The 230,686-nt window shown below is 35.8% G+C and carries 200 protein-coding genes, 4 tRNA genes and 6 pseudogenes; 121 read left to right on the forward strand and 89 right to left on the reverse strand.

Annotated features, from left to right (window positions below; genetic code table 11):
- Both ACU1LP_RS00005 and ACU1LP_RS00010 read right to left on the reverse strand, forming a co-directional pair.
- Positions 1-299 (reverse strand): annotated as a pseudogene (locus tag ACU1LP_RS00005) (hypothetical protein); the annotation flags it as partial.
- 93 nt (positions 300-392) lie between these two features.
- On the reverse strand, positions 393-899 hold the full coding sequence (locus ACU1LP_RS00010; protein ID WP_445735221.1) for a hypothetical protein: 507 nt from the start codon (positions 897-899) through the stop codon (positions 393-395).
- 271 nt (positions 900-1,170) lie between these two features.
- On the opposite strand from ACU1LP_RS00010, the gene ACU1LP_RS00015 reads away from it, so the two are divergent.
- Positions 1,171-2,712, forward strand: coding sequence for a glycine--tRNA ligase (locus ACU1LP_RS00015; protein WP_445735222.1), 1,542 nt, complete (start codon positions 1,171-1,173; stop codon positions 2,710-2,712).
- A 285-nt stretch (positions 2,713-2,997) separates the two neighbouring features.
- Here ACU1LP_RS00015 and ACU1LP_RS00020 read toward each other — a convergent pair whose 3' ends face one another.
- The 3 genes and pseudogenes from ACU1LP_RS00020 to ACU1LP_RS00030 all read right to left on the reverse strand — a co-directional run bounded on the left by ACU1LP_RS00020 (position 2,998) and on the right by ACU1LP_RS00030 (position 5,605).
- Entirely contained in the window at positions 2,998-3,528 is a 531-nt protein-coding gene (locus ACU1LP_RS00020; protein WP_445731786.1) for a DUF3575 domain-containing protein, read from the reverse strand.
- A gap of 92 nt (positions 3,529-3,620) precedes the next feature.
- Positions 3,621-4,070: pseudogene (locus ACU1LP_RS00025) on the reverse strand (Lrp/AsnC ligand binding domain-containing protein).
- Positions 4,071-4,240: 170 nt separating this feature from the next.
- Entirely contained in the window at positions 4,241-5,605 is a 1,365-nt protein-coding gene (locus ACU1LP_RS00030) for a saccharopine dehydrogenase family protein (RefSeq protein WP_445735223.1), read from the reverse strand.
- A gap of 79 nt (positions 5,606-5,684) precedes the next feature.
- On the opposite strand from ACU1LP_RS00030, the gene ACU1LP_RS00035 reads away from it, so the two are divergent.
- Positions 5,685-6,071 carry a DUF423 domain-containing protein gene (locus ACU1LP_RS00035; RefSeq protein WP_445735224.1) on the forward strand — a complete coding sequence of 129 codons (387 nt, stop codon included), beginning with the start codon at positions 5,685-5,687 and terminating at the stop codon, positions 6,069-6,071.
- A 61-nt stretch (positions 6,072-6,132) separates the two neighbouring features.
- Complete coding sequence (pckA, locus tag ACU1LP_RS00040; protein WP_445735225.1) at positions 6,133-7,749, forward strand: phosphoenolpyruvate carboxykinase (ATP); 1,617 nt, start codon at positions 6,133-6,135, stop codon at positions 7,747-7,749.
- 106 nt (positions 7,750-7,855) lie between these two features.
- Here the strand turns inward: pckA and ACU1LP_RS00045 are convergent, their stop codons facing one another.
- Both ACU1LP_RS00045 and ACU1LP_RS00050 read right to left on the reverse strand, forming a co-directional pair.
- A complete protein-coding gene (locus tag ACU1LP_RS00045) occupies positions 7,856-8,605 on the reverse strand; it encodes a uroporphyrinogen-III synthase (protein WP_445735226.1) in 750 nt (249 codons plus the stop codon).
- Between the two features lie 20 nt (positions 8,606-8,625).
- Positions 8,626-9,234 (reverse strand): DUF4271 domain-containing protein, encoded by a 609-nt coding sequence (locus ACU1LP_RS00050; RefSeq protein ID WP_445731781.1) that lies wholly within the window; start codon positions 9,232-9,234, stop codon positions 8,626-8,628.
- Positions 9,235-9,394: 160 nt separating this feature from the next.
- Here ACU1LP_RS00050 and ACU1LP_RS00055 point away from each other — a divergent pair, with 160 nt between their 5' ends.
- The 3 genes from ACU1LP_RS00055 (at position 9,395) to ACU1LP_RS00065 (ending at position 12,180) form a co-directional block, all read left to right on the forward strand.
- Positions 9,395-10,117 carry a polyprenol monophosphomannose synthase gene (locus tag ACU1LP_RS00055; protein ID WP_445735227.1) on the forward strand — a complete coding sequence of 241 codons (723 nt, stop codon included), beginning with the start codon at positions 9,395-9,397 and terminating at the stop codon, positions 10,115-10,117.
- Between the two features lie 186 nt (positions 10,118-10,303).
- Positions 10,304-11,650: a dihydroorotase gene (locus tag ACU1LP_RS00060; RefSeq protein ID WP_445731779.1), complete on the forward strand. Its 1,347-nt coding sequence runs from the start codon at positions 10,304-10,306 to the stop codon at positions 11,648-11,650.
- A complete protein-coding gene (locus ACU1LP_RS00065) occupies positions 11,647-12,180 on the forward strand; it encodes a DUF4296 domain-containing protein (RefSeq protein ID WP_445731778.1) in 534 nt (177 codons plus the stop codon). The genes ACU1LP_RS00060 and ACU1LP_RS00065 overlap by 4 nt, the downstream gene beginning before the upstream one ends.
- On the opposite strand, the gene ACU1LP_RS00070 is transcribed toward ACU1LP_RS00065, so the two are convergent.
- Positions 12,140-13,147, reverse strand: coding sequence for an NAD-dependent epimerase/dehydratase family protein (locus tag ACU1LP_RS00070; protein ID WP_445734351.1), 1,008 nt, complete (start codon positions 13,145-13,147; stop codon positions 12,140-12,142). The genes ACU1LP_RS00065 and ACU1LP_RS00070 overlap by 41 nt on opposite strands.
- A gap of 163 nt (positions 13,148-13,310) precedes the next feature.
- Here ACU1LP_RS00070 and tyrS point away from each other — a divergent pair, with 163 nt between their 5' ends.
- Positions 13,311-14,606: a tyrosine--tRNA ligase gene (tyrS, locus tag ACU1LP_RS00075; RefSeq protein ID WP_445734350.1), complete on the forward strand. Its 1,296-nt coding sequence runs from the start codon at positions 13,311-13,313 to the stop codon at positions 14,604-14,606.
- 364 nt (positions 14,607-14,970) lie between these two features.
- On the opposite strand, the gene ACU1LP_RS00080 is transcribed toward tyrS, so the two are convergent.
- The 3 genes from ACU1LP_RS00080 to ACU1LP_RS00090 form a co-directional block, all read right to left on the reverse strand.
- Positions 14,971-15,342: a YHS domain-containing (seleno)protein gene (locus tag ACU1LP_RS00080; RefSeq protein ID WP_445734349.1), complete on the reverse strand. Its 372-nt coding sequence runs from the start codon at positions 15,340-15,342 to the stop codon at positions 14,971-14,973.
- Positions 15,343-15,381: 39 nt separating this feature from the next.
- Positions 15,382-16,362 (reverse strand): LuxE/PaaK family acyltransferase, encoded by a 981-nt coding sequence (locus ACU1LP_RS00085; RefSeq protein ID WP_445734348.1) that lies wholly within the window; start codon positions 16,360-16,362, stop codon positions 15,382-15,384.
- Between the two features lie 255 nt (positions 16,363-16,617).
- Positions 16,618-16,959, reverse strand: coding sequence for a T9SS type A sorting domain-containing protein (locus ACU1LP_RS00090; RefSeq protein ID WP_445731773.1), 342 nt, complete (start codon positions 16,957-16,959; stop codon positions 16,618-16,620).
- Between the two features lie 202 nt (positions 16,960-17,161).
- On the opposite strand from ACU1LP_RS00090, the gene ACU1LP_RS00095 reads away from it, so the two are divergent.
- Both ACU1LP_RS00095 and ACU1LP_RS00100 read left to right on the forward strand, forming a co-directional pair.
- Positions 17,162-17,842, forward strand: coding sequence for a response regulator transcription factor (locus ACU1LP_RS00095; RefSeq protein WP_445735228.1), 681 nt, complete (start codon positions 17,162-17,164; stop codon positions 17,840-17,842).
- Positions 17,842-18,885: a sensor histidine kinase gene (locus tag ACU1LP_RS00100; protein ID WP_445735229.1), complete on the forward strand. Its 1,044-nt coding sequence runs from the start codon at positions 17,842-17,844 to the stop codon at positions 18,883-18,885. The genes ACU1LP_RS00095 and ACU1LP_RS00100 overlap by 1 nt, the downstream gene beginning before the upstream one ends.
- On the opposite strand, the gene ACU1LP_RS00105 is transcribed toward ACU1LP_RS00100, so the two are convergent.
- Positions 18,868-19,917: a glycosyltransferase gene (locus tag ACU1LP_RS00105; RefSeq protein WP_445735230.1), complete on the reverse strand. Its 1,050-nt coding sequence runs from the start codon at positions 19,915-19,917 to the stop codon at positions 18,868-18,870. The genes ACU1LP_RS00100 and ACU1LP_RS00105 overlap by 18 nt on opposite strands.
- 199 nt (positions 19,918-20,116) lie before the next feature.
- Between ACU1LP_RS00105 and trmB the strand changes: the two genes are divergently transcribed.
- The 6 genes from trmB to ACU1LP_RS00135 all read left to right on the forward strand — a co-directional run bounded on the left by trmB (position 20,117) and on the right by ACU1LP_RS00135 (position 24,584).
- A complete protein-coding gene (gene trmB, locus ACU1LP_RS00110; RefSeq protein ID WP_445734056.1) occupies positions 20,117-20,791 on the forward strand; it encodes a tRNA (guanosine(46)-N7)-methyltransferase TrmB in 675 nt (224 codons plus the stop codon).
- 2 nt (positions 20,792-20,793) lie between these two features.
- Positions 20,794-21,423, forward strand: a complete 630-nt coding sequence (locus ACU1LP_RS00115) for a LysE family transporter (RefSeq protein ID WP_445734057.1) — start codon at positions 20,794-20,796, stop codon at positions 21,421-21,423.
- A 3-nt stretch (positions 21,424-21,426) separates the two neighbouring features.
- Positions 21,427-21,756, forward strand: a complete 330-nt coding sequence (locus ACU1LP_RS00120) for an MGMT family protein (RefSeq protein WP_445734058.1) — start codon at positions 21,427-21,429, stop codon at positions 21,754-21,756.
- A gap of 548 nt (positions 21,757-22,304) precedes the next feature.
- Positions 22,305-23,444 (forward strand): P-loop NTPase, encoded by a 1,140-nt coding sequence (locus ACU1LP_RS00125; RefSeq protein WP_445734059.1) that lies wholly within the window; start codon positions 22,305-22,307, stop codon positions 23,442-23,444.
- 171 nt (positions 23,445-23,615) lie between these two features.
- Positions 23,616-23,864: a NifU family protein gene (locus ACU1LP_RS00130; RefSeq protein ID WP_445734060.1), complete on the forward strand. Its 249-nt coding sequence runs from the start codon at positions 23,616-23,618 to the stop codon at positions 23,862-23,864.
- Positions 23,865-24,257: 393 nt separating this feature from the next.
- The gene (locus ACU1LP_RS00135; RefSeq protein ID WP_445734061.1) at positions 24,258-24,584 is read left to right on the forward strand and encodes a cupin domain-containing protein; all 327 of its coding nucleotides are present in this window, start codon (positions 24,258-24,260) and stop codon (positions 24,582-24,584) included.
- Positions 24,585-24,738: 154 nt separating this feature from the next.
- Here ACU1LP_RS00135 and ACU1LP_RS00140 read toward each other — a convergent pair.
- Positions 24,739-24,864: pseudogene (locus tag ACU1LP_RS00140) on the reverse strand (IS200/IS605 family transposase); the annotation flags it as partial.
- A 432-nt stretch (positions 24,865-25,296) separates the two neighbouring features.
- Between ACU1LP_RS00140 and tnpA the strand changes: the two are divergent.
- The 4 genes and pseudogenes from tnpA to ACU1LP_RS00160 all read left to right on the forward strand — a co-directional run.
- Positions 25,297-25,586 (forward strand): annotated as a pseudogene (tnpA, locus tag ACU1LP_RS00145) (IS200/IS605 family transposase); the annotation flags it as partial.
- A 225-nt stretch (positions 25,587-25,811) separates the two neighbouring features.
- Positions 25,812-27,464, forward strand: coding sequence for a 4Fe-4S dicluster domain-containing protein (locus ACU1LP_RS00150; RefSeq protein ID WP_445734062.1), 1,653 nt, complete (start codon positions 25,812-25,814; stop codon positions 27,462-27,464).
- A 20-nt stretch (positions 27,465-27,484) separates the two neighbouring features.
- Positions 27,485-29,464 carry an FAD-binding protein gene (locus tag ACU1LP_RS00155; RefSeq protein WP_445735231.1) on the forward strand — a complete coding sequence of 660 codons (1,980 nt, stop codon included), beginning with the start codon at positions 27,485-27,487 and terminating at the stop codon, positions 29,462-29,464.
- Positions 29,465-29,538: 74 nt separating this feature from the next.
- Positions 29,539-29,757 carry a NifU family protein gene (locus ACU1LP_RS00160; protein ID WP_445735322.1) on the forward strand — a complete coding sequence of 73 codons (219 nt, stop codon included), beginning with the start codon at positions 29,539-29,541 and terminating at the stop codon, positions 29,755-29,757.
- 21 nt (positions 29,758-29,778) lie between these two features.
- Here ACU1LP_RS00160 and ACU1LP_RS00165 read toward each other — a convergent pair whose 3' ends face one another.
- The 3 genes from ACU1LP_RS00165 to ACU1LP_RS00175 form a co-directional block, all read right to left on the reverse strand.
- Positions 29,779-30,156 (reverse strand): HEPN domain-containing protein, encoded by a 378-nt coding sequence (locus tag ACU1LP_RS00165; RefSeq protein ID WP_445735232.1) that lies wholly within the window; start codon positions 30,154-30,156, stop codon positions 29,779-29,781.
- Positions 30,157-30,268: 112 nt separating this feature from the next.
- The gene (gene nifJ, locus ACU1LP_RS00170; protein WP_445735233.1) at positions 30,269-33,799 is read right to left on the reverse strand and encodes a pyruvate:ferredoxin (flavodoxin) oxidoreductase; all 3,531 of its coding nucleotides are present in this window, start codon (positions 33,797-33,799) and stop codon (positions 30,269-30,271) included.
- Between the two features lie 524 nt (positions 33,800-34,323).
- Positions 34,324-34,674, reverse strand: a complete 351-nt coding sequence (locus ACU1LP_RS00175) for a 4Fe-4S dicluster domain-containing protein (RefSeq protein WP_445734100.1) — start codon at positions 34,672-34,674, stop codon at positions 34,324-34,326.
- Positions 34,675-34,847: 173 nt separating this feature from the next.
- On the opposite strand from ACU1LP_RS00175, the gene ACU1LP_RS00180 reads away from it, so the two are divergent.
- The 15 genes from ACU1LP_RS00180 (at position 34,848) to ACU1LP_RS00250 (ending at position 48,706) form a co-directional block, all read left to right on the forward strand.
- Positions 34,848-36,704 (forward strand): 2-oxoacid:acceptor oxidoreductase subunit alpha, encoded by a 1,857-nt coding sequence (locus tag ACU1LP_RS00180; RefSeq protein ID WP_445734101.1) that lies wholly within the window; start codon positions 34,848-34,850, stop codon positions 36,702-36,704.
- A 1-nt stretch (position 36,705) separates the two neighbouring features.
- Entirely contained in the window at positions 36,706-37,719 is a 1,014-nt protein-coding gene (locus ACU1LP_RS00185) for a 2-oxoacid:ferredoxin oxidoreductase subunit beta (protein WP_445734102.1), read from the forward strand.
- A 13-nt stretch (positions 37,720-37,732) separates the two neighbouring features.
- On the forward strand, positions 37,733-38,083 hold the full coding sequence (locus tag ACU1LP_RS00190) for an NADH-quinone oxidoreductase subunit A (RefSeq protein ID WP_445734103.1): 351 nt from the start codon (positions 37,733-37,735) through the stop codon (positions 38,081-38,083).
- A complete protein-coding gene (locus ACU1LP_RS00195; protein ID WP_445733105.1) occupies positions 38,074-38,667 on the forward strand; it encodes an NADH-quinone oxidoreductase subunit B in 594 nt (197 codons plus the stop codon). Before ACU1LP_RS00190 ends, ACU1LP_RS00195 begins: the two co-directional genes overlap by 10 nt.
- A gap of 10 nt (positions 38,668-38,677) precedes the next feature.
- Positions 38,678-39,139, forward strand: coding sequence for an NADH-quinone oxidoreductase subunit C (locus ACU1LP_RS00200; RefSeq protein ID WP_445733104.1), 462 nt, complete (start codon positions 38,678-38,680; stop codon positions 39,137-39,139).
- 6 nt (positions 39,140-39,145) lie between these two features.
- On the forward strand, positions 39,146-40,267 hold the full coding sequence (locus ACU1LP_RS00205; protein WP_445734104.1) for an NADH-quinone oxidoreductase subunit D: 1,122 nt from the start codon (positions 39,146-39,148) through the stop codon (positions 40,265-40,267).
- 10 nt (positions 40,268-40,277) lie between these two features.
- Complete coding sequence (gene nuoH / locus ACU1LP_RS00210; protein WP_445734105.1) at positions 40,278-41,342, forward strand: NADH-quinone oxidoreductase subunit NuoH; 1,065 nt, start codon at positions 40,278-40,280, stop codon at positions 41,340-41,342.
- Between the two features lie 4 nt (positions 41,343-41,346).
- Positions 41,347-41,823 (forward strand): 4Fe-4S binding protein, encoded by a 477-nt coding sequence (locus ACU1LP_RS00215; RefSeq protein WP_445734106.1) that lies wholly within the window; start codon positions 41,347-41,349, stop codon positions 41,821-41,823.
- Between the two features lie 4 nt (positions 41,824-41,827).
- Entirely contained in the window at positions 41,828-42,352 is a 525-nt protein-coding gene (locus tag ACU1LP_RS00220; protein ID WP_445734107.1) for an NADH-quinone oxidoreductase subunit J family protein, read from the forward strand.
- Entirely contained in the window at positions 42,349-42,666 is a 318-nt protein-coding gene (nuoK, locus tag ACU1LP_RS00225) for an NADH-quinone oxidoreductase subunit NuoK (RefSeq protein WP_445735234.1), read from the forward strand. The genes ACU1LP_RS00220 and nuoK overlap by 4 nt, the downstream gene beginning before the upstream one ends.
- Before the next feature lie 184 nt (positions 42,667-42,850).
- A complete protein-coding gene (nuoL, locus tag ACU1LP_RS00230; RefSeq protein WP_445735235.1) occupies positions 42,851-44,770 on the forward strand; it encodes an NADH-quinone oxidoreductase subunit L in 1,920 nt (639 codons plus the stop codon).
- A 90-nt stretch (positions 44,771-44,860) separates the two neighbouring features.
- The gene (locus ACU1LP_RS00235; RefSeq protein WP_445735236.1) at positions 44,861-46,348 is read left to right on the forward strand and encodes a complex I subunit 4 family protein; all 1,488 of its coding nucleotides are present in this window, start codon (positions 44,861-44,863) and stop codon (positions 46,346-46,348) included.
- 19 nt (positions 46,349-46,367) lie between these two features.
- Positions 46,368-47,795: an NADH-quinone oxidoreductase subunit N gene (locus tag ACU1LP_RS00240; protein ID WP_445734722.1), complete on the forward strand. Its 1,428-nt coding sequence runs from the start codon at positions 46,368-46,370 to the stop codon at positions 47,793-47,795.
- Between the two features lie 6 nt (positions 47,796-47,801).
- Entirely contained in the window at positions 47,802-48,140 is a 339-nt protein-coding gene (locus tag ACU1LP_RS00245; protein ID WP_445734723.1) for a hypothetical protein, read from the forward strand.
- A gap of 236 nt (positions 48,141-48,376) precedes the next feature.
- Positions 48,377-48,706, forward strand: a complete 330-nt coding sequence (locus ACU1LP_RS00250; protein WP_445734724.1) for a ferredoxin — start codon at positions 48,377-48,379, stop codon at positions 48,704-48,706.
- 1,323 nt (positions 48,707-50,029) lie between these two features.
- Here ACU1LP_RS00250 and ACU1LP_RS00255 read toward each other — a convergent pair.
- Together ACU1LP_RS00255 and ACU1LP_RS00260 are read right to left on the reverse strand one after the other, a co-directional pair.
- Positions 50,030-50,779, reverse strand: a complete 750-nt coding sequence (locus tag ACU1LP_RS00255; RefSeq protein WP_445732893.1) for a C40 family peptidase — start codon at positions 50,777-50,779, stop codon at positions 50,030-50,032.
- A 122-nt stretch (positions 50,780-50,901) separates the two neighbouring features.
- Positions 50,902-52,080, reverse strand: a complete 1,179-nt coding sequence (locus tag ACU1LP_RS00260; protein WP_445732892.1) for an acetyl-CoA C-acyltransferase — start codon at positions 52,078-52,080, stop codon at positions 50,902-50,904.
- A 124-nt stretch (positions 52,081-52,204) separates the two neighbouring features.
- Between ACU1LP_RS00260 and ACU1LP_RS00265 the strand changes: the two genes are divergently transcribed.
- The 5 genes from ACU1LP_RS00265 (at position 52,205) to ACU1LP_RS00285 (ending at position 56,735) form a co-directional block, all read left to right on the forward strand.
- A complete protein-coding gene (locus ACU1LP_RS00265; RefSeq protein ID WP_445732891.1) occupies positions 52,205-54,253 on the forward strand; it encodes an HD family phosphohydrolase in 2,049 nt (682 codons plus the stop codon).
- 95 nt (positions 54,254-54,348) lie between these two features.
- Positions 54,349-54,433, forward strand: a tRNA-Ser gene (locus tag ACU1LP_RS00270).
- 163 nt (positions 54,434-54,596) lie between these two features.
- A tRNA-Pro gene (locus ACU1LP_RS00275) sits at positions 54,597-54,671 on the forward strand.
- A gap of 254 nt (positions 54,672-54,925) precedes the next feature.
- Positions 54,926-56,191, forward strand: coding sequence for a site-specific integrase (locus tag ACU1LP_RS00280; protein WP_445735237.1), 1,266 nt, complete (start codon positions 54,926-54,928; stop codon positions 56,189-56,191).
- A gap of 22 nt (positions 56,192-56,213) precedes the next feature.
- Positions 56,214-56,735 carry an ORF6N domain-containing protein gene (locus ACU1LP_RS00285; RefSeq protein ID WP_445733358.1) on the forward strand — a complete coding sequence of 174 codons (522 nt, stop codon included), beginning with the start codon at positions 56,214-56,216 and terminating at the stop codon, positions 56,733-56,735.
- Between the two features lie 30 nt (positions 56,736-56,765).
- Here ACU1LP_RS00285 and ACU1LP_RS00290 read toward each other — a convergent pair whose 3' ends face one another.
- The 7 genes from ACU1LP_RS00290 to ACU1LP_RS00320 all read right to left on the reverse strand — a co-directional run bounded on the left by ACU1LP_RS00290 (position 56,766) and on the right by ACU1LP_RS00320 (position 64,446).
- A complete protein-coding gene (locus ACU1LP_RS00290; RefSeq protein WP_445733357.1) occupies positions 56,766-58,037 on the reverse strand; it encodes a Shedu immune nuclease family protein in 1,272 nt (423 codons plus the stop codon).
- Positions 58,038-58,131: 94 nt separating this feature from the next.
- On the reverse strand, positions 58,132-58,932 hold the full coding sequence (locus tag ACU1LP_RS00295) for a DUF4138 domain-containing protein (RefSeq protein ID WP_445733356.1): 801 nt from the start codon (positions 58,930-58,932) through the stop codon (positions 58,132-58,134).
- 51 nt (positions 58,933-58,983) lie between these two features.
- Entirely contained in the window at positions 58,984-59,961 is a 978-nt protein-coding gene (traM, locus tag ACU1LP_RS00300; RefSeq protein ID WP_445733355.1) for a conjugative transposon protein TraM, read from the reverse strand.
- Entirely contained in the window at positions 59,942-60,568 is a 627-nt protein-coding gene (locus tag ACU1LP_RS00305) for a conjugal transfer protein TraK (RefSeq protein ID WP_445733354.1), read from the reverse strand. Before ACU1LP_RS00305 ends, traM (ACU1LP_RS00300) begins: the two co-directional genes overlap by 20 nt.
- 43 nt (positions 60,569-60,611) lie before the next feature.
- A complete protein-coding gene (locus ACU1LP_RS00310) occupies positions 60,612-61,451 on the reverse strand; it encodes a hypothetical protein (protein ID WP_083645081.1) in 840 nt (279 codons plus the stop codon).
- A complete protein-coding gene (locus ACU1LP_RS00315) occupies positions 61,451-62,008 on the reverse strand; it encodes a conjugal transfer protein (RefSeq protein WP_445733363.1) in 558 nt (185 codons plus the stop codon). Before ACU1LP_RS00315 ends, ACU1LP_RS00310 begins: the two co-directional genes overlap by 1 nt.
- A 35-nt stretch (positions 62,009-62,043) precedes the next feature.
- A complete protein-coding gene (locus ACU1LP_RS00320; RefSeq protein ID WP_445733353.1) occupies positions 62,044-64,446 on the reverse strand; it encodes a TraG family conjugative transposon ATPase in 2,403 nt (800 codons plus the stop codon).
- A gap of 128 nt (positions 64,447-64,574) precedes the next feature.
- On the opposite strand from ACU1LP_RS00320, the gene ACU1LP_RS00325 reads away from it, so the two are divergent.
- On the forward strand, positions 64,575-64,700 hold the full coding sequence (locus ACU1LP_RS00325; RefSeq protein ID WP_445735238.1) for a hypothetical protein: 126 nt from the start codon (positions 64,575-64,577) through the stop codon (positions 64,698-64,700).
- 16 nt (positions 64,701-64,716) lie between these two features.
- On the opposite strand, the gene ACU1LP_RS00330 is transcribed toward ACU1LP_RS00325, so the two are convergent.
- Positions 64,717-65,004 (reverse strand): hypothetical protein, encoded by a 288-nt coding sequence (locus tag ACU1LP_RS00330; RefSeq protein WP_025743366.1) that lies wholly within the window; start codon positions 65,002-65,004, stop codon positions 64,717-64,719.
- A gap of 229 nt (positions 65,005-65,233) precedes the next feature.
- Between ACU1LP_RS00330 and ACU1LP_RS00335 the strand changes: the two genes are divergently transcribed.
- Entirely contained in the window at positions 65,234-65,836 is a 603-nt protein-coding gene (locus tag ACU1LP_RS00335; RefSeq protein ID WP_445733362.1) for an N-acetylmuramoyl-L-alanine amidase family protein, read from the forward strand.
- Positions 65,837-65,908: 72 nt separating this feature from the next.
- Here ACU1LP_RS00335 and ACU1LP_RS00340 read toward each other — a convergent pair whose 3' ends face one another.
- Genes ACU1LP_RS00340 through ACU1LP_RS00350 form a run of 3 tightly spaced genes read right to left on the reverse strand, consistent with a single transcriptional unit; the run spans position 65,909 to position 71,564 of the window.
- Positions 65,909-67,618, reverse strand: coding sequence for a hypothetical protein (locus tag ACU1LP_RS00340; RefSeq protein WP_445733351.1), 1,710 nt, complete (start codon positions 67,616-67,618; stop codon positions 65,909-65,911).
- Positions 67,619-67,677: 59 nt separating this feature from the next.
- A complete protein-coding gene (locus tag ACU1LP_RS00345) occupies positions 67,678-69,453 on the reverse strand; it encodes a UvrD-helicase domain-containing protein (RefSeq protein ID WP_445735239.1) in 1,776 nt (591 codons plus the stop codon).
- Complete coding sequence (locus tag ACU1LP_RS00350; protein ID WP_445733349.1) at positions 69,450-71,564, reverse strand: ATP-dependent nuclease; 2,115 nt, start codon at positions 71,562-71,564, stop codon at positions 69,450-69,452. Before ACU1LP_RS00350 ends, ACU1LP_RS00345 begins: the two co-directional genes overlap by 4 nt.
- 234 nt (positions 71,565-71,798) lie before the next feature.
- Here ACU1LP_RS00350 and ACU1LP_RS00355 point away from each other — a divergent pair, with 234 nt between their 5' ends.
- Positions 71,799-72,224 (forward strand): exodeoxyribonuclease X C-terminal domain-containing protein, encoded by a 426-nt coding sequence (locus ACU1LP_RS00355; protein ID WP_445735240.1) that lies wholly within the window; start codon positions 71,799-71,801, stop codon positions 72,222-72,224.
- Between the two features lie 2 nt (positions 72,225-72,226).
- On the opposite strand, the gene ACU1LP_RS00360 is transcribed toward ACU1LP_RS00355, so the two are convergent.
- The 38 genes and pseudogenes from ACU1LP_RS00360 to ACU1LP_RS00545 all read right to left on the reverse strand — a co-directional run bounded on the left by ACU1LP_RS00360 (position 72,227) and on the right by ACU1LP_RS00545 (position 110,112).
- Positions 72,227-72,889: an ATPase gene (locus tag ACU1LP_RS00360; protein ID WP_445733347.1), complete on the reverse strand. Its 663-nt coding sequence runs from the start codon at positions 72,887-72,889 to the stop codon at positions 72,227-72,229.
- Positions 72,886-73,440: a hypothetical protein gene (locus ACU1LP_RS00365; protein ID WP_445735241.1), complete on the reverse strand. Its 555-nt coding sequence runs from the start codon at positions 73,438-73,440 to the stop codon at positions 72,886-72,888. Before ACU1LP_RS00365 ends, ACU1LP_RS00360 begins: the two co-directional genes overlap by 4 nt.
- A gap of 139 nt (positions 73,441-73,579) precedes the next feature.
- On the reverse strand, positions 73,580-73,858 hold the full coding sequence (locus ACU1LP_RS00370) for a helix-turn-helix domain-containing protein (RefSeq protein WP_445733345.1): 279 nt from the start codon (positions 73,856-73,858) through the stop codon (positions 73,580-73,582).
- A 275-nt stretch (positions 73,859-74,133) separates the two neighbouring features.
- Entirely contained in the window at positions 74,134-74,985 is an 852-nt protein-coding gene (locus ACU1LP_RS00375; protein WP_445733344.1) for an RteC domain-containing protein, read from the reverse strand.
- A gap of 602 nt (positions 74,986-75,587) precedes the next feature.
- Positions 75,588-77,549: a heavy metal translocating P-type ATPase gene (locus tag ACU1LP_RS00380; RefSeq protein ID WP_445733343.1), complete on the reverse strand. Its 1,962-nt coding sequence runs from the start codon at positions 77,547-77,549 to the stop codon at positions 75,588-75,590.
- 32 nt (positions 77,550-77,581) lie between these two features.
- Positions 77,582-78,124, reverse strand: coding sequence for a hypothetical protein (locus ACU1LP_RS00385; RefSeq protein ID WP_445733342.1), 543 nt, complete (start codon positions 78,122-78,124; stop codon positions 77,582-77,584).
- A gap of 169 nt (positions 78,125-78,293) precedes the next feature.
- Positions 78,294-78,560, reverse strand: a complete 267-nt coding sequence (locus ACU1LP_RS00390; RefSeq protein ID WP_445733341.1) for a hypothetical protein — start codon at positions 78,558-78,560, stop codon at positions 78,294-78,296.
- Positions 78,561-78,583: 23 nt separating this feature from the next.
- Positions 78,584-78,943 carry a SpoIIAA family protein gene (locus tag ACU1LP_RS00395; RefSeq protein ID WP_445733340.1) on the reverse strand — a complete coding sequence of 120 codons (360 nt, stop codon included), beginning with the start codon at positions 78,941-78,943 and terminating at the stop codon, positions 78,584-78,586.
- A 23-nt stretch (positions 78,944-78,966) separates the two neighbouring features.
- On the reverse strand, positions 78,967-79,143 hold the full coding sequence (locus tag ACU1LP_RS00400; RefSeq protein ID WP_197022145.1) for a hypothetical protein: 177 nt from the start codon (positions 79,141-79,143) through the stop codon (positions 78,967-78,969).
- Positions 79,144-79,153: 10 nt separating this feature from the next.
- Positions 79,154-80,470, reverse strand: a complete 1,317-nt coding sequence (locus ACU1LP_RS00405) for an APC family permease (protein WP_445733339.1) — start codon at positions 80,468-80,470, stop codon at positions 79,154-79,156.
- An 81-nt stretch (positions 80,471-80,551) separates the two neighbouring features.
- Complete coding sequence (locus ACU1LP_RS00410) at positions 80,552-80,989, reverse strand: Fur family transcriptional regulator (protein ID WP_445733338.1); 438 nt, start codon at positions 80,987-80,989, stop codon at positions 80,552-80,554.
- 37 nt (positions 80,990-81,026) lie between these two features.
- Positions 81,027-83,555: a heavy metal translocating P-type ATPase gene (locus tag ACU1LP_RS00415; protein WP_445733337.1), complete on the reverse strand. Its 2,529-nt coding sequence runs from the start codon at positions 83,553-83,555 to the stop codon at positions 81,027-81,029.
- A gap of 12 nt (positions 83,556-83,567) precedes the next feature.
- Complete coding sequence (locus tag ACU1LP_RS00420; protein WP_445733336.1) at positions 83,568-84,458, reverse strand: bestrophin family protein; 891 nt, start codon at positions 84,456-84,458, stop codon at positions 83,568-83,570.
- 62 nt (positions 84,459-84,520) lie between these two features.
- Entirely contained in the window at positions 84,521-84,958 is a 438-nt protein-coding gene (locus ACU1LP_RS00425) for an MgtC/SapB family protein (RefSeq protein WP_445735242.1), read from the reverse strand.
- A gap of 19 nt (positions 84,959-84,977) precedes the next feature.
- Positions 84,978-85,499 (reverse strand): hypothetical protein, encoded by a 522-nt coding sequence (locus tag ACU1LP_RS00430; protein WP_445735243.1) that lies wholly within the window; start codon positions 85,497-85,499, stop codon positions 84,978-84,980.
- Positions 85,500-85,672: 173 nt separating this feature from the next.
- Entirely contained in the window at positions 85,673-85,942 is a 270-nt protein-coding gene (locus ACU1LP_RS00435; RefSeq protein ID WP_445735244.1) for a zinc ribbon domain-containing protein, read from the reverse strand.
- 106 nt (positions 85,943-86,048) lie between these two features.
- Entirely contained in the window at positions 86,049-86,405 is a 357-nt protein-coding gene (locus ACU1LP_RS00440) for a SpoIIAA family protein (RefSeq protein ID WP_445735245.1), read from the reverse strand.
- Between the two features lie 44 nt (positions 86,406-86,449).
- The gene (locus ACU1LP_RS00445; protein ID WP_445735246.1) at positions 86,450-86,872 is read right to left on the reverse strand and encodes a Fur family transcriptional regulator; all 423 of its coding nucleotides are present in this window, start codon (positions 86,870-86,872) and stop codon (positions 86,450-86,452) included.
- Between the two features lie 15 nt (positions 86,873-86,887).
- Positions 86,888-87,226 (reverse strand): P-II family nitrogen regulator, encoded by a 339-nt coding sequence (locus tag ACU1LP_RS00450; protein ID WP_445731157.1) that lies wholly within the window; start codon positions 87,224-87,226, stop codon positions 86,888-86,890.
- A 115-nt stretch (positions 87,227-87,341) separates the two neighbouring features.
- Positions 87,342-88,601 (reverse strand): efflux RND transporter periplasmic adaptor subunit, encoded by a 1,260-nt coding sequence (locus ACU1LP_RS00455; protein WP_445731158.1) that lies wholly within the window; start codon positions 88,599-88,601, stop codon positions 87,342-87,344.
- Between the two features lie 17 nt (positions 88,602-88,618).
- A pseudogene (locus ACU1LP_RS00460) lies at positions 88,619-93,031 on the reverse strand (CusA/CzcA family heavy metal efflux RND transporter).
- Positions 93,032-93,148: 117 nt separating this feature from the next.
- A complete protein-coding gene (locus ACU1LP_RS00465) occupies positions 93,149-93,517 on the reverse strand; it encodes a hypothetical protein (RefSeq protein ID WP_445733501.1) in 369 nt (122 codons plus the stop codon).
- A gap of 98 nt (positions 93,518-93,615) precedes the next feature.
- Entirely contained in the window at positions 93,616-95,061 is a 1,446-nt protein-coding gene (locus tag ACU1LP_RS00470) for a type IV secretory system conjugative DNA transfer family protein (protein ID WP_445735247.1), read from the reverse strand.
- Complete coding sequence (gene mobB / locus ACU1LP_RS00475) at positions 95,058-96,086, reverse strand: MobB family relaxase (RefSeq protein WP_445733499.1); 1,029 nt, start codon at positions 96,084-96,086, stop codon at positions 95,058-95,060. Before mobB (ACU1LP_RS00475) ends, ACU1LP_RS00470 begins: the two co-directional genes overlap by 4 nt.
- A gap of 1 nt (position 96,087) precedes the next feature.
- Positions 96,088-96,636 (reverse strand): BfmA/BtgA family mobilization protein, encoded by a 549-nt coding sequence (locus ACU1LP_RS00480; RefSeq protein ID WP_445733498.1) that lies wholly within the window; start codon positions 96,634-96,636, stop codon positions 96,088-96,090.
- Between the two features lie 531 nt (positions 96,637-97,167).
- Positions 97,168-97,365: a hypothetical protein gene (locus ACU1LP_RS00485; RefSeq protein ID WP_145002318.1), complete on the reverse strand. Its 198-nt coding sequence runs from the start codon at positions 97,363-97,365 to the stop codon at positions 97,168-97,170.
- Between the two features lie 11 nt (positions 97,366-97,376).
- Positions 97,377-97,757, reverse strand: coding sequence for a DUF6876 family protein (locus ACU1LP_RS00490; RefSeq protein ID WP_445733497.1), 381 nt, complete (start codon positions 97,755-97,757; stop codon positions 97,377-97,379).
- 82 nt (positions 97,758-97,839) lie between these two features.
- Positions 97,840-98,175 (reverse strand): single-stranded DNA-binding protein, encoded by a 336-nt coding sequence (locus ACU1LP_RS00495; RefSeq protein WP_145002314.1) that lies wholly within the window; start codon positions 98,173-98,175, stop codon positions 97,840-97,842.
- 967 nt (positions 98,176-99,142) lie between these two features.
- Entirely contained in the window at positions 99,143-99,391 is a 249-nt protein-coding gene (locus ACU1LP_RS00500; RefSeq protein ID WP_445733496.1) for a (2Fe-2S) ferredoxin domain-containing protein, read from the reverse strand.
- Between the two features lie 4 nt (positions 99,392-99,395).
- Positions 99,396-100,628 carry an MFS transporter gene (locus ACU1LP_RS00505; protein WP_445733495.1) on the reverse strand — a complete coding sequence of 411 codons (1,233 nt, stop codon included), beginning with the start codon at positions 100,626-100,628 and terminating at the stop codon, positions 99,396-99,398.
- Between the two features lie 106 nt (positions 100,629-100,734).
- Positions 100,735-101,358, reverse strand: a complete 624-nt coding sequence (locus ACU1LP_RS00510) for a hypothetical protein (RefSeq protein ID WP_445733494.1) — start codon at positions 101,356-101,358, stop codon at positions 100,735-100,737.
- 20 nt (positions 101,359-101,378) lie between these two features.
- Positions 101,379-102,068 (reverse strand): HupE/UreJ family protein, encoded by a 690-nt coding sequence (locus tag ACU1LP_RS00515; protein ID WP_445733493.1) that lies wholly within the window; start codon positions 102,066-102,068, stop codon positions 101,379-101,381.
- A 53-nt stretch (positions 102,069-102,121) separates the two neighbouring features.
- Positions 102,122-102,337: a hypothetical protein gene (locus ACU1LP_RS00520; RefSeq protein WP_445733492.1), complete on the reverse strand. Its 216-nt coding sequence runs from the start codon at positions 102,335-102,337 to the stop codon at positions 102,122-102,124.
- Between the two features lie 33 nt (positions 102,338-102,370).
- Entirely contained in the window at positions 102,371-103,570 is a 1,200-nt protein-coding gene (locus tag ACU1LP_RS00525) for an efflux RND transporter periplasmic adaptor subunit (RefSeq protein ID WP_445733491.1), read from the reverse strand.
- 41 nt (positions 103,571-103,611) lie between these two features.
- The gene (locus ACU1LP_RS00530; RefSeq protein ID WP_445733490.1) at positions 103,612-108,012 is read right to left on the reverse strand and encodes a CusA/CzcA family heavy metal efflux RND transporter; all 4,401 of its coding nucleotides are present in this window, start codon (positions 108,010-108,012) and stop codon (positions 103,612-103,614) included.
- 209 nt (positions 108,013-108,221) lie between these two features.
- Positions 108,222-108,659 carry a hypothetical protein gene (locus ACU1LP_RS00535; protein WP_445733489.1) on the reverse strand — a complete coding sequence of 146 codons (438 nt, stop codon included), beginning with the start codon at positions 108,657-108,659 and terminating at the stop codon, positions 108,222-108,224.
- A gap of 115 nt (positions 108,660-108,774) precedes the next feature.
- Positions 108,775-109,611: a DUF932 domain-containing protein gene (locus ACU1LP_RS00540; RefSeq protein ID WP_445733488.1), complete on the reverse strand. Its 837-nt coding sequence runs from the start codon at positions 109,609-109,611 to the stop codon at positions 108,775-108,777.
- A gap of 93 nt (positions 109,612-109,704) precedes the next feature.
- A complete protein-coding gene (locus ACU1LP_RS00545) occupies positions 109,705-110,112 on the reverse strand; it encodes a hypothetical protein (protein ID WP_445733487.1) in 408 nt (135 codons plus the stop codon).
- 748 nt (positions 110,113-110,860) lie between these two features.
- Between ACU1LP_RS00545 and ACU1LP_RS00550 the strand changes: the two genes are divergently transcribed.
- Positions 110,861-112,117 carry a site-specific integrase gene (locus ACU1LP_RS00550; protein ID WP_445733486.1) on the forward strand — a complete coding sequence of 419 codons (1,257 nt, stop codon included), beginning with the start codon at positions 110,861-110,863 and terminating at the stop codon, positions 112,115-112,117.
- Positions 112,118-112,247: 130 nt separating this feature from the next.
- On the opposite strand, the gene ACU1LP_RS00555 is transcribed toward ACU1LP_RS00550, so the two are convergent.
- Both ACU1LP_RS00555 and ACU1LP_RS00560 read right to left on the reverse strand, forming a co-directional pair.
- Entirely contained in the window at positions 112,248-112,790 is a 543-nt protein-coding gene (locus tag ACU1LP_RS00555; RefSeq protein ID WP_445733485.1) for a BfmA/BtgA family mobilization protein, read from the reverse strand.
- Positions 112,791-113,358: 568 nt separating this feature from the next.
- The gene (locus ACU1LP_RS00560) at positions 113,359-114,585 is read right to left on the reverse strand and encodes a hypothetical protein (protein WP_445733484.1); all 1,227 of its coding nucleotides are present in this window, start codon (positions 114,583-114,585) and stop codon (positions 113,359-113,361) included.
- Positions 114,586-114,695: 110 nt separating this feature from the next.
- Here ACU1LP_RS00560 and ACU1LP_RS00565 point away from each other — a divergent pair, with 110 nt between their 5' ends.
- The 7 genes from ACU1LP_RS00565 (at position 114,696) to ACU1LP_RS00595 (ending at position 124,124) form a co-directional block, all read left to right on the forward strand.
- Positions 114,696-117,056, forward strand: a complete 2,361-nt coding sequence (locus ACU1LP_RS00565; protein ID WP_445735248.1) for a TonB-dependent receptor — start codon at positions 114,696-114,698, stop codon at positions 117,054-117,056.
- 79 nt (positions 117,057-117,135) lie between these two features.
- A complete protein-coding gene (locus ACU1LP_RS00570; RefSeq protein ID WP_445735249.1) occupies positions 117,136-118,182 on the forward strand; it encodes a hypothetical protein in 1,047 nt (348 codons plus the stop codon).
- Positions 118,183-118,189: 7 nt separating this feature from the next.
- On the forward strand, positions 118,190-119,458 hold the full coding sequence (locus tag ACU1LP_RS00575; protein WP_445735250.1) for a cytosine permease: 1,269 nt from the start codon (positions 118,190-118,192) through the stop codon (positions 119,456-119,458).
- Between the two features lie 10 nt (positions 119,459-119,468).
- Entirely contained in the window at positions 119,469-120,908 is a 1,440-nt protein-coding gene (locus tag ACU1LP_RS00580; protein ID WP_445735251.1) for an aminoacyl-histidine dipeptidase, read from the forward strand.
- Between the two features lie 8 nt (positions 120,909-120,916).
- Complete coding sequence (locus tag ACU1LP_RS00585; RefSeq protein ID WP_445735252.1) at positions 120,917-122,179, forward strand: purine-cytosine permease family protein; 1,263 nt, start codon at positions 120,917-120,919, stop codon at positions 122,177-122,179.
- 679 nt (positions 122,180-122,858) lie between these two features.
- Positions 122,859-123,482, forward strand: coding sequence for a phage integrase SAM-like domain and Arm DNA-binding domain-containing protein (locus ACU1LP_RS00590; protein ID WP_445730976.1), 624 nt, complete (start codon positions 122,859-122,861; stop codon positions 123,480-123,482).
- A 54-nt stretch (positions 123,483-123,536) separates the two neighbouring features.
- Positions 123,537-124,124, forward strand: coding sequence for a site-specific integrase (locus ACU1LP_RS00595; protein ID WP_445730977.1), 588 nt, complete (start codon positions 123,537-123,539; stop codon positions 124,122-124,124).
- A gap of 76 nt (positions 124,125-124,200) precedes the next feature.
- Here ACU1LP_RS00595 and ACU1LP_RS00600 read toward each other — a convergent pair whose 3' ends face one another.
- From ACU1LP_RS00600 to traM (ACU1LP_RS00610), 3 genes are read right to left on the reverse strand one after another with little or no spacing between them, the layout of a single operon-like run.
- Positions 124,201-124,374, reverse strand: a complete 174-nt coding sequence (locus tag ACU1LP_RS00600; RefSeq protein WP_445730978.1) for a hypothetical protein — start codon at positions 124,372-124,374, stop codon at positions 124,201-124,203.
- Between the two features lie 50 nt (positions 124,375-124,424).
- On the reverse strand, positions 124,425-125,018 hold the full coding sequence (locus ACU1LP_RS00605) for a DUF4138 domain-containing protein (RefSeq protein WP_445730979.1): 594 nt from the start codon (positions 125,016-125,018) through the stop codon (positions 124,425-124,427).
- Positions 125,019-125,052: 34 nt separating this feature from the next.
- Positions 125,053-125,430: a conjugative transposon protein TraM gene (gene traM, locus ACU1LP_RS00610; RefSeq protein ID WP_445735253.1), complete on the reverse strand. Its 378-nt coding sequence runs from the start codon at positions 125,428-125,430 to the stop codon at positions 125,053-125,055.
- Positions 125,431-125,827: 397 nt separating this feature from the next.
- On the opposite strand from traM (ACU1LP_RS00610), the gene dnaK reads away from it, so the two are divergent.
- Positions 125,828-127,735, forward strand: a complete 1,908-nt coding sequence (gene dnaK / locus ACU1LP_RS00615) for a molecular chaperone DnaK (RefSeq protein WP_445730981.1) — start codon at positions 125,828-125,830, stop codon at positions 127,733-127,735.
- A 170-nt stretch (positions 127,736-127,905) separates the two neighbouring features.
- Here the strand turns inward: dnaK and ACU1LP_RS00620 are convergent, their stop codons facing one another.
- Both ACU1LP_RS00620 and ACU1LP_RS00625 read right to left on the reverse strand, forming a co-directional pair.
- Positions 127,906-128,892: an ISAon1 family transposase gene (locus tag ACU1LP_RS00620; protein ID WP_445735254.1), complete on the reverse strand. Its 987-nt coding sequence runs from the start codon at positions 128,890-128,892 to the stop codon at positions 127,906-127,908.
- Positions 128,879-129,166, reverse strand: a complete 288-nt coding sequence (locus ACU1LP_RS00625; protein ID WP_445730983.1) for an ISAon1 family transposase N-terminal region protein — start codon at positions 129,164-129,166, stop codon at positions 128,879-128,881. The genes ACU1LP_RS00620 and ACU1LP_RS00625 overlap by 14 nt, the downstream gene beginning before the upstream one ends.
- 118 nt (positions 129,167-129,284) lie before the next feature.
- Between ACU1LP_RS00625 and ACU1LP_RS00630 the strand changes: the two genes are divergently transcribed.
- The 14 genes from ACU1LP_RS00630 (at position 129,285) to ACU1LP_RS00695 (ending at position 145,896) form a co-directional block, all read left to right on the forward strand.
- The gene (locus ACU1LP_RS00630) at positions 129,285-129,719 is read left to right on the forward strand and encodes a hypothetical protein (RefSeq protein ID WP_445735255.1); all 435 of its coding nucleotides are present in this window, start codon (positions 129,285-129,287) and stop codon (positions 129,717-129,719) included.
- A gap of 450 nt (positions 129,720-130,169) precedes the next feature.
- Entirely contained in the window at positions 130,170-132,416 is a 2,247-nt protein-coding gene (locus tag ACU1LP_RS00635; RefSeq protein WP_445735256.1) for a glycosyl hydrolase, read from the forward strand.
- A gap of 7 nt (positions 132,417-132,423) precedes the next feature.
- Complete coding sequence (locus ACU1LP_RS00640) at positions 132,424-133,164, forward strand: 3-keto-disaccharide hydrolase (protein WP_445735257.1); 741 nt, start codon at positions 132,424-132,426, stop codon at positions 133,162-133,164.
- A gap of 103 nt (positions 133,165-133,267) precedes the next feature.
- Positions 133,268-134,209, forward strand: a complete 942-nt coding sequence (locus ACU1LP_RS00645) for a DUF6807 family protein (protein WP_445730987.1) — start codon at positions 133,268-133,270, stop codon at positions 134,207-134,209.
- Between the two features lie 157 nt (positions 134,210-134,366).
- Positions 134,367-135,368 (forward strand): Kelch repeat-containing protein, encoded by a 1,002-nt coding sequence (locus tag ACU1LP_RS00650; protein ID WP_445735258.1) that lies wholly within the window; start codon positions 134,367-134,369, stop codon positions 135,366-135,368.
- Between the two features lie 104 nt (positions 135,369-135,472).
- Positions 135,473-136,702, forward strand: coding sequence for a DUF2264 domain-containing protein (locus ACU1LP_RS00655; RefSeq protein ID WP_445735259.1), 1,230 nt, complete (start codon positions 135,473-135,475; stop codon positions 136,700-136,702).
- Between the two features lie 103 nt (positions 136,703-136,805).
- Positions 136,806-137,732 carry a 3-keto-disaccharide hydrolase gene (locus tag ACU1LP_RS00660; protein WP_445730989.1) on the forward strand — a complete coding sequence of 309 codons (927 nt, stop codon included), beginning with the start codon at positions 136,806-136,808 and terminating at the stop codon, positions 137,730-137,732.
- Positions 137,733-138,047: 315 nt separating this feature from the next.
- A complete protein-coding gene (locus tag ACU1LP_RS00665; protein ID WP_445735260.1) occupies positions 138,048-139,196 on the forward strand; it encodes a DUF4861 family protein in 1,149 nt (382 codons plus the stop codon).
- Between the two features lie 210 nt (positions 139,197-139,406).
- Positions 139,407-140,222, forward strand: a complete 816-nt coding sequence (locus tag ACU1LP_RS00670) for an SDR family oxidoreductase (protein WP_445735261.1) — start codon at positions 139,407-139,409, stop codon at positions 140,220-140,222.
- An 18-nt stretch (positions 140,223-140,240) separates the two neighbouring features.
- On the forward strand, positions 140,241-141,416 hold the full coding sequence (gene uxuA / locus ACU1LP_RS00675) for a mannonate dehydratase (RefSeq protein ID WP_445735262.1): 1,176 nt from the start codon (positions 140,241-140,243) through the stop codon (positions 141,414-141,416).
- A gap of 3 nt (positions 141,417-141,419) precedes the next feature.
- The gene (gene uxaC, locus ACU1LP_RS00680) at positions 141,420-142,829 is read left to right on the forward strand and encodes a glucuronate isomerase (protein ID WP_445735263.1); all 1,410 of its coding nucleotides are present in this window, start codon (positions 141,420-141,422) and stop codon (positions 142,827-142,829) included.
- A gap of 24 nt (positions 142,830-142,853) precedes the next feature.
- Positions 142,854-144,152: an MFS transporter gene (locus ACU1LP_RS00685; protein ID WP_445730994.1), complete on the forward strand. Its 1,299-nt coding sequence runs from the start codon at positions 142,854-142,856 to the stop codon at positions 144,150-144,152.
- An 84-nt stretch (positions 144,153-144,236) separates the two neighbouring features.
- Entirely contained in the window at positions 144,237-145,079 is an 843-nt protein-coding gene (gene kduI / locus ACU1LP_RS00690) for a 5-dehydro-4-deoxy-D-glucuronate isomerase (protein WP_445730995.1), read from the forward strand.
- Between the two features lie 25 nt (positions 145,080-145,104).
- Positions 145,105-145,896, forward strand: a complete 792-nt coding sequence (locus ACU1LP_RS00695; RefSeq protein ID WP_445730996.1) for a gluconate 5-dehydrogenase — start codon at positions 145,105-145,107, stop codon at positions 145,894-145,896.
- 422 nt (positions 145,897-146,318) lie between these two features.
- Here ACU1LP_RS00695 and ACU1LP_RS00700 read toward each other — a convergent pair whose 3' ends face one another.
- On the reverse strand, positions 146,319-147,356 hold the full coding sequence (locus ACU1LP_RS00700; RefSeq protein WP_445735264.1) for a LacI family DNA-binding transcriptional regulator: 1,038 nt from the start codon (positions 147,354-147,356) through the stop codon (positions 146,319-146,321).
- A gap of 158 nt (positions 147,357-147,514) precedes the next feature.
- Between ACU1LP_RS00700 and ACU1LP_RS00705 the strand changes: the two genes are divergently transcribed.
- From ACU1LP_RS00705 to ACU1LP_RS00920, 44 genes are all read left to right on the forward strand, one after another.
- Positions 147,515-148,555 (forward strand): PfkB family carbohydrate kinase, encoded by a 1,041-nt coding sequence (locus tag ACU1LP_RS00705; RefSeq protein WP_445730998.1) that lies wholly within the window; start codon positions 147,515-147,517, stop codon positions 148,553-148,555.
- Positions 148,556-148,800: 245 nt separating this feature from the next.
- On the forward strand, positions 148,801-150,018 hold the full coding sequence (locus ACU1LP_RS00710) for a 6-phosphofructokinase (protein ID WP_445730999.1): 1,218 nt from the start codon (positions 148,801-148,803) through the stop codon (positions 150,016-150,018).
- Positions 150,019-150,262: 244 nt separating this feature from the next.
- Positions 150,263-150,931 (forward strand): bifunctional 4-hydroxy-2-oxoglutarate aldolase/2-dehydro-3-deoxy-phosphogluconate aldolase, encoded by a 669-nt coding sequence (locus ACU1LP_RS00715; protein WP_445731000.1) that lies wholly within the window; start codon positions 150,263-150,265, stop codon positions 150,929-150,931.
- A 162-nt stretch (positions 150,932-151,093) separates the two neighbouring features.
- The gene (gene trxB / locus ACU1LP_RS00720) at positions 151,094-152,074 is read left to right on the forward strand and encodes a thioredoxin-disulfide reductase (protein ID WP_445735265.1); all 981 of its coding nucleotides are present in this window, start codon (positions 151,094-151,096) and stop codon (positions 152,072-152,074) included.
- Between the two features lie 99 nt (positions 152,075-152,173).
- A tRNA-Pro gene (locus ACU1LP_RS00725) sits at positions 152,174-152,247 on the forward strand.
- 252 nt (positions 152,248-152,499) lie between these two features.
- Positions 152,500-153,762 carry a site-specific integrase gene (locus ACU1LP_RS00730; protein WP_445735266.1) on the forward strand — a complete coding sequence of 421 codons (1,263 nt, stop codon included), beginning with the start codon at positions 152,500-152,502 and terminating at the stop codon, positions 153,760-153,762.
- A gap of 273 nt (positions 153,763-154,035) precedes the next feature.
- Positions 154,036-154,117: transfer RNA gene (locus tag ACU1LP_RS00735), tRNA-Leu, on the forward strand.
- 471 nt (positions 154,118-154,588) lie between these two features.
- On the forward strand, positions 154,589-155,494 hold the full coding sequence (locus ACU1LP_RS00740) for an IS982 family transposase (RefSeq protein ID WP_445735267.1): 906 nt from the start codon (positions 154,589-154,591) through the stop codon (positions 155,492-155,494).
- 396 nt (positions 155,495-155,890) lie between these two features.
- Positions 155,891-157,177: a site-specific integrase gene (locus ACU1LP_RS00745; protein WP_445735268.1), complete on the forward strand. Its 1,287-nt coding sequence runs from the start codon at positions 155,891-155,893 to the stop codon at positions 157,175-157,177.
- A gap of 911 nt (positions 157,178-158,088) precedes the next feature.
- The gene (locus ACU1LP_RS00750; RefSeq protein ID WP_445735269.1) at positions 158,089-159,114 is read left to right on the forward strand and encodes a LacI family DNA-binding transcriptional regulator; all 1,026 of its coding nucleotides are present in this window, start codon (positions 158,089-158,091) and stop codon (positions 159,112-159,114) included.
- A gap of 343 nt (positions 159,115-159,457) precedes the next feature.
- Positions 159,458-160,861 carry an MFS transporter gene (locus ACU1LP_RS00755; protein WP_445734191.1) on the forward strand — a complete coding sequence of 468 codons (1,404 nt, stop codon included), beginning with the start codon at positions 159,458-159,460 and terminating at the stop codon, positions 160,859-160,861.
- Positions 160,862-161,287: 426 nt separating this feature from the next.
- Entirely contained in the window at positions 161,288-164,269 is a 2,982-nt protein-coding gene (locus ACU1LP_RS00760; protein WP_445734190.1) for a TonB-dependent receptor, read from the forward strand.
- 87 nt (positions 164,270-164,356) lie between these two features.
- The gene (locus ACU1LP_RS00765; protein ID WP_445735270.1) at positions 164,357-166,180 is read left to right on the forward strand and encodes a T9SS type A sorting domain-containing protein; all 1,824 of its coding nucleotides are present in this window, start codon (positions 164,357-164,359) and stop codon (positions 166,178-166,180) included.
- 305 nt (positions 166,181-166,485) lie between these two features.
- The gene (locus ACU1LP_RS00770) at positions 166,486-167,466 is read left to right on the forward strand and encodes an ROK family protein (RefSeq protein WP_445735271.1); all 981 of its coding nucleotides are present in this window, start codon (positions 166,486-166,488) and stop codon (positions 167,464-167,466) included.
- Between the two features lie 21 nt (positions 167,467-167,487).
- Complete coding sequence (locus ACU1LP_RS00775) at positions 167,488-168,120, forward strand: D-sedoheptulose-7-phosphate isomerase (protein WP_445735272.1); 633 nt, start codon at positions 167,488-167,490, stop codon at positions 168,118-168,120.
- Positions 168,121-168,178: 58 nt separating this feature from the next.
- Entirely contained in the window at positions 168,179-170,218 is a 2,040-nt protein-coding gene (locus ACU1LP_RS00780; RefSeq protein ID WP_445734312.1) for a sialate O-acetylesterase, read from the forward strand.
- Positions 170,219-170,260: 42 nt separating this feature from the next.
- On the forward strand, positions 170,261-171,700 hold the full coding sequence (locus ACU1LP_RS00785; protein ID WP_445735273.1) for a sulfatase family protein: 1,440 nt from the start codon (positions 170,261-170,263) through the stop codon (positions 171,698-171,700).
- Between the two features lie 6 nt (positions 171,701-171,706).
- Positions 171,707-173,665, forward strand: a complete 1,959-nt coding sequence (locus tag ACU1LP_RS00790; RefSeq protein ID WP_445734310.1) for a sulfatase — start codon at positions 171,707-171,709, stop codon at positions 173,663-173,665.
- Positions 173,666-173,700: 35 nt separating this feature from the next.
- A complete protein-coding gene (locus ACU1LP_RS00795; protein ID WP_445735274.1) occupies positions 173,701-175,536 on the forward strand; it encodes an arylsulfatase in 1,836 nt (611 codons plus the stop codon).
- Between the two features lie 85 nt (positions 175,537-175,621).
- On the forward strand, positions 175,622-178,096 hold the full coding sequence (locus ACU1LP_RS00800; RefSeq protein ID WP_445735275.1) for a glycoside hydrolase family 2 protein: 2,475 nt from the start codon (positions 175,622-175,624) through the stop codon (positions 178,094-178,096).
- Positions 178,093-179,520 carry a sulfatase family protein gene (locus ACU1LP_RS00805; RefSeq protein ID WP_445735276.1) on the forward strand — a complete coding sequence of 476 codons (1,428 nt, stop codon included), beginning with the start codon at positions 178,093-178,095 and terminating at the stop codon, positions 179,518-179,520. The genes ACU1LP_RS00800 and ACU1LP_RS00805 overlap by 4 nt, the downstream gene beginning before the upstream one ends.
- A gap of 296 nt (positions 179,521-179,816) precedes the next feature.
- Positions 179,817-181,289 carry a sulfatase gene (locus ACU1LP_RS00810; RefSeq protein ID WP_445735277.1) on the forward strand — a complete coding sequence of 491 codons (1,473 nt, stop codon included), beginning with the start codon at positions 179,817-179,819 and terminating at the stop codon, positions 181,287-181,289.
- A 95-nt stretch (positions 181,290-181,384) separates the two neighbouring features.
- Positions 181,385-182,863: a sulfatase family protein gene (locus tag ACU1LP_RS00815; RefSeq protein WP_445735278.1), complete on the forward strand. Its 1,479-nt coding sequence runs from the start codon at positions 181,385-181,387 to the stop codon at positions 182,861-182,863.
- Between the two features lie 156 nt (positions 182,864-183,019).
- A complete protein-coding gene (locus tag ACU1LP_RS00820; RefSeq protein WP_445735279.1) occupies positions 183,020-184,384 on the forward strand; it encodes a sulfatase family protein in 1,365 nt (454 codons plus the stop codon).
- Positions 184,385-184,496: 112 nt separating this feature from the next.
- Positions 184,497-185,798 carry a sulfatase-like hydrolase/transferase gene (locus ACU1LP_RS00825; RefSeq protein WP_445735280.1) on the forward strand — a complete coding sequence of 434 codons (1,302 nt, stop codon included), beginning with the start codon at positions 184,497-184,499 and terminating at the stop codon, positions 185,796-185,798.
- Positions 185,799-185,834: 36 nt separating this feature from the next.
- Complete coding sequence (locus ACU1LP_RS00830) at positions 185,835-187,301, forward strand: sulfatase (protein ID WP_445735281.1); 1,467 nt, start codon at positions 185,835-185,837, stop codon at positions 187,299-187,301.
- A gap of 57 nt (positions 187,302-187,358) precedes the next feature.
- The gene (locus tag ACU1LP_RS00835) at positions 187,359-187,697 is read left to right on the forward strand and encodes a hypothetical protein (RefSeq protein WP_445735282.1); all 339 of its coding nucleotides are present in this window, start codon (positions 187,359-187,361) and stop codon (positions 187,695-187,697) included.
- 125 nt (positions 187,698-187,822) lie between these two features.
- Positions 187,823-189,301, forward strand: coding sequence for a sulfatase family protein (locus ACU1LP_RS00840; RefSeq protein WP_445735283.1), 1,479 nt, complete (start codon positions 187,823-187,825; stop codon positions 189,299-189,301).
- A gap of 73 nt (positions 189,302-189,374) precedes the next feature.
- On the forward strand, positions 189,375-190,847 hold the full coding sequence (locus tag ACU1LP_RS00845; RefSeq protein ID WP_445735284.1) for a sulfatase family protein: 1,473 nt from the start codon (positions 189,375-189,377) through the stop codon (positions 190,845-190,847).
- A gap of 57 nt (positions 190,848-190,904) precedes the next feature.
- Positions 190,905-192,245 carry a sulfatase-like hydrolase/transferase gene (locus tag ACU1LP_RS00850; protein WP_445735285.1) on the forward strand — a complete coding sequence of 447 codons (1,341 nt, stop codon included), beginning with the start codon at positions 190,905-190,907 and terminating at the stop codon, positions 192,243-192,245.
- Positions 192,242-193,393 (forward strand): glycoside hydrolase family 26 protein, encoded by a 1,152-nt coding sequence (locus ACU1LP_RS00855; protein WP_445735286.1) that lies wholly within the window; start codon positions 192,242-192,244, stop codon positions 193,391-193,393. Before ACU1LP_RS00850 ends, ACU1LP_RS00855 begins: the two co-directional genes overlap by 4 nt.
- Positions 193,394-193,448: 55 nt before the next feature.
- Entirely contained in the window at positions 193,449-194,879 is a 1,431-nt protein-coding gene (locus ACU1LP_RS00860) for a sulfatase (RefSeq protein ID WP_445735287.1), read from the forward strand.
- Between the two features lie 40 nt (positions 194,880-194,919).
- The gene (locus tag ACU1LP_RS00865) at positions 194,920-196,956 is read left to right on the forward strand and encodes a transketolase family protein (RefSeq protein WP_445735288.1); all 2,037 of its coding nucleotides are present in this window, start codon (positions 194,920-194,922) and stop codon (positions 196,954-196,956) included.
- 10 nt (positions 196,957-196,966) lie between these two features.
- The gene (gene fsa, locus ACU1LP_RS00870; RefSeq protein ID WP_445735289.1) at positions 196,967-197,620 is read left to right on the forward strand and encodes a fructose-6-phosphate aldolase; all 654 of its coding nucleotides are present in this window, start codon (positions 196,967-196,969) and stop codon (positions 197,618-197,620) included.
- An 8-nt stretch (positions 197,621-197,628) separates the two neighbouring features.
- Positions 197,629-197,886 (forward strand): hypothetical protein, encoded by a 258-nt coding sequence (locus ACU1LP_RS00875; protein WP_445735290.1) that lies wholly within the window; start codon positions 197,629-197,631, stop codon positions 197,884-197,886.
- 64 nt (positions 197,887-197,950) lie between these two features.
- Positions 197,951-198,766, forward strand: coding sequence for a sugar phosphate isomerase/epimerase family protein (locus ACU1LP_RS00880; RefSeq protein WP_445735291.1), 816 nt, complete (start codon positions 197,951-197,953; stop codon positions 198,764-198,766).
- A 7-nt stretch (positions 198,767-198,773) separates the two neighbouring features.
- On the forward strand, positions 198,774-199,439 hold the full coding sequence (locus ACU1LP_RS00885; RefSeq protein WP_445735292.1) for an HAD family hydrolase: 666 nt from the start codon (positions 198,774-198,776) through the stop codon (positions 199,437-199,439).
- A 22-nt stretch (positions 199,440-199,461) separates the two neighbouring features.
- Positions 199,462-201,033 (forward strand): FAD-dependent oxidoreductase, encoded by a 1,572-nt coding sequence (locus ACU1LP_RS00890; RefSeq protein WP_445735323.1) that lies wholly within the window; start codon positions 199,462-199,464, stop codon positions 201,031-201,033.
- A 29-nt stretch (positions 201,034-201,062) separates the two neighbouring features.
- Positions 201,063-202,559 carry a glycerol kinase GlpK gene (glpK, locus tag ACU1LP_RS00895; RefSeq protein ID WP_445735293.1) on the forward strand — a complete coding sequence of 499 codons (1,497 nt, stop codon included), beginning with the start codon at positions 201,063-201,065 and terminating at the stop codon, positions 202,557-202,559.
- A gap of 97 nt (positions 202,560-202,656) precedes the next feature.
- On the forward strand, positions 202,657-204,057 hold the full coding sequence (locus tag ACU1LP_RS00900) for a sugar MFS transporter (RefSeq protein WP_445735294.1): 1,401 nt from the start codon (positions 202,657-202,659) through the stop codon (positions 204,055-204,057).
- Between the two features lie 60 nt (positions 204,058-204,117).
- Positions 204,118-205,206, forward strand: coding sequence for a formylglycine-generating enzyme family protein (locus ACU1LP_RS00905; RefSeq protein ID WP_445733611.1), 1,089 nt, complete (start codon positions 204,118-204,120; stop codon positions 205,204-205,206).
- Between the two features lie 376 nt (positions 205,207-205,582).
- Positions 205,583-207,379, forward strand: coding sequence for a ParB/RepB/Spo0J family partition protein (locus ACU1LP_RS00910; protein WP_445733610.1), 1,797 nt, complete (start codon positions 205,583-205,585; stop codon positions 207,377-207,379).
- Positions 207,380-207,635: 256 nt separating this feature from the next.
- Positions 207,636-207,797, forward strand: coding sequence for a hypothetical protein (locus ACU1LP_RS00915; RefSeq protein ID WP_173587380.1), 162 nt, complete (start codon positions 207,636-207,638; stop codon positions 207,795-207,797).
- A gap of 16 nt (positions 207,798-207,813) precedes the next feature.
- The gene (locus ACU1LP_RS00920) at positions 207,814-208,359 is read left to right on the forward strand and encodes a hypothetical protein (protein WP_445733609.1); all 546 of its coding nucleotides are present in this window, start codon (positions 207,814-207,816) and stop codon (positions 208,357-208,359) included.
- Between the two features lie 29 nt (positions 208,360-208,388).
- On the opposite strand, the gene ACU1LP_RS00925 is transcribed toward ACU1LP_RS00920, so the two are convergent.
- Positions 208,389-208,595, reverse strand: a complete 207-nt coding sequence (locus tag ACU1LP_RS00925) for a hypothetical protein (protein WP_445733608.1) — start codon at positions 208,593-208,595, stop codon at positions 208,389-208,391.
- Between the two features lie 390 nt (positions 208,596-208,985).
- Here ACU1LP_RS00925 and ACU1LP_RS00930 point away from each other — a divergent pair, with 390 nt between their 5' ends.
- The 7 genes from ACU1LP_RS00930 to ACU1LP_RS00960 all read left to right on the forward strand — a co-directional run bounded on the left by ACU1LP_RS00930 (position 208,986) and on the right by ACU1LP_RS00960 (position 214,836).
- Positions 208,986-209,339, forward strand: a complete 354-nt coding sequence (locus tag ACU1LP_RS00930) for a single-stranded DNA-binding protein (RefSeq protein ID WP_445733607.1) — start codon at positions 208,986-208,988, stop codon at positions 209,337-209,339.
- Positions 209,340-209,417: 78 nt separating this feature from the next.
- Positions 209,418-209,798 carry a DUF6876 family protein gene (locus tag ACU1LP_RS00935; RefSeq protein WP_173587382.1) on the forward strand — a complete coding sequence of 127 codons (381 nt, stop codon included), beginning with the start codon at positions 209,418-209,420 and terminating at the stop codon, positions 209,796-209,798.
- Positions 209,799-209,833: 35 nt separating this feature from the next.
- Positions 209,834-210,007, forward strand: coding sequence for a hypothetical protein (locus tag ACU1LP_RS00940; protein WP_179354348.1), 174 nt, complete (start codon positions 209,834-209,836; stop codon positions 210,005-210,007).
- A 406-nt stretch (positions 210,008-210,413) separates the two neighbouring features.
- Complete coding sequence (locus ACU1LP_RS00945; RefSeq protein WP_445733606.1) at positions 210,414-210,815, forward strand: BfmA/BtgA family mobilization protein; 402 nt, start codon at positions 210,414-210,416, stop codon at positions 210,813-210,815.
- 11 nt (positions 210,816-210,826) lie between these two features.
- Complete coding sequence (gene mobB, locus ACU1LP_RS00950; protein ID WP_445733605.1) at positions 210,827-211,858, forward strand: MobB family relaxase; 1,032 nt, start codon at positions 210,827-210,829, stop codon at positions 211,856-211,858.
- Positions 211,859-211,873: 15 nt separating this feature from the next.
- Entirely contained in the window at positions 211,874-213,451 is a 1,578-nt protein-coding gene (locus ACU1LP_RS00955; RefSeq protein ID WP_445735295.1) for a type IV secretory system conjugative DNA transfer family protein, read from the forward strand.
- A gap of 35 nt (positions 213,452-213,486) precedes the next feature.
- The gene (locus ACU1LP_RS00960) at positions 213,487-214,836 is read left to right on the forward strand and encodes an RNA-binding domain-containing protein (RefSeq protein WP_445733603.1); all 1,350 of its coding nucleotides are present in this window, start codon (positions 213,487-213,489) and stop codon (positions 214,834-214,836) included.
- Between the two features lie 9 nt (positions 214,837-214,845).
- Here ACU1LP_RS00960 and ACU1LP_RS00965 read toward each other — a convergent pair whose 3' ends face one another.
- The 9 genes and pseudogenes from ACU1LP_RS00965 to ACU1LP_RS01005 all read right to left on the reverse strand — a co-directional run bounded on the left by ACU1LP_RS00965 (position 214,846) and on the right by ACU1LP_RS01005 (position 222,049).
- Positions 214,846-215,211: a hypothetical protein gene (locus ACU1LP_RS00965; protein ID WP_445733602.1), complete on the reverse strand. Its 366-nt coding sequence runs from the start codon at positions 215,209-215,211 to the stop codon at positions 214,846-214,848.
- Between the two features lie 7 nt (positions 215,212-215,218).
- Positions 215,219-216,070 carry a DUF4138 domain-containing protein gene (locus tag ACU1LP_RS00970; protein ID WP_445733601.1) on the reverse strand — a complete coding sequence of 284 codons (852 nt, stop codon included), beginning with the start codon at positions 216,068-216,070 and terminating at the stop codon, positions 215,219-215,221.
- Positions 216,067-216,996, reverse strand: coding sequence for a conjugative transposon protein TraM (traM, locus tag ACU1LP_RS00975; protein ID WP_445733600.1), 930 nt, complete (start codon positions 216,994-216,996; stop codon positions 216,067-216,069). The genes ACU1LP_RS00970 and traM (ACU1LP_RS00975) overlap by 4 nt, the downstream gene beginning before the upstream one ends.
- Positions 216,986-217,600 (reverse strand): conjugal transfer protein TraK, encoded by a 615-nt coding sequence (locus ACU1LP_RS00980; protein ID WP_445733599.1) that lies wholly within the window; start codon positions 217,598-217,600, stop codon positions 216,986-216,988. The genes traM (ACU1LP_RS00975) and ACU1LP_RS00980 overlap by 11 nt, the downstream gene beginning before the upstream one ends.
- Positions 217,601-217,611: 11 nt before the next feature.
- Positions 217,612-218,455: pseudogene (locus ACU1LP_RS00985) on the reverse strand (hypothetical protein).
- Positions 218,456-218,457: 2 nt separating this feature from the next.
- Positions 218,458-219,042 (reverse strand): conjugal transfer protein, encoded by a 585-nt coding sequence (locus ACU1LP_RS00990; RefSeq protein ID WP_445733597.1) that lies wholly within the window; start codon positions 219,040-219,042, stop codon positions 218,458-218,460.
- Positions 219,043-219,088: 46 nt separating this feature from the next.
- Positions 219,089-221,491 carry a TraG family conjugative transposon ATPase gene (locus ACU1LP_RS00995; RefSeq protein WP_445735296.1) on the reverse strand — a complete coding sequence of 801 codons (2,403 nt, stop codon included), beginning with the start codon at positions 221,489-221,491 and terminating at the stop codon, positions 219,089-219,091.
- Complete coding sequence (locus ACU1LP_RS01000) at positions 221,478-221,762, reverse strand: hypothetical protein (RefSeq protein WP_445735297.1); 285 nt, start codon at positions 221,760-221,762, stop codon at positions 221,478-221,480. Before ACU1LP_RS01000 ends, ACU1LP_RS00995 begins: the two co-directional genes overlap by 14 nt.
- Positions 221,762-222,049 carry a hypothetical protein gene (locus ACU1LP_RS01005; protein WP_445735298.1) on the reverse strand — a complete coding sequence of 96 codons (288 nt, stop codon included), beginning with the start codon at positions 222,047-222,049 and terminating at the stop codon, positions 221,762-221,764. The genes ACU1LP_RS01000 and ACU1LP_RS01005 overlap by 1 nt, the downstream gene beginning before the upstream one ends.
- A gap of 156 nt (positions 222,050-222,205) precedes the next feature.
- On the opposite strand from ACU1LP_RS01005, the gene ACU1LP_RS01010 reads away from it, so the two are divergent.
- From ACU1LP_RS01010 to ACU1LP_RS01030, 5 genes are all read left to right on the forward strand, one after another.
- Complete coding sequence (locus ACU1LP_RS01010; protein WP_445735299.1) at positions 222,206-222,880, forward strand: N-acetylmuramoyl-L-alanine amidase family protein; 675 nt, start codon at positions 222,206-222,208, stop codon at positions 222,878-222,880.
- A 176-nt stretch (positions 222,881-223,056) separates the two neighbouring features.
- Positions 223,057-224,343 carry a methyltransferase gene (locus tag ACU1LP_RS01015; RefSeq protein WP_445735300.1) on the forward strand — a complete coding sequence of 429 codons (1,287 nt, stop codon included), beginning with the start codon at positions 223,057-223,059 and terminating at the stop codon, positions 224,341-224,343.
- Positions 224,336-225,352: a hypothetical protein gene (locus ACU1LP_RS01020; RefSeq protein ID WP_445735301.1), complete on the forward strand. Its 1,017-nt coding sequence runs from the start codon at positions 224,336-224,338 to the stop codon at positions 225,350-225,352. The genes ACU1LP_RS01015 and ACU1LP_RS01020 overlap by 8 nt, the downstream gene beginning before the upstream one ends.
- Positions 225,349-226,629, forward strand: coding sequence for a BREX system ATP-binding domain-containing protein (locus ACU1LP_RS01025; protein WP_166961979.1), 1,281 nt, complete (start codon positions 225,349-225,351; stop codon positions 226,627-226,629). Before ACU1LP_RS01020 ends, ACU1LP_RS01025 begins: the two co-directional genes overlap by 4 nt.
- Before the next feature lie 8 nt (positions 226,630-226,637).
- Positions 226,638-227,738, forward strand: a complete 1,101-nt coding sequence (locus ACU1LP_RS01030) for a hypothetical protein (RefSeq protein ID WP_445735302.1) — start codon at positions 226,638-226,640, stop codon at positions 227,736-227,738.
- A gap of 30 nt (positions 227,739-227,768) precedes the next feature.
- Here ACU1LP_RS01030 and ACU1LP_RS01035 read toward each other — a convergent pair whose 3' ends face one another.
- Genes ACU1LP_RS01035 through ACU1LP_RS01050 form a run of 4 tightly spaced genes read right to left on the reverse strand, consistent with a single transcriptional unit; the run spans position 227,769 to position 230,556 of the window.
- Positions 227,769-228,863, reverse strand: a complete 1,095-nt coding sequence (locus ACU1LP_RS01035; RefSeq protein ID WP_445734017.1) for a hypothetical protein — start codon at positions 228,861-228,863, stop codon at positions 227,769-227,771.
- Positions 228,864-228,875: 12 nt separating this feature from the next.
- Positions 228,876-229,532 carry an ATPase gene (locus tag ACU1LP_RS01040; RefSeq protein ID WP_445734018.1) on the reverse strand — a complete coding sequence of 219 codons (657 nt, stop codon included), beginning with the start codon at positions 229,530-229,532 and terminating at the stop codon, positions 228,876-228,878.
- Complete coding sequence (locus ACU1LP_RS01045; RefSeq protein ID WP_445734019.1) at positions 229,516-230,268, reverse strand: hypothetical protein; 753 nt, start codon at positions 230,266-230,268, stop codon at positions 229,516-229,518. Before ACU1LP_RS01045 ends, ACU1LP_RS01040 begins: the two co-directional genes overlap by 17 nt.
- A 3-nt stretch (positions 230,269-230,271) precedes the next feature.
- Positions 230,272-230,556, reverse strand: coding sequence for a helix-turn-helix domain-containing protein (locus tag ACU1LP_RS01050; RefSeq protein ID WP_445734020.1), 285 nt, complete (start codon positions 230,554-230,556; stop codon positions 230,272-230,274).
- Positions 230,557-230,686: the final 130 nt, after the last annotated feature.

Genomic DNA, 230,686 nt, shown 5'->3' on the forward strand with positions numbered 1-230,686 from the left:
AATCTAGCCTTACCTGTTAAATCATATTCCTCATTAATTTCTATTGGATCACCTAAAATCATAGTTATGCCCCCCCCTCCAAATTGCAATTGTCCTTGTTGGTAGATAGCTACTTGCTCTCTTGAGTTAGTTATAACTAATGGTTCTCCATTAACCAAACACCCGAAGGTATTCTCTCCGGTTTGAGTGAGCGGTGGCAGTTGGTCTATGGGGTTTTTTGGGGTATCATCATCGTTTTTGCAGTTTGTAACTGCCATAAGCATTAGGCTGTAAACTAGAAGCGTTGTAAGTGTTTTCATGGGGTCTGATTTAATTGTTTCTACATAAATTAAAGTTAATAAATTATTGTGAGTTTTAGTTACAGGTTTCCCGCAGTTTATGTTATGCTTTGGTTAAGATTGTAATTGCTTTTTTAAGGGCGCAACTCCAAAAATGGTTTTGGTGTCGTAAGGGTTTCTGCCCGCTACATCATAAATACGGTCGTTGCTTACCGTAACATCGCCATTGCTTACCGCATTGGTTTTATATTGTTGGTAATTGTAATATTGTGCTGCCACTAAAACATCTTCGGTACTGTTGGCTTGTTGGGTTTTAAGGTTGTTGAAAACAGTATTTGGTGCTACCATATTTTGGGCTACTGTACCCACACGCATGGTGTAAAGCGAACTATAAAGCGATTGCCATTGGGTTTTATCGACAAGATTATTTGTATTTATTATGCTACTATAGGCTTCTACTTCATTAAACCGGATACCAAATTCCTTTAAATAGCCTGTGGTAACCTTGGTTTTATCAATGTTGCCAAAGACATATTGCATCCTATTATAATAATCATTGTTTTGCGAAAAACTTTGAGAAAAATAACACAGAAAGATTGTTAATAAGAAGAGTTTTTTCATAATGGGTGGTTTTAAAATTTATTTATGGAATATATTTCATATCGAAGCGGCCTTCAGTTATATTAACTATTTCACAATCATCAGTTACAGTTGAGAATTTAAATATCCCAGCTACCGCACGAATCCTTTCGTGTGGCATATTATTTAAAAATCAAACATTCTAAAAATAAAAACATTAGTAATCAGTCCTTTTTATCTACCTAAGTAAATTCACACTTATATTTTTAATAAAGAATCCTATTTGTTTCAAACGCTTTTTTATTTTTGCACCATGGCAAATAACGAAGATCAATTTAAAAAGGTAATCTCTCACGCAAAGGAGTATGGTTACGTGTTCCAGAGTAGTGAAATCTACGACGGACTTAGTGCAGTTTACGATTACGCACAAAACGGTGCAGAACTAAAGAAAAACATACGCGACTACTGGTGGAAAGCCATGGTGCAAATGAACGATAATATTGTGGGCATTGATGCCGCCATTTTTATGCATCCAACTACTTGGAAAGCGTCAGGGCACGTCGATGCCTTTAACGACCCCTTAATTGATAATAAAGATTCTAAAAAACGCTATAGAGCCGATGTGCTGATTGAAGACTATTGCGCTAAAATTGAAGCTAAAATTGATAAAGAAGTTGACAAAGCAGCGAAACGTTTTGGGGATGCTTTTAATAAAGAAGAATTTGTTACCACCAACACACGCGTTGTAGAATATCAAGAAAAAATAAACACGACGCTTTCGCGTATGGCAAAATCTTTGGAAAACGAAGATTTAGCCGATGTAAAAGCATTGATTGAAGAGCTGGAAATTGCCGACCCATTAACAGGCAGCAGAAACTGGACTGACGTTAAGCAATTCAACTTAATGTTCGGAACAAAATTAGGTGCGTCAGCCGAAAATGCGATGGATTTATATTTGCGCCCAGAAACAGCACAAGGTATTTTTGTTAACTTTTTAAATGTTCAAAAAACAGGCCGTTTGAAAATTCCTTTCGGAATTGCGCAAACTGGTAAAGCGTTTAGAAATGAAATTGTAGCAAGACAGTTTATTTTTAGAATGCGTGAATTTGAACAAATGGAAATGCAGTTTTTTATTAAACCAGGCACTCAAAAGGAATGGTTTGAACACTGGAAAGAAACCAGAATGAAATGGCATTTGTCTTTAGGTATGGGAACAGAAAATTACCGTTTTCACGACCATGAAAAACTGGCACATTATGCCGATGCAGCCACCGATATTGAATTCAAATTCCCATTTGGTTTTAAAGAATTAGAAGGTATTCACTCACGTACCGATTTCGATTTAAGTCAGCATGAGAAATTCTCAGGTAAAAAATTACAGTATTTTGACCATGAAGAGAATGCGAGCTATACACCTTATGTATTAGAAACATCCATTGGTTTGGACCGGATGTTTTTGGCCATATTTTCAAATTCGTTAGTTGAAGAGGAATTGGAAAACAATACCACACGAACCGTTTTAAAACTGCCCGCAGTGTTGGCGCCAATAAAAGCAGCGGTGTTGCCATTAGTAAAAAAAGATGGTTTGCCAGAAATAGCTAAACAAATAATAGAAGATTTAAAATGGGATTTTAATGTGGACTATGATGAAAAAGATGCAGTGGGTCGCCGTTATAGAAGGCAAGATGCCAACGGAACCCCATTTTGTATTACCGTAGATCATGATACTTTAGAAAACAACACGGTTACCATTCGTCATAGAGATTCTATGGAACAAGAACGGGTAAAAATCGAAGATTTAAGAGCCATTATTAATCAAGCAGTAAATGTCCGTACTTGGTTAATGAAAATGTGATGAACGTAGTTCGTCATGCTGAACTTGTTTCAGCATCCATTAAAGCACAAAACCCAAGCAAATGCTTGGGTTTTGTGCTTTTTCTTTACACAGACCTCGCAGGTTTTCAAAACCTATGTGTTCGGAAGTTGAAAATTTTTGATAAACCGTTCCCCTCCTTGGAGGGGCTAGGGGTGGGTTTTATATTTTTCATCCCATTTACAAAATGGTTATATTAATTTGCCCACCCCTAACCCCTCCCAAGAGGGGAATTAAATGACGTTTGATTGGAAATAAAAGATTTTATTAAAATCTATATCCAAGATTTACACCGCCTTTACCTACAATATCATAATCGGTGCCTTCATTATTAAAAAGATTCCGTCCAATACCGCCAAAAATTTCAATACTGAAACCTTTTTTGGTAACCCATTTTCCTCCAACAGCAAAACCTAAGGCAAAATCTGTTCTAAAATCATCTTCATTATTTTCGAAAAGATCAATATTACGATTGGTGGAATTTAACATTCCAAAGCCTTCCACAAAAAAACCAGCAGCATATTTTTCGCCAAAATAAAAGCGATAATATGGAGAAATAGCATATTTTATATCACTATTAACAGCATTATCTATAGGAAGCAGAACGGATATTCCAACAGCCGATTCATCATTCAAGGTGGTTTCGTAACTAGCTTCAAAAACGCCAAGAATAAGATATAATCCATTTAATTTAAACTCATTGAAATTTTTAGTGGATGTGTTTTCAATGGTTTCCTGCGAAAACATAGAGGATGACACAAGGAAAACGATAAGATAAAATAATATAGATTTTTTCATAAAAAGTTTGTTTAAAGATTACATTTTTTAATCTCAAATTTTACTTCAATAATACAAAATATCTTACTTGTTTGTACAATTACAGATACTTTTTATATACTGATTTGTCTATCAATTTGTTGGTCCAGAGAAATAAGCGATTCTGTTCTTAAAATACCGTTAATGGTTTGGATATCGTGGTTCAGCAATTGCATTAAATGGGCATTGTCATGCGAAAGGAGTTTGATAAAAATGTTATAATTTCCTGTGGTGTAATGGCATTCCAATACTTCAGGAATACGTTTTAAGGCTCTTACAACGTCTTCGTTATTAATGGCTTTATCCAAATAAATACCGACAAAGGCCAGTGTAGAATACCCTAAAACTTTTGGGTTTATCATAAATGTGGATCCATTTAGTAATTTTGATTTTTCCAGTTTTTTTAATCTTTGATGTATGGCAGCTCCGGAAATACCTACGCTTCGAGCGATTTCTAAAATGGGTGTTCGGGCATCGGTAGTTAAGGCTCAAAGTATTTTTTGGTCGATACCGCCTATGGTGATGGGTTTGGTTTTGGATTTCGTTTATACCGGATTTCATTTTAAAACATACATGCAATAATATAGTTTTGAATTGAAACTAAAACTGCGTTAGCGATTGAAGCGGTATCCTTTTTTGAGGCACGAAAAAAAGATTTAGCGTAAAGCGCGACCCGTAGGGTAACGCCCAAATATCAACTATTTAAAGGATTATAGCCTAAATACGGTACTTCTTTTTCTTTAAATTCGATGCCAAAGGTTATTAACTCGTTTAAAATGGGCTGATAGATTTCTTTAAAAACAGGAATTTTAACGCCTGTTTCAGTGATTTTTCCGTTTAAAACAGCAAGAGCCGCCATAGCCACCGGTAAACCCACGGTTTTAGCCATGGCGGTATAGGTTTGGTCGTCGCCAAGAACCACCATACTGGCATCTATTTGATATTGTTTTCCGTTTTTTTCGTACCCAAACTTGTGGTACATTACTATCATATCTTTGTCGGTTGTATCGAGTGTCCAACTATCCATTAATATTTTTTGGAGAATTTGGGCTGGGGTTGCTTTTTTGAGTCCCACAGGTTTTTTTGCATTGAAAATATCGAGTTCTACCAGTTTATCCCAAACAATATCGTCTTGATCAATTTTAAGTTGGTGCCTTAATTTTAATTCTACCGAATCAGACGGACTATAGGGTAAAAAGGCATTGACGAAATCGCGGTAACTCATGTTTTCGCTATCGTCTATGGTATAGCTATCGTCGGTCATCCCTAAAGTGACAAAAATATGCCATGCTCTGCAAAAACCAACACGCCTTATGGTGCCTCGGTAAAGCGTTTGGACTCTATTTAGACCATAAACACTTTGGTATTTAAGCGAATCACGGTTGGCGTACACTTCAAAACGACCAAAATGGTCAATATTTAAAAACTCAGTACGTCTGAATAACCGATTATAAGGAATGTATTTATAAGTGCCTTCTTGTAAAAACTTTGCGGCACCACCTTGACCGGCCGTTACAACGTTTCGGGGGTTCCAAGTGAATTTATAATTCCATAGATTGTTGTCGCTTTCGGGTGCAATTAAACCACCTGTAAACGATTCAAAAAGTATAACGTGTCCGCCTTCATCACGAATACGATCTAGAACTTGCATGGCGCTCATGTGGTCGAGCCCTGGATCTACGCCAATTTCGTTCAAAAACAGAAGTCCTTTTGCCTTTACTGCATCATTCAAGGCTTGCATTTCAGGACTTATGTATGATGCGGTGACCATGTTTTTTCCAAACAAAATGCAATCTTTAGCGACTTCAATGTGTAAACTAGCTGGCAGCATGGAAATGACGATGTCGGCATTTTTTATGGCGTTTCTTCGAGATTCCTCATTAAAAATATCCAACGCAATAGCTTCTGTATTTGAATGGTTGCCAATGCTTTTTTTGGCAGCATCCGCATTTAAATCGGCAACAGTAACAAACAGATTTTCCGAAGTTGATTTATTTAATAAATATTTTAAAAGATAAGAGGTTGATTTTCCAGAACCAATAAGCAAAATCTTTCGCATAATGAGATTTGTTAAGTAATTTTGTAGCGACTAATTTAATAAATCCCAAAGGCATTTATTGCATAAACAACATATTAATATGAACAAAACAATATTGGTTACGGCATCCATTTTAGGGGTAATAGGCATCGTTTTAGGAGCTTTTGGCGCCCATGCTTTAAAGGAATTAATTTCTGTGGAAGCACAACAAACGTTTGAAACGGGTGTGCGTTACCAGATGTACCATGCTATTTTATTGTTGTTTGTTGGAGGCTCCGTTCTTATAAGACAGAAAACTAAAAAGAAAATTTATTTTTTGACCCTTGTTGGCATTATCCTTTTTTCAGGGTCTATTTATGGGTTGGCAACAAATGTGTTAACAACTTTTGATTTTAAAATTATAGGTTTTATAACCCCCATTGGTGGGCTGCTCTTAATTATGGCATGGCTATTTCTTTTTATTAATTTCGTAAAAATGAAATATTAAAATAAGAAATATGTAAAAATAATATTCTAATTTTGCACAATATATAATTTAGACTATTATTATGAGTGACCACAACCAGATTACTAAAACGATTTCGTTGGAAAAATATGGAATAAAAAATGCCAAAGTTAAATATCAACTAACCCCCGAACAACTTCATGAAATTGCCATTGAAAAGGGTCAAGGTGTGGAAGCCTCATCCGGAGCTTTGGCTGTAAATACAGGTGAATTTACGGGGCGATCGCCACAAGACCGTTTTATTGTTAAGGATGACATAACCAAGGACAAAGTTTGGTGGGGTAACATTAACATTCCTTTTGATGCCGATAAATTTGATAGCCTGTACGATAAGGTAACAGATTACTTATCCAATAAAGAAGTTTTTGTTAGGGATTGTTATGCTTGTGCCGACGATGATTACAAGTTAAACATTCGAGTAATCAATGAGTACCCTTGGAGCAACCAGTTTGCTTATAATATGTTTTTACGTCCAACGGATAAGGAGTTGGATACTTTTGAAAGCGAATGGACGGTGGTTAATGCACCCGGTTTTATGGCAAATGCTGAAGTAGATGGAACCCGGCAGCATAATTTTGCCATTTTAAACTTCACTAAAAAAATAGCACTTATTGGTGGTACTGGTTATACGGGCGAAATAAAAAAAGGAATTTTTTCTGCGTTGAATTTTATCCTTCCAGTTTATAAAAACACATTGCCCATGCATTGCAGCGCCAATGTAGGGAAGGATGGTGATACCGCTATTTTCTTTGGATTATCCGGTACAGGAAAAACAACCCTTTCTACCGACCCCAATAGAAGTTTGATAGGTGATGACGAGCATGGTTGGACTGCCGAAAACAGCGTGTTCAATTTTGAAGGTGGTTGTTATGCTAAGGTCATTAATCTTTCTAGAGAACACGAACCGGAAATTTATGATGCGATAAAAAAAGGAGCCATTCTTGAAAATGTTATTTTAGATGAAGATGGACATGTGAAATTTGAAGACACGTCCATTACCCAAAATACGCGGGTTAGTTATCCTATTCATCATATTGGGAACATTCAAGTGCCTTCAATCGGAAAAAATCCAAAAAACATCTTCTTTTTAACGGCCGATGCTTTTGGGGTATTGCCTCCCATTTCTAAATTAACGCCTAGTCAGGCGGCCTATCATTTTATATCGGGTTATACCGCTAAAGTAGCCGGAACAGAAGCGGGGGTTTTGAAGCCAACCCCAAATTTTTCCGCATGCTTTGGTGCGCCATTTATGCCACTGCACCCCACAAAATATGCCGAAATGCTAAGCCAAAAAATGATGGATTCCGGCGTCAACGTGTGGTTAGTAAATACAGGGTGGACAGGTGGCCCATACGGTGTTGGTACACGAATGAAGTTAAAATATACCCGTGCCATGATCAATGCGGTTTTAAATGGTGATTTAGGTTTGTATTGTTATGATAATTACCATATTCATTCAGTGTTTGGGGTAGCGCAACCTCGGGAATGTCCCGGAGTTCCAACCAGTGTATTAAGCCCCAGAGCCACATGGAACAATGATGAAGCCTATTATACTACTGCGTTTAAGTTAACCAATGCCTTTAGGGAAAATTTCAAAAAGTTTGAAGCTTTTGCCAGTGAGGAAATTAGACGCGGTGGCCCGCAACGATACGCATTTTGATCTAAATAATTGCCCGACGGTTCTACCTCGGGGTTTCCGAATTTACCTCCCCTTTTGGGAGTTCGGAATTGCTTTTTCGCAATTCCGGGTAGGCCAAAATAAACGCTTATTTACCTTTATTTGCTTTTTCAATATATTTTTCCAGTGCCATGGTCATGGAGGGGGTTTCTGGGGTTGGGGCCGCAATATCCACCCGCAATCCTTTTTCTTCCACAGCTTTAATGGTGGTATCACCAAAAACAGCTATACGTGTTTCATTTTGTTTAAAATCGGGGAAATTATGAAATAAAGATTCAATTCCAGAAGGACTGAAAAACACTAAAATATCATAATAAACATCTGCCAAATCTGAAAGGTCGCTAACTACGGTTTTATAAAAAATAGCTTGTTTCCAGTTAACGCCCAAAGCATTCAAGGTATCAGGCACTTCATCTTTAACTTTGTCGGTGTTAGGTAATAAAAACTTCTCCTCTTTGTATTTTTTTATCAGCGGAGACAGTTCAGAAAACGTCCGTTTCCCCACGTAAATTTTGCGCTTTCTATATACCACATATTTTTGGAGGTAAAAGGCAACTGCTTCAGACTGGCAAAAATATTTCATCGTGTCCGGCACTTTAAATCGCATTTCTTCAGCAACTCTAAAAAAGTGGTCAATGGCATTCCTACTCGTTAAAATAATGGCAGTGTAATTATTTAAATCAACTTTTTGTTGTCTAATGTCTTTTGCCGGCACACCTTCAACATGTATAAAAGGTCTGAAATCTATTTTTACTTTTTGTTTGTCTATTAAATCGAAGTAAGGCGAGTTTTCTATTTTAGGTTCTGGTTGAGATACTAAAATGGTTTTCACTTTCATAGAGGCACGTAGTTAGTTCTTTATTTTGAAATGAATACCTTGTACAATATAATACCGGGTGCAATTTCAAGTGCGCAAAGATACAAAATAAAATAAAAGAAGTTATGTTTTATTAAACTTTGATATGCTTTGATTGAAGTAATCAATCCAGTAATAATTACAATAAACAATAATATAACGATAACGTAAAAAAAGGTTAACGTAGGCTTAAAACTGAACAGTAAAAAAGCATTGACCGGTATTAATACCAAGCCCAAATAGTTCTTGTAACTTATTTTTTGAAAAAGATATTGGTCTATCATTTCGTCAATCTCCATAAGGCTTCCAATAAGGCGCTCCACAAAAACCTTTATCAAAATATACACACAAATACCGAATGATAATTTAAACATGGTATCCACGGAAATTACTCGGGTTTCTGTAAAAAATCCATAAACTATATAGCTAAAAAGTGATAGAGAAATTATTAAGTTGGTAAATAACAGCGCATCAAACCTGTCTAAAAATTTTTGTTCGCGAGCATAAATTTTAAGATATTTTGAGTTTCCTAAAACGGTAACAAAATCGTTAAAGCGCTTGGGCGAGGTCAGTTTTGCAAGCGCAATGACCACAAGGCTGACAACGAGCATAATAATAAAAAAATCGTTTGATATAGTATCCCTAAGCATCCCGTAAAATTATTATAAATATTTTATAAGAAGGGGTAATTATTAAGGAATATTTAAAATAAATAAACGCCTAATACTGTACATTTGCTAAAAACTAATGCATTTTCGTTAAACAAGAAGAATGACCGATACTGTTGTTATCATTCCCACATACAATGAAATAGAAAATATTGAAGCCATTATCAAGGCCGTATTTTCCCAATCGGAAGCTGTACATGTTCTTATTGTAGATGATAATTCTCCCGATTTAACGGGTTTGAAAGTTAAGGAACTTCAAAAGGAATTTCCCGATAGACTGTTTTTGGAAGTGCGTAAACAAAAATCCGGATTGGGCACTGCCTATATCCATGGGTTTAAATGGAGTTTAAAAAGAACCTATCAATATATTTTTGAGATGGATGCCGATTTTTCGCATGACCCTAACGATTTGCCCAAGTTGCATCATGCCTGCCACGTAAAAGGTGCCGATGTAGCTATTGGCTCAAGGTATATAACAGGCGTGAATGTAGTGAATTGGCCCATGAGCAGAGTGCTGATGTCGTATTTTGCTTCCAGATATGTGCGCATCATTACAGGCATGAAAATACACGATACCACCGCTGGATTTGTTTGCTATAAACGCACGGTTTTAGAGTCCATAAATTTAGACACTGTTAAATTTATTGGCTATGCGTTTCAAATTGAAATGAAATTCAAAGCCTATTTGAAAAAGTTTTATATTGTGGAAGTGCCTGTCATTTTTACTGATCGGACCCTGGGAGAATCCAAATTAAGTTCAGGTATTATTTCTGAAGCTATTTTTGGCGTTATTTCAATGAAATTAAAAAGTCTATTTAAAAAGTAGGTACCTATTATGAACCATCCATAAATATAAATTTTATACCCTAAAGAATGCTTAAATGGATGCACCATGTGACCATTGAAAAACAATAAATTGAACACATGAACCATCCATAACTAAATTTTGATACCCTAAAGAATGCTTAAATGGATGCACCATGTGACCATTGAAAAACAATAAATTGAACACATGAAGTTAAAAACAACACTTATTAAAAATGTCCACATTGTAAATGAAGGCATTATTTTTAAAGGCGATATATTAATTGAAGGGGAATATATTAAGGAAGTTAGCGATTCCATAAGTGCAAAATCTTCGGAAGTTTTTGTAATAGATGGAGAAGGAAAATACTTGTTGCCGGGAGCTATTGACGACCAAGTTCACTTTAGAGAACCCGGGTTGACAAAAAAGGCGACTATTGAAACCGAATCCAAAGCGGCCATAGCAGGAGGCATTACCTCGTTTATTGAAATGCCCAACACCAATCCGCAAACTACTACCATTGAAAAATTAGAGGAAAAGTTTGAAATTGCATTAAAAACATCCGCTGCAAACTATTCGTTTATGTTTGGTGGCACCAATGATAATTTGGATGAAATTTTAAAAGTAGATCCTAAAACCGTTGCAGGTTTAAAATTATTTTTAGGGTCTTCAACAGGCAATATGTTGGTTGATGACCCAAAAGTGTTGGAGAAAATTTTTAAAAGTACCAATATGGTGATTTCAGTCCATTGTGAAGACGAAGCAACCATAGAGAGGAATTTCCAAGCGCATTTAGAGAAGTATGGTGAAGATATTCCCGTAAAACAGCATCCTATTATTAGAAGTGAGGAAGCGTGTTATATATCGTCTTCCAACGCCATAAAGTTAGCCCAAAAAACAGGTGCTAGATTGCATGTTTTCCATCTTTCAACAGGGAAAGAAACCAATTTGTTCAGCAATAAAATTCCTTTAAAAGACAAAAAAATAACTGCCGAAGTTTGTATCCACCATCTATGGTTTACAGATGAAGATTACGATAAAAAAGGCACCTTAATAAAATGGAATCCTGCTATAAAAACGTCCAAAGACCGAGAACAATTATGGGAGGCTTTATTGGACGATAGAATTGATGTGATTGCCACCGACCATGCGCCACATACTTTGGAGGAAAAGAAAAACGTTTATACCAAAGCCCCTTCGGGCGGGCCATTAGTGCAGCACGCGGTACCTGCCATGTTGGAAATGTACCATAAAGGGAAAATATCCATTGAAAAGATTGTGGAAAAAATGTGCCATAATCCGGCTATTTTATTTCAAGTGGAAAAAAGAGGATATATAAAGGAAGGCTATTTTGCCGATTTGGTGTTGGTGGATTTAAACAATCCATGGACTGTTAAAAAAGAAAATATTCTATACAAATGTGGCTGGTCGCCTTTTGAGGGCACTACCTTTAAATCGAGAATTACCCATACCTTTGTAAATGGAGGCTTGGTATATCAAAACCCTAAATTTAACGATGTAAATTCTGCTAAGCGATTAACTTTTAATAGATGATGTTAAAACAGATTATTTTATTTCTGGGAATTATTTTGGTTGTTACGTCATGTAATGTTTTTGGAGGTCCCAAAAAACCAAAGGATTTAATTTCCAAAGCAAAAATGGTTGCCATATTAATTGATGCCAGACTAATAAGTTCTTCTAACTCTAAATATAAAGATACGATGCAAAAATATGGGGTTAAATTGGACACCTATGTTTTTGAAAAACATGGAATAGATAGTTTGCAGTTTGCTTTAAGCAACGAATACTATGCGTATCGTGCAAAGGATTATGAAGACATTTACAATAAGGTAACAGACAGCTTAGAAACCCTTAAAACAGTATTTAATGAACTGAAATTGAAAGAGGAAAAAGCAAAGATAAAAAGAGAAAAAGACTCTCTAGATTACTTGAAATTGCCAGATTCAATAAGAAGCATTAAAATGGATTCACTATCAAAAAATTCATTGAAAAATAGGCTAAAAAAGGAAGAAAGAGTAATGGTCAAACCTGTTTCAGATAAAGATCTCCAACCTCCAAAATAGTGTCCTTTACATCTTTAAAGTTATAATTTATTACTGATTTTAATTTATCATTACTATAATGGCTTTCTGTGGTTAAAGAATGCGCAAGTTGCTTTGTTAACTGCCTTCGTTTACCCATTAGTTTATGTGCCAACCAATCCAATCTCCAAGCTATATTCAATAATAAACGGCTCGCCATTTTTTTAGGAGGATTTGCTTTTACAGATGCGGCCAAAGTTTGTAAAAACTGCTTGTAAGTCCAGTTTTCTGCTACTAATACATAACGTTCGTTGGTGATGTCACTTTTCATTAAAGCCACCATAGCGGTTACAACATCTTCAACCGAAACAAGTGCTACGGTGCCAGACGTATAATATTTTAAACCGTTATGCGCTCTTTTAAAAAGACTGCCCGTGCCATATTTCCAAATACCAGCACCTAAAATAACACCTGGGTTTACCATTACCATATTTAAACCTTCTTGGGTGCCGCGCCAAACTTCCATTTCCGCACCGTATTTTGTTATGGCATACACATTATTGTCCTCTTCAGGGTTCCAATTGGTTTCTTCGGTAATGGCCTCATTTTTTAAGGGTGTTCCCAAAGTGGCAACAGAGCTTACATAACATAACTTTTTAATGGTATTTGAAATGCAAAGGTTCACAATATTGGCAGTGCCTTCAATATTTGTTTTTCTTAATAAATGGTATTTATCGGGTTCAAAAGATACGAAAGCGGCACAATGGTATACGTATAAAACATCTTTGAACGCTTCAGTCAATGCGGGAATATCCAAAATATCCGCTTGGACCCATTCAATGGATTCAAAAAGGACTTTATAATTGCTGGTGTAGGTGCCAAAAACATCTTTTACTTGCTGTAATTTACGTTCATTCCTGTAAATAGCTCTCACTTTTTCGTTATTGCCCACTAACTTATAAAGTAAATGCGCGCCAACTAAACCGGTACCTCCTGTTACTAAAACCATGCGGCTAAAATAGTGAAAAGCCCCATAACTCGCAAAGCGGGAACTCCTAATATTGCGGTTTATTCTTTTTTTGGGGCTTCAGTGGTTCCCCCTTTGGGGGTAGGGGGCTTTTCTTTGTTTTTATTTTTATCTTTGCCCTAGTTTTAAAAAAATCAAAAAAATAATGATAAGGAATTTTGTTGAAGAATTAACTTGGCGAGGTATGGTACATACCGCAATGCCAGGAGCAGAGGAACATTTAATGGAAAGCATGCGAAGTGCTTATGTGGGTTTCGATCCTACTGCCGATTCTTTACATATTGGAAACTTAGTGCCTATTATGTTACTGGCGCATTACCAACGTTGTGGGCATAAGCCCGTGGCATTGGTTGGTGGCGCTACGGGAATGATTGGCGACCCGTCTGGAAAATCCAGTGAGCGTGCATTATTGGATGAAAAAACCTTACGCCATAACCAAGAAGCCATAAAAAACCAACTGGCCCATTTTTTGGATTTTGAAAATAACGTTGCCAATGCCGCGGTTTTAGTAAACAATTACGATTGGATGAAAAACGTTTCGTTTTTGGAATTTATCCGGGATGTTGGGAAGCATATCACAGTAAATTATATGATGGCAAAAGATTCGGTTAAAAACCGGATTTCTTCCGATTCTTCAGAAGGGATGAGTTTTACCGAATTCACTTATCAACTGGTTCAAGGTTACGATTTTCTTCATTTATATAAAGAAAAAGACTGTTCCATCCAAATGGGCGGAAGCGACCAATGGGGAAATATTACAACGGGCACGGAATTGATTAGACGTATGGCTGGCGGAAAAGGATTTGCCATTACGTGTCCGTTGATCACAAAATCGGATGGTTCAAAATTTGGAAAATCAGAAGGCGGTAATGTGTGGTTGGACGCCAATAGAACGTCGCCCTACAAGTTCTACCAATACTGGTTGAATTCTACGGATGAAGATGCTGAAAAATACATTAAAATTTTTACCTTTTTAACCGAAGAGGACATCACTAATTTAATTAGTGAACATAAAGAAGCACCTCATTTACGCATATTGCAAAAACGTTTAGCCGAGGAAATCACGACCATGGTTCATTCTAAAGATGACTTGGAAAATGCCATAAAAGCAAGTGAGATTCTTTTTGGAAATTCCACGGGAGATGATTTAAAGAAACTTAATGAACAGACTTTTTTAGATGTTTTTGATGGCGTTCCGTTAACTGAAATATCACAAACAGACATAGAATCTGGATTGGATATTATTGCAGCCTTGGCAGAAAAAGGAGGCTTTTTAAAATCGAACAGTGAAGCGCGTCGTGCCTTAAAGGAAAACGCGGTTTCGGTCAATAAAGAAAAAGTACAAGAAGATTATACCATTACCACAAAAGACTTAATAAATAATAAATTTGTGTTGTTGCAGCGTGGAAAAAAGAATTATTTTGTTTTAAGAATGGTTTAAAAAAACAATAAAGCCTAAGTGAGAAACCCAGGCTTTATACTAACCAACCAACTAAAAAAATTAATCTTTCTTTTTCAAAGTTTCATTATAGTCGTTAGTTGTTTTTAGAACTTACAAATAAATAGATCATTTTTTAAATTTTATCTGTTCCCAGTTTTTATTGGCTTTATCTTTTAAAAGTTCTGGATTTTCTTTCTTCCATAATTCCAAAGTATTGGTTCCCCAAGTATTGAACTCATCTTGGCTTCTTCTATTTCCTAAAAAACTACTAAAATTCTTCCATATTTCGTTACCTTTTTTATGCGTAGCGATGCTATGCCTTTCAAAAAGTGCCTCATCTGAACAAATTTTATCTCGTTTTCGGTTAAAAACAAAAAGTCAAGATGAGTTCATTGTAAAATAAATACAGTTTGCCATCTTTTACTAGAAAAGCTTCTGGGTTTATACCCACTTTATCGTTTTTGGCAGCAATGGCATAAGCGCAGTATCCACCATATTGCGGTACAAATTTTTCGGGGTTTTTAGTAAATGTATTTAGATTTTTTTTGGATGAAAATTTATAGTTTATACCATCAAATGTTGTGACGAAATTTTTATGGCCTTCCACAGATTTATTGTCAAAATAAGCAACCACATCGTAACCATTTGCAGCAAATCCTTTTTTTGTATTATAATCGGTAGTCTGCGAAAAACTAACAGAAACAAAGAGTAAAAATAAGGGAACAAGACTTTTCATAAATTGATTTTTATAATAAGTCGGAAAGAAATTTATAAATTACAAAACCATCAAATTACATCCACGAATATCAGAATTATCAAAACGACCTATCACTTCAAAAGTGTCGTTTTCATAAACCCTTCCTAAATCTTGCGTAGCATTAAACGAGCAGGAATTAATATTTGCTAAATCAATCACATTAATGCCTCCAGCTTTTCCTTTGGGGTTTATGGTTAAAGCATCTTCGGTGTCTCGGGTTAAAACACGCATCCAGTTTGGGGTGTTAAAAATGCCATTTCCTTTGGAATACGCCTGACTTAACAATTCGGTCATGCCATATTCAGAATGAATGGTTTCAACACCGAAGCCCTGTTTTAATTGCGTGTGCAGTTCGTCTCTAATCAATTCTTTTCTGCGCCCTTTCATACCACCGGTTTCCATAATAATGGTATGTTTCAAGTTGAATTGATAGGTTTCAACCAAATCCATTAAAGCGAAAGACACCCCAATAAGTAATACTTTTTTTCCTTCGGAATCTAATTTGATCAAAGTATCTTTTAATACTGATATGTTATTTAAATAAAACCCACTCTCAGGTTGGTTGGATTGTTTTATTAAGGCATCAACCATATAAATTAAAGAGGAGCCTTTGCGTTCTAAATAAGATGGCAACAATGCTAAAATTACATAATCCTCAATAGTACCATAAAACTGTTGAAAGCCTTTGGAGAAACTTTGTTCGTAAATTTTTAAATCGGTAACTAAGTGCTTGCTCGATATGCTTCCTGTGGTTCCAGAGCTTGTAAATACTGTTTGTTCAGGTTCTTTTGAACTTAAAACAGGATGGGTTTTAAAAAATTGAATGGGCAAAAACGGAATGTCCACTATCGTTTTTACATCGCTGGGGTGTTTGTACAGCAAATCGCAAAACGAACGATAAACACGGTTGTTTTCAAACTGAAATTTAAAAATTTGCAATGCCAAATCTTCAAATTCTTCTTCGGTTTGAACATTAAAAATGGTGTTTGTGTTTATCATGGAACAAAAGTAGAGAAAATAAAAAAACGTTGCTATTGGCAACGTTCTTAATATTATGATTTTTCAGTGTTGTCTGATAAAAATGTCACTTGTCCTATTTTTAGGATGTATCTCTCGATTATCACCTAGTTTCAACCTCCTAATAAAAATCAAGGATTTCAAAAAGTTTAAAAAAATAGTAAGTGTGTTTATCAATTAGTTACTATAAAGTCTATATTCTAACAGCGGTCTTGAATCTCTACCCGACAAAAATGATTACTTTATCACCAATTTTCTGGTTTCACTTATGTTATCTTCAGTAATTTTTAAGATATAAACACCTTTGCTTAAGTTAGATATGTTTAATTCTTTGCCAGTTAAAACGGTAGAAAACACTTCTTTTCCTAAAACGTTATAAAACTCAATTTTTTTGGTTAAATCACGTTTTGATGAAATATAAATAAATATTTTGCCGTTAGTAACAGGATTAGGGTATATAGAAAGGTCTTCTATATTTTGTTGAATAGAATTCGTGTTAGCGAAACTTTGACTGTGCCCTTGTTGGGCAGTTGCAAATGCTAAAACAAAAAATAAAAGTATAAAGTAGTTTTTTTTCATCTATTCAATTCAATGCCGTAAAGGTATTAAATTACAACAAAAGTGATGCCAAAAAAGTGTTAAAGATAAGTGTGTTTTAACGAAAGATTAATTTACCGTAAACTGTTTGTTACCTTAATGTTATTTATCTTGGAAATTTTATAATATCATGTTATTAGTTCTATCTTTACTTAAATAATTGCGTTTTATTTATTTTTAGGAAATGAAAAAAAAGGACATTAAAATCTTGTTGGTAGACGATGAACCGGACATTTTAGAAATAGTTAGTTACAATCTGTCCAGTGAAGGGTATCAAGTCATTACTGCTGAAAACGGTCAGGAAGCTGTTAAAAAAGCAAAAAAAGAACTTCCTAATTTAATTATTTTGGATGTGATGATGCCCGAAATGGATGGTATTGAAGCCTGCGAAATCATCAGAAAAAATCCTGATTTACAAAACACACTTATTGTTTTTTTAACTGCTAGAGGGGAAGATTACTCGCAAGTTGCCGGTTTTGATGCGGGTGCCGATGATTATATAACCAAACCCATTAAACCTAAAGTATTGGTAAGTAAGGTGAAGGCGCTTTTAAGGCGTTTTAAGGAAGATGACGTTGCCGATACGTTTAAAATTGGTACTCTGGAAATAAATAGGGACGAATACAAAATAACTTCAAAAGGAAAAGAAATTATTTTACCAAGAAAAGAGTTTGAATTACTATCTTTATTGGCGTCAAAACCAGGAAAAGTTTTTAAACGTGATGAAATTTTAGATTCTGTTTGGGGTAACGAAGTTGTTGTTGGCGGAAGGACCATTGATGTCCATATTCGTAAACTTCGCGAAAAAATAGGAGACGATAGTTTTAAAACCATAAAAGGTGTTGGCTATAAGTTTGTAGATTAATGCAGCCAAAATTTAAAAAATCTTATAAGTTTGCGATCATGACATCGCTCTACATCACACTATTTATAACGCTCTTAACGAGTGTTTTTTTATATGCTTATTATGCCATAAACGGTTGGGTTATTTTTGCATTTTCCGCTAGTATGTTCGTGGTTTCTTTTATTGTTATTCAGTATCGGGTAGAACGTTTTATCTATAAACGTGTTAAAAAAATATACGACGATTTAACACTTTTAGAATCTACAACCATATCCAAAGGGGCCATTACCACCGATATGAAAACGCTTACCGAAGAAATAGATAAGTTTGCCCGCGATAAAAAAATTGAAATAGAAACCCTCAAAGTTAGGGAAAACTACCGAAAGGAATTTTTAGGAAACGTTTCCCACGAATTAAAAACACCACTGTTTACCGTCCAAGGGTATGTTTTAACCTTGTTGGATGGCGCCATGAACGACAAAGCACTTAGGGAAAAATATTTGGAAAGAGCGAGCAAAGGGGTAGAAAGACTGGGTTATATTATTAAAGACCTAGATATGATTACCAAGCTTGAAGTGGGCGATTTGAGTTTGAATAGAGAGGTTTTCAACATCGTTGAATTGGTAAAAAATGTGTTCGACATGCTTGAAATGAAAGCTTCAAAAAAGAGGATTACGCTTACATTTGATTCTGATTATTTAAATCCTATTTTGGTGAATGCCGATAAAGAGCGCATCCAGCAAGTATTGGCAAACTTAATTGTTAATTCCATAAAATACGGACGAGAAAAAGGCACCACCGAAGTTAGTATTGAAAACCTGATAAAAAATAGGGTTATTGTAAGAGTTACCGATAATGGTGAAGGTATTGGAAAAGTGCATTTGCCCCGTTTGTTCGAACGTTTTTACAGGGTTGATAAAAGCGGTTCGCGTAAAGAAGGCGGTTCTGGCCTTGGGCTTTCCATAGTCAAGCATATTATAGAGGCGCACGACGAAAAAATATATGTGGAAAGTGAATATGGTGTGGGAAGCGAGTTTTCCTTTACTTTAGAAAAGGCTAAATAACGCTTTAAAATCAACCTCAAAATCAACAGGTTCCAAACCTTTGTAATCATCGGTATCCTTAATTTTATCCATAGTAAAGTCCTCTTGTTTACAACTTGGCACTAAACGCATTTCTGTAAGGCGCTTCGCCAAATATTCCTGTTCAAACTGCCCGGGCGTTGGTATAAAAAAAGCTTTTTTGTTCAGTTTGGCCAAATCCATGATGGTAGTATAACCAGACCTAGATATAACCAAAGCGCTTTCATTTATGGTTTTTTCCAACAAGGCTGAGGTCATAAAATTATAAACCGTCATATTGCCCATCAATTTTATGGTCTGTTCATTTTCCATCACACCCCTAACTACATATACTTTTCCCGGATAGGTTTTAAATTCCGATAAAAGTTTTTCCTCAAGCAAGCTGCGTTGTGGTTCTGGTCCAGAGAGCAAAATCAGTACATCGTTCACAATTTTCAAACCTTTCTTTTCAAACCTGCTTAACGGTCCTATATAAGTTGTTGGTATTTCAAAAGAACCGGCGTACCCTAATTTACCACTAAAATTAATTTCGCCATCCACGTCCGGCACCCAACACGCATCAAATTTTTTAATGGATTTTTCATGGATTTTGGTGCTGATCCATGTGGTATTTCCACTTAATACATGCAACTGGTGCGTTATAAAAACCGAAGGCACCCTTTTATGGTAAAATCCCAAGCGGTTATCAGAAATAATCCCACTAATATTTTGCATTTCAACAATATCCTTAAGCATTTTTTTTTCAGCCTTAATGGCTTTTAACAGTTTAGGGGAGTCTTTAAGAAGTTTCAGCTTTAAAAATTTTCCGTTCCTAGCATAAGTTACGTGGTATGAAGGTAGTTTGATGGTAGATAAGCTCGGGAATTCTTTTTGCAAAAGCATAAGGGCGACCCCATCACTGGCAATAACAGGAACAAAGTTATTTGCAATCAAAGCATTTATAATGGGGATGCATCGTGTGGCATGTCCTAAACCCCAATTCAAAGGTGCTACTAAAATTCTTTTTTTCTTCATGTTTTTGGGCGTGCCCACAAGGGTCGGGCTTTCCATTACAAGTCCTCGCTCTCCCGATAGCTATCGGGATCGCTGTGGGCTTTTCATTGCAGTCCCTCACGCAAATGTCAGCAAATTCAAAGATAAGAATATAAAGGCTTATGTATATTTCCTTAATTTTACCAAATAAATAATAAAAATAAAAAATAGTCAATATCCCGTGGGAAGTAAAAACAAATTAAGAAGATTTAAGGAAAACGAAACTTTTGCAAATGTATTTCAGCCAACAAGAGACGACCTGGTTAATAATCAATGCGCTTTAAAGGGAAGCTGGAATACATCTGTATTTAAAAACGAAAACCCTTTGGTGTTGGAATTGGGTTGTGGAAAAGGCGAATACTCCGTAGCATTGGCAAAAAAATATCCCGATAAAAATTTTATAGGCATCGATATTAAAGGTGCCCGTTTTTGGCGAGGTGCTAAAACTGCGGTAGAAGAAAACATTACTAACGTAGCATTTTTACGCACACAAATTGAACTTATAGATTATGCATTTGCCCAAAACGAAGTAGATGAAATCTGGATAACTTTCCCAGACCCTCAAATAAAATACAAGCGAACTAAACATCGTATGACCAACTCTGGGTTTTTAAAACGCTATAAAACCATACTAAAACCGGAAGGCGTTGTAAACTTAAAAACCGATAGCGAATTTATGCACGGTTATACCCTTGGGTTATTGCATGGCGAAGGGCATGAAGTGCTTTATGCAAACCATAATGTGTACAAGCAAGAAGGCAGCCCGCAGGAAGTTACGAGCATCCAAACCTTTTACGAATCGCAATATTTAGAACAAAACAAACCAATTACGTATATTCGGTTTAAAATTAAATAATTGTGGATGTAACCTTTATCTTCTTTTTAGGATTATTTGTGGCTTTAATAGGTGTTGTCCCACCGGGGTTGTTGAACATGACGGCGGCCAAAATAAGCTTGAAAGAAGGTCATGTTAGGGGGGTTATGTTCTCCATAGGTGTTTGCGTTATTGTTATAGCACAAACCTATTTGGCGGCTATTTTCGCAAGGTATTTAAGCAATCATGTAGAGGTGGTCGATATCTTTCAGCGTGTCGCATTTGTTATTTTTGTGCTTATAACGGTCTATTTTTTACTCATTGCCAAAAAGCAACCACCCCAGGTTGCGGAGCCTCGCATGAGGAGTAAACACAGTCGGTTTTTTCAAGGTGTTTTTTTATCCGGCATTAATGTATTTCCTATTCCGTATCAAGCTTATATGACCATTACTCTGGCATCCTTTGGATGGTTGGATTTTAGCCAGATTAGTATCATAGCGTATGTTGCCGGAGCTGCTATGGGAACCTTTGTGATGCTTTACGTGTATATTTTCTTTTTTGATAAAATTAAGGACAAGTCCATTTCCTCACAAAAAAGCATGAATTATTTAATAGGGGGCATTACCGGAATAATTTCGATTATCACACTGATCCATATCATCAAAGAAATGTAATGTATGCAACCAGAAACGTTGAATTTTTTCGATAAGGTTTACCAAGTTGCCAAATGTATTCCTTATGGTAGGGTTACAAGTTATGGCGCCATAGCCAGTTATTTGGGAGCTTCAAGAAGTGCGCGCATGGTGGGTTATGCCATGAATGGTTCGGTGGGTAAAGAGGTGCCGGCACATCGTGTGGTAAACAGAAAAGGATTGCTAACCGGAAAGCATCATTTTGATGGCACTAATTTAATGCAGCAACTTTTAGAAAGCGAGGGGATCAAAGTTGTTGACAATCAAATCCAAGATTTTGAAACCGTGTTTTGGGAGCCTTCCAAGGAACTGTAATTTTCAAATACCAAATACCACATTTGTAATTTTCTTCCCTTATTTCTTAATTTTTAAAACGAACTCATTTAAACTTTTTACAATTTGTAATACGGAAAACAGTAAATAAATTGCAGATTGTAAATTCTTTAACAAAAACAAAAACACTAAACTTTTGAAAACTAAAACTAAATATCATATGTAACTTTCCCCCTTTAGTTTATGTTTCAAGTTTTTAGAATCTTTCGTGAACAGTTTTGAATTAATTTTTTTCACGTTTAATTCCCCTAAGCTCTCCCTCGTTTCTTTTGATTGGAATTTGGAATTTTACCCCATTATTTCCTAATCCATCAAAAATTTACAAATAATTACAAATCTTGATGATTCATGGAAAAACAACATGTTCACATAAATCATTTCGATAAAAGCCCTTTAAAATCTAAACAATTCTCTCTATATTTGCATATTAGAATCATTCTTAATAATTAAATATTACAGGAAGCAGAAGCAAGATTTAGTCTTTCATTATCTTTATTCTTTTATCTGTTTTCCATTATCCTAAAAAAAATATGAAACTTAATAAAAAAGACATACTTAAAGCCTTGGAAAGTATTACGGTTGCTGGCGAAGGGCAAAACATGGTTGAAAGTGGCGCGGTAACCAATGTGATAACTTTTGGCGACGAGGTTATTGTGGATATCACGATTAAAAATCCGAGTCTACAGGCTAAAAAACGTACCGAAGTAGATATTTTAAAAACCATACACGAGCAGGTTTATGAAAAGGCCAAAATTACAGTGAACGTAAAAGTTAATGCGCCTGCTAAACCAGAAACAAACGTGATTAAAGGGAACTCAATTCCTGGCATCCAAAATATTATAGCAGTAGCATCGGGTAAAGGCGGTGTGGGCAAATCTACCATAACCGCAAATTTAGCAGTTTCTTTAGCTAAAATGGGTTTTAAAGTAGGAGTGTTGGATGCTGATATATATGGGCCCTCCATCCCCATTATGTTTGATGTGGAAGCTGAAAGGCCTTTAGCGGTTAATATGGATGGGAAATCCAAAATGAAACCTGTTGAGAATTATGGCGTAAAAGTTTTGTCCATTGGGTTTTTTACACAACCGGACCAAGCAGTGGTTTGGCGCGGGCCTATGGCAGCAAAAGCCTTAAACCAAATGATTTTTGATGCACATTGGGGCGAGTTGGATTTTATGCTTATTGATTTGCCTCCAGGAACGGGCGATATCCATCTAAGCATCATGCAATCGCTTCCCATTACTGGGGCTGTGGTTGTAAGTACACCTCAAAATATAGCCTTGGCAGATGCCAGAAAGGGGGTGGCCATGTTTCAACAAGAAAGTATAGATGTGCCAGTATTAGGAATTATAGAAAATATGGCATACTTTACGCCTGCCGAATTACCGGATTCTAAATACTATATTTTTGGTAAAGAAGGCGCTAAAAATTTAGCGGAGGATTTAAAAGTGCCCTTTTTAGGAGAAATACCTTTAGTGCAAAGTATAAGGGAAGCGGGTGATGTAGGACGTCCGGTGGCGTTACAAACAGCAACACCTTTAGAACGGGCTTTTGAAAAATTAGCACAAAATGTGGTGCAGGAAGTAGTAAATCGTAATGAGAATTTACCGCCAACCGAAGCTATAAAAATTACGGACATGGCTGGATGCGGAGCTGTTAAAAAGAAATAATCTATTTTGAAACTTTGTCAAAAGCTAAAAATAAATCGTCATTACGTCCCGATAGCTACCGGGAGAAGAGAAGAAGTAATCTGACTAATTTTTACAGATTGCTTCGTACCTTGCAATGACGTTAACTAGCATTTTTGAAACAGTTTCTTAAGTTGAAAAAAAAAGAAATAAATGACTACAGAAGAGTTAAGAGTCAATATTGAAAAAGCGCTGGACGAAATTCGTCCGTTTTTGCAAAGTGATGGCGGTGATATTTCATTATTATCTATTGAAGATAATGATACCTTGGTTAAGGTTCAGTTAAAAGGAGCTTGTGTAGGTTGCAGCGTGAATCAAATGACCTTAAAGTCCGGAGTTGAAATGACCATAAAAAAATATGCCCCTCAGATTGAAAGTGTCGTAAATGTGCTCAATGAGTAATAAAGAAAAAAAAAGAGGCTGTCAAAAGACGTTATTTTTAAGTTGTTAGGTTGAACTTGTCGAAACCAATTGCAGATTATCACTAAGTTGATATATTTTGACAGAGGCCTGTGCTGAGCGAAGTCGAAGTACTCAATATGACATAGAACTATACTTTTGAGAAAGCCTCTTTTTCATCTTTTTGTTTATATTGTTTTTTTTCTCGCCTTTAAAAAGTATCTAAATTATTGGCAAGTTCAAAACGTCTTATTTCTAAAATAATCTTCAAAACAATAAGGCATTACAATACTGTTGACTTCCAAATAGATCATTTTTTAATTAGCTAGAACAACAAAATTATTTAGTGATATAAAAATAAATATGTAAATTTAACAAAACTAAAATTTAAATAAAATGGCAAGTAACGAGTTTAAAAAGGGCATAAAATTCTCTTTTAACAATAGTATTGATTATAATGATAAAGCAGTAGTAAGTAAACATATTTTAAAAAAAGATAATGGAAATATTTCATTATTTGCTTTTGATAAAGGAGAAGGATTAAGTGAGCATACCACACCTTTTGATGCCTTGGTTTATATAGTTGACGGAAAATCGGAAATTACTATTAATGGTGTCTCAACTATTTTAGAAGCTAATGAAACAATAGTAATGCCTGCAAAAGTTCCGCACGCTTTAAAAGCTGTAGAAAAATTTAAAATGGTTTTAACTATGATAAAATGAAAATTTAATATATGGCGATTAAAAGGCACCAATCTTTACAGGAATTTTCTAAAGACCATTATCAGGCGTTATTACTTTGTTGAAAAATTAAAGTTGGACTGTCAAAAGAAATAGCACTGAATAGAATTAAAGTATATATTGAACCCATCTTGACTTTTTCTATTTCCAAACAAATTTTAACCAAAGTCGTATCAACTGCCTTATCAAAAACCACCTTTCTATATTTTGAAGGACAGACAAAATGATAAAGCAATACTGTAACAGTATGCGATTTGTTCATGTATTGACTCTCTGCTATAAGTAAATATAATATTTACGCTGCAAGCTGCGGGGAATTAAACCCTAAGAGATTAAATATTTACATTTATGCACTTTTCAGGTTGACGGAAATTTCACTTTTCAAACAGCTTGTTTTTGTGAATTTAAGATTTTTTTAAGGAAAAACTAATGTTAAAACAATTCCTATCAGAAAAAAGCCGAAATAACGGTGTATAATTCTCAAATAAAAATTTGTTGATTTTTTATTGTTCATAAATTACTATTTACTATTGTTTTAATTGAACTCATCTTGACTTTTTGTTTTTAACCGAATCCCGATATATCGGGATGTTCAGATGAGTCTATTTTTGAAAGGCATAGCATCGTTACGCATAAGAAAATAGACGAAATATGGGCGAATTTCAGCCATTTTTTAGGAAATAGAAAAAGTTAAGATGAGTTCGATATTCATTTTTTGGAGATTGGAACAGATAAGAATCATGTACATTTTTTACTTCAATCAGTTCCAATGCAAAGTCCAACTCAGATTATAAAGATGCTTAAGAGCATAGCAGCAAGAGAAATTTTTGAAAAGCATCTGGAATTTTTTGGTCAAGCGGATACTTTGTGAATACAGTTAGCAAATTCGGAGATGAAAGTGCCATATCCAAATATGCTCGAAATCAAGGAATGGAAAAAAATTATGATATTTTGCACAAGGTAAAACAATTAGCGTTGTTCTGATTTTTTAGATACATCGTATGCTTGCATCGAGGTAGTTCATTTGAAGATTAGCAAATATTGTATTTTACAAAATTAACCTTAATTATTAGTTAATGTTTAAAACACTGTAATAATTATATTTATCTTTAGATAGGATTACCAATATAGATATGGGTTCTGGATACTTTCAAGAGTTACATGAAATTTATTAGAACCCATCCTAACTTTAAAAGGAAAAAGATGAGTATGTCTTCTACAATAACTACAGATGTCTTAATAATTGGAGGTGGACCTTCAGGATTGGCTACTTCAATCCATTTAGCCAATAAATTAAAAAGCAAAGCCCTTAACAACAGGATCATATTAATAGAAAAAGGAAGTTCTATTGGAAGCCATATTTTGTCCGGAGCGGTCATTAAACCTGCAGTTTTTAAAGAACTACTGCCTGAAATTGATTTTTCTGAAATTCCGTTTAATGCAAAAGTAACCAAAGACAGTACTGTTTTTTTAAGGGAAAACAGCCATATAAAATTACCGATTCATGTTCCGTATATGAATAACATGGGAAATTATATTGGCTCTTTGGGGCAAATTTGCAAATATTTAGCAGAAAAAGCTGAAGAAAAAGGCGTAGAAATTTATACGGGTTTTGCACTAGATGAAATTTTGTATAAAAACGGAAAAGTTATTGGAGCCAAAACAAAGGATACAGGCATTGACCACAATGGACAACAATTGGAAAATTTTCAAGAAGGAAATCGCATTGAGGCTAAAATTACCATCTTCGCAGAAGGGACTCGTGGCAGTCTAACAAAAATGCTTATTGAAAAATTTAAACTGGATCAAGGTAAAAACAAGGAAATTTATTCATTGGGCTGTAAAGAAATTTGGGCCCTTCCCGAAGGTAATATAGCTGCTGGTCAAGTATTCCATACTATGGGATATCCTTTAAACAGTAAGGAATTTGGAGGAGGGTTTATTTATGGATTAAAGGATAACAAAGTTGCGCTGGGTTTGGTTGTTGGGCTTGATTATAAAGATCCTACTTTTAATGTTCATGCGGCATTTCAAATATGGAAAACCAGCTCGTTTGTTTCAAAAATTTTGAAAGGTGGTAAATTATTGGAGTTTGGAGCAAAAACTTTACCAGAAGGAGGTTATTATGCCATTCCAAAATTATATGTTGACAATGCCATGATAGTTGGCGATAGCGCAGGCTTTGTTACAATGCCAGCACTTAAAGGCATTCATTTAGCTATTAAGTCCGGAATGTTGGCCGCAGAAACGGCGAGTATTGCTTTGGCTTCAAACGATACATCGGCCAAAAGCCTACAACACTATGAAAGTTTAATTAAAAACAGTTTCATTCATAAGGAAATGTATCCCGTTCGTAACTTCCGTCAGGGATTTTCCAAAGGACTTATTGTTGGGGGCTTACATTTTTTAACACAGCTCATTACAGGTGGTGCCGGTTTATTTGGAAAACTCACAACACATGCCGACAGTGAAACAACATCAAAGCTTAATGAATTTAAAAAGAAAACCTTTAAAGAACGGTTTAAAGGAAAATTGGAATTTGATAAAGTTTTAACTTTCGATAAGGTTACCGATGTATTTTATTCAAGAGCAAACCATGATGAAGAACAGCTTGTTCATTTACATGTTAACAATCCGGAAAAATTCAAAGATGTCAACATCAAGCAATATGGAGCACCTTGCCAATATTTTTGTCCGGCAGAAGTTTACGAGATTCACTTAAGCCAAGAAGGACATCAGGAATTAAGAATACACGCAGAAAATTGTGTGCACTGTAAAACCTGTGACATCAAGTCGCCCGAAAATGGAATTACATGGGTAATCCCAAATGGAGGCAATGGTCCTGAATACGAAAACATGTAATAATTAAAGAATAAACTGCTATGGCACTAACAATAATAAGTTTAATAAAACAAGTACCGATTCCAAGTGAAATGAGAATGGGAGACGATGGTTTGATGGACAGAACAAAAGCAAAATCAATAATCAATATTGATTGTCAGTTTGGTTTAGAAGCAGGTTTGCAACTCAAAAAGCAATATCCCGATGCCCGATTAATCGTTTGCTCTATGGGACCTAAAACCTTTAATAAGGCCCTTCAAAAAGCAATTTCCATGGGTTATGACGATGCCTATCTTTTATCAGACCGAAAACTTGGTGGGAGTGATACTTTTGCTACCGGATTAGCTATTGCTACAATGCTCAAGCATTTAGGGTTTGATAAAAATTCAAAAGACCCATTTATTGTTTTAGCAGGTAGGCAAACCAGTGATGGAGACACAGCTCATGTTCCTTCGCAAGTGGCTGAAAACATCGGCGTTCCGCAGGCCACATTTGTTGAAAGCCTAAAAGCCGATGGCAATGGGAATGTCATTGCAAAAAGAATTATTGAAGGAGGTTATCAAATGATGAAGTTGCCAATTCCTTGTGTGATATCTATGACACCTACCGGAATTCCACCACGCAAACCTTCATTGATTGGCGTAATAAAAGCAAGGCATTTAGAAATCACCACTTTTGGAATTGACGATATTGGATTGGGAACAGAAAAAATTGGTATTAGTGGTTCGCCAACCATAGTAGCAAAAGTAGTTAGCATTGTAAGTGAACGACCACCCGTTACAATGTCCGAAGGACACAATGAAGCTGAATTGGTAGATAACATGATTTCTAACTTTAAAAAAGGAGGGAATGTACTGGAGAAACAAGAATTGGATTCAAAAAAAGATATAGAACGTCCAGATTTTCCGGAAAAAGACTTTCGAAATGGTGCCAAAGGAATTCTTACTTGGGCAGAACTCACCAATGGTAAAATTTCCACACCATCATTAGAGTTGTTAACTCCGGCAAAGGAATTGGCAAAACAATTGGGCAACGATACCAAAGTGACGACTTTAGTTATAGGTAAAAAGGTTCAGCATTTGGCTCAAACTTTTATTGAACACGGTTCAGATGAAGTTATTTTTGTTGAAAATGATAAACTTGAAGAATATCTAGTGCTTCCTTTTACCTCTATTTTTGATCAAGTCATTAAATTAAAAAACCCTGAAATCGCATTGTTTGCAGCAACTACGTCCGGCCGTGAATTGGCGCCTCGAATTGGCTCAAGATCAAAAAGTGGAGTCACCGCAGACTGCACAGCATTAGAAATTGGAGAATATGTAAATAAAAAGGAAAAGGTAATTTACAAGCCAATTCTTGAATCACGACGCCCAACTTATGGTGAAAGTAAACTGGCAACAATTTTAGGATTTGATTGTCCTCAAATTTCAACCGTACGAGGAGGTACGTTTAAAGTTCCAAAAGAGGTTGTTGGCCGCCAAGGCATTATTTCCAGCTTTAAGCCTGTACTTGAAAATTTAGATTTTGCTGTTGAGATCATTGAAACTGTTATAGGTGAAGGCGGATTACAAAACCTATTTAAAGCAGATATTATTGTTGATGGAGGCAGTGGAACCACTGTTGATGGATTAGCACTAGTTAAAAAATTAACAGAAGAACTACAAAACCAAGGAATTAACGCAGAATGGGCTTGTTCTCGTGTAGTTGTTGACCAAGGTATTGCAGAATATGCTAGACAAATTGGACAAACAGGGAAAACGGTTCGCCCTAAAGTGTATATTGCCGTTGGGGTATCTGGGGCAATTCAACACATTGCTGGTATGAAAGAGTCTGAAAAGATAATTGCAATCAATCACAATCCAAAAGCATTTGTTTTTAACTATGTAGATTTTGGAATTGTTGGAGAATACCAAGATATTTTGCCTGTATTAATTGAGCGTGTAAAGGCAGGGTTTACTTTCGGGATTGAACCAGAAACCAAAGAAAAAGCAAAGGCAATTACCGCTAACCTTAACCAATGATTTTTTCTCGTCTTAAAAAAGTATCTAAATTATCTATCAGCAGCATCAAAACAATTACTAACGTTTGAAATTTCATTGGAAAAGCGCTGGACGAAATTCGTCCCTTTTTGCAAAGTGACGGTGGCGATATCTCTTTATTGTCTATTGAAGATAATGATACCTTGGTTAAGGTTCAGTTACAGGGTGCATGCGTTGGGTGCAGTGTAAATCAAATGACCTTAAAGTCTGGAGTTGAAATGACCATAAAAAAGTACGCGCCCCAAATAGAGCGCGTACTTAATATTCAAGCTTAAGAATTAAAAAAAGTTAGACAGTTAAATGATTTTTTGCTGTCTTAAAAACGTATCCAAGCTATCTGCAATATCAAAACAATTGTTGATTTTTGAAACATTATTGCAATATTTTGAATCTAAATCTGGGGAAGATTTACAATCAAAATCTGATAAATTCACTTTTTCGAATTCTTTATTGATAAGTTTGCATTGCCGGTAAAGGCTATCTATCGTTTTGTATTCTCTGGGGTCAACATCATTTTTCAAAAGAAAGCCTCTTAAATAGTTTTCAATGGCAAATTGGGAATTCTTGCAAACTAAAAAGGTAACAATATCTTCTTCTGGCTTGAAAAGTTCTTTATTGGCCTGATTTAATTTTTGGGCAGCATTTAAAAAAAATTTATTAGCGTCGTTTTCCATAATAAATAAATTTATATTGAACTCGGTTAACTACAAGTATTATAAACTCTCCATGCCTTAAATGATAGCATGGAGAATTTATTTTTAAAACGCATGTGCAATTCAAACATGGTTACATATCTCTATAAAGTTCTAAACGTTCCCATTTAGAATTAACCTCGGTTTGGGCTTGCTCAAGAAGCTTAGCTCCAAGTTCTGCATCGTCTTTAACAACTCTAGTAAAACGGGTTTCATTATACATAAAGTCTTTTAGAGGAATTGATGGCGCTTTAGAATCGAGCCTAAATTTCTTGCCTTTTGGTAACGAAGGGTTAAATCTAAACAATGGCCAATAACCGGATTCAACGGCTTTTTCTTGTTGTTCTACACCATGTTTCAACTCATAACCATGTTCGATACATGGCGAATAAGCAATAATTACAGAAGGTCCAGGATACGCAGCCGCTTCTTCTATGGCTTTGAGCGTTTGTAAATCTTTGGCGCCAATGGCCACTTGTGCTACATATACGTTTTGGTAAGAAATTGCTTGTAATGCTAAGCTTTTCTTACTGGTTCGTTTGCCTGATACCGAGAATTTGGCACTGGCACCTAATGGCGTTGCTTTTGATGTTTGGCCACCGGTATTGGAATATACTTCGGTATCTAAAATCATGATATTAATATCTTCTCCAGAGGCTAAAACATGATCGACACCGCCATATCCAATATCGTATGCCCAACCATCGCCACCAAGAATCCAAACAGCTTTTTTGCGTAAGTATTCAGTTAAATGATTTAACTTAATGGCATCTTCGTTATCAATAATTTCCAATGTTTTTTTAAGTTCTAAAATATCGGCGTGTTTTTTGGCTTTTTCGGTTTCAGTTTCTTCAGTATTATTTAAAATAGAATCCACAATTTCACTGCCTACCAATAATTCTAGCGATTTTAATAAATCAACCGCTATTTCCTGTTTTTTAGTAAGTGCCAATCGCATGCCCAAACCAAATTCGGCATTATCTTCAAATAGTGAGTTTGCCCATGCCGGCCCTCTGCCAAAAGCATTGGCTTTGTATGGTGTTGATGGTAAATTTCCGCCATAAATGGATGAGCACCCAGTTGCATTCGCTATTAAAATGCTATCGCCATACAATTGGGTAAGCAATTTAATATAGGTTGTTTCGCCACAGCCAGAACAAGCACTAGAGAACTCAAATAATGGTTCTAAAAACTGTGATCCTTTTATGTTGGTAATTTGCAATTCGTTTCTATCGTAGTAAGGAAGGTTAACAAAATAATCCCAGTTAATGGCTTCTTCTGTTTTAACATCCAGTTTTTTCCTCATGTTAATGGATTTGAAATCTTCAACCTCTTTACTAACGGCAGGACAAACCGCTACACATAAATCGCAACCGGTACAATCTTCCGGAGACACTTGCAACACATACGATTCTTTTTCGCTATCAAAAGGCCGTCCTTTTGCAGGAACCGCTTTTAACGATGCAGGAGCATCTGCTAAAATACCGTTTGAAACAACTTTAGAACGGATGGCTGCATGCGGACAAATAACCACACATTTATTACATTGCGTACATAGGTTTTCATCGTCCCAAACAGGAATAAAATCGGCAATACCACGTTTTTCGTATTGTGTGGTTCCAGTTGGGAACGTGCCATCAATGGGGAATGCGCTTACGGGAAGTTCGTCGCCATTACCTGCCAAAATTCTTTCCAATACTTCTTTAACAAATCCGTCAGGGGCATCGGTCATCGCAGACAATAAAGGCTTAGCGCTGCTTGACGCTTTAGGATACGCCACTTTTTGCAGATTTTCAATAGCTTTATCCACTGCATTAAAATTCATTTTCACCATTTTTTCCCCTTTATGGGAATACGATTTTATAATGGCGTCTTTAATTTTTTGAATAGCCTCTTCTTTTGGTAAAATCCCTGAAATTGCAAAAAAACAGGTTTGCAGCACCGTATTGGCGCGTTTGCCCAAATGGGCATCTTGAGCTACTTTACTGGCATCGACAATGTAAAATTCAGCTTGTTTTTTAATGATTTCCTTTTGAATTTTACCTGGTAATTCGTTCCAGATTTCATCTTTTGGAAATGGGGAGTTTAATAAAAATGTGCCACCTTGTTTTAGGTCGGACAGCATATTGTGTTTTTCAATAAAATTAAACTGATGGCATGCTATAAAATCGGCCTTATCAATTAAATAGGTAGAATGGATGGGGTCTGGGCCAAAACGCAAATGCGAAATGGTTCGGGCACCCGCTTTTTTAGAGTCGTAAACAAAGTAACCTTGCACATAATTATCGGTGGTTTCTCCAATAATTTTAATCGAGTTTTTGTTGGCTCCCACCGTACCGTCAGCGCCTAAACCATAAAACATGCAGTTAATGGTATTGCGTTTTATGGCAAAATCTTCATCAATCTCTAAATTGGTAAAAGTAACATCGTCGATAATTCCAACGGTAAAATGGTTTTTAGGTTTGGCTTTTAATAATTCGTCATAAATACCTTTTACCATTCTGGGGTTGAATTCTTTAGAAGACAATCCATAACGTCCACCAACTACTTGGGGCATGGTTCTGCCACTTTCATTCAGTGCTGTAATAACATCCAAATATAAGGGCTCGCCAATACTTCCAGGTTCCTTGGTCCTGTCTAAAACAGCTATTTTTTTAACGGTTTCAGGAAGTGCTGTTGCAAATCTCTCAATTGAAAAAGGCCTGAACAAACGAATTAATAAAGCACCCACTTTTTCGCCGTTGTTAACCATTTCATTGACCGTTTCCTTAACGGCGCCTTCGCCTGAACCCATAATGATGATAACACGTTCTGCTTCCGGATGCCCGATGTAATCGAATAAGTTATAGCGCCGCCCAGTATGGGCGTAAAATTCGTCCATGGTTTTTCTAACTATTTCCGGCACGCTTTCGTAATATAAATTGGCAGCTTCACGTGCTTGGAAAAACACATCGGGGTTTTGCGATGTACCTCTAACAACAGGATGGTCAGGATCTAAAGAACGTTTTTTGTGCTCCATAATTTGGCCCTCTGGCATCATTGCTTTAATAATACTATCAGGAATGGCATCTATTTTTGAAATTTCATGGGATGTTCTAAAACCATCAAATATATTAAGGAAAGGCACCCTTGATTTTAATGTGGCCACTTGGGAAATGAGAGCAAAATCTTGCGCTTCTTGAACCGAACTTCCAAATAGCATAGCAAAGCCTGTTTGCCTTGTTGCCATAACATCGGAATGGTCGCCAAAAATAGAAAGTGCATGGGTAGCTATGGTTCTTGCCGCAACATGGATAACAGTTGGTAATAATTCGCCCGCTATTTTGTACATGTTAGGGATCATTAAAAGCAACCCTTGCGATGCGGTAAAGGTAGTGGTCAATGCGCCTGCTTGCAATGAACCATGGACTGCACCAGCAGCACCACCTTCACTTTGCATCTCAACGATTCTTGGAATATTGTTCCATATATTTTTTTGTCCTTCCGAACTGTAAACATCAACGTGTTCGCCCATTGGAGAAGCAGGGGTAATGGGGTAAATAGCACAAATCTCATTGGTTTTATGGGCTATCCTTGCAACCGCTTCGTTGGCGTCGCAGATTAGTTTTTCAAACTCTTTTTCCATAATAGACATATTTTAATTAATCTCACATTTTTATATGTTGCAGATGTGAAATTATAAACTATTTAGCTCAATTTCTATGACTTATGTCAGTTAATCAATTTTTAGTGCTGTGATCCTGTACTTATTTTTTGGGTGTACGCCAAATTTCCCTAAAACCGGAATCTTGACCCTGCAAGGTTCTGGAAACCTGGTAGGTCTTGAAGGGTGAATCCGGGGTCAAAACAAGGTCTTAAAGTATCCCGTAGGTTTCGTCCACATTCAGGGTTGTTAGTGGGAACCATATTTGTTATCGGACGAATTCCTAAAAAGGGAAATTTGTTGACACCCTATTTTTTCGAATGACCTCTGAATTTGATTGTTCTTTGTATAAGGAAGATGGCACATTCTTTTTGAAAAAAAAAATGGAACTATCAGACTTTTGTCGAAACAGTTCCACCAATCAAAATGTTCAATGAAAATATAGCGCTATAAAGTAATACAACGTTATAAAGAAATTTTAAAAAAGACAGGTATTATATTCCTGTTTATTCGCCGTGCAACCAAGCCTTTTTGTTAAGTAAAGCATCTTCAGTCTCGACATGGTTTGTGTCGGGTACGCAACAATCAACCGGACAAACAGAAGCACATTGTGGCTCGTCATGAAACCCCTTGCATTCTGTGCATTTTTCAGGAACAATAAAATAAAATTCATCTGAAATAGGGTCGTTTTCCGCATCAGCATCAACTTCTCCACCGCTAGGAAGTTTTACTATGCCTTTTAATGCTGTTTCATCGGCATAGGCCCATGCCTGATCTGGTTCGTAAATTGCATTGTTAGGACACTCTGATATGCAGGCATCACAGTTTATGCATTCGTCTGTTATTATAATTGCCATAATTTGTATAGTTTAAAATGAGTAAACATTTGTAAAAATATATTTCATTTTAGAATTTTAATGTGACAAATATCATATTTCAAATTAAAAAGTGAAATTATCTTTGAAATTTATGTACACTATTTATCGGTTTTTTGATAAATTTAGTTAATTTTTTCAAATTATTACAATTTATGACAACAGCAAAAGCAGATCGCGAATCAGAATTACTAAAGGCGGTTATTATTAGGTTTGTCGGAGATTCTGGCGATGGCATGCAGTTAACGGGCACCCAGTTTTCAGATACCTCTGCCATGTTTGGTAATGATATAGCAACTTTTCCTAATTATCCTTCAGAAATTAGAGCGCCCCAAGGAAGCCTTTATGGGGTTTCGGGTTTCCAGGTGCATATAGGCAGTGTAGAGATAAGTACACCGGGCGATGAATTGGATTTGCTGGTTGCCATGAACCCTGCGGGGTTAAAAACAAATTTGTATGCAGTAAAACCCGGGCATACTATTATTGTTGACACCGATGCCTTCAACAAGAAAAATTTAGAAAAAGCACAGTACAGCTCAAACCCATTGGAAGATGGTAGTTTGGAAAACTACAGGGTTATCCAGGTGGCCATGTCCTCGTTAACTAAAGAGGCACTAAAAAATATTGAAGGTTTAGACAATAAAGATATTGCGCGAACAAAAAACATGTTTGCTTTAGGAATGGTTTATTGGATGTACAATAGATCGACAAACCACACCATAGATTTTTTGAATAAAAAATTTAAAGCAAAACCACATATCATTGAAGCAAATACCAAAGTGCTCAACACAGGTTTTTATTTTGCTGAAACCTTGGAGTTGATTCCGAACGCATATACTATTTCACCGGCTAAAATGCCAGCAGGAACCTATAGAATCATTATGGGCAATACCGCTACAGCCTGGGGTTTTTTGGCCGCTGCGGAAAAAGCGGGATTGGAACTGTTTTTGGGTTCTTATCCAATTACGCCAGCAACAGATATTTTGCATGAATTGGTAAAACACAAGCATTTTGGTGTAAAGGCATTTCAGGCCGAAGATGAAATTGCCGGAATAACCTCAGCAATAGGCGCTTCGTTTGCGGGCGATCTGGCCATTACAACAACTTCTGGCCCTGGTTTAGCATTGAAAGGAGAGGCCATAGGGTTGGCTATGATGATTGAAACACCTTTAGTTGTTGTTAATGTGCAGCGCGGAGGGCCATCAACAGGGTTACCTACCAAAACAGAACAATCCGATTTATTACAAGCACTCTATGGTAGAAACGGCGAAAGCCCTGTAATAGTTTTAGCGGCAAGTACCCCTGCTAACTGTTTTGATATGGCTTATGAAGCGGCAAAACTTTCTGTTGAGCACATGACTCCTGTAATTTTATTAACAGATGGTTACATAGCCAATGGTTCGGCGCCATGGAAAGTTAAAAGCGTTAACGAAATGCCCGAAATTAAAAATAATATTTTAAAACAGGCTGCTGATGGTTGGCATCCTTATGATAGAGATGAACAAACACTTGCCAGGAAGTGGCCTATTCCGGGAACCAAGGGTTTAGAGCACCGTATTGGTGGTTTAGAAAAAGATAGAGTGACCGGAAATGTGTCGTATGTTCCGGAAAACCATGAATACATGACTAAAATCAGGGCCGAAAAAATAAAACGCGTTCAAAATTACATCCCAGACTTAACCACCGAGTTTGCCAGCAGTGGCGATTTATTGGTTATTGGCTGGGGCGGTACTTATGGGTCGTTGCATTCAGCAGTCAAACATATTAATGAAGCAGGGTATAAGCATATAGGTTATGCGCATTTTAAATATATAAATCCGCTGCCTAAAAACACAGAGGCCATTTTAAAACAGTTTAAAAAAATTGTGGTCTGCGAATTAAATAGTGGCCAGTTTGCCAAAGTATTAAAAATGAACTTTAATGGATTGCCCTTGTCTCAATTTAATAAAATACAAGGATTGCCATTTGGAAACAATGAATTAATTGAAACATTTAAACAATTGGTTAAATAACATGGAAGCAATAGTTGAAAATAAATATACCTATAAGGATTTTGAAAGCAATCAAGAAGTAAGGTGGTGCCCAGGATGCGACGATTATGTTATTTTACGTTCCATGCAGAAAGCCCTCCCAGAAATGGGCGTTAAAAAAGAAGATGTCGTGTTTATTTCCGGTATTGGGTGTTCATCCAGATTCCCTTATTACATGGATGTCTATGGGATGCATAGCATCCACGGTAGAGCACCTGCCATCGCAACCGGTGTAAAATTAGCAAACCCTAGTTTAAGTGTTTGGGTCATTACTGGCGATGGCGATTCCATGGCCATTGGCGGCAATCATTTTATTCATGTATTGCGTCGAAACATCAATTTAAACATCATCCTTTTTAACAATGAAATTTATGGCTTGACCAAAGGTCAGTTTTCTCCAACCTCATTAATAGGGCAAAAAACAAAATCGTCGCCTTACGGAAATACACAACCCCCTTTTTCGCCAGGTGAACTGGCCATAGGGGCACAAGCACGTTTTTTTGGAAGAATAGGAGGTAACACCCCAAAGGAAATGACCCAAATGTTTATTGATGCCGAAAAATTTAAGGGCACTTCTTTAATTGAAGTGCTTCAAAATTGCGTAATTTTCAATGATGGGTGCTTTACACAATATACCGATAAAAATGTAAGGGAGGATAAGCAGTTATTTGTTGAACACGGAAAACCAATGGTGTTTGGAAAAAACAAAGACAAGGGGCTTGTTTTAAACAGATTGAAATTAGAAGTCGTAACCCTAGGGGAAAATGGCATAACAGAAAAAGACCTATTAGTGCACGATGCCAAAGAACAAGACCCTACGTTGCACCAAATGTTGGTTAGATTGCAGTATCCGTTAGTAACCGGCATTATAAGAAGTTGCGATGATATAACATTGGAAGAACGCGAAGATGTGTTAACCGCCGAGGTTAAATCTAAATCGAAATTCAGAAAAACGGATGATTTGTTTTTCTCTGGGGATATTTATGAAATTAAATAAAAAAGGTATATAAATGGGATCAGAAGCTATCATTGTATTTTTACTTGCCGGAATTGTATTGGTTGCCGGGGCAAATTTTATGTCGAACATGATTTCCCATAAATCAGACAATCCTCAAAAACGAGAGCCTTATGAAAGCGGGATGACCACCATTGGGTCAACTTGGGTCCAATTTAAAGTAGGGTATTATCTCTTTGCTATTTTGTTTTTAATCTTTGATGTTGAGGTGGCTTTTTTAGTGCCTTGGGCTGTTGTTTTTAAGGATTTTGGAGCCATTGGCTTTATTGAGATACTCGTTTTCTTATTTATTTTATGTTTAGGGTTAATGTATGCATGGAAAAAAGGAGCATTAAAATGGGAATAGACGACAAAAAAAGGTACCTCTCTGAAGTACAGGACAGAGACCATAAATTTCCAGAAGATTTTCCCGGAAAAGTTATTCCGGCAGGAAATGGCGCCAACGTAATTGTTACCTCATTGGACAAAATAATCAATTGGGGCCGATCAAATTCACTCTGGTCCCTTTATTTTGGAACCAGTTGCTGCGCTATTGAAATGATGCAAACCGGGGCCGCTCGACATGACTATTCTAGGTTTGGTTTTGAAGTAGCACGACCTTCACCAAGACAGGCCGATCTAATTATTATTGCAGGAACCATTGTAAATAAAATGGCTCCGGTATTACGTCGTTTGTACGATCAAATGGCAGAACCAAAATACGTCATTGCCATGGGGGCTTGTGCCATTTCCGGCGGCCCATTTTTCTATAACACCTATTCGGTAGTGAAAGGAGCAGACCACGTAATTCCGGTCGATGTCTATGTGCCTGGTTGCCCACCAAGGCCCGAAGCACTTTTAGAAGGCATGTTGATGCTTCAGGATAAAATTAGAACCGAAAGCATGAAACATAAAGAAAATCCTATTGACGGATTTGATGAAGGTAAATAAATAAGAAGTTATGACCAATGAAGCGTTACAAAGCTTAATAAGCAGCTGGATTCCAGATTTAGAATTTTCTGAAGAAGCATCTCAATTTTTAAATATAACTGTTTCGCCAGAAAACCTTCATCAATTAATGACGGATTTAAGGCATAATAAGGAAACAAGTTTTGATTATTTATTCTGTTTAAGTGGCGTTGACTGGCAACCGGAAATAGGGGTTGTATATCATTTGGAATCAACAAAATATCGACATATCGTAGTTGTAAAAGTTAATGCTGAAGATAGAGAAAATCCAAAACTGGATTCTGTTTGCGATATATGGAGAACGGCAGAATTTCATGAGCGTGAAGTGTTTGATTTCTTCGGAATAACATTCAATAACCACCCCAATTTAAAACGTTTGTTTTTAACCGATGAATGGGAAGGGTTTCCACTAAGAAAGGATTATGAAGACGATATTAATATGGTTATTAAATAGATGGTTATGGAAGAAGTACTGGTTAATAACAACTTTAAATCGGAAGAATATTTTATTAACATGGGGCCACAGCATCCGGCAACTCATGGTGTTTTAAGACTATTGTTAACCATAGATGGCGAAATTATTAAAAAAGTGGATCCAGATTTGGGGTACATACATCGATCCATTGAAAAAATGTGTGAGCGAGATAGCTACCAGCAAATTGTGCACCTTACAGACAGAATGGATTATCTGTCTTCGCATATAAATAACGAAGCGGTTTGTTTAACCGTGGAAAATGCCCTTCAATTGGAAATTCCAGACCGCGTAAAAGTTGTTAGAACCATTCTTGGTGAGTTGACCAGAATTGCTTCCCATTGTTTGTGGTGGGGCGTCATGGGAATGGATGTTGGTGCATTGACAACCTATTTTTATGGGTTTAGGGACCGGGAAATGATCAATGACATTTTTGAGGAAACCTGTGGTGCCAGATTGACCATGAACTATAATATTCCCGGTGGTTTAATGTTTGATATCCACCCAAATTTTGTTAAAAGGACCAAAGCGTTTATGGCTCATTTTAAAACGAAATTACCAGAGTACGATACTTTGTTAACGGGCAACGTCATCTTTCAAAAAAGAACCAAAGGTGTAGGGGTCTTAACTAAAGAAGATGCCATTTCATTCGGGGCTTCCGGTCCTGTTGGTCGTGCTTCCGGATATTCTTGCGATGTTAGAAAGCACCATCCATATAGTGCTTATGGTCAAGTGGCCTTTAAAGAAGTCCTTAAAAACGAGGGCGATACGTTTGCAAGATATCAAGTGAGGATTCAGGAAATGTGGGAATCTATGTCAATCATTGAACAATTGATTGATAACATTCCGGAAGGAGACCATAAAGTTCCTACCAATGCTGTTATAAAATTACCAAAGGGTGAATTTTATCAAAAAGTAGAAACCGCACGTGGTGAGTTAGGGGTTTATATTATTAGCACGGGCACCAAAAATCCGTATCGCGTTAAGTTCCGTTCTCCAGGGTTTTCCAATTTATCATTACTGAACCATATTGCAGTGGGCGGAAAAATTGGGGATTTAGTGGCATCCATGTCAACCCTAGACCTTGTAATACCAGATATTGACAGATAACATGAGCGCAATGAATATAGCATTAAGCATAACAAAAACAATTCAGGATTGGCTTATTAATATGATGCCCGAAGGCGTTGCAAGCATTGTTGCAATGGTTTTGGTGGCCTTGATTTATTTAGTGATTTTTGCTGTTGCCGGATTGTATTTGGTGCTTTTAGAGCGGAGAGTGGCTGCTTGGTTTCAATTGCGAATTGGACCCAATAGAGTAGGGCCTTTAGGATTGTTGCAAACCATGGCAGATGCCTTGAAGTTAGTTTCCAAAGAATTGACAGGCACCGTAAAAGCAGATAAATTTTTGTACAATTTGGCACCTTACTTTGTAATTGTATCGTCACTCATGGCATTGGCAGTGTTTCCGTTTACCCAAGAGTTTCAAGCATTTGATATTAATATTGGTATTTTCTTCCTAATGGCCATTTCTTCTATTGGTGTAATTGGTATTTTATTAGGGGGTTGGAGTAGTAATAACAAATTCGCACTTATTGGGGCAATGCGAAGTGGTGTTCAAACCATAAGCTATGAATTGTCTATTGGAATGTCCTTGATAACCATGATATTGTTAACGGGAACCTTACAATTATCAGAAATTGTTGAAACGCAAAAAGAGGGTTGGCTTATTTTACAAGGCCATGTGCCCGCTATTATAGCATTTATGGTATATATAATTGCTGGAACAGCAGAAACCAACAGAGCCCCTTTTGATATGGTTGAAGCAGAATCTGAGCTTGGTGCCGGTTTCCATACAGAGTATTCAGGAATGAAATTTGCCTATTTCTTTTTAGCTGAGTTTATAAACATGTTCATTATTGCAGCCATTGCAACCACCGTTTTTTTCGGAGCTTGGTTGTCGCCTTTCGGGATTACAGAATCTATTCCATGGCTAGGCGTTTTTTGGTTTTTGGGCAAAACATTGGTGTTGGTGTTTTTAATGATGTGGTTTAGATGGACATTCCCTCGTTTGAGAGTGGATCAGTTATTGACGCTTGAATGGAAATACTTGTTACCAATCAATTTGGTCAACATACTTATAATGGCAATAATTGTTTGGTTGAACTTAACCATTAAATTTTAGAGGCATGAGTTATTTATCAGATATATATCACGGAATAAAAACACTGCTAACTGGTATGGGTGTTACCGGAAAGTATTTTTTAACCTCTCGAAAAGGCGCCATCACGCAACAATATCCTGATAACAGGGACACCTTGAAGATGTTTGAACGGTTTCGTGGTGAAGTCGTCATGCCGCACGACGAAAACAATGAACACCAGTGCACAGGCTGTCAGAAATGCGAAATAGCGTGCCCCAATGGAAGCATTGAAATAATCTGGGACAGAGGTATTGATGAAGAAACAGGTAAAAAGAAAAAGAAAATAGATAAACACATTTATCATTTAGGATTGTGTACCATGTGCGGTTTGTGCATTGAAGCCTGTCCTACTGATGCCATTATCTGGGCACAGAATTATGAGAACTCAACGTATGATAGAACCCAACTTACAAAAGTTTTAAATAGACCGGGGTCCAAAGTCAAAGCTGGTATAGAAGATTAAGAATATGGAAAAATATATATTTTACATTATATCGTTAATAATTGTGGCATTTGCCGTGGCCTCGGTAACCAGCCGTAAAATGCTTCGCTCCGTTATTTACCTATTGTTTGTTTTGTGCGGGATAGCCGGTATTTATTTCTTGATCGATTACAACTTTTTAGCTGCTATCCAACTTACAGTATATGCAGGAGGCATCATTGTTCTTATTATTTTTTCCGTATTACTGGTACATCACATTGAAATGGAACTGGAAGTAGCAAAACCCTTAAGAAAATTTCTAACGGGGGCATTGTGTTTAGTAGGCCTTGGCATTTTCTTGTACACCATCTATAACAACGATTTTAACGTTGTAGAAAACCAGATAACCACCACTACGGCCGATATAGGGGGTAAATTGTTAAGCTATGGTGCAGGTGGATTCATTTTGCCGTTTGAGGTAGTGAGCGTATTGCTTTTAGCTACCATGATCGGGGCTATAGTTATAGCAAAAGGAAAAAAACTAACCGATAAAAATGACCGTTCATTATGATAGCCGGTATTAGCATATACGAGATTTTAACCGTAACATCCATCCTGTTTTTTATTGGTATTTACGGTTTTATAACACGAAAAAACCTTATTTCCGTATTGATTTCTATTGAATTGATATTAAATGCATCGGTAATAAATTTTGTTGCCATAAACAAATATTTATATCCGGATATGTTGCAAGGTATTGTTTTCTCAATTTTTATTATAGCAGTTGCGGCTGCCGAAACAGCCTTGGCAGTATCAATAATAATAAATTTATATAGGCAAATCAGTTCTGTTGAGGTTAAAGACACTGAAATAATGAAGTATTAACAATTATAACATGAACCACAAAGTACACGAACCTACATGAAGGTGGAAGATTATAAACTGGGATTTTTGATAGATTTCAATGTTAATCTTTTAAAACACGGTATTGAACGGGGAATCAATGGAGCGCTGTGAACTTTGCGAAAAACCTTGTGCCCTTTGTGGTTAAAAAAAGAATAGTTTAAATATGAATACAGCATATATAATATTAATTCCATTGGTTCCACTGGCAATTTTTTTATTGCTTGGAATTAATTATAAAAAAATCAAACCTGCAATCTCTGGATATATAGGTGTTTTTGGATTGTCTCTTTCTACAATCCTATCGTTTTACGCTGCCTATCAGTATTTTTTTATTAGCGAAAAAATTGATGGGGCATTTCAAACTTTTGTTAAAAAAACAGTTTGGTTAAATTTTACCGAAACCTTACATATTGATGTAGGAATTTTGATAGACCCTATTTCCATTTTAATGCTTATCATAGTATCCACAGTGTCATTAATGGTACATATTTATAGTAGAGGCTATATGAAAGGCGATGAAGGCTACACCAAGTTTTTTGCCTTTTTAAGCCTGTTTTCCTTTTCAATGTATGGCTTGGTTTTAGCTACCAATCTCTTTCAAATTTATATTTTCTGGGAGTTGGTAGGTGTTTCATCTTATTTGTTAATAGGCTATTATTACAAAAAACCTTCGGCCATTGCCGCAGCAAAGAAAGCGTTTATTGTAACCCGTTTTGCTGATTTGGGTTTTTTAATAGGAATTTTGGTAATGAGTTATTATACAGGAACATTCGATTTTGAAACCCTAAATAACCCGGAAGGGAGTGCTATTCTAAATTGGGCATCTACCTCGTTTATGGGGCTATCTGCAATTACTTGGGCATTGATTTTAATATTTATGGGGGGTGCAGGTAAATCGGCCATGCTACCATTTCATATTTGGTTGCCAGATGCCATGGAAGGCCCTACGCCTGTTTCTGCCTTAATTCACGCAGCAACCATGGTGGTTGCTGGCGTATATCTGGTTGCTAGATTGTTCCCCATGTATTACTTTGTGGAAAACGGTTTTGTATTAAATATAGTGGCCTATGTTGGTGCAATTTCAGCATTGTTTGCTGCCATTATTGCCATTACCCAAACCGATATTAAACGTGTTTTGGCTTTCTCTACGATGTCTCAAATTGGATACATGATGCTGGCTTTAGGTGTTTCTGGTTATGATGGGCATCATGGCGTTGGCTATATGGCTTCTATGTTTCATTTGTTTACACACGCCATGTTTAAAGCCTTGTTGTTTTTAGGAGCAGGCTCTGTAATTCATGCTGTCCATAGTAATTATTTGAAAGATATGGGCGGATTGCGTAAATACATGCCTATAACAAATATCACTTTTTTAATCGCCGCTTTAGCAATAGCGGGAATCCCTCCTTTTTCAGGTTTTTTTAGTAAGGATGAAATTTTATTGGCTGCATTCCAACACAATAAACCTATTTACTATATAGGCGTTTTTGTGGCAGGATTAACAGCTTTTTATATATTTAAAATTTATTTTGGTATGTTTTGGGGAAAAGACAAAGTGTATGGGCATACACCCAAAGAGTCTCCTTTATCAATGACATTGCCACTTCTATTTTTAGCACTTGTCAGTATTTTTGGTGGGTTTATTCCATTCAGCAAATTTATATCACCTGATAAAGTAGGATTTGAATCACATTTAAATTACACTTTGGCAGCCATAGCGGTAGCTGTTGGATTGACCGGAATTGTATTGGCATGGATATTTTATAAAAAGGAAAACAGCTTATCAGATCGATATGCTTCTGCATTTGGGCCATTGTACAAATGGGCCAGTGATAAATTCTATTTTGATGAAATTTATTTGTTCATCACAAAGAAAATTTTGTTCAAGCGTGTATCGTCACCAGTGGCAAAATTTGACAAAAAATATGTTGATGGTACTATGGAAGGTATTGGTAATAAAACGGTTTTACTTTCAAAGTCCATAAAAGGAATGCAATCCGGTAAGTTTCAAGACTATGGGTTTTCATTTGTTATGGGAGCTGTCATTGTTGCATTGGTGTTTATTTATTTATGGACGAATTAAACAAGTTAAATAACAAATGCAATAAACAAATATCAAATAATATTTGGGTTTTATTATGTATGTTTTGAAAATTATTTAGAAAAAATCAATATGGATATTTTATCACTTTTTATCACTGTGCCCATTATAACCATTTTAGCCTTAGTGTTTACTAAAGGGCTAAAAAATGCGCGCTTCATTTCTATGGTGGGAGGCATGGTCCAACTGGGGATGGCTATTAATTTAGTTTTTGCGTATTTTAAAGAACGTACGGTAAATACTGATATTATGGTGTTTACAAAAGATGTTGTTTGGTTTAAAAATTTTAATATCCATTATAATATTGGCGTTGATGGCGTTTCAATTGCATTACTGTTATTAACTACCATAGTTGTATTGGCAGGTGTATTTATTTCATGGAAAATGAATGAGCTGCCCAAAGAATTTTTCATCGCACTCATTGTACTCTCAATAGGCGTTTACGGATTCTTTATTTCTATTGATTTGTTTACTTTATTCGTTTTCTTTGAAATTGCGGTCATACCAATGTATTTGTTAATTGGTATTTGGGGATCCGGACCAAAAGAGTACTCTGCAATGAAATTAACGTTAATGTTAATGGGTGCTTCGGCTATTTTATTGGTGGGTATTTTAGGGATCTATTTTAATTCAAATGCCGATGGTGGCGAATTAACTTTTAATATTTTACAAATCGCCCAGGTAAACATCCCAATTGAAGCTCAAAAATTGTTTTTCCCCTTGGTTTTTATTGGTTTCGCTGTTATAAGCGCTTTATTTCCATTTCACACTTGGTCTCCCGATGGCCATTCCTCAGCACCAACAGCGGTATCTATGTTGCACGCGGGTGTTTTAATGAAATTAGGGGGTTATGGCGTGTTTAGAGTGGCCATGTATTTGTTGCCAAAAGGCGCTTTGCACTGGTCGTGGTTCTTTATTGTTCTGGCAACCATTGGGGTTATCTATGGTGCGTTCAGCGCCATTAAGCAAACCGATTTAAAGTATATTAACGCATACTCCTCTGTGAGCCATTTAGGCATGGTATTATTTGCCTTGTTAATGCTTAACAAAACCGCTTGGAACGGTGCCATATTGCAATCACTGTCTCACGGGTTTATGACTGCTCTTTTCTTTGCCTTAATTGGAATGATTTACGGCAGGACGCATACCAGGGATATTTATAAACTAGGAGGCTTGTTAAAAGTGATTCCATTCATTTCAGTAATTTATGTAATTGTTGGTTTAGCTTCCTTGGGGCTACCGGGATTGAGTGGTTTTATTGCCGAAATGACCATTTTTGTAGGAGCGTTTCAGCACGAAGCGTTATTTTACAGGGTTTCAACAATTATTGTAATTTCAGCAATTGTGGTTACCGCCGTTTATATTTTGCGAGCTGCAGGCATTATGTTGATGGGACCGGTACGGAATGATGAATTTCTAACGTTGGAAAAAGCAACCTGGTACGAAAAAACAGGTGTTTTTCTATTGTTAATTCCCATAGTGGGCATGGGAGTTGCACCTCTTTGGTTAAGCGATATGATCATGGAAAGTTTACAACCTTTTATTCAAGGGGTATTATAAATTTAAATAGATAACTAAAATGAACTTTAGTGGTTTTTTATTAATGAGGCAAGAGATTATCCTACTTACTATTATTTTATTGTTGGTAACGGCTGAAATAGCCATATCAAAAACCAAAAAACATAGTATGGTCCATTTGGCTATATTTTTATTTGGAATACATACCATCGTTGGTTTTTTTGCCATGGAGACAAGCAGTTTGTTTGGAGGCATGTTTAGGACCAATGCACTCATACATTTCTTTAAAAATGTTCTCAATGTTGGGGTTCTTATATTATTGCTTCAGTCGGCAGACTGGTTGCAAGAGAAAATAGTTAACCAAAACAGAGGGACAGAATTTTTCATTCTCTTGTTTTCTTCGTTATTGGGAATGTATTTTATGATTTCCTCTGGTGATTTCTTAATGTTTTATTTAGGCTTGGAATTGTCCACATTACCGGTTGCGGCCTTGGCCGCTTTTGAAGTGACCAAAAGAATATCCAGTGAAGCGGGTATTAAGTTAATATTGTCAGCTGCGTTGGCATCTGGCGTCTCTTTGTTTGGAATTTCTTTATTATATGCCAGTTCAGGATCTATTTATTTTGATGATATGATGACTATGGTTTCATCTACCAACTTAACCCTATTGGGGCTTGTTCTGTTTTTTTCTGGGTTATCCTTTAAAATATCCTTGGTGCCATTTCATTTCTGGACGGCTGATGTGTATGAAGGTGCTCCAATTAGTATAGCATCATACCTTTCAGTCATTTCAAAAGGAGCTGCAGTTTTTATACTCATGATTTTATTGTTTACCGTATTTAAAACTTTAATGCACGTTTGGGAGAATTTGGTTTATGCCATTGCAATCGTAACCATGTTCACAGGTAATTTGTTTGCATTGCGCCAACAAAACATGAAACGCTTTTTGGCATTCTCGTCCATAGCCCAGGCAGGATTTATTCTGTTAGGATTAATCAGTGGAACACAACTTGGAACGGCAACCATTGTTTACTTTGTATTGGTTTACATCTTTTCCAATTTAGCGGCATTTGGTGTGGTACAGGCTATTTCCTTAAAAACCGGGAAAGAAAACATGAATGATTATGAAGGTTTGTACAGGACCAACCCAAAATTAAGCATGGTAATGATGCTTGCCTTATTCTCTTTAGCGGGAATTCCACCGGTTGCAGGTTTTTTTGGTAAGTTTTTCTTATTTGTTGCCGCCGCCAGTAAAGGCTATTATTTGCTTGTTTTCATTGCTGTGGTAAATGTAACTATTTCATTGTATTATTATTTATTGGTTGTTAGGGCCATGTTTTTACGAAAAAGCGATCAAGCCATTCCGTATTTTAAAAGTAAATTATATATGAGGTTAGGGCTTTTGGTAACCGTGGCTGGTATTTTGGTTTTAGGCTTGTATAGCCCTATATATGATTATATTTTTGAATTAAGTAGAATTTTTAATTAATACATTATGCCATTATCAGGAAGTCACATGTTTGGAAGTATTGATGAAACAAGAGTTACTTTTGTTGAAAAAGGCGTTTCTGGAGACCGTAGGGATTTTTTAAAAAAACTGTTGGAATACAATGGTTTTGAAGTTATAATTCAAGAAGATAAAAAGAAAGCAGAAGAAGAGCCCCAATTATATACCGTAGCGGTAACCGATATGGTTTTTAACCCAACCATTTGGGTTTTTGAACGAAAACTTAAAACTTTGGATGGCCATAAAGTGACCCAAGATTATTGGAATCAAAAAACACAAAGTACCAATCCACACTATTGGAATAATGGCGACAAGAAGAAGCTTTAGCAATTGCTAACTAGATTTCCAATTAAATTTTCCGCTTTTTAAAGTCCGAAAAGCATAATGATAATACGGTTTCACGCATATTTATTGCTTATAAGTCTATTAATCCTATAAGAATTATAGGAAATACATTTGCTTTTAAAAAATTTAGTGTTATTTTTGTTGCACTTTCTTTTAAAGAACCAAGAATTTAAAAGAACAGCAGTTTTAACATTGAATTACCATAGTTGCTTAATAGGATGATAGATATTAAAATAAACATTACAGATAGAAACGGTAATAAACACGAGGTTTCAGCGCCAACCGATATGGCAATGAACCTTATGGAAGTAGTTAGGTCTTATGAGCTGGCGCCCGAAGGTACCATTGGCGTTTGCGGCGGAATGGCCATGTGCGCATCGTGCCAATGCTATGTATTGAGCAACACTGAATTACCTGAAATGTCCGATGATGAAGAAGCGATGCTTTCTGAAGCTTTTGATGTAAAGGCAAATAGTCGTTTAGGTTGCCAAATACAAATGACGCCGGGTTTGAACGGATTGGAAGTAGAGTTAGCCCCCGAGTGTTAAATTCCTGCAACCTGTGCTGAACCTGTTTCAGTAAGGCAGGAATCCCATCATTGAATAATCTAAATTTTATTTAAGCAATTTGGGCAGGTTACCACAGGGGTCGTGCTTTCCCCCCTTACAAGTCCTCGCTCCTCAGTCGCTGTGGGCTTTCCTGTCCAATCCCTAAGGCAAAACCAACCGTATTTTCAGGTAATAGAAAATTATTTATTATTAATAATGCCTATTTTTTCATTTTGAATGTCATCTTTAGAACTGCAACCGTAAATAAAAATTGACAACACGAAGATTAAAAGGGTGTTTTTCATCTGTTTATATTTCTTATTAGATATAAAAAACCCAATTTGGTTGCGTCCATTACCCAGGGCAAACGCCTTTAAAAAATGTTCTTATATGACCCATGATAAACTCCTTTATGTAATGGTTTTTTGCTTTGTGCATCTCAGTGCAATAGCTGTAACACAAAGGCCTACAAAACATTACACGTCCCGATGGCTCCTATCGGGACCACAAAGATCATTAAGTCCATAAAAGCGTTTGCCCTGTCCCGTTAGGGACTTCATTTGGGTAGTGGCATATCAATACGCTGGGTTTTCTGTGCCTTTAGGTATAGGATGGGAAAGCGGATTTTAAAACAATGCCATACATGAAATCAGATTGCAAATATCCTTCTTTAAATGCTGCCCTATGTCGTACCTAAAGGCACGAATCCACTCCTCGATATAACTGCCGCTACCCAAATGAAGTCCCTAAAGGGACATGGATGATGGAAAAAGCAACATGGTTATGGTTTTAATCTAAATAATTCCCCGACGGTTCTACCTCGGGGTTTCCGAATTTACCTCCCCTTCGGGGAGGTCGGAATTGCCTTTTCGCAATTCCGGGTGGGACAAAATATAATCCCGAAAGCTTTCGGGACGGTTTTTGGCCCCAAGACCAAAATGATCCCGATAATTATCGGGACGGCAAAATACCTCTATGGCCCGATAGCTATCGGGACTGCCTGGAGGATAGTCGGTTTCAAGAAATTTTTTAATGTAAAAATAAGTTCCTTTCCAGGTACTAAAGTTGTTGTTCAGTTTTCTTTCACCGAACAACCTGAATTTGACATAAAACAACCGAATATCAACTACATACGCTATTGTGGGGAGGCTCTTCCGATCTATCGGGACCACAAAGATTATTAAGTCCATAAAAGCGTTTGCACTGAGTTGCTTAGCACCGCTACGTAACTAAAAAAAAGTAAAAATGGGTGCAAAAGGATAATTTTTTAGTCAATCCAAAAACTTTAAATGAGTTTATATTAAAGACTGTTAAGCGAGGTATTTAAATCACTTTTTTAATAACCCGTAGTTTATGGGTATGCATTTTTCTATCTACATTATAAATACCGGAATGGTCCAGTCTATCTATTCTAACCTTTCCGTGGGCGTGAATAATGTAGTTGTCGCCCATAATAATGCCTACATGGGTAATGATGCCTTCGTCGTTATCAAAAAACGCTAAATCCCCGGGTTCGCTTTCTTCAATAAAACTTAAGGGTTCGCCCTGTGTGGCTTGCTGCGAAGCATCGCGCAACAATTTATAGCCGTTAAGTTTGTAAACCATTTGGGTAAACCCAGAGCAATCAATACCAAAAGGGGTTTTTCCACCCCATAAATAAGGGGAGTTTAAGTATAAAAAGGAAGTTTTAATCAGGTCTTCTTTAGGTTTTTTACCTTCTGTACTATGGCCATCGTGCGTGTGGTTTAAAATAGACAAACCATTTAATGAGGTGCCCAATAGAATGGGGTGCAGTTGTTTATTGGTGTCTTCAATAAACTCCACTAAATCCAAAGAAAGTTTAGGGGATTCTTTGTGTACTGTTTTGTATTGGTCTTCGGTTATTTCAACGTATTGTTTGTTATCAATCCAACCTTCATATCCATCAAAACCCAACCTGATTTTGCTCCAATTTTTACGCTGTTCTAAAATTTTAAAGAAATCGCCATATAACACTTGCGACACCAATTCACTTTTATCAGAAGCATCCAATCTTAAAGGAACAATGCTCAGATTACAAATTCCGTATTGCATAAGCTTATTGTCTATTATCTATTTTCATTGATTATTTTAAAAATGTCAATAAGTAACTTGTTCATAGGCGAATGAAAATTTTAAAAAGGATATCATAATCAATAAATAATAAAAATAAAAAATCAAGTAAGTTCAATAATAATTGCAGAGGCACCACCACCACCGTTACAAATGGCAGCAGCACCAATTTTCGCATTGTTTTGCTGTAAAACATTCAATAAAGTTATAATAATACGAACACCCGAACACCCCAGTGGATGACCGAGCGATACTGCACCACCATTTACATTGACGTTAGAGTCGTTAAGTCCTAAAATTTTCATGTTTGCTAAACCAACCACAGAGAATGCTTCGTTGAACTCAAAAAAATCGACATCCTTTATGGTAATTCCGGCTTTTTCCAAAGCTTTTGGTAAGGCTTTGGCAGGTGCTGTGGTAAACCATTCGGGCTCCTGTGCAGCATCGGCATAACTTTTTATGGTTGCCAGTGGTTTTAAACCGAGCTCCAATGCTTTTTCTTTGCTCATTAACACGATGGCTCCCGCGCCATCATTAATGGTGGAAGCATTGGCGGCAGTTACGGTGCCGTCTTTTGTGAAAGCCGGTCGTAATTGCGGTATTTTATTTAAAATAACGTTCGTGTACTCTTCATCTTTAATAACAATAATAGGTTCACCTCTGCGTTGTGGCACTTCAACAGGCACTACTTCATTGTTAAATTTACCGGTTTCCCAAGCCGCCGCAGAACGTTTGTAGGATTGAATGGCAAACGCATCTTGCTCTTCACGCGAAAATTTATATGCTGTAGCACAGGCATCTGCACAAACACCCATGGCATTTTGGTCGTAAGCGTCCACCAGTCCGTCTTTTTGCATGCCATCAATTAATGTGGTTGGTCCGAATTTTGTACCCGTTCTTGCGTATAAATAATGGGGAATCAAACTCATGTTTTCCATACCGCCGGCAACCACAACATTTGTGTCGCCCAGGGCAATGCTCTGTACCGCTTGCATGACCGCTTTCATGCCCGAAGCACAAACTTTGTTAACGGTTGTGCAAGGCACGGTATTTGGAATTCCTGCATATATGGCAGCTTGTCTTGCTGGTGCTTGACCGGTTCCTGCTTGTACCACGTTGCCCATTATAACTTCATCGACCAATTCAGGGTTTAAATTGATTTTATTTAAAGCACCTTTAATGGCAATAGCACCAAGTTGAGGTGCAGGAATTGTTGATAAGGCGCCCATAAAACTGCCAATAGGGGTCCTGGCGGCAGAAACAATAACTACTTCTTTGTTCATTATTAAAAGTCTTAATCTTACTATTTGCGAAAATAATCATTTTTTAGGAAAAATAAGAGCGATTCATTCATTGAACTGGTTTAAACTTATAATTTTATTACATTTGGTTTCCTTAATCTTTTAAATGGAAGACTTTATAAATAAATTATATAGAAACCATTCCTTTATTTATAAAGGGCTGTTGTTTATCTCTACTACTTTTTTAATCGTGTATTTATTTCCTAAAAGCGGAAAATTCAAGTACAGTTTTGAAAAGGGCAAACCTTGGCAATCGGAAGTTTTATTGGCCCCTTTTGATTTTGCGATAAGAAAAACCAATGAAGAGTTAGATCTTGAAAAACAAGGAGTTACAGATAATTCCGTTCTGTATTTCAATCTTGACAATACGGTTGAAGCTAGGGTAAAAAGCGATTATAGTGAACAGTTTAAAAAGGTTTTTTCAGACTCAATCCCTAAAAAAACACTTAATAATTTATATAAGGTAGGGCAGGAAATCATTTCTGGGTTTTATGCGTTTGGCGTATTAAATGAAACCTATGGGTTTAAGGAAGATCGGACCGTTGCCATTCTTGACGGTCGCGTAAAAAAACAAGATGGGTTTTTTAAGGATTTGATACAACAAGATGCTATTACGGCTGAAATCAATAAAGTATTATTAAAAAATAATTTAACAACTTATAAAACAGATTACGTATCGTTATTTTTTGATCTGATCGCACCTAGTTTAACATTCAATAAATCGTTTACGGAAAAAGCTTTGCAAGAAGATTTGGATAAAATAACTTTTGCAAGAGGCAATGTTGAAAAAGGCACTTTATTAATTGCTAAAGGAGAAGTGATTGATGCTGAAAAGTATCAGATTTTAAAGTCGTTGCAATCAGAATACGAATCGCAGGTTTGGAGTAAATCAAATTATAACTGGATCATATTTGCCTATACTATTTTAGTAGCGTTGGCATTGTTGATGCTGCTATTGTTTTTGCGAAAGTACCGGATAGAAGTGTTTGAAAACAATACCAAAGTTACCTTTATTTTCTTTAATGTTTTTTTGATGATATTTATAACAACCTTGGTTATAAATTACGATTCGAAATTTGTTTATGTAGTGCCCATTTGCATTTTGCCATTAATATTTAAAGCCTTTTTTGATGCCCGTTTGGGTATGTTTGCCCATGTAATTACCGTATTGCTTTTAGGGTTTATAGTACCCAATAGCTACGAATACATGTTTCTTCAAATTTTGGCAGGTATTGTAACAATTCTAACGGTTTCAGAATTGTACAAACGCGCCAATCTGTTCATTTCGGTAGGGCAGATTACCCTCATTTATATTATTGCCTATTTTGCCTTTTTTGTAATCCATGAAGGAAGTGTTGAGGGCATGAAATGGGAAATGTATATATGGTTTGTATTAAGTGGATTGGCAACCTTGTTTGTTCAGCCTTTAATTTATGCCTATGAAAAGATTTTCGGATTGGTTTCAGATGTATCCCTTTTGGAATTGTCCGATACAAATTCCAGATTGCTTAAAGAGCTATCCAATAAAGCTCCGGGAACATTTCACCATTCTTTAAACGTTGCAAATCTTGCTGAAGCTTCTGCAAACGAAATTGGTGCAAATGCCATGTTGGTTAGGGTAGGGGCTTTGTACCACGATATTGGTAAAATGAAAAACCCAACCTATTTCATTGAAAACCAATCGACAGGAATCAATCCGCATGACGAACTATCATCAAAGGAAAGTGCAAGAATAATCACTTCGCATGTTATTGATGGTATTGAAATTGCCAAAAAAAATAATCTACCAGATAGAGTTATAGATTTTATACGAACGCACCATGGCACTAGCGTGGTGTATTATTTTTATATGCAAGAGAAGAAGGATTTCAACGAAGTGGATAAAATAGATTTTAGCTATCCCGGACCGAAACCTTTTAGTAAGGAAACGGCTATTTTAATGATGTGCGACAGTGTTGAAGCGGCCTCTAAAAGTTTAAAAGAACCCACATCAACGAAAATAGATGCATTCGTTGAAAGTATTTTAGACAGACAAATTGAAGAAGGCCAATTTTTGAATGCAAATATCACTTTTAAAGAGATTCAATCCATAAAAAAAGTGTTAAAGCACAAGCTTGCAAACATTTACCATTTGCGGATAGAATACCCTGAATAATATATAAAAAAAGTAAATAAAATAGTTGCGTTCTTAGTAAGTATAGATTACATTTGCAACCGCAATTTTATTGCACAAGTTCATATTAAAATTAAGGAGAGGTGCCTGAGTGGTTAAAGGAGCAGTTTGCTAAACTGTCGACGGGTAACTGTCGCCTGGGTTCGAATCCCAGTCTCTCCGCATTGATAAAAAATTAAATGACTTTGGAATTTGGTTTTTTTTTTTAAATTAGAAATTTAAGTTCGCAAGAACTTTTTTCGGGGTGTAGCGTAGCCCGGTTATCGCGTCCCGCCCTTGTCGGGAAGGTCGCAGAGAACGAAACGCAATGAAATTGAAAGTATTTCGGGGTGTAGCGTAGCCCGGTTATCGCGCCTGCTTTGGGAGCAGGAGGTCGCAGGTTCGAATCCTGCCACCCCGACTAATTATAGTATCAATCTATAACAAAAACCTGTTAATCGTATGATTTTCAGGTTTTTCTGTTTTTAAGAATATCATAAGAATTGATATGTTTTGATTAAAAATGTCAACAAATCGGATAACAAATTAAAATTTCAAAAAGTGTTGACCAGATTTATGACCAACGGTCTGCTAATCAATAAATAAATGTATCTTTATAAGTGATTTGACTTTCGTCTGATAACAACGAATTATTGTTAACTAAAAGACGAAATAATGAAAACATCTACCACCTTCAGTATTTTGTTCTGGGCGGACTTCTCCAGGGCAAAAAATGACCAAGCATCTATTTACGCAAGAATTACGGTAAATGGCAAGCGAGCTACCATCAGTCTAAAACGAAAAGTTTTGGTTACTGATTGGGATGTCCATAAAAACAGAGCTCGGGGAACAAACCAAAAATCCAGAATTCTAAACAGCTATTTAGATGAAACCTACAATCATCTTTTTAAATGCTATCGTGATTTAATGGCCGAACATAAGTTGATTACTTCACAAGCTGTTAAAGCTAGATATTTCGGTAATGACGAAAATAATCGCTCCATTATTGATATTATAAATTACCATAATGAAGATATGGTAAGTAAATTAAAGTGGGGAACACAAAAGAACTACTTCACTACGCAAAAGTATATTTCTAAATTTCTTTTGAAATCCTATAAGACCTCAGACCTTTATTTACGAGAACTCGATTATCACTTCATCATAAAATTTGAGAAATATCTTAGAGGATATGTACCCACGGACCATCAAAAACCAATGGGCAACAATACCGTGATGAAGCATATTGAGCGTTTTAGAAAATTGATAAACCTATCATTTAAATTGGGTTGGATAGAACGCGATCCCTTTATCAATTTCAAATCCAAATTTATTAAAAACGAAAGAAGGTTTTTAAGCCTCGAAGATCTTCAAGAGATAGAAAATAAAATATTTACCATTCCTAGACTGGAATTGGTAAAGGATTTATTTGTTTTCAGTTGCTATACCAGTTTAAGTTATATCGATGTTATCCACTTGACTGCGGATAATATATGTATTGGAATCGATGGCGAACTATGGATTTATTATAGACGTGAAAAAACTACAAAACCAATACGAATACCCTTATTGCCAAAAGCATTGCAAATCATTGAAAAATATAAGAGCAATCGCAAATCTATGGCACAAGGAAGTATATTTCCTAAAATATCTAATCAAAAACTAAACTCCTATTTAAAGGAAATTGCCGATGTCTGCGGTATTAAAAAAAACCTCACATTTCACATCGCCAGACATACGTTCGCAACAACGATAACATTGAGCAATGGAATGCCTATTGAGACGGTTTCGAAATTATTGGGTCACTCCCGAATATCTACCACTCAAATTTATGCAAAGGTCATTGAACGCAAAGTAAGCGATGATATGCAAAAGCTAAGAACTCAATTTAAAGAGAAGGAAACTACACCAATTTCAAAAATAACCTCTCAAAATTTATAATACCACATAAAACAACAACAAAATGGAACTAGCCATAATTAAAAATAAAATTCACAATATTCAAGGAAACAAAGTTATTCTTGATTTTGACCTAGCTGAACTCTATGAAGTAGAAACTAGAGTACTAAAACAAGCGGTTAGACGTAACCTTAAACGTTTTCCGGATGATTTTATGTTTCAGCTTTCAAAAGATGAGTGGAAAGAGGTTATCACAAATTGTGATAACCTTCCAGAGAACATTAAATTTAGTCCTGCCACTCCGTTTGCCTTTACCGAACAGGGTGTGGCAATGCTTTCTAGCGTACTGAATAGCGACAAGGCGATTGACGTAAATATATCCATTATGCGTGCTTTTGTAGCTTTAAGACAGCATCTTACAGATTATAGCAACCTTAAAGAACATATTGCCAAGCTTGAAAAAGAAATGAACGTAAAGTTCAAGGATATTCATCAGGCAATGAATTATTTGCTACAAAAGGACAAAATGCAGATTGAACAGCAGAACCGAGAACGAATTGGTTTTAAAACTGGTAAGAAGAATTAGTACGCTAAGTTCTTTGTTGTGCGTTCATTTTTATTCCTCGTTAAGCAATTCTTGAAAACTTTCAATTTTTGCTTTTAATTCATCAAAGGTTATTATTTCTACATCTTTACTGTTACTTCTAGATAATTCAAAAGAATATCTCTGGTCTTCATCTAAATCTGCTAAGTTGCCAATTAGTACAATACATTTTGAATTAAAAGTTTCAAAATTCCCATTTTTCCTACTTTTAGCTTTTAAAGCATAAAATTCTTTTTGAAAATTATCTCTTTGATTCAAAACTTGAGCAGTTGAACCAGAAAGGTCTTTCGAAATGCTATAAACATCTTCTCCGCGATAGGAACTGTTCTCAACAAGTTTTGTTTTATGTGTCTTGATTTCTAAAAAAGAAACATTATCGCTAAGGCTATTTTTTATTAAGAAGTCATTCATTTTTCCATTTTTGTTATCAAGACTTTTGCCTCCAACATATGCTTCTCTTTGGTACAGGATTATTGGTTGAGCAAAAATTGAAGAAAAGACCCAACTATTTTCTTGTAGAAATACTTGCCAATGTTTTTCAAGACTTTCTCCATCTGTAACCAATGAGAATAATTCATTAAATCGTTCTATTGTTTTTTGAATAAATTTACTATCAACAATCTCTTTTGTTTTCGCTAAGGATTCTTTACTCAAAAAATCTGTTCCTATTGAAAGTTTGTCAAATAAATCTTGTATTGCTTTTTTATCTCCATCTGAGAATTCGTCTATAGAGTTTCCCCAACTTGATAATGATGAAGCAAGAGCATTTGCTATATAAGTCTTTTCGGGTTTGTCAATTATTTTTGGGAAAAGACTATTTAAAGTCAATTGTAAAACAAAATCTACTTCTGAACGATTCTTCTTGTAAATTGCACTAAATGAATCTTGTAACTCTTGTAGGCTAGTTTCATTTAGATAAAGTACTTTATTTGTTACGTCTAATTCTGTTTGCCCCTTTTTTTCTATAATTACTTCTTTGACTTCATAAGTTTCATCAATAAAATAAGTAAATGGATTTAAAGTTTTAGTAAAACCCCAACCATATGATACAGCTTTTACAACTCCAATTGGTAATTTACCACCAAATCCCAAGTATGTGAATTTTTTGATAAACTTGTATTTTTCGCCACCTTCAAACCCTCTTGGGTAATGAATTACTTTATCAGTTTTTTTAAATAATTCTTTTGAAATTTGATTAATTCCAGCTTCTGTATCGTGATAATGCCAAACTTGTTTTGATACCAAGTTTCGTTCTATTTTTTCTCCTTTAAATTCTTTCGGCATAGTTCTTAGGTAATTTTTGGTCAAATGAGGTACAATTTGTTAAACCTGTAACAAATATACTTTTTTTACTCTAAACTGAATTGCCAAGTAGTTTTCAAATTCTGCTCTCCAAAACCACCTTTCGACTCCCTTTCAATTCCTTCAGCTCCAGCATCAGTTTTTCGTTATCTCCTAATACGAATTTTGGAATCACATATACAAAGCATTGACTTTCTCCTTCAGTAATGGAATATGGCATTTTGTGTTTGTAAATCACTTCTTGTCGTAATCTTTGGTAAGAGGCTTTTCGTTTGTTGTTGCCGTTAGTTCTATACACATTTAGGTAGTCGATTTCAAAATCTATTCTGGATTTGTTCTTGACCTCTATAACCAAATACACTTCGGAAGCATCATATGCCATTTTTTGCAATTGTAGTTTGATACCTTTTTTGCGTTTGGTTTCAAGACGTTCAAAGTTGGATTTTAATAAGTATTCGCTGAATTTTTGAAAATGTGTTATCCTATTGGCATAATCATTTAATGGTTTAGTAATGGGTTTGTCCTTTGTTTTTTTCGGAAGCTCGCTACCAATGCTTTCATTTTTATTGATAAAATAATTTAGTTCTGGAAGTTTTTCAGAATACTTCAAAATATAAGAATAAACGCTACCATCACTTGTAACGGTCAATAGGTTGCTTTCCGTTCCAGGCTTTGCCTGTAACAATCCAAAGTATTGCTCTTTCTCACGATTATACGTGAATACAAAATGGGATGCTCCCGTAATCCCTTGTCTAATAGGATTTGGAAAAAACAGGGCAACGTTCTTCTGGTCGTTGGCGTAAATGGTATCGAGAGGTTGCTGTGCAATTATTGACATTGAAAAAGCCAGCGATAAAAATGTGATTAAAATTTTCATAAGTATATGTTTTAATTAATTGCCCTTTAAGGGCTTTTTATAATAGTAAGTTTAGTAACTGCCCATCATAGGCTTTCCTTGGTATTTGGTTTTAGGCATTCTTAAAATGAGTTTGTAATTATCGGTTATCGTAACCTTTACATTTTTATGGTTACGTTGGAATATTTTCTTGAAACCGCTTACCTGAGGTACACCAGTAATATTAATGTCGTCCACCATATCTCCAACGATTTCATTGGTAACTTCGGCTCTAAAACTGTTTTCAACATAAATCCCTTCGCTACCATCTTGAAAATCATAGGCTTTCAATTTTACTGGTTGATGATTGATGTTCTCAATATCTATGATTGTGCGATTGGGTTTAAAATCAACAAATCCATAAATAGGCGTATTCTTGGAATAGCGTTGTCCATAAATGGTAGCATCTTTTATCAACCGCATTTGCAAACGATAATTGGTTTTGACGGTCTGTGTGCCATCTACCCGCACATATATAAACTCATCAGTATTTTTTGAATTCAAATCATCATTTTCAATGGGATGGGAAGCAAAAAAGAGTTGATGCTCCAAAGCACGTTCTTTGGCTTCGACATTCTTTTCTTGTTCTTCAATAGCATCCGTTGTGTCTTTTTCCTTCTCAACAGTTGGTTTCGGTGGATGGTATCTGGGATTGATATTTTCAAAGGTTCTTTCCGAGTATCTAATCTGTCCTTGTTGGTAAATGCTATCTACCATCTGCATTTTTTTCTTGTCCAATAAATCGGGGTCATATACGCCTGTGGAATCCAACAAGCTTTCATCATAAATGCTGGGTGCGTTGGTCTCCCTAACTTCCTTTAAATCGTTTAGGGCATCCAATTTGGAATCATATTCTTTTTGGCCGTCCTCCAATTCCGGTACGGGAATCTGGTTGTTCTCTATGGTCGGTTCTTCGTCATCGCCTAATACCAGCATTGCATATCCTCCTATAAAAAGCAGGATGCATACCAGCACAATGGAAAAGACTATTTTATTTTTTTCTACTTTCATAATTATCTAGTTTTCGTAAAGTGCTTTCAAAAAAATTGGTAATCAGTAATCCGTGAGTGTTGTTGGGAAAGTTTCTGTCAACGTGAATCAAATTTCCCGTGGTGGTCAACTCATAAGTGTCTGTAATAGTTCCTCGATTGATTTCAAAAATGGTTTTCGTTTCAAACTTGTAGGGTTCGTTTTGAATATCAACTTTGGATTCTATATTCAATACTTTTTGAACCAACGAATATTGCAACAAACGGTTATAAACTCCATCGGCTTTTTTCTGTCGGTACAGAGCATCTACGGAACTATTGCCCAACCACAATGCCTTCTCCAAGTTCTTTTCGTAATTGCTGGCATCTATATTATAGAAATAGGTATGAAACAACTCCAATTGTGCCAAGACTTCAACTTTTAAATTTTCTTGTTGAGATACCAGTTTCAAGGGAATTACACTACCATCAGTATTGACCACAAAAGCATTATTGACCGTTTCTTTATGCAGTTTTATGACCATCAGTACGGAAATAATGCACGTTAGCACCGCTCCAATAACGACGGTCAATACTATAAAGCGATTGAGCTTTAAGATGTTGTAAATATTCTTATATGGTGTTTTCATTTTTTCTATGATTGATAATTGGCAAATGTGCTTTAAGCACTTATCAGCCTGTAAAGAGTTTAAAAGTGAACGAGGTCGCTCGTTTATATAATTTGAATTTCAGCAATACAATAAATCCGATAGACCCTAACTGTAAAAGCGGTGCGAAAAAATTGCTTCCCCAATCTGTTCCAAATAAGTCGCTCCAGAAATTGGTGTTGATTTCGGTATAAAGATTATTCACGAAAACATTGACCAGAAAGAAGGCTGGCACTAACATATAAACACCTGCATACAACTTGAAAAAATTGTAGGCCAACGACCTAAATTTTTCAAAAACAGCCAAACTGATGACTAATGGAAAAAAAGCTTGCATTATGCCCAACAAAAAGAATCTCTCTGCAAGGAACAAGGGGTAAATGAACAAATCCAATAGCCAGAGAAATATTCCGGCAATAAAGGATAGTATTTTTAAGCCGTATAAAGGTGTAACTAACGCTTCATAAAGCATTGCCATTGCTTTTTTGGCGGCATCCCAAGCACTTACATCCTGTTCGATGTCAATATCTTGCATCTGTAAAGGAAGAAGTGCGGGTGCCGTGTCCCGATATTGGTTTTCGATAGCCACCAAAATAGTGTCGAAAACACCCAATACCTGTGTGGAAAAAATGACTAAAATCACTATTGCAAAGTTTTTTGCCAGTTCCGCAGGGGTCAAACCCCAAGTATAGCCTTCATTGTTGGCAACGCCTTCATTGTACTTTTTTAGGATGTTGATGAGAAAGAACAATATGGCCAAGGTCTTCATTCCCGCAATAGTATATTGCGAGAAATCACTATTTTTTATCGTTTGAAAAATAGTGTCCACATATTCTAACCCTATGCCTAAAAAAATACCTGACATTAGTAATTGGTTTCTCGGTTATTGATTTTGTACTGCATTTCTCGAAATTGAATAATCTCTCGATAGCGTCTGGTTTTTGCTTCAATTTCCGCTACCATTTCCTTGGATTCAAGTTCCTTTTCTTTGAGGACTTCGGCACGTTCGGCATCGGTCATTTTCAGATTGTCATTGGATAGTATTTGGTCGATATACTCCATACCAGCCATAGAGTTCTGAAGGATGGCATCAAAGGAATCTGAAATGCGTGTAACTTCATTTGGTTTAATAAAAGGGGAATTGAGGATTTCCCTCAAATCATCCTGTACAACATCAAACAATCGTTGGTTGTTTCTTGCCAGTTCCCTGACTGCTTGAAGTTGTTTGATGACGTTGTTTACCTTATCGATATTTTCCTTTTGGGTTTTAAGGAATTTTACCGTTTTCATTAAATTGGCAGTCTGTTTACCAGATTCCAATAATGATTTTACAAAAGAGATAAAGTTTGTGTTGTCATACACAGGCATCCCCTGGGCCGAAGCTTTACTTCCAATTAGCACTACAAATAGTGCGGATAACATTAGATTTCTGATAGTGTGTCTCATAATTTTTATTTTTAAGAATTAATAAATATTTTAATGGCTTTCTCCATATTTTGATGTTCTTCAAAATGCTTCATAATGTCTTCGCTTTCTTTGCCATCCGTGAGGTAAGCAGCAAAGACTTCGGGCGGTACTTCCAATCGGAAAATGTTGCTTACCTTTCCGATTTTGATGAACATTTCGGTATATTTTCGTGTTCCTGTAAGGTTGTTACGAATGGATTTTAACTGGTTTAAATCGTGACTGGAAAGGTTGAGCCTGTTTTTTAATTCGGCATAGCCTTTTTCATTACGAAGGCTGTAAATTACTTGGGTGTTTTCAAGAATACTCGCCGATGTGGAATTGTTGGGCAATTGGTTAATGGATTGCAGTATAATCCCAATCGCTCCATTTTGTTTTCTAATGGCTTGATAATAGAATTCTACACTTTCGAGTACATTTCCAAATTTGAGCTGTTTGGCAAACTCGTCGAATAGGATAATTCCCCTCTCGGCTTTATTTCTCCAAATGGTTCTTTGAATGGCAGATTTAATCAGCTTCAACATTACGGAAAGGATTTCCTTATTGTCCTTTACTTCATCAAGTTCAAAAACAATCAGTCTTTTATCCTCAATTTTATAGGTCTGGTCTTCACTTACATTGAACAGGAAGCTGTACAAGCCATCATCCACATATTCAGAGAGAATGTGCAGAAAATCGTAGATGTTGAAATGTTGCTCTTGAATATGTAGTTCTTCTAAAAGGGTGTCTTTTTTTGTATCAACGAACTGGTATAAATTTTCCAAAGAATGTGTACCACCCACATTTTGTAGATAGTAGTACCGAAGTACTTTTTTGACCGCCACTTCTTCAGCTTTAGTCGTTGCTTTGCCCGAAGCCAAGAGCTCTAAAAGGAAGATTGCCAAATCTTCCAATCGCTCTGGTGTCAAATCATTGACATCAGAGATATAAAATGGATTGATACCCAAATTTTTTCCTTGCTCGTAACGAAGGATTATATGGTCGTTTGGATAGAGCTTGGCGAATTTTGAATATGACCCCCCTAAATCAATAATGACCAGTCGGACGCCGACCTCGAAGTACTGCCGTAGAATATTGTTTGCCAAAAAAGATTTTCCCTCTCCAGTAGGTGCGAAAATGGCAAAGTTCCTTGCCTTGATGCGTTTCTTCTTTTCATCCCAGACATCTTTCAGTACAGGAATGTTATGTTGTCTGTCATTAAAGATGACACCTGTGGCATCTGACTGATAGTTGGTATTGTTAATGTACAGGCAAAGAGCGTGTTTTAAATCGGTTACGTATAAATCCTCATTAGAAAAATTGGAAGTAAAACAGCAATATGAGTTTAAGAAATATTGCTTGCGTTCTTCGCCTTTTGGATAATAAGGCACTATATCCAATTCTTTGAATTCGGTTTTTATTTTGGAAGCAATTCTTTCTAATTGTGCTTCATCTTTATCCCAGAATATAATATTTAGATGACCCCTAATAATTCTTGAACTATCGTCCTCATTGATTTTGGTAACAATGTCTTCAATCTTCTTTAAGATGACTTTGTTCTGTGTTCCAAAATTGGAACTCTTTTTGAGTTCTTCAATTTTCTTGTCCAACAGCTTTCGCCATTTGTGCTTATCATCCAAATAAATGATTTGGTTGACAATATGATTTTCATTGAGATTCAACCCTAATCCGTCAATAAATCCTTGGTGGAATACAAAGTCGTCCGAAGTAAATTTATCATTGGTCTTGCTACTCTGAACCACATCGCCATAACACAATTCGCTATTGATGGCCAGCACATCAAAATGATGGTCGCCAATTTCAATATTCGCTTTTTTCAATTGAATGTCGGTATCAAATCCTTCGTTGAATCCATTAAAATAAGCATTGGTCAATGACAGGACTTTATCGATACCCAAAGGCATCAATGACACTTTCCGGCTGTTATTTACAAAGGAAACGGCATCGTTAACAGAAGCAATAAATTCCTGAACGTTATGGTCCATTTGCTTATGAATACCCTTTTCGACCTTGCGGAATGGGTTGGTAAACTTCGGTGCGTTCAAAGCTTTATTGTGCGGAAGTATAAAGAATAGGTAAGAAGAATGTTTAATGAATTCCCGACCTTTAAAATAATCGTGTGTGGCACGTTGCAAAAAGCTTTTGTTCGGAAGTTCTTCCGCCAAATATTCAGCTTTCTGATAGATGTCCTGTTTGTGGATAACCGTGGCAATAGGCAATGATTTAAACGCTTGAAACCACGAACCGTGAATATCCTCAAAATCTTTTTCCGCGAGGGAATAGATTTCAGGATTGTCCACTTGATAGCCCAATACCACATTGCCGTTATTAGCGAACACGATATGGTCTTGAATATCCAAAATAGGATGATATGCCGATAGGTTAATTTTCTTCATAGTACAGACGACTTCCTTTTTTGTTACTAATTGTTTGTGGGAATACCTTTTTGATGTGCATCAATGCAGGGTTTTTGGTAATGTGAGTCAATACGATATACAGTACACCGTTCAATAGAAATACTGAAATGATAACAGTAAAGCTGAACGAAAAGATGATGAACAGCAATGAACCGATAACAACGGTCATCATTAAAGCGAACAATGATATGGGCAGACCCATTATCACGGCTCGCTTGCGTATGTTTTTATAGACCTCGAATCGTTTCATTACACTACGATGCTAATGAGATACGTAAAGATGCCCACGACAGCTCCTGCAATCAATACAAAGACCAATACGCGGGTAATCCCTTTCTTTAAATCGGCATTTTCGCCAAAGAAATGTCCGGCATTAAATAGGAAGCCAATTAAAAAGATAACACCCAGAATAATGGGGAAAATGGTTCGGATAGTATCAGAAACATCGTTTACGGAATCTTCGATACCACCGATTTGTGCAAAAGTTGTACTTGAAATAAGCAATGATAAGATGGTTACATAATGTGATTTTTTCATAATCAAAGTGATTTAGATTTTACGTCAATTTTGATATTTGAAAAATAGTGTATATTGCAATACAAATAACTGATAATCAGTAAATTGTGAATAAAATAAGTTTTGATATCAATTGTTTTTATTTGATGCGAATTGGTATCAAATTTTATGAAAATTGAAAAGTGCTATGTTGATAACTCTAAAATTTTGGAAGTGGATAAGGCCCAAAAACGTCAGTTTTGTGATTTTGATGCTACAATTCTGTGTGATTTTCGGTCAACAAAAAGTCATTATCATCGACCCTGGACACGGTGGAAAAGATACTGGTGCAATCGGTACAAATAGTATTCAAGAAAAGGATGTATCGTTAAGTATTGCCAAAGAGATTATAAGGCTAAATAAAACCCTCTTAAATAACGAGTTTGATATGTATTCGACCAGATATAAGGACACTTTAATTTCTTTATCCGAAAGAAGTCGATTGGCTGAAAGCTTAAAGGCTGATGTGTTTGTATCGTTACATTGCAATGCCTCTAACACATCGGCAAAAGGAATGGACATTTACGTGCATAATACCAACGATGTAGAAGTACTTATAAAGAAATCTATCGGAATGGGATTGTCCATTTTGGAAGAAAGCACTCTGAAATTGGGCTTTAAAAAACGAGCAGTTCGATTCGCAAATTTTCAAGTGCTACGTGAAAATATCGAAATTCGCCCTGCTATACTCATCGAAATGGGCTTTATTTCGAGCACCGATGAAGCGGACTATTTTTTAAAGATTAAAAATATAAGAGCAATGGCCTTGGCTATTTTAATGGGATTGTATAACTATTTAAATGTTGGATTATGAAGGAAATATTTATGGAAATTGTAAAGAGCATTAGAAAGATTATTATAACTATCTTCAAAGAGATAATTAAAACTAAAAATCCTCAATCCTAAATTTTAGTTTTTTGTCAAAATATAACTTGTCAAAATAATTTTGTAGGGTTGGGTCAGTAAAAACAACATATTCACTTTCACATATTTCTTTGAAGTTCTTTGGGTCTTTTAGGAACATAGCACATACATCCAATTCATCATTGGTTATTAATCTTCCGTGTAGTAATTCTCTATGCTCCAAAAAGTCAAAAATCTTTCTGGACGGATTACTGAAACTATTGTAAAGCACTTTCAAAAAAGTTTCTAAATCATCGACATATATTGACCAAGGGTAAGGGTCTTCATTATTTTTCCTTTTAAGCATTAATCCTAAATCGGTTTGTATGGAAGCAAATCTTTCTGAAGTGACTACAATGCAAAAAATCTCGTGAATTTCATTCGTGATAATTACCTCCGATTTATTTTTCAAGCTAACAATAACCTTTTCATTGTTTAACAATTCCTGTTCAACCTGATAGCATTGGTCATAACCTTTTTGAATACAGTCGTTAAAGTCAGATTTAATTCTTTGGTATGCTTGTTCCGTAACCCTTCGTGGTTCTCTATATCTTGAAGCCTTACATTCAATGATATAGGCGTTATTATCCACAAGGATTAATATATCTTTTTCTTCTGGCTCGTTGTTTATGTAATAGTTGGTGAAAATTTTAATCCTTTTTGATTTTTTGAAGAATTTTTTAAATATATCCAAAGTATGGCTTTCCAAAACAACTTTTCCTCTACGGAAATTTACTTGTTCTTTTTCCTTTTTTGTTTGAGTAAGCGTGGTATAAAGTAAATCATATAGAGTTGAAGGCAATTGTTTTTGATATACGTTTAAATACTGATTATCACTAATTTTTATAATCGGTTTATTTTCTAAAGGATTTTGTTGGGAATAAAATAAATTACTATGATTATCTTTAATATCAATTGAAAATAAGTTACAGAAAACATCAATATGTTTTTCTTCAAAAGAGGGGTAAAAATCTTGTTTGGAAAAAAGTAAACATTGGTGGGGTTTCTCAAAAAAATTCAAAAAACTTTCTTGGGTCTCATTCGAAAGTTCTAACAGCTTATCTGTAAACTCATTCTCTGCTAATAATCCATTTGCAGATTGCCGAGCCAGTTTGTCAAAGCCTTTGTCTAAAATAAATGACTTTGAATTTATTGACTTTGCACGATAAATTAATTCAGAATGATTGCATAAATTAATTAAGGTTTTTAAATCGATTTCTAATCTTTCCTGTATTTTATCTTGATAAGGTTTAAACATCCTAATAACCTTATTTACCTCTTGTTCTCTATAATTTAATATTCCGTTTTGAAAGTAATTTTTGAATGCTAATTCGTGAACAAGTAATTTTTGTCTTTTATCAGAAATCTCATCAAATTCATTTCCATCATAATTTTCTGATAAATAGAAACTAACTATCTCTAAAAGAATATCAGCAACTTGCTGAAGTACTAAATCATTTTTTTCTGAATAATGAAGTTCTTCCTTGCCTTCCAATGGTGTAGAGAGTCTTAACATTATCAGATATAAAGAGTCCTTCAATTTTGACTTGAATTTTTCTGAAAATCCAATATTGCTTCTTTCTGGATGGTGTCTAATAAAATCAGCAAAAAAACATACAAAGCTCTCTTTTGAATAACGAGAGATTATTTTTTGAATTTCTAATGATTTTTGTTCTAAATCTATTTTCTTCATTTTATCCTAAAAACACTATGCTTAATTTTTCAAATCGTTCCAAATGAATTACAATATTTTTATATTTCATCAAATTCAAAATTAAGATTTTGCAATTCTGGGGTAATCTCTAACGGGTTTCCTTTTTTGGTTTGTCTGCCAGTTTCTGATATCAAGTGTAAATTGGTTTTGGCTCTTGAACAGATAACATAAAGTAGTTTTTTTGAAGCGGCAACAGGGTCTCCAGTAAAAATGTCATTCCAATGTGGGATATACCCATTTAGCAAACCATAAGCAATAACGGTTTCAAATTCTTCTCCTTTAACACCAACGCAAGTATTGATGACGACGCCTGACATTTCTCTATAAAAACTCATAAATGATGCTATGTCACTTGGAACTTGAAACGTTGGGTCTTCAAGACGGCTCTTTATTACATCGAAAAAGGTCTTCCTATTTATAAGAAGTTGTGCGTAAATAGTTTGGTCAATCCCAACAGCCTCTAAAAACTGGTCAAAACAATCATTAAGATAATCGATACCTTCAGTTTCATTGGATGTTATCGAGTTTATCAATTTCAATACATTTCGCTCTGTTTGATATTGTTCGCTGAATTCAGTATTGGTATGTTCTTTAAAGTTTTCAATTACTTCAGAACACCATTTGTATCGTAATGAATATATTTTTGGTTGTGGCTGTGTTAAGAACAACCTCGATAACTTATACCAAATGTTATTTCGATTTTTTGACATTGGTGCTAAACCTGAAGCATCAAAATTTACATCTGGTAGTTTGGCTCTCAACTGTTTTGTGATAGTAGTTATTAACCACCATTGCGGAACCAATACGCATATTTCATCTTCTGGAATTCCATTATCTAAACTATGCTCTATAAGTCGTCCAATTTCATCTACTAAATATCCTTTGTCAATGGTGTTATTGTACGTTATTATACTATCAACGTCTTTATTAGTACCAATAGCTTCGATTTTAATTGGGTTTGTCTGGAATATAGAGTAAAAGTCAATAATTCTTTGTGTTGACCTATAATTTCCAGAAAGCGTAAGTTGCTCAATAGGTAAAGTTTTTAACTCTTCTTGTATTTCTTCCAAATTTTTGGCAATGCCACCCAAAGATGCGTAAATTGCTTGGTCTGTATCTCCTACTAAAAATAGATTTGAGCTACCTTCCCCAGTTGTTACAATGGAAGAAATAATTGCGTAAAGCAAATCCTGTGTATCTTGATATTCATCAACACATATAAGGCTAAAAATGTTCGATAACGTTTTTTTTATTTTAGGATGCTTGGTTAAGAGTTTGTATGAATAATATAGTAGAAGCTCGAAATCAATTAATTTCTCTGCTTGTAGCCTTTCGTGATAATCCTTAAGAACTCTTTTTTGAATTGTTTTTGATTCAGCGAATGTGCCGTCCCTATTGAATCTAAAATTAATTGGGTCAATAGGTTTTAATTTATGCTTTTCTTTAAGTTCGCTTATGATATCCGAGGCATAAGTTTCATCTGCAATTAAATAGCCATTTTCAAGTTCTGGTAAATAACAGGAATAGGGTTTAATAATCCATTCGAGACAGAATGAATGCAAAGTGCCAGACCAAACTCTTTTGCTATTAATTCCCATTGCGTTTAATCTGCGATATATTTCTTCAGAGGCTCTTACAGTAAAAGTCAGGGCAACAATTCTCTGCTTACTGTCTAAATCAATATTTTTTAGAGCATAAGCGAGTTTATGAATAATCACTCGTGTTTTTCCACTTCCAGGGCAAGCAGTAAGAAGTACATTTCCATTTTTAACAACGGCATCTTTTTGTTGGTCGCTTAAAGTATCTAAAATCATATAAACGATAAAAATTTAGTAAACTGGTCATTAGGAAAGTTAGCTATATAGTCATCAATAACCTGTTGGTCTTCTTTATCCTTAAAACTAATTTTTGTTGCTACATCGTAATAACTATCATTTTTACTACGACTAATTTTTCGTAACCTGTATTTAGCAGTTTTAGCTTTAGACGCATTATTTAGATGGGAAGATGCAAAGGCAACGGCTTTCAAAATATATTCAGGAATATAAGTATTGTAAACTAAATTATCTGCAACAACCAAAGCCAGCCAACCTTTACCTTTTTTATCAGCCAATCGTAAAACTTCTACACCAGCAATCGAAACTGATTTATCTTCTAACTTTTTCTTTGAAGCATCAATAGCTGCTTGTTGTTTGAAAATTTCAGTAAGTGATTGTATGTATTCGTGACTGTTCCCGTTCAAAAGAAAATCAACTTCAAAAGTGTAATCAGAGTAAAAAGGAATCAAAAAGTCGTTTTTGTTACAAAATTTATCCAATTCTTTTTTTCTTTCAGCTCCACTAATTTGCGAAGCTCTACAATGCTTTTGATAAACAGTATCATCAGCTTCAATTGCAGGTAAATTGACTATGCTGGCATCCAAGTCAGTCAGTATGGAACAGTTTTTCTGAATTCTATCTTTATGGAAAAGTCTTGCGACATTTTTAAAGCCCGTACTTCCAATGTTTACGAGACTTACGCCAATTTCATCGAGCGAAATTCCAAAGACTTTTTTAAACATTTGAGGAATGAGAATTTGTTCTGCATCGCCTTCAACCAAAACAACGCCTTTCGCAAAAAGCAAGTTGCTTCTAATGGCGTCCAAGTACCTTTCGGCTCTTGTTATATAATCATCATCAAGATTGTTAGCTGGTTGATATACCAAAGTCTGCATATTTCCTCGGCTTAAAATATTTACTGAACTTATTCGGCTTACAGATGAAATGTGAGTAGAATGCGTTGAAATAATAACCTGTGTTTTATTGGTTTGCACATTATCAAACAGGGTTTTTTGAATATGCGTATGAATATGTGCTTCCGGTTCTTCTATTAAAAGAAAATTTGCAATTCTATCCGTTCTGATTTTTTCATACTCCAATAGCTTTAGTGATAGGTAAATCATATTTGCACCTCCCAAACTCAACTCCCATATTTTACCCATATAACCTTCTTCATCTGGGTCGCCAACCCATAGTTTGAGTGATTGCAGTAGTTTTTCCATATCATTTGGAAGCTCCGATTTTACATCTATATTAGGGCCGTAAGTAGTACCCACGGCTTCCTTAATACTTTTGTCAATTCCATCTTTTACTTCCTTGACTTCTTTGAGAGAACTAATTTGGTCGTTAAGTTTGTTAACGCTATCAATGATGTCCGTTTGTTTTGAAACTTCAATAGTTTTTTCCTTTCCTCGTAATAAATTAATCAATGGATTAGTAGAATAGGAACGTAAGTCGCTTTCGACATCTCGAAGTGCTTTAATGAACGTACAAGAAACCTCGTTGTGCACACTTATTTCCCTCGGCAGAAACGTTCCAAAAATCAATTCTTCTTTATCATCTGGGTTTGGGAATTCAACAGTATCAAAATCGCCAACATACTTTTTATAGGTAGTATCATCACTAAAATCTCCAGAGCCTCTGCACAAGTAAGATGTTTCATAATCATCAATCGTAAGTTTATCAAGAAAAAGCTGAAGCCCTGCTACACTTTTACCTGCGGTTTGTGAATAATCATAAAGTTCTTTTCTAAACTGATATTTTGGTCTAAAGTACACCGAGTAACTTCCAGTCTTTTTGCTGCCTTCCATATCTCCCGAAGATTGTACTGCCAGTACCTGTGCTTCTTCACTCGCATCCAGTTCGTCAAAAGTAACCGATAAAATTATCCAATGTCCAGCCCATTTACCCAGACCTCGGTTAAAGTCAGACTCATTAAATCTTATATATCTTGGAAGTTTATCATCGATTAAAACTCGTAAAGCAAAAAAGAGATTGGTTTTACCTGAACCGTTTTCTCCTAAAATAGTATTTATACCTTTTTTAAAGATGAATTTTGATTTATAGAAATTTCTAAAATTCCTAATGGATAGTGAACTTATATGCATAATAATTATTTTGAAACAATAAAAAAGCCAATGATTTCCCATTAGCTTTTTAAACATTAATATTAAGCGTAATCGCCTATAAATATAGTGAAATGTCTTTTTAAATTCTTACGGATTCCTGCAATTTGTTAAAATCTTATTAAGACATATCTTTGCTTTTAGAAGTTGAAATTTTAGACATTTTTTTGTAAATTACATCTAATTTGAGCGTTATAATCTCTAATGTAAATTAGAATGAAAGCGATAGCAATTTTCTTTTTGAATGTACTTCAAAATATCTTGGGGATGACCTTTGGTTTACTGTTTCCACGTAAAACTAAACGGAATTCGTACAAGGCTTTATCTGATGTTGACAAGGTAAAATACCTTGAAAAAAGAAGACAATGCAAAGGATATAAAAAACAATGGCTATATTATAGATGCAGAGAAGAAGGTTTGCTGGAAGCGTATAATGAATTATTCAAAACTGAACTTGAAAAACAAGATTCAGGAACGAAATTTAGCTTTGGTAAATACCGAGGGGAATTTGTTGAAGATATTTGGGAATCTGATAAAGAGTATGTCAATTGGCTTTCCCAACAAGATTGGTTGGCTCAATATTTGGATGAAAGCGATATGATACACGAACTACTTCTTTTAGAGGAAGAAAACCAAAATTAGATTTAATCCCTTTTATCACGACTGCTTTTATCAAAGGCAATTAAATTGAACAGTTGTCGTATCCTTGAACGTACCCTATTCCCATAACGTTCCTCCAATTCTTTGGCATTTAGGTTTGTAGTCGCGTGGGTCTTAATTTTGTGGCTTAAAAATAAATCATAGCGAGAAAGTATGATTTCGCCCATTACATTACAGTCCTTACCAAAATGCCTTCCGGTTGGTTCTACGCCCAAATCATCAAAACAATAAAATCTCTTATCGCCATAATTTTCAATTATGGTGTAGCCAATATTGTTAAATGCAAAGGCAATGTTTCGTGTGGGTATAACCTCATACGATTTCTGATGTGGCACAATATGAAGTAACAATTTCATCAAACTGGTTTTTCCGCATCCAACAGGACCAGAAAGTAAAATGCCTTTATTGATGTCGATATTTAATTTTTTACAATTAGCTTCATCCTTGATAAAATAATTACAGAGCTTGAACAGAATATCACGGTCTTCTTCAAAAATTTTAAATTTCTTGCCAAATAGCAATTTTCCTTTGGCATTGAGGTAAGTGAGCATTTTATCAAAATCATAAAGCATTTGATTGTCTTTCAGTTCTCCCAATGAATATTGAACGCTACCCTCGATAATGATATGTGGTTTGTGGGGATTCATAAGGGTTCATTGTAGTTTTTGTTGGAACTTGTCTTTAGGTTGTCCGTATTTTGGCTAACTGCGACCATTGTTTTTTCTTCTTTTATCTCGTCCGCTTTTAACATCCAGTTGCGAGCTGTGGCGTGCCAATCGACAATTTTTGTTTTGCCACCTACTTTCCAGCCGATACCTTGGTAGTGGTTGTAAAATTTTTTGGCTTCCAATTCTGGCCAATTTTCTTTTTCAAAAAAATCAATCACTTCATTTTCATTTTTTGGCTTGTCAAGTTTAGTATCATTTGTATTGTTTTTTCCTGTTTGTATATGTTTGTTTATAGATACCACCGCTTGTCCATCGCTTGTCCCGATACTGGTACGACTTGGGTACAGAGCTTGTCCATCACTTGTCCCAAAATTGAACATCTTGATTCGACTTCCTTTAAAGGGGTTGTGTGAGGGTTCGTAAAACAGGTATTTCCAATGGTGCAGTTCTTTGATGCAACGATGGTAAGTGGTTTTTGACCCAATCTTGGAAAACCGCATCGCTTCTTCTCGGTTGATATAGAATTCCATTGGAAAGTGATAGTTGTTCCACAACTGAAATAATGCCACATACAAACTGATGTGCGTGGGATTTAAACGGCCGTCTTTTGAGAATTGTAAGAATACTGCGTTTAAGTGCTTTATGTAATTGACCTGCTCCAAAACGATACTAGAATTTATTATGAATTTTGTTATTTTCCATTACGCTCATTATTTCTTCATAATCGTAATAGAGTACACCGCCAACTTTTGTGTAGGGCAATGTGCCATTGATTCTTAAATTCTGTAAAGTGCCTGAAGAGATTCCCAAAAGTTTTTTTATTTCAGGGGATTTTAACCACCTTTTGGTAATATGGCCAGATTGGCTGTTGAGTAGTTCCTTGATATCATCGAGCAGTTCCAGTTTGAACTCTCGAAGGTCGTCTGTGGTAATAATACTTGTAGGCATAATAGAACGGATTAAAAGAAAGGGACTACCGTTTTGCTTCCATCTAAAATGATAGCCCCTGACCTGATTTGACTTTCGTTCTACAAAATTGGGGTAGTTTGATGGATTTTATTCACAAGTTAAGCTTACTTGGGTATTTTTTTTCTCTCATTTTCAATGTAATACAATATAGGGTTTTGTTACTTTCCAAAAAAAATACCCTATCTAAAAACCACCAAATAAAATGAGATTTTCCTCAAAATGAGAAACACCCAAGTTGAAGCATCTTGGGTGTTTTATTTTACGTTGTCAGTATCATCCATCCTTTTGGTCAACTGCTTTTTCAGTATATCCAAAAATTTGGTTCTGCCATTTTTACGCATACGTATTTCCAGAAAAGCTCTGTAATAATCGCCCAAGTCCACTTTAAACGTTTTTTCAACAAAATAGGCAATATCTTTAATGTCAACAGTACCATTATTTATGACATCTGTGCTGTGCAAAGCGTATATCAGTTCAATTAAATATATTTTGTGGGCTGTCCAGGTAATTTTGGTTTTACTTTGTAACAATTTTAAACTTGCATAATTTCCATTATTTTCCAATTTATCAATTTCCCGTTTTAAGTGTACAATCAAAAGGTCGTAGGCTAAAATTGTGGCCACGGTACTATCGTGGCTTGTTGCAAATTGTTCATCTACAAAAAAGTGAAATGAATCCGGGAATAACCGAATATCTGCCTTGCCTCTCAAAAAATATTGTTCATCAAATACAGTTGCTTCCCTACGGTAATAATGGTAAAAATCGAGATTGTCGTTAAAATAAGTTTGAAGTTTTTCAATATAATTGTTCAAATATTTTACTTGAGATTTATTACTTCCTCTTGGTCTTTTACCTTCAATATTAAATAGTTTTACATAATAAATGAGCTTGCTATAAATTTTTGGTTTAGTACACTTAAAAAAAGATATTTCCTCTAGCTTGGTTTCAAATTCATAGTCAACTATGATACTTCTAACTTTCTTAAGGGTTTGCTTTGCAAGTTTAATCCCTTTTTCAGCTCTCACTAAAATATCTTCTTCTTCTATTTCAAGAATATTTAATTCAGAGTCTAATTTTTTTAATATGTCGTCGTAATTTGTTGTCATTTATTTTCGGTATCATTATTACCGTTTCATATTTTGCAAAAACGTTGCATTTAAAATTATAAGTAACGTTAAATTAGGAAAGTTAAAACCAGTCAATTTATCCTTCACAACTCTTGCATATTTTATAGCTATGCTAAATATTTTCTTTAATTTTTATTAATCACTTAAACAGATATAAAATACTTTAGGAACTGCAAGAACAGTACAAAGCAGATTAACAGGATAACAACGATTATAATACCAATCCAAATTATTTTATCTTTTTTAGTAATGCTTTTTTTTAGAGATGGTACTTTATTGTTTTTTTTATCTCGTCTATTTTCTAACATAGAATATCATTTTTGCTATGAACCAACGAATCACTTCCACTTCATCTGCTGTAACTCCAAAGACCACTTGGAACATTATATTCTCGCACTTAATCAATGCTTATGAATATTCCCTTTTAGTACAAAATAGTATAATAGGAATGCGGTTATTACCACAAAAATTATTGCAAGAATCCCATTGAACTTATCTTTTTTTGTGATTTTGTTATTCGATGATTTATTAACTTTCTTATTTCTTTTATTTCTCTGTTCTTGATACATCGCTTTTGATTATTACCATTTCATCTTCTGCAATCTTACAGCGTTTAAAATAGCCAACAAAGCCACTCCCACATCCGCAAATACAGCTTCCCACATTGTTGCCAGACCGCCTGCACCCAAAACAAGTACAATAGCTTTTACTCCAAAAGCAAGCGCAATATTTTGATATACAATACGTCTGGTTGAACGACCTATTTTAATAGCTTTTGCAATTTTGCTCGGTTGGTCTGTTTGGATGATAACATCTGCGGTCTCAATGGCGACATCGCTACCTAAACCACCCATTGCAATACCTACATCACTTGCTGCCAATACTGGTGCATCGTTGATACCGTCTCCAATAAAAGCTACTCTTCCGTCATTTTCGGACATCAGTTTTTCAACTTCTGCCAATTTATCTTCTGGAAGCAATCCACCTTTTGCCCAATCTACACCCATTTCTTTGGCAACTTGTTGAGTAATGGAATCCTTATCGCCCGAAAGCATTATGATTTTTGAAATACCCGATTCCCGAATTTGATTAATGGCTTCGTGGGCATCATCCTTTAACTCGTCTGCAATGATTACATAACCAGCAAATTTGCCTTCAATGGAAACCATCACGATAGATTCTACAATGTTGTCGGTATCAGATGGAACTTCGATATTATTTGAAGTCATCAATGGTTTGTTCCCAACCAATACGGTTTTGCCGTTTACTGTTCCTTTTAAGCCTTTTCCTGCTATTTCACTTACTTCGGAAGCTTGAAAATATTCGCTATCAGCTTTATACTCCAAAATGGCCTTGGCAATGGGATGGGTGGATTGTTCTTCCATCGCCATTAGGTATTTCATCATTTCGGTTTCGCTCAATGACCCATCTCTTACAACAACATTTTTTATTTTGAAAACACCTTTGGTTACAGTTCCTGTTTTGTCCATAACAACGGTATTAACCTTTGTCATTTCATCCAAATACGATGCTCCTTTAAACAGAATACCATTTTTTGAAGCTGCTCCCAATCCCCCGAAATAACCCAACGGAATTGAAATGACTAAAGCACACGGACAGGAAATGACCAAGAAAATCAATGCTCTGTACAACCAATCGCTAAAGACATAATCGTCCACAAAAAAGTAGGGTATAAACGTTAATCCAATCGCGAGAAAGACAACGATTGGTGTATAGATTCTTGCGAACTTTCTAATGAACAATTCGGTTTTTGATTTCCGTGCGGTGGCGTTTTGCACCATATCAAGAATTCTTGCAATGGAACTATCCTTAAATTCTTTGGTAGTTTCAATTTCAATAACTCCATCCAGATTGATGCTTCCTGCAAATACTTTTTCTCCTTTTTCAATGGTATCGGGTTTGCTTTCGCCCGTTAATGCTGCGGTATTGAACGAGCCTTTTTCGGACAGTAAAATACCATCCAAAGGGATTTTTTCGCCCACACGTACTTGTATTTTTTCGCCAATAGCAACGATTTCGGGATTTACAGAAACATAATTGTTGTTCCTATAGACCAAGGCTTCATTAGGTCGTACATCCAATAATGCCTTGATGCTTCCCTTGGCTTTTTTAACGGCGGCACTTTGGAACAATTCGCCTACAGCATAAAACAACATTACTGCCACACCTTCGGGATATTCGCCAATGGCGAATGCACCTATGGTTGCGATGGACATCAATAAAAACTCTGTAAAGAAATCCCCATTTTTGATGCTTTTCCATCCTTCCTTTATTACAGGAAAACCTACTGGAAGGTATGCGACTGCATACCAGACGATACGTATCCAATCTTTAAAAAATGCTACGTCAAAATAATCCACCGCAATACCAATAATCAGCATTACAAAGCTGAAAATTGCTGGCAAATAGGTTTTGAATTTCTCTATGTTTTCTGAACTGCTATGGTTGCGGCCATCATTGCGCTTGTGAGTATCTGATGAAGTTTTGTTCAAATCTCTTAAATTCAGTTTCTTTTTTTTCATTAATTCGATTATAATTTCATTTAAATCTATGGTTATTCCAATCTCAACACCATTTGGGCAAACTGCACCTCTATGGTATCATCGATACCCTCTATTAAGGAATCCAAACCAGTATTTGAAACCAATAATTGTCCGGTTGCACTTATCAGGCAGGACATACTTACTCCTTGTTCTATATGGGTAAGGGTTGCTTTAAATTGTGATTTAAAAGATTTTCCTTGATAAGTAACATCTATCAACCAATTAAAGTTGATAGGGTCGTGCCGTTTTGATAAAAAATCCTGTGATGGAATAGTGCCCGTGAACCGAAGCATTAAAGGGTCTTCCCGCTGTTGTAAAGTGGCATTGATTTCAGGAATATCTGTTGATAAAGTCTTAAGGTCGAGTACACCATTAACCACTTTGGAATCATAATCAAGATATAAGGCCAATTTATGGCTTTCTGCCTTGACTGGTTTATCATCAACCAAAGTCATCATCATAATATGACCTTCTTCAGTTGTATAAATTTTTTGGGCGTTTGCCGTATAATAACAAACCAATAAGGTTATTAAAATACAATGTTTAACATTCATAATATCCATCTTTAATTGTATAATTAAAAAAAGCAGCTTCTACTTTTGCTTTTAATGCTATTAATCATTTTGCTTTAAAAAGCCTCATAAAAGCTGCCTGCTATTAATTAAGTTTTCACTTAATTTATTTTAAATAAAAAATTTCACTCTTTCACATAACTATTTACCGCTACTTATTATCTATATCCTTTTCTCTTTTACCGAAATAATACATCAGCGCCAAACTGGCACCTAATAGCCCAAACAGAATATTCTCGAAAATTTGATTCCCATTGATATTCAAAATTTCAATGGAATTATTTATTAAATAATCCCACCAATTAATTTCATAATTCTGGCTGCTAAACGTGAAAATTGTTATCCCAAGAGGTTGAAGGATAAAAACACCTATGGCAAACCCAATTAGTATGGTAATAAGAATATTCTTTTTATTCATCGTCTGTCTTTTACGGAAGTAGCTTACTGGCTCTCAATCCAACTTTTGGCATCTTCCTTTTGGTCTATATTGAAATACTTAATTTCGGCGTTCGTAAAAGGTTTCATAAATTGGGTTATCCAATTCTGCCATTTTTTATCTCCTACCATTGCTATTTTTTCATAGTCTCTGGCGTGGGCCGTATCCATTTTGAGGTCTTCCCATAAACCAGGCAAGTCCCAACCCGTAAAATTATCCATCTCAAAATACCAACGAACCTTCATTCCCTTATCCAGTATAGCGTGGATAAGTGGATGGATTTTTTCTATGTCTTCTTTTTTCAATTTGCCCGAAGCTTTTGTTGCAACAATATTTTTTTCTTTTAATTCGATTATTTGTAACATTTTATATAATTTTTAATTAATTATTATCCTTCTAAATCGTAAAACCATTCTTCAGCCATTACAACTGCTTTTTTGATGGCTTTTTCTTTTGAAAAGTCTTCCTTTTCGATTAATTCTTTTGCAATTTCAATTGCTTTTTTCCTTACCGATGGATTAAGGGCGTCAAGCTCTGTTCTAAATTCTTCAAATGTCCAGTCCATAAAAAATGTATTAGTGGTTAAACAATTCGTTTTCTTCTTTACCATCTACCTCTTTTCTTGGTCTTTTATCCAAAAAATAATCGAGTATTATTCCCACTATTATCGCTCCTACAAAGGCAGCGTAAACCAATCCATCATACTGAATAATTAGCATTAGGCTAACCAATATGGCCAAAATGGGCAGTATTGGAACTTTGCCAATAGACAATGGCACTCTGAAAGGTCTGTTCTGTGTTGGTTCTTTAAAACGTAAAACAATGAGTGCAATATTTACGGCTACAAACACAAGCAGTGCGCCTAAAGAAGACATACCCGCTACAATTTTAATATCGCCCAATAGCAAAAAACAAGCGACCGCAGCCATAACCACAAATGTGGTTACCCAAGGTACTTTTTGTGCATTTACTTTAGTCATAAATTTTGGAAGTTCGCCCACGCTTGCCATTCCGAACAATAACCTACTTATGGAAATGATACCGCTAAATGCAGCATTAGCCGTGGCAAATAATGCTGCAACTGCCAAAACTACTGGTAGCCAAGAGTTAAGATTCGATGCCGCCAAAGACAAGGGCGAATCCACCTTTGATATTGCAATTGGGTCAGCAATATTGAGTACAGTAAATGAGATAAGCAAATAGAAGATGGTGGTAATTACCATTGTCAATAAAAAGGCACGAGGAATCGTTTTTCCTGGATTTTTAACTTCTGAACCTAACGATGCCATATGCTCAAAACCTGTATAGACAAAAAACAAAGTCGCCGTGGCCGCAAGTGTCCCAGAGAATGAGTTGATTTGAAAAATTTCAGCTTTTGGCAAGCCTGTTTCTTTAAGGCCTATAAAGATAAGAATGAGCAAACCCAACAATTGGATACTGACCATTATAATATTAGCAGTAGATGATTTCTTTATACCTGTAATACTTATCAAAGCAAGCAATAACAATACACCATAGCTTATCAATAATCCCGGTACTTCAAAAAAGGTATTGAAATATCCCGAAAATGCCAGCAGTACCGCCGCAATTGTTGCCGAACTATGGAAAGCAACGGTCCAACCCGTAAGAAAAGAAGGAATGTCGATTTTTGGAAATGCTTTCCTTACAAATATAAATTCTGCGCCAGCATTTGGGTAGGTAGATGATAATTCGGCATAGGACATTGCAGAAATACTGGCTGCAACTGCTGCAAAAATAAAGCTCAACCAAATATCGGTTCCTGCCTGTCCGGCTGCCGCGCCAATCACAGTATAGATTCCTGCGCCCACAATCGTGCCAACGCCATAAAAGGTAAGCCGTAGCGTACCCAAGGATTTTTTTAGTTCTGCCATTATATTTTTTAAGTTAGAGAAGGTGGAAGAAACCTGAACCTGACCATTGGGCGCAAGGGTTCAGAGTTCTGGAACTCCCACCTAATATTTTTGTCTGCATTTTTTACATATTCCTTTCAATACCAGGTTCACATCGCTCACCTCATAATCTTCTGGCAAGCTTTCTTCCGATATCTTATTCGGTAAACAGGTTGTTTTCCTACAATCGGTGCAATGAAAGTGGATATGTAAATCTGTACCGTATTTACCTTTGGCGTTTTCATCGGAAATCGCAAATTTTGCCATTCCAGTCCCATCATTAATCTGATGAATCAGCCCTTTATCCTCAAAAATCTTGAGATTGCGATAAAAGGTCGTCCTGTTTGCTGTTTTATTGGTTTCGCTCTTTTGAACAAAGGCCTTTTCCAAATCGGAAAAGGACACAGAACTTTGTTTCCTTTTCAGAAACTTGTATATCTCCGACCTCATTTTACTAGGGCGAATACCGTGATTTGATAATATTTTTTCCGTTTTGGTCATTTTAACCTTGATTCAAAAGCAATCTTCTTTATTAAATTTATTTTTTATAGGCGAGCAAACGCAATGCATTGACCACCACTACTAACGTTGAGCCCTCGTGAACCGCCACGGCTATCCCTATACTTGCCCAACTCATTATGGTAGCAGGAATTAAAAGCGCAACAACCCCCAAGCTTACCCATAAGTTTTGCCTGATAATCGCTTTCGCTTTTCTGCTCAAGCCTATGGCAAAGGGCAGGGTTTCCAGCTTATCGGCCATTAGGGCAATGTCAGCTGTTTCCAATGCCACATCACTGCCCGCTGCACCCATTGCGATACCTACGGTGCTGTTTGCCATTGCAGGGGCGTCGTTCACTCCGTCGCCTACCATTGCGACTTTGGATTCCTGTTCTTTTAATTTTTTAATGGCATCAACCTTTTCCTCTGGCAACAGGCTTCCCCAGGCATCGGTCAACCCAATTTCTTTAGCAACGGCATCGGCAACCTTTTGATTATCGCCAGTTAGCATTATCATCCGCTTGATACCGATTTCCTTTAATTTTTTAAGGGTTTCCTTGGCCGCTTCCCGTGGGGTATCCATCAGGGCGATGATACCGATATATTCTTTGTTCCTTCTTATGAGCATCGTAGTATTTCCGCCCCCTTCAAGTTCTTTTACTTTATTCGATATATCTTCGGATGGTTTTGCTTCATCGAGGTCTTCGTACAAGTCAAGGTTTCCAATATAGATTTTATCCTTGCCCAAAGAAGCTTTGATACCTTTTCCGAGAACTGCTTCCAAATCTGACGCATCGATAATATCAGTACCTTTCAGACGCTCTTTCCCATCCCTTACGACGGCTTTTGCCAAAGGGTGGTCGCTCAAGATTTCAACGGCAACGGCTATCTTTAACAGTTCATTTTCTTCAATATCCCCCAATGGTACTACTTCGGTAAGTTTGGGCTTGCCTTCGGTAAGCGTGCCCGTTTTATCAAAAGCCAAAGCAGTAATGACCCCCAAATCCTCAAGCGGTCGCCCACCCTTAATAAGTACACCGCCCCGTGCCGCACTTGCCACACCGCTCAATACGGCACTTGGTGTTGAAATGGCCAGTGCACAGGGACTTGCAGCTACCAATACCGCCATTGCACGGTAAAAGCTGGCACTAAATGGTTCGTTGATAACCAAAAAAGCAAAGAGCAGAATAACCACAAGAATAAGTACGGAAGGCACGAAGTATTTTTCGAACCTATCGGTCAACAGCTGTGTGGGCGATTTCTGGGTCTGTGCCTCGTTGACCAGTTTGACCAATCGGGACAGGGTAGAGTCTTTGGCTTCTTTGATTACCTTAATTTCCAGCGTGTTATTACCGTTGATAGTTCCAGCGAATACGCGGTTTTCGTCCTTGATATCATCGTCTTTCGAATAGTCCTTGCCCGTATCTTCCACAGGAAGTTTGTCCACGGGTACACTTTCCCCGGTAATTGGTGCTTGGTTTACGCTGCTTTTTCCGTTGACCACGACGCCATCTGCGGATATTTTACTATTGGGCTTGACCACTATAATATCGCCAATACTTAATTCCTCAATTCCAACTTCTTCGGTCTTGCCATCTTTTTTAAGCAAGGCTGTTTTTGGTGCAAGGTCTGCAAGCGCGGCAATGCTTTTTCTTGCCTTGTTCATTGCATAGTGTTCCATAGCGTGCCCAAGACTAAATAAGAACAGCAACAGTGCACCTTCTGCCCATTCCCCCAGAATGGCGGCACCAATGGCAGCGACCAGCATTAAAAAGTCAATTTCAAAACCACCCTTGGCCACAGTTTGAACAGCTTCCTTGGCCGTAAAGAAACCACCGAAAAAGTAAGCCCCTATGTACAAAGTAAGACTAACCCAATCTGGGATGGATTCCACATAGGAAAGCCCGAAACCTATCCCGAGAAGTGCCCCACAGATAATGGAAAAAATAAGCTCCGTATTTTTACCTAAAATCCCACCGTGGGCGTGCGCTTCTCCGTCCTCGTGGGTCTCGCCCTCCTTGTGCTGGTGGCCCTCTGTGGAAGTTTGCTCTTTAGTATCTTGCTCCCTGGAACGTTCCTGTTTTTTTCTGGATGCTTCGGTGTGATTATTTTCGTTTGAAGAACTCCGCTGAACCTGAAGGTCTTCCTTTTCAATCTGTTTACTTATTTCATCAAAATTTGTTTGCTTTTTATCAAACTCAAGACGTAGCATTCCAGAGGCCGAAACGGAAGCCTCCAAAACCCCATTGATTGCCAAAAGGCTTTTCTCTATGGAACGTGCGTGCCTTGTATGTCTTATTCCTTTAACCTCTATGAGCAAATGCCCGTATTTTTCGGTAATTTCAGCACCAGTCCGTTCGGCGAGGGATTGAATGCGGTCTATAGAAATGATATCGGGGTCATAATGAAAACAGAGCTGTGGTGTGTCATCTTCCTTTGTATCGGCAACGTGCACTTTTTCGATGCCCTCTTTAGCCTGTAATTCTTTTATAAGCCGCTCAACACAAGTATCTTTTTCGTTTGGAACTTGCGGAAGAATAACCGGAATTTTTAGTTGTAGTTTTTTCATTAGACTGATATTTTAGAGTATATAGTATTCGTTCGACTTCTCTCTTTTAGGAACCTCCTCGCTATTAATCATTTGTTTGAGGTTTATTTCAATGGTTGTCGCCAAATCGGTTATAGGGGTATCCATAGGTTGGTTTTCAAAAGGATCCTGCATCAAAATGGATGTTTTTTCAATGGCAACAAAGATGATCGGGATAAAAAAGGTAATGGCAATTTCACCAGCCACGTTCTTATCATCCAGGCCAAATGGCAACATTGTGGCGAAAACGTATATGATCAAATGGATCAATAGGCTATGTGCTTTCGGGAAGACCGTGTTTTTTATTCGTTCGCATTTGCCCATAGAATCGCAGAGCCTTGCTATCGTGCTATCGAGTTGAATTTGTTGAAACTCGTTCACTGTTTTTTCGCTTCTTGCATCGGTTAATGCTTGTGAGTGTTTTAAAAGAATTGCATTGGGGACATTTTGATCAGAGATATCTTCAAATTTTATGTAACCGGCCACATTGGGCGAAAACGGAAGGTTTCTCAAAGATTCACCCAAAGCATAGCACCATACGATTTGGCGGTTTGCCATTTCCTGTACATTATATACATATTGTTCATCTAACCTATCATAAAAGGAAATGGTCTGTCTGATTAGTGTACGGGAATCATTCACAATTGCTCCCCATATAATACGGGCTTCCCACCAGCGCTCATAGGCTTGATTAGTACGAAAACCCAATAATAATGCTACAGCGGTACCAAAAACACCGGTTATGGCAATGGGGATCGAGATTTTAGCCAAAAACCCATATTGATCCATATAACCCACGAGAATTGCGTAGCTACCTAAAAATAATACATCATATTTTATGGTATTGAGGAAGTGGAAAATTGAAATACGTTTGTTCAGTAGCATTTTTATTGTTTAAAAGGTTATTCGATATATTACCCGCTTTATATGTAAATTGTTTTATAGATTTAAGTTTTATTGTTGAACTTTTTTCTTGTTTTAAAATAGGGCAATTTTCGGGCGACAAGTAAAAGGATTATAAGTAATGTGCTTGTGATACTAAGTAAGTACATCCCAAATCCCAATGCGATGCCTACACCTGCAGTTGCCCATACGGTAGCTGCCGTGGTCAACCCCACTATAGAGTTGGTTGAATTGTCCTTAAAAATAATACCGGCCCCCAGAAAACCAATACCAGAAACGATATTGGCAACTATCCTGGTCTGGTCCGCCACCTCAATATGGGTATTGATGATCGTTAAAAGTGCGGCTCCAAGACATACAGCTGCATAGGTTCTTATACCGGCGTCGTGGCCATCAGTTTCCCTATCTATGCCAATTAAAATCCCCAATAAAACTGCCAACCCTAATCGTGGCAATAACAGTAGTTCAGTTTGAAGGTCCATTTTTTATTTTTTTAAAAGGTTATTCCAATTTCAGCACTAATTGTGCAAACTGTACCTGTATGGTCTTGTCCAAACTCTGGATTAAAGAATCAAGACCTGAATCTGATACTAAAACCTGTCCTCTTGCACTTATCAGGCAAGACATACTTACTCCTTGTTCTATATGGGTAATGGTGGTTTTAAATTGTGATTTAAAGGATTTCCCTTGATAAGTAACATCAACCAGCCAATTAAAGTTGATAGGGTCGTGCCGCTTTGACAAAAAATCTTGTGATGGAATAGCACCCGTGAACCGAAGCATTAAAGGGTCTTCCTGCTCTTGTAAAATGGAATTGACTTCAGGAATATCTGTTGATAAAGTCTTAAGGTCGAGTGCACCATTAACCACTTTGGAACCATAATCAAGATATAAGGCCAGTTTATGGCTCTCTGCCTTAATGGGTTTATCATCAACCAAAGTCATCATCATAATATGACCTTCTTCAGTTGTATAAATTTTTTGGGCGTTAACTTTATGATAACCAATTAATAAGATTATCAAAATAAAATGTTTAATATTCATAAGATCTATTTCTAAATGTATAAGCTTAAAAAGCAGCCTCTACTTTTGCTGTTATTCCATTAATCATTTTGCTTTAAAAAAAAGCATCATAAAAGCTGCCTGCTATCAATCAAGTTTTGACAAAAACCCGTATAAGCTGCTATCTCTTCAATTTAAACCTTGATGCCACACTTTGGGCAAAATTTAGCATCCAAAGGTATGCTCTCCTTGCAATTATTGCATTTTCCCTTGCCCAATGCCGAGCCGCATTTTTGACAGAATAATGCGTTTTGGTCGTTATCGTTGCCACACTTTGGACACCGTATCAAAACCTTTGATGCTGAACGATCATCACGGTAACCATATTCGTGCTTTTGACCGTGCTTGCCGGAATGATGGCCACCTCGTCCCATTCCCCTGAATAAATGTTTTAAAAATCCCATATTGTCTAATTTAAATTTGAATATAAATGATCTAAAAGTACCACTGTCTCAAGTACATTCCACCGAAATACCATTGATCATAATTATTAAAGTTTTTGTTAAGTTCTTAACTGCTTTTTTCTATCCATTCTTTGGCATCGTCTTTTTCTTCTGGCTTATAAAATTTTATATGAGCCTCTGAAAAAGGTAGCAATGCCTCGGTAAATTGCTCCTGCCATTTAACGCTTCCCACTAAAGCGACACGCTTTAAATGTGTTTCATTCGGAAGATTTAATTCAATTCCCTTCCAATAGGCACTTACCGTCCAGCCTTCAAAATTTTGCATTTCAATGTACCAGGAAACTTCCTGATATGCAGTTATATGTTCTGTTAAGACCGGTATCAAGTTTTCATAATCCTTGGCATCCAGCTTATTCTCTGCCACCATATATACAGTAGCCTCTTTTTTATAGATTGTTATCATTGCTCACTATTTTTAAATGATAATTGAATTTAAAAACCAAACGTTTAATCCAGATTCTCGCTGCATTTTTCGCAAATGCCCTTTACCACCAAGTTGATATCCTCGGTAATATAGCCATCAGGTAAGCTTATATGCGGGATTTTATGGGCTGTTAAACACACAGTTTCATTACAATTGTTGCAATGAAAGTGTAAATGAAGGTCGTTGCCGACCTCGCACTCACAATTCTCTTCGCAAAGGGCGTATTTTATAACACCTGTCCCATCCTCGATTTGATGCACAAGACCTTTTTCTTCAAACGTTTTTATAGTCCTAAATAGGGTGCTTCTTTCACTGACCTTAAAATCCTTTTCCAAATCGCCAAGACTAATGGCCACCTCTAATTCCGCCAAACGCTTATAGGTCATAAGGCGCATAGCCGTAGGTCGTATTCCTTTGCTTTCCAGTAGTTGGACTATTTTTTCCATTTGTGCTAAAGTGTTTTATAGGTCGTACCGTTTTAAGGAATCCCCAGTTTTAATCTGAAAGGCATCCTCAATATTTGCTATATAAATAATACCATCTCCAGGTTCTCCCGTTTTGCCATTTTTTAAAATTATTTCAATTGCCGCTTGGGCTTCCTCATTTTGACAGACCAATTCCAACTTGACCACGGGACTGTCGGTTATACGAAAATCTAACGAAGGTCTTGCGCCTTTAGACTTAAAGGCGCCAGTGCCTTCTGCTTGTGAAAGGGTCATACTTTCAAATCCATTATCTGATAGTGCCTCAATGACTCTTTGGATTCGGTTCGGTTTTATAAATGCTTTTATTTCCTTCATATTATAAATTTTTTAAATTTTTAATCGATTTTGAACCGAGCCTGTTTTTTAATTTTTAACTAACTAATTAAGACGATAAACAAACTCGGAATCAAAATCTTTGATTTTTATTGAATTAATGTCCGTGTTCCAGTTCGCCTTTAACCATTTCCGAGGATAGGTTATAAGCTCCGTTTATCACGACTTTGGCATCCTTTGAAACTTCGGCAGGTAGATTGACTTCAACAAAGCCTAAATCAGTTATACCAACGGTTACGGGTATCATTTTAAATTTCATTTTGTTCGCTTCCATTTCTCCATCTTCATCCAAAATAAAAATAAAGGATTGCTCGCCTTCTTTTATAATGGCAGCTTCCGGTACGGCGAAACCCTTTTTTTCGCCTTGCACTATTCGCCCTTGTACGTACATACCCGGCAATAGGTTTTTATCCTTGTTTTCAATATCTGCCAGAACTTCCAGAGCTTTTGGGTCGGTGTTGAATGTTTTACCCACAGACCGAACGGTTGCTTTAAGCAGTTCATCTGGACGAGAGGCCGTTGAAAAATATATCTGTTGTCCTTTCTTGATTTGCTTTATATCCTTCTCATATACTTTGAAGTTGACATAAATCTTTGAATTATCGCTTATTGAGAACATTTTGGATTGTTGCGCCACGTAATCGCCAAGACTAATCATTACTTCATCCACATAGCCACTTATGGGTGTGGTAATGGGAACAGCGGAATATATTTGACCTTCAGCCACTTTGTCCGGATTAATGCCCAACAATCTCAATTGGGACCGCAAACCATTGACGCTGGATGTTGTGGAACGAAATTTTGACTGCGCCATCTGAAATTCCTTTCCAGAAGACACTCCTTTATCATAAAGGGTCTGCTTGCGTTCAAAATCCTGTTTCAAAAAGACCAGTTCGTCATTTTTTTCCTGATATTCCTGTTGCATTGCAATGATATCTGGGTGTTCTATATATGCCAATACCTGTCCTTTGCTTACGTTATCTCCGGGTATTACTTTTATGGAACTTACATTTCCACCAACAAACGGACTGATGTTCGCTTTATCCTGTGGGAAAAGTTCCAGCATACCTGTTACTTTAATATTGTTCCCTAAATTCCGTTCCTCCAAAGGTTTCATTTCCAAACCGATGGTTTCAGCCTGTTGCTTTGTAAGTTCGACAAGGCCTTCTTCCTCGCTGTGTCCACCTTCTTCCTCTCCTTCATCGTGACCTTCTTCGCCGTGTGCATCCTCTCCGGCTTCATTGGTTTTTGATACGCCTTCAGCTTCGTTATGTCCAAGTTCAGATTTTTGTGCATCGTTACAGCTCATAAACATAAGTGTAAATAATATGGTACTTACTAATAGTATATTCTTCATTTCTCTTTTTTTTAAGGTTATAGATTGCCCAATTGATATTGTATCTCAATGGCCTGTTGGTTATACTGGTTGATGAAATCCAAATGGTTTATTTTTATGTTGATGGCACTGTTGAGGATGGTGATATAAGTAATATAGTCTATCTCACCTTCCTTGTTTGCCAGTTCAGCAGTGGTCAATTGTTCTTCTGCCAGTGGCAGTGCCGCTTCTTCATAGTAGTTCAGCGTTTTCAGCGTTTTGTCCTAGGCTTTGTAGAGTTGGGATACCATACTCTGTGTGGTCGCCTTTTGTGTCAAATACTGGTTTTCGGCCACCATTGCATCTGCCTTGGCCGCTCTTACCCTGTTTTTTTGCGGAAGGAACCACAAGGGGATGCTGATTCCCGCCTGATATGCGTTGAACCCCGTAAAATCATTGTACTTGAGCTTGTCATAGCTCAGGCTGAACTTGGGCAGGAACTGGGATTTTTCGACCTTCACGTTCGCCCTGCCCACTGCTGCATTCTGAAGGTCATACTGTAACAAAGGGTTGTTCCCTATATCCAAACTATCAGGGGCGGATATAGGGTTTATGATTCCATAAGGCCCATCCATCGTTTCAATGGACCCATCGATTCCCAGATATTGCTTTAATGCCCTTTTTGCAATCTCGATATCGTCATAGGACTGTTGCTTTAATACCTGTATTTGTTGGTACTCCGAGGAAGCTGAAATGTAGGCGAGTTTTCCGGTCTCACCGCTATCGTACCTTAATTTGGCCGCACTTTCAAAATTGGCATAAATGCTGTCCAACCTTTCGGCAAGCTCCAGGCGGGCCTTATTGTAGGCAATCTCGTAATAAGCCTGCATCACATCACGTACCAACTGTTGCTCGTTAAGGTCATAGAATTTCTCGCCCAGCTTGGTACGTTCCTTATAGAACCTCGATTTTGAAAACCCGGAGAGCAGGTCAATGTTTCCCTGTTGTACCCCGAAGGTACGCAGTCTTCCCTGATTCAGTCCTTGGTCTTCCCTGCCGGCATATAAAAAGGTCCTGCCCAGGTCAAAACTCGTCCCTTTCAAAGCCTGTTCCCGTTCAATAAATGCCTGACCTTCCTTAAGCGATGGATAATTCTGTTTTGCCATAGCAATGGCCTCATCTACAGTCAAGGTTTTTGGAATTGTACCATCTTGATTGGTGTCTTGGGCAAACGCAGTTCCAGAAGCCATCAAACCGCCAACCATCAATAATACGGTTAAAATATTCGTTGATTTGTTGACATAACTTACATCTCCATCATTATTGTTTCGTTCCTTTCTCGATTCGAGCCAATAATACAATACTGGAATGACCACAAGGGTTAAAAATGTTGCTGTTATCAATCCGCCAATAACCACCGTTGCCAATGGTCGCTGCACTTCTGCACCGCCAGAGGTAGAAACCGCCATTGGGATAAAGCCCATAATGGCCGCCGTTGCCGTAAGCAAAATTGGCCGTAAGCGTTCGTGCGTTGCCTCGTATATTCGTTTTTTTAAGTCTGTCATTCCACTTTCTTTTAGTTCATTGAATTTGTTTATCAGTACCAATCCGTTTAAAACCGCTACTCCAAAGAGTACGATAAAACCAACCCCAGCAGAAATACTAAAAGGCATTCCACGAATCAAAAGCGCAAACACACCACCAATGGCTGCCAAAGGCACTGCCATATAAATCATTAAGGACTGTGAAAACGAGCTCAAGGCAAAATAGAGCAGTATGAATATTAGGAAAAGTGCGATAGGCACTACAATCATCAATCGGTCTGAAGCACGTTGCAAGTTCTCGAAAGAACCCCCGTAGGTTACATAATAACCTGGTGGTAATTTTACTTGCGTTTCCAGTTTTTGCTGAATTTCCTCGACCATCGATTTTACATCGCGTCCACGAACGTTTACACCTACCGAAATACGTCGGTATGTATTGTCCCTTGAAATTTGCATCGGCCCTGGTTTATAGCTGATATCCGCTACTTCCTTTAAGGGTACTTGCGCACCGTTTGGCAGGTCAATGTATAGGTTTTTAAGATTATTGATATCCTGTCTAAACGCCTCTGCTAAACGAATGACCACATCGAACCTCTTTTCGCCTTCAAAAATGACACTTGCCTTTTCGCCCGCAAAGGCAGCACTTACGTAATCATTCAGCTTATCAACCGTTACACCGTATTGTGCCATTTTTGCACGGTTGTAAACCACGGTCATTTGTGGAAGCCCACTGGTTGCTTCTGCCCTTACATCACCAGCGCCATCTACGGTTTGTATGATTGCTGCCATCTCCTGTATCTTCTCGGCCAGTACTTCGAGGTCTTCTCCATACAATTTGATTGCCACGTCCTCACGCACACCTGTGAGCAATTCATTAAAACGAAGTTCGACAGGTTGGGTAAACACAAAATTTACGCCCGGGATGACTGAAATTTTTTCCTGTATTTTTTCTATGAGTTCTTCCTTGCTATCCGCGGAAGTCCATTTGCTTTTATCCTTTTCCAAAATGATATAGCTATCGGCAATGTCCATTGGCATTGGGTCCGTTGGGATTTCAGCCACCCCTATTCGGGAAACCATCGTTTTTACTTCGGGGAATTGCTTTACGATATTTTGAAGTTTTTTTGAAGCCTCAATAGATTCCGTAAGGCTGCTACCGGGTTTTATTAGCGCCTGCATTGCAATATCGCCTTCATCAAATTTGGGAATAAATTCGCCACCCAAGGTGCTAAAAATAAATCCTGCAATCAATAGCAAGGCAACCGCGCCTATAACCACACCTGCCCGAAAGCGAAGTGCAAAATTGAGCAATGGTACATACGCTCTGTTTAAACCGGACATTATTTTATCACTGAACCTATCAATCTTATTTTCAAATTTGGCAAACCAACTATTCTGATTTTTAGTAGGTTTAAGGAACATTGCAGAAATCATTGGCACGTAAGTAAGACAAAGGATAATCGCTCCCAAAACAGCAAACCCAAAGGTAAACGCCATCGGACGGAACATTTTACCTTCTACACCCGTTAAAAAGAGAATCGGGGTAAATACAATAAGGATAATAAGCTGACCGAAAAATGCAGAATTCATCATCGTACTTGCCGATTCATAGGCTATTTCATCCATTTCAGATTGGTCTATGGCGGTTGTGGTTTTTTTCATCCGTTGATGAATGTGAAATACCATTCCTTCCACAATAATTACCGCGCCATCCACGATGATTCCAAAATCGATTGCGCCCAAGGACATTAAGTTTGCCCATACACCGAATTGTTTCATCAAAATAAAAGCGAAGAGTAATGATAAAGGGATTACCGAAGCGGTAATCAAGCCACCACGGAAACTCCCCAAGAGCAAAACCAAAACAAAAATCACAATGAGGGAACCTTCTATGAGGTTTTTTTCTACCGTACTTGTGGTCCTCTCAATCAGTTCACTTCGGCTTAAAAAAGTTTCTATATAGACACCTTCGGGAAGTGATTTTTGAATCTCATCGATACGTTTTTGCACATTATCAATAACGTTGCTTGGACTTTGTCCTTTGAGCATCAAAATTTGCCCGCCTACAGATTCGTGCCCATCTTGGGTAAAAGCACCATAGCGCACTTGACTGCCGTAGCCCACCTTTTCGGCAACATCCCTTATAAGAACAGGACTACCGTTTTGAGTAGTTACAACGGTGTTTTCCAAATCGGCTATACTTCGTGCCAACCCTTCGCCACGGATAAAATTGGCTTGGTGGTTTTTTTCGATATAAGCACCACCAGTATTGGCATTGTTCACTTTGAGGGCTTCAAAGACCTGGTTCATTGTAATGCCAAAACTTTTGAGCTTATCAGGATTTATGGCAACTTCATATTGTTTGACATAACCACCAAAAGCATTGACCTCGACGACTCCGGGGACTAAAGCCATTTGGCGTTTTACAATCCAATCCTGGATGGTACGAAGCTCCATTGCATCGTATTTATCTTCGTAGCCCTTTTTTACTTTAAGCGTGTATTGATAAATTTCACCCAAACCAGTGGTAATTGGGGCCATAAATGGCGTGCCGAAGCCTTCGGGGATTTCTGCACTTACTTCCGTAAGCTTTTCCTGTACCAATTGTCTTGGTAGATAAGTGCCTGCCTCGTCCTCAAAGACAATGGTTACCACCGAAAGCCCAAAACGGGATACCGAACGCAGTTCGATAACATCAGGAAGGTTTGCCATTGCCAATTCTACCGGATAGGTTACAAATTGTTCAATGTCTTCAGTACCTAAATTTGGGGCAACTGTAATAACCTGTACTTGGTTGTTAGTAATATCGGGTACAGAACCCAGATTTATAGTGGCCATAGACCAAATGCCTGTACCCACAAGAGCCACTATAAAGAGCCCAATAATAAACTTGTTATTAATGGAAAATGAAATGATTTTGTTAATCATAGAAAAAGTATTAATTCAGTTTAAACCTCGCAATGCAATTAGATGCAATGCGTTTATAATGCGATGCTTACTTTGAAAAGCATCACGTAAGGATATAGCTATCCTTAAAAAACTGAATTATACTTTAGGGGGTTGGAAAAGCGATTCCAAATATCTGGAAGTGAAGTTGACTGTATGTAAATTGAACTGCTCTTTCTCTTCAATCTTTAATCGATTGATTGGAGCTGTACTTTTGTTTGCGGTAAATACTACCGGATGATACGATTGGTGATGGGAATGGACAGGCATATTCTCCTTATCCGAATTGTTATGATGCCCTTTATTATTTACATCATTTTCAATGTAATCTTCTACTACATATTCAAAGAAAGAATCGCCATAAACTTTATGGTCTTGATAATGGGTAATAATGCTTGAAATTTCTTTAATTGGCCCACAAAAGTCCACATCTATGCTAATTCCCTGAAAAAGGAATAAAATTGACATTGATATGGAAACGAATATTTTCATAAAGTTTGACAAAGATACAAATTAATCGATGCACAGGTTGTGCAAAAACTACGGTTGTTCTTTATAGACTAATTTTAGTTAACCTTAAATATAGATTTTACCTCTCTATAAATCCGTTCAAAATTGAGCTTTAATTCATCGGTTGTAAAATGTCGATGAGGATATGGTATTTCCCTTTTAATCACTTGTAGTTTAAATTGAACTCTTTTATCCTCGCCATCAGCAAAAGTTATAAACTCGCCTTGTTTCAAACGAAAGAAAACATCTGCCCTGCGTTTGGAAACTTCTTTTTCGCCTGTGGTAATCCGAGTGTCAAAATTCAGGTTATGACCACGGTTGATACTTGTGGTTTCTTTACGGACAATCTCAAAAAAACGTTCATAGTATTTTGCAGTATCTGGGTCATTGACTTTGCCAAAAAATTGATAGGAAAGATTGCTCAAAATAGCCTTACTCGCTTTGTCTCCATATAGCATATCATTCTGAATTTTGTCCTGCATCACGTAAATTGTGGCAATATCATAGCTTCGTAGCGTAGCCGGAATACGGTGCATATTTAGTAGTTTGATGGTTGGGGCTTCTTCCATCATTAAAAATGACGACTGTTGACCTCTCACGCTCATTTGCTTGATGACTGTGTGCATAATTGCAGCGATGATAGGCGAGTAAGCCGATTCATATTTGGGATGGTTCACAATGCAGATAACAGCAGGATTATCCTTGCTGTTGATATTCAATGGTACTTCATCTTTTGACAAAGCCATAAACAACTGTTGTGAACCTATCTTTTTAAAGGCATTGGCCAATGTGCTTTTTACACCCGCCGTTTGCTTGTCAGAATCCATTCCGTTGATAAAAGCACTTGCCATACTTCGGGAAGTGATATTTGAGCTCACAAAAGTAACCAACTGTTTGGTAGTCATCGATTGAAAAATAGCAATCAAATGGGGCAGGGTGCAATATTGAGGATAGGACGTTTTTAGTTTCCAAATCATCCCACCCATCAAACCTTCAACAGCATCACTAAAGAATTTTGTGGTACTGTTTGTACTGGATTCGTTGAACTCCAAAAGGTTTTCAATGAGTACCTTGGATAATTCATTCACACTTTCCTCATTGGGCAAATATCTTGGGGCAATTGGGTTTACACGATAATGGATTTGGGCAAAGGCAATGGTATAGAATTTTACATCCTTTTCTTTAAATAATGGGTAGGCAATTTCGGTAAGTTCAAAATCCTTATAATCGTGTATGATACCACAAAACTGGTGTTTGTTAAAATGTTGTAAAAAATTATAGATAACACTTTCCGTTTTACCGCTTCCCGCAGAGCCAATAATCGATGCACCTCGCTTGATATTTTCGATTTTAAATTTTCCGCGTTGAAGTTTAAAGCGTACCTGATATTTCTTATCTCCGTTTTTGGGTTCCTCTTGATGAAGAAACACATATAAAACTGTACTGACAAACAATACTGGAACAACAATAAAAAGGATGATATGTGGTATTGACATACTCATATCCCAATAGAACCCGACTGTATGGCTCGGTCGATTCCCTTTTTAAATTTGTTGATTATCTTCAATGCCAACTGTACTTTGTTTGTTGGAATATTCATTATGGGTACACCAGATTTGGCAAGTATTTTATAGGCAGTTGCCTTTTCATTGGTTGGCAATCCCGAAAGAATTGAGAAATACAACTTTGGATTTTTCAGGAATGTTTTACGTGCCTTATAAGTTTCAACATAGTTTCGTTTGTATTGAAATAGAGTGTCAAACGTTTTTTCAGAAGCCTTAAAGAATTTGTCCCTATCAAAACCACGTTTTACAGGTTTGCCATTAAAAACGGTTTCCGAAGCTTTGTACTTGCTACCAGGGGACAAACTGTATTTATTGGACATATCCTTTCTGCTCACAATAATATGAATATGGTTTTGAGAGCCTTCTTTTGGCATCCCTCTAACAATGCGTTTTCCATCTTGTTGATGTGGTGCTTCTTTTTCCAATCGGGACATCGTTTGATGTAATTTTCTGATGTTTCCTTCCAATTCGCCACTTTCAATTTTTCGGATATCGTTCTTAATTTGAAGTATCTTGGTGGCATAAGGTTGATTTTCCTGAATTTGTTTGTCCGTTCCCTTATACGTTCGTTGATGCTCAATTTTGGCGTAGTATTTAATGTCATCTACGGTAACAGCTCGTCCGTTTATTTCACGATTGAAAGATTTAGCATACTCCTTCATAATTTCTCGGGTGTACTGTTTTAGTTCTTCGGAATGATTTTGCAATCGCTTCAATTCATAAGCACTCGGATTGACCGTAATGGAATAAAATTTAGGTTCGGTCTTTTTGAGTTTAGCGGTATTTCCGTCGATTTCTTTGACGACTTCCTTTCCTGATATTTCTTCGCCATATTGGTCAAAAAAATGTTCAATCTCATCAATGGATTTTCCGTCATTCTCTTTTTCGAGATACGCGACAAAATCGGAAACGCTCTGTGCGTAATTGCCATCTAATGTCTGTTTGGTTACTGTGATATACATTTTATATTTTTTGTTTAATGTTTTCAAATTCATCTTTGCTCAAATCCACTTTTAAATATCCTCCTCCAAAACTGCCTTTTACATAAGTGGTCTTATCAATGATTTTTTCCAAATCATATTTTACCGAATGGAATTGTTGTTGAACTTCTTCGTAACGATATCGGTAATGGTTCAACTCCTCGTTTTCAGTAATCAGTTCCTGTTGTTCAAATTCATATAGTTCTTCTTGTGGCTCTTTCTCATTTGGGTTTTCCTGAAAAAGCAATTCCAACATTGCATTGGTGGGTTTGGTCTGGTTTTTTTCAATATCTTTAATAATGGCTACAAGGGCATTGATTCGTTTTTTTAAGCTATTCTCCAAAGTCCTCATATTCGCACCCAAAGATTCATTTGGGGATAGCTCGTTCACATCAAAAAAGTTCATCATTGTTTCCAGCGTATCGGTATGCGAACGTGAAATTCTTTTGGAAAATTTCCGAAAACGAGTTGCCACATTAGGTTTGATACTAATGGCAGAAAAACTGTATTTCTTTTGTTGATTTGAACTCATTTACTGTAAAAAATTGCCGTTTTATAGGGGTTTCAAAAGAATTTACTGTAAAACTTAATTATTTCTCTATTTTATATAAACAGTAATCATTTGAATATCAAATAATTACAACTAAAAATCAATCGTTAACACCGCCTTGGCGTGTTACCCTCTTGCTTCTCCAAATTCGTCCCGCAGGGACAAAATTTTTCAAACAACCTGACTAAAAAGTCAGTTGCTTTTTTTCGGAATAGAAAATTCCGATATGTTTAATTTTTGGTGGGTATCATTATCGGCGAAAGTCAAATCAAAATGGGATAACGATACTTAAATTGATACTGCTTAACAGTCTTTTAAAGATATTCTATTTAGATATAATACTGAAATACAGATTGTTTCCAATTGGTTTGTTTTGATACCAAAAAATAGGATTTTTATGAAAAAGTAAATTTAAGACGTCGAGTTTCAGAATATTGGCTCTTAATATTGTGAAAAAATAAGGCACAAAAAAAGACCTCTGAAAGTTCAAAGGTCTAAATTCTTGTTTTCAATTTAGATGTTAAAAACGTAGGTATATGTATATAGGTTTTTTATCGCTTCTTCGTCCAATATAGTGTTATAATCTATATGATGTTTATTGGCGTAGGCTTTTAGGTCATTCCCAAATTTGCTCTCTATTTCTTCTTTTGAAACGGAAAGCAGATGCTGTTGGGTTTCGTCATCGAGGTTGTTATAATTCAGATAAATCATAGCCTTTCATTTTAATATTCGCTTGTTAGCATCAGCGTATTATCCACAAAATATAAACGCAGTTCATCCAAAGGAAAATCCGTAAAGTTGTATCGATGTGTTTCTAATATATTACCGTTTCCATCGCTGTAAATTATTTCAGCTTCATAGCCTGAATAATCCTGTTTTTCTTCCGATAGCCTTTTAAAATCTATTGTGATAAAATGACTTCGGTTCAACAAACTTTTGGCAATTACGGAAACATCTGTGATGAGCCAAAAGCAGTCCGCTATATTGGCTAAATATTTCAATCCGTTTGTAAATCGCGTGCGTATCAATGGGATTTGATAGAACATTTCAGAACCGTGAAAATGTTGCAATCCTTCTTTTATTTCGTTAACTTGTGCTTTCATTGTTATGTCTTTTTTAGAATTAATGATGAAAAGAAGAGGGCACAAACTAATTGAAAACTGGTATTAGTGCCCTCTTTACTTTTTACTTACTACCTAATAATAGGATTTCATCGGCTACCACTTCGGTAACATAGCGTTGGTTGCCATCGTCCGTGGTATAGGTTCGGGTCTTTAGTTTTCCAACAACTCCGATTTCTTTGCCCTTTTCGGCATACTTTTCGATAATTTCAGCAGTTTTGCCCCAAGCGACAACGGTGTGCCAATTGGTGTCCGTTTGCTTTTCGCCCTTGCCGTTTTTGTAGTATTCATTGGTTGCCAATGATAAACGGGCTACTTTCTTACCGCTTTCAAGGTTCGTAATAGTTGGTTCTTGCCCAACATTTCCAATTAACTGAACGTGATTTTTAATAGTACTCATAATAAAAGATTTAAAAGATTAATATTTCCCTTTTTGATTTAAACTGAATTAAATTTTAAGGGGTGTTTGTATGATTTCTTTCGTGCTCCGCACAATAGATGAAGTGGGTTTTGTCAAGACTTTTAGGGAATAAATCAGGTGTGTTTGCGACGTAGTAAAATCCTTGGATTTTCAAGGAAGTAGAAACCTTATTTTTGCCTAAAACTTGTACAGTCTTGACAAGTTCCATAATGGTATTAGCAATTCTTATAAAGCCATTTGTGGCGAGAGCGTACCGACAGTTAAGCGAACAGAGCAAATGGCATTATTTTAGAATTGGTTATGCCATACCTGTTTTTCGCTGTCCCGAAAAACATTAAAGGCTTCATCTATTATAAACCCCTTAAAATGTGTGAGGCAAAGGTTCGGTTTTTAAGAATTGTCGAGCAAAGACCAAAGTAGGCTTTGCCGTTAATTCTGTTAAGAAAATCGAGGCTTTGACTTTCCGATTACAAGCGGACTGGATTCACGGTTTTGGCTTGGGAATGTAGCGTTCCTTCCCAGCGAAGCGGGAAGGGGAAGCGGAATGGAAAGCCAAAAACGGGGATTGGGTCCAAGATTTTTTAGAGAGAAGCTCTTTGCCCGAAATGTAGCTTTTCGCGAAATGTAGCGGTAAAGTGCTGAACGGTTTATAAAACGAATTATTCTTTTGAAGTAGGGTTTTAAAGCGGACTTGACTTTAAAGATGTAGATTGGAATAGAGTTTGACCACTTCCCGAATTTTCTCGGGAATGAGTGGGCAAGTGGAATGGAAATCGGAATCTTTGAAGTTGTGTCCAAGACCTTTTTTGAGTGAAGCTCTTTTCCCGAAATGAAGCTTTTTCGCAAAATGCAGGGAAATGGGCTGAATGGGTTTATGAATTTGATAGCATAAAAAAAACCTCCCTACCAGAGTAAGAAGATGTTTTTGCTCCAGAATTTAAACCGATTATTTATTTAAAATATGCCTTTTAACTATTGTTCCTAAATCTTTCTCCGAAAACCATATATTCTCTGGATGAAGGTGCATAACGGGTGCTTGTTCGCACTTGTTGTTGCAGTCCATATCGTCAACCTCAATTTTATTTTTTAACTTGTATTTCTTTATATAATAATCTAAAAGCTTTCCTTTTTTCTTTCGGCAATTTACGCCGTCACACCGATAAATTACTGGCTTACTATTTTTAGATTCTTCCATAATGTTATTGTTTATTGTGAATATTTTTAGGTCTCAAAAAAACAACCACCAATACCAATAATACTATTGTTATGATGCCACCATACAAAAAACTTTGATTTGGGAATGTCGTTCCCAAAAATCCTGCCAACGGATACGCAAATGCCCACCAGAGATGTGAAAACGCAAAATGAGAACCATACACTTTACCTTGTTCTTCAATGGGTACTGTTTCTCCGATAAGTGTTTCGGATGGAATTTCCGCAAGGCTTTGACCAAGTCCCGCAGTAATCCATACAATGAATAACATTGAAAAATCGAGATAATTGGCAAAACTTATAGCGACCCCTAAAATCAGAGCTCCAATAATGAGAGAGATGCGTCTTGATTTGGATTTATCAATTGCTCCAGAAACAAATGCTGCTACCATTGCGCCAATAGCGAAAGCTGCCATTATGATTCCATAATCTTTATCTGTAAGTTCCAATCCACCTTTGACCAGTACGATGGTATTGACCAAAATAAGTGCGCCAGCAACCGCAGAAACGAATTCAATGAATAATGCAAAGCGCACGTATTGATTGGAAAAGAGTAGTCTAATACCCTTTAAAACATCTTGCCAAGTGGTTGGCTTTATCTTACCCTCGATTTCGTCTGGAACAACATCCAACTTACTTTTAGGAAGGCTTAACAATAAAATACCTGCGATAACAAATGTAGCAGCATCGACAAAAAATATTTCCCTTGCACCCAGCCAGATAGCTAAAATTCCTGCCAATCCGGGGCCCAACACACCTAATAGCTGATACGTGGCTGCCGATAAACCTATGGCTTGACGGTATATGGATTTATCTACAATCTGCGGAATGATAGACCGGTAGGTCGGACTAAAAAATGCATTGAAAACATTCATAAAAAAAATAAGGATATAAATTTGCCATTCTTCAGTTACAAACGGCAAACAGCCAACTATGACCATTCTTATAAAATGTGTGGTGTATAGTATTTTCTTTCGGCTAATCCTATCTGCCAATACGCCTGCAAAAGGCGAAAATATAATGAATGCAGTTACTCGTAAAGTAAGAGCTGTTGCCAATATGACCGCAGCTCTTTCTTCGCCGAACTGATATGCCAAAAGAGCCAATCCAACCCACGTAAAGGCATCGCCCAATAAACTTATGGTCTGTGCCAAATAAAGTTTCGCGAATAAACGATTACGTAAAGCTTGGAATGGCTCTAATAGTTTTGACAGTTTCATCTATTTTTTTAAATCAATTAAGTTTAAAATATAATTTGCGCCTGCAAGATGAAAGGCTATTCTAATTGGGCATAAGAATTTACCTCCCATCGCAGGACTTAAAAAATTATAAGATATACTGCCCTTTCAACCTGAAATTGACCACTATATCTTCACTGCTATTATTTCTAAAAAACCAACCGTGTTTTCCTTCATAAGGGGCTAAAAAAGTGCCAACCATATTATGGGAATTTGAAATCGTATAACTTTCAAAATAGACCTCTTTTACTTCCTCTTTTTGTTTTACCTCACCGTGAAAATCAAAATAAAGAACTTCGTTGTTGGCAGTTGTCCATTCATATTTCATAGTTCCGTATTTGAGCATATTTATTTTAAATTCTATGCCTTTTCCTGCCGGAACTACTATTTTGGTTTCATCCTCGCGAGTTGTTAATTGTTCTTCGGGTGCCGGAAAATCTGCCTCAACGGGTCGAGCGACATCGGGTCCTGACCCAGCTTTTTCGAGTTTGATTAGTGGTAGATCAGATGTTGATACCATCATTCCCAAACCATCAGTTTGATTGCTTTCAGGCACATAGAGTTTGCTAAATCCTAAAAGTTTACCTGCTCCTGTTGGGTCTATACCATATTCCGCAGGTAATACTGCAACAATCAAAAGAAGTGCTCCAACAATTAATGCTATGATGGTTGCTTTTATAATTTTACTTTTTTCCAATATTGGATGATTCATTTCTGACATAATTATTTTTTTTAAGATGTAAAATAGCCTGTTAATTGGAAGCCGAGCAATAAAAACCCAGCTGCCATAAGTGCTGTATTTGTAATTGTTGAAAATTTCATAAAACTGGGTTGCCTTCTCCAAATTGTTATAAGGATTAACACAACTGCTAAAGCAATAAACTGTCCTATTTCTACTCCAATATTGAAACCAATTAGGTTCGTAAAAAGGCCTTCTTTATCAAATTTAAATTCTTGCAGTTTACTGGCAAGACCAAAACCGTGAAACAGACCGAATATCAAAACTGCTGCTTTCGTGTTAGGTTGTTTTCCGAAGAAACGTTTAAAACCTCCTAAATTATCAAAACCTTTGTATACAATGGATAGCGCGATAATCGCATCAATCAAGTACGCATTAATATTGATGTCGGCTAAAACACCTAACAGTAACGTTGTACTATGGCCAATGGTAAAAAAGCTAACATATAAAAGCACTTCTTTCGGTTTGTATAAAAAGAAAATAACACCGACCAAAAATAGCAGATGGTCATAACCTGTAATCATATGTTTTGCTCCTATATAAAGAAAAGGGCCAAATGCAACACCACTATTTCCTAACAGAAATGTTTGTGTGTCTTCATCTACTCCGTGAGCATACGCTATTGAACCTAATGCTCCACATAGAAAAAGAATGAGAAAGGCATATATTTTTTTTATTTTCATAATAAAATTGTTTAAGTCCCAATGTACATAGCCGTGCAATGGGACTTTGATTATTAATGGGCGTGCCCGTGGGATTTAACTTGTTGTATGCTGTCCAATCTTCTATTTTCTTCTCTTACTATTTTCAAACTATCTTTCTTTTGCCTCATTTCTTCTGGGCTTAAAGTTGTTTCAGTATTTTGGGTTTCTACGTCCTTATTTTTATTGGTTTCTCTACAAGATGCTAATAGGGTTAAGCTAATGGTTGCGATAAAAAGTACTTTTTTCATAATGTTTAATTTTTATTGTTATTGATTTTTAAATTATTCTTCTTCTTCAGAATTTCTTATTGCGGACAAGATGGAATAAGCGTTTTTAACTACAGGTTTAAAATTTTGAACAGTAGCACCATCAGCAAATGTTATAGCCGTGTACCCTTCCTGCTCAATTCCTTTTTTAACCTGTTCTAACTTGAATGTATAGCCATCTTCCGTTTCTTCGATTTGAAGGACTACGAAATCTTTTCCTTCATATTGAACAATAGCTTCTGAAGAGATTGCATTTTGTTTATTTGTACCGCTTTCTACCCAAGCCTTTACGTACATTCCTGGCAAAAGACCTTTTTCGTTCTCCTTGTTTATGTGGCAATAAACTGGCGTCATACGGTCACTACCAGTCGCTTTTCCAATTAAGAAAACCTTGGCAGTACGATTGAAGGTATTGTCATCAGAAAGCGAAAATTTAACGGTTTGGCCAATCTCTAACTTTTCTAAATCTTTCTCAAAGGCATTCAATGCCAAATGAACATCGTTTAAATCTACCAGTTCAAATAGAACATCCTGTGGCGACACATAATCGCCAATATTTACCTTACTCGCTTTTACAAAACCTGAAATTGGTGCATAAAGATTCGCGGTTCGTGTTATATTTCCATTTTGGACAGAACTGCTACTTATTCCCGCAAGCGCAAGCTGCTGTTCGTATGCCTTCACTCTTCCCTGTGTTATTTTATAATCTGAAGAAACCTGTTGAAATGTTTTTGCAGAATTGATGTCCTCCTCTCTCAATTTCTTTTGTCGGTTAAATTCTTCTTCAAGAAATTGAAGTCTGCTTAAACTTTCCAAATAGCCTTGTTGGATTTGGATAAATTCTGGGTTCTCAATGGTTGCCAAAACTTGCCCCTTTTTAATTTCTTCACCGGGTAATCTCCCAGCAGTTTTTAAATAACCTCCTAAAGGTGCAGATACCGATGCCATACTTTTAGGCTCTACGTCAATGACTCCATTTAGTTTTATGATGTTACTTAAATTTCTCATTTCAATCGCACCAGTTTCAATTCCGGCGAGATTGTATTGGTCTTTGGTAAAAGTGATTTGTTTGGTTCCAGTTGCAACTGGTTGTTCTTCTTTCATCGAAGATTTTTCGGAACCTTCCACTTTTTCGGAATCCTTATTGCCACAAGCCACCATCAATAGGGTGGATAAAATGAGCAGCGAAATTTTTGTATTGAATTTAATTTTCATCTTTTTATGTTTTTATGTTTTAATGTGATATCACAAGATTTTTACAAGCCCAATAAGGCTTCGATTACTATGATGGACTGGTTATATTGATATAGTGTGTTTAGATACTCTGTTTGAATACTGTTCGCCAAAGTGAGGTTTTGCAAGTATTGCGTATAGGAAACATCACCGCTCTTAAAGCTCTTTTCCGAATTATCAATGATAAGTTCCGCTTGTGGCAGGGCTTCATTTTGATAGTAATCTAAAGTACCTTGAAGTTTGTAATATTCTTGCAATAAATTTTGCAGTTCCCCTTGCAGTTGCGTTTTATTTAACTCAATTTGAGATAGGACGATGTCCTCTTCAATTTTGGCCGTTTGAATTTTGGCTCTATGTCCACCAGGAAAAATGGGAATTGCAACACCTACTTGAAAGTATGAAAACCGGTCACCACGATTATATCGAATGTCCTGCCCATCTACAAATTGGTCTCCCACAAAGGATTGACTATTATAACCGAACATAATATCCGGTAACACCTTGTTCCTCTCCACATTAGTCTCCCTTTTCCTTACTTCCAACTGTTGTTTTAAATAAACGTAAAACGGGCTTTGCTCCACAGACTGGCTTTCAATATCTAAATCTATCTCACGACGAACCAGTTCACTATCTGTAATAGTAATCTCATCATTTGTGTTCAAAACTACCTGAAGCTGCTTTTTGGCGATTCTCATATTAGCTTCGTTTTGTTGAAGCTTGTTTTTTATTTGCATCGCTTGAGTTGCCGAGGTTACACTTTCCAATTTTGTGGATTCGCCAGATTCATATCGCATCGAACTTGAACGGTTGAGATTGCCATATAGACTATCTTGACGCTGCAACAATTGTTTATTCTGCATTAAAAACACATATCTGGAATAGGCTGTTTTTACATCCGCAATCAGGTCGTTTTCTTTTATAACCTTTAGTTGTTCACTGCTACTAACTCTTGCTTTTGCGAGTTTAAACTGACTGGTATAAACTGTTGGAAAATTAATCCGCTGTGTAACTCCATAAAGGTTATCCTTTAGCGTAGGCGTATTAAATTCGCCACTTGAATATGTAAATTCTGTTCTGGGAATAGTTATAGCACCGTATTTTCCTTTTTCTTCAACCTCGATTTCATATTGAGCGATTTTAATACGGTTATTGTTCTGAAGTGCCATTTCAATAGCCTGCTGCAATGTAATTTCACGTTCTTGAACCATACTTGTTTCTTGTGCTTGAAGTTGCATTGCCGGAAAGAATAGTCCGCCAATCACGATTAAAGTGGCAGCTATTTTCTTGCTTCTAAAATTGAATTTAGCCTTTCTATCAGTAAAATAAATATACAAGACTGGAAGAACGATTAGCGTTAATGCGGTCGCCGTAATCAATCCACCAATAACCACAGTTGCCAATGGTCGCTGTACCTCTGCACCTGATGAATTTGACAAGGCCATAGGTAAAAAACCTAAAGCAGCTACGGTTGCCGTCATTAATACAGGTCTCAATCTCACACGAGTTCCTTTAATGACGCGTTCATAAATATCGGTTACACCTTCTTTATCAAGCCTGTTGAATTCAGCTACCAGTACGATTCCATTTAAAACAGCCACACCAAATAGGGCAATAAATCCGATTCCGGCTGAAATACTGAAAGGTAGGTCTCTTATAATTAGTGCAAAGACACCGCCAATCGCTGATAAAGGGATTGCCGTAAAAATGAGCAAACTTTGCTTTATTGAACCGAAAGTAAAATACAGCAACACTAAAATCAGCAACAAAGCTATTGGTAAAGCAATCACTAACCGTTGATTAGCCTCTTGCAAGTTTTGAAATTGCCCGCCATAGGTTACATAATAACCAGCTGGCATATCAACCTTCGAATTCATAATTTGCTTGATGTCCTCAATAATACTTTGTACGTCCCTATCACGCACGTTGAAGCCAACAATAATTCGACGCTTTGCATTGTCACGCTGAATTTGTACAGGTCCCGGTTCAAATGAAATGTTCGCCACCTGACTTAATGGAATTTGATTTCCCTGTGGTGTACTGACATACAAATTCTGTACATCGGTAATATCTGTTCGGTAATTTTTGTCCAATCTCACAACAAGGTCAAATCTACGTTCCCCTTCATAAACAAGTCCTGCCGAAGTGCCCGCAAAGGCAGTCTCAATAGCATTATTTATGTCCTCGATGTTCATTCCATATTGAGAAATCTTATCGCGGTTCATTTGAATATTAATCTGTGGTAATCCGGTCACCTCTTCAACATACAAATCTTCAACACCCTCAACCGATTTTATTTTGCTACCCACATTACCAGCCAAATCTGAAAGAAGATTAAGGTCTTCACCATAAATTTTGATGACAACATCCTGTTTTGCACCTGTCAAAAGTTCGTTGAAACGCATTTGTATGGGTTGTTGAAAACTAAAAGTAGCATTTGGGATTATAGACAGGGATTCTTTCATCTCTGCTGCCAGTTCTTCTCTTCCGCCAGCCTTTTTCCATTCGGATTTTGGACTTAAAATAACCATCATATCGCCAGCTTCAATGGGCATAGGGTCTGTGGGAATTTCCCCTGAACCAATCTTATTTACAACTTGCTTTACTTCATCTGGATATTCATTTAATAATATGGTCTGCGCCTTTTGAGAAACATCAATCATTTGGTCGATGGAACTTCCAACAGGCACTCGGGTTTCAACCGCAAAATCTCCTTCGTCCAATTGCGGAATAAACTCACCACCCATATTTGCAAAAACTATCAGCGTTATAACAAATAATCCTCCTGCCAATCCAAGTACCAATAGTTTTGCGCGCAAGGCAGCTTCTAAAATAGGTTGGTACATACGCTGAAAGAAATCCATCATTTTATCGGAAAAATTCCGTTTATGTTCCGTCTTGCGACCCAGTGCAAGGGCAGACATCATTGGAACATAGGTAAGTGATAAAATTAATGCTCCAAGAATAGCGAACATTACCGTTTGTGCCATTGGATGGAACATTTTTCCTGCAACCCCGCTCAAAGCCAAAATAGGAACGTAAACAATTAATATAATGATTTGTCCAAAGGCAGCGGAATTCATCATTTTACCAGCAGAAAATTTTACCTCGGCATCCATTTGTTCAGACGATAGCTTAACAACTCCAGAATACTTCTTTTTACTGGTATGAATCCCGAACATTACGGATTCAACTACAATCACCGCCCCATCTACGATAAGACCAAAATCTATGGCACCCAAACTCATTAGGTTTCCGGAAACCCCAAAGAGGTTCATCATCGCGATTGCAAAAAGCATTGAGAGCGGAATGACCGAAGCCACTATCAAACCACCTCTTAAATTCCCAAGAAAGAGGATTAGTACAAAAATTACTATCAACGCACCCTCCGTAAGATTAGTTGTTACAGTCCCTATTGCACGGTCCACCAAACCTTTCCTATCCAGATAAGGCTCAATAGTTACGCCTTCGGGTAAAGTTTCTTTAATCTGTTCAATTTTAGCTTTTACATCATTGATAACTGCGGAAGAGTTTGCTCCCTTTAGCATCATTACAATTCCCGTAACAACTTCGCCTTCTCCATTTCGCGTAGCCGCTCCATAGCGCACACCGTGACCAAATTGTACTTTGGCAACATCCCTTACAAGTACCGGTGTGCCGTTATTTACTTTAACAGCTATTTTCTCCAATTCTTGTAAATTGTTCACAAGGCCTTCGCTCCGAATAAAATAGGCATTAGGACCTTTATCTATATATGCGCCACCCGTGTTTTGATTGTTTTTTTCCAGAGCGGTAAAAATATCTTCAATAGTAACATTCATACTTTGAAGTTTATCAGGGTCTATGGCAATTTCATATTGTTTGACCAAACCACCAAAACCACTCACTTCTGCAACACCAGGTGTTCCCAATAGTTGTCTTTTGATAATCCAATCCTGTATAGTTCTTAATTCGGTGGCATCATATTTATCTTCATATCCTTTTTCGGTATGAATTACATATTGATAAATTTCACCCAACCCTGTAGTTACGGGTCCCATTTCTGGTTTTCCGATGCCTTCAGGGATATCTTTGGCGGCCAGCGTTAATCGTTCTTGAACTTGTTGCCTTGCCCAATATAAATCTACACTTTCCTCAAAAACAATAGTTACAATGGAAAGTCCGAAACGAGAAAAGGAACGCATATCCTTAATACCAGGAATACTAACCATAGTTTGTTCTACGGGAAACGTGACTAATTGTTCTACTTCTTGTGCCGCTAAAGTGGGTGATATGGTAATAACCATAACTTGATTGTCTGTGATGTCTGGAACTGCATCAATGGGAAGCTTCGTCAGCGAATAAACGCCCCATCCAATTAGAGCCAGCGTAAATAATCCGATAACAAGTTTATTGTTTATCGAAAATGCAATGATTTTGTCTAACATTATGTTTAAAATATTTTTAAGTTGTAAATAATAAAAATGAAAATACCATACAAGTTATCTATGGATTTGAGTTATACAAAACCAATGATTAAATCTTAAAAAATAAATATGGTAAAATGGTAATAACAGCGAAGCATATATTACCGAAGCATAATAAATTTGCAGACACTATTAATGTATCTGTCTAATTTTATTAAACTAAAGAGGGGTTAACAGGTAGGTGGGCCTCGTGAGTCGAGGGATGAGAGATAAGAATTGAAATAATTATTGGGTGGATGATAGACAGGCGGTTTACTATTTTGCCTATATTCAACTGAAAAAATTCCTTTAATTTCAACAGGACTCTTTGTAACATCCTTGTCAACAATGGTCTGTTTCTCGATTGTATTCCTTTCAAGTAAGACTATATCGCTGGACACCGTGGAATGGGTATGCATATCCATAACGAACCCAAAAAACCCGTAAGGGGAATCTTCTTTCTCTTGGGAACTATCATCGTGATGACTATCCTCGCCAGTATGGGCAATATTAAAATGGGAATGAGCGTCCTCGTGTTGATGGTGCAAATGCGGAAAAACCTGATGCAGCATCATTAGGCTAAACAAGCCTAAAAAGAAAAATGCCGCTATTTTATTTGGTTTTTGCATTAGGTACAAAGATAACATTATTTCTTATTTGTGAAAATTTAGAATACTTCAATCTCTTTTAGAAAAGGTAAAAATCCAGTTTAAGGTACTGGATGAACCTTTTTATAATGTTTCTTTAAACCATTGCATATATTTCATCAAACAATATCTTATCCAATTTTTCCTGTTGTGAAAAGGTCTTTTTTAGAGTATTGTGAAGCATCCAATTAAAGGCATTATATCCATCCCATAATGTGGGCGTTGTATGGTAATCGTGTCCTTCTTCGGCTATCATATCCAATAATTCTCTGGATTTTTTTGAAGGATTATCGTTTTTGTCGCTACATTCATAGCGGAACAGTTTCGTTTTTTCCAATATTTCCTTTACGAATGCTTTGGTGTCGATAAGTTCAATTTCTTCCATTTCTCTGAATTTTCTTGTGATTTCATAATATTCATTGTTCAGAAATTTATCAAACAACAAATTCAATTTTGGCATTATTAAATCCGTATTGTTCTTGCTGTGCTTTATCGAAAATGCTATTTCTGATTGGGCAACGTGCAAACCATTGGTACAAATTTCTCTATAAAAACCAAAATGTCCGGAAGTTTTTTCTCTTCCGTCATAGGAATTCTTGAAACGCAACATCGGCAATATTTTGTCCTGTCCATTTTTTAATGAAAACTGGTTGTCATCCTCGATTATAAAATCTGTAATGAAAGACCTATCATTTCTATTAATCGTGCGTTTATGATATTTCAGATTGGCATCCAGCAATAGCTGTTCGGCTTTTTTGAAGAACAGTTCATTTGGAATATGGCCATAACTGTTCGAGACCACATTCACAATCTTTCCATTGGAAATAATGGCATTTTCAAGCCCTCTTCGAGATTCCATACCAGTAATGCTTTTTAACGATTTCATTTCATTTGAAACGAAAATTTCATCTTGTTGTAAACGATTTAAATACATAATATTTGATTTTAGACCTGTCTGATGACAGATGATTAAAAAAAGAAAGCCTACTCTTGCAAGCAGGCTTTTACATTTGAAGACATTCTCTTCTTAAAGTTCAAATTGTACAATCTGTTCTTCAATCTCTGATTTACGTTGTTCCAAAGTGGACTGTAAATGGGTAGTGACCAACTTTATTAAATTCGTATTGGTCGTCTTGAATTCCAGATTACGTGAGTCCCTAATATGAAAGGAACTTGAATCATCCTGATTGTAATTAAACTTTGTAAGCTCGTTCAATGTTTCCGTCAACCGTTCACGTTGATTGGCCAAACCTCTCAATTTTTCAAACTTTTGAATTCTGTCATCCAAATTAATCTCTGGTTTTTTGGCTACCACAGGCTTTTCTGGTGTAACAGTTTTTCCGATAGCTTCCTCGGTCAACTTCTTTTGAACTTCCTTTTTAACGGTTGCATTTACTTTTTTTGCTGTTCCGTTTGATTTTACTTTTGTTTCCATAATTAAATGATTTTAGATTAAACAATATTTGAGCAAAACCCAAACGGAAGACAAAATTTTAGAGTGGAAAGGAAACGGAATAAATAAGCGAGGGAAGAAGCGTTGGCTTTATGCCGTCCCTTTTCCGAAAAATATTTTGCGACGTTTATATTTCGGTAATATTGTATGAATACTCTCTACCTCAAATTTTTCTATAGAAGTAATCACGTAATAGACCCATAATTAAATAGTTAATTAATTCATTTTATGGATATTCTGACTGCGAAACTGACAGATATTCTGTATGAATGATAAGGTTTAATAAACGGAATTTTAAGAACTACTAAATGTCATAAAATAAATGACTTTTTATGTTGGTTTGAAATAATACAAATTATATATTTGCACCATCAGAAAGTAAAGCATTTTACTTTAAGTTCATTTATAATATCGTCAACAAATCGGCTAACAGTTGTGTTTCGGAATCTGTAACTGATTGATATATATAATATTATGGGGAAAGGGTATAATCCTGCCACCCCGACGAACCTAGTAATAGGAAGTATCAAAACACTGTTAATCGTATGATTATCAGTGTTTTTTGTTTTCAGGCATTTTATTTGATGCCAAATGAAAGCAATTAAACCCAACAAAAAGGTGTGCAATCAGGTGTGCACTTTCTCACTAAAATTGTCGTAAATTTAAAGAGCATTTAAAAGCAATTTGACTTTCGTTTTTACAAAAAAATGTCAAACTAAAGCCGTTAAAAATGCAGACAAACAGCACCTTTTCAATTATTTTCTTCACAAGAAAATCAAGAAGTACTGCGAACGAGTTATCCATCTATGTTCGTATTACAGTTTCTGGACAACGTTCAGAAATGAGCCTAAAAAGAACCATCTTATTTAAAGAATGGGACAGTTCAAAAAACAGAGGACGTGGAAGCACTTATAAAATAAGAGTTTTGAACGCCTATCTAGATCAAGTTTATAGCCAATTATTGGATTGCCACAAACAACTGTTGGAAGAATCCAAGATCATTAGAGCCAATGCCATAAAAGCAAGGTACTTGGGCGAGGACGATAACCATAAGACTTTAAAAGAATTAATTGCTTACCATAACACTAATATGGTTACCGTTTTGAAGCCTGGTACGATGAAAAACTATGCTACCACAGAAAAATACTTGGATAAATTCCTGAACCAAAAACTAAAAACAAACGACATCTATTTAAAACAATTGAACTATCGTTTTATCATAGATTTTGAACAGTATTTGAGACACTACAAAAACACAAAAAAGAAGCTCATGCTTAGCAATAATGGCGTTATGAAACATTTAGAGCGTTTTAAGAAAATGATAAACCTAGCGGTAAAACTGGAATGGATGCCCAAGAACCCATTCAACCAGTTTCAATTGAAGTTTGACAAATATGATAGGGCATACCTAACAGATAGGGAACTGGAGCAAATTGAAAACACTTATTACAATAATGACAGGTTGGAGCGAATAAAAGACTGTTTCATATTCTCTTGCTATACAGGATTGTCCTATATCGACGTCAAGGAACTGACATTAAACCAAATTACCATAGGAATAGACGCAACCCATTGGATATTCACTATACGGGAAAAAACGAGCGAAAGGGTAAAGATACCCATCCTGCCCCAAGCCATGGCCATTATCGATAAGTATAGGGATGTCAGTGAAAAGAAAGAAAACAGGCCACTGTTGCCCCTTTTCTCAAACCAAAAGGCAAACAGTTACTTAAAGGAAATTGCCAAAGATTGTGGCATACACAAGAACGTTACTTTTCACGTTGCCAGACATACTTTTGCCACTACGGTGATGCTATCCAACGGCGTTCCCATCGAAACAGTGTCCAAACTGCTGGGACATTCCAAACTATCTACTACTCAGCTCTATGCACGGGTAGTGGAGGCCAAGATAAGCGAGGATATACAAAACCTTCTCATAAGGTTTGAAACAAAAAAGAAAAAAGCAATGGAAGTTTTAGAGGGCTGAAAACCGTTTTTAAAGGGATGGATTCAGAAGCTGGGTATTTAAAAATGGTTTTTGTAACAGTTCAGAAGTGTGCGCGGGGAATCCATGGCTTTAAAAATGAAGCAAGCTCGCCCCAAGCGAGCGCGGTAGGTCAAAGCGCATCTTCTTCTAATTTTTCTTTTATGGTGTTGTATTGTTCAACAGTCAATTTTAAAGAATAATGATTGGTACCAAAAGTGTTTTTGACTAACCTCATATTTTTAAGTATATCGCCAAGTCTGTACCTAATTTGAGTCAATTTCGCATTGTTTTTTAAATCGGCATCACGATAGTACGCTAGTTCCTCATTTTCAGTTATAATTTTTGGTTCTCCAAATTCATTTTCTGCTACACTTGGATTTTGAATAGTTTCCATTTCCTCAAACAGGGATTCCAAAAGTTTCTTTGTGGGTTTCAATTGAGTTTCTTCAACATTTCTTAAAATAGAGACGATGGCATCCATACGCTTGTTTAGAATATTGGAATAAGATGAAAAATTCACCCTTAAAGTATCATAAGGAGATACATTGTTGTCCTCAAAAAAAGCAATCATATAATCCAGAGTTTCGGAATAGTTAGGGCTTGTTTTTTTAGAATATTTCTTAAATTTATCAATGGTTTTTTTCTTTAACCGAATGGTATTAAAATCATCCATAATTTATTGAATTGTTACAATGAAAGGTTGAATTTACTGGGGGTAAAATCAAATTTAGCGCAAATTTGAAAAACAACAAAATTTTTAATAGATTTAATCAATTGAAAATCAACAAAGTACAAATCAGTAACATCGCGCAGCGTGTTACCCTCTTGCTATTCCCCCCTTAGTTTCATGTAACCGTTTTTAAAGGGATGGATTCAGAGGCTGGACATTTAATTCGTTAGTAACTTATTACTACGTAATCCCCTTTTTAATTATAACCCAACAGTATAAGTGAATTGCATTTTTTCCTTTTTCAAGCTGTTTCATTACAAAGAGGTTGGTTATTTATCTGAATTGTTCACGAAAAATGAACGTTCAAAAAAGTTAACATAAATAATAAAATATATTCATTTGTATTATAATGTATCGAGTTCTGTAACTTGAACTTTGTCTAAAGGCGAAAGTTTAATTATTGTTTCTTTAATAATTTAATCTATAAAGTTTTTTTACTCAGTTAATAAAACACTCTTTTTACTAAAGGGCAGTATAGTGGAGGTAAAATGTGTGTGGAATGGAAAATAACTCACTTACTAAATTCAATAAAAACATGGCCATTTACAAGTCTATTTTCATTATCAACACCTGAAAAGACTCCAGCTTCACTTTCGTTTTTTTCTTTCAAAAAATAGGTTTTAAAGTAGATATCAACACAGTCTAAGGCAATTATTCCGACTAACTTAAAGCTAAAATGCACAATGGATCCTTTATTATTTAGCTGAAAGTTTTCATTCTCAAAATATACATTAGGCGTGTGTGATTTTATTGTGAAATCATTTCCTGAAATCTTAAATTTTAGTGTTTCCATGGTTGAATCATTTAATTCGAATTTCAATACATAATTACCAGGAATTAAATTATAAATAGAGGCGTAAGGGCTCTTATTAGAGAGTTCCATGATATCTTTAGGAACAATGCTTGGGTTAATAATTCTACTTTTTCTTAACTCTTGCGCTATATAAGCAGGTATAATTTTATCTTTTGATTTGGCTTCCATTTCCTCTCGCGATTCACACTTTTCAAAAATACTTTTACCCGCTACAGTTTGCGTATAAATATCGAATGTACAATACGTGCCAATTAGAAATTTTGTGTTTGAAGGATCATTATGACCAATATAATATATTTCACTGCCTCCTTCTACTAATTTACCATCAAGAAGTGTCTTCGTTTTTATATGCAAGGTGTCTTCTCTTCTAACAATAGTACCAAAACTATGATGTGTTTTAAAACTACCATCATCTTCCGGATATACATAAGCATGTGTTACTTTTTTAAAGTCTTCTGAGATTATAGTTTGTCCTTTATTCAACTTATTGTCTTCACCATAATAGTAACTTATATAATAAAATATGCTGTTGCGTTTTTCATCATAGAGTAAAGCAAGTTGTTCGCGAGTTTCATCTTTTCCAAGAGAATTTTCATTTATAAACGTCTTAAAATCGGCATAACCTAAATACAGTAATATTATAGATTTGTAGTACTTACTTAGTCTAATTACTGGCCTTCCTTTATAGGCTTGTCTGGTTTTATCATATAAATACTTACCATTTATAAATTCTGTACCTATAACTTCGAAATCTGACTTTAAGGACGGTTTAGACTCATCGAAATCACCATAGCCATATAATTGATAATTTTTTGGAAGCTGGACTAATGCATGCTTGGTTTTAAAGGTTTCATTAATTTCTTCAATTAAAAGTTTGAAGAACTCTGAAGTAATAGATAAAGCAAATTCTTCAGTTTTTTTCATAATATTCCTATTTTAATTATAAACTTATTAAAAATATTTATAATTATTAAAATTAATATGAATAAATATTTATTAAACTAATTTTAAACTATAACTAAAACTATATCAAAATGAAACGAATTTTATTCTTACTTGTTTTCCTTCCTGTTTTTGGTTGGAGTCAGAGCGTACTTGTCTCTGGAAATGTATCGGACAATAACAACGCTATTCCAGGTGTTAACATTATTGAAAAAGGTACTAGAAATGGTACAACTACCGATTTTAATGGAAATTATGAGATTTCTGTATCATCAAATACTGCAGTTTTGGTCTTTTCATATATTGGCTTTACGTCTCAAGAAATCATTGCTGATAAAAAAACAACTATAAATGTAAAATTAATTGAAGATACTCAGGCTTTAGATGCAGTTGTTGTACAAGGGTTTGCAGGTGTTGTGGGAAAAGCTAGAAAGCGTACAGAGTCTATACAATCTATACCAGAATCGGTAACTGCTTTAAATTCGGAAGGCATTGAAAAAGCAGGTATAAATAACGTGACTAACTTTGCTAAACTAGTACCAAACCTAAAATTGAATTCTTCTCAATCAGCAGGTATTAATTTTTTAACAGTACGTGGAATTCCACAAATTAGAAACGCAGATGCACCTGTTGCTTTTGTTATAGATGGTGTAACTATACCAGATCCTAGTTTATTAAACCAAGAATTGTTCGATTTAGCATTAATTGAAATTGTAAAAGGACCTCAAGGTGCTCTATATGGAAAAAATGCAATAGGTGGTGCAATAAATATCTATTCTAAGGAACCTACAAATAGTAGTAAACATAACATAACGATGGGTATTGGAAACGGAAATTCAATTTTAGGACAATTCGTTTCGACTGGTGCTATTGTAGACGATAAGGTCTTCTATAGATTTTCTACACAAGTTCAAGACTTTGGTGGATTATTAACTAATGAGTATTTAGACGAAAAAGTAGATTATGAGACAAATTTTAACCTTAGGGCGCAAATAATTGCACGATTAGCTCCAAATTTCAAAGTAACTGGTACATTTCAAACAATGGACGTAAGCGCAGGTGCTGCGAGATATTCTGTTAATCCAACAGGAAATGTATTTGTAGCTGGTTTTCCTGGTGGCCCACTAAACCCAAATCCAAGCAGTGGTAACAATATTATATCTCTTGATAAATCTGGGAAATCTGATCTGAATAATTACTTTGGTAGCTTTAACATGGAATACACACTTAATAAAGTGAAAATTCAATCTATTACGTCATACAATAAAGTAGATAGATCCTTATCCGGAGATTTAGATTTCACACCTTTTAATGACTTTACGCAAGGTGAAACTGCCGAAACAAAGACATTTAATCAAGAATTGAGGTTTAACAATATAAATTCAGGTTCTAAATTAAACTGGAGTGCAGGTGGATTCTATCAAGATATAGAAAAGCCTTTTTTCCAAGATGGATTAAGTCGTGATTTCGATTTAAATCAATTATTTTATGGTATTGCTGCCGATGTAGTTAATACAACTACAACTTACGCTTTCTTCGGTTTTGCAGATTATAAATTATCAGAGAAACTTACGGCATCTGTAGGTTTTAGGTATGATAATGATACTTTTAAACAATTAGATAATTTGTTTGGAGTAACTTCAGAAAGAACTAATGGTGTTTTTCAACCTAAAGCATCCTTATCATATCAAGCAACCGAAAGTGCTTTAATTTATGCCAACTATGGTAGAGGCTATAGAACAGGTGGTTATAACCCAGCAGTTACAGATAAGTTTAATAGAGATTTTAAAGATGAACTTACAGATAATTACGAATTAGGTTTTAAATCTTCTTGGTGGAATAATAGATTTATATTAAATGGATCTGCATTCTATACAGATTTTAGCAATCAACAACAATATGTTTTCGATTTAAACACATTCTATGCAGGTAACTATAATTATGAAAAAAGTAGAATTATTGGTTTTGAATTGGATGCGAAAGTTAGACTTTCAAAATACTTAGATTTATTAGCAAATTATGGTTTTGTTGATTCTGAAATCACAAAAGGTGGTACAACAGGAGGTGCAAACGGTACAACAACAGATTTAAATTCTTTTAATGGAAAGAAAACGCCATTTATTCCTCAAGATAACTTTAATATAGGTTTAGAATCTAGCTTTGCTATTAGTGAAAAAGCGACTATGGATTTGAGTTTAAATCTAAACAATACAGGGAAAACGTATTGGGACGAAAGCAACGATGCTGCCTTTACTTCAGATGCATACCAATTATTAGATGCACGTGCTAGCGTATCATTTAATAAAGTTAAGATTACACTTTGGGGTATGAATATCTTAGATCAGCAATATTATACAGAGTATGTTCCTGGGTCTTTATTTGGAGCTTTTGACGATCTTGGATGGAGAGGAAGACCTGCGACTTACGGAGCAACGGTTTCACTATCATTTTAAATTGATTAATAGCAATTTTTTAATTTAATTAATAAAAAGGAGAATGCTTTAAGTTCTCCTTTTTTTAAAACAATATATAATGGCAGATTATTTTTTAGAGCGCGCAAAAGTCGCTAAAGTAATGATAGAAGATATGTTTAAGGTTAAACCTGGTGAAACTGTTGCAATAACAGGTGATACTGGTTCTGATAGAGATTTTGCCGATGCTTTGGCAGCTGCAGCTCATGCTGTTGGAGGTTTACCACTTATCCTTTGGACACCAAAAGCGTCACAAGATGGACAAGCAGGAATTAACGAATGGCCAGCAAAAGCACTAACAGCAGCACTTTGTAAAGTAGATGTTTGGATAGAATTACAATCTACGATCATCTTATATTCTCATATTTGGGAAACCGCTATGGCGAAAAACAAAAAATTAAGGTATTTGATTATTGCAGATAGCTCAATTCAATCTTTAATGAGAACTTTTGTTGGCTTCGATATTAGTAATCTTGAGCAATTCCTAGTAAAAGTAAAAGAGATGACCATGAAATCTAAAGTCATTAAAATTACCAGCACAAATGGTACTAATGTCTCTTATGAAACAGATTTGAATTATGCTTTTGACATAGATAGTGGCGATTATTCAAAACCAAAATTTGGTACAGCCCCTGGTTATGTAAATATTGTTCCTAAAACAGGAACTATGAAAGGCACTATAGTTTTTGATTTATTAATGAATGCCAATGTATATGGTACGAGTAACCATGTTGAATTTATAATGAAAGATGGTAGGATTAATGACGTAAAGGGTGGAGGTGAAGCAGAAAATTTTAAAAGGTATTTAGCATCTTTTGATGATCTAAATATGTATAAAATATCTCATAATATGTTTGGGTTTAATCCCAATGTTAGAAATATGTGTGGCGAAGTTGTTGAGGATGAACGTATTTGGGGAGGGGTAGATTTTGGTTTCGGACATACAAGTCCTATGGATATGCCTCCTTTAGGTCAAGTAGCTAAATCACATTTTGATGGCGTAGTTAGTAAGGTTAGTATCTTTTTAGATGATATTCAAATAGTAGATGATGGAAATGTTTGTCATCCAGAGCTGAAATCATTAGCTTACAAGCTAATTGGGAATTAAAAAATAAATGGCCTTAGATAACAAACAAGAAACAGATGATTATACCCGTACAAGAGTACCTGAGAACAAAACGGTACACGGAATAAATATCGCATCTATTATCGTTGGTATTGGTGTAACGCTTCCTACATTTTATGTTGGAGGAGAAGTTGCACAAGCCATAGGCTTATCTAAATCGCTATGGGTATTTATTCTTGTAAATCTAGTTTTAGGCGTACTATGCGCCATAACTGCTATTATTGGAAATAGAACGCGGTTATCAACCTATATGCTATTACATTTTTCCTTTGGCAGAAAAGGAACGCTGTTTATTAACTTCCTAATAGGCGTCACACTTTTAGGATGGTATGCTGTAACTGTTGAAATATTTGGTGAAGCATTAACCGATGCTTTTAAACATTTATTGGACGTCAATGTGCCCATTGCTGTTAGTATTATAGTAGGTAGTATTTTAATGACCTTAACAGCAATTTTTGGTTTTAAAATAGTGGAACGTTTCTCTACTCTTGCAGTGCCACTAATGATAATATTCTTGGTTTATGTGTTGTATATTACTATTGGTTCGCAGAGTGTAGAAAGTCTTTTTGGCATTAAAGGAAATGATAGCATGACTATTATCGAAGCCATTTCTGCAATTGTAGGATTAACTATTTTAACACCTGTCTTAATGCCTGATTTTTCTAGATTCGCTCGTAAAGACAAAGATAGCTTAATTTCAGTTTTAGCATTAGTTATAGGTTTTCCCATTATACTATTAGCAGGTGCAATTCCTAGTTTAATCACAGGAGAAATAGACATTATGAAAATAATGATTAGTTTAAGTCTAACTATTCCGGCGTTTATTATCTTAGTTTTTGCTACATGGACTACAAACACATCTAATCTATATTCAACACAATTGACGCTTTCAACCATTTTTAGGAAACAAAAAATGGCGAAACTAGGTATTATAGCAAGTGCCATTGGTACATTAGTTGCGGTCATAGGAATTGCAACTCATTTTATAGAACTGCTAAGTGTTCTAAGTGTGTTAATACCTCCTATATCGGCAATTTTTATAGCAGATTTCTTCTTTATAAAGAAGCAAAAATATGACTTAAATGATTTTGATAAACTTCCTGCTTTTGGTATTGCTGCCATTGTTAGTTGGATATTAAGTTGTACAGTGGCGTACCTAGCTTATTTCAATTATATCAGCTTAACATCTATTTCCTTTTTTGATTCCTTTATCGTAGCGTTTATAGCGTACTTAGTTCTAAAAAAAATCATTAAATAAATTGTTCGATATGAATATTAGTGCCTTAGAACCCATTAACATTTGGAAACACTTTGAAGCCATAAATGCAATTCCAAGAGCATCCACCAAAGAGGAACAAATCATAAATTATATAATTTCTTTCGGTAAATCTTTAAACCTTGAAACAAGCGTTGATTCTATTGGAAATGTTATCATAAAAAAACCTGGAACTTCAGGAAAAGAAAATGGTGGTGCTATTGTTTTACAAGGGCATTTAGATATGGTACATCAAAAAACAGTGACTTCTAATTTTAATTTTGAAACTCAAGGTATTGCCATGTATATTGATGACGATTGGGTGAAAGCAAAAGAAACTACTTTGGGTGCTGATAATGGTATTGGTGTTGCAGCAATTATGGCTGTGCTTTCTTCAAATGATATCGAGCATCCACCAATAGAAGCTTTATTTACCATTGATGAAGAAATGGGGATGACAGGCGCCATGGCACTAACCAAAGAGCAATTAAAAGGCAAAATTCTTTTAAATTTAGATTCTGAAGAAGATGACGAAATTACTATTGGTTGTGCAGGTGGAGTAGATGTCGAAATTAATGGCACCTACCATCTAGAAACTTTAGATAGCGATTTTCAATTTTACGACATTAGTGTTACAGGTTTAGCAGGAGGCCATTCAGGTGTAGATATTCATTTGAATCATGCCAATGCTATTAGTGTTTTTTCTAAGTATATCCTAGAAATAAAAAAAGACATTGACCTTAAAATAAGTACGATTTCTGCAGGTACATTAACCAATGTTATTCCAAGAGATCTGACCTGTACCATTGCAATTAACAAAGCGGAAGTTACTAAATTTGAAATACAAAGCGAAGCTGTTCTATCTAGTATTAAGAACAAATATCAAACAACCGATAAAAATCTAGACATCACATTTAAGCCTATTGAAGGGGCATTTCCTGTTGTAGAAAATAATTTTTTAAGTCAACTTTTAAAAAGCATACATACCATGCCAAATGGTGTTTTTTCAATGACTGCAGGTATGGACGATTTAGTACAAACATCTAACAGTATTGCTAAAATAAAGGTGCAAGATGGTGGTTTCAGTATTGCTTGTCACACCCGAAGTTCTGTTGATGCTGAACGCGATGTGGTGGTTCAGAAAATAAGAGAAAGCTTTCCAATCGGAGAAACCAAAGAAATCGGACCTTATCCAGGTTGGGAGCCAAATCCTAATAGCAATTTATTACGCATGGCAACAAAGTGTTATCAAGATATTAATGGGGTTGCACCAGCTATAAAATCAATTCATGCAGGATTAGAATGTGGCATAATTTCAGAAATATATCCAAGTATGGAAATGATTTCATTTGGACCAAACATATTAGGAGCACATTCGCCAGAAGAACGTTTACAAATAAGTTCTACACAGAAATTTTGGAAGTTTTTGACGGCACTTTTAAAAGCACTATAGTCCAAATTATGGCTGAAGACAATCAATATACAACCACCAAAGTACAACCTAAAGATTTTACATCTGGTTGGTTGGTAGCATTGATTATTGCTGGTACAGGTTTAACCTTACCTATTTTATATTTAGGCTCTGAAGTGGCTTTGGCTGTCGGGTTTGAAAAAGCATTATGGGCTTTTGGTATTTCTACATTTGTACTTACACTAATGTGTATGGCAACCACAATAATTGGGAATAGATCGCGATTGTCAACATATATGATTATGCATTTTAGTTTTGGAAGACAAGGGGCAAAAATCATGAATGCTATTTTCGGAATCACATTATTGGGTTGGTTTTCTGTGGCTTTAGAACTATTAGCTACAGCAGTAAAAGACACTGCGTTTCAAACCTTGCAAATTAATTTAGTAGAATGGCCAATTATAATAATTGTTAGTGCATTAATTATAATCACAACAATTTTTGGTATCAAAAGCTTGGAACGGTTAGCCAATTATGCAGTACCAATATTAACTGTCTTTTTAGGCTATGTCGTCTACAAAGCTTTCGCAGGAACATCTTTTCAAGAGATTGTAAATTTTGTTCCAGAAAACCCAACTATGACACTTTTTGAAGCCATTTCTATTTTAGTTGGTTCTTCTATATTGTTTCCTGTGTTAATGGCAGACTTCTCCCGTTTTATTTATAATGATAAACAAAGCTTAGTTGCTGTTCTCGGAATAACCATTGGATTTCCAATTGCTTTGTTATTTAGTGCTATTCCTTCCATCCAATCTGGTGAAGTTGATATCATTAAAGTTATGGAAGGTTTGGATTTAGTAGTACCAGCTTTCATTCTTTTATTTGTATCTACTTGGGTCGGTAATGCCTCTAATTTATACTCAACTGTATTAACATTTTCAACAGTAAAAAAGGATTGGTCATTTAAAAAAATGTCACTAATTACAGGTTTTGTTGGTACAATTGCGGCCTTATTTGGTTTCTCTAATTATCTTTTTGATTTTTTAAGCTTTTTAGGCATTTTTGCACCTTCAATTTCTGCAATTTATATCATTAATTTTTTCTGGGTTAGAAAACAAGATTATAAATTAAATGAAATTTCGGAATGGGAAACTGCAGCATTAATCAGTTGGATTATAAGTTCAATTATTACTGTTTTTACATATCTCGAAGTGTTCCAACTAACGCACGCTTACTTTCTAGACTCTTTTCTATTGGGAGGCATTATATATTTATTTTTAAAACAAAAAGACATTCTACATGCAAAACATTAGAATAATTAAAAACAATCCATCGAATGACAACAGCTAATTTACATAACGGCAAATTATAGAAATATAATGTTTTAAAAAAATCTACGAAACAAACCACTTAATAGTTTAATGACCCAAGTTCCAATTATTCTAATGAAAAAAGATGCTTCTGGGATATTTTACATAATACTACATTATAGATATCAAATGGATAAACCACTCTTATTGGCTAAACAATACATTTGTACTATAATTTATTCTTATGTTGATTAAAGTTTATTAATTTTGATATAATTTGTATCTTTATATAACCAAAAAGCAAATAAATTTTGCCTTTAAATAGTTCTTTTTGATTTTAGTGTACCATTAGGTGAATCATACTAAATTAAAAGTGTTTAAAATACTGAAAAACAAATAGTTGCAGGTTGTTAAAAAATCCTGCCACCCCGACTTTATATAGTATCAATCTGTATCAAAAACCTGTTAATCATATGATTTACAGGTTTTTAATTTTATACATATATTAATTGAATTGATTTATTCTGTAAACAAAAGTCAACAATTCGGATAACAAAATAATTTCAACATTTTTGTTATCCGATTTGTTAAAATTTACCAATTTGTTGAAGAATATAATGTATCTTTATAAGTGATTTGGCTTTCGTCTGATAACAATTAGTGTTAATTTAAAGACGAAATCATGAAAACATCTTCCACATTCAGCATTTTGTTCTGGGCAGACTTCTCCAGGTCAAAAAACGAGCAAGCATCAATTTACGCAAGAATTACGGTAAATGGTAAGCGAGCCACTATCAGTTTAAAACAAAAAGTTTTAGTATCTGATTGGGATGTCCATAAAAATAGAGCTCGGGGAACAAACCAAAAATCAAGAATTCTAAACAGTTATTTGGATGAAACTTACAGTCATCTTTTTAAATGTTATCGTGAATTAATGGACGAACATAAGTTGATTACTGCACAAGCTGTTAAAGCCAGATATTTCGGTAATGACGAAAATAATCGCTCAATTTCGGATATTATTGATTACCATAATGAGGATATGGTAAGTAAATTAAAGTGGGGAACACAAAAGAACTACTTCACTACACAAAAGTATATTTCTAAATTTCTTTTGAAATCCTATAAGACCTCAGACCTTTATTTACGGGAACTCGATTATCACTTTATCATAAAATTTGAGAAATATCTTCGATGCTATGTGCCAGAGGACCATCAAAAACCAATGGGCAACAATACCGTAATGAAGCATATTGAGCGTTTTAGAACACTGATAAACCTATCATTTAAATTGGGTTGGATATAACGTGACCCTTTTATTAATTTCAAATCCAAATTTATTAAAAATGATAGAGGGTTTTTGAGTTTCGAAGAACTTCAAGAGATAGAAAACAAAGAATTTGGCATTCCAAGATTGGAATTGGTTAAGGATTTGTTTGTGTTCAGTTGCTATACCAGTTTAAGTTATATCGATGTCATTAATTTGACTGCGGATAATATTTGTATAGGAATCGATGGTGAACTTTGGGTTTATTATAGAGGTAAAAAAACCACAAAACCGATACGAATCCTTTTGTTACCTAAAGCTATGCAGATCATTGAAAAATATAAGAACAATCGCAAATCTATGGCACAAGGAAGTATATTTCCTAAAATATCAAATCAAAAACTGAATTCCTATTTAAAGGAAATTGCTGATGTCTGCGGTATTAAAAAGAACCTCACATTTCACATTGCCAGACATACGTTTGCCACAACTGTAACATTGAGTAACGGCATCCCCATAGAAACGGTTTCAAAATTATTGGGCCACTCCCGAATATCGACTACCCAAATATATGCAAAGGTCATTGAGCGTAAAGTGAGTGATGATATGCAAAAATTACGTACTCAGTTCAATGAAATTGAAAACAAGGCAGATTCAGAAAAAATTTCTAAAACTTATTAGGTTGTAATTTTTGGATGCAAAAAAACCAAGCTCGATAAGCTTGGTTTTTTGTTGAGGGATAATTTTTGAAGTAATTTTAAATTCTTGTTTCCAAAACCACTTTCCTGCTCCCATTCAATTCTTTCAGTTCCAACATCAATTTTTCATTATCAGAAAGGACAAATTTTGGAATCACATAGACTAAGCGTTGGCTTTCTCCATCGACAATGGAAATTGGCATGTTATATTTATAAATGACTTCTTGCTGCAATCTTTGATAGGAGGCTTTCCTTTTCTTGTTCCCATTGGTTCTATAGACATTCAGATAATCAATTTCAAAAGATAATCAATTTCAAAATCGATTCCGGATTTGTTTTTTAATTCGATGACCAAATAGACTTCTGAACCATCATAAGTCATTTTTTGTAATTTTAGTTTGATGCCTTTTTTGCGTTTGGTCTTGATATTTTCAAATTTTGACTTTAATTGATAGTCGCTGAATTTTTGAAAATATTTTATCCTATTGACGTATTCATTTATAGGAATAACAGAGGGTTTATCATTTATTTTAGCTGGAAGCTCACTACCAATTCGTTCATTTTTATTGATGAAGTAATTCAGTTCTGGAAGTTTTTCATAATACTTCAGAATATAGGAATACACGTTACCATCATTGGTAACAGTTAGTAGGTTGCTTTCGGTTTCAGGCTTCGCTTGAAGCAATCCGAAGTATTGCTCTTTTTTACGATTGTAAGTGAATACAAAATGAGAAGCTCCAGTAATTCCTTGACGTATGGGGTCTGGAAAAAACAAGGCTACGTTTTTCTGGTCATTGGCGTAAATGGTGTCGAGTTTTGGCTGTGCAACTGTTGACATTGAATAAGCCAAGAGCATTAATATGATATATGTTTTCATAAGAGTAAATTTTTTAATTGCCCGTTATGGGCTTTCATTGGAATTTGTTTTTGGGATTATTTTTAGGAATCCTTAAAATGAGTTTATAGTTATCGGTTATCGTAACCTTTACATTTTTATGGTTACGTTGAAATATTTTCTTGACACCGCTTACTTGTGGAACGCCTGTAATATTGATGTCGTCCACCATATCTCCAACGATTTCATTGGTGGCTTCAGCTCTAAAACTGTTTTCAACATAAATGCCCTCGCTACCATCTTGAAAATCAAAAGCGGTCAATTTAACAGCACGATGATCTATATTACTAATGGCAATTGTTGCCCGATTGGGTTTAAAATTGATAAAGCCATAGATGGCTGTGTTTTTAGAATAATGTTGTCCAAAAACGGTTGCATCTTTTGTCAACCGCATCTGCAAGAGGGTGGATTCTTTAATTTATGAAGATATCAGGACCACACCCCTTTTATTACTCAACAACTGAAAATTTAGAATATGTACTAAACGTTACAATCATGACTATCGCTGCGAACAGGTGCGCAAGGGATTGAAGCGGAAAGCCCACAGCGATCCCGATAGCTATCGGGAGAGCGAGGACTTGTAGCGGAAAGCCCGACCCGAAGGGATGCGCCCAATTTAAGAAAATAGATTTAAGACAAAAGAAAATAGACAAAAGACCGGACAATGTGAGAATTCCCCCTTTGGGGGTTAGGGGGCTTATGACACCTTGTCAGCATTTCCGCGTTGGCATAATCATTGACTTATAGATACCGAATATAAAAATGAATTTTCAACACAAAAAGAATATATTATGAGCAAAATAATTGGAATCGATTTAGGAACAACCAACTCTTGCGTTTCGGTAATGGAAGGTAACGAGCCAGTTGTAATCCCGAATGCGGAAGGTAAAAGAACAACGCCCTCGGTTATTGCTTTTGTTGAAGGTGGCGAAATTAAAGTTGGCGACCCAGCAAAAAGACAAGCGGTAACAAACCCAACAAAAACGGTTTATTCTATTAAGCGTTTTATGGGGAATAAATTTTCTGAATCTAAAAAAGAAGCTGATCGCGTACCTTATAAAGTGGTAAAAGGCGATAACGATACGCCACGTGTGGATATTGATGGTCGTTTATATACGCCACAGGAATTATCGGCTATGATTCTTCAAAAAATGAAGAAAACGGCTGAAGATTATTTAGGAACTACGGTTACCGAAGCGGTTATTACGGTGCCTGCATATTTTAATGACAGTCAGCGCCAAGCCACTAAAGAAGCTGGTGAGATTGCTGGTTTAAAAGTTCGAAGAATCATCAACGAGCCTACTGCGGCGGCATTGGCTTACGGTTTGGATAAAAAAGGCAAAGACCAAAAGATTGTGGTTTTTGACTTTGGTGGAGGAACACATGACGTGTCTATTTTAGAATTAGGCGACGGTGTTTTTGAAGTATTGTCCACCGATGGAGATACCCATTTGGGCGGTGATGATATTGATGAAAAAATCATTAACTGGTTGGCCGATGAGTTTAAAGCTGAAGAAGATATGGACCTGCGCAAAGACCCCATGTCGCTTCAACGTTTAAAAGAAGCTGCTGAAAAAGCGAAGATTGAATTATCATCTTCTGCGCAAACAGAAATCAATTTACCATATATTACGGCAACTGCTAGTGGACCAAAACATTTAGTGCGCACGTTGACACGTTCAAAATTTGAACAATTAATTGACGATTTAGTAAAACGTACCATTGCACCATGCCAGACCGCTTTAAAAGCAGCAGGTTTAACCATTAAAGATATAGACGAGGTTATATTGGTAGGTGGTTCTACCCGTATTCCTGCGGTACAGGCTGCGGTTGAGAAATTCTTTGGAAAAGCGCCAAGTAAAGGGGTGAACCCAGATGAAGTCGTATCGTTAGGTGCTGGTATTCAAGGTGGTGTATTAACAGGTGATGTTAAAGATGTCTTGTTATTGGACGTAACGCCATTATCATTAGGTATTGAAACGATGGGTAATGTGATGACGAAGTTGATTGAAGCCAATACAACAATTCCTACCAAGAAATCGCAAGTATTCTCAACGGCTGCCGATAATCAACCTTCTGTAGAAATACATGTATTGCAAGGAGAACGGGCGATGGCTGCCGATAACAAAACCATTGGACGTTTTCACTTAGATGGTATCCCACCTGCAAGACGTGGAACCCCTCAAATTGAAGTGACTTTTGATATTGATGCCAACGGAATTATCCATGTAACTGCAGGCGATAAAGCGACCGGTAAAACCCAGGATATCCGTATTGAAGCCTCTTCTGGTTTAACGGAAGAAGAAATCAAGAAAATGAGAGCGGATGCTGAGGCAAATGCTGAAGCTGATAAAGTAGCTAAAGAAAAAGCTGAAAAATTAAATGCTGCTGATGCGATGATCTTCCAAACCGAAAGTCAGTTAAAGGAATTTGGCGACAAATTATCGGAAGATAAAAAGAAACCGATTGAAGACGCTTTGGAAGCGCTTAAAAAAGCTTATGAAACCAAAGACATTGCGGTTATTGACCCAGCTTTAGAAAAAATAAACGAAGCTTGGAAAGTAGCTAGCGAAGAAATGTACAAAGCACAAGCGGAAGCGCCACAAGGTGGAGGAGAAGCTGGACCTGATGCGGCAAGCCAAAACGGACAAGCAGAATCCAGTGATGTGGAAGATGTTGACTTTGAAGAAGTGAAATAAATTTGTCATTCCAGCGAATCCCGATCTATCGGGAGGGAATCTCATTAAACAATAAAAACGCAATCCCCCTTTAATTAAAGGGGGATTGCGTTTTTTGTATAACCTGCAAGGTTTTCAAAACCTTGTATGTTTGGATCAAGATCAATTGGGATCAAGATCAATTGTTGTGTTTAAGCAAATATTGTAGTTAATCTAAAAAGGAAAAAATCTACGTTTCTTACCCCTCTGAACTGCGCCCTAAAAGCTTTAATTTTCGCATTAAATGACTCGGCCGATGCATTTGTGCTTCTGTTGTCAAAGAAGTTTAGTATATTCAGATAATGAATGGACATGGTTTTAGCAATGGTATTAAAGCTTTTAAAGCCTGCTTGTCTCACTTTTTCATCCCATTTGGCCAATCGTACCAGTGCTGAGGTTTTATCTTCAGTATTATTGTATATCCAAGATAGATTTTGAGATAGCCTGTATGCTTTTTCTATATCGGGATAGAGCTTAAATAGTATTTCCGCTCTTTTAGACTGGTTTTCAGTCCATTTGTTGCTTGGTCTGTAGAGTATATATCTGCTTCTGGCTAGCAATTGTTTTAGCGTATCTCCATTTGGCAGCAGCTCTGGTATGTGTTTTAGGGAATTCTTTCTGGCTAGTTCAATGGCCTCATTTTCTGCGTCTATAGCTTCCCATCTGTATTTGATCCTTATTTCCTGTACAGCGTCGTATGCTGATTTCTGAACGTGGAAACGGTCTATGGCCAAAGTGGCTTCTGGGAATGACTTTTTAACGATAAGCCCCATGTTGCCTGCCATATCCAGGGTCACCTCCTTTACTTTCTGTCTTTCCTTTAAAGGAGTCATACAGAGTATCTTTATAACCACTTCGGCTTTGGTTCCCTTTATCATGGCTACTATAGCTCCTTTTTTTCCTTTAGCATCTTTATTGGTCACAATGGTATAAAGTTCTCCGTTGCTAAAAGCGGTCTCATCAAGAGATAGATAGCGACCTAAGTTTTTGGCAAACAGAAGCCAGTCTTGCGCATGGGATTTTTGATCCCATGATTTAAAATCACTCAGGTAGTCTTTATATTGGCGTTGCAGTTTTTTGCCATTGACCCCATAGAAAAAACCAATAGTTTGGCAGTCGGAAGCCTTAGTATCGACCAATTTCTTTTAAAAAAGCAGCGAACTCGGCGGTCATCCGTGTTCCCTGTGCTACCAAGTTCCAATCTCTCTGAACAACTTCATTGGTTGATTTATCGAGCCACCTGCGCCGTTTAACATGGAGGTATACCGTGTTTCCTCGTAAAGGAAAATCCTGAACGGTAACTTCATTATGAAAACCATGAGCTATTAAATCTCGAGAGGCTTCTTCTTTGGGTATTGTTATTTGTTCTTCAAAATACAAATGCATGACCTCGCCATTCTTTGTAGTCTTCATAAGATCGAAGTGGTTGATTAAAAATTCAGGAAGAATTAGTTTAAGGATGTCTAGATAATTGTCCAAAATATATTTTTTAAGCAAAAATCGGAATCTTATTTTAATTCACACACAACTTTTGGGATTGATCCTAAAAAATGCCGTATCGAGTATAGAATATGGTAAGGAAAAAGAATTTGAAATGCAAATTTTATTCAATGATGATGTGGTGGATATCAATAGCATCAGCAACAAAGCGACCATACAAGTCAACGGGAAAACCCATGATTCAGTTGTGATACAAACAGGAAAAATAGATTCCAAGGAAATGACCGACGCTACGGTTTTACAGTTTAGCTATATTGGTCCGGGCGGTCAACTTACTACGGTTGGCGGATTAACGGGCGAGACATTTGAAATCAGCATTCCTTGGGAAATCCTTAAAAGTAAGGTATCAGACAAATCGCCCAAAGCAATGATAAGTATCAGTTCTGGAGATTCAAAAATACAAGTACCTTTCAATGCAAGTCCGAAATCGAATGAAAATTGGTTGCAGATGAGAATCACGAAGTAACATCTAAGTGCATGACAAAAATTTCAACATATTTGTAAAATCATTAATTATCTATAATTTTACAAACTCGTAGTTTTTCAGGCCTGTCAGGGTTTAAAAACCTGACAGGTCTCAATTCAGCTAAAAATCAAGCATTTAAAAGTATTCATTGCGACATCAATTATTTTTTATTTCATCTGTCATTCATCAGCATAGTGCAGGATGCTATTATTTATAAGTTCTCATATATTAGCATTTCGTTTATTTATCTAACTGGTTTAAACTTTTAAGCGGTCCCGATAGCTATCGGGAAGTAATTTTTTGACCAATTGAAGTCTTTTTTGAGTTATATAGCAGAGCTATGGAAGGAAAAAAAGGCGAAAAGTGGGTAAAAAAGAGCCTGCCCCAAATTTAGTTTGGGGGCAATTTTTTAGCGAATGGAAAAAGTTTAAACCAGTTCATCATCTAAAAATGAAAATTTTAATAATGGAGATGTATAAAACCAGAATCATACTCATTTTCTTTTTTGGCCTTTTAAGCTCATTTAGTGTTACTTCGCAAGAAAACACATTATCAAAAGTTGCTTTTAAAAGTCCACCAGCTCAGTTTAAACCCATGCCTTTTTGGCATATTAACGGGGAGTTGACAAATGAAGGCATTGTTCAACAAATAACAGATGCCCATAACGCAGGTTTTAGTGGGTTGGCGGTGTTACCGGTTAACAATACCTTGCCAGAATTTCTAAGTGATGCTTATTTTGAAAAATATAAATTGATTTTAGAGACTGCTAAAAAAGAGGACATGCAAATCATTCTTTATGATGACACGGGGTTTCCGAGTGGTACTGCAGGTGGTAAAATTGAACGTGATTACCCTCAGTTTGTTAGAAAAAGTTTAGAGAAATATGAGTTCGACCTCAACAAAGATCCCTATTTTAAAGCCTTTATACCCGAAGGGGAATTAATGGCTGCTGTAGCCATGAATATGAATACAAAAGAACGTATTGATCTTTCTGAATTCATTGTCAATAATCTTTTATCATGGCAAACAACTAGAGAAGAAGGATGGAAAGTCATGCTGTTTATGTGCCAAAAAGCAACCTTTTGGAAACACGATATGCCTTTGGATGCCATGAATCCTGAAGCTGTTAAACAGTTTATAAATTTAACTTACGATAAGTACGAAGAGCAGTTTGGAAGCTATTTTGGAAACACCATAAAGCTTACATTTTTTGATGATGTTGGGTTTTTTAGAAAAGAACGGACTTGGACAGAAGCTTTCAATACTAAATTTGTGAAGTTAAATGGATTTGAGCCAGCCCTTTATTATCCAGCCTTATGGTATGATATTGGAACTGAAACAGAATCGGCACGAGTGGCATTTTTTAATACGCGGGCAGAACTTCTTTCCGAAGGGTATCCCAAATTGGTGACGGAATGGACAAAAAAGCGCGGACTAAAAAACACGGGGCATCCACCGGGAAATTATGATATCCAACCGGTTGATATGCATGGGGATATTTTTAAATTTTTCAGACATACAGACTTACCACTTTCAGATGCTATTATTTGGTACAATAGAGGAAGGGAAGGGTTTAAATTAGTAAGTTCGGCAGCTGATGCTTCCGACAAACCTATTGTTTCCACCGAAGTTTATGGGGCATTTAAAGAGAGTACTTTCGATTCCATTGTGATGTACCGAACCATTATGGAACTTTTTGCTCGTGGTGTGAATTTTGTGGTACCTCATGGTATGTGGTACAATCCGGATAAAGTTGGAATTCCGCCATTGATATCGCCATTCAGTAAAAAATTACTCCCCGCATTACCAGATTACAGTGAATACGTTGGTCGGTCTTGTTATATGCTGCAAGGTGGAAGACGCGTTTCAGATATTGGCATCATCTATCCCATAACAAGTTTGCAAGCAGGCTATTATTTTGATGAACCAACGAATAATACGGGTGGTGATTGGGCGTATCCTGAAGCGGACTATCAAAAAGTGGGTGATATTTTAACAAACGACATCCGTAGGGATTTTTCATTTATCCATCCTGAACAGCTCGCTACTGATAAATACATGGTTCAAAAGGGAAATCTGCACTTAAACAATAAAACCAATTATCAAGATTATAAACTTATTATAATTCCAGGAGGTAAAGTGATATCCTTAAAAACCCTTCAAAAAATAAAACAATTTTATGATGCTGGCGGTAAGGTTATAGCAACCTCATTATTACCTTCTGTAGCTTCAGAAATGGGTAAAAATGAAGACATTGTAAAAATAATTAATGATATGTTTGGTGCAAATGCTGTAAATGGAAACGCTATTCAATCCAATAAAAATGGTGGCAAAGCGGTGTTCATTCCAAACCCGACTAAAGAAGCATTATCAAAAACTATCAATCAGTTAATTCCGAATGAAGATGTCAGTTTCGCAGAAAACCCAGAAATTACCAGTGAACAAGGCGTATTTTCATACATGCACAAAGTGAAAGATGGGAAAGCTATTTATTTCTTTGCCAATTCTAGCGATAGCACCATACATACCGAAGTATCATTAAGAGGAAAACTAAACTTGGAGGTTTGGAATCCACACAATGGCACTGCTTCAAATATGTTGAAATTAGGTTCCTTTAAGAAAAACGGAGAAAATTACACAAAATATAAATTGGAATTATTGCCTGTTTCATCAGTGTTTTGGGTCGAAAATAAATAGATTTATTATGGTTAAAAAGTATAAGAATTTCAGAAAAGTTGTAATTACTACGGCGAGTATGGCATGTGTTTTTTTTGCACTAACAGCCATGAATGTTTTAAAACCACAAGATATTCCTTGGAAATCCATCTTCAATGGAAAAGATTTTAGGGGATGGACTTTGGTTGGGAGTTTTGGAAAAGCATGGGTAGAAGATGGCGTTATCGTAACCCACATGGTGAGCAATACGCCCGAGCATACTTTTTTAAGAACCAATAAAAAGTACAAAGATTTTATTTTAGAAGCCGACTCTAAAGTTGAAGGGGCCATACATTCAGGCTTCATCCTTCGAAGTATAAAAACACCGGATACAGCCAAAGTGTGTTTGTATGGCTATCAAGTAAAACTGGACCCAACAGACCGTAAATGGACGGGTGGCGTTTTTGATGATTTTGGAAGGTCATGGAGTTGGTGGTACACTTTGGAAGATGATGTGCGTGCGCGCGATGCTTTTAAAATGAACGAATGGAACCATTTTAGAATGGAAGTTATTGGAAACAACATTAAAGTTTGGGTAAATGATGTGCCGACATGCAACTTGATAAATTCTAAATATCCAGAAGGGTATATAGCACTTAAAATTCATAGTTTAGGCAATAATCCTGAACGGGAAGATGCAAAAGTCTATTTTAAAAACCTTAAAATAATTACAAAAAATCCAGAGAAATACCAAAAGGAAATGGATTTAAAGCCTAGAAGCATGGATTGATTAATAAATTTTAAAAATGATTGATGTGAGTATCTTTTTTGATGTTTTCAAACGGAGTACTCAAAACAAAACATCAGTTAAAAAAAAAAGTTTAATACTAAAAATGAACAAATTATTGATTTTAATCCTTTTAATGTTGGTAGGTATATCTGCTGACGCTCAGAATATAACGGTTAAAATTGAACAGGATGCCGCTTATTTTCTGCAAGGAAAAGACAGTATATTAAAATATCAAATTGCTGAAAAAGCATTTAATGGAAGTTATAAAACAACGAATTATATTCATCCGCTGTACACCTTGGATGGAGCTGTTTTAACAGAAGAGTTCCCCATAGACCATTTGCACCACAGAGGCATTTTTTGGGCGTGGCATCAATTGTATATTGGAAACAAGCGCATAGGTGATGGTTGGGAGGTGAAAGATTTTAGTTGGGATATAGAATCTGTAGTTGAGATTAAACAAAAAAAGCATGTTAAAGCAATACAAGCAGAAGTTTTATGGAAATCGCCATTGTGGTTGGATGAAAATGGAAATCAAAAACCAATAGTTAGGGAAACAACCACTATAAAAGTGTATCCTACTGAAAATGATTATAGATATATTGATGTTAAAATATCCTTGCAGGCTTTAGAACCAGATATGCGCATCGGGGGTTCTGAAGACGAAAAGGGTTACGGTGGTTTTTCCCAAAGAATACGGTTGGTAGATGATATTAAATTTTCGGGTTCAAAAGGCATTGTTGAACCAGAAAAACTTGCGGTTAAAGCTGAGGGTTGGTTGGATATTTCTGGTGCTTTTAGTAAAGATGGAAAACAATCAGGCTTAACAATTTTGTGCCATCCAGATAATCCTGGGTTTCCAAACCCATGGATTTTACGTTCTCAAAATAGCATGCAAAATGCGGTGTATCCATTTCCAGGCACGAATGCAGTATTGTTATCTGATAGTAAACCAACAATTTTGCGTTATCGTATGCTCGTACACAAAGGAAACCTGATGGTACATGATATTGGGAAGATATATGATAATTATAAAAAATTATAATATAAAATCACTAAAACACATAGTGTTATTATATTTTAAGGACATTTTATAAACCAAAATAAAAGCGAAAAAATGGGTTTAGAACTTAACAAACAGAAAACAGAATAGTAATCACATTATAAAAATAAAATTATGTAGTAATCTTAACAAAGAATTTATGAAAAAACAGATATTTATTGCCTTATTTTATTTTCTATCCCTATCGCACATTTTTTCTGCACAAGAAATTGGTAAAAAAGGTGAATGGAAAACCATATCAAGTCCAACGGAGCCAATCGCTCGGCACGAGTGCAGTTTTGTTGCTGTTGGTAATAAATTTTATTTGTTAGGGGGTCGTGGCATCAAGCCCGTTTCCATTTACAATGTGGAAACCAATACATGGACAGAAGGTAAAGAGCCGCCCGTAGAAATCCATCATTTTCAAGCCGTATCCTATCAAGATAAAATCTATATGTTTGGAGCCATGAGTGGAAAATATCCTTATGAAAAACCATTAGAAAACATTTTGATTTACAATCCAGAAGCAAACGAATGGAACATAGGTTCTGAAATTCCAGAGGCCAGAAGGCGCGGTTCCGCAGGGGTTATTGTCCAAAATGATAAAGCATATATTGTAAGTGGCATTGTTGATGGTCACAACAGTACACATGTGCCTTGGGTTGATGTGTATGGTTTTAAAACAGGGAGTTGGGAGATTCTTAAAGATGCACCAAGATCTAGGGATCATTTTCATGCCGCTTATAAAGATGGTAAAATTTATGCCGCTGGTGGAAGAAATTCGTCTTATGCAACCAATCAAACCTTCGATCTTACCATTCCTGAAGTTGATGTGTATGATATTAAATCAAACACTTGGAGTACATTACCTAAAAAAAGCAATCTCCCAACCATGAGGGCAGGAGCATCTGTTGCTTTTTTAGGTGATGATTTAATGGTGATTGGTGGCGAAAGTATGGCGCAGACGGAAGCCCATAACACTATTGAAGCTTATAATGTGGCAACTAAAACATGGCGAAATCTCGATAATTTAAATAGAGGACGACATGGCTCACAAGCTGTTGTTTACAAAAACAAAATTTACATAGCAGCAGGAAGTGGCAGTAGAGGTGGCAAGCCAGAATTAGCGTCTATGGAAATGTTTCAATTCATTAAAAATTAATTTTCAGACGTATTATGAAACGAGCATGCTAAAAAGTTTATCACCCAATGAAATGACTAATAGCGAACAGCATGTGGCCGTTAAAAAACAATAAATATAGACACATGAAAGCAAAAATTTTAATTATCAATAGTATATTTTGTTTCACTTTTATTAATGTGCAATCCCAAAATACTTCAAACCAACAAACCCGGGATTATTTTGTTAGTACCATGGTTAAAATAGTAGATCCTGTACTGTCATCGTTAAGTGAAAATAAACTTAAGGAAACGATGCCCGTTGAAGTGTCTGCAAACGCAGTAAACGATCGATCAAAATTTACCTATTTGGAGGCTTTTGGCAGAACACTTTCAGGAATTGCACCGTGGTTGGAGTTGGGACCAGATACTTCCAAAGAAGGTAAACTGAGGGAGAAATATATTTTAATGACCCTTAAATGTTTAAAGAATGCCACAAATCCTAACGCTAAAGATTTTATGAATTTTAAGGATGGCGATCAGGCGTTGGTAGATGCGGCATTTTTAGCACAAGGCTTGCTTAGGGCTCCCAACCAACTTTGGAACAAACTTGATAATGAAACCCAAAAAAACATCTTAAATGCTTTAAAGGAAACAAGGAATTTATCACCGGGATATAATAATTGGTTGTTGTTTACGGCAATGGTGGAAGCCACTATTTTGAAATTTGAAGGAAAAGCGGATATGGTAAGGATACAGTATGCTTTAAATAAGCTTGATGAATGGTATTTAGGGGATGGTTTTTATAGTGATGGGCCTCATTTTAAATTAGATTATTATAGCAGTTTCTGCATGCATCCCATATTATTGGATATTTTAAATGTTTTGGTAGAAAAACAAGATGATTTAAAAGATTGGAGATATAAAAATTTTATTTCAGACTACCATGTGTTTTTGGAAAGGGCGCAAACCTATGCCGCAGTGCAAGAAAAATTAATTTCACCCGAAGGCACATACCCAGCCATTGGTCGTTCTTTAACATATCGGTTTGGTGCTTTTCATGCACTTACTCAAATAGCATTATTTGAAAAGTTACCAAAAGGAATAGTTCCAAGTCAAGTACGTGAAGCACTAAAAGCAGTAGTACAAAAACAATTGGGTGCGCCTGATACTTTTGATAAAAACGGATGGCTAACCATTGGTTTTTACGGGCACCAACCAGAAATGGCAGAGCGATACATTTCTACAGGTAGTTTGTATTTGTGTACTGAAGTATTTTTGATTTTGGGTTTAAAACCAGAAACCTCATTTTGGTCAGGTCCAGCGACAGATTGGAGTCAAAAAAGGATTTGGTCTATTTCCAAAAATCAGGACTGAAAATAATTTTATGTCAGGACAGTACAGGATATAAAATGTATTTCAAATGTTTATTCTTGTTATTCATTATCAATTAAAGAATTAAAATAAAACAAACTAAAAAATGAACTTTACACAATCGGTATTTTTAATGCTGGCATGCTTTATAATTAATACGGCAACAGCACAAGAAGAAGTCAAAAACAGTAATCCGATTTCTAAAAGCTGGACAAGTCTTTTTGAAGGTGATCCACAGACAAATTGGGAAGTGTTTATTGGGGCGCCACATGCTACCGTTAAAGGGTTGGAAAATGTGGATCCAAATAGTAATGGTACAAATTCAAAACCGTTAGGGCTAAATAACGATCCAAAAAAGGTTTTTAATTTTGAAACGATGGATGGCGAACAAGTACTTCATATTTCCGGAGAAATATATGGAGCTTTAACCTCTAAACAAGTGTATGGAAACTACCATTTAAAACTACAATTTAAGTGGGGAGAAAAGATTTGGGAACCAAGGTTGTTACGTGAAAGGGATAACGGCATTTTATACCATTGTGTTGGCGAACATGGATCGTTTTGGAATGTTTGGATGACTTCCCAAGAGTTCCAGGTACAAGAAGGAGATATGGGCGATTATTATGGATTAGCGGGTACTTTAATAGATATCCCTTCAGTAAAAAAAGAAGGCGAAAAAGAATTTGATTATATAAAGGAAGGTCAACTTAATAAATTTTCAAGTGTTGAAAAAGAATTCCCTTCGCATTGCAATAAGGGTTTTAATAATGAAAAACCACATGGTGAGTGGAATACCCTGGAATTGATTTGTTATGAAGGCACCAGTTTGCATATTGTAAACGGAAAAGTAGTGATGGCTTTGTTCAACTCCCGTTATAAAAATCCAGATGGCACTGTTGTGCCACTTCAAAAAGGGCGTATCCAAATTCAATCCGAAGGAGCCGAGGCTTACTATAAAAAGATTGCCATAAAATCGATTGACAGAATCCCTAATAAGTATAAAAAATATATAAACACATACATTACAAAATAGACTTCCGTAAGCAGTATTATGAAGCGTTTGTATAATTGACTGCCCATTTTTGAATTTTTAAATGTGTTGAAATGCCTATATTTGGCAAAATAAAAAACATTTATTTTGGTATTGTATAACTAATACAGTAGAAAACATGAAACTTCCATAACGAATTCTCGATATCCAATGGGATGATTATATGGAAGAACCATGTGACCAATAAAAAACAAATAATATAAACACATGAAACGAGCATGTTAAAAGCATTATCACCCAACGAAATGATTAATAGCGAACAGCATATGACAATTAAAAAACAAATAATATAAACACATGAAAATTAAAATCAGTACCGTTTGTTTCATTTTAATCACATGGGTCTGTGCTTCTTGTACAGCATCCAAAACCAATACTGTTGGTATAGAGAACAACAGTAATTATTCGTATACAGATAAAGTAATATCACTGCCTTGGCAAAGTGTAAAGCAAACTTACCCTTCGTTAGATTTCAATAATTTTAAAATTACCGATGCCAATTCAAAAAAGGAAATTCCCTATCAATTGGAATATAAGGGAAGTACAGACATTCAGAATGTATTGGTGCAAATTAGCTTAGAGCCAAACAGTAAGATGGAATTAGTGTTCAAAAACGAAAAGCATGGTGATTTTGCAACAAAAACCTATGGCAGGTATGTGCCTGAACGATTGGATGATTTTGCGTGGGAAAATGATAAAATCGCTTTTAGAATGTACGGGAAAGCCTTAGAAGAAGAAGGTAAAGGAAATGCCTATGGTATAGATGTTTGGTTAAAACGTACAGATAAAATGATTTTAAACGAACGATACAAAATAGGCAAATATCATGAAGACCTTGGAAACGGATTGGATTATTACCATGTAGGCTTTACATTGGGGGCAGGAAATATGGCGCCTTATGTAAACGATAGCATTTGGTATTCCAATAATTATACGAAATGGAAAATTTTGGATAATGGCCCGTTGCGAACCACTTTTCAATTGGATTTTGATGAATGGGATGTTAACGGAAAACAAATGAAAGCCATAAAAACCGTTAGTTTGGATGCGGGTTCACAATTAAATAAAATAGAAGTTAAATATACTTCAAATGACAAATCGCTTCAACAGATTCCAGTGGTGGTTGGGATTATTAAAAGACCTGAAAGTGGATCGGAATTGATGGATATAGAACATGGGATTTTGGGATATTGGGAACCACAACATGGTGAAGACGGCACCACAGGAGTCGGCGTCATCATTCCCTCAAAAGTAAATGATATGCGAGTAAGAAAAGATCAATATCTTGCTATATTTGAAATACCCAATAATGAATCCTTTACATATTATGCAGGTGCTGCTTGGGATAAAGCGGGGTCAATAACCAACAGCCAACAATGGTTCGACCATTTAAGTTCGCAAAAACAGCAATTAATGGGCAATGATATTAAGGTTGTTTTTAAGTAACCTAAATCAATAAACCCATCTTGACTTTTTGTTTTTAACCGAAAATGATTTGAAATTTATTCAGATGAGACTATTTTTGAAGGGCATAGCATCGTTACGCATAAGAAAATAGACAAAATATGGGCGAATTTCAGCCATTTTTTAGGAAATAGAAAAAGTCAAGATGAGTTCAATATTAAACACAAGTAAAAAAAATAAAAATCAAAAACAATGAATTTATTTAATGTAGAAAACAAAGTAATACTCATTACAGGCGGCGGCGGCGTGCTGGGTGGCCAAATGGCAGAATATTTATTGGGCAACGGCGCCACAGTGGTCATTTTGGACCATAAAGATGATATTGTAGATGCAGCCATTGCAAACCTTAAAAAAACAAGCGATAAAGTATCAGGGTACGTATGCAATGCCCTAGACGAAAACAGTCTAAAACAAGTATCCGATAAAATCATTGCAAAGTTCAAAAAAATAGATGTGCTCATAAATGCGGCCGGTGGCAACATGCCAGGAGCAACCATAGGTATCGATCAAACCATATTTGATGTAAACATCGACCATTTTAAGAAAGTAGTGGACTTGAATTTATTTGGAAGCATTTTGCCCGCTTTGGTTTTTGGGAAAGAAATGGTAAAAAGTAAGCAAGGAGTTATTATAAATATATCTTCCATGACCGCCCAAAGTGCTGTTACCCGTGTAGTAGGATATTCGGCATCAAAGGCAGCCATAGATAATTTTACCAAATGGTTGGCTGTTGAGTTGGCTTTAAAATTTGGCGAAGGCTTGCGCGTCAATGCCATTGCTCCCGGGTTTTTTATAGGCAATCAAAACCGGGATTTATTGATCAATAAAGAAGATGGTTCTTATACAGATAGAGGAAATACCATCATACAGAACACGCCAATGAAGCGATTTGGTGAAGCCGAAGAATTGAACGGAACCATTCATTTTTTATGTTGTGAAGCGTCAAAGTTCGTAACCGGGGTCGTTATCCCAATAGATGGAGGATTTAGTGCTTTTAGCGGTGTATAATAAAAAACAGTAAAATAAATGGAACAAACATGGCGTTGGTACGGGCCAAAAGATCCCGTATCCTTATCAGATATCAAACAGGCAGGAGCTACAGGCGTTGTTTCGGCTTTGCATCATATTCCAAATGGAGAGGTTTGGACGGTTGCTGAAATTAAAAAGCGAAAGGAAATTATTGAACAATCTGGTCTTACATGGAGTGTTGTAGAAAGCGTTCCGGTACACGAGAATATAAAGACACGTTCAGGCAATTTTCAACTATATATAGATAACTACAAACTAAGCATTGAAAACCTGGCGAGTTGTGGGATAAAGATTGTATGTTACAATTTTATGCCCGTTTTGGATTGGACCAGAACCGATTTGGGTTTTGAGGTTAAAGATGGCTCCAAGGCGCTTCGATTTGATGTGGCAGCTTTTGCAGCGTTTGAACTATATCTATTAAAAAGACCAGGTGCTGAAGACTCCTATTCCGATGAACAAAAGGCTGAAGCAAAAAGTTATTTAGCCAAACTTTCAAATGAGGAAAAACAAAAATTAGTCAAAAATATCATAGCAGGATTACCAGGGGCAGAGGAAGGCTATACCTTAGAGCAATTCCAGACCATTTTGGACACCTATGCTGATATTGATGCACAAAAGTTAAGAGAGAATTTGGTGTTGTTCTTAAAAGAAATCATTCCAATTGCTGCTCAAAACAACGTTATGATGTGTATCCATCCTGACGATCCGCCTTACGCTATATTAGGATTGCCAAGAGTTGTTAGTATCGAACAAGATTATGCGTATCTTTTCAAGGAAGTTCCAAATAGATCCAATGGCATTACATTTTGTACAGGGTCGTTAGGGGTGAGAGCAGACAATAATTTAGTACAAATATTCAAACGTTTTGCAGATAGAGTGCACTTTTTACATCTAAGAAGCACCCAGCGTGACGAAAAAGGAAACTTTTATGAAGCGAACCATCTAGAAGGCGACGTGGATATGTACAGTGTAGTCAAAGAAGTGGTTCTTGAGGAAAGAAGACGGAAAACTGCTGGCAGAAAAGATGCGTTAATACCAATGCGTCCCGATCACGGCCATCAAATGTTGGACGATCTACATAAAAAAACAAACCCGGGCTATTCCGGAATTGGTCGTTTACGTGGACTGGCAGAATTACGGGGTTTGGAACTTGGAATATCAAAAAGTAGTTAAACAATGGATAAAATCAATTCAAAAGAATTTATTACCGATAATTTTTTATTGCAATCCAAAGAAGCTGGGATTTTATACCATAAATATGCAAAAGAGCTTCCTATAATTGATTATCACAACCACTTGTCGCCAAAACAAATAGCGGAAAACAAGCCTATGGGGAACATAACAGAGGCGTGGTTGGGTGGCGACCATTACAAATGGCGAGGTATGCGCGCCAATGGTATTGAGGAGCACTATATAACAGGTGCTGCATCACTAAAGGAAAAATTCAGTAAATGGGCAGAAACGGTTCCCCATACTTTAAGAAATCCCTTGTTCCATTGGACACATTTGGAATTAAAGCGCTATTTTGATATAGATGGTATTTTGCAACCAAACAATGCGAGTGCTGTTTATAGCAAGGCAAATGCCATTTTAGAACATAAAACACCCGCACAATTATTGGAGGAGATGAAAGTTGAGGTGGTCTGTACAACAGATGACCCCGTTGATGATTTACGCTACCACAAACAAATAGCACAGAGCAATTTTTATACAAAGGTTTACCCAACTTTCAGACCTGACAGCTTATTTTTGATTAAAAAGGAAAGTTTTCTAACGTATTTGACTACCTTGGAAAACCGTGTTGGATTTTCCATTGAAAGTTTGGACGATCTTTTAAAAGCGATTAAATCGAGAATTGAATTTTTTAATGAGAATGGGTGTCGTTTGTCAGATTATGGCTTGGAAAAAATATTTTCAAGTGATTTTTCCGATTTAGAGGTTGATGCCATTTTAAAGAAAAGGATTTCCGGAATTGGAATAGATGATTCTGAAGAAACTGCGTATGCATCATGTTTACAGTACCATTTGAGTAAGATGTACCATGAAAAAGGATGGGTACAACAGTTTCATTTGGGAGCGGTAAGAAACAACAATATCCGTTTGATGGAAGCATTGGGTGCCGATTCTGGATGTGATTCCATAGGAGATTTTATGTATGCCAAGGATATGTCCGCCTTTTTTGGGAGATTGGATAAAGAAAACAGCCTTGCCAAAACCATTACTTATAATCTCAACCCTTCGCAAAACGAAGTGTTTGCTACCATGATGGGGAATTTCAACAATTCTGATGCGCCGGGAAAAATGCAATGGGGCTCCGGTTGGTGGTTTCTGGACCAAAAAGATGGTATGGAAAAACAAATGGATACGTTGTCTAATATGGGTCTGTTGAGCAAGTTTGTAGGGATGTTGACAGATAGCAGAAGCTTTCTATCGTTCCCCAGACATGAATATTTCAGGCGTATTTTATGCAATCTATTGGCAGAAGATATTAATAAAGGATTAGTGCCAAATGATTTGGAATTTGTAGGCAACATGGTTCAGGATATTTGTTATTACAATGCAGTTAGCTATTTTGATTTTAAGTAAGAGAGAAAATAAAAACCAAATAATATGAATAAAACACAAAAGATAGGAAACTATCGGTACAGAATTTTAGGGCTCTTAATGTTCGCCACCACTATCAACTATTTTGATAGGAGCATCATTGGCGTTTTGGCCCCAACGCTGGAAAAATTGTTTGGCTGGACCAATAGCGACTATGCCTATATCATGATATCCTTTAAGGTGGCTTATGCCCTGGGGATGCTTTTCATGGGCGGTCTGATAGACCGACTGGGCACCAAAAAAGGATACATCCTGTCCATTGGGCTTTGGAGTTTCTTTGGAATGCTCCATGCCCTGGTCCGCCCCGGATTTAGCGTCATCGGGTTTGCGGCGGCCCGCTTTGGCCTAGGTTTTGGGGAATCGGGGAACTTTCCGGCGGCCATAAAAACCACGGCAGAGTGGTTTCCTAAGAAAGACCGTGCGTTTGCCACCGGGCTTTTTAATGCCGCTACCAGCATCGGCGCCATTGCAGCGCCTTTTGTGGTGGGCTGGATCGTGCACGAAGACGGCAAGAACTGGCAGATCCCTTTTCTTATCACGGGTGCTCTTAGTGCCCTTTGGGTGTTTTTATGGTTCAAGATGTACAAAAAGCCAGAGGTGCACCCCCGTGTAAGCAAAGAGGAACTGGCCTACATACAAAGTGATTCAAGTTCTGAAAACGAAGATAAGTTGCCATGGAAAAGCGTCCTGGACAAACGGCAGACCTGGGCCTTTTCCCTGGCAAAGGTTACCGATGCCGTTTGGTGGTTCTACCTTTTCTGGGGCGCCAAATTTTTGGCGGATACTTTTGGTGTGAACATCCATAACATCGCGCTCCCGTTCTTTGTCATTTATATCTTGGCAGATGGAGGAAGTATTTTGGGAGGCTATCTTTCAGGTGTTTTCATCAAAAAGGGATGGTCCATAAACAAGGCAAGAAAAATAACGCTTTTAATTTGCGCTTTGATCATCCTTCCTGTAAGTTTTGTGGCCATTACCGATGATAAATGGTTGGCGGTTTTCCTTATTGGTTTAGCGGCCGCTGGCCATCAAGCGTGGTCTGCCAATATATTTACCTTGGTTTCAGATGTGTTCCCTAAAAAAGCGACCGCTTCTGTGGTGGGCATTGGGGGCATGGTGGGCGCCGTTGCCGGTATTGTTGCAGATGCGGCATTGGGGTCCGTGCTGGATCAAGCAGGCAATACAGGTTATTTTTGGGCGTTCCTAATTGCCGGGTTTTCTTATCTAATCATACTTGGGCTGGTGCATTTGTTAATGCCAACCATGACGCCTTTAGATGAAAATTTAAAACCTATCAATGCGTAATACAATGATTAAGAGCTGTTTTAAAACCCCTTTAAATCATAAAAAACATTAAAACAAAACAATGCGAATTTAAAATATACAAAAATGTCAATTAACTATGAAACCCGTTACGCATCGAGTCCAGATGCGGTTAAACAATATGATACAGCACAATTACGAAAAGAGTTTTTAATTGAAAATTTATTTGAAGCAGATAAACTTAATTTAGTGTATTCACACTATGATAGGTTTATTACTGGAGGTGTTATGCCTGTTTCTAAGGCAATAGAACTGGAAACCATCGATCCTTTAAAAGCTCCCTACTTTTTAGAAAGAAGGGAACTAGGGATTATAAATATTGGAGATACAGGTACCGTAACGGTTGATGGAACCGACTACGAATTAAACCACAGAGAAGCCTTATACGTTGGCCAAGGCAATAAAAAAGTAATTTTTTCAAGTAGCTCCGGAAAAAGTCCAGCTAAATTTTATTTGAACTCAACACCAGCACACAAAGCATATCCCATTAAAAAAATAGGAACCAATGATGTGGAAGTGATTGAATTGGGAGCACCAGAAACCGCCAATGCCAGAACCTTGCGAAAATACATCGTGAACAGTGTGGTAGATGTTTGCCAATTGCAAATGGGCATGACCACCTTAAAGTCGGGAAGTAGCTGGAACACCATGCCGGCACACGTGCACGACCGCAGGATGGAAGTGTACTTTTATTTTGAAGTTCCAGATGGTCAAGCAGTCTGCCATTTTATGGGACAGCCACAAGAGACCAGACATATTTGGATGCAGAACAACCAAGCCGTAATATCACCACCATGGTCCATCCACTGTGGTTCAGGAACTAGCAATTACTCGTTTATTTGGGGAATGGCAGGTGAGAATCTGGATTATGGCGATATGGACGTCTGTAAAATAAACGAATTAAAATAAAAAGCAATTATAAAACAAAGAAAATATGTCAATAAACCTATTTGATTTAACAGGTAAAGTAGCGTTGATTACAGGAGCGGTCCATGGATTGGGCATGGCCATGGCGAAAGGTCTGGGAAATGCAGGGGCAACTATTGTAGTAAATAATTATTCTAAAGATAAATTGGATGAAGCCTTAGAAGAATATATAGCATCGGGTTTAAAAGCTTATGGTTATGTATTTGATGTTACAGATGAAAATGCCGTTAAAGAAGCCATAACAAAAATCGAGAAAGAAGTGGGGCCCATAGATATTTTGGTAAACAATGCCGGAATAATAAAGAGGACACCAATAATTGATATGGAAGTGGCGGATTTTGATGCCGTTATCCAAGTGGATTTAGTGGCACCGTTTATCGTTTCCAAAAACGTTGCAAAGGGCATGATAAAAAGAGGTGGCGGTAAGATAATCAATATCTGCTCCATGATGAGCGAATTGGGACGCGATTCGGTAAGTGCTTATGCCGCAGCAAAAGGAGGCTTGAAAATGCTGACCCGAAGCATGGCAACGGAATGGGCAAAGCACAACATCCAGACCAATGGCATTGGCCCTGGTTATTTTGCAACCAGCCAAACGGCCCCCATTCGTGTTGACGGACATCCTTTTAACGAATTCATAATGGGCAGAACACCAGCAGGCCGTTGGGGAGACCCTGACGATTTACAGGGAGCAGCCATCTTTTTGAGTTCTAAGGCCAGTGATTTTGTAAACGGGCACATCGTGTATGTTGATGGCGGTATTTTGGCGACTATCGGAAAGCCTTCAAACGAAAATTGATATGAAGAGTCATTAAACTGTAAAGTGCGAAATAAAAGGGGATCGATAATTGCACTGTTTTTACAAAACCCCTTAAACAGAAAAGTGTAAGTTCAAGCAATAAGTGCAACAGATCAGTTCAAAACCGTTTTACGAAATATTCTAAAAATTTGAAACACAACCTAGAGGTATTCCCCTCCTTGGAGGGGCCAAGGGAGGGTCTTTAGTTTTAAGCAATTAATATCATAATTTCGTTTAAAGCCTACTATTTTTTCATGGATAGAACCCACCCCTAACCCCTCCAAGGAGGGGAATGTTGCGTATGGTATATAAATTCAGTTTCTAAAAGTTTAGTACTATGCAGTTCAAAAAAACCTTCAATTGATCACAATATCTCTATTTCCTGTCAGCCGACGAGGCAGGTTCGCTTCAATCAAAAAAGTTTAAACCGGTTTGTTGTTAACATGTGACGAATCTCTAATAATCAGTTCAGCATCAAGGATAATTTTATTTAATGTTTGTTTTATTTTAGGGTTTTTAACACGTTCCAAAAAAGTCCATGCCGCTTGTTTGCCAATTTCCGCACTGTGCTGGTTAATGCTTGATATGGAGGGGGTTACCATAGCTGTAAAGGGCTCATTTCCAAAACCGATCAATGCTATGTCATTTGGAATATCAATATTATTTTCTTTAAGCACCTGTAAAGCACCCAGAGCGGCATAATCTCCAGCAACATACACCGCATCAGGTCTGTTTTTTAATGCTAATAATTGCAGCATTTTTTCTCTACCATCTTCAATAGTCAAGCTGCTTTCAACCAGTAAGTCTTCATCTAAAGGCAACTCATGCTTTTTAATGGCATCAACATAACCTCGTATTCTATTGTTAAAAATCCGTGTTCGCCGGTATCCACCAATGTGGGCAATCCGTTTGCAGCCTTGTTCTATCAAATGCTCAACAATCATGTGGCTACTATCGTAATCATTAATACCTATATAATCTACATTCAAATCATTCTCACCTCTATCAAATAAAATTAAGGGAACCCCTTTCGATTTTACTTTTTCATAGTATTCCAAATCAATAGTCTCGTTAGCCATAGAAGCAATAATCCCGTCAACCTGGGTGAATAACAGTGTGTCAATGCTGTTGCACTCTTTTGTATAGGATTCGTTCGATTGGGTTATAATAATATTGTAGCCTTCCTTATTTAAAACTTCTTCAATATTCTGTATTACAGAAGAAAAAAAGTGGCTGTTGGTTCTGGGCACTATAACGCCCACTAAGTTGCTTTTCCCCCTGCGAAGCGCACTCGCCAGATGATTGGGCTGATAATTCAATTCTTTTGCCACCTTTTTAACGGCTTCTTTGGTTTTTGTACTGATACGGGAGTCGTTATGAAGTGCTTTAGAAACTGCGGCAGGTGATATATTTAATGCACTTGCAATATCTTTTATGGTTGTTTTTTTTTTATTTACCAATTTTTTATATATTTGCTTAAACGTTTAAGCAAATATATTGCTTTAGTTTATATAATCAAAACGTCCAAATCTATTTTTGAGCATTTTGATTTATTTTTAAAAGTATGCTTAAACGTTTAAGCAAAAATTAATTTAACTAAATTTATAATTTTAATAACATGAGTAGAGTAGTAACATTTGGTGAGATCATGCTTCGATTGGCACCTCAAGGATTTTTAAGATTTTCTCAAGCAGACAATTTTGACGTTGTTTATGGTGGTGGAGAATCTAACGTAGCCGTGTCATTGGCTAATTATGGTATTTCAGTTGATTTTGTAACACGTTTGCCAAAAAACGATATTGGTGAATGTGCCATGATGGAAATGCGTAAAAGAGGTGTTGGCGTCGATAAAATTGTTTGGGGTGGAGAGCGTTTGGGTATTTACTTTTTGGAAACCGGCGCCGTATCCAGAGGCAGTAAAGTGGTTTACGACAGGGCACATTCTTCAATGGCTAGCATTCAGTCCGGAATGGTTAACTGGGAAGAAGTTTTTAAAGGCGTGGAGTGGTTCCATTGGACTGGTATTACACCAGCTATTTCCCAAAGTTCTGCCGATGTTTGTTTAGAAGCTGTGAAAGCGGCAAGCAAATTAGGAGTTACTATTTCAACCGACTTAAATTATAGAGCGAAACTTTGGAAATATGGTGGAGACCGTGAGGCTATCATGACGGAGTTGACATCTTATTGTGATGTTATTTTAGGTAATGAAGAAGATGCTGAAATGCACTTTGGTATTAAGCCAGCAGGTGCGGCGGTTCAAACGCATGGACATGATGTGAAGGCGGAAGCTTTCTTATCTGTTTGTCAACAAATGATGAAAAAATTCCCAAGAGCGAAAAAAGTAATTACCACGTTAAGAGGTTCTATCTCTGCGTCCCACAACACGTGGGCAGGCGTTTTATACGATGGAAAACAAATGTTGCAAACGCGCCAATATCAAATTACCGATATTGTTGATAGAGTAGGTGGCGGCGATTCTTTTATGGGTGGTTTGATCTACGGATTATTGACATACCCTGATAACGATCAAAATGCACTGGATTTTGCCGTTGCAGCATCTTGTTTAAAACACACTATTAAAGGTGATGCTAATTTAGTTACTGTTGAAGAAGTTTCGAAACTTATGGGTGGCGATGCTTCGGGTAGGGTTGCTAGATAATGAACTGATTTAAACTTTTCACGTTTAAGCGAAAATTAGTCATTTTTTGACCAATTGAAAGCTTTTTTGAGCTACATAGCACCGATATGGAAAGAAAAAAAGGTAAAAAGTGGGTGAAAAATGGCAATTTTTTAGCGAATGGAAAAAGTTTAAACCAGTTCAATATATAAATTATAACCTGCAAGGTTTTTAAAACCTTGCAGGTTCCAAAATGAATCCCATAATTTTCAAATAATCCTTTAAATATGAAAAAATCGATTGCAATTATTTGTGGTGGAGGTCCTGCTCCGGGCATTAATACTGTTATAAGTACCGTGGCTAAAACCTTTATGAAAGATGGTTATGAAGTTATTGGTGTCCATCATGGTTACCAAGGTTTACTTTCTGATAATCCTGAAGTGAAGATTTTTGATTTTCATCATGCCGATCGTATTTTCAGTCGGGGTGGTTCTACCTTGATTATGAGTAGGTTCAAACCCAAAGACAGCGATTTTAAAGCAGATTTTTTCAAAAAGAACAACGTGAAATTATTGGTGACCATTGGTGGAGATGACACCGCTTCTACTGCCAATAGATTAACTAAATATCTTCATAGTCAAGATTTAGAGGTGGCGCACATCCATGTGCCTAAAACCATTGATAACGATTTGCCTTTGCCAGATAGAAACCCAACATTTGGTTTTCACACGGCTAAAGATGAAGGCGTTAGAATAGGCAATACGGTTTATGAAGATGCCAGAACCAGTGAAAATTGGTTTGTAATGGCGGCCATGGGGCGTTCTGCGGGCCATTTAGCCTTTGGTATTGCTTCGGCTTGCCATTTTCAAATGATGATCATTCCGGAAATGTTCAACAAAACCAACATTACCTTCGAGAAAATAATCAATATGATTGTTTCTTCCATCGTTAAATGTAAAATTCAAGGGGTTGAATATGGCGTTGCTTTAGTGAGCGAAGGTGTTTTTCATTTTATGGAACAAGACGAAATTATCAACTCAGGAATTAATTTCACTTATGATGACCATGGTCATCCGGAATTAGGAAATGTAAGTAAGTCGCATATTTTTAATTATCTGTTACAAGTTAAGCTGAAGGAAATAGGATTGCAAATAAAATCAAGACCGGTAGAATTGGGTTACGAATTAAGATGCTGCAACCCTATCGCGTTCGATTTAACCCTGTGTACCTTACTCGGTATTGGTGTAAAAAAATTATATGACCAAGGTATTTCGGGTTGTATTGTAAGTGCCAATTCTAAAGGCGATATTACACCATTATTTTTAAAGGATTTTGAAGATGAAAATGGCAAAATACCACCAAGATTGGTAGATATTAACTCCGATATGGCGCAATTGTTTATAAATAACCTTTTCTATCTTCAGGAGAAAGATTATGAGAAGGCAAAAAAATATGTGCCAAATCCGGAAGCATACGATTTTAAGAAAATATTGAATTGGAACTAGAAATAAATCACAAAAAAATAAAATTCCAAATTCCAATAATTGAAGTATTTGAAAACGAAGTACATAAAAAAATAGATGAAGCTCATACTACTAAAAAAGTCTCTTTAAAAATTCCTCCCCTTTTTTTAAGGGGAGGTGCCGATAGGCGGAGGGGTCAAAAAAGTAATTGTTTAAATACTCTGAGATATTTTTATCATATACTAAAATTTGAATAATAAAAAATAAGTAATAAAAATAATAACAAATGGCACAATTTTCAAGATTAGAAGTGGCTCAAGCAATGAAAGATACTGGGATGATTCCTTTATTTTTTCACAATGATATTGAGTTAAGCAAAAAAGTATTAAAAGCTTGCTACGATGGTGGCGCGCGTTTAATGGAGTTTACGGCACGTGGCGATTTCGCTCATGAGGTTTTTGGCGAATTAACAAAATACGCCATTAAAGAGTTACCAGGCATGATCATGGGTGTTGGTTCAGTTACCGATGGTGCCGCAGCATCTTTATACATGGCTTTAGGGGCAAACTTTATTGTAACGCCCGTATTAAGAGAAGACATTGCCATTGCCTGTAACCGTAAAAAAGTATTGTGGTCTCCAGGATGCGGCACCTTAACCGAAATAGCTAGAGCTGAAGAGTTGGGTTGCGAAATAGTGAAACTGTTCCCTGGCGATATTTACGGGCCACAGTTTGTAAAAGGCATTAAAGGTCCACAACCATGGACAAGCATTATGCCAACAGGTGGAGTAGCTCCAACTGTTGAAAACTTAAAAGGATGGTTTGATGCTGGTGTTACTTGCGTTGGTATGGGGTCTCAATTGATTTCAAAAGAAATCATTGCTAATAAAGATTATGCAAAATTGGAACAAGATGTTAAAGCTGCTTTGGCAATAGTTAAGTCTGTTAGAAAGTAACCATCAAGTTTTTTTAAAATGAACAGAGCCGCAATGGGCTCTGTTCATTTTAAATAGTTTGGAATAAGTATTGTTAATGACCCTATAAAATCTTTTAACACTTTTAGCGTAAGTTTTATTTCAAAAATTCTACTTTTGTTATGATTAAATTAAGTTCAAATTATGTCTGATACAATAGAAAGAGTAAAATGTTTAATAATAGGTTCTGGACCAGCAGGATACACGGCGGCTATTTATGCGGCAAGAGCCAACATGAAACCAGTTTTGTACCAAGGAACACAACCCGGTGGACAATTGACAACTACCAATGAAGTTGAAAATTTCCCTGGATATCCAGATGGTATTACAGGGCCCGAAATGATGATGGAGTTACAAAAGCAAGCAGAACGTTTTGAAACCGATGTGCGCGATGGGTGGGTTACCAAAGTTGATTTTTCAGGTGATATACATAAGGTTTGGGTGAATGAGACCAAAGAAATTCATTGTGATACGGTAATTATTTCCACAGGTGCATCTGCTAAATATTTAGGATTGGATTCTGAACAGAAATATTTAAAACTCGGAGGCGGGGTTTCTGCTTGTGCCATTTGTGATGGGTTCTTTTATAGAAATCAAGAAGTTGTTATTGTTGGCGCTGGCGATTCTGCTTGTGAAGAAGCGCATTATCTATCAAAACTTTGCAAAAAAGTAACGATGATTGTGAGACGCAACGAGTTTAGAGCTTCTAAAATTATGGCAGCAAGAGTTAAAAATACACCAAATATTGAGATTCTTTTTAATACTGAAACCGATGAAGTTTTAGGTAATGGCTTAGTAGTAACGGGAGTTAGGGTGTTTAATAATCAAACAAATGAAAAACACGACATTCCTGCAACAGGGTTTTTTGTAGCCATTGGTCACAAACCAAATACCGACATATTTAAAGGCTTTTTAAATTTAGATAAGACGGGATATATTATCAATAAACCAGGAACTTCAAAAACGAACATAGAAGGTGTTTTTGTTTCCGGTGATGCAGCAGACCATGTTTACAGACAAGCCGTTACAGCAGCAGGAACAGGTTGTATGGCTGCTTTGGATGCAGAGCGTTATTTGGCAGCAAAAGATTCTACTTTTGAAGTTTCAACATCTACCTATAATTAACAATACCTCAATTTCAATAAAAAACCAAAGTATTTATTTGCTTTGGTTTTTCTTTTAAAATTTATAAAAAAGTGGTTTCTTTGAAACCGAAATTAAAAACGGGATGTGGCGCAGTCCGGTAGCGTACACGGCTGGGGGCCGTGTGGTCGCAGGTTCAAATCCTGTCATCCCGACAAATTAGCATATCAATCTATATCAAAAACCTGTTAATCTTATGATTTACAGGTTTTTGCATTTTTATTGATTTCAATTGAATTGATTTAATGCTAAAACAAAAGGTAGCTAATCGGATAACAAAATCTATTTTAACATTCGTGTTATCCGATTTGTTAAAATTTGTCAGTTTATGTAAAATTAAATGTATCTTTAAAGTGATTTGGCTTTCGTCTGATAACAATATCAAGTGTTAACAAAAAGACGAAATCATGAAAACAACATCCACTTTCAGTATTTTGTTCTGGGCGGACTACTCCAGGGCGAAAGACAACCAAGCATTAATTTATGCGAGAATTACAATAAACGGAAAACGTTCAACTATCAGTTTGAAGCGAAAAGTCCCGATTCCCGACTGGGACGTCCATAAGGGACGTGTCCGAGGAACAAGTCAAAAAAACAGGATACTCAATAATTATCTGGACGAGGTTTACAGTGGCCTTTTTAGGTGCTATCAAGACTTAAAAATAGAACGTAAATTTATAACGTCGCAAGCCGTAAAAAAAAGGTATTTAAGTGAAGATGAAAAACATCATTCTCTATGTGATATTATTGAATATCATAATGAAGATATGGCCGATAAATTGAAATGGGGAACCCAAAAAAACTACTTTACTACCCAAAGGTACATTTCAAAATTCCTACTCAAAAAACACAAAACCACAGATATTTATTTACAAGATCTGGATTATAATTTTATATTGAAGTTTGAGAAATTCCTAAGAGCATTTAAACCGGAAGACCACCAAAGGAAAATGGGCAATAATACCGTAATGAAACATATCGAACGACTTCGAAAACTTATAAACTTGTCCATAAAACTGGATTGGTTAGAACGCGATCCTTTTAGCAATTTTAAATCACACCGTATTAAAACGGAGCGTGGTTTTCTTAGTTTGGAAGAACTCCAAGAAATAGAGAGAAAAGAATTTAATATTCCCAGGGTGCAATTGGTAAAAGACCTATTCGTTTTCAGTTGCTATACCAGCTTGAGTTACATAGATGTCATTCATTTGACATCGGATAATATCTGCATCGGAATTGATGGCGAACTATGGATTCATTATAGACGTGAAAAAACTGCCAAACCCATTAGAATACCTTTGTTGCCACGGGCATTACAAATTATGGAAAAGTATAAGAACAATAATAAGTCTATAGCCCAAGGAAGCATATTCCCAAAAATATCAAATCAAAAGCTTAATACCTATTTAAAGGAAATTGCCGATGTCTGCGGTATTAAAAAGAATCTCACATTCCACATCGCCAGACATACCTTTGCCACAACAGTTACTTTAAGTAATGGGATACCCATTGAAACAGTTTCAAAATTATTGGGCCACTCTAGAATATCGACTACCCAAATTTACGCAAAGGTCATTGAACGTAAAGTGAGTGACGATATGCAAAAGTTAAGGAAACAATTCGATGAGGTAGAAAATCGTTATATTTTAAATACGTTATCTGTCGAATAGTTACCTTAAAGAGATAAATTTATTGGTCTTTTCTGTTCAACATAAGCATAACAAATGCTGAAATCAATTGATAATAGATTATTTTAGGTAAAATCAAAAATCATGTATTAAATTGAAAATAAAAGGATTTTATGTTGTTTGAGCAGTTGTATGCTAGACCTATGGACCTAGGCAAGTAAAAGGTCTAAAAAATTTTAAATGCGGGCGTGGTGCAATTGGTAGACACGCCAGACTTAGGACATAGCGAAATAAAAACTGTTAAAATATTAAAATGCGGGCGTGGTGGAATTGGTAGACACGTCAGACTTAGGATCTGATGCCGCGAGGTGTGGGAGTTCGAGTCTCCCCGCCCGTACAAAAGTCGAAGAGAAATTTTTGGCTTTTTTTATTTAAAAATCCCCTCTAAAAAAGTTTAGGTACAACATAGGTACAACATTTTACAATTTTAATGGACTTAATTTAGAATGATTGGTTTTAATGTTATTTGACATCAAAAATTATTGTTTTGCTCTACTATCAATAATTTTTGTTCAATTATAATTTAAGTGTCAAAATCATAACCCGAAGGTCACTGGTTCGAGTCCAGTTCCCGCTACAAGGAATAACAAGGGTTTCAAGAGATTGAAGCCCTTTTTTTATGGTGTCTAGTACAGAATAAGTACAGAATTTATCTGTTTTCATGTTCAAAATAAGGATTGCTATTATTTATTGTCTTTTGTTAGTAACCTGAGTTCGACCTAAGAAATCGATTTTTTTAACATAGAAAAAGCAGAATATTTAGTATATTAAAGTACTGAATTTCAATATATTGTAAAACATTCTGCTTATGATTTCTAAAGATAAAGTTACTGAAATATTCTGTTCTATCGATGATTTTTGCCTTGTTTTTGAACCTGCACTTGAAAAACGACAGCTTTCCACAGGGAAAGAGACCAGAAAACGTAAATTTACCATGTCCGCCAGTGAGATTGTTACCATTACCGTTCTGTTCCATTTAAGTGGAGTAAGGACCTTCAAACATTTTTATATTGGCTATGTTCAAAAGCACCTCGGGCAAGAATTCCCCAACACGGTTTCATACAATCGTTTTGTTGCGCTGATGCAATCCAACATATTACCGTTGACCCTGTACATGAAGACCTGCTGTTTGGGCGAATGTACTGGAATATCTTTTATAGACACGGCCCCGATACGTGCCTGTAAAAACAAACGTATAGCACAAAACAAAGTGTTTAAAGATATAGCCAACGTGGGCAAATCTACCATGGGGTGGTTCTATGGGTTTAAGCTCCATATCATTGTAAACGATAAGGGCGAACTGCTTGATTTTATTATAACCCATGCCAATGTAGATGACAGGACACCTTTGAAAGAGGATAACTTTTTGAAGAAAATATTCGGAAGCCTATATGCCGATAAAGGGTACATATCCAAAGAGCTTTCCTGTTTGTTGTTTGACCAAGGGCTCCATCTGGTAACAGGTATCAGAAACAATATGAAAAATGTAATGATGACCATGAGAGATAAAATATTGCTCAGAAAACGTTCGGTTATAGAAACTATAAATGACCAATTAAAAAACATTGCTCAAGCTGAACGTTCCAGGCATAGGAGTTTTGGTAATTTCATTACCAATTTAGTCGCCAGTCTTATTGCCTATTCGTTTCAAGAAAGGAAACCAAGCATTAAATTTGAAACAGAAAACACAGCGCAATTGGCTCTTTTTTGCTAAATCCTTACGTCGAACTCAGGTTAGTAGATGTTATGATTTAGGCTAAGATGTATTTTGACAATTCATAAAAAGCAAAAAAATACAGATATATACCTTAATTTATAAGCATGTTGGAATTAGTATAGTATGTCTACCCTAGTATATGTTTTTAAAATCCTGTCATCCCGACAAATAGGGTATCAAAGGATATCAAAATAATGGTAATCAAATGAAATTCAAAATATTAATATTTTTTTTGAATTCATTTGTACCCATTTGAGTACAAATTTCTAGGTGTCCTATTAGGTGTCCTATTTTTAAGAAATAATTTTTTAAATTTGTACCATTAGTATTTAGTTTCATCTTTACAGCGATTTGGCTTTCGTTTAACTGATTTATTCATTAAAAACGAAAGTAATGACATTCCTAAAAACCTTCAATGTCCATTTTTGGCTAAAGAAGACGGTCTTAAAAAAAGACGGAACATTCCCTATTTATGCAAGGATCACGATAGATGGCAAACGCGCCGATCTAAGTACCCAACAAACCACCTTAGAACATAGCTGGTGCACAAATGCTCGGCGTATCAAGCCTAAATTTTCAGGGGCCAAGGAAATCAATGATGTCCTTGAAAATGTCCATTCTAGAATAGTTTTATGCCATAAGCAACTATCTGACAGCGGCGTTGTTGTTTCGGCCCAAGCGGTTAAATTAAGATATTTGGGAAAGGACAAACCTGTTGCTACAATTGATGACCTCATACATTATCATAGGGAGAATGATTTGATCTATTTATCTCCTGGAACGGCCAAAAACTATCCCTCTACAGAAAAATACCTTCATAGGTTTATTTTAAAAGAGTTTAAGTCATCAGATTATTATCTAAAGAACATCAATTATTCCTTTGTGGCCAGATTTGAAAGTTACCTTAGAAACTGTACCCCTTTAAGAAAGTCGCAGCCCCTAGGAAATAATGGTATAATGAAACACATGGAACGCTTTCAAAAACTGACGACCTTGGCCTTGAAACATGGCTGGATAAAGGAAAACCCTTTTTCCTTATATCAGTTGAAGTTTGAGGAATTTGATAGTGCATTTTTAGACCAAATAGAAATTGATAGGGTTAAATTGCTCAATTCTAGCAATGGTTCATTAGAAGATACCAAAAACATTTTCATCTTTTCTTGCTACACAGGTTTATGTTACATAGAGGTGAAGAATCTTAATACCAAAAGTATAGTTACAGGAATAGATGGTGAACAATGGATAATGGTTAAACGCCAAAAAACAAAAACCCCCGTAAAAGTGCCACTGCTAAATGAGGCAAAAAGAATACTGGAGATTTATAGGGATCATCCCTGTGAGCTGAATGGATATCAGCTTTTACCCGTGCTAAACAGCCAAAAGGTTAATAAGCATTTAAAGAAAATCGCTGGGTTATGTAGTATTGATAAAAAACTGACGTTTCATGTTGCCCGCCATACTTTTGCTACCACGATTACTCTTCTAAACAATGTGCCGCTGGTCACGGTATCAAATCTTTTGAGCCATAAAAAGATTTCTACCACACAGAAGTATGCCCGGGTTATTGAAACAAAGATTAGCAGGGATATGTCGAAACTCGCTCAGGCTTTAAGGGAGATTGAATCAAAAAGAAAAGGTGTTAAAGGTTCTAATATCACTCACCATTTAAGAATTGTTTGATGAATATTCAGTTCTATTTGATTCTGGTATAGATAAATAAAGCTCTCATCTCTAGTGTTAATAGTTCTTTTTTTGTCTTTGATTTATTTGTTTATGCGTCAATATAAAAATGAATTACTGAAATAAAGATAGCTTTCCACAGGAAAAGAGACAAGAAAGCGTAAATTCACGATATCCCGTAGTTAGATAATGATAACGTCCTATTCCATCTAATCGATATAAGAGCTATATTTAGTAGCTCCAAGATAAGTGCCAAAATACAGTCAGTTTAATAAAATAATTCCGCTTATAAAACTAAAAAAACGATATTTAATACAAACTACCATTTCAGATAATGGTATTAGAAGCCTACTTAACTAATTTTCATGGAAAAACTATCTGTTAATTTTTTAAATTCTACTTTAGATAACCATCCTTAATACAATTCCAAGTACGTCAGACTTAGGACATAGCGAAATATAAAACGTTAGAATATTGAAATGCCAGCGTGGTGGAATTGGTAGACACGCTAGACTTAGGATCTAATGCAGCAATGTGTGGGAGTTCGAGTCTCCCCACCTGTACAAAAGCTGAAGAGAAATCTTCGGCTTTTTCGATTTTAAATTGTTCGTAAATTTCGGTTAGGTACAACATAGGTACAACATTTTGTTATTTTCGTTGGCAAAATTTAAAAAGATGAGATTTAAATACATTTAATATCAAAAACTATTATTTTGTTCTACCATTAATAATTTTTGTTAATTGTTTTTGGTTTATTGATGATTGAGTAATTGAATATCCATTTGGTACAAGCCCTAATCTATTATATCTTTGTGAAGTAATTCGTATATCGAAAGATGTTAAGATCTTTGAAGCAATACCTCAAATGCTCATAAACCGCTTGTTCTAACAAAAAAACGAATCATTTCATTATGGCTAAGGGTAAGAAAAAAATAACAAGTAAAGATATTGCTAAGGAGTTGGGCATATCAAGATCCGTTGTGTCTTTCGTCTTAAACGGTAAGAATAAGGAAATGAGAATTAGTGATGAACTCACTAAAAAAGTCCTTGATCTTGTTGAAACTAGGAACTATCAAACAAACCATATAGCCAAAAGCCTTAAAACTGGTAAAACTTATACTATTGGATTAATAGTAGCCGATATTGCAAACCCTTTTTTTGCAAATATTGCGAGTGAAATTGAAAAGGAAGTTAGAAAAAAGGGGTACAGTGTATTTTTTTGCAGTTCTAATGAGAATAAAAAGAACTTTAATTTTCAACTAGAAAACTTTAAAAACCGTCAGGTCGATGGATTAATATTAATACCACCTATAAATAGCGATAAAATTTTGACTCTATTAGGTTCTCAAAATATTCCTTTTGTTATAATGGATAGAGTTTTTGAGAATTTGGGCGCAAATTCTGTTAATATTAATAACCATAAGGCGGCTTATGATGCAACTACACGGTTAATCAATAACGGTAGAAAGAAAGTAGCCTTAATTAATGTAAATAACGAACTGATTACTATGAGTGATCGGACAAATGGTTATATTGATGCTTTAGCTGATAATGGAATGGAAGTTAATCCACATTTATTACAGCAATTAAAATATAGCAATGTCGCAGAGCATGTTAATGAAGCCGTTAGTAAGGTCATCTTTAATTATGCTGATGCCATTATTTTCACTACAAATAAGCTTGGAGTGCAAGGTATACAGGCAATTAATAATTTGGGAAAAAGAATTCCTGAAGATATTGCAGTAATTAGTTTTGATGATACAACTGCCTATGCTGTTGCAAAAACATCTATCACAGCAATTAAGCAACCTGTGGAACAAATGTGTAAAGAGGCTGTGAGGATTTTAATGAAATCGATTGATAAAAGTGAGGACAATATAGATACTGAACAGATAATTTTAGACGCTAGCTTAATTGTTAGAGAATCATGTCCTTAACTTAAAACCGTCACTCCAAAATAGCCAAAAAGCTTAGTTGAACACAATCTTTAATTGACAAAATTTGTCAAATAAAACAAAGGGTTTTTAATTTAAAGAATTCCTCGAGGTTCTACCTTGGGGTAGTTCATTATATTAGTTAACCTTTTTCAATAATGTTTAAATAGTAATTGCACCATAAAGAATCTTCATAACAATACATTTTTTAATTAATTCTTTAATAATAAGAATGTTAAATTTTTAAAAAGTTTGCATAAACAAATAACTTTATATAAGTTTGCTAAATCGAGTAAGCATTTTTTATCTTTAGCTTATCATAACAATCTCAATAGAAAAATATAAAATGAAAAAGGCAAGCAAAATAAGTATAAAGGAAAAGATATCATACGGCTTTGGCGATTTTGCTTCCTCTACTTTTTGGACTTTGTTTTCCATGTTTCTTTTATATTTCTATACAGATGTATATGGAATAACAGCAGCAGCAGCAGGCACAATGTTTCTTGTAGCTAGATTATGGGATACGACAAATGATCCCATAATGGGAATGATTTGTGATCGCACAAAAACACGTTGGGGAAAATTCAGACCCTACCTGTTATTTGGTGCGCTTCCTTTTACTATTATTGGTATTCTGACTTTTACAACACCAGATTTAGGTCCAACAGGAAAATTGATTTATGCATATATTACCTATACACTGATGATGATGGTCTATACAGCGGTTAATGTACCTTATGCTTCCTTGCTTGGTGTAATCACTAAGGATACAGATGAAAGAACTTCGTTAGCCTCCTTTCGATTTATTGGGGGATTTTGTGCAGGTTTAATGGTTACTGCTACTGCTAATTATTTAGTGGAATATTTCAAAACGACAGGAGATTTAGCCTCAGCATATCAAAAAACTGTTGCAATTTACGCAATAATAGCAGGCGTATTTTTTGTGCTTACTTTTATAGGAACTAAAGAAAGGCTCGATCCTGAAGAAGTGGAATCTTCTACTTTAAAGGAAGACCTTAGTGATTTGTTAAAAAATAAACCTTGGTTTATAATGCTTGGGGCTGCTATCGCTGTACTTATTTTTAATTCATTAAGAGGTGGTGCAATACTTTATTATTTTAAGTATTTTATTGGTGACCAAACGATAGCTTTTTTTGGTGAAGTATCTCAAGGAGCACTATCAGCAGCCTTTATGAGCAGTGGTTATGCTACCAGTTTGCTGGGTGTAATCATGGCAATTCCAGTAGCTACTAGAATTGGCAAAAAGAATACATTTATGCTTTCAGGATTAGTATGTACAATACTTTCCATCCTGTTTTTCTTTATTCCTCCAGAGCAGATAGAATTGATATTCATTATCAATATTTTGATAGGTATTTTTTCAGCTATGGCTTTCCCACTAATTTGGGCGATGTATGGAGATGTTTCCGACTATTCTGAATTGAAAACAGGTCGGCGGGCTACTGGTCTCATTTTTTCGTCTTCATCAATGTCTCAAAAACTTGGTTGGACAATCGGTGGAGCTATAAGTGGCTGGATACTTGCTGCTTTTGGTTTTATAGCAAATGAAGTGCAAAGCGATGAATCGGTTCTGGGTATTCGATTGATGATTAGCATTTTTGCAGCTGTAGGAGCGCTAATTTCTATAGCCATTATGTATTTCTATCCATTAACAGAAAAATTTATTAAAGAGAAAGTAGAAGGACCACTAGAAGAGGCAAGGGCTAAATACAATGAAGCAAATATATAAAAGGCCAAAGAAGAGAATGAAATCACGTCTTAATGGATAAGGATAAAAAAAAATAACAAGCAATAATATTGCAAAGGAATTGTGAATATCAAGACTTGTTGTATCTTTCATGTTAAACGGTAAGAATAAGGAAATGAGAATTAGTGACAAAATTCCTCAAAAAACAACAACGGCTTTTAATTTATTAGTAGTCTACCTTTTTAATAATTAAACAGCAACTTCATTACATTGAAGCATTGAAAAAATGAATTTTTCTGTTAAATGTTTAGCTGATAGAAAATTTAATTGCGATTTTTTTGTTCAATTAAAAATAATTATATAAGTTTGCTAACTCGGTTTAGTTTAGTAGTATTTAATCATAACGCTAACACGTGTTAGCATATAAATTAATCTATAAGAATGAATTATCAGAAAAAGTTTAGTGTCATGTTAGTTATCCTATGTTTTGTAACTACACATTTTAGTTTTTCACAACAAGAATCAGGAACAATTAGTGGTAAAATTACAGATGCTTCAAATGGAGTTGAGCTAGCTTTTGCCAATGTAATTGTAAAAGGACAAACTATAGGTGCTATTACAGAGGTTGATGGTACATATAAACTTGAAGTAGCCCCAGGAACTTATACTTTATTGTTTTCTTATATCGGTTATCAGGAAACTGAAAAACAGGTAACTGTAAAAGCTAATGAAACATCTATGGTTAATGTAGAGCTAAACCCTGGAAATCAACTAGACGAAATAGTGGTTTCTGTTCAGGTTAGGGGGCAATTGGCTGCCATTAGAGAGCAAGTGAATTCTAATAAAATTGCTAATATAATCGCTCAAGAAAAAATGCTAGAGTTACCAGATGCCAATGCTGCCGAGGCTATTGGGCGTTTACCGGGAATCGCCTTGGAACGTAATTCTGGAGAAGCAAATAAAGTCGTTATTAGAGGGTTAGACCCTGCGCAGAGTAATGTAACTATTGCTGGTGTGAAAATGGCATCGACGAGTGTTGAAGATAGAAGTGCAGATTTAAGCATGGTACAGAGTGAAATGCTGGCTGGAGTGGAAGTTTCTAAAACCTTGCGTGCCGATATGGATGCTGGTGCTACGGGCGGTACAGTAGACGTGAGATTAGCCACAGCAAAAGAAAAACCTAGTTTTAATGCTATGTCAGAAAGTGGATATAGTAATTTATTCAATAATGTTGGCGATTCTAAAACGTCTGTTGGTGGTTCTACGCGTTTGTTAAAAAATAAATTTGGAGCCATGATGCAAGGAACTTATGAGCAAAAGCAATTGTCTTCCCAACGTTTTAGTGCTCAATATTCAGAGCGAATTGTGCAGCAAGTTCTGGATTCTGATGGTAATATAACAGGAGAGAAAAATTTTGTAGCAAGAACTGAAGGTTCAAGTTTACAACAAGTAGAAACTATCCGTGAACGCATGGGGGTGAGTTTGGTGTTGGATTTTAAGAGTAACTTTTATGAGGTGTCTTTTTTGAATCTTGTTAACCAAACAACAGATGATGTTATTGATAGAAACGAGTTTTATTACTTTTTAAGTAATACAAACCCGTTTAACTTCACAGTTTCAGCAGGAGAGTCTAAAAACATTAATAGTACGCATTTATTAGAAAATAAATTAAAATTTTTAGGCACAACATTAAACTTAAGTCTATCACATACCAAAGTGAAAACAACGGGCTTTGGTCAAGTATTTCCTTTTCGAGAGTTTAGCACCACAGCGCCTTTTATTGATCAAGATTATTTAATATTTAGGCAGCCCATAGAAGTGCTAAACTTGTATGGAGGAACAAATGTCTTCGATAACAAACTTATATCTGATGATAGGAACACTTCTACATTAACAGATAAAAACTACGATATAAATCTAGATTGGGACATTCCTTTTAAACTTGAAAACATAAATGTAACAGGGGTCTTCTCTGTAGGAGGGAAATACCATTTGTTAAAAAGAGATAGTAATACGGACCAGATCTTTGCAGATTATCAGGCTGGTAGAGGTTTAGCAACAAGAACTAGATATCTAGAAGTGTTTCCTAATGTAAATTGGCCTGCTGGGGATGCGCAAGGTATTCTTGCCACAAATTATGTAGATCCTAATTATGATCCACCAACAATTAATGGCCAATACAGTTTAAATTGGTCACCAGACATAGACCTTATGAAAGGCATGCAGGATCAGCTTTATGCGACTCACCCAGATTTATTTCATACAAGAGGCAATCAAAGTTATACTAATGACTATAGCAATAGAGAAGAGCAGGTAGCGGCGTATGTAATGGCAGAATTAAATATTGGAAAGCTTCAGTTGGTTCCTGGTATTCGTATGGAAAAAGTAAATACAGAGTATAATGCTTTTGAAATATTATTAAATCCTGTGAACACAAGTGGAATTACCGGAATTCCAGATTCTGTTTCTGTAAAACGGGACAACAAGCTGTTTTTTCCATCTATCAATGCAAAATATCAATTGGCAGAGTCCTTTGCTTTAAGAGGTGCAGCTTACAAGAGTGTTATTCGTCCTGGTTTTATTCAGTTATCACCTAAAACGGTAATAAATCCAAATAGTGATGTGTTTTTTTCGGGAAACCCATTCCTTGAGCCAGCTACTGCCTGGAATTACGATATTTTATTAGAGGTTTACAATAGCAAATTTGGCTTATTAACAATCAATCCTTTTTATAAGAAAATAGATAATGCTATTGTGGGTCTTGGTCGTTATTTTCCACTTCGAAATGATAGAATTGTTTCAGCACCTGACGGATTTGTAGAATCGTTACCAGGAACTGATTTTTATCCTGTAAATGATTTGCAGGGTGTCAGTCGAACAGATATTCCAATTAACAATCCTGAAAAGGAAGAATATTATGGCATAGAGTTTTCTTATCAAACCAACTTTAGAAGGCTAAAAAGCAAAGTATTAAAAGGAATTGTTTTAGATGTAAATGTAACTTTAAGTCGTTCTAAAAGGATAACTCCATCATTTCAAGATGTTGTTATTGGTGTTGATAATACGGGTTTTTTTCCTAGAGATATTATTGGATATGAGTATCAAACAAGGGAAGGAGGAGCTACGCAGCCAGGGTTTGTGACGAATGTGATACTGGGATGGGATTACAAAGGGTTTAGCGCTAGGGCGTCTTACCGTTTTCAAGATAAAATATTCAGTGGTTTAGATGCAGCATTGTCTTTTGAAGACAACTATACCGATATATTTCAGACTTTGGATGTAAGCATCAAGCAAAGAATTACCAAAGGTTTAGATATATACCTGAATGCCACAAATTTAACGGGCCATATTGATAAGAGATACAGAATATACCCAACAGGTGAGCGTTTTCCAATAAACGAACAAAATTATGGAAGTAGAGGGCAGCTAGGGGTAAGATATCGATTCTAATTTAATAGTTTTAAAATAGTAGTAAAAGAAGGGCTACTATATAATAATTCCTTCTGTTTTATTAATCTAAAATTTAATCTCATGAAAATGAAAACTTTACTTAAACAAGTCGCTTTTATTGTGGCGATGATTGCAACTATCACTTATACTCAAGTGGTAGCAGGGCAAGACACTATTCAAATACCTAGTGGGGTACCAAATGCGGGTCTTTTAGAAGCCACCATTAATGGCGATAAAGATGCAGGTGGTAACCGGCTTCACCCTAACAGAGTTTACAAATTGGCAGCAGGCTTTCACTTTGTTTTGGCAGCGATAAACGTGAACAACGACACGGGAACCATTAGAATAGTTGGTGAAAAAGGTGGTAAAAAACCTGTTATTATTCCTATAACAACCGGTGGAGTTCCACCTGCTGGAAATGTTATTAATAGTAGTTTAGAACTGAAAAACCTTCATATACAAGGAAGAGATGATAATGGAGGAAGATGGGGGAACGGTAATGGCGGTTATATATTTCGACTTGCTGGTACAAACAGAAGTTTATTTGTAGAAGATTGTTTGATTGAATTTCCAGAAAGAGCGTTTAGGTTAAACCAAATAACTGAAGGACTTACCATTGAGATGAGGAATAATTATTTTAGAGATTTCTTTGTAATGGCCCAACAATGGGCTGGAAATGTATTTGATTCAAAAGGCGTTCCTCTTGAAAGCTTTATATTTGAAAATAATACGGTTAGCAATGCGGGAGTTCCTATGCTTATGCAAAATCAGATGGTGAAATATGCTCTTATCAACCACAACACATTTATTAATACAAGCACCTTTGTTAATTTAAATCCTAATTATTATGAGGCGTATATTACCAATAACTTATTCTATAATACCAATACAATGGGTAAAGACTCTGCCAATGATTTGGCTAGTCCAGATGAGCAAGCTTCAGCAATCATACCACTTGACACGCTCGATATTAACATAGGAGCAGCGGGAATTCCTTTATATGCCATGGATGCTGGCAAAACCACTGTAATAGCGCCTTATAACGATGTAAGCAATTATAAAATTTATGTAGCCGACAATATTTATTTCAACCAAGCAACATTGGATCTGTACAATAATGGAGCTTATAGTGCTGCATTTCCTAATGATGCTCCTGAATCTTATCTAAGTTGGTTTGCTCCTGGACCTCATAGGGTTGATGTGCCAGCTTTATTTACTGGAGCTAGAGAAGATGCATTATTTGATGGAAATGCCAACATTATTAGGGAGAATAATATTTTCGGTGTAGACCCTGGTTTAGGAACAGAAGCCATTTCTGTAGCAGAAGCTGCACAACTTGCCATTTGGCAACGTTTAAGATATGAAGTTCCTGGGGAAACAGGAACACCAGATATGTCGAGCTATTTATTTGGCGATTTTGACCCAAGTACAATTCCTGGCATAGAAACAGAAGACGGTGATGGAATCACAAAGATTTCAGATATGATTGAAGATTTTTCAATTGGTTCTTTTACATCAAACATTGATGGTCATACAATTGGTGCTTTACACTGGACATCAGAGATAGATAGTTACGATCCTGTAGATGGTCTAGCTGATATAATTGCAGCATATAATAGTACTCTATCTGTAGATGAAATAGCAAACAATATTTTCGAACTTAAAAGTTACCCTAACCCTAGTAATAATGAGGCAGTTATCCAATTCAATATGCCAACTGGGTCAAACTTAAAAATGTCTGTTTACAACATCTTGGGTGCACACATTGCAACACTTGTAGATAATGAATCGTACGCAGCTGGAGTACACAGTATTAAATGGAATACTTCTGATGTAAATTCAGGACTATATTTCTGTAAGTTAGAAACAGGAAATGCAAGCCAAACCTTAAAAATGATAGTAGCACATTAATATAGTAAAAAGGTTATCGGAATTTATTTTTCGGTAACCTTTTTTTATTTCAAAATATTAATAAGGGCAATAAAATTAAGTTTACTATTGAGATGGTAATGATGCTTTTATGGTATTCATTGTCATGTGAATTCGTAGGATAGTATTAGCGATTCCATTGGTTATAAGATTTATAATAGTAGTTGAGCGAGTTAAATGATATAATGCCTGAAGCCTTGAAGTTTTAGTTATTCATTTTTTATACCTGCTTTTTGATAAGCCTTTATCCAAATACAAATTAATATAAGAATTGTAAATTAAATTAAATGTCATTAAGCGATTATTATCTGGGTATAGATATAGGAGGAACAAAATGTGCACTTATTGCTGGAACAGAGCAAATGGAAATCCTGCATCGTGTGCAGTTTGCTACTCACACAGTAAATGGACCCGATTACGCTATTACAAAAATACTAGAAAGTATTACCGAACTTCAAAAAAAATTTAAAGAACGACATCTAAAAGCAATAGGCATTAGTTGTGGAGGACCATTAAATAGTAAAACAGGTATCATTCATTCGCCTCCTAACTTACCAGGATGGGATAATATTTCAATTGTCGATATTATAAAAGAAAAAACAAACACGCCAACCTTTTTACAAAATGATGCCAATGCCTGCGCGTTAGCCGAATGGAAATTTGGAGCAGGTAAAGGTTCTAATAATATGGTGTTTTTAACCTTTGGTACAGGATTAGGGGCAGGACTCATATTAGATGGAAAACTTTACACAGGAACAAATGATAACGCCGGAGAAGTTGGGCATATTCGACTTAATAATGACGGACCAATAGGGCATAATAAAGCTGGATCGTTCGAAGGATTTTGTAGCGGTTCTGGCATTACTAAATTAGCACAATTAAAGGCTGAAGAAGAATTAAATAAAGGCGGTAAATTATCATATTGCGAATCGTATGATGAATTACAAGGTATTACAACGTTACAGTTGGCTAATCTTGCCAATGCTGGAGATAAAGATGCTTTGGAGTTATTTAATATTTCAGCAAAAAAATTAGGTATTGGACTTTCTATTATAATCGATATGTTAAACCCTGAACGAATTGTAATTGGAAGTGTATATGCACGAAATCCACAGTTATTTAATGGATTGACAAGTGAAATAATTGAAAAGGAAGCTTTGGCGGGCTCTTGGAATGTATGTAAAATAGTCCCAGCAGAATTGGGCGATAAAGTAGGTGATTTTGCAAGCTTAAGTGTTGCAATTGATGGTTACTCACGATTAACATAATGAAAAATGAGTGTAGAAAAAATGATTGAAGATTTAGTGGTTCGCAACCCTGAGTTGGGTGCCGCAAAAAATGATATTTCAAGGGCTTTTGAATTGCTGAAAAATTCTTATGAAAATAAAGGTAAATTACTAATTTGCGGAAACGGTGGCAGTGCAGCTGATGCAGATCACATTGTTGGCGAATTAATGAAAAGATTTTCCATCCCAAGAGCTATACCAGAAGAATTAAAAACAAAACTTGAAAACAACTTTGGAGAACAGGGTAAATATATGGCAAGCAAACTTGAAGGATCTTTGCCTGCCATTTCATTAAATGGGCATAATGCACTGAGTTCCGCTTTTGCCAACGATGTAGATGCTGAACTAATATATGCACAACAGGTAGTTGGTTATGGAAATAAAGAAGACGTATTAATGGGTATATCAACTTCGGGTAATGCAAAAAACGTTGTTGCATCAATGATTGTTGCAAAAGCTAAAGGCATGAAAGTTTTAGGGCTTGTAGGTAGAGACGGAGGCGAGTTTAACAAATATTGCGATGTATTAATTAATGTTGGAGGCGATTGCACACCTCAAATACAAGAACTGCATTTGCCTGTATATCACGTGCTTTGTCAAACGCTGGAATATCACTTTTTTAGCGAAACAAAATAGAGCATCAATAGTATTTGGTGGCCAAAAATCTGTTACTTAGACTAGCTTAATTAAAAACATGAAAACTAGATTAACATTATTATTACTGGTTTTTTGCATGGAACTTTTTGCATCATGCACAAAAAAATCTGACATTACTTTAGCACCCTTATTTCAGAATAATATGGTGCTTCAGCAGCAAAGTAATGTTCCAATATGGGGATGGGCAGAGCCTAATTCAGAAATAAATATTTATACGTCTTGGAATGATAAGTCAATAACTGCAAAATCAGACTCATCAGGTAAGTTTACTACTAACCTAGAAACTACAGTAGCTGGTGGGCCATTTCAAATCGAAGTTTCATCAGCTAATACAATAGTGATTAAAAATGTGATGCTAGGAGAGGTCTGGCTATGTTCAGGTCAGTCAAATATGGCTATGCCACTTATAGGGTTTATGCCTAAGGATTCCATATTAAACTCCTCAACTGAAATTAAAAATGCTAATTTTCCCAACATCAGACTTTTTAATGTTACTAAAGACTACGCTTCTTCACCAACAAGCAATTGTGAAGGGCAGTGGAAAGTTTGTAATTCAGAGAATGCAGCTCAATTTTCGGCAGTTGCATATTTCTTTGCACAAAATCTGAATAAATCTATTGATGTTCCAATAGGGTTAATACAGTCCACTTGGGGAGGTACTCCTGTAGAGAGTTGGATGCCTGTAGAATACGCTTCTAAGATTGAACGTTTTAAGAATATTCAGAAAACTCTAGAAAACGAAAAACAAAACAAAATCCAATATATGCAGTGGCTTGCTAGTATGAAAATGCTGGACTTTACAAATTACTCCTATGAGAATATGAGTGCTAAACTAGATTCGGTATTGCCATCGTATTATGAAGAAAATTTCGACCACTCAAATTGGGAGCAACATAAACTACCAAAGAATTTTGAAGAACAGTTTGGAGAAATTGATGCCTTGGTCTGGTACAGGAAAGAGTTTACCATAAAGAAGAATAAAACCGATAAAGCATACAAGCTTTTACTCGGTGCTATTGATGATTCTGATGAAACCTATATTAATGGTGTCATGGTAGGAAAATCCAACGGCTGGTTGTTAAATCGTGAATATACTATCCCTAAAGGAATACTTAAAGAAGGGAAAAATACAATTGCAGTCAGGGTTTTGGATCTCTCTGGCGGTGGTGGTGTTTATAAAGGTGATTTATGCATCAAGGATGAAAACAATGTGGTTGTTTCGTTGAAAGGAGACTGGAAATACAAAATGTTAGGATGTTTTGAAAATCCATCAGCATTTAGATTATTTGATGATACTTTTAATTTAGAAAATAGGCCAAAATTGACCTTAAGTCCAAAAACCCCTACGACACTTTATAATGCAATGATTGCTCCATTGGTTCCTTTTAAAATAAAGGGTGCTATTTGGTATCAAGGTGAAAATAATGTATCGCATGCAGAAGAGTATGCCACATCTTTTCCATTAATGATAAAAGCTTGGCGCGATAAATGGAATCAAGGAGATTCCCCATTTTATTATGTGCAAATAGCGCCTCATGACTATGGGTCGAATAAAGCGCCACTATTACGTGAAGCACAACGATTAGCAATGAAATTACCCAATACGGGTATGGTAGTAACTTCTGATATTGGAAGTTTGGAAACCATCCATCCAGCCAATAAGCAAGATGTAGGTAAGCGATTAGCATTATGGGCATTGAATAAGACTTATGGAAAAAAAGATGTTATCTATTCTGGTCCTCTATACATGAGCATTATAACTGAAGGAAATAATATAAGAGTTAATTTTGATAATGTAGGCAGTGGCTTATTTTGTCCAGATACGGCTTTGACATTCTTTGAAATAGCAGGAGAAGATGGTAAATATTATCCAGCGGAAGCTAAAATAGATGGAGAACAAGTTGTGGTAAGAAGTCCAAAGGTAAAGCAACCAGTACATGTGCGTTTTGGGTGGACAGATACAGCAATCCCTAATTTGTTTAATAAAGAAGGGCTTCCTGCGGCTTCGTTCTCTTCAGAAATGATGGGAATAGAAGGAAATCAAGAGTCTAAAAGGCAAACCCGCAACAATGAATAGTCTAATTGATAACGAAGGAAAATTTATTATTTAGGAATTAATATGAAGTTTAGAAATATAATTAGTCTAAAATGGGTATCATTTTTAATGATTGTGACCTCTTTTTTTTCGTTTACATGTGTGAGCCAAAGTTCTTCTGATTTGCCTAATATTATTTTCATTATAACCGATGATCAGCAAATTGGATTAACTAGTATTGAAGGAAATCTAGTTTCAAAAACTCCAAATATTGACAGAATTGCAAAAGAGGGGGCGACATTTGAAAAATTCTTTGTAGCTACACCTCTATGTTCACCAAGTAGAGCCAGTTTTCTTACTGGGCAGTATGCGCAAAAACATGCCGTTATAAACAACGATCGTATAGGATTAGATGTTATCAGCCATACGCTAATGACATGGCCACAACAATTACGCGAGAATGGCTATAAAACAGCATTTATTGGCAAATGGCACATGGGGCTTGATGATTCTCGTCGTCCGGGATTTGACCGTTGGTTAAGTTTCAAAGGACAGGGGATTTTTGTTAATGGCGTGGTTAATGATGAAGGTACTATTAAACAAATTGACGGTAATATGACCGATTATTTGAATGAACAAGCTGTGAATTTTCTAAAAAATAATAGCAAAAATAAACCCTTTGCAATGATTCTATCACACAAAGCGGTTCACAACCCCTTAATACCAGCAGATAGACATAGTGCATATTATGCTGATTATGAGTATGAGGCACCGCGTGTTAGTAAGGGCAATATTGAAAGTAAGCCTGTATTACAAAGGAATGTGCCATGGAGACCGCCTTATGAATATGAGAATATTGTTCCTGAGCCGGAAGAGCCAAGACGCGGTAGGGGTAACGATAGAACGAGCATAGTTGCCGACCAAATGCGTTGCTTGCTGAGCGTTGATGAAGGTGTTGGCGAAATATTAAAAGTACTTGAAGAAAATGGACAGTTAGACAATACAATTATTGTTTATACCAGCGATAATGGAATGCTTATGGGGGAACATAATAGATTCCATACTAAGCGTTGGGCTTACGACGATGTTTTGCGTGTACCATTTTTTATCCGATATCCAAAAATGATTGAACCAGGGAGTAAAATAGACAAAATGGTATTAAATATTGATTGGGCACCAACTGTATATGATGTTGTAGGCATTGAACCAATGATTCCTGTACATGGGAAATCATTTTTGCCACTGTTCAAATCTGAAGAGGCAGAATGGAGAACATCTTTTTACGCTGAATATTTTCATGAAAAAGTAGCACGAAATACACCTTCATGGCAAGCTGTGAGAACAAAGGATTGGAAATATGTCAAGTATGTTGGTTTGGATACCGAAGAAATGAATGAATTGTATGACCTAAAAAATGATCCGGGTGAAGAGTTTAACTTATATAAAAATCCAGCCTATAAGCAACAACTTGATAGTATGAAAATTGAGTTTCAAAACAAACTTACAGAAATTAATAATGACTAAAACAATATGAAAATAAATCTAAAGAGAACTAAAATATTTCTACTTTTTATAGTTTTTACAACGCTCTCCTTTGCACAAGAGAAGCCCAATGTATTACTCATTATTGCAGATGATATGCGCACAGAACTCAATTGTTATGGTGCTGATTATATTCATTCTCCAAATATTGACAATCTAGCAAAAAATGGCGTCATATTTGACCACGCATATGTACAACAGGCTGTTTGCGCCGCATCAAGAGCCAGTTTACTTAGCGGAACACGTCCTAATACCACAGGAGTTGATTATCCATATAGTAAATATTTTGTCAATGATTTTTGGCCTAAGCATCCCATGATAGCTGAATATTTTGAGCAAAATGGATACTATGCCCACACCTTTGGGAAAATTCATCACGGTCCTTCTGACAATTTAAAAACGACACATTACATGCCTAAAACGGGCTTGAACACAGGGAGTGACTATGCACTACCTGAGAATATAAAGAAAGGAGGCGAAAGTGGTCGCGGTCAAGCGACACCTCCTTACGAATGTGCTGATGTTCCCGATGAAGCATACGTGGACGGATTGATTGCACAAGAAGCGGTAAAGGTACTATCACAACAAAAGGAAAAGAAAGAACCTTTCTTCTTAGCTGTTGGATTCAAAAAACCACATCTCCCATTTGTTGCACCAAAAAAATACTGGGATTTGTACGATGAAAGTAAAATACCATTAGCACCCAACCGGAATCATCCAGAGAACGCACCACTATATGCGACCTCACATAATGCTATTGCAAATTATGCAGGATTAAATTACTACAATTCTCCAAATAATGTATTGCCAGAAGATTATCAGCGCAAATTAATTCATGCTTATGCCGCCTGTATTTCTTTTATTGATGCTCAGGTAGGTAAGTTGATTGAAAGCCTTAAAGAGACAGGCAAATATGATAATACTATTATCGTATTTATTTCCGATCATGGTTTTCACTTAGGTCACCAACAGATGTGGGGAAAATCGACTAATTTTGATAATGCAACACGCGCTCCTCTCATTGTTTCAGCTCCGAATCATAAGAAAGAGAAACGCTCAACTCAATTTGTAGAGTATGTCGATCTATATGCCACGCTTTGCGACCTTGCAGATATAGAAATCCCGGAATACACAGAAGGCACCAGTTTTAAACCTTTGTTGGAGAATCCGGATAGAGAATGGAAAACTGCTGCGTTTAGCCAGTTTCCAAAGGGAAGAGAAATGGAAGGCTATAGTATGCGAACTGCTGATTATCGTTATACAGAGTGGAGACTTTCAGAAGGGAAGATCGATTCTATTGAACTATACGATCACAGGGAAAATTCCATTGAGAGTATAAATATTGCTTACAAAAAAGAGAATGAATCCCTTATTAAGGCATTATCCCAAAGATTAAATGCGGGCTGGAAAGCGGCATTACCTGAAGGTGTAGAAAATAACTCAAATAACCCTATTGCACCACCACATATCAATTGGTCAAATAAAAAAATCACAGTTAATAGTAAAAAAACAATAACATTCAAAAGTGGTAAGGAAACAAAGTTATGGAAATCTACTGAAGGCTATCAACTATCTGTGAAAAACCAACTATTGCATATTGATGTGGCGCATGACGCCAATTACTGGAAAAAGATGAAGGTCAGTGATTTAAATGTAAAAGCAACCAATAATTCTGTCTTAAAACTAGCATACAAGACGATAGACGATCAGCCATTAACATTAGCATATCACATTAGTAGTGGGGATAATTGGGGTGAATTGTCGAGCATCTCACTTCCATCTACAAATGGAGAAATTCAAGATATAACAATACAACTCGCGTCTGATATATCGAAGTGGGAAGATATATATGAAAAGATGGAAGCAATAGAAGAAATCATTTTTTGTATCAATCCAAAAGAGAAATTTAAAGGGACTCTGGTTTTGGAATCATTAACCCTTGAGTAAATAAGTTAGGTGGTAAAAATTAAAACTATATCATAATGAAACGATTACTTTACTATTTGATTATTGGAATGCTTAGTGTCTTTTCTGCTCAAGCGCAGACGCTAAAAGAGGTTAATAGTAAGCCTTCTACCCAAAAAATAATATCATTAAATTCAGGTAAAAAATCAAATGGTAAGACCGATAAGCCCAATGTCATTTTAATAGTAACAGATGACCAAGGATGGGGTGATGTGAGTTTCAATGGAAACAGTATTATTCGTACGCCCAATATAGATTTTTTAGCAGAAAATGGTGCCTCCTTGAGCCATTTTTATGTCAACCCTAGTTGTGCACCTACACGAAGTGCACTGCTTACGGGTAAATATTCTCATAAAGTAGGCGCACATGGTGTTTCTAAAGGATTTGAAAATTTACCCACCGAGGAAATTACAATAGCTGAAATTTTAAAGGAAAATGGCTACACAACTAGTTGCTTTGGAAAGTGGCATAGTGGCCGACATTTCGACCAACACCCCTTACGCCAGGGTTTCGATGAGTTTGTTGGATTTAGAAGTGGAAACCTTATAAACTATTTTGACGAAACTCTTGAACATAACAATAACCGTAATTATCCAACCAAAGGTTATATTACAGATGTACTAACTGACGAGGCAATTAGTTTTATGAAAAGAAATATAGACAAACCTTTTTTTTGCTATATCCCTTATAATGCTCCGCATTCACCCTTCCAAGTACCTGATAGATACTTTGACCACTACACAGAGAAAGGATGCAATCCTGCTTTAGCAAGTATCTATGGTATGGTTGAAAACCTTGACGAAAATCTTGGCAGAATATTGGGCTTTTTGGAACAAAATAACTTGACAGATAACACATTGATAGTTTTTCTTTCGGATAATGGTCCGGGAATGTTGGATCGCTACAATGGTGGTATGCGTGGTCGCAAAGGCTCAGTTGACGAAGGGGGGCTCAGGGTACCTGCATATTTTTATTGGAAAGGAAAAATTTTGCCGGGCACGAAATTAAATATGCTGACCGCCCATATCGATCTTTTGCCAACCTTGGCATCCATTACAAAAAGTGAGATTCCCAATAGTGACGATCTGGATGGAATTGACATAATGCCTTTTATTACTAAACAAAGAGAATCAATAACGAGGGAGATTTTCACACCAAAACAAATCAATGTGGACACTCCAATTGAAAAGATGGAATATTCGTTCAGGACAGATAGATATAGATTAGTTAAACGAAGAAATCAGATTGAGTTGTATGATATGATAAATGATGGAGCTCAATCAACTGATATTGCATTAGAATATCTCGAAATAACAAATGAATTGAAAGTCAAAGCAGAAAGCTGTTTGGCCAAGATTAATGAAAAATATGCTCAAAAACCATTGTGTATTATTGGAGATATGGAAGCCAAAATACACGAGTTATATGCCGATGAGGCTCATTTTTCTGAAGGTATAAAATTTGCAGGTTTAGACGGTTTTAATCCAGATTGGTTAACCAACATTACCAGTAAAGAAGATTCAATTTGGTGGGATTTAGATGTTAAGAACACCAAAACATACACTGTATTGCTAAAATATGCATGTACTGAGGACAATATAGGATGCAGAATTAACGTGATGTCTGAAAATGATAAGCTGTCATATACACTGAATCAACCTTATGATGAAGGATATCTTAGTGTTCCTAACAGAGGCAAATCTGAAGCAAACACATTCAGTTATAAAAAATTTAAAACGGTAGCTATTGGGAAGCTGAAAGTTTCAGAGGGAACCAATAAGATAACTGTTAATGTGTCGGATATTAAAAATGGGAAATCTATTGATTTGAAAACTTTAATTCTAACAGAATAGGCTATATCGATAGACAAAACAAATTAGGTAACAAACAGAAATTATGAATAACACTTTTAACAAAATTATAATCTTATTACTGCTAATGAATACTGTAAATAGCTATACACAAAATCAAGGCGCTTTATTAAAAGAAGTAAATAATAAACCTTCCACAAAAGCCATAATATCATTAAATTCTACAAAGTCGTCAGAATGGACACTTTATTATGGTCTGCAGGATAAAAATGCGCCCCAATCGCCTTCTGAATTAGGAAATTCAGGTTTTAAAAAAATTGTAGGAACGGTTCCAGGTAATGTTGAAATAGACCTAGAAAGAGAGGGAATTATCAAGGATCCTATGATTGGTGATAATGTTTATGATTTAAGAAAATTTGAAGCCTATGCTTGGTGGTATGTCCGTGAATTTGATACACCAAAAATTAAATCGGGCGAACGCGTAGAATTAGCTTTTGATGGGATTGATTGTATCGCGGATATTTGGCTTAATGGTCAAAAAATTGCTTCCGTAGAAAACATGTTTGTCGAGCACCATTATGACATTACAGATATATTACAAAAACGTAACAAACTGTATGTTCATATAAAATCTACAGAACTAGAGGCTCGTAATCAATTGCGAAATAATTTCGGGGTTAGGTATGATCAGTTAGGTGAAGCTTCAGCCATCCGTAAAGCACCTCACATGTTTGGTTGGGATATCATGCCTCGTTTGATGAGTGCAGGAATCTGGAAAGATGTGAAACTGGAAATAATTCCTAAAACTTATTTTAGTTCGGTTTACTGGGTAACAAAATCTGTTTATCCTGATGCTAAAAAAGCTAACCTCTATATAGATTGGCAGTTTAATACCGATAGACTCAATATTGACGATCTAACCATTTCGTTTGAGCTAAAACGAAACGGAAGAATAGCATATAGTGCGGAGGTTCCAGTAATTACTACAATTGGGCGTGAGCGTATTTGGGGAATGGAAAATGTAGATCTTTGGTGGCCCAGGGGCTTTGGCGAACAAGCGCTGTACAATGCAAGCATAAAGGTTAGAGATGCCAATGGTAATACCCTATGTGAGAATAAACAAAAAATAGGAATACGAACAGCGGAGTTAATCTTAACTCCAATAAATACTGAAGAAGAACCTGGTGATTTCCATTTTGAAGTAAATGGCGAATACATCTTTATAAAAGGAACCAATTGGGTGCCACTCGATGCCTTGCACAGCCGCGATATTCAACATGTTGATGAAGCTGTTGGCATGCTCACCGATTTGAATTGTAACATGATTCGTATGTGGGGCGGTAACGTGTATGAAAGTGATCGTTTTTATGACCTTTGTGACGAAAATGGCATTATGGTTTGGCATGATTTTACTTTTGGTTGTACTACCTACCCTCAAGATGAGGAGTTCAAGCAAAAAGTAAAAAATGAAGCCGATAAAGTATTAAGAAGATTAAGAAACCATGCTTCAATTGTTTTATGGGCAGGTAATAATGAAAATGATTTGTCGCTCCAATGGGGTGATGATCAGCCGCACATTGATCCAAATACCGATGTAATAAGCCGTCAGGTGTTGCCACTTGCGGTTCGCGAATGGGATCCAAAAACACCATACCTGCCAAGCTCTCCTTTTATTAGTGAAGAAGTATTTAAAATCAATAATCGAATTAGTCCGGAATTATCTCCTGAAATGCATCTTTGGGGGCCACGGGGTTTTTATAAAGCACCATTCTATACAGAAAATAATGCACGATTTGTTAGTGAAATAGGGTATCATGGTGCGCCAAATGTAGAAAGCCTCAAAAAAATGATGACTTCAGAAAATGTATATCCATGGGTAAATGGAGCAAAGGCTGAAACAGATGATGTTGTTACAGTTGATGGTGAAGTAAAAAAGGCAGAAAAATTAGTCTGGAATGACGAGTGGCAATGCAAAGCCACAAGATCTCATCCTAATTCACAGACCAATAAAGAGCGTAACTTTTTAATGGTTAATCAGATACGTGAAGTTTTTGGTGAATGTCCAATGGAATTGGAAGATTTTGTTACCGCTTCTCAAATTGTACAGGCCGAAGCTAAAAAATATTTTATTGAATTCTGGCGCATGAACAAAGGTCAGCGTAATGGTATTCTTTGGTGGAACCTGCGCGATGGCTGGCCAATTGTTTCCGATGCTATTGTAGATTATTACGGTGGCAAAAAATTGGCGTATGATTATATTAAGAATGTACAGACCGATGTTTGTGTTATGGTTAGTGATATTCGCGAAGGAAACATTGGGCATCCTGTGGTAGTAGTTAACGACACAAGAAACAAACAAAAAGTAGAAATCACCATTATAGATAAAGATTCAGGCAGAAAACTCTTGTCAAAAACTGTAGAGGTAGAGCCTAACGGAAAATTGAAAGTAGATGAATTGCCTAAAGTAAATAGTAATGAACTTTGGCTAATTGAATATAAAGTTGATGGTCAAACTTATAATAACCACTATGTAGCTTTTACAGCTCCGATGGACTATGAGAAATATAAAAACTGGTTAAAAGATTTAAAACAAAAAAAATGAAAAAAATACTATTTATGACACTTCTATGCGTGTCAACTATCTCATTCGCTCAAAAATCTAAAAAAACAGAGCGCCCTAATGTATTACTGTTGATGACAGACGAACACTCACCTCAAGTATTAGGCTCTTATGGCGATGAAATAATAACGCCTAACCTTGATGCACTTGCAGGAGAAGGTATAAAATTCACAAGTGCCTATTGTCAAAATCCTGTCTGTGTGCCTTCCAGGGTATCGTTGCTTACTGGTAGAATGGCATCACACTTAAAAGTGTTTGGCAATAGCAACATACTAGCTGCCAGCACTTACACTATGGCTGATGCCTTTTCTCAGGCAGGTTATAACACCGAGTGGGTAGGTAAAGAGCACTGGCTTACGCCTGGATATGAGCTAGGTTTTGGAAGACTAAATGAAGAAAGGAATATTGAAGCAAAAACACGTTCTAAGGAGGAGGATGTGTTTCAAAATGAGGTAGGTCGTTCGCCACAAAATGCAACAATAAGCACTTTCGACAAAAAAAACAGTGGGGATTATGTTACTGCCGAATATGCTGTAAAATTCTTAAAACAACAAAAAAAGAGCAAAAATCCATTTTTCTTAGGGGTGTCATTTGTTCGACCCCATTTCCCATATGAGGTGCAACAAGAGTTTTATGATCTGTACAAAGGGAAACTCAAAAATCCAGAAGTAACAAAGGCTATGATAGCCAATTTGTCCACAACTTCTCAAAAAGAACGTGAACAATATAAATTGGATAATATGACCGAGGAGCAAATCCAGAAAGCACGTGAAATCTATTACGGCATGGTAACCTATGTAGATGAAATGATCGGGCTCGTATTGGATGAGTTAGACAAGCAAGGGTTAAGAGAAAATACCATTATCCTTTATACTTCTGACCATGGCGATCTTATTGGAGAACATGGCTTGTGGTATAAAAATAGTTTTTACGAAGGATCTGTCGGAGTTCCCTTTATTTGGTCATACCCCAAAGCTCTACCAACCAATAAAACCATTACTACTCCTGTGATGAATATGGATATATTTCCAACACTGGCTGAGATGTGCAATATCTCTATTCCCCAAAATCTGGGTGGAAGTAGTATGGTGAGTCTAATGAAAGGAAAGGATAAAGGAAAAAATAGGGTAGCTATTTCAGAGAATTATCGAAGAGGAGCAGGTGCATTTATGGTGCGCAAAGGTAATTGGAAGTATTGCTGGTATGAGGATAGTAAAGCGCAATTGTTTAATTTGACCAAAGACCCCAAAGAACTTATTAATTTAATAGCTAACCCTGAATATGCAAATGTAGTTAAGGAGTTGAATGCTATTGCTATGGAGAATTATATTAAGAAATCTGAAACCCCTCAGAAGAAAAAAACAGATAAGAAAAAAACGAAGAAGAAAAAAACCAAGAAGGATTAATTATTTCAAAATAAAACACGAAAGTATGTTAATGTGTATTTATAATAGGCGACAAAAAGTCAATCCAAAATCACCTGATTAACTTAAACAATACGCAATTGGACATTAAAATTATGAAAGTATGAAAAAGATTGGACAATGATTTCCAAGGACTTTATCGAAAATTACGGACTGTAATGGTTCCCGAATAGAGTAAACGGGGTTGGAATTGTCTTTGTTTTACACCTTTTAATACCTTTTGAACTTTCTAAATGTGATAAAAAAAGACCTTACATGAAAATTAAAATAGTTAAACTATGAAATCTAAAATAAACAATAAACAAATGAACAATTTTAATAAGGTGAAAATTATTTTTTTAGCTTTAGTAGTAGTTGTATTCATTACATCTTGCAAATCGAAAAGCTCTACACCAAAAGAGCAGAAAAAGCAACCCTACAACGTCCTCTTTATAGCCGTTGACGACTTAAACGACTGGACAGGATTTGCTGGTGGACATCCGCAAACACAAACGCCCAATATGGACAAGCTTGCACAGCAGGGAATTGTTTTTGAAAATGCCAATTGTGCAGCTCCACTATGTAACCCTTCCCGAGCCGCATTAATGACAGGTTTTCGCCCTTCAACATCAGGGATTTACGGAAATGAAAGTGAATTACGTGATTCGCCGGTTTTAAAAGAAGCTCTGACTATTCCGCAGTGGTTCTCAAAGCATGGATTTTTCACAACAGCCCGAGGAAAGATATTTCATACGGCAAACGGCCCACAGGCTGACACGATTTCATGGGACAAATGGGTAAAAGAAATCGGGGATTATGGGAATGTAAAAAAAGTACCTGGTTTTATGATCAATGGAATCCCTAAAGGTGAGGCTGATGTTAATTTTGATTGGGGACCAACCGATGGGTTATATGAAGAGACTCGCGATTATCTAAATGCCAAATGGACTGCGGATCAACTTCAAAAAGACTACGACAAACCTTTCTTTTTGGCATGTGGCATTTATAAACCTCATTTAAGATGGTACGTTCCACAAGAGTTTTTCGACAAATTTAAGGAAGAGGAAATGATTATTCCCGAAATAAATGAAAACGACTTCGATGATATACCAAGCTCAGCTCCAAAACCACAAAAAAACTATTATGCAGCTAAAAAATATAAGAAGCAGCAGGCTGCTGTTCAAGCGTATTTGGCTTCTATTAATTATGCCGATGCATGTGTAGGAGTTGTACTTGATGCACTGGCAGAAAGTAAATACGCCGATAATACCATTGTAGTTTTATATGGTGATCATGGCTGGCATTTGGGAGAAAAGTTACGCTATAAAAAGGCTACATTATGGGAAGAAGCCGCTAATATGCCATTGATTATTAAAGTGCCTGGACTTACACAAGCAGGTTCACGTTGCGCAAGTCCTGTTAATTTATTAGATCTGTATCCTACCCTTTCTGAATTGTGCGGAATTCCAAGTAATCCTGAAAATGAAGGAAATAGTATTGTTCCTCTTTTGGAAGATGTAAATACGGATTGGGATATTCCATCATTGACTACGGTGGGTTTAAATCGCCATAGCTTACGCAGTAGAAAATGGCGTTACATACGATATGAGGATGGACAGGAACAATTGTACGACCATGATGTTGACCCTATGGAATGGACCAATCTTGCAAATGACCCAAAATACCAGACCGTAAAAGATAAATTTGCAAAATACTTACCAAAAGTAAATGTTAATCCAGTACCAAAATCATATATAAGGAAAAATGATTAGGTGCTTATAGATGAGAGGGTAATTTTCAATGTGTCTGAAATTAACAAAACAATAAATTTAAAAGCATAAATTATAACAATTTGAAATATGACCGCATGAAAACAAAATTTAAAATCAGCAAACTCCTTTTTTTAATAAGTATATGTTCTGTCTGTCTTTGTTGTAATAAAATCAAAGGTCAGGAGAAACCTAATATCATTATTATGATGGCAGATGATTTAGGCTATGGAGACGTAGGCTATATGGGACATCAATTTATTGAAACCCCTAACATTGATGAATTAGCCAATAAAGGTGTACAATTCACACAGTTTTATGCAGGACATCCCACATGTTCACCAAGCAGAGCAGGAATGATGGCAGGTCGCACACCCTTTCGTAATGGTGTTTATACTTATATTCCCGGTAATTCATGTGTTCATCTGAGGGATGAGCAGGTAACACTTGCCGAGATTTGCAAAAAACAGGGGTATGATACCGGTTTTTTTGGTAAATGGGGACTAATAGGTGATATGGAGGATAAGTCGCAGCCTTCTCCTAACGATCAAGGCTTTGATTATTGGTTAGCTACACATAATAATGCAGCACCTTCCCATAAAAACCCGACAAATTTTTATAGAAATGGTAAAGCAGAAGGAGAGATAAAAGGTTACAGCTCGCAGATTGTAGTGGATAATGCCATGGAATGGTTAAATAGTAGAAAGGATAAATCAAAACCTTTTTTATTAGTATTATGGTTTCATGAACCACATCGTAAGCTGGCTCAACCTGAATCTTTTACAAAAAAATATGAAAAACATGGCGAAATAGCAGGTGAGTACTATGCCAACATTAATCATATGGATTTTCAGATAGGTAGAATGATGAATTATTTAAATGATAATAAGCTTACTGATAAATCATGGATAACATTTACATCTGATAATGGACCTAAAGATTTAGCAGGTCGTTCTACTAATGGTCTAAGAGGAAGAAAAGGTTCATTATATGAAGGAGGCTACAAGGTTCCTACTGCTATGTATTGGAAAGGAAAACTTGAAGGAGGTAAAACCATAAATGAACCATTAGTCTTTTTTGATTTTGTACCTACTTTCTACGACCTTTTTGGGATGAAGCCTATGAGCCAAGACCCACTTGATGGTGTAAGTATGCTTCCTGTAATTGAAGGAGAAAAGCTGAATCGTGAAGATCCACCTGTTTGGATGGCTGTAAAACACATGGCTATTCGCAATGGAGACTGGAAAGTGTATGCCTATTTTGAAGACTATACGCCCGGAACATCATTTCAAAGTTATTTAAAGACTCGTAAAATAGAAAAATATGAACTTTATAATCTTATTGATGACCCTAATGAGATAAAAAATTTGGTTAAGCAAAATACAGAAACCTTTGAGATGATGAAGCAGTTAGTTAACAAACGTAGGATGAATGTTCAAGAAGATATGAAACGCTGGGAGGGCTCAGGGATATTGCCTTATGAAGTAGCCACATGGTTTAATGAAAACATTCCACCTGGTAAAGTTTTTAAAAAATTACCAGCTAAAGAACAAGATTTATTAAAGAGTGCCGAGTGATTAGGTAAACCATAATATTGCTTATCAAGCTCGAATAGATTATTCAAAATATAAAAACTGGTTAAAAGATTTGAGATAGTGACTCTGTTATGAAGCAATTATAGAGTGAGGAAAATGATAGAATGATTTCTGAAAAATTGAGTTAAATAGATTAAAATGAGAAAACTGATAAACAATATTATTGTTAAGAACATAAGCATAGTAGTATTATTTTCAATACTGACTATTGGCCTAAATGCACAGGTAAATCAGCCAAATATAGTTTTCATATTAGTTGACGATTTGGGCTATGGAGATTTATCTGTTAATGGTGGTACAGACATAAAAACCCCAAATATTGATGAGTTATTTAAATCGGGTGTAACATTTAATAATTTCTATTCCAATAGCACAGTCTGCTCCCCTACAAGGGCATCACTAATAACAGGGAGGTACCCTGATATGGTGGGTGTGCCAGGAGTTATTCGAGGAGTTAAGGATCAAAATTGGGGGTATTTAGATGAAAATGCTGTTACATTCCCCGATGTTCTTAGTAAAGCAGGATATGAAACTGCTCTTGTAGGAAAATGGCATCTTGGACTTGAAAGCCCCAATACACCAAATGAACGTGGCTTTAAATTCTTTCATGGATTTTTGGGAGGTATGATGGATGATTATTATACACATTTAAATCACGGAGAGAATTATATGCGCATGGATAATAAAGTAGTTACACCAGAAGGACACGCTACTGATGTATTTTCGGATTGGGCTATTGATTATATAAATGTTCAAAAAAACACAGACTCTCCATTCTTTATGCTTCTGGCATATAATGCACCGCATTACCCCATTCAGCCTCCAAAAGAGTGGTACGAAAGAGTAAGAATAAGGGAGAAAGACATTAGTGATGTGCGTGCTAAAAATGTAGCTTTAGTGGAGCATCTTGATGATGGAATTGGCAGAGTAATAAAGGCTCTAAAAGCATCAGGACAATATGAGAATACCATTATTGTTTTTTCTTCTGATAATGGAGGATATTTGCCCATTGGCGCATCTAATGGAAATTTGCGTGGCGGTAAAACAGATATGTACGAAGGAGGAATAAAAGTCCCCACTTGTATGGTATGGAAGAATAAAATAAAATCAAACACTGCATGTAATGTGATAGGGGTAACGATGGATTTTTATGCAACATTAGCAAATTTAGCAGGAATAGAAATCAATCATGAAGTTGATGCTATTGATCTACTGCCATACTTAAGCAATAAGACAATCAATAAAAATGACCGAACTATTTATTTTGTAAGAAGAGCTGGTTATAATTATAGCGGACTGTGTTATTATGCCGTAAGAAACGGGGATTATAAATTGGTTCAGAACAGTCCCTTTGAAGAATTCCAACTCTTCAATATAAAAGAAGATCCACTTGAAACAACCCCGCTTGATGATAAACCTAAAGAGTTTCACAAACTCCGTTACGAATTATCACAACACATTAGAAAAGCGGGTGTAATACCATGGCAGAAAAAAGAAAAATAGGCTTTTTATATTTTTATGGTATTAAAATCGGACGCAGTATATAATATAATATCGGTAACGAATTAAAATGAGAAAAACGAGAAACAATAATATTGGTAAGCACATAAGTGGCATGGCATTAGTTTTAATGCTGGCTATTAGCCTAAATGCGCAGGTAAATCAGCCAAATATAGTACTCATATTAGCTGATGATTTGGGATTCGAGTGTGTTACTGCAAATGGGGGTACATCATATCATACACCAAATATTGATATGCTTGCTAATAAAGGTGCTAGGTTTGAGAATTGCCATTCGCAACCAGTATGTACGCCATCACGAGTACAACTTATGACAGGCCAGTATAACGTTAGAAATTATACTGTTTTTGGTGAACTTGATAGAAGTCAGATAAGTTTTGGAAATCTTTTTAAAAATGCAGGTTACAAAACAGCTATAGCGGGTAAATGGCAGTTAGGCGAAGAAAAGGATTCGCCACAACATTTTGGTTTTGAGGAGTCATGTCTTTGGCAGCAATCATATCCAGGAAAGGATACTGCTGGTCATGACACCCGATTCTCAAACCCTATTTTAGAATTTAATGGTGAAGTAAAACACCTTAATAACGGTGAATATGGACCAGATATAGTAAGCAATTTTATTTGCGATTTTATTGAGCAAAACAAAGACCAATCATTTTTTGCATACTATCCAATGATTCTTACGCATTGTCCATTTGTTCCAACTCCTGATTCTGAAGACTGGAATTCACAAAATCCAGGGTCGTTAACCTATAAAGGTGAACCCAAATATTTTCCTGATATGGTATCGTATATGGATAAATTAGTTGGTAAAATCGTCTCAAAAATTGAAGCATTGGGTATCAGTGAAAATACACTAATCATTTTTGCTGGGGATAATGGAACTGACAAACCCATTATTTCAATGTTTAAAGGAACAGATTATCCAGGAGGAAAAGGGAAAACAACAGATAATGGGACGCATGTGCCCTTAATTGTACGTTGGGATGGGAAAATTAAAGCGGGTGAAGAATGTTCAGACTTGATTGATTTTAGTGATTTTTTGCCAACAATTTGTGATGTTGCCAATATTGATATTTCCTCTCAAACTACGATTGACGGTGTTAGCTTCCTGCCTCAACTTCTTGGTAAAAATGGGAAACCTAGAAAATGGATATACAGTTGGTACGATCCACGTGGAAAAGAATTGAAAGAGTTTGCCAGAAACACTAAATACAAGTTATATAGAACAGGTGAGTTTTATAATATCAAAGAGGATTTCTTTGAGAAGACTCCGCTCGCTTTGGTAAACATGAATAGAGATGCTAAACAATCCTATAATAAATTAATTAAGGCGCTAGATAAGTATAAAAATATTAGAGAAGAAAAAGCTAATGTAAAAAGAGGTAAAAATTAAATACAGAAAAGAAACTATATTAATTCGTTTTAAAATATGAAAAATACAATATTAAATCTCTTGGTAGTGAGTATAGTCCTATCAAGTTGCAGCCAAACCCAAGTCATCGCACAAAATGAGTCTAAACCCAATATTATTTTCATAGTAACTGATGATTTAGGCTGGTCAGATTTAGGATGCTATGGCGCAGATCTACACGAAACGCCTAATATTGACAAGCTTGCAGAGAAGAGTATGGTTTTTACTAATAGTTACGCAGCAGGTTCTGTATGCTCACCAACACGAGCTTCAATAATGACTGGTAAAACGCCGGCAAAGTTAAACTATACTGTATGGAGCGAAGCGGCAACAGGAAACGCTGAAGAAAAGAGATTGAGAGGTTCTAAATACTTAGAACCGCTAACTCTAGAAAACCTTCCACTTGAAGAAATTTCAATCGCAGAGAAACTAAAAAGTAAAGATTACTTGACGGCACATGTTGGTAAATGGCATATCGGAGATTATATGCATTTTCCTAATACACAGGGTTTTGATGTAAGTGTAGCCTCCAGCCAGCGAGGTGCTCCACCCTCTTTCTTCTATCCTTATACGGGTATTGTTTATGACGAATTTCGCTTTGTGGGCGATTTAGGGATGGATGCAGATGGAAAATATTTCACAAATAGAGAAGGTGAATACCTGACCGACAGGTTGACGGATGAAGCGATGAAAATGATTGAAGATGCAGGTTCTCGGCCGTTTTTTCTGAATTTATCTTATTATAATGTACATGTTCCAATCGAGGCAAAAGCCGAAGATATTACTTATTTTAAAAATAAACTATCACCAGAGAACCATCATCAGAATGAAACCTATGCAGCTATGGTAAAAAATGTGGACGACAATGTTGGTCGCTTGCTCCATAAGTTGGATGAACTAGGTATTTCAGAAAATACTATAGTAGTGTTTACATCAGACAATGGAGGAGTCATTCAGAAGTATAAAGATAAGGTTGTTACCGATAACTTTCCACTAAGGGAAGGAAAAGGCTCTTTATATGAGGGAGGAATTCGTATTCCAACTATGATTTTTTATCCCAAGAATCCAGGTAAAGGACAACAAATTGATGTGCCTATTAGTACAATCGATTATTTACCCACGGTGATGGAAATTGCTGGCATACCTAACGATTTAGATAATATTGAGGGGGAAAGCTTCTTGCCTTTACTAAAAGGTGAAGAGGCGAAATCTCTTGAAAACAGAGCTTTGTACTGGCATTTTCCACATTATTATTACGCAGTAAAGCCAGTTAGTTCGATTCGTGATGGTAACTGGAAATTATTAGAATATCTTGAGGATGGACACATCGAACTTTATAATCTAGCGGACGATTTAGAAGAGAAACATAATCTTGCTGATACCGAACCACTAAAAACTAATGAACTTTTAAGCAAACTCCGCAAATGGAAAGCTGATGTAGGAGCAAAAGGGTTAAGACAAAATCGTAATTATAAAGAGCAATAGAAAGAAATGTATTAGAAGCTTTTGTGTCTTTGTATCAAAAAGTAAAACTAATAAAATATGAAAACCATACAACGACGTAATTTTATCAAGACATTGGGTATCTCAACATTAGGGATCACGGCAGGAATGAGTCTGCTTCCTGATTTAGTAAGTGGAGCTATTTATTTTGTAAGAAGGGCAGGTTATAACTATAGCGGACTGTGTTATTATGCCGTAAGAAAAGGGGATTATAAATTGGTTCAGAATAGTCCCTTTGAACAATTCCAACTCTTCAATATAAAAGAGGATCCACTTGAAACAACACCGCTAGATGATAAACATAAAGAGTTTCAGAAACTCCGTTACGAAGTATCACAACACATTAGAAAAACCGGTACGATTCCGTGGCAAAAATAGAACCTAAGATGAAGTAATAACTATTAATTATCAGAAGGGATTAATAAGCTTACTTTCAATGTGTCTGAAATTAACAAAGCAATAAATTTATAAGCATTAATTATAACAATTTACAATATGAACTTATGAAAACAAAATTTAAAATAAGCAAACTCCTTTTTATAGTATGTATATGTACTGTCTGTCTTGGTTGTAATAAAATCATAGGTCAGCAGAAACATAACATTATCATCATGATGGCAGATGATCTTGGGTATGGAGATGTGGGGTGTTTCGGCAATAAAATAATCGAGACCCCAAACATTGACCAATTAGCTACCGATGGAGTTAAATTTACTCAATTTTATGCAGGACATTCTACCTGTTCGCCAAGTAGAGCAGGTATGATGGCGGGACGCACACCTTATAGAAATGGAGTATATACATATATTCCAGACAACTCTGTAGTACATCTTAAAGATAAGGAGGTAACCCTTGCCGAAATATGCAAAAAGCAGGGATATGATACAGGTTTCTTTGGAAAGTGGGGATTGAATGGAGATATGGAAGACAAAACTCAGACCACTCCTGGTCAGCAAGGCTTTGATTATTGGTTGGCAACGCAAAATAATGCAATACCTTCCCACAAAAATCCTACAAACTTCTATTTCAATGGAAAGGCTATGGATGAGATGGAAGGGTATAGTTCACAAATAGTAGTTGATAACGCAATGCGGTGGTTAGATCGCCGTAAAGACAAAAGCAAACCATTCTTTTTGGTATTGTGGTTTCATGAACCGCACCAAAGACTGGCTCAACCTGAGGCTTTTACAAAGAAATATGAAAAATATGGCAAAATAGCAGGTGAGTACTATGCCAACATTAATCATATGGATTTTCAGATAGGTAGAATGATGAATTATTTAAATGATAATAAACTTACGGATAATTCATGGATAACTTTTACCTCTGACAATGGCCCGCTAAATTTACCAGGACGTTCTACTAATGGATTGCGGGGGCGTAAAGCACAATTCTATGAGGGAGGAATCAAAGAGCCAACAGTGATGTACTGGAAAGGAAAACTAGAAGATGGAAAAGTCATAGATGAGCCGTTGACATTCTTTGATTTTGTCCCTACATTCTATGATATATTTGGAATGAAACCAATGAATAATGAACCACTAGATGGAGTAAGTATGTTGCCCGCCTTTGAAGGGAAAACAATCGAACGCAAAACACTTCCCATCTGGGTGGAAAGATGGAATACAACAATAAGAAAGGGAGACTGGAAGATAATTGGAAAATTTGAAGACTATATACCAGGTACCTCATTTAGTAATTATCTCGCCAAAAGAAAATTAGCAACATATCAATTGTTTAATCTCAAAAATGATCCTTATGAGAGCACTGATTTGTCTAAGGAAAATACTGATAAACTAAAAGAGATGATTTTGCTCTTAGAAGAGAGGGTCAAAAGTGTACAAAAAGAGACTGTTGCCTGGAATGGACAATGGGTGTTGCCATACGAGGTTGTTAAGATGTACAGTCCAAATGTTCCACCTAAAGAGGAATTTTCTAAGCTGAGTCCCAAAGAGCAAGATTTAATGAAAAGCAAACAGTGATTCAAATCTATCGGCTTTTAAAATTACTTAATTAAATTAAAGTTGTAATTGTAAACTAATAAAATGTAAAAATATGAAAACATGTAGTTTAATTCTTTTTGTGATGATGTTTACCATTGGTCTTGGGCAAAATAGACCGATAGAACAGAGCAAACCTAACATCATTATTATGATGGCAGATGATTTAGGGTATGGAGATGTGGGGTGTTTCGGCAATAAAATAATTGAGACTCCAAACATTGACCAATTAGCTAGCGATGGTGTTAAATTCACACAGTTTTATGCTGGGCATCCCTCATGTTCACCCAGTAGAGCAGGTATGATGGCAGGTCGTACTCCTTTTCGTAATAGTGTTTATACATTTATTCCCGATAACTCCTGTGTTCACTTGAGGAATGAGCAGGTAACGCTGGCTGAAATATGCAAAAAACAAGATTATGAAACTGCTTTATTTGGTAAATGGGGTCTAATAGGTGATATGGAGGATAAGTCGCAACCTTCTCCTCACGATCAAGGCTTTGATTATTGGTTGGCAACACACAACAATGCACAACCATCCCATAAAAATCCGACAAATTTTTATAGAAATGGTATAGCAGAAGGCGAGATAAAAGGATACAGTTCACAGATTGTTGTTGATAATGCCATGGAATGGTTAAATAGTAGAAAGGATAAATCAAAACCTTTTTTATTAGTATTATGGTTTCATGAACCGCACCAAAAGCTGGCTCAACCTGAATCTTTTACAAAAAAATATGAAAAATATGGAAAAATAGCAGGTGAGTACTATGCCAACATTAACCATATGGATTTTCAGATAGGTAGAATGATGAATTATTTAAATGATAATAAACTTACAGATAAATCATGGATAACCTTTACCTCTGACAATGGTCCAAAAGATTTAGATGGGCGTTCTACTAATGGACTAAGAGGACGAAAAGGTCAGCTCTATGAAGGAGGCTACAAGATTCCTGCTGTTATGTATTGGAAAGGAAAACTTGAAGGAGGTAAAACCATAAATGAACCATTAGTCTTTTTTGATTTTGCACCTACTTTCTACGATCTTTTTGGGATGAAGCCTATGAGCCAAGACCCACTTGATGGTGTAAGTATGCTTACTGCATTTGAGGGAAAAAAGTTGAATCGTGACGAACCACCTGTTTGGATGGATGTAAAACACATGACTATTCGTCATGGAGACTGGAAAGTGTATGCCTATTTTGAAGATTTTACGCCCGGAACATCATTTCAAGATTATTTAAAGACTCGTAAAATAGCAAAATATGAACTTTATAATCTTATTGATGACCCTAATGAAACAAAAAATTTGGTAGATGAAAACAAACAAGCCTTTGAAATGATGAAGCAACTTGTTAATAAACGGAGGATGGATGTTCAAGAAGACATGATACCATGGAAAGGAAAAAAGGTATTGCCTTATGAAGTCATGACATGGTTTAATGAAAACCTTCCACCCGCCAAAGTCTTTAATAAATTGCCAGCGGATAAACAGGACTTATTAGAAGATGCTAAACAGGAATAAAAGCTCCATAATACTATTTCTTTATTCAATGCGCAGATTACTAAATAATCTAAAAAAATGAAAAAAATAATAGCAATGTGCGTTTTGACTTTATCTTTAAGTGTTCTAATGGCGCAACAACCCAATGTCATTGTAATACTGACTGATGACCAGGGTAGTACTGATGTCAACTGTTATGGCGCAAAGGATTTGGTAACACCCAATATGGATAGTCTTATTACAAGTGGTGTTAAATTTACTCAATTCTATGCTGCTCCAGTTTGTTCTCCAACACGTGCGTCTTTGCTAACAGGAAAAACACCGCAACACGTTAAAATAACGGAGGTTGTTAATAGTGAAAAACCGAATGATGGCTTATCGAATGAAGAATATACCATGGCAGAGATGTTCAAAGATGCCGGATATGCAACTGCACATATTGGCAAGTGGCATCTTGGGTCTTCTGAAGATAAGCAACCTAACGCACAGGGCTTTGATTACTCATTTGGGCATCTTGGTGGGTGTGTTGATAATTTCTCTCACGCTTCCTACTGGCAAGATGGAGCCAATTATCATGATCTCTATTTGAATGGTGGCGAAATATATCGTGATGGTGAATTTTTTCCCGATATGATGTTGGAAGAAGCAAAAGACTTTATAGTGCAAAATAAAAACCATCCTTTTTTTATGTACTACGCACTCAATGTACCGCACTATCCATATCAGGGAAGTAAAGAGTGGTTAGATTATTACAACGAAAAAGGCGTGGATTATCCACGAAACCTATATGCCGCTTTTCTGTCCACAATGGATGATAACATAGGCAATTTAATCGCTAAACTTGAATCTCTTGGATTAAAAGAAAATACTATAATCGTATTTCAAAGCGATAACGGGTATGCCAATACTCAAAGAGCGCACGGTGGCGGAGGGAGTTCGGGACCATACCGAGGACACAAAGGAAGCCTTTTTGAAGGTGGTATCAGAGTGCCGGCTGCCATATCATGGACTAAAAACATCCAGCCAAATCAAACACGCCATCAAATGGCAGTAACAGCCGACTGGATGCCAACACTTGCCGATTTATGTGGAATTGAATTGAATAAAGATGATTTAGACGGAAAGAGCTTGGTCCCTATTTTAAAAAATGAAAATATTAAATCGCTTCATGATGAGTACACTTGGCAATACCAAAAACAAAAAGCTGTTCGTAAAGGCGATTGGAAGTTATTGATTAACCCAGTTATAAAAGACCCTTATTATAAAAATACTATTAAACAAAAATCGCCTTATTTTTTAGTCAACCTTAAAGATGATATTGGGGAAACGACAAACCTTGCCGAAAAATATCCTAAAAAGGTTAAGGAACTAGAGACCATATTTAACAAGCAGAACATTAGAAACCATAAAAGAAAATGAAAAACAGTTTGTTAACATATATTATGCTTTTTATTTCAGCTATAACGTTTGGGGCTGATTATGATAGTATTGGCGATAGTACTATTGTAAGAAAAAGAAGTGATCTTACACAGAAACTTTACGATACATTGCTTTCAATTAAAGGAAATGGCATATTCTTTGGAATGCAGCATGCCACTGGCTATGGTGTTGGATGGCAGAATAATAACGATAGTTGCGACATTGAGAAAGTGACAGGAGACTATCCGGCTTTTGCAGGATGGGGGGCCAGCGTTACAGATTGTAATATAGCGCAGGGAGAAGGATTTGAAGATGCTCGTTATAAAATTAAACTATTTCACGATATGGGAGGGTTTAATACAATGGAGTGGCACGCTGATAATCCATTTGGCGGCAATTGCTATTGGGAGAGACGTCATGATAAGACAAAAGATGTGGTTGCATCCATTTTGCCTGGTGGTGAAAAGCATCAAGAATTTTTAACTCAATTAGACAATATAGCCTCTTTTTTCAATTCACTCATAGATGACGATGGTAAAAAAATACCAATCATTTTCAGGCCATGGCACGAACATACAGGTGCTTGGTTTTGGTGGGGCAAGGGAAACTGTTCTAAAGAGGATTATATCTCATTATGGCAATTTACAGTAAATTATTTGTCTGATGAAAAAGGGGTAGATAACCTCTTGTACGCCTATTCTCCTGCTAAAAATGATAGTAGGGAGGAATATCTTTATGGATACCCTGGCGATGAATATATAGATGTTTTAGGACAGGACAATTATTATGATTTGCGTCAGGATGCGACAAACATGCCAAGATTTGTGAAAATGTTAGAAACCTTAGTGTCGATAGCCAATGAAAAAAACAAACCTGCTGCATTGACGGAAACGGGAGCGTTTACCATAGATGCTAAGGCCACAATGCCTGAGGATAATTGGTTTACCGAGAAGTTGTTAAAGCTTATCATGTACAATGATAAAACACGTCAAATTAGCTATGCAATGGTTTGGCGTAACGGAAGTACGAGCCATTTTCATGTTCCATATCCAGGCCATCCAGCAGTTCCAGATTTTATAGATTTTTATAACCATCCATACACAATATTTATGTCCGATATGGAAAAATACAGAACTAAGAATGAATAATCTAGGTACTAAAGAATAATACCAAATTATACTTATAAAATTTAAATATACCGTTATGAAAACAAACCTTTTACTTTTAACATTAATTGTGTTAATGACATCTTGTAAAAAGAAAACCTCTCAGGAACAAGAGACGAAAAAACAACTTTACAACGTCCTCCTCATTTCTGTAGATGACTTAAACGATTGGACAGGATTTGCAGGAGGACATCCACAAACCCTAACCCCAAATATGGATAAGCTAGCCCAACAGGGAGTCGTTTTCGATAAAACCTATGCCCCATCTTCATTATGTGGCCCTTCGAGGGCTGCATTATTGACTGGATATCGTCCGTCAACAACTGGCGTTTATGGAAACGCAATGGAATTACGCGATTCACCTATTTTAAAAAACGCACCTACTTTACCACAATGGTTTTCAAAACACGGGTATTTTTCAACGGCTCGTGGAAAAATATTTCATATGGCAAATGGTCCACAGGCTGATACGATTTCATGGGATAAGTGGGTAAAAGAAGTGGGAAATTATGGCAATGTAAAAAAAGAACCTGGTTTTATGGCTAATGGAATTCCTGAAGGTGAGGCTGATAATAATTTTGATTGGGGACCAACCGACGCGGTGTTTGAAGAGACTCCCGACTACTTAAACGCTAAATGGGCGGCAGATCAACTTCAAAAAGACTATGATAAACCATTCTTTTTGGCATGTGGCATTTATAAACCTCATCTAGAATGGAACGTTCCGCAAGAGTTTTTCGATAAATTTAAGGAAGAGGAAATGATTATTCCCGAAATAAATGAAAACGACTACGATGATATACCAAGCTCAGCTGCGGGACCGTCAAAAGATTATTATACCGCCAAAAGATATAATAAACAACAGGCAGCTGTACAGGCATATTTGGCGAACATAAACTACGCCGATGCTTGTGTAGGAGTTATACTTGATGCACTGGCAAAGAGCAAGTATGCTGATAATACTATTGTGGTATTATTAGGTGATCATGGATGGCATTTAGGAGATAAGATGCGCTATAAAAAATACACATTGTGGGAGACAGCCTGTAAAACGCCATTGGTTATTAAAGTGCCTGGTCTTACACAATCTGGCTCACGTTGCCCGAGTCCTGTTAATTTATTAGACTTATATCCAACACTTTCAGAATTGTGTGGGCTTCCAATTAATACTAAAAATGAAGGAAATAGTATGGTTCCACTTTTGAAAGATGTGAATACTGAATGGGACATTCCGTCATTGACTACTATGGGTTTTAACCGTCATTCTGTCCGCAGTAAAAAATGGCGTTACATACGTTATGGGGATGGGCAAGAGGAACTGTACGACCACGATGGCGATCCTATGGAATTTACAAACCTAGCAAATGGACCAAAATACCAGAGTGTTAAAGAAGAGTTGGCAAAATACATGCCTGAAGTAAACGCTGCCCCTCTCGAAAAGGTATATGAAACTATACGTTACGAATAAACAAGAAGCACAAACCAAAATAATAATAACATAACTTAAAATGGACAAAAAATTAGATCAACGATCTGCCGATAATATAAGGGCTCTAGCAGTAGCCATGGTAGAAAAGGCGAACTCAGGTCACCCAGGAGGTCCTATGGGAGGTGCGGATTTTATGCAGATTTTATATTCTGAATTTTTAAATTATGATCCATCGGATATGACTTGGCCATTTAGAGATCGCTTCTTTATGGATGCAGGTCACTTATCTACTTTAATGTATGCACAATATTATCTGTTGGGAAGCTATGCTAAAGATGATTTAAAGAACTTTAGACAATGGGGTTCCATTACACCTGGTCACCCAGAAGTTGATGTTAAAAGAGGGATAGAAAATACATCAGGGCCATTAGGGCAAGGGCATACCATGGGTGTTGGAGCAGCCATTGCAGCAAAGTTTTTGCAAGCACGTTTTGGAGATTGGATGAATCATAAAGTATATGGTTTCATTTCAGATGGAGGTGTTCAAGAGGAAATTTCACAAGGCGCAGGTAGGATTGCTGGGCATTTAGGGTTGAATAACTTTATTATGTTTTATGATTCCAATGATATCCAGTTGTCAACATCTACAGATGAAGTAACTAGTGAAGATACCGCCATGAAGTATGAAGCTTGGGGATGGAAAGTAGTGACTATTGATGCACATAGCCACGATGAAATCAGAAAAGCCTTAACCAATGCTAATAATGAAACCGAAAAACCAACTTTAATTATTGGGAAAACTATTATTGGTAAAGGTTGTGTTGCAGCAGATGGATCTATGTTCGAAGGACACTGCGAATTACATGGTCAGCCTATTGGACACACTGGTGCAGATTACACAAAGACACTTTTAAATTTAGGAGCGAACCCAGAAAAACCATTTGATGTTTTTGATGATGTAAGCACTTTTTACAAAGATATTATAAAAACAAAAATAGCTAAGGCTACCAAAAAGAAAGCAGAGATTAAATCTTGGAGTGAAGCTAATAAAGAACTTTCAAATAAATTAGATTTCTTTTTATCAGGAAAATTACCAGAATTAGATTTTGAATCTATTCATCATAAACCAGGATTAGCATCTAGAGCATCATCATCTGGTGTTTTAGGATATTTAGCAGAACATGTAGAAAACATGATTGTCTCTTCTGCAGACTTATCAAATAGTGATAAAACCGATGGATTTTTAAAGAAAACATACGCCCTTAAAAAAGGAGATTTTAGTGGTTCGTTTTTACAAGCAGGTGTTGCCGAATTAACCATGGCGTGTATTGCCAACGGATTAGCTTTACATGGTGGTGTGATTCCAGTTGTGGCTACGTTTTTTGTGTTTTCAGATTATATGAAACCAGCCATTCGTTTAAGTGCTATTCAAGAATTACCAGTAAAATATGTTTGGACACATGATGCTTTTAGAGTAGGCGAGGATGGACCAACACACCAGCCCATAGAGCAAGAGGCACAAATTAGATTGATGGAGAAACTTAAAAACCACAGTGGAGAAAACAGTTTTTTAGCCTTACGACCAGCAGATTCAGCAGAAACAAGTGTAGCTTGGAAAATGGCTTTAGAAAACAAAAACACACCAACAGGTTTAATTCTTTCAAGACAAGGCATTAAAGATTTACCGTCAAATAGAGGGTCAAGATACCAAGATGCTTTAGCAGCTGAAAAAGGAGGCTATTTAGTAAAAGAAGTAGAAAACCCAGACCTAGTATTAATCGCAAATGGATCAGAAGTAGCCACTTTAGTAGCTGCAGCTGAAATATTAGAATCTGAAAACGAATTGAAAGTAAATATAGCTTCAATAATTTCTGAAGGTTTATTTAAACTTCAACCTAAAGACTATCAAAATGCGGTGATTCCTAAAAACAAACCATTATTTGGTCTGACAGCTGGATTACCAGTTAACCTAGAAGGACTTGTAGGCGAAAAAGGAAAAGTTTTTGGACTTGACCATTTCGGGTATTCAGCACCAGCTAATGTATTAGATGATAAGTTTGGATTTACAGGCGAAAAAGTAAGTAAAGAAATATTAGAATATTTAAAAACAATTTAAAACATAAATTATGAAATTTTTTATTGATACAGCAAACCTAAGTGATATTGCAGAAGCACAGGCATTAGGTGTTTTAGACGGCGTAACAACTAATCCATCATTAATGGCGAAAGAGGGCATTATTGGAGAAGCTAACGTTTTAGCACATTACAAAAAAATATGCGATATAGTAGATGGGGATGTAAGTGCTGAAGTGATTTCTACCAATTTTGAAAACATGGTTAAAGAAGGCGAGGAATTAGCTGCTTTACACCCACAAATCGTTGTGAAATTGCCAATTATTGCCGATGGTATTAAAGCATGTAAGTATTTTTCAGATAAAGGTATTAGAACCAATGTAACTTTGGTTTTTTCTGCTGGACAAGCATTATTGGCAGCTAAAGCAGGGGCAACTTATGTGTCGCCTTTCTTAGGAAGATTGGATGATATTTCTACTGATGGATTACATCTTATTGCAGAAATCCGTCAAATTTATGATAACTACGGTTTTGAAACTCAAATTTTATCAGCTTCTGTACGTACTACCATGCATGTTATTAATTGTGCTAAAATAGGTAGCGATGTGATGACTGGACCATTATCTTCCATAAAAGGATTACTCAAACATCCTTTAACTGATAGTGGTTTAGCTAAATTTTTAGAAGATTATAAAAACGCTAAATAATTATTATAATGAAAACCTTTCTTATAATAATTTCAGCATTATTGGTAACAAATGTTTTGTTACTTACTTTTAGTTGTAACGCTAATTCAAAAGGTACTGAATTAGATCCTAATTCTCCAAAAGAAAGGAAAGGTGATTTTATTATAATAATATTAGTATTAGTGGCATTTAATGTTTTGTTACATGCTTTTAGTAAAGAACCAGTTAAAGAAGACAATGGGGTAGTTTCCAGTTATGCAAAACATAGCATTTCCAAAAGCGAATAAGATTAAACTGTCGCATTATAATGAAGTGAAAGAGTAAAACCAAAAATAATTAAAACACTTAAAAATGAAAAAGTTTACAAACTTTTTAATCCTTATAAGTACCACGTTTATTCCTGCCCAAGAAGTAGGGTTACAACTTTACAGTTTGCGCAATCAGTTTAAAAAAGATGTTCCCGGAACACTCAAATTGATTCATGACTGGGGAATTAAATATATAGAAGGAGGTGATACTTATGGACTTTCTATGGAAGCGTATAAAGAATTGCTTAAAAAAAACGAATTGGAAATGGTTGGCGTAGGTACTTCCTATGAGGAGCTGCGGGACAATCCTGAAAAAGTTATCCAAACCGCAAAGTATTTTGGAGCGAAATATGTGACGGTGGCTTGGATACCACATGACGGCAATAATTTTGGTTTTGACGATATTAAAAAGGCCACAAATATTTTTAACAACTCAGGCAAACTTTTAAAAAAGGAAGGATTGAGTTTGACGTACCATCCTCACGGTTATGAATTCAGGCCTTACAAGGACAGAACCCTTTTTGACTATATGGCAAAAAAAGCCAAGTATTTTACCTTTGAAATGGATGTTTTCTGGGTAAAACAGGGAGGTGCCGATCCTTTGGAGCTACTAAAAAAGTATCCAAAAAAATTCTCGTTATTGCATCTTAAAGATCGAAAGATTGGCACAAAATCAAGTAACACTGGTCAAGTTGACGATGAAACCAATGTAGTTTTGGGTTCAGGGGATGTTGGCATCAAAGACCTAGTGATGGAAGCAAAAAAAATAGGTATTAAATATATGTTTATTGAAGATGAAAGTCTAGGTGTTGTAAAGCAAATACCTGAAAGTTTGGATTATTTAAAAAGTTTAAATTAAAAAATTAATGTCCAAAATAAAAGCTATAATATTTGATTTTGATGGAACTTTAGTTGATTCTGAGCATTTCCATTTTAATTGCTGGAATGAAGTGTTAAAGGCTCATAATCTAGAATTAAGTTATAATTATTATACAGAGCATTGCGCCGGAACTCCAACACCTCTGACGGCTAAAGCGCTTGTGGAAACATATAAATTAAATATAACATCTAAAGAATTATCAGACCTTAAAGAAGAAATTACAGAAAAAAGATTAAGAAAAGAGGATATTAAATTTATGCCAAATGCCCTCAATACTTTGGAATATTTTTACAAATTAGAAATACCAATGTTTTTGGTTACTGGAAGCGTTAGAAGTGATGTAGACTTTATTTTAGAAAAAACAGATATAAAAAAGTATTTTAAATTTTCTATAACTAGAAGTGAAGTCAAAAAAAGTAAACCACATCCTGAATCCTATTTAAAAGCAATTGAAAAATCTAATTTTAATTCAAAAGATTTTTTAGTTTTTGAGGATACGAAGAACGGTGTTGAGTCGGCAAAATTGTCAGGCTTAACATGTTTTGCTATTCAAGAAATGAAGGAAATGCATAAAAAATTAACGCTTGCAGATAAAATATTTGAAAATTTCGATAAAGCAATTCTTTATTTGGAAAGGGAAGGTTTGCTATAGTTTGTTTTAATTAAAAATAAATATAACGATTTTGTTTAAAAGAGAAACATTAGTAAAACAAATACAAGAAAATTCTGAATGGGATGTCATCGTTATTGGTGGTGGTGCTACAGGTTTAGGAGTTGCTTTAGACGCTACCACAAGAGGCTATAAAACACTCTTGTTAGAGCAAGTTGATTTTGCAAAAGGAACCTCAAGTAAAAGCACAAAACTGCTTCACGGTGGCGTTCGATATTTAGCTCAAGGAAATATAGATTTAGTGAAAGAAGCCTTGTATGAAAGAGGGTTATTATTAAAAAATGCTTCACATTTAGTTAGCAATCAATCCTTTATTATTCCTAATTACAGTTGGTGGGACAACCTTTTTTATGCTGTTGGACTTAAAGTGTATGATATATTAGCCGGAAAATTAAGTTTTGGTAAATCTACTCGCATCAATAAAAAAGAAACTACTTCAAGATTAAAAACCATTAAAAATGAACATCTTAAAGGAGGAACAGTATATCATGATGGACAATTTGACGACTCAAGATTAGCTATAAACATTGCCCAAACTTGTATTGAATATGGCGCCGTTATTTTAAATCATTTTAAAGTAAAACAATTATTGAAAAATAATAATGGTGTTGTAAATGGAGTTGTTGCAAATGATAGTGAAACCAACATGTCCTATAATTTAAAGGCTAAAGTTATTATTAATGCCACAGGTATTTTTACCGACGAGATTTTGCAAATGGATAATGTTGGAGCAAAAAATATAGTTAGACCTAGCCAAGGTATTCATTTGGTTTTAGACAAATCCTTTTTACCTGGAAATGATGCTATTATGATTCCTAAAACTGATGATGGCAGAGTTTTATTTTTAGTGCCTTGGCATAATAGAGTAATTGTTGGTACTACCGATACATTGCTAAATAGTTATAGTTTAGAACCTAGAGCATTAAATGAGGAAGTAAATTTTATCATTTCAACAGCAAATAAATATCTTAACAAAAAGGTATGCAAAGCTGATGTTTTAAGCATATATGCTGGGTTAAGACCTTTGGCAGCAACAAAAGATAATTCAGAAAAAACAAAGGAAATTTCCAGAAGCCATAAAATCATTGTTTCAAATTCTGAATTAATTACCATTACTGGAGGAAAATGGACAACATTTAGACGTATGGCTGAGGATACTATTAATAAGGCTATTTCAATAGGGAAATTGCCTAATGTTTCTTGTAAAACTAAAATCCTTCAAATACATGGTTCTAAAGAATCACTTCATAATGCACATCATTTAAATATTTATGGAAGTGATCAAGATAGTATTCAAAAATTAATTATAGAAACACCTGAATTGGGAGAAAAATTGCATTCCCGATTACCATATAGAAAAGCTGAAATTATTTGGGCCATTAGAAATGAAATGGCAAGAACAGTTGATGATATTTTAGCAAGACGCGTTCGTGCATTGTTTTTAGATGCAAAAGCTGCTATAGAAATTGCACCACTTGTAACATCAATATTAGCAAAAGAATTAGGTAAAGATAAATTATGGCAACAACAGCAAATTAAAGAGTTTACCACAATAGCAAACCATTATGTTTTATAAATTGAATTATTTAAAACTCATTATATAATATGGGAAAATATATTCTTGCCCTAGACCAAGGAACTACCAGTTCCCGGGCTATTATTTTTGACAAAAAAGGAAGCATTGTTTCAGTTGCTCAAAAGGAGTTTACACAGTATTTTCCAAAACCAGGATGGGTTGAACATGATCCTAATGAAATTTGGTCAACTCAAAACGGAGTAGCAGCTGAAGCCATTGCGATAAAAGGGTTAAATGCTGAAAATATTGCAGCTATTGGTATTACAAATCAGCGTGAAACGGTAGTTGTTTGGGACAAAAAAACAGGACAGCCAGTTTATAATGCCATTGTTTGGCAAGATAAAAGAACTGCTGATTATTGTGATGCACTTAAAAAACAAGGAAAAAGCGAAACGATAAGAGAGAAAACAGGATTGGTTATTGATTCTTATTTTTCGGGAACTAAAGTAAAATGGATTTTAGATCATGTTGAAGGTGCAAGAAAAAAAGCCGAAGTAGGCGAGCTCATTATGGGCACCATAGATACTTGGTTAATTTGGAATTTTACCAAAGGCGAGCAACATGTAACAGATGTTTCTAATGCTTCAAGAACATTGCTATATAATTTGAATACAATGGATTGGGATGATGAATTGCTTGAACTTTTTACAATACCAAAAAGTATGTTGCCGCAAGTAAAACAATCTAGTGAAATATATGGACATACCAAATCAACATTTTATGATGCGAAGATTCCTATTGCTGGAATTGCTGGCGATCAACAGGCGGCATTATTCGGACAAATGTGTACCAAACCAGGTATGGTAAAAAACACCTATGGAACAGGTTGTTTTATGTTGATGAATATTGGCGAAAAACCTATTGTTTCAAAAAATAATTTACTAACAACGGTTGCATGGAAAATAAATGGGAAAACCCATTATGCTTTAGAAGGTAGTATTTTTATAGCTGGAGCCGTTGTACAATGGTTAAGAGATGGTTTAAAAATTATAAGAACTTCAGATGAGGTTGAAAAACTGGCAAGTTCAGTAGAAAGTTCTGAAGGTGTTTATTTTGTACCTGCTTTTGCAGGATTAGGAGCACCGCATTGGAATCAACATGCGCAAGGCACTATATTTGGATTAACAAGAGGAAGTACAGATGCTCATATAGCTCGTGCAGCTTTAGAGTCAATTGCTTATCAAACTATGGATGTTTTAAAGGCAATGGAAGCAGATTCAGGAATTTCAATCAAAGAATTGCGTGTAGATGGTGGTGCAACTGTAAATAATTTGTTGATGCAATTTCAGGCAGATGTATTAAATACAGTAACAGTTCGCCCTAAAGTTGTAGAAACTACAGCTATGGGTGCTGCATTTCTAGCAGGATTAGCAATTGGTTTTTGGAATAATCTTGATGAAATTCAAGAAATATGGGAAATCAATCAGCATTTTAATCCTACTTTTGAAAGGGAAAAAATTGATAAAGATATTAAAGGTTGGTATAAGGCAATTAACGCTTTAGAATATTGGACAAAAGATAAATAACTTTAAATTAAACCTTTAAAAACAAACCAACTCATAGAAGCAAAAACCGCTAGATACGGTTATACCTTCAAATAAATTAACTTATAAAAAAGTAACTATGGAAGCAAAAAAGAATTATACTTCAAGCCTTATCATTTTAACAACCTTATTTTTCATGTGGGGTTTTTTAACCTGTATGAATGATATTTTGATACCCTATTTAAAAGAAATATTTGTATTGAAATATTGGCAGGCTATGCTTATTCAGTTTTGTTTTTTTGGTGCCTATTTCATTGGTTCTTTAATTTATTATTTGTTGTCCTTAAGAATCGGAGATCCCATAAATAGAATTGGGTATAAAAACGGAATCATTATTGGACTGGTCATTTCTGGTTTAGGGTGTCTGTTGTTTTTCCCTGCAGCTCAGTTTAAAATGTATGGGTTTTTCTTAGGAGCACTTTTTATCTTAGGTTTAGGTTTTACCATGCTGCAAATTGCAGCAAACCCGTATGTAGCAATTTTAGGAAGCCCAGAAACAGCATCTTCACGTTTAAATATGTCTCAAGCGTTTAACTCTTTAGGAACTACTATTGCTCCTATTTTGGGAGGCTATTTAATATATGAATATTTCTTTTCTCATGGTTCATCAGGAGGAGAAGCTGTGAAAATTCCCTATATTATTTTCGGGCTGATTTTCTTTGTTGGAGCTGTTGTTTTTAAATTTATTAAACTTCCAGAGTTTGTAAATGAAGATGAAGTGGTAAAAGGCACAGGCGCATTAAAGTTTAAAAATCTTTCTTATGGAACTTTGGCTATTTTCATGTATGTTGGTGGCGAAGTGGCTATTGGAAGTTTTCTGATAAATTTCATCGGTTTAGAAAACATAATGGGATTAGAAGAAGCGGTTGCAAAAAATTTCCTGGCTTACTATTGGGGAGGAACTATGATTGGTAGATTTTCAGGAGCACTATCATTAAGTGCTATGGAGAAAACAAAAAAGTATGCTTTAATGATAGTTTTATCGGTACTTTCCTTTGCTTTGATTTTCTTTATTACGGGAATGGAATTTCAAACCGTGCTACCTTATATTGCGATAATAGGACTTAATTTTGCGGCATTTGTTATCGGTAAAGGGATTGCAGGCAGAACATTAGGGTTATTTGCTAGCATAAGTATGCTTTTAATCGCATTAGCTATATTTTCATCTGGCAGTCTAGCTATGTGGGCTTTGATAGCAGTTGGGATTTTTAATTCCATCATGTGGTCAAATATTTTCACCATTGCTATTGATGGGTTAGGAAAATATACAAGTCAAGGATCATCTCTATTAATCATGGCTATTTTAGGCGCAGCGTTAATACCGCTAATTCAAGGCGTTTTAGCTGATATTATAGGTTTACAAGCATCATTTATAGTTCCATTGCTTTGCTATATCTATATTATGTTTTATGGATTTTATAGTTCAAAATGGAAATCGAAAAATACGGAAATAACAAAACCTAAAGTGGGGTTTCATTAAATAGTAAAAAAAGGAAATAAGTATAAATGCATTAGCAAAAAAACAATTATAAGACAGTATATGTATCATCATAAAAATATATTTCAAAGAAACTTTATCTTCATTTTTATAGTTTCATTAGCTATTTATAGTTGTAAAAACGAAAAAACTGTAGGTTCTAGTTTTAAAGAATCATCAGTAATAAAAGCACCTAAAAACATGGTTTGGGTGGAGAGCAAAACCTTTTTACAAGGCGCTAAAGAAGGCGATAAATATGCAATGGATAGAGAAATGCCAGCACATGAAGTCACAGTTGATGGTTTTTTTATTGATATAACTGAAGTAACCAACAAACAATTTAAAAAGTTTGTTAATGAAACTAAATATAAAACAGTTGCAGAAAGAGAAATTGATTGGGAAGAAATGAAAAAGGAGCTTCCAGAAAATACACCTAAACCACATGATTCTATATTACAACCAGGTAGTTTGATTTTTAATAAAAAGGTTAACAAGGTTGCTTCAATGGGTGATTATTCACAATGGTGGATTTGGGAAATTGGCGCAAATTGGAAACATCCTGAAGGACCGGAAAGTTCTATTGAGGGTAAAGATAATTATCCTGTAGTTCATATTGCATTTGAAGATGCATTGGCATATTGTAAATGGGCAAACCATCGATTACCAACAGAAGCAGAATGGGAATCTGCCGCTCAAGGTACTTCGGTTGATAATATTTATACTTGGGGTAATAATCCTCAAGCTTTAAATGAAAGAGCAAATACATGGCAAGGAGTTTTTCCTATTAAAAACGAATCGAAAGATGGCTTTGAGCTTATAGCGCCTGTAGAATCATATCCACCAAACTCAATTGGTGTTTATGATATGTTAGGTAATGTTTGGGAGTTAACAAGCGATTGGTTTAATGTAAATTATTATAAGGAGCTGAATGCAACTAAAAAGCTTTTAAACCCTAAAGGAGCAGATAAAGCTTATAGTCCAAGCAATCCATACCAACAAGAACATGTTATAAAAGGAGGTTCATTTTTGTGCAATGCATCGTATTGTGCGAGTTTTAGGATTTCTGCAAAAATGGGAATGAGTCCAGATTCTGGTTCAGACCATACAGGGTTTAGAACGGTTGTAACCCCAGATATGCTTAAAGCTAAATAGGTCTGAAAGCCTCTCAGCGCATTTCCCTACACTTCGTTGCTTTACATTTCAGGAAAAGAATTTCATTAAAAAAGATTTAGACACAATCCCTAAGTTCTAGATGTCCGCTAAACTTCATCCTGCCTAGTCCCGAAACTATGGTAGCAGGAATGCTACATTACCAATATAAAATTTTGAAATAGCATCCGCTTAATAGGAGAGATATCTATATCAATATTGGTACAAAGATAAACTCGCAAAATATTCTCATCAAAAGACTACGGCATAAAGCCAACGCTTCACCAACATCTCATTTATTCCGTTTCCTTTTGAGCAGAAATTATTGTCTTCCGTTTGGGTTCTGCAAAAATATTGTTTAATCTAAAATTTAAGTATTATGACAACAAGAGCAAGTACTACAAGTAAAAACGGAAGTGCAACAGCCACCGTTAAAAATGAAGTCAAGAAGAAATTGACACAAAGCGCCATTGGACTTCAAGTTCAAGAGCTAAGTATTGGAAGGATTATCCCAGACCCAATGCAACCAAGAAAATCCTTTAACGAGGAAGCACTTAAGCAACTATCTGAAAGCATCGAAGAACACGGTGTCCTACAACCAATTACAGTCCGAAAATCTGGAAAAGATTACATCATTGTAATGGGAGAACGTAGGTATCGTGCAAGCAAATTAGCGAAAAAGAAAACAATTCCGAGTATCGTAAGGGAATATGATAATAATGATGTTTTGGAAATTCAAATTATTGAAAATCTGCAAAGACAAGATGTTGAACCTACCGAAGAAGCTGAAGCGGTAGTATTCCTAAGCGAAAAATATTCGCCAACAGAGATTTCAAAACGGTTGGGAAGAACAGAAAACTTTGTAAGGCAACGTTTAAAATTAGCCGGTCTAATTGAAGGTTTTAAAGTGTTTGTTCGTAATGGCGAAATGACTATTTCGTTAGGAGTAGGTGTTGCACTTTTCGAGCCAGAAGAACAGCAAATGATGCTGGAAACAATGGGAGAGGATTTTAGTGCACATCAAATTAATCAGATGATTAAAAACCAGACTTACGATTTGGAAAAAGCACCTTTTGATGTAAATAATGAAAAATTAATTACCAAAGTTGGTGCATGTACAAAATGTCCCTTCAATGCAGCAAATCAAGGCAATTTGTTTGGCGATGGTAAAATGGTGTGTACAAAATCAGCATGTTATGAAACGAAGAAAAGTAAGTCGTTTTTGAACTTGATTGAAAAATCGAAGAAAGAGAATGTGTTGTTGATTCCTGAAATTCGCAAATACTGGGCAAATGACGATAATAACCAGCTCGTTATATCGCAATTGGAAAAAAATGGATTGAAAGTCTACCTTCTGGATGATGTTGAAATAATCGAAGAACCGATTGAGCCTACAATAGAAGTAATTAAGACTGAATACCAACATTACGACTATTCTGAAGATGAAATGAAAGCTGAACTTGAAGAAGCGATTGATAATTACAAGGAAGAATTGGAAATACACAATTCTGCAAAAGAAAATGGATTTGTAAATGGCGTTATGTTTCATCCAAAAACTTATGTTCACAAAGCAATTTTTGTGAAGTTAATAGAAGATTCAAAAACTGATAATTCTACATATTCGGAACCTATGGCAAATAGAAAAATGGCAGAGTGTTCGCCTGAAGAGCAAATCGTTAAAATCAACGAAAGAGAAATACGAAAGAGGCATATTGAGAACAACAAGCAATTCGAAGACATGGTTCAGATGATTCGTCAAACTGATTACATCGAAAAGAAGAAAACACTTTCGGTAGATGAAATGGTGGCCTTCTCATTAACTTTATATGAAAATAATGTGGACTATGTAGGTCGTCAAAAACACTTTTCAAAATTATTGGGGAACACATCCAAGAAGACTGATGTAGAAATTGTCGAGAATTTCAAAAAGAATTTCAAAAAAGAAACTTTCTATAAGTTGATTCGGTACATCCTTACCAAGCAAGTACATTTTGGCGAAAGCAATCACGTTAATAACTTGACGAACATTTCATTCTACAATGCGATGCAAGGCTATTATAAAACCAAAATTGCAAATATTGAAAAGGAATATGCAGAAGAGAGAAACAAGCGTGAAGCACGTTTGAAAGAGCGAATAGGAAATCTTGAAAAGCAAATTCAGGAATTAAACAATTAGCTTTTGTTGTTGGAAGTAAGGGTCAGCATTCGTGCTGGCTCTTATTTTTTTATATAGTCGTTCATGAAAATGGGTAAGTAGAAAGTATTCAATCAATATCAGCGCAAAGGTAAACTCGTAAAATACACCCATCAAAAGACTACGGCATAAAGCCTAAGCATCATCCAACGCTTATTTATTCCGTTTCCTTTTGAGCTGTGATTTTAGCTTCCGTTTGTGTACTGCTCAAATATTGTTTAATCAAAAATATAGAATTATGAAACAAGTATCTGAAAAACCCAACATGTCATTACAAGAAGCAGAACAACATTATCAATCAAGTAGTGAAAAGTACGATGTAGATAGTGGAGAAAGTCATTTAGCGTATTACAGAGATAAGCATCCTTCAAATTATCAAGTATTATTAGATAGTGTTTAATTTAAAATCTCACATCATGGAAAATTTAAAAGTAGTTCAGTTCGATTTCGGTTTTGAATGTAAGCCGATATCAGCAAAAGATAAAGTTGTAAAACCAACTAAAAAGGATAAGAGTGATTTCGTTTTCGATTTTATGGATTGTCTTGCAAGTCCAATCATAGTTTTTAAATCTGCATGGCAAGATACTATACCAAAAGATATACTTGGTAGAATCAAATTATCACGAATCATTTGCTCAATGATAGGAGATAAAATGGCATCACTTACAGAGACTTTAGCCTATATGATGCCAAGAACTTATGAAGCACCCATGCAAACAGAATGGGCAAACATTTACACATGGCTAGGGCTTCAATATGCAATGCAGACCAAAAGTAAAGACCAATTAGAAGCTATGATTGAAATAGCACCAAAAGAGCTTTCGGATTATGAAATGGGTATGTTGAATAATCTTAGAAAATGGATTTATGATAAGCGAAGAAAGGCACTAAAAGATATTATGAAAACGAATAAAGTTTCAAAAAACGATGGTATTTTAGATATTCAAGAGAAACTATTTTAAAAATAAATATTCAATTTACGAGGGGAAGATTATCTTATCATTCCATTCAGCACATTTCCTTCCATTCCGTAAAAACTACATTCCAGTAAAAGAGCTTCATTAAAATATCTTGGACCTAATTCCCACTTTTGACTTTTCATTCCGTTAACCCTTCCCGCTTCTCTGGAAAGGAACACTTCATTCCCAAGTAAAAAGCGTGAATCAAGTCCGCCAAATAAGGAAAAATGTATTTGCATTTTGTTCCACTTCCTATGATTTTGTATTTCACAAAGACTTTAGAATCACTTCCGTAATCCAACACCGTCATACCTTTTTTTGACAGCAAAATAACAACATTCAGCTTTGAACGACAGCATAACCAGGCTCGTACCTCGCACTTTTTATATGTCTAAACAAAGCTGAATATCGAAAGCACTAAGCAACAAAAAGAAGGTAACAGCGTCGGCTCTATGGGAAGTAAATCTAAAATGAATCTTATGAAATCTTACAAAATCAATAAAAAGGAAGCGGAACAAAAGTTAAAAAAACAAAAAAAGGAAAACGCTCTGGATATAATAAGTAAATCAATAACAAAGCCTTTCTGAATGGTTCAGATAGGTCAATATTAATCTTTAAATTTTTTAATTATGAGTACTCTAATAAACAAAGTACAGTTAATTGGCAACGTAGGAAACGAGCCAGAAATCACAAACCTTGAAAGCGGAAAGAAAGTTGCAAAATTTTCAATAGCTACAAATGAAAGCTATAAAAATGCACAGGGAGAAAAAGTTCAGAACACCCAATGGCACAATATTGTGGCATGGGGCAAGATTGCCGAAATCGTAGAGAAATACGTAGGCAAAGGAAAAGAGGTAGCACTAGAGGGAAAATTGACCTCACGCTCTTATGAAACTAAAGAGGGAGAAAAAAGATACGTTACTGAAGTGGTCGTAGATGAAATTCTTCTTTTAGGAATTAAAGGCGATAACGCTACGGAATAATTTAAAATTAAAAGAGAGCGTTCTTCTCGAAAAGTTGCGCTCTCTTTTTCATTATTAATCTTATTAAATAGAATTACAATGAATGATAAAGTTAACAAAATAAAAGCCGATTTGCAACATTTTTGTGGTACAGAAATGTTCTTTAAAATTCCATTAATTGGAACTCGTTTTACTGATGGATTAAAATATTTAGCCAACGAAGCGGAATGCTTTTGGCTGATTACGGATGCATCAGTAATTGCAAAAAGTTTATCGAATAGAAGTGAATTTATTACCATTGATTTTAAACGACTTTCTGAAAAGGAACAGTTTGAAAAGCAATGCGAAGCCATCATTAATTATAGCGATGGAAATGATAAAATTTTTGAAACGCATAGATATAATGTAACCGATTTTCCTTTGGATGAATTGCGATTATTTTTTGTAAATAATACGCTGATGCTTCCAAGTGAATATTAAATTTTTGAGATATGATTTATATTAAATTTCAAGATTTGAGTTCGGAAAAGCAAGAGGAACTTTTACAAGTTTCAAGAGAACACGTTACATATCTTTATGGAGATTCCATTAAAAAGTATGTTGACGAAACTGGCGCAGATTATGATAGCCTGATAGACGAAGAAATGATTAAAAATTTATACACTTATAGTTATGTTTTTAACATTTAGAAGATTTATAATTGAATTATTAACCCAGGACCTCTAATTATTTAGAGGTTTTTTTTGTCATGTTATTTTATATTCTGCAACAAAAAGAGCCATTCCTTAAAGATACTTTTAAACTTCAAGAATAACACTCTTAAAAAATCGAATTACAATTAGCAATCGTTAAAAAGCCATTACATTTTTGGATGAAATGGTATTTTTTTTGTCCCGACAGGTCGGGACGAAAAGGAATAGCAAGAGGGTAACGGGCAGAGCCACGTTACATATTCCTTTTATTATATAAACCATTGATTTTAAATTACTTGAAAACTAATGAATTATGTAAGTTTCTTCGATTTGCGTCAAAGGCTCTTAAACAGCCTGTAAACAGGGATGGATTTACGTCAAACACAAAATAAAGCGAAATAAAATGGATTCATTCATCACCATCAGGTTTAAAAGGAAAACTGCCAAACGTTTTCAGGAATTTTCAAAAAAACACTTCAAGACTCATACGGAAACGATGGAAGCCATACTTGATTTTTTCTTCTATAACGAGATATCGCCAAAGGAAAAATTAGGTCCTACGGGCAGAACTATCGAAGCTAAACTATTAAAAAGAATTAATGCAGTAATCGCCATAATGCGTGATGTTGAAAAGACACAAACGAAGCCTACCGTAGCAATGTTGGAATCACTTTTTCAGACAGAAGAACCAAAAAAGAAACCGTTGATTTTGGAAAAGAAATTTATGGAAGAAAAAAGGGACGTTCGGTTTTCTAACTCGTCGGCATACAGGCAGGAAAGGGAAAAACCGAACAACGAAATCTAAAATTTTAAACTATGTACATTACGATAACACCTCAAAAAATGGGAGGCAATTATTCCAAAAGTTCGGCTGATTTTGTTGGTTATCTGGAGAAAGAAAACCATGGATTGGAGCAGCAGGATTCGGAACATTTTTTTAACCAATATGGCGACGAGATTTTAGCAGAGGAAGTGGTCAGGGAAATAGACGGCAATACTGCAAAACTTGAAAAGCACGAGCCACGGTTTTATTCTATTACCGTAAGCCCTTCAAAATACGAACTGAAACGGTTGCAGAACCATAGTGTGGATTTGCAAAAATATACCCGTGAAATTATGAAGGATTATGTGGCTTCATTTAATCGCGAAATCAATGGGCGACCAATAACCATAGACGACATAAAATATTATGCAAAAATAGAACACCAAAGGACATTTAAGGGAACGGACTTTCAGATAAGAGAAAACCAACCGTATGCCACAAAAATACTCCAACTAAAAACTGAAGTCCGAAATGTGCAAGATGGACGAGCAGAAGGGAATGTGAAAAAATTGGAAAAAGAAATTGGGAAACTCGAAAGAGAAGCACCACACCAACAGAACGGAAAACGAATCGTACAAGCAATGCCAAAACCAGGAAACCAAAGTCATATCCATATTATTGTGAGCCGTAAGGATGCTTCCAATAAATTCAGCTTGTCCCCAGGAAGTAAATACAAAGCTTCCGATGTTGAATTAAATGGAAAAACAGTAAAACGCGGATTTGATAGGAATGGTTTTTTTGAGAAAGCAGAAAAGACTTTTGACAAGACTTTTGGCTATCAAAGGAACTTTGCTGAAACCTACAAGGCAAGAAAGGAGTTTGTCAAGAATCCAAAAATCTATTTTGCTTCACTAATGAAATTGCCCACTAACGAAAAAGCATTGGCGTTCAAAATAATGGGAAAAAGTGGCATCCCGATGATGCCGAGTATTCCTGTCACGCAAGCACAATTGGCAATGAAAATATTTAATAGGCTACGACGTGGTGCGGAAGTGGCCATCAAATCAAGTTCCATCGGAATCTAATTTAAAATTATGCAAATGTACAATCTCGTAACAGTACTTTTAATTATTGGTGTGGCCAGTAGTGTTTTCTATGGAATATTTCGGATAAGCAAATATGCATTTGTCGTCAATTTTCTATTGATTGCAGCTCTTGTGTATTATTTAAATGAACAATTACCATTGGTGCAAATAGCACTTTATTTTGTTTGTCCTCTGATATTAATTAATATTGGGATGTATGTTTTCTTGCATAAAACGGACAAACCTAAAAATGGAAATGCCAAATATCAGGTCAATTTTGCCACCACGAAAGGAAACTTTAAACTGGACAACATCAAACGTGGAGCATCAATTATTGGTTCTGCCGGAAGCGGAAAGACCGAGAGTGTTGTGTATGGATTCCTGAAACACTTCCAAAAAGAAGGTTTTTGCGGAATTATCCACGATTATAAAGACTTTGAACTGACCGAGATGGCTTATCCACTTTATAAGGATACCAATATCCCTTTTAAGGTAATTTCCTTCGACAAAATCATAGATAGGGTAAATCCTGTTGCACCACGCTATTTAGAGAACGAGGAAAGCGTAAACGAGGTGTCAAGGGTATTAATCGAAAATCTTTTGGAGCAAAGAGAGTCAGGAACAACTGGCACAACAAAATTCTTCAATGATGCAGCGGAAGGCTTGATTGGTGGATTGATTTGGAAATTGAAAACCACCTATCCACAGTTTTGTACACTTCCACATTTGATTGCCATATATCAATATCTGGACACGGAAAGCCTTATCCAGTTTTTGGAAACCAATACGACATCGAGGGCAATGGCAGATGCATTTATCAGTGGAAAAGATTCTGAACGACAGACCGCAGGTGTAAAGAGCACTCTGGCCAATGCGCTAAAACGAATTAGCACACAGCGAATTTTTATGGCGTTGTCTGCGGACGAAGTTCCCTTAAATATCAATCATATAGATAACCCTGCTGTGATTTCGATTGTGAACAACCCCAAATTCGAAACATCCTATTCACCAGTAATCGCCACCATTATTCACACTATAACCAAGCAAATGAGTGTTCGTAATAGCAAACCATCTTTTCTTCTGATGGAAGAAGCGCCAACTATACGATTATTGAATATGCACCGTATTCCTGCCACATTGCGAAGTTATGACATATCCACAATCTATGTGATGCAGGACAAAATACAAAACGATATGATGTATGGGGATAAGGCAAGTAAAGCAATATTGAGCAATCTTTCCTATCAGTTTTTCGGAAAGGTCAACGACCCAGATACAGCCAAATATTACGAACGATTTTTTGAGATTATCAAAGATCCAACCAAAAGTGTGAGCCGAGGGCACAATCTTGATTTTGATACACGTGTAACCACTGGAGAAAAAGAGATTCCAAAAATAAGGGCGGATGTATTTTTTCGATTGAAACAGGGCGAGTTTATTACCTATGCGGATGGAAAGGATAAGAAAGTACAATTCAAATTGGAAAAGATTCAGAGGGAGATTCCAGAAAATGGCAGGGAATTTTCAAATGCTGACTTGGAGGCAAATTTTGAACGGATTTATGAGGAGGCTAGGTCAATATTTAAAAATTAATTATTAGTATCTTTATTGCCGATTTATTTTAAGTAATGACCGAAACAAACCGCATAGAATATAAACGAGAATTATCCGATGGACTTGAAAAAGAGGTCATTGCTTTTTTGAACTATCGTGAAGGTGGCATTATCTATATCGGTATTGACAAAAACGGAAATACTTATGGCCTGCCAGATGCAGATGGCGACCAATTGAAGATTAAGGATAGACTGAAGAACAATATCCGTCCTTCTGCACTTGGCTTGTTTGATATTGTGAGCGAAGAAAGTGATGGCAAGCATATTCTAAAAATCATTGTCGCCAGTGGTCCGGAAAAACCATATCATCTCAAAAAATATGGAATGAGCGAAAAAGGTTGTTTCATTCGTTTGGGTTCTGCAGCAGAACCAATGCCACAAAAGATGATTGACGAACTTTTTGCGAAACGCACCCGTAATTCCATAAGTAAAATCAAGGCAAGTCGGCAAGATTTAACTTTTAGCCAATTAAAAATATACTATCAGGAATCAGGGTATAATCTTGGTAATTCATTTGCTAAAAACCTTGAACTTCTTACTGAGGATGGTTTGTATAATTATGCGGCATATTTATTGGCAGACAAAAACAATACTTCTATAAAAGTTGCCAAATATTTGAGTTCGAATCGCATCGATTTAATAGAGAGCAACGAGTACGGTCACGAATGTTTGGTAAAAGCAACGAAACAAGTCATCGATAAGGTTGCTGTAGAAAATAGAACTAACACTAAAATCACAGCGAAAGAAAGACAACAAGCCAACCTATGGAATCCCATCGCTTTACGCGAGGCAATCATTAATGCCTTTGTGCATAATGATTACACTAACGAGATTGTTCCAAAGTTTGAAATTTTTGCCGATAGAATTGAAATTACATCTGCTGGGGGTCTGCCTGAAGGATTGAGCAAACAAGAATTTTTCGAGGGCTTTTCAGTCCCACGAAATAAGGAACTGATGCGAATTTTTAAAGATTTGGAACTCGTAGAGCAATTAGGTTCTGGCATCCCCCGTATTTTGGAACATTATGGTAAAGAGAGTTTTGTCTTTTCAGACAATTTTCTGAGAATGACCTTTGTTGCTAATGAAGCTGCTATTGAAGAAGGTGGTGTAACAGGTGGTGTAACAGGTGGTGTAACAAGTGATGCAATTGATGCAATTGAAGCTTTAACCAAAAGACAGAAAGAAGTCCTTAAACTTATTGCCGCAAATTCTTCCGTAACCTATAATGAAGTAGCTGAAGCTCTAGGTATTAATGAATCTGCTGTTGGTAAGCATATTACAGCTATCAAGAACAAAGGTTTTTTAATACGCCAGGGTGGTACACAGGGTTATTGGGAAATAAACCTCGATAAAAACTTGAAATAGAAATTCTATTTAAAAAGGTCCTTTATCCCTTGGTCCATTATGCGTTACCTTCCATTGATTGTTTTCTTTGACCAGTTTAAAAATCCCTGGTTTTGGGTCGTAAACCGTTGAATATTTTACCCAAGCCACCTCGCCATCCATAGCTTCATCGACCACTTTAAAATTAGCTTCTGAATCTTTATCTTCAGCAAACATTGCTTGGATACTTGAAAGGTTTGCATAGCCTTCCGCAGTGGTATATTTTTTTAAGGTAGCTTCATCACCGTGATAAAAACTTTCAGCAACAACTTTAGCGGTTTCAGAAGGAGAAAGATTCTTGTTTTCTGAACACGATAAGAACAATAATATAAGTGAGCAAATGACTAATTTTTTCATAATTTTATTAATTTGGGTTATTGATATATTTATGCGATATTTTCAGTTCTATATTCCGTTCGCCATCTTTTTCGTGCAGTTTCAAAACAGTTCTGCGGTCATTGGACAAAGAAAATTTTGGCAGTACATATACAAACCGCACCGTTTCATTTTCTATTATTTTCGAAGGCAGATTCTGTTTAAAAATAGGTTCTTGATACAGACGTTGTAACGATTTTCTTTTTCCTTTCTGTCTTGTTTCAACCGAGAGTTTTAAGAAATTCAAATCATAATCCAAACTAGAATTATTCTTAATCTGGATGACGAAGTAAAGTTCTTCAGTATCAAAAACAATATTTTCAACGCTTAAAACAATACCTTCTTTCTCCTTTTTAATCCTTCCAATACGCTGCTTTCTTTCAAGAAGATAAGAACTGAATCTCTGGTAATAATAATCTCGGTTATTAATATTTTTTTGAGAAATAATAACTGGAACTGAATCATTAGTTGGTCTTTCATTCCCAATGCTACTTGACTTAGGTATGAAATAATTGAGTTCCGATAGTTTTTCTTTATATCTTACAATATACGAAAAAATTGAACCATTTCTATTGATTATCAGTAGATTACTTTCTTTTCCAGGCTTTGCTTGCAGCAAACCAAAATACTGTTCTTTTTCACGGTTATAAGTGAAAACAAAATTCTCAGATCCAGTTATACCTTGTCGAATGGGTTCTGGAAAAAACAGCGCAACATTTTTGGTGTCATTGGCATAAATAGTATCCAGATATTTAGTTGTTTGTGCTATTGATTGTGCAGCACTAGTGCTGGATGCAAAAGTGTAAATTAGAACGGCAGATATTAAAATAAATGTTCTCATAGCTTTGGTTTTAGAATTAGTCTGTAGTTATTCAATACGGTTACTTTTAAGTTTCGATTATTACGTTTGAGTACCTTAGTAATTCCGCCAACTTGCGGAACACTCGGAATATTAATATCGCCTATAACATCGTCCAGAACTTCATTGGTGGCTTCTGCCCGAAAATTGTTTTCAACATAGATCCCCTCGCTACCATCCTGTAAATCGAACGCTTTGAGTTTGGTAGGATGATGTTTGATATTCTCTATTTCTATTAAAGCGCGATTGGGCTGAAAACTGATAAATCCAAAAACAAGTGTGTTTTTTGACATTTGTATGTTATTAATCATTGCAGTTTTGGTAAGGCGCATTCTCAATCTGCTATTTGCTTTAATTATTTGGTCGCCATCAACGACTACATATAATGTTTCATCCGTATTACTGATAATTGAAATGTCGTTTGGTTTGGGCGAAGCCGCAAAGAATAATTGATGTTCAAGACCCAATTCTTTGGCTTCAATCTTCTGTTCCCGTTTTATTTCTGCGGAATCTACTTCTTGAACCTTTTTAGGAGCTGTTTTTCTTGAACCAATATTCTGATAGTTCAAATCAGAATATTTGATTTTTCCTGTGGGGTAGATGCTATCCACGATACGTTGTTTTTCACGTTCAGGCAGGTCTTTATCATAAAAGCCAAGGGAATCAATCAGTTTTTCATCGTAAATGCTTGGCGCATTGTTCTCACGTACCTCTTTTAAATCATTGATGGCATCCAGTTTGGAATCGTATTCTTTTTGATTTTCTTCCAAATCCGGTACTAAAGTCTGTTCAAGGTTTTCATTTTCACTTTCATCATCGCCCATTACCATAACGGAATAGGAAATCAGGAATATGAAAATCACAGCTAATACTGCTGCAAAGACAATTTTATTTTTTTCAATTTTCATTGTTCAATTTTTTTAAGGTGTTTTCGAAATAGTTTGTAATTAATAATCCGTGTGGATTGTTCGGAAAGTTTCGATCGACTATAATTAGGTTTCCTGTCGAAATCAGTTCGTAAGTGTCAATTATGGAACCTCTATTGATTTCAAAAATGGTCGTCGTGGTAAAACTATATGAACCATTATTTTCGATTATCCTTGAATCGATACTCAACACTTTTTGAACCAGGGAGTATTGTAACAGTCGATTGTAAACGCCATCAGCTTTCTTTTGGCGATAAGTGTTATCAATGGAACTGTTACCCAGCCAAAGCGCTTTTTCCAAGTTCCGTTCATAGTTACTGGCATCAAGGTTATAGAAGTAGTTGTGGAACAGTTCTAAATGCGCCAAAGCTTCAACCCTGAAATTTTCTTTTTGGGTAACGAGTTTTAACGGAATGATGCTACCATCGGTATTGATGGCAAAGGCACTGTTTAGCGCACTTTTATGAGTAGTAAATGCCATCCAAACGGAAAATGTACTAGCCAAAAATGCAGATACTATAACTGCTAAAACGATAAAACGATTCAACTTTAGGACATTGTAAATATTTTTATAAGGCGTTTTCATTCTGATTTGTTTTAGTTGGAAAATAATCTTAATGTGAAGGACGTGGCGCGCCTGTATAATTTGAATTTCAAGAAGACGATAAAGCCAACTGAACCAAGCTGTACCACAGGAGCGAAAAATCCTTGACCTACATCCGTTCCAAAAAGGTTATTCCAAAAATTTGTATTGATTTCTGTGTAAAGTGCATTCACAAATACGTTGACCAGAAAAAATGCTGGCACCAACATATAAACAGCTGCATAAAGTTTGAAGAAATTATAAGCCAAAGATCGAAATTTCTCAAATACCGCTAAACTGATAACCAATGGAAAAAACGCCTGCATAATGCCCAAAAGAAAGAATCGTTCTGCTAAAAAGAGCGGATAAATAAACAGATCCAAAATCCATAGAATGATGCCAATGATAAAGGCAAATATTTTGAACCCATAAAGTGGCGTTACCAAAGCTTCATAAAGCAATGTCATTGCATTTTTTTGCAGCGTCAATTAAATTTACATCTTCCTCTATTGGAATGTCCTGCATTTGCAAAGGCAATAAAGCTGGTGCCGTTCCTCTATATTGTGCTTCTATTGAAACTAATATGCCATCAAAAAAGCCCAATACCTGTGTTGAGAATATCACTAATATTACAACGGCAAAATTCTTTGCTAATTCCCCAGGACTCAATCCCCAAGTATAACCATCTTTATCTGCAATACCTTCATTATATTTTTTGAGGATATTGACCAAAAAAAACAGAACCGCAAGCGTTTTCATTCCTGCAATAGTATATTGCGAAAAATTGCTGTTTTGTATCGTCTGGAAAACTGTGTCTATATATTCCAGTCCAATCCCTAAAATGATGGTTGCGGTCATTTTTAGTATTCTGTTTCGCGGTTATTGATTTTATCCTGCATTTTTCTGAAGGAAATAATATCCTTGTAGCGTTTTGTTTTGGCTTTCACGTTAGAAACCATTTCCTTTGATTCCAGCTCTTTTTGTTTAAGGATTTCAGCACGTTCAGCATCGCTCATTTTTAGATAATCGCTGGATAGGATTTCGTCTATGAAATCCATTGTTTCAAGTGAATTCTCAACAATGGAACTGAAGGATAGAGAGACACGAGCTACTTCATCGGGTTTGATATAAGGGGAATCAAGAATATTCCTTAAATCATCTTGCATCATATTAATTAAGCGTTGATTGTTGCGTCCTATCTCCCGAACGGCATTCAATTGTCTAATCACATCATTGACCTTTTCAATGTTTTCTTTTGCTGTTTTCATAAATTGAACTGTCTTAATAATATTTGCAGTTTGCTTACCTGATTCTATTAGTTGTTTTACCAAGCTTATAAAATTGGTATTGTCATAAGTTGGCATTCCTTGGGCGGTAGCATTACCCGACAAAAAGAAGGTCAAGGCTACTGTCATTACTAAAATTTTGAATTCCGTTTTATTCATTGTAAAAAATTTGTTTTGGTATTCGTGAATCTTCGATTTCATAATATTATGTTTTAGATGTGAATTGAATTATTGCTTTTTGCATATCGTGATGCTCTTCGTAAAGCTCCATTATTTCTTCGTTTTCCTTACCATCCGTGAGGTATGCAGCATAAACTTTTTTGGGAACTTCAAGTCTAAAAATGTTGCTTTCCTTTCCAATCTTTATAAACATTTCTGTGTACTTGCGTGGTCCGGAAAGATTGTTCTTTATGGACTTTAATTGGTTCAAGTCGTGGCTTGAAAGATTGAGGCGTTTAACCAATTCGACATACCCTTTTTCATTATTAAGGCTGTAAATAACCTGGGTATTTTCAAGTATGCTTGCAGATGTCGAATTATTGGGCAATTGATTTATGGATTGCAGAATGATACCAATAGCACCGTTTTGTTTTCTAATAGCTTGATAGTAGAATTCCACGCTTTCCAAAACGTTTTCAAACTTCAATTGTTTGGCAAACTCATCAAATAAGATGATGCCTTTTTCAGCACGATTTTTCCAGATTGTCCGTTGGATTGCTGATTTTATGAGTTTCAGCATTACGGATAAAATTTCCTTATTATCCTTGACTTCATCCAGTTCAAAAACAATCAAGCGTTTGTCCTCAATTTTATAGGTTTGGTCTTCGCTGACTTCAAAAAGAAAACTATATAGACCATCGCCAACATACTCCGACATGACGTGCAAAAAGCCCGTAACATTAAAGTAGTCAGGATGGATTTTAAGTTGATTTAAGAGTTCTTTTTGATTATTTTCTATAAAGCTGTAAAAACCATCCAAAGAGTGATTTTCTGAAGTGCTATCGTAATAATGACGCAATATCTTTTTAACCGAAACAGATTGAGCTTTTGTTATTTTTAAATCTGAAGCAAACAATTCAAATAGAAACACAGATAAATCTTCAAGGCGTTCCGGAGTCAGGTCATTTACGTTGCTGATATAAAATGGGTTGATACCCAAATTCTTTCCACTTTCGTAACGCAGCACGGTATATTGTTCAGGATAAAGTTTAGCAAATTTGGTATAAGAACCGCCCAGATCAATGATGACCAAACGAACGCCACTTTCAAAATATTGGCGTAATATGTTATTCGCCAAAAACGATTTACCTTCTCCCGTAGGAGCGAATATGGCAAAGTTGCGTGCCTTGATACGTTTCTTTTTTTCGTCCCAAACATCTTTTAAAACGGGGATATTATGTTCCCTATCATTGAAGATAATTCCAGTTGCATCACTTTTGTAGTTGGTATTATTGATGAACAAACATAGCGCATGTTTCAAATCAGTTACATACATATCCGTGTTGCAGAAATTGGAAGAGAAGCAGCAATAACTGTTCAGTATATAATTCTTCCGTTCCTCGCCTCGTGGGTAGTATGGAATGATGTCCAGTTCTTTAAATTCGGTCTTAATTTTAGAACCAATCCGACCTAAATTTTCTGGATTTTTGTCCCAATAGATAATATTAATATGGCCACGGATTATTCTTGAATTATCATCGACATTTATTTGGTTAAGGATGTGCTGAATTTTGCCAAGGACCACTTTATTCTGTGAACCGAAGTTTGAACTTTTATTCAGTTCCTCAACCTTTTTATCAAGCAGCTTGCGCCATTTCTGTTTATCGTCCAAATAGATAATTTGGTTAACGATATGGTTTTCATTAAGCGTAAGCCCTAAACCATCAATAAACCCTTGATGAAACACAAAATCGTCAGAAGTGAATTTCTCATTGGTCTTGCTACTCTGTACACTTTCGCCAAAGCACAGTTCGCTATTGATGGCAAGGGCATCAAAATAGTTTTCGCCTATATGGATGCTTTTCTTTTCAAGTAAAATATCGGTGTCAAATCCTTCATTGAACCCGTTGAAATAAGAATTTGTCATACTTTGGATTTGGGTTGCTTCGAGCGGAACAAGTTCAATCTTCCTGCTGTTATTGATAAAAGAAACAGAATCACTTACCGAACCGATAAAACTCTTTACGGTATCATCCATTTTTTGAACAATGTCCTTTGCGACTTTACGAAGCGGATTGACATATTTCGGATTGTTCAACGCTTTATTCTTGGTCAAGATGAAAAAAAGTAAACAACGATGCTCCATATATTCACGGCCCTTAAAATGGTCGTGGGTTGCTTTTTCCAAAAAGGTTGAATTAGGCAGCTGTTCAGATGAATAAGATTTTTTGATATAGATGTCCTGTTTGTGAACAACTGTTCCCACAGACAAAGATTTTAATGCCTGAAACCAAGCACCGTGTAAATCCTCAAAATCCTTTTCGGAAAGGGAATAGATTTCAGGCAATATTCCTTCATAGCACAACACTACATTACCATTATTGGCAAAGATGATATTGTCTTGAATATCCGTAATAGGTCGATATTCCGATAGATTAATCTTGTTCATAAACTAAACCAGAGGTTTTTTTATTGCTTATAATTCTTGGGAAAGCTTTTGCCATTTGAAAAAGCTGTGGGTTGTGGGTCAATTTTGACAAGGCAACATACAGGGTTGCATTAAAAATCAGTATGCCAATAATCATTATAAAACTGAAAGAGAATATGATGATTAAAAGTGAAGCGATAATCGATACCATCATCAGGGCAAATAGAGAGATGGGCAGTCCAAACATGACCGCCCGTTTTCTGATGTTCTTATAAACCTCATACCGTTTCATTAGACTACGATTGAGATTAAATAAGTAAAAATACCGACCACCGCACCAGCGATAAGCACAAATACAAGTACTCTTGTAATTCCTTTTTTGAGGTCAGCGTTTTCGCCAAAGAAGTGTCCTGCATTAAAGAGGAAGCCAACAAGGAAGATAACACCTAATATTATTGGGAAGATTGTCCTGATGGTATCTGAAACATCATTTACAGAATCTTCAATACCACCAATTTGCGCGAAGCTTGGTGCAGCTAGTAATAACAGAAAAGTTAACAGTAGAATTGATTTTTTCATAAGAAATAGATTTTAAATTTTTAGTATCCGTGCAGTACGTCATACTTCGGCGTCTGCTAAGATTTTTGCGAAATCTATTATGAATTGAAGCTTATGGAAGAAAAAAAATAAACTTTAACGCAACTTCATGTTAAACTTTGGAAGATTCTTAATGTTATGATGGATTTATTGAATTTTGTTCAAACAAGTAAAGAGATGAACACTTTTAAACCGTTTTATAAAATACTATTTATCATGAGTTTATGTCTCATGGTTTTATCACTTAATTCACAAAATATTGAAAATAAAAAAGTTGTGGTTATTGATCCTGGGCATGGTGGAAAGGATTCTGGAGCTATTGGACCAAATGGAATCATGGAGAAGGATATTGTATTAAATATAGCAAAGGCAATGATTCAATTAAATACAAATACTAGTAGTGATTTTGAAATCTATTTAACACGTTATGCAGACACATTAATTTCATTATCGGATAGAACACGATTAGCTAAAACCCTTAAAGCGGATTTGTTTATTTCGCTGCATTGTAATCAGTCTGAAAACCCAAAGGCTAGAGGTGTGGAAGTTTATGTTAATGCAAGAAGTGGTAATTATTTAAAGGAGTCAATTCTGTTGGCTTATGATTTAGAAAAGCAAATAAAAACTAAACTTGGATTTGAAAGTAGAGGGGTTAAGTTTGGGGATTTTCAGGTGTTAAGAGATTTGGTTGATTTTGGTCCATCTGTACTTGTGGAGTTGGGGTTTTTGAGTAATTGGGATGAGATAATTTTTTTATCATTTAGTACTAATACCAATAGTTTGGCAAGTATAATTCTTATGTGTCTAATATGAATAAAATATATAGTTATGATAAATTTCTATATTGTAACATTTATGATAATTGTACATTAACAAAATTAGTATATTAGGAAAAAAACGCGTAAAATCATTTATTTTAAAATAGAAATGGTATTTATAAAAATTGTAATTTTACATATAATAATTTTAGCTTAGTGTAAACTAATTAAATGTTTAAAGGAATTATTAAATCAAAGATGAGCCAACTTCAATTAAATCAACACATAGGAACAGCAAAGGACAACAGAAACAATCCAATTCACGATTGGTACAGATTTACGGCTGGATTTTCTTATAAATTAGTGGAGAAAATCATTGATATTGAAAAGCTTGGCCCTAATGATTGTATTTATGAAAGTTTTGCAGGTTGTGGAACGACTTTGGTGTCAGCCCAAAAAAATGGAATTCGAGCCGTAGGCAATGAAGGGCAGGAACTTCTCTTTAATGTTATAAAAGGAAAGCTTGATTGGTCTGTAGATGCAGAATCGATAAGGAAAATTATTACAGATTTGGAAAAAAGCATTTCTAATAAGCAATCTAAAAAACCTTACCATCAACTTTTAGAAACATTATATTCAAATAGCAACCTATATCAGCTCTATTTTATTAGAGATTATATTGTTGAAAATGTAAAACAGAATAATATTTCTTCTTTTTTAAATTTAGCGTTAACACAATCGTTACATAAAGTTAGCATACACCCTATTGCTATACCCTATATTTCCAGAAGCAAAACTTTAAGTAATACATTATCTGCCTTTGATACTTTTAAAAACACAGTTTTTAAAATGATTGAAGATTTAAAAACAGTGATTGATAAGCCTGTAACAACAGAAATTTTTCTTCACGATTCAAGAAAAAAAAATGAGGCTATAAAGGATAATTCGTGTACAATCTGCATAACATCACCACCATACCTTAATAATTTGGATTACGGAGAGGTTTCAAAGGTGTGTTCTCACTTTTTTGGCTTTACAAATGATTGGAACGAAATTACGGAAAAGGTTAGAAAACATTTAGTTACTGGAGCTACAACTCATTATAAGGAGTCTGAATTCGATATTGAAATTTGGAAAACTGAAGAATTTTATTTGAATAATAAAATTATAATGGACAGTTTACTTCCAGACATCATACAAATAGAAAATATTAGCAAAACCCGTAAAGGAAAAAAGAGTTTTCACATACTTGCTTTATATTATTTCCAAGATATGTACCAAGTTTTTTTGGAAATGAGAAGAGTGTTGAGAAGTGGTAGTAAAGCTTACTTGGTTTTAGGTGATTCTGCACCTTATGGCGTTTTCATTGATACTACAAAAATTTTAGGCGAAATTGCTAAAAATTGTGGATTTAATAAGTATGATATTGTAAAAATTCGAGAAAGAGGAACTAAATGGCAATCCCTAACATATCGTCATAATATTAAACTTTCAGAAAACATTCTTGTGCTTGAATAAAAGAATTGAAAACATAACCAATCTTCCAAAGAAAGAACTTCCTATTTTAAATGATAAAGTTGTGGCTGAAAAGTACAATAAGGGATGGTCTTATTCCAATGTTTATTATTTGCAGCCAGTAAAGGATATTTATTTAATTATTAAAAATAGTGATTCTACAAAATTAAATAATAGAAAAATTCGAGAAGATTATTTAAAAATCACAGCAGATTTAAGCAGTAAATGGTCAGATAGGAAAATTTTGGAATATGTAAATGGGATAAAAAACTTCGGGCTTATCGACCAAGATTATAACGTTTTAAGAGATGTGTTTACCGATTCAGTACTTGGTAATGAAATAACTACAAACGATTTAATAAATTTTAAAGATATTTTCTTTAACTATTTTAGATTTAAAGAAATATCAAGTTGGTACATTAACCCAACGCCAGAAACTCATGATAAATTTGAATCTTTAGATTTAAAATACCTTATTGATAGTTCAAAACCCCTCTACGCCATGAAGGATGGGAAATTTTTTAATAAAATAATTCTTCATTTGGAAGATAATGACACAGTTTATGTCATTAATGAAAAATCATCGCATCTTATGAGATTTTATGAGGTTTTTCTTAAATGGAGTACCACATTGGGAATAATGGAAAAATTTAATTTAAATTTGGTCAATATAAAAACTTCTGATAACAGAGAAATAACGATGTCTTATTTTATAAAACCATTTAAACCGTTCGACTTAAAAAAACTCATTGTAGACTTAAACATTAAAAAAAGGCAAATTTCAATTCCGGAATTGGTTTTTGAAATCGCCAAAAGATTTTGTTATTCTGTTTCAGAAATAAAGGATTTTATAATAAATCAGATACAAAACAGTGATGATTTGACCTATGAAAGAACCTCTGCGGTATTTATCCTTAAAGGACGAAATAACAAAGAAAAAATTAAAGCTGCTACATATTTGTATCCAATTATAAATGACAGCTATGTTTCACACCTTATTATAAGAAAATGACAATAGATGTAAATCAAATTTTTAAAAATAGAGAAGATCAAACGGATCAGGATAGATATAAAAGATTGAAATTAACTTCAAATCCTTTTCCTAAATCTGGTACCGCAAATATAAATGAATCTTCGGAGCAAACAAAAGCTCTCACACCTATTGATGACACGGTTCATAGACAAGTAGTTAATTATATTGTGGATTCACTTTATGCTACTAATGAAGAAGACCAAAAATTGATAGGTACCATTACTGGTGATTATGGTACTGGCAAGACACAATTGTTATTGTATGCAAAATCGATAATTCAAAGCAAGAGTAAAAAAGCTTTTGCTATTTATATCAACAACCCAGGAACGACACTATCACAATTAATTGGGTCTATAATTGAGAAAATTGGGCAAGAACAATTCAAAAAATATTTATGGGCCCAAGTAATTGATGAAATCAAAAATGAAAATAACGAATACAAACAGCAACTTTCAAAATTTTTAGTCAATCCACAAGGTAAAATGTTTGGTGAAAAGAATGACCCTTTTTCTGTGGAAAATGAAGCAAATCACAAAGCTTTTTTAGATGCTTTTATCAATCAAATTAATAATAAAAATTCACGATCACAACTTAATGAAACTTTAAAAATCATAATTCTTAAGATTTTAGAAAAAAGAAATAATGATGCAGTCATTGCTGATTATTTCTACAATCTTATAGCAGAGGATTTCGGCGTGAGTAAAACATGGGAAACCATAACTTCAGGAACTGGAAAATACCTTGATAGCAAGGTTGTGAAATTATTGAATGCAATAATTGATATTGTGCAAGATCAAGGTTTTGAAAGGTTCTATCTGTTAGTTGATGAGTTTGAGGATATAACATCAGGAAGACTTACAAAAAAAGAGAGTGATTCGTATGCCTATAATTTAAGGGCTCTTATTGATAAAAATCGACGTTGGTGTTTGTTGCTTGCATTAACAAGAACTGCCTTGGAAGATATAAGAAAAATTTCACCACCATTAGCTGACCGTCTTACTGATAGGGAAATAAATATTGAAAGATTATCTGCGGAACAATTCAGAAGACTTGTAACAAATTACCTAAATTTAAGCAGAGAACCCAGTGAATCTTTTGACCCTTTTACAGAGGAAGCATTGAACATAGTAAATAAATCTTCTGGCGAGTTGCCAAGATTAGCTTTACGAAAACTTCATTTTTTAATAGAGAGAGCTGCAGATGAGAAAAATTGTGAATTAATTGAGGATAATTTTGTGAATACTCATCTTCAGTAAATCTTAGTATGGAAGAAGCAAATAAGGTTATAGACCCAACGTTTAAAATAAAAATAGCACTCGACACACAACTTTTGGCATATTTAATTGATGAAAGCTATCCAAGTTTTAATCGTTTTTATGACTGTCTAAAAAATTCCCCTTTTGTGGATATTGTTTGTTCACGTTTTGTAACCTTCGAATATATTGGTATTAGAAAACTGGAGCACTATTTACATAAAGTTTATTCATCTTCAGCGGGTAAAATGAATTTGAGTTCGGCATTACAATACCGGCGTGACTTTAAAGCACCTGAACTTGATTATGAATCATGCTTTGAAGATGTTAAAAAGGAAATTGAACAAGAACTCAAAAGACTTAACGATGATTTTGGTATTCAGTATGACGACAATATACTGCATCAAGGATTATGGCATCCTCATCAAGAATTATTATTATCTTCCAGATTATCAAAAGAAGATTGTTTAGTTCTATTATCAAGTATATACCCTCAAGAATTCATAAAGGAGTCACATTCAATTTTTTTAACAAATGACAGCCAATTTTTTGATTCCTTTTGCGGCAATACCGATTACAGAATGGCCTCTATAGACCAAGTTTTTGACGAAAATGGAATATTAAAGCCAGAAACTTTCAGTATAAAAAAAATTGGCCTCAATAGTTCTACAGTTTACAATTTAACTAAACAAATAACAGATGAAATTATTGACCAATTTGCAGCGGATTTTATTTTTAATCAGATTTCAATTAAAAATGAGCATTTAGTTTTAGGAAAAACTATTAAATGTGATTGTAGTCAAGAACTAAAAAAATCGATGCTTTGTTTCGATTTGTATAATAAAAAAGAATTACCTGAAAAGATCTATACTGCCATACTTTATAAATCTGGTAAAGAGGTCAAACTATATATTCATCATTCAGTATTTAAAGATTTTTATCATAAAAAGAAAATAGAATCTTTCCCATATATTGCAACAGAAGATCCCGATTCTCAACATATTACTTTGCTTTTGAAAGAAAAAGATGGTTCATTTCTAGAAGAAAATCTAATGACATTTTTGTCTTTAAAGGGCAATATAATCTTTATCCATCCGGATAATTTTATTTAGATAAAATATTGATTTTTTTGAATTAAGAAATTATAAATCTATCTTTCCCCAAACCAAAGGATGCTCACTAGCAGCAACATTTTTATTAGTGACAGATTTGTAAACAGACCATTGTGGTCGTTTTTCTGGCCACACCGCCTTACGGTTTAAGCCACTATCTTTCATGGTTTCAAATAAGGCAGGAGATAACAGCATATAATCTTTTTGCTTGATGTTAACACCTTTTCTATATGCACCTAAACGGTGGTAAGTAGCATCGTTTCCAGCATCACAATCTACCTCAAAGGACAAGTGTTTAGTAATGTCTTTTAAATTGGTTTGTTGGAGTAGAGGCGATAAAGAATCGCAATAGGACGGCGCATTAAGCGTACCTGCAACAATGATATTTTTTTTAACTTCAGTTATGCGTTCCTGGTAGATGGTTGCAATGTAGTTTGCTTGTTTTTTTCTTATGACATCTGTAAAATCTTTGTCTTTTGTTTGTTTTTGTAATTGAGTTGATAAAATATGAATGGTTACATTATTTGGTGTTAAAACTTCAAATTCAATAAGGCAATTTATTGGATGTGTTTTTATTGAGACTAATGTGTAATCTTTACGAAGTAAAATACCTAATTCTAAACCTTTAAGGGTATCACTTTGAACAACAAAAGATTGTGTGTAAGGATTGCAATCAAATTTCGGTAAAATCAATTGGTTGAATTCTTCCAAAGAAGCTCTATCTTCAATTTCTTGAAGCAATAAAATATCTGGATTAACAGCTGCAATAACACGCGCTTTGTTATCGGTAGCTTCAGGTCTAATCGGTGCCGTTTGCAATTCTATCCAACCATTCCACTTTGTGAGGTCACTAGCTTTAGAATCGGTGGAATAGTTTAAGCCTTTCATATATAAAAAACCTGCTTTTCTACGCAGAACAGCATAAGGTCGTGGACTCGATTTTTCAAAACCTGTTAAAAAAGAAAGTTCCCGAATGCGGGTTTGATCTACTAAAGAAATGGAAGGTTTTCGCATTAAATCATCAAGCTCGTTTATCCAGTCGGTTAAATTTTTTCCGAAGGGTTTTTCTAATAAGCTTTTATCACGATGGAATAAATTCTGGATATTAAAGGTTGCTATTTTCATAATGTTTTGGTATTATTTTCGTTTATCGTTGGTGTCTTTTTCAAATGCCACTAAATTGAACAACTGGCGCATTCTGCTCCGTACCCTGTTTCCGTATAAATCTTCCAATTCTTCCGCATTTAAGTTCGTTGTGGCATGGGTTTTTATGTTGTGTTTTAGGAAAATTTCATATCGGGATAAGAGTATCTCTCCCATCACATTGCAGTCTTTTCCATAATGTCGGCCAATGGGTTCCACACCCAAATCATCAAAACAAAAAAACTGACTGTTGCCATAATCTTCAATAGTTTTGTAACCTAAATGGTTAAAGCCGAAAACAATGTTACGGGCGGGCACCACAATGTATGGACGCTGATGTGGAACAATATGTTTTAAAAGTCGCATCAAACTGGTTTTACCACAACCAACAGGTCCAGAAAGTAAGATACCTTTGTTTGGATCGATGTCATGTCGTTCGCAGTTTTCAAGGTCTTTTATGAAATAATGGCAAAGTTTCATGATGACGTTATGGTCTTCTTCATAAATTTTAAAATACTTACCAAAGAGTAATTTTCCCTTTGCATCCAAATAAATCAGGATTTTTTCAAAATCGTAGAGAACGCTTTTGCCATCAAACTTTCCTAGTGAATATTCAACGCCACCTTCGGTAATTTTAGAGGGGTTGTCCATAGTCCTTGTTTTTAGTGGTTCGCAAGTTGTCCATAATTTGGGACGCTTGTTTTTTGTTTGGTTTATTTCCCTCGTGGAATAATTCTGTTCTGTCCATCCAGTTCGTCGCCAGGGCACGCCAATCTCTAATTTCATTTCCATCACTCGTTTGCCAGTTCCGAGTTTCATAATGCTCGAAGAATTTTTTTCCTTCATCAGCATTAAAACCCTTTTCAATAAAAAAATCAATAACGGCCTGCCAGCCCTTTGGTTGTTTTATATTGTTTACTTGTTTGGTATTGTTTATATTAGATACCAATGCTTGTCCACTGGTGGGACGGTTCGAATACACAGCTTGTCCATTTTTGGGATGGTGTTGGTACGCAACTGGTTCATGTATGGGATGGTAGTGTTCCGCCAGCTGTTCGAGTATGGGATTGTAGTGTTCCGTAACTGGTTCATCACTCGTCTCGATAATGGACATCTTAATTTTGCTGCCTTTGTATGGGTTATTAGAAGGAAAGTATGATAGGTAGTTCCATTGATCAAGGTCTGTCACGCATCTATGATAAGTAGAATTTGAGCCAATCTTGGCTACACGCATTAATTCTCTTCGATTCACGTAGAACTCATCCGCAAATCGGCTACTGTTCCACTCTTGAAACAGCGCCATATACAGACTTATGTGCGTTGGATTAAGGCGATCGTCGAAAAAGAACTTTTCAAAAGCCGCATTAAGTAGCTTTATATAGTTCATAGCCTAAGAATTTATACCTTGGCCCATGCGGTTGTTGCTCATTATACGCTCAATTTCCTCAGCATCATAGTAAATTATCCCACCAACTTTCGTGTAGGGCAACGTACCTTTGATTCTAAAATTTTGCAGCGTTCCAGGGCTTACTTGAAGTAAATCCATCACCTCTGATGATTTTAGATACTTTTTAAGTTTTCCTGTGGCTTGTTTTGCTAACATGTTTTTAATGTCATCGAGCAATTCCATCTTGAATTCTCGAAGATCGTCGGTGGTAATAATAGTTACTGGCATAATAAAATGATTTTAAAGAAAGGGGCTGTCGTAATACTCTCAATTAATAGATAGCCCCTAACCTGATTTGACTTTCGTTTTACAAATTTGGGATGGTTTATTGGATTTTATTCCCCAGTTCACCGGAGGT

It is taken from the genome of Mariniflexile sp. (assembly GCF_052728615.1).

Coding starts and splice junctions, on each gene's coding strand:
- ACU1LP_RS00010 (WP_445735221.1), bottom strand. CDS start 899: ATGAAAAAACTCTTCTTATTAACAATCTTTCTGTGTTATTTTTCTCAA.
- ACU1LP_RS00015 (WP_445735222.1), top strand. CDS start 1,171: ATGGCAAATAACGAAGATCAATTTAAAAAGGTAATCTCTCACGCAAAG.
- ACU1LP_RS00020 (WP_445731786.1), bottom strand. CDS start 3,528: ATGAAAAAATCTATATTATTTTATCTTATCGTTTTCCTTGTGTCATCC.
- ACU1LP_RS00030 (WP_445735223.1), bottom strand. CDS start 5,605: ATGCGAAAGATTTTGCTTATTGGTTCTGGAAAATCAACCTCTTATCTT.
- ACU1LP_RS00035 (WP_445735224.1), top strand. CDS start 5,685: ATGAACAAAACAATATTGGTTACGGCATCCATTTTAGGGGTAATAGGC.
- pckA (WP_445735225.1), top strand. CDS start 6,133: ATGAGTGACCACAACCAGATTACTAAAACGATTTCGTTGGAAAAATAT.
- ACU1LP_RS00045 (WP_445735226.1), bottom strand. CDS start 8,605: ATGAAAGTGAAAACCATTTTAGTATCTCAACCAGAACCTAAAATAGAA.
- ACU1LP_RS00050 (WP_445731781.1), bottom strand. CDS start 9,234: ATGCTCGTTGTCAGCCTTGTGGTCATTGCGCTTGCAAAACTGACCTCG.
- ACU1LP_RS00055 (WP_445735227.1), top strand. CDS start 9,395: ATGACCGATACTGTTGTTATCATTCCCACATACAATGAAATAGAAAAT.
- ACU1LP_RS00060 (WP_445731779.1), top strand. CDS start 10,304: ATGAAGTTAAAAACAACACTTATTAAAAATGTCCACATTGTAAATGAA.
- ACU1LP_RS00065 (WP_445731778.1), top strand. CDS start 11,647: ATGATGTTAAAACAGATTATTTTATTTCTGGGAATTATTTTGGTTGTT.
- ACU1LP_RS00070 (WP_445734351.1), bottom strand. CDS start 13,147: ATGGTTTTAGTAACAGGAGGTACCGGTTTAGTTGGCGCGCATTTACTT.
- tyrS (WP_445734350.1), top strand. CDS start 13,311: ATGATAAGGAATTTTGTTGAAGAATTAACTTGGCGAGGTATGGTACAT.
- ACU1LP_RS00080 (WP_445734349.1), bottom strand. CDS start 15,342: ATGAAAAGTCTTGTTCCCTTATTTTTACTCTTTGTTTCTGTTAGTTTT.
- ACU1LP_RS00085 (WP_445734348.1), bottom strand. CDS start 16,362: ATGATAAACACAAACACCATTTTTAATGTTCAAACCGAAGAAGAATTT.
- ACU1LP_RS00090 (WP_445731773.1), bottom strand. CDS start 16,959: ATGAAAAAAAACTACTTTATACTTTTATTTTTTGTTTTAGCATTTGCA.
- ACU1LP_RS00095 (WP_445735228.1), top strand. CDS start 17,162: ATGAAAAAAAAGGACATTAAAATCTTGTTGGTAGACGATGAACCGGAC.
- ACU1LP_RS00100 (WP_445735229.1), top strand. CDS start 17,842: ATGCAGCCAAAATTTAAAAAATCTTATAAGTTTGCGATCATGACATCG.
- ACU1LP_RS00105 (WP_445735230.1), bottom strand. CDS start 19,917: ATGAAGAAAAAAAGAATTTTAGTAGCACCTTTGAATTGGGGTTTAGGA.
- ACU1LP_RS00120 (WP_445734058.1), top strand. CDS start 21,427: ATGCAACCAGAAACGTTGAATTTTTTCGATAAGGTTTACCAAGTTGCC.
- ACU1LP_RS00125 (WP_445734059.1), top strand. CDS start 22,305: ATGAAACTTAATAAAAAAGACATACTTAAAGCCTTGGAAAGTATTACG.
- ACU1LP_RS00130 (WP_445734060.1), top strand. CDS start 23,616: ATGACTACAGAAGAGTTAAGAGTCAATATTGAAAAAGCGCTGGACGAA.
- ACU1LP_RS00135 (WP_445734061.1), top strand. CDS start 24,258: ATGGCAAGTAACGAGTTTAAAAAGGGCATAAAATTCTCTTTTAACAAT.
- ACU1LP_RS00150 (WP_445734062.1), top strand. CDS start 25,812: ATGTCTTCTACAATAACTACAGATGTCTTAATAATTGGAGGTGGACCT.
- ACU1LP_RS00155 (WP_445735231.1), top strand. CDS start 27,485: ATGGCACTAACAATAATAAGTTTAATAAAACAAGTACCGATTCCAAGT.
- ACU1LP_RS00165 (WP_445735232.1), bottom strand. CDS start 30,156: ATGGAAAACGACGCTAATAAATTTTTTTTAAATGCTGCCCAAAAATTA.
- nifJ (WP_445735233.1), bottom strand. CDS start 33,799: ATGGAAAAAGAGTTTGAAAAACTAATCTGCGACGCCAACGAAGCGGTT.
- ACU1LP_RS00175 (WP_445734100.1), bottom strand. CDS start 34,674: ATGGCAATTATAATAACAGACGAATGCATAAACTGTGATGCCTGCATA.
- ACU1LP_RS00180 (WP_445734101.1), top strand. CDS start 34,848: ATGACAACAGCAAAAGCAGATCGCGAATCAGAATTACTAAAGGCGGTT.
- ACU1LP_RS00185 (WP_445734102.1), top strand. CDS start 36,706: ATGGAAGCAATAGTTGAAAATAAATATACCTATAAGGATTTTGAAAGC.
- ACU1LP_RS00190 (WP_445734103.1), top strand. CDS start 37,733: ATGGGATCAGAAGCTATCATTGTATTTTTACTTGCCGGAATTGTATTG.
- ACU1LP_RS00195 (WP_445733105.1), top strand. CDS start 38,074: ATGGGAATAGACGACAAAAAAAGGTACCTCTCTGAAGTACAGGACAGA.
- ACU1LP_RS00200 (WP_445733104.1), top strand. CDS start 38,678: ATGACCAATGAAGCGTTACAAAGCTTAATAAGCAGCTGGATTCCAGAT.
- ACU1LP_RS00205 (WP_445734104.1), top strand. CDS start 39,146: ATGGAAGAAGTACTGGTTAATAACAACTTTAAATCGGAAGAATATTTT.
- nuoH (WP_445734105.1), top strand. CDS start 40,278: ATGAATATAGCATTAAGCATAACAAAAACAATTCAGGATTGGCTTATT.
- ACU1LP_RS00215 (WP_445734106.1), top strand. CDS start 41,347: ATGAGTTATTTATCAGATATATATCACGGAATAAAAACACTGCTAACT.
- ACU1LP_RS00220 (WP_445734107.1), top strand. CDS start 41,828: ATGGAAAAATATATATTTTACATTATATCGTTAATAATTGTGGCATTT.
- nuoK (WP_445735234.1), top strand. CDS start 42,349: ATGATAGCCGGTATTAGCATATACGAGATTTTAACCGTAACATCCATC.
- nuoL (WP_445735235.1), top strand. CDS start 42,851: ATGAATACAGCATATATAATATTAATTCCATTGGTTCCACTGGCAATT.
- ACU1LP_RS00235 (WP_445735236.1), top strand. CDS start 44,861: ATGGATATTTTATCACTTTTTATCACTGTGCCCATTATAACCATTTTA.
- ACU1LP_RS00240 (WP_445734722.1), top strand. CDS start 46,368: ATGAACTTTAGTGGTTTTTTATTAATGAGGCAAGAGATTATCCTACTT.
- ACU1LP_RS00245 (WP_445734723.1), top strand. CDS start 47,802: ATGCCATTATCAGGAAGTCACATGTTTGGAAGTATTGATGAAACAAGA.
- ACU1LP_RS00250 (WP_445734724.1), top strand. CDS start 48,377: ATGATAGATATTAAAATAAACATTACAGATAGAAACGGTAATAAACAC.
- ACU1LP_RS00255 (WP_445732893.1), bottom strand. CDS start 50,779: ATGCAATACGGAATTTGTAATCTGAGCATTGTTCCTTTAAGATTGGAT.
- ACU1LP_RS00260 (WP_445732892.1), bottom strand. CDS start 52,080: ATGAACAAAGAAGTAGTTATTGTTTCTGCCGCCAGGACCCCTATTGGC.
- ACU1LP_RS00265 (WP_445732891.1), top strand. CDS start 52,205: ATGGAAGACTTTATAAATAAATTATATAGAAACCATTCCTTTATTTAT.
- ACU1LP_RS00280 (WP_445735237.1), top strand. CDS start 54,926: ATGAAAACATCTACCACCTTCAGTATTTTGTTCTGGGCGGACTTCTCC.
- ACU1LP_RS00285 (WP_445733358.1), top strand. CDS start 56,214: ATGGAACTAGCCATAATTAAAAATAAAATTCACAATATTCAAGGAAAC.
- ACU1LP_RS00290 (WP_445733357.1), bottom strand. CDS start 58,037: ATGCCGAAAGAATTTAAAGGAGAAAAAATAGAACGAAACTTGGTATCA.
- ACU1LP_RS00295 (WP_445733356.1), bottom strand. CDS start 58,932: ATGAAAATTTTAATCACATTTTTATCGCTGGCTTTTTCAATGTCAATA.
- traM (WP_445733355.1), bottom strand. CDS start 59,961: ATGAAAGTAGAAAAAAATAAAATAGTCTTTTCCATTGTGCTGGTATGC.
- ACU1LP_RS00305 (WP_445733354.1), bottom strand. CDS start 60,568: ATGAAAACACCATATAAGAATATTTACAACATCTTAAAGCTCAATCGC.
- ACU1LP_RS00310 (WP_083645081.1), bottom strand. CDS start 61,451: ATGTCAGGTATTTTTTTAGGCATAGGGTTAGAATATGTGGACACTATT.
- ACU1LP_RS00315 (WP_445733363.1), bottom strand. CDS start 62,008: ATGTTATCCGCACTATTTGTAGTGCTAATTGGAAGTAAAGCTTCGGCC.
- ACU1LP_RS00320 (WP_445733353.1), bottom strand. CDS start 64,446: ATGAAGAAAATTAACCTATCGGCATATCATCCTATTTTGGATATTCAA.
- ACU1LP_RS00325 (WP_445735238.1), top strand. CDS start 64,575: ATGATAACAGTAAAGCTGAACGAAAAGATGATGAACAGCAATGAACCG.
- ACU1LP_RS00330 (WP_025743366.1), bottom strand. CDS start 65,004: ATGAAAAAATCACATTATGTAACCATCTTATCATTGCTTATTTCAAGT.
- ACU1LP_RS00335 (WP_445733362.1), top strand. CDS start 65,234: ATGCTACAATTCTGTGTGATTTTCGGTCAACAAAAAGTCATTATCATC.
- ACU1LP_RS00340 (WP_445733351.1), bottom strand. CDS start 67,618: ATGAAGAAAATAGATTTAGAACAAAAATCATTAGAAATTCAAAAAATA.
- ACU1LP_RS00345 (WP_445735239.1), bottom strand. CDS start 69,453: ATGATTTTAGATACTTTAAGCGACCAACAAAAAGATGCCGTTGTTAAA.
- ACU1LP_RS00350 (WP_445733349.1), bottom strand. CDS start 71,564: ATGCATATAAGTTCACTATCCATTAGGAATTTTAGAAATTTCTATAAA.
- ACU1LP_RS00355 (WP_445735240.1), top strand. CDS start 71,799: ATGAAAGCGATAGCAATTTTCTTTTTGAATGTACTTCAAAATATCTTG.
- ACU1LP_RS00360 (WP_445733347.1), bottom strand. CDS start 72,889: ATGAATCCCCACAAACCACATATCATTATCGAGGGTAGCGTTCAATAT.
- ACU1LP_RS00365 (WP_445735241.1), bottom strand. CDS start 73,440: ATGGAATTCTATATCAACCGAGAAGAAGCGATGCGGTTTTCCAAGATT.
- ACU1LP_RS00370 (WP_445733345.1), bottom strand. CDS start 73,858: ATGCCTACAAGTATTATTACCACAGACGACCTTCGAGAGTTCAAACTG.
- ACU1LP_RS00375 (WP_445733344.1), bottom strand. CDS start 74,985: ATGACAACAAATTACGACGACATATTAAAAAAATTAGACTCTGAATTA.
- ACU1LP_RS00380 (WP_445733343.1), bottom strand. CDS start 77,549: ATGAAAAAAAAGAAACTGAATTTAAGAGATTTGAACAAAACTTCATCA.
- ACU1LP_RS00385 (WP_445733342.1), bottom strand. CDS start 78,124: ATGAATGTTAAACATTGTATTTTAATAACCTTATTGGTTTGTTATTAT.
- ACU1LP_RS00390 (WP_445733341.1), bottom strand. CDS start 78,560: ATGAATAAAAAGAATATTCTTATTACCATACTAATTGGGTTTGCCATA.
- ACU1LP_RS00395 (WP_445733340.1), bottom strand. CDS start 78,943: ATGTTACAAATAATCGAATTAAAAGAAAAAAATATTGTTGCAACAAAA.
- ACU1LP_RS00400 (WP_197022145.1), bottom strand. CDS start 79,143: ATGGACTGGACATTTGAAGAATTTAGAACAGAGCTTGACGCCCTTAAT.
- ACU1LP_RS00405 (WP_445733339.1), bottom strand. CDS start 80,470: ATGGCAGAACTAAAAAAATCCTTGGGTACGCTACGGCTTACCTTTTAT.
- ACU1LP_RS00410 (WP_445733338.1), bottom strand. CDS start 80,989: ATGACCAAAACGGAAAAAATATTATCAAATCACGGTATTCGCCCTAGT.
- ACU1LP_RS00415 (WP_445733337.1), bottom strand. CDS start 83,555: ATGAAAAAACTACAACTAAAAATTCCGGTTATTCTTCCGCAAGTTCCA.
- ACU1LP_RS00420 (WP_445733336.1), bottom strand. CDS start 84,458: ATGCTACTGAACAAACGTATTTCAATTTTCCACTTCCTCAATACCATA.
- ACU1LP_RS00425 (WP_445735242.1), bottom strand. CDS start 84,958: ATGGACCTTCAAACTGAACTACTGTTATTGCCACGATTAGGGTTGGCA.
- ACU1LP_RS00435 (WP_445735244.1), bottom strand. CDS start 85,942: ATGGGATTTTTAAAACATTTATTCAGGGGAATGGGACGAGGTGGCCAT.
- ACU1LP_RS00440 (WP_445735245.1), bottom strand. CDS start 86,405: ATGATAACAATCTATAAAAAAGAGGCTACTGTATATATGGTGGCAGAG.
- ACU1LP_RS00445 (WP_445735246.1), bottom strand. CDS start 86,872: ATGGAAAAAATAGTCCAACTACTGGAAAGCAAAGGAATACGACCTACG.
- ACU1LP_RS00450 (WP_445731157.1), bottom strand. CDS start 87,226: ATGAAGGAAATAAAAGCATTTATAAAACCGAACCGAATCCAAAGAGTC.
- ACU1LP_RS00455 (WP_445731158.1), bottom strand. CDS start 88,601: ATGAAGAATATACTATTAGTAAGTACCATATTATTTACACTTATGTTT.
- ACU1LP_RS00465 (WP_445733501.1), bottom strand. CDS start 93,517: ATGTCAATTTTATTCCTTTTTCAGGGAATTAGCATAGATGTGGACTTT.
- ACU1LP_RS00470 (WP_445735247.1), bottom strand. CDS start 95,061: ATGAGTATGTCAATACCACATATCATCCTTTTTATTGTTGTTCCAGTA.
- mobB (WP_445733499.1), bottom strand. CDS start 96,086: ATGTATATCACAGTAACCAAACAGACATTAGATGGCAATTACGCACAG.
- ACU1LP_RS00480 (WP_445733498.1), bottom strand. CDS start 96,636: ATGAGTTCAAATCAACAAAAGAAATACAGTTTTTCTGCCATTAGTATC.
- ACU1LP_RS00485 (WP_145002318.1), bottom strand. CDS start 97,365: ATGATTTATCTGAATTATAACAACCTCGATGACGAAACCCAACAGCAT.
- ACU1LP_RS00490 (WP_445733497.1), bottom strand. CDS start 97,757: ATGAAAGCACAAGTTAACGAAATAAAAGAAGGATTGCAACATTTTCAC.
- ACU1LP_RS00495 (WP_145002314.1), bottom strand. CDS start 98,175: ATGAGTACTATTAAAAATCACGTTCAGTTAATTGGAAATGTTGGGCAA.
- ACU1LP_RS00500 (WP_445733496.1), bottom strand. CDS start 99,391: ATGGAAGAATCTAAAAATAGTAAGCCAGTAATTTATCGGTGTGACGGC.
- ACU1LP_RS00505 (WP_445733495.1), bottom strand. CDS start 100,628: ATGAAACTGTCAAAACTATTAGAGCCATTCCAAGCTTTACGTAATCGT.
- ACU1LP_RS00510 (WP_445733494.1), bottom strand. CDS start 101,358: ATGAATCATCCAATATTGGAAAAAAGTAAAATTATAAAAGCAACCATC.
- ACU1LP_RS00515 (WP_445733493.1), bottom strand. CDS start 102,068: ATGAAAATAAAAAAAATATATGCCTTTCTCATTCTTTTTCTATGTGGA.
- ACU1LP_RS00520 (WP_445733492.1), bottom strand. CDS start 102,337: ATGAAAAAAGTACTTTTTATCGCAACCATTAGCTTAACCCTATTAGCA.
- ACU1LP_RS00525 (WP_445733491.1), bottom strand. CDS start 103,570: ATGAAAATTAAATTCAATACAAAAATTTCGCTGCTCATTTTATCCACC.
- ACU1LP_RS00530 (WP_445733490.1), bottom strand. CDS start 108,012: ATGTTAGACAAAATCATTGCATTTTCGATAAACAATAAACTTGTTATC.
- ACU1LP_RS00535 (WP_445733489.1), bottom strand. CDS start 108,659: ATGCAAAAACCAAATAAAATAGCGGCATTTTTCTTTTTAGGCTTGTTT.
- ACU1LP_RS00540 (WP_445733488.1), bottom strand. CDS start 109,611: ATGTATTTAAATCGTTTACAACAAGATGAAATTTTCGTTTCAAATGAA.
- ACU1LP_RS00545 (WP_445733487.1), bottom strand. CDS start 110,112: ATGGAAACAAAAGTAAAATCAAACGGAACAGCAAAAAAAGTAAATGCA.
- ACU1LP_RS00550 (WP_445733486.1), top strand. CDS start 110,861: ATGCAGACAAACAGCACCTTTTCAATTATTTTCTTCACAAGAAAATCA.
- ACU1LP_RS00555 (WP_445733485.1), bottom strand. CDS start 112,790: ATGGATGATTTTAATACCATTCGGTTAAAGAAAAAAACCATTGATAAA.
- ACU1LP_RS00560 (WP_445733484.1), bottom strand. CDS start 114,585: ATGAAAAAAACTGAAGAATTTGCTTTATCTATTACTTCAGAGTTCTTC.
- ACU1LP_RS00565 (WP_445735248.1), top strand. CDS start 114,696: ATGAAACGAATTTTATTCTTACTTGTTTTCCTTCCTGTTTTTGGTTGG.
- ACU1LP_RS00570 (WP_445735249.1), top strand. CDS start 117,136: ATGGCAGATTATTTTTTAGAGCGCGCAAAAGTCGCTAAAGTAATGATA.
- ACU1LP_RS00575 (WP_445735250.1), top strand. CDS start 118,190: ATGGCCTTAGATAACAAACAAGAAACAGATGATTATACCCGTACAAGA.
- ACU1LP_RS00580 (WP_445735251.1), top strand. CDS start 119,469: ATGAATATTAGTGCCTTAGAACCCATTAACATTTGGAAACACTTTGAA.
- ACU1LP_RS00585 (WP_445735252.1), top strand. CDS start 120,917: ATGGCTGAAGACAATCAATATACAACCACCAAAGTACAACCTAAAGAT.
- ACU1LP_RS00590 (WP_445730976.1), top strand. CDS start 122,859: ATGAAAACATCTTCCACATTCAGCATTTTGTTCTGGGCAGACTTCTCC.
- ACU1LP_RS00605 (WP_445730979.1), bottom strand. CDS start 125,018: ATGAAAACATATATCATATTAATGCTCTTGGCTTATTCAATGTCAACA.
- traM (WP_445735253.1), bottom strand. CDS start 125,430: ATGCGGTTGACAAAAGATGCAACCGTTTTTGGACAACATTATTCTAAA.
- dnaK (WP_445730981.1), top strand. CDS start 125,828: ATGAGCAAAATAATTGGAATCGATTTAGGAACAACCAACTCTTGCGTT.
- ACU1LP_RS00625 (WP_445730983.1), bottom strand. CDS start 129,166: ATGAAGACTACAAAGAATGGCGAGGTCATGCATTTGTATTTTGAAGAA.
- ACU1LP_RS00635 (WP_445735256.1), top strand. CDS start 130,170: ATGAAAATTTTAATAATGGAGATGTATAAAACCAGAATCATACTCATT.
- ACU1LP_RS00640 (WP_445735257.1), top strand. CDS start 132,424: ATGGTTAAAAAGTATAAGAATTTCAGAAAAGTTGTAATTACTACGGCG.
- ACU1LP_RS00645 (WP_445730987.1), top strand. CDS start 133,268: ATGAACAAATTATTGATTTTAATCCTTTTAATGTTGGTAGGTATATCT.
- ACU1LP_RS00650 (WP_445735258.1), top strand. CDS start 134,367: ATGAAAAAACAGATATTTATTGCCTTATTTTATTTTCTATCCCTATCG.
- ACU1LP_RS00655 (WP_445735259.1), top strand. CDS start 135,473: ATGAAAGCAAAAATTTTAATTATCAATAGTATATTTTGTTTCACTTTT.
- ACU1LP_RS00660 (WP_445730989.1), top strand. CDS start 136,806: ATGAACTTTACACAATCGGTATTTTTAATGCTGGCATGCTTTATAATT.
- ACU1LP_RS00665 (WP_445735260.1), top strand. CDS start 138,048: ATGAAAATTAAAATCAGTACCGTTTGTTTCATTTTAATCACATGGGTC.
- ACU1LP_RS00670 (WP_445735261.1), top strand. CDS start 139,407: ATGAATTTATTTAATGTAGAAAACAAAGTAATACTCATTACAGGCGGC.
- uxuA (WP_445735262.1), top strand. CDS start 140,241: ATGGAACAAACATGGCGTTGGTACGGGCCAAAAGATCCCGTATCCTTA.
- uxaC (WP_445735263.1), top strand. CDS start 141,420: ATGGATAAAATCAATTCAAAAGAATTTATTACCGATAATTTTTTATTG.
- ACU1LP_RS00685 (WP_445730994.1), top strand. CDS start 142,854: ATGAATAAAACACAAAAGATAGGAAACTATCGGTACAGAATTTTAGGG.
- kduI (WP_445730995.1), top strand. CDS start 144,237: ATGTCAATTAACTATGAAACCCGTTACGCATCGAGTCCAGATGCGGTT.
- ACU1LP_RS00695 (WP_445730996.1), top strand. CDS start 145,105: ATGTCAATAAACCTATTTGATTTAACAGGTAAAGTAGCGTTGATTACA.
- ACU1LP_RS00705 (WP_445730998.1), top strand. CDS start 147,515: ATGAGTAGAGTAGTAACATTTGGTGAGATCATGCTTCGATTGGCACCT.
- ACU1LP_RS00710 (WP_445730999.1), top strand. CDS start 148,801: ATGAAAAAATCGATTGCAATTATTTGTGGTGGAGGTCCTGCTCCGGGC.
- ACU1LP_RS00715 (WP_445731000.1), top strand. CDS start 150,263: ATGGCACAATTTTCAAGATTAGAAGTGGCTCAAGCAATGAAAGATACT.
- trxB (WP_445735265.1), top strand. CDS start 151,094: ATGTCTGATACAATAGAAAGAGTAAAATGTTTAATAATAGGTTCTGGA.
- ACU1LP_RS00730 (WP_445735266.1), top strand. CDS start 152,500: ATGAAAACAACATCCACTTTCAGTATTTTGTTCTGGGCGGACTACTCC.
- ACU1LP_RS00740 (WP_445735267.1), top strand. CDS start 154,589: ATGATTTCTAAAGATAAAGTTACTGAAATATTCTGTTCTATCGATGAT.
- ACU1LP_RS00745 (WP_445735268.1), top strand. CDS start 155,891: ATGACATTCCTAAAAACCTTCAATGTCCATTTTTGGCTAAAGAAGACG.
- ACU1LP_RS00750 (WP_445735269.1), top strand. CDS start 158,089: ATGGCTAAGGGTAAGAAAAAAATAACAAGTAAAGATATTGCTAAGGAG.
- ACU1LP_RS00755 (WP_445734191.1), top strand. CDS start 159,458: ATGAAAAAGGCAAGCAAAATAAGTATAAAGGAAAAGATATCATACGGC.
- ACU1LP_RS00760 (WP_445734190.1), top strand. CDS start 161,288: ATGTTAGTTATCCTATGTTTTGTAACTACACATTTTAGTTTTTCACAA.
- ACU1LP_RS00765 (WP_445735270.1), top strand. CDS start 164,357: ATGAAAACTTTACTTAAACAAGTCGCTTTTATTGTGGCGATGATTGCA.
- ACU1LP_RS00770 (WP_445735271.1), top strand. CDS start 166,486: ATGTCATTAAGCGATTATTATCTGGGTATAGATATAGGAGGAACAAAA.
- ACU1LP_RS00775 (WP_445735272.1), top strand. CDS start 167,488: ATGATTGAAGATTTAGTGGTTCGCAACCCTGAGTTGGGTGCCGCAAAA.
- ACU1LP_RS00780 (WP_445734312.1), top strand. CDS start 168,179: ATGAAAACTAGATTAACATTATTATTACTGGTTTTTTGCATGGAACTT.
- ACU1LP_RS00785 (WP_445735273.1), top strand. CDS start 170,261: ATGAAGTTTAGAAATATAATTAGTCTAAAATGGGTATCATTTTTAATG.
- ACU1LP_RS00790 (WP_445734310.1), top strand. CDS start 171,707: ATGAAAATAAATCTAAAGAGAACTAAAATATTTCTACTTTTTATAGTT.
- ACU1LP_RS00795 (WP_445735274.1), top strand. CDS start 173,701: ATGAAACGATTACTTTACTATTTGATTATTGGAATGCTTAGTGTCTTT.
- ACU1LP_RS00800 (WP_445735275.1), top strand. CDS start 175,622: ATGAATACTGTAAATAGCTATACACAAAATCAAGGCGCTTTATTAAAA.
- ACU1LP_RS00805 (WP_445735276.1), top strand. CDS start 178,093: ATGAAAAAAATACTATTTATGACACTTCTATGCGTGTCAACTATCTCA.
- ACU1LP_RS00810 (WP_445735277.1), top strand. CDS start 179,817: ATGAAATCTAAAATAAACAATAAACAAATGAACAATTTTAATAAGGTG.
- ACU1LP_RS00815 (WP_445735278.1), top strand. CDS start 181,385: ATGAAAACAAAATTTAAAATCAGCAAACTCCTTTTTTTAATAAGTATA.
- ACU1LP_RS00820 (WP_445735279.1), top strand. CDS start 183,020: ATGAGAAAACTGATAAACAATATTATTGTTAAGAACATAAGCATAGTA.
- ACU1LP_RS00825 (WP_445735280.1), top strand. CDS start 184,497: ATGGCATTAGTTTTAATGCTGGCTATTAGCCTAAATGCGCAGGTAAAT.
- ACU1LP_RS00830 (WP_445735281.1), top strand. CDS start 185,835: ATGAAAAATACAATATTAAATCTCTTGGTAGTGAGTATAGTCCTATCA.
- ACU1LP_RS00835 (WP_445735282.1), top strand. CDS start 187,359: ATGAAAACCATACAACGACGTAATTTTATCAAGACATTGGGTATCTCA.
- ACU1LP_RS00840 (WP_445735283.1), top strand. CDS start 187,823: ATGAAAACAAAATTTAAAATAAGCAAACTCCTTTTTATAGTATGTATA.
- ACU1LP_RS00845 (WP_445735284.1), top strand. CDS start 189,375: ATGAAAACATGTAGTTTAATTCTTTTTGTGATGATGTTTACCATTGGT.
- ACU1LP_RS00850 (WP_445735285.1), top strand. CDS start 190,905: ATGAAAAAAATAATAGCAATGTGCGTTTTGACTTTATCTTTAAGTGTT.
- ACU1LP_RS00855 (WP_445735286.1), top strand. CDS start 192,242: ATGAAAAACAGTTTGTTAACATATATTATGCTTTTTATTTCAGCTATA.
- ACU1LP_RS00860 (WP_445735287.1), top strand. CDS start 193,449: ATGAAAACAAACCTTTTACTTTTAACATTAATTGTGTTAATGACATCT.
- ACU1LP_RS00865 (WP_445735288.1), top strand. CDS start 194,920: ATGGACAAAAAATTAGATCAACGATCTGCCGATAATATAAGGGCTCTA.
- fsa (WP_445735289.1), top strand. CDS start 196,967: ATGAAATTTTTTATTGATACAGCAAACCTAAGTGATATTGCAGAAGCA.
- ACU1LP_RS00875 (WP_445735290.1), top strand. CDS start 197,629: ATGAAAACCTTTCTTATAATAATTTCAGCATTATTGGTAACAAATGTT.
- ACU1LP_RS00880 (WP_445735291.1), top strand. CDS start 197,951: ATGAAAAAGTTTACAAACTTTTTAATCCTTATAAGTACCACGTTTATT.
- ACU1LP_RS00885 (WP_445735292.1), top strand. CDS start 198,774: ATGTCCAAAATAAAAGCTATAATATTTGATTTTGATGGAACTTTAGTT.
- glpK (WP_445735293.1), top strand. CDS start 201,063: ATGGGAAAATATATTCTTGCCCTAGACCAAGGAACTACCAGTTCCCGG.
- ACU1LP_RS00900 (WP_445735294.1), top strand. CDS start 202,657: ATGGAAGCAAAAAAGAATTATACTTCAAGCCTTATCATTTTAACAACC.
- ACU1LP_RS00905 (WP_445733611.1), top strand. CDS start 204,118: ATGTATCATCATAAAAATATATTTCAAAGAAACTTTATCTTCATTTTT.
- ACU1LP_RS00910 (WP_445733610.1), top strand. CDS start 205,583: ATGACAACAAGAGCAAGTACTACAAGTAAAAACGGAAGTGCAACAGCC.
- ACU1LP_RS00915 (WP_173587380.1), top strand. CDS start 207,636: ATGAAACAAGTATCTGAAAAACCCAACATGTCATTACAAGAAGCAGAA.
- ACU1LP_RS00920 (WP_445733609.1), top strand. CDS start 207,814: ATGGAAAATTTAAAAGTAGTTCAGTTCGATTTCGGTTTTGAATGTAAG.
- ACU1LP_RS00925 (WP_445733608.1), bottom strand. CDS start 208,595: ATGCAAATACATTTTTCCTTATTTGGCGGACTTGATTCACGCTTTTTA.
- ACU1LP_RS00930 (WP_445733607.1), top strand. CDS start 208,986: ATGAGTACTCTAATAAACAAAGTACAGTTAATTGGCAACGTAGGAAAC.
- ACU1LP_RS00935 (WP_173587382.1), top strand. CDS start 209,418: ATGAATGATAAAGTTAACAAAATAAAAGCCGATTTGCAACATTTTTGT.
- ACU1LP_RS00945 (WP_445733606.1), top strand. CDS start 210,414: ATGGATTCATTCATCACCATCAGGTTTAAAAGGAAAACTGCCAAACGT.
- mobB (WP_445733605.1), top strand. CDS start 210,827: ATGTACATTACGATAACACCTCAAAAAATGGGAGGCAATTATTCCAAA.
- ACU1LP_RS00955 (WP_445735295.1), top strand. CDS start 211,874: ATGTACAATCTCGTAACAGTACTTTTAATTATTGGTGTGGCCAGTAGT.
- ACU1LP_RS00960 (WP_445733603.1), top strand. CDS start 213,487: ATGACCGAAACAAACCGCATAGAATATAAACGAGAATTATCCGATGGA.
- ACU1LP_RS00965 (WP_445733602.1), bottom strand. CDS start 215,211: ATGAAAAAATTAGTCATTTGCTCACTTATATTATTGTTCTTATCGTGT.
- ACU1LP_RS00970 (WP_445733601.1), bottom strand. CDS start 216,070: ATGAGAACATTTATTTTAATATCTGCCGTTCTAATTTACACTTTTGCA.
- traM (WP_445733600.1), bottom strand. CDS start 216,996: ATGAAAATTGAAAAAAATAAAATTGTCTTTGCAGCAGTATTAGCTGTG.
- ACU1LP_RS00980 (WP_445733599.1), bottom strand. CDS start 217,600: ATGAAAACGCCTTATAAAAATATTTACAATGTCCTAAAGTTGAATCGT.
- ACU1LP_RS00990 (WP_445733597.1), bottom strand. CDS start 219,042: ATGAATAAAACGGAATTCAAAATTTTAGTAATGACAGTAGCCTTGACC.
- ACU1LP_RS00995 (WP_445735296.1), bottom strand. CDS start 221,491: ATGAACAAGATTAATCTATCGGAATATCGACCTATTACGGATATTCAA.
- ACU1LP_RS01000 (WP_445735297.1), bottom strand. CDS start 221,762: ATGAAACGGTATGAGGTTTATAAGAACATCAGAAAACGGGCGGTCATG.
- ACU1LP_RS01005 (WP_445735298.1), bottom strand. CDS start 222,049: ATGAAAAAATCAATTCTACTGTTAACTTTTCTGTTATTACTAGCTGCA.
- ACU1LP_RS01010 (WP_445735299.1), top strand. CDS start 222,206: ATGATGGATTTATTGAATTTTGTTCAAACAAGTAAAGAGATGAACACT.
- ACU1LP_RS01015 (WP_445735300.1), top strand. CDS start 223,057: ATGTTTAAAGGAATTATTAAATCAAAGATGAGCCAACTTCAATTAAAT.
- ACU1LP_RS01025 (WP_166961979.1), top strand. CDS start 225,349: ATGACAATAGATGTAAATCAAATTTTTAAAAATAGAGAAGATCAAACG.
- ACU1LP_RS01030 (WP_445735302.1), top strand. CDS start 226,638: ATGGAAGAAGCAAATAAGGTTATAGACCCAACGTTTAAAATAAAAATA.
- ACU1LP_RS01035 (WP_445734017.1), bottom strand. CDS start 228,863: ATGAAAATAGCAACCTTTAATATCCAGAATTTATTCCATCGTGATAAA.
- ACU1LP_RS01040 (WP_445734018.1), bottom strand. CDS start 229,532: ATGGACAACCCCTCTAAAATTACCGAAGGTGGCGTTGAATATTCACTA.
- ACU1LP_RS01045 (WP_445734019.1), bottom strand. CDS start 230,268: ATGAACTATATAAAGCTACTTAATGCGGCTTTTGAAAAGTTCTTTTTC.
- ACU1LP_RS01050 (WP_445734020.1), bottom strand. CDS start 230,556: ATGCCAGTAACTATTATTACCACCGACGATCTTCGAGAATTCAAGATG.